This is a genomic window from Burkholderia sp. KL41, from assembly GCF_057005415.2.
In genome coordinates, this window is the sequence record NZ_CM174447.1 from 1945068 (window position 1) to 2174540 (window position 229473).

Annotated in this window: 206 protein-coding genes and 1 pseudogene (2 of these 207 running past the window's edge); 104 read left to right on the forward strand and 103 right to left on the reverse strand. The window is 68.4% G+C overall.

Annotated elements, in window-relative coordinates:
- The 5 genes from PQB87_RS26155 to PQB87_RS26175 form a co-directional block, all read left to right on the forward strand.
- On the forward strand, positions 1–568 hold the 3' portion of the coding sequence (locus tag PQB87_RS26155) for an alpha/beta hydrolase (RefSeq protein WP_233343309.1). The gene continues 371 nt to the left of window position 1, outside the view; 568 of the gene's 939 nt are visible here — the last part of the coding sequence; the start codon falls outside the window, past its left edge; the stop codon is at positions 566–568.
- The gene (gene ribBA, locus PQB87_RS26160; protein WP_489242885.1) at positions 565–1689 is read left to right on the forward strand and encodes a bifunctional 3,4-dihydroxy-2-butanone-4-phosphate synthase/GTP cyclohydrolase II; all 1125 of its coding nucleotides are present in this window, start codon (positions 565–567) and stop codon (positions 1687–1689) included. The genes PQB87_RS26155 and ribBA overlap by 4 nt, the downstream gene beginning before the upstream one ends.
- Before the next feature lie 160 nt (positions 1690–1849).
- A complete protein-coding gene (locus tag PQB87_RS26165; RefSeq protein WP_233343304.1) occupies positions 1850–2278 on the forward strand; it encodes a helix-turn-helix domain-containing protein in 429 nt (142 codons plus the stop codon).
- 2 nt (positions 2279–2280) lie between these two features.
- On the forward strand, positions 2281–3621 hold the full coding sequence (locus tag PQB87_RS26170) for a type II toxin-antitoxin system HipA family toxin (RefSeq protein WP_233343301.1): 1341 nt from the start codon (positions 2281–2283) through the stop codon (positions 3619–3621).
- 179 nt (positions 3622–3800) lie between these two features.
- Positions 3801–5036, forward strand: a complete 1236-nt coding sequence (locus PQB87_RS26175; protein WP_233343299.1) for an NADH:flavin oxidoreductase — start codon at positions 3801–3803, stop codon at positions 5034–5036.
- A 46-nt stretch (positions 5037–5082) separates the two neighbouring features.
- Here PQB87_RS26175 and PQB87_RS26180 read toward each other — a convergent pair whose 3' ends face one another.
- The gene (locus PQB87_RS26180; protein WP_021162738.1) at positions 5083–6210 is read right to left on the reverse strand and encodes a 4-hydroxyphenylpyruvate dioxygenase family protein; all 1128 of its coding nucleotides are present in this window, start codon (positions 6208–6210) and stop codon (positions 5083–5085) included.
- Between the two features lie 355 nt (positions 6211–6565).
- On the opposite strand from PQB87_RS26180, the gene shiA reads away from it, so the two are divergent.
- Both shiA and PQB87_RS26190 read left to right on the forward strand, forming a co-directional pair.
- Positions 6566–7873 (forward strand): shikimate transporter, encoded by a 1308-nt coding sequence (gene shiA, locus PQB87_RS26185; RefSeq protein ID WP_048023001.1) that lies wholly within the window; start codon positions 6566–6568, stop codon positions 7871–7873.
- A gap of 204 nt (positions 7874–8077) precedes the next feature.
- On the forward strand, positions 8078–9379 hold the full coding sequence (locus PQB87_RS26190; RefSeq protein WP_027791585.1) for a UDP-N-acetylglucosamine 1-carboxyvinyltransferase: 1302 nt from the start codon (positions 8078–8080) through the stop codon (positions 9377–9379).
- A gap of 110 nt (positions 9380–9489) precedes the next feature.
- Here PQB87_RS26190 and PQB87_RS26195 read toward each other — a convergent pair whose 3' ends face one another.
- Positions 9490–10101 (reverse strand): hypothetical protein, encoded by a 612-nt coding sequence (locus PQB87_RS26195; protein WP_301863246.1) that lies wholly within the window; start codon positions 10099–10101, stop codon positions 9490–9492.
- Positions 10102–10128: 27 nt separating this feature from the next.
- Positions 10129–10362, reverse strand: a complete 234-nt coding sequence (locus tag PQB87_RS26200) for a hypothetical protein (protein WP_301863245.1) — start codon at positions 10360–10362, stop codon at positions 10129–10131.
- A 123-nt stretch (positions 10363–10485) separates the two neighbouring features.
- Here PQB87_RS26200 and PQB87_RS26205 point away from each other — a divergent pair, with 123 nt between their 5' ends.
- The gene (locus PQB87_RS26205; RefSeq protein WP_021162744.1) at positions 10486–11256 is read left to right on the forward strand and encodes an IclR family transcriptional regulator domain-containing protein; all 771 of its coding nucleotides are present in this window, start codon (positions 10486–10488) and stop codon (positions 11254–11256) included.
- A gap of 44 nt (positions 11257–11300) precedes the next feature.
- Here the strand turns inward: PQB87_RS26205 and PQB87_RS26210 are convergent, their stop codons facing one another.
- The 5 genes from PQB87_RS26210 to PQB87_RS26230 all read right to left on the reverse strand — a co-directional run bounded on the left by PQB87_RS26210 (position 11301) and on the right by PQB87_RS26230 (position 17400).
- Complete coding sequence (locus PQB87_RS26210) at positions 11301–13601, reverse strand: ATP-dependent DNA helicase (protein WP_301863244.1); 2301 nt, start codon at positions 13599–13601, stop codon at positions 11301–11303.
- Entirely contained in the window at positions 13598–15292 is a 1695-nt protein-coding gene (locus PQB87_RS26215; protein WP_059683499.1) for a VRR-NUC domain-containing protein, read from the reverse strand. The genes PQB87_RS26210 and PQB87_RS26215 overlap by 4 nt, the downstream gene beginning before the upstream one ends.
- A 96-nt stretch (positions 15293–15388) precedes the next feature.
- Complete coding sequence (locus PQB87_RS26220; protein WP_301863243.1) at positions 15389–16270, reverse strand: MipA/OmpV family protein; 882 nt, start codon at positions 16268–16270, stop codon at positions 15389–15391.
- A gap of 203 nt (positions 16271–16473) precedes the next feature.
- Positions 16474–16785, reverse strand: coding sequence for an ATP-binding protein (locus tag PQB87_RS26225; protein WP_059683850.1), 312 nt, complete (start codon positions 16783–16785; stop codon positions 16474–16476).
- 306 nt (positions 16786–17091) lie between these two features.
- Positions 17092–17400 (reverse strand): hypothetical protein, encoded by a 309-nt coding sequence (locus PQB87_RS26230; RefSeq protein WP_301863242.1) that lies wholly within the window; start codon positions 17398–17400, stop codon positions 17092–17094.
- A gap of 140 nt (positions 17401–17540) precedes the next feature.
- On the opposite strand from PQB87_RS26230, the gene PQB87_RS26235 reads away from it, so the two are divergent.
- From PQB87_RS26235 to PQB87_RS26245, 3 genes are all read left to right on the forward strand, one after another.
- Positions 17541–17789, forward strand: coding sequence for a hypothetical protein (locus PQB87_RS26235; RefSeq protein ID WP_021162008.1), 249 nt, complete (start codon positions 17541–17543; stop codon positions 17787–17789).
- Between the two features lie 350 nt (positions 17790–18139).
- The gene (locus PQB87_RS26240) at positions 18140–18571 is read left to right on the forward strand and encodes a CBS domain-containing protein (RefSeq protein WP_301863241.1); all 432 of its coding nucleotides are present in this window, start codon (positions 18140–18142) and stop codon (positions 18569–18571) included.
- 65 nt (positions 18572–18636) lie between these two features.
- Entirely contained in the window at positions 18637–19143 is a 507-nt protein-coding gene (locus PQB87_RS26245) for a PRC-barrel domain-containing protein (protein ID WP_489242887.1), read from the forward strand.
- Between the two features lie 21 nt (positions 19144–19164).
- Here the strand turns inward: PQB87_RS26245 and PQB87_RS26250 are convergent, their stop codons facing one another.
- Genes PQB87_RS26250 through PQB87_RS26260 form a run of 3 tightly spaced genes read right to left on the reverse strand, consistent with a single transcriptional unit; the run spans position 19165 to position 22153 of the window.
- Positions 19165–19776 (reverse strand): DUF4142 domain-containing protein, encoded by a 612-nt coding sequence (locus PQB87_RS26250; protein WP_059694871.1) that lies wholly within the window; start codon positions 19774–19776, stop codon positions 19165–19167.
- Between the two features lie 49 nt (positions 19777–19825).
- A complete protein-coding gene (locus tag PQB87_RS26255) occupies positions 19826–20110 on the reverse strand; it encodes a hypothetical protein (RefSeq protein WP_489242888.1) in 285 nt (94 codons plus the stop codon).
- Between the two features lie 51 nt (positions 20111–20161).
- A complete protein-coding gene (locus PQB87_RS26260) occupies positions 20162–22153 on the reverse strand; it encodes a hybrid sensor histidine kinase/response regulator (protein WP_489242889.1) in 1992 nt (663 codons plus the stop codon).
- A gap of 382 nt (positions 22154–22535) precedes the next feature.
- On the opposite strand from PQB87_RS26260, the gene PQB87_RS26265 reads away from it, so the two are divergent.
- Complete coding sequence (locus PQB87_RS26265; RefSeq protein WP_489242890.1) at positions 22536–23573, forward strand: sigma-54 interaction domain-containing protein; 1038 nt, start codon at positions 22536–22538, stop codon at positions 23571–23573.
- 58 nt (positions 23574–23631) lie between these two features.
- On the opposite strand, the gene PQB87_RS26270 is transcribed toward PQB87_RS26265, so the two are convergent.
- Positions 23632–25431, reverse strand: a complete 1800-nt coding sequence (locus PQB87_RS26270) for a methyl-accepting chemotaxis protein (RefSeq protein ID WP_027791571.1) — start codon at positions 25429–25431, stop codon at positions 23632–23634.
- Between the two features lie 354 nt (positions 25432–25785).
- Positions 25786–26040: a DUF3562 domain-containing protein gene (locus tag PQB87_RS26275; protein WP_059683489.1), complete on the reverse strand. Its 255-nt coding sequence runs from the start codon at positions 26038–26040 to the stop codon at positions 25786–25788.
- A 554-nt stretch (positions 26041–26594) separates the two neighbouring features.
- Here PQB87_RS26275 and PQB87_RS26280 point away from each other — a divergent pair.
- On the forward strand, positions 26595–27029 hold the full coding sequence (locus tag PQB87_RS26280) for a hypothetical protein (RefSeq protein WP_489244284.1): 435 nt from the start codon (positions 26595–26597) through the stop codon (positions 27027–27029).
- A gap of 550 nt (positions 27030–27579) precedes the next feature.
- Here the strand turns inward: PQB87_RS26280 and PQB87_RS26285 are convergent.
- From PQB87_RS26285 to PQB87_RS26305, 5 genes are all read right to left on the reverse strand, one after another.
- Entirely contained in the window at positions 27580–28515 is a 936-nt protein-coding gene (locus tag PQB87_RS26285) for a universal stress protein (protein ID WP_021159144.1), read from the reverse strand.
- A 209-nt stretch (positions 28516–28724) separates the two neighbouring features.
- Entirely contained in the window at positions 28725–30107 is a 1383-nt protein-coding gene (locus tag PQB87_RS26290; protein WP_174413016.1) for an amino acid permease, read from the reverse strand.
- A 441-nt stretch (positions 30108–30548) separates the two neighbouring features.
- The gene (locus tag PQB87_RS26295; protein ID WP_021159151.1) at positions 30549–31574 is read right to left on the reverse strand and encodes a DedA family protein/thiosulfate sulfurtransferase GlpE; all 1026 of its coding nucleotides are present in this window, start codon (positions 31572–31574) and stop codon (positions 30549–30551) included.
- 185 nt (positions 31575–31759) lie between these two features.
- A complete protein-coding gene (locus PQB87_RS26300; protein WP_111943414.1) occupies positions 31760–32266 on the reverse strand; it encodes a cupin domain-containing protein in 507 nt (168 codons plus the stop codon).
- 383 nt (positions 32267–32649) lie between these two features.
- A complete protein-coding gene (locus PQB87_RS26305) occupies positions 32650–33120 on the reverse strand; it encodes a universal stress protein (RefSeq protein WP_113047157.1) in 471 nt (156 codons plus the stop codon).
- A 322-nt stretch (positions 33121–33442) separates the two neighbouring features.
- Between PQB87_RS26305 and PQB87_RS26310 the strand changes: the two genes are divergently transcribed.
- Entirely contained in the window at positions 33443–35551 is a 2109-nt protein-coding gene (locus PQB87_RS26310; RefSeq protein WP_489242891.1) for a PAS domain S-box protein, read from the forward strand.
- Complete coding sequence (locus tag PQB87_RS26315) at positions 35548–36195, forward strand: response regulator (RefSeq protein WP_006483707.1); 648 nt, start codon at positions 35548–35550, stop codon at positions 36193–36195. The genes PQB87_RS26310 and PQB87_RS26315 overlap by 4 nt, the downstream gene beginning before the upstream one ends.
- A 39-nt stretch (positions 36196–36234) precedes the next feature.
- Here PQB87_RS26315 and PQB87_RS26320 read toward each other — a convergent pair whose 3' ends face one another.
- Positions 36235–36639, reverse strand: a complete 405-nt coding sequence (locus PQB87_RS26320) for a lysozyme inhibitor LprI family protein (protein ID WP_226146007.1) — start codon at positions 36637–36639, stop codon at positions 36235–36237.
- Between the two features lie 348 nt (positions 36640–36987).
- On the opposite strand from PQB87_RS26320, the gene PQB87_RS26325 reads away from it, so the two are divergent.
- The 3 genes from PQB87_RS26325 to PQB87_RS26335 are packed head-to-tail and all read left to right on the forward strand — an operon-like array spanning position 36988 to position 39304.
- Complete coding sequence (locus tag PQB87_RS26325) at positions 36988–37590, forward strand: DUF1326 domain-containing protein (RefSeq protein WP_059683480.1); 603 nt, start codon at positions 36988–36990, stop codon at positions 37588–37590.
- Between the two features lie 23 nt (positions 37591–37613).
- Positions 37614–38402 (forward strand): DUF2182 domain-containing protein, encoded by a 789-nt coding sequence (locus PQB87_RS26330; RefSeq protein WP_060061785.1) that lies wholly within the window; start codon positions 37614–37616, stop codon positions 38400–38402.
- A gap of 8 nt (positions 38403–38410) precedes the next feature.
- Positions 38411–39304 carry a DMT family transporter gene (locus PQB87_RS26335; RefSeq protein WP_489242892.1) on the forward strand — a complete coding sequence of 298 codons (894 nt, stop codon included), beginning with the start codon at positions 38411–38413 and terminating at the stop codon, positions 39302–39304.
- A 133-nt stretch (positions 39305–39437) separates the two neighbouring features.
- On the opposite strand, the gene PQB87_RS26340 is transcribed toward PQB87_RS26335, so the two are convergent.
- The 6 genes from PQB87_RS26340 to PQB87_RS26365 form a co-directional block, all read right to left on the reverse strand.
- Positions 39438–39764, reverse strand: a complete 327-nt coding sequence (locus tag PQB87_RS26340; protein WP_021159159.1) for a DUF4148 domain-containing protein — start codon at positions 39762–39764, stop codon at positions 39438–39440.
- Between the two features lie 223 nt (positions 39765–39987).
- Positions 39988–40863, reverse strand: coding sequence for a PilZ domain-containing protein (locus PQB87_RS26345; protein WP_489242893.1), 876 nt, complete (start codon positions 40861–40863; stop codon positions 39988–39990).
- 79 nt (positions 40864–40942) lie between these two features.
- Positions 40943–43531: a penicillin-binding protein 1A gene (locus PQB87_RS26350; RefSeq protein WP_174413019.1), complete on the reverse strand. Its 2589-nt coding sequence runs from the start codon at positions 43529–43531 to the stop codon at positions 40943–40945.
- A 173-nt stretch (positions 43532–43704) separates the two neighbouring features.
- Positions 43705–44712, reverse strand: a complete 1008-nt coding sequence (gene lhpH / locus PQB87_RS26355) for a trans-3-hydroxy-L-proline dehydratase (RefSeq protein ID WP_021159162.1) — start codon at positions 44710–44712, stop codon at positions 43705–43707.
- A gap of 81 nt (positions 44713–44793) precedes the next feature.
- Positions 44794–45915 carry a branched-chain amino acid ABC transporter substrate-binding protein gene (locus tag PQB87_RS26360; protein WP_048023043.1) on the reverse strand — a complete coding sequence of 374 codons (1122 nt, stop codon included), beginning with the start codon at positions 45913–45915 and terminating at the stop codon, positions 44794–44796.
- 121 nt (positions 45916–46036) lie between these two features.
- The gene (locus PQB87_RS26365; protein WP_059683474.1) at positions 46037–46774 is read right to left on the reverse strand and encodes a FadR/GntR family transcriptional regulator; all 738 of its coding nucleotides are present in this window, start codon (positions 46772–46774) and stop codon (positions 46037–46039) included.
- 263 nt (positions 46775–47037) lie between these two features.
- On the opposite strand from PQB87_RS26365, the gene lhpI reads away from it, so the two are divergent.
- The 3 genes from lhpI (at position 47038) to PQB87_RS26380 (ending at position 49341) form a co-directional block, all read left to right on the forward strand.
- Positions 47038–47973: a bifunctional Delta(1)-pyrroline-2-carboxylate/Delta(1)-piperideine-2-carboxylate reductase gene (lhpI, locus tag PQB87_RS26370; RefSeq protein WP_059683472.1), complete on the forward strand. Its 936-nt coding sequence runs from the start codon at positions 47038–47040 to the stop codon at positions 47971–47973.
- A 167-nt stretch (positions 47974–48140) separates the two neighbouring features.
- Entirely contained in the window at positions 48141–48545 is a 405-nt protein-coding gene (locus PQB87_RS26375) for a response regulator transcription factor (protein ID WP_027791549.1), read from the forward strand.
- A gap of 16 nt (positions 48546–48561) precedes the next feature.
- Positions 48562–49341: a helix-turn-helix domain-containing protein gene (locus tag PQB87_RS26380; RefSeq protein ID WP_021159167.1), complete on the forward strand. Its 780-nt coding sequence runs from the start codon at positions 48562–48564 to the stop codon at positions 49339–49341.
- Between the two features lie 57 nt (positions 49342–49398).
- On the opposite strand, the gene PQB87_RS26385 is transcribed toward PQB87_RS26380, so the two are convergent.
- From PQB87_RS26385 to PQB87_RS26410, 6 genes are all read right to left on the reverse strand, one after another.
- Complete coding sequence (locus PQB87_RS26385; protein ID WP_021159168.1) at positions 49399–49749, reverse strand: hypothetical protein; 351 nt, start codon at positions 49747–49749, stop codon at positions 49399–49401.
- 155 nt (positions 49750–49904) lie between these two features.
- Positions 49905–50144: a hypothetical protein gene (locus tag PQB87_RS26390; RefSeq protein WP_006479066.1), complete on the reverse strand. Its 240-nt coding sequence runs from the start codon at positions 50142–50144 to the stop codon at positions 49905–49907.
- A 22-nt stretch (positions 50145–50166) separates the two neighbouring features.
- Positions 50167–50451, reverse strand: a complete 285-nt coding sequence (locus PQB87_RS26395) for a DUF1488 family protein (protein WP_027791546.1) — start codon at positions 50449–50451, stop codon at positions 50167–50169.
- 158 nt (positions 50452–50609) lie between these two features.
- Positions 50610–51008 carry a DUF488 domain-containing protein gene (locus PQB87_RS26400; protein WP_021159171.1) on the reverse strand — a complete coding sequence of 133 codons (399 nt, stop codon included), beginning with the start codon at positions 51006–51008 and terminating at the stop codon, positions 50610–50612.
- 165 nt (positions 51009–51173) lie between these two features.
- A complete protein-coding gene (locus PQB87_RS26405; protein WP_021159172.1) occupies positions 51174–52376 on the reverse strand; it encodes an amino acid aminotransferase in 1203 nt (400 codons plus the stop codon).
- A gap of 45 nt (positions 52377–52421) precedes the next feature.
- Positions 52422–53807 carry an amino acid permease gene (locus tag PQB87_RS26410; RefSeq protein WP_021159173.1) on the reverse strand — a complete coding sequence of 462 codons (1386 nt, stop codon included), beginning with the start codon at positions 53805–53807 and terminating at the stop codon, positions 52422–52424.
- 319 nt (positions 53808–54126) lie between these two features.
- On the opposite strand from PQB87_RS26410, the gene PQB87_RS26415 reads away from it, so the two are divergent.
- Complete coding sequence (locus tag PQB87_RS26415; protein ID WP_059853705.1) at positions 54127–54600, forward strand: Lrp/AsnC family transcriptional regulator; 474 nt, start codon at positions 54127–54129, stop codon at positions 54598–54600.
- Between the two features lie 26 nt (positions 54601–54626).
- Here the strand turns inward: PQB87_RS26415 and PQB87_RS26420 are convergent, their stop codons facing one another.
- A complete protein-coding gene (locus PQB87_RS26420; protein WP_153489586.1) occupies positions 54627–55538 on the reverse strand; it encodes an EamA family transporter in 912 nt (303 codons plus the stop codon).
- Positions 55539–55887: 349 nt separating this feature from the next.
- Here PQB87_RS26420 and PQB87_RS26425 point away from each other — a divergent pair, with 349 nt between their 5' ends.
- Together PQB87_RS26425 and PQB87_RS26430 are read left to right on the forward strand one after the other, a co-directional pair.
- Positions 55888–57561, forward strand: coding sequence for a phospholipase C (locus tag PQB87_RS26425; RefSeq protein ID WP_059683464.1), 1674 nt, complete (start codon positions 55888–55890; stop codon positions 57559–57561).
- Between the two features lie 103 nt (positions 57562–57664).
- Entirely contained in the window at positions 57665–59083 is a 1419-nt protein-coding gene (locus tag PQB87_RS26430; protein WP_489242894.1) for a cytochrome-c peroxidase, read from the forward strand.
- Positions 59084–59119: 36 nt separating this feature from the next.
- Here PQB87_RS26430 and PQB87_RS26435 read toward each other — a convergent pair whose 3' ends face one another.
- From PQB87_RS26435 to PQB87_RS26455, 5 genes are all read right to left on the reverse strand, one after another.
- Positions 59120–59851, reverse strand: a complete 732-nt coding sequence (locus PQB87_RS26435) for a class I SAM-dependent methyltransferase (protein WP_489242895.1) — start codon at positions 59849–59851, stop codon at positions 59120–59122.
- A 79-nt stretch (positions 59852–59930) separates the two neighbouring features.
- Positions 59931–61241 (reverse strand): NAD(P)/FAD-dependent oxidoreductase, encoded by a 1311-nt coding sequence (locus PQB87_RS26440; RefSeq protein WP_489242896.1) that lies wholly within the window; start codon positions 61239–61241, stop codon positions 59931–59933.
- Positions 61238–61993, reverse strand: a complete 756-nt coding sequence (locus PQB87_RS26445) for an amino acid ABC transporter ATP-binding protein (RefSeq protein WP_060061795.1) — start codon at positions 61991–61993, stop codon at positions 61238–61240. Before PQB87_RS26445 ends, PQB87_RS26440 begins: the two co-directional genes overlap by 4 nt.
- Positions 61990–62646, reverse strand: a complete 657-nt coding sequence (locus tag PQB87_RS26450) for an amino acid ABC transporter permease (RefSeq protein ID WP_006482843.1) — start codon at positions 62644–62646, stop codon at positions 61990–61992. The genes PQB87_RS26445 and PQB87_RS26450 overlap by 4 nt, the downstream gene beginning before the upstream one ends.
- Before the next feature lie 88 nt (positions 62647–62734).
- Complete coding sequence (locus PQB87_RS26455; RefSeq protein ID WP_027791537.1) at positions 62735–63511, reverse strand: ABC transporter substrate-binding protein; 777 nt, start codon at positions 63509–63511, stop codon at positions 62735–62737.
- A gap of 159 nt (positions 63512–63670) precedes the next feature.
- Here PQB87_RS26455 and PQB87_RS26460 point away from each other — a divergent pair, with 159 nt between their 5' ends.
- Positions 63671–64462, forward strand: coding sequence for an IclR family transcriptional regulator (locus tag PQB87_RS26460; RefSeq protein WP_059683455.1), 792 nt, complete (start codon positions 63671–63673; stop codon positions 64460–64462).
- A 54-nt stretch (positions 64463–64516) separates the two neighbouring features.
- Here the strand turns inward: PQB87_RS26460 and PQB87_RS26465 are convergent, their stop codons facing one another.
- Positions 64517–64969: a type VI secretion system amidase immunity protein Tai4 gene (locus tag PQB87_RS26465; RefSeq protein WP_489242897.1), complete on the reverse strand. Its 453-nt coding sequence runs from the start codon at positions 64967–64969 to the stop codon at positions 64517–64519.
- A 294-nt stretch (positions 64970–65263) separates the two neighbouring features.
- Here PQB87_RS26465 and PQB87_RS26470 point away from each other — a divergent pair, with 294 nt between their 5' ends.
- From PQB87_RS26470 to PQB87_RS26485, 4 genes are all read left to right on the forward strand, one after another.
- Positions 65264–65974: a GntR family transcriptional regulator gene (locus PQB87_RS26470; protein ID WP_021159184.1), complete on the forward strand. Its 711-nt coding sequence runs from the start codon at positions 65264–65266 to the stop codon at positions 65972–65974.
- Positions 65975–66047: 73 nt separating this feature from the next.
- Positions 66048–66854 carry an SDR family oxidoreductase gene (locus PQB87_RS26475; RefSeq protein ID WP_027791533.1) on the forward strand — a complete coding sequence of 269 codons (807 nt, stop codon included), beginning with the start codon at positions 66048–66050 and terminating at the stop codon, positions 66852–66854.
- Positions 66855–66889: 35 nt separating this feature from the next.
- Positions 66890–67822, forward strand: coding sequence for a 3,5-dioxohexanoate:acetyl-CoA acetone transferase (gene kce, locus PQB87_RS26480; protein ID WP_021159186.1), 933 nt, complete (start codon positions 66890–66892; stop codon positions 67820–67822).
- A 222-nt stretch (positions 67823–68044) separates the two neighbouring features.
- Positions 68045–69373 (forward strand): MFS transporter, encoded by a 1329-nt coding sequence (locus tag PQB87_RS26485; protein ID WP_489242898.1) that lies wholly within the window; start codon positions 68045–68047, stop codon positions 69371–69373.
- A 58-nt stretch (positions 69374–69431) separates the two neighbouring features.
- Here PQB87_RS26485 and PQB87_RS26490 read toward each other — a convergent pair whose 3' ends face one another.
- From PQB87_RS26490 to PQB87_RS26505, 4 genes and pseudogenes are all read right to left on the reverse strand, one after another.
- Positions 69432–70754, reverse strand: coding sequence for a TIGR00366 family protein (locus PQB87_RS26490; RefSeq protein ID WP_301863226.1), 1323 nt, complete (start codon positions 70752–70754; stop codon positions 69432–69434).
- 206 nt (positions 70755–70960) lie between these two features.
- Positions 70961–71308, reverse strand: coding sequence for a DUF1493 family protein (locus PQB87_RS26495; RefSeq protein WP_489242899.1), 348 nt, complete (start codon positions 71306–71308; stop codon positions 70961–70963).
- Positions 71301–71423 (reverse strand): annotated as a pseudogene (locus PQB87_RS26500) (STM2901 family protein); the annotation flags it as partial. The gene PQB87_RS26495 and the pseudogene PQB87_RS26500, both read right to left, overlap by 8 nt.
- Positions 71424–71704: 281 nt before the next feature.
- Positions 71705–73039 (reverse strand): chloride channel protein, encoded by a 1335-nt coding sequence (locus PQB87_RS26505; protein WP_489242900.1) that lies wholly within the window; start codon positions 73037–73039, stop codon positions 71705–71707.
- Between the two features lie 650 nt (positions 73040–73689).
- Between PQB87_RS26505 and PQB87_RS26510 the strand changes: the two genes are divergently transcribed.
- Together PQB87_RS26510 and PQB87_RS26515 are read left to right on the forward strand one after the other, a co-directional pair.
- On the forward strand, positions 73690–74832 hold the full coding sequence (locus PQB87_RS26510; RefSeq protein WP_059694927.1) for a porin: 1143 nt from the start codon (positions 73690–73692) through the stop codon (positions 74830–74832).
- Between the two features lie 214 nt (positions 74833–75046).
- Complete coding sequence (locus PQB87_RS26515; RefSeq protein ID WP_059650759.1) at positions 75047–75349, forward strand: DUF4148 domain-containing protein; 303 nt, start codon at positions 75047–75049, stop codon at positions 75347–75349.
- A 172-nt stretch (positions 75350–75521) separates the two neighbouring features.
- On the opposite strand, the gene PQB87_RS26520 is transcribed toward PQB87_RS26515, so the two are convergent.
- Positions 75522–76469 (reverse strand): LysR family transcriptional regulator, encoded by a 948-nt coding sequence (locus PQB87_RS26520; RefSeq protein WP_027791525.1) that lies wholly within the window; start codon positions 76467–76469, stop codon positions 75522–75524.
- Between the two features lie 201 nt (positions 76470–76670).
- Here PQB87_RS26520 and PQB87_RS26525 point away from each other — a divergent pair, with 201 nt between their 5' ends.
- Complete coding sequence (locus PQB87_RS26525; RefSeq protein WP_489242901.1) at positions 76671–78854, forward strand: FUSC family protein; 2184 nt, start codon at positions 76671–76673, stop codon at positions 78852–78854.
- A gap of 164 nt (positions 78855–79018) precedes the next feature.
- Positions 79019–79231, forward strand: a complete 213-nt coding sequence (locus PQB87_RS26530; protein WP_059683442.1) for a hypothetical protein — start codon at positions 79019–79021, stop codon at positions 79229–79231.
- Positions 79232–79375: 144 nt separating this feature from the next.
- Here PQB87_RS26530 and PQB87_RS26535 read toward each other — a convergent pair whose 3' ends face one another.
- Together PQB87_RS26535 and PQB87_RS26540 are read right to left on the reverse strand one after the other, a co-directional pair.
- Positions 79376–80485, reverse strand: coding sequence for a DmpA family aminopeptidase (locus PQB87_RS26535; protein WP_042974866.1), 1110 nt, complete (start codon positions 80483–80485; stop codon positions 79376–79378).
- Positions 80486–80637: 152 nt separating this feature from the next.
- The gene (locus PQB87_RS26540; RefSeq protein WP_489242903.1) at positions 80638–82044 is read right to left on the reverse strand and encodes an APC family permease; all 1407 of its coding nucleotides are present in this window, start codon (positions 82042–82044) and stop codon (positions 80638–80640) included.
- A gap of 124 nt (positions 82045–82168) precedes the next feature.
- Between PQB87_RS26540 and PQB87_RS26545 the strand changes: the two genes are divergently transcribed.
- Positions 82169–82969 (forward strand): helix-turn-helix transcriptional regulator, encoded by an 801-nt coding sequence (locus tag PQB87_RS26545; RefSeq protein ID WP_060061806.1) that lies wholly within the window; start codon positions 82169–82171, stop codon positions 82967–82969.
- Between the two features lie 103 nt (positions 82970–83072).
- Here the strand turns inward: PQB87_RS26545 and PQB87_RS26550 are convergent, their stop codons facing one another.
- From PQB87_RS26550 to PQB87_RS26560, 3 genes are all read right to left on the reverse strand, one after another.
- On the reverse strand, positions 83073–83261 hold the full coding sequence (locus PQB87_RS26550; RefSeq protein ID WP_060052691.1) for a hypothetical protein: 189 nt from the start codon (positions 83259–83261) through the stop codon (positions 83073–83075).
- Positions 83262–83274: 13 nt separating this feature from the next.
- On the reverse strand, positions 83275–83580 hold the full coding sequence (locus PQB87_RS26555) for a Panthothenate synthetase (protein ID WP_021159202.1): 306 nt from the start codon (positions 83578–83580) through the stop codon (positions 83275–83277).
- A gap of 188 nt (positions 83581–83768) precedes the next feature.
- The gene (locus tag PQB87_RS26560) at positions 83769–85076 is read right to left on the reverse strand and encodes a cytochrome P450 (protein WP_489244285.1); all 1308 of its coding nucleotides are present in this window, start codon (positions 85074–85076) and stop codon (positions 83769–83771) included.
- A gap of 219 nt (positions 85077–85295) precedes the next feature.
- On the opposite strand from PQB87_RS26560, the gene PQB87_RS26565 reads away from it, so the two are divergent.
- Complete coding sequence (locus PQB87_RS26565) at positions 85296–86231, forward strand: helix-turn-helix transcriptional regulator (protein WP_489244287.1); 936 nt, start codon at positions 85296–85298, stop codon at positions 86229–86231.
- Between the two features lie 7 nt (positions 86232–86238).
- Here the strand turns inward: PQB87_RS26565 and PQB87_RS26570 are convergent, their stop codons facing one another.
- Positions 86239–86616 (reverse strand): nuclear transport factor 2 family protein, encoded by a 378-nt coding sequence (locus PQB87_RS26570; RefSeq protein WP_059683841.1) that lies wholly within the window; start codon positions 86614–86616, stop codon positions 86239–86241.
- A 282-nt stretch (positions 86617–86898) separates the two neighbouring features.
- On the opposite strand from PQB87_RS26570, the gene PQB87_RS26575 reads away from it, so the two are divergent.
- From PQB87_RS26575 to PQB87_RS26590, 4 genes are all read left to right on the forward strand, one after another.
- Positions 86899–87783: a LysR substrate-binding domain-containing protein gene (locus PQB87_RS26575; RefSeq protein ID WP_258404031.1), complete on the forward strand. Its 885-nt coding sequence runs from the start codon at positions 86899–86901 to the stop codon at positions 87781–87783.
- A 191-nt stretch (positions 87784–87974) separates the two neighbouring features.
- Complete coding sequence (locus tag PQB87_RS26580) at positions 87975–88907, forward strand: AEC family transporter (RefSeq protein WP_489242904.1); 933 nt, start codon at positions 87975–87977, stop codon at positions 88905–88907.
- 126 nt (positions 88908–89033) lie between these two features.
- Positions 89034–89969: a DMT family transporter gene (locus tag PQB87_RS26585; RefSeq protein WP_489242905.1), complete on the forward strand. Its 936-nt coding sequence runs from the start codon at positions 89034–89036 to the stop codon at positions 89967–89969.
- 322 nt (positions 89970–90291) lie between these two features.
- A complete protein-coding gene (locus tag PQB87_RS26590; RefSeq protein WP_021159211.1) occupies positions 90292–90666 on the forward strand; it encodes a COG4315 family predicted lipoprotein in 375 nt (124 codons plus the stop codon).
- Positions 90667–90813: 147 nt separating this feature from the next.
- On the opposite strand, the gene PQB87_RS26595 is transcribed toward PQB87_RS26590, so the two are convergent.
- Both PQB87_RS26595 and aptA read right to left on the reverse strand, forming a co-directional pair.
- Positions 90814–92331, reverse strand: a complete 1518-nt coding sequence (locus PQB87_RS26595; RefSeq protein ID WP_021159212.1) for a CoA-acylating methylmalonate-semialdehyde dehydrogenase — start codon at positions 92329–92331, stop codon at positions 90814–90816.
- 49 nt (positions 92332–92380) lie between these two features.
- Positions 92381–93739 carry an omega-aminotransferase AptA gene (aptA, locus tag PQB87_RS26600; protein WP_489242906.1) on the reverse strand — a complete coding sequence of 453 codons (1359 nt, stop codon included), beginning with the start codon at positions 93737–93739 and terminating at the stop codon, positions 92381–92383.
- A 105-nt stretch (positions 93740–93844) separates the two neighbouring features.
- Between aptA and PQB87_RS26605 the strand changes: the two genes are divergently transcribed.
- A complete protein-coding gene (locus tag PQB87_RS26605) occupies positions 93845–94798 on the forward strand; it encodes a LysR family transcriptional regulator (RefSeq protein WP_021159214.1) in 954 nt (317 codons plus the stop codon).
- A 111-nt stretch (positions 94799–94909) separates the two neighbouring features.
- Here the strand turns inward: PQB87_RS26605 and PQB87_RS26610 are convergent, their stop codons facing one another.
- From PQB87_RS26610 to PQB87_RS26620, 3 genes are read right to left on the reverse strand one after another with little or no spacing between them, the layout of a single operon-like run.
- Positions 94910–96166: an MFS transporter gene (locus tag PQB87_RS26610; RefSeq protein ID WP_489242908.1), complete on the reverse strand. Its 1257-nt coding sequence runs from the start codon at positions 96164–96166 to the stop codon at positions 94910–94912.
- Positions 96163–96498 (reverse strand): hypothetical protein, encoded by a 336-nt coding sequence (locus PQB87_RS26615; RefSeq protein WP_111943394.1) that lies wholly within the window; start codon positions 96496–96498, stop codon positions 96163–96165. The genes PQB87_RS26610 and PQB87_RS26615 overlap by 4 nt, the downstream gene beginning before the upstream one ends.
- A gap of 37 nt (positions 96499–96535) precedes the next feature.
- Complete coding sequence (locus PQB87_RS26620; RefSeq protein WP_489242909.1) at positions 96536–97006, reverse strand: MarR family winged helix-turn-helix transcriptional regulator; 471 nt, start codon at positions 97004–97006, stop codon at positions 96536–96538.
- Between the two features lie 168 nt (positions 97007–97174).
- On the opposite strand from PQB87_RS26620, the gene PQB87_RS26625 reads away from it, so the two are divergent.
- Positions 97175–97666, forward strand: coding sequence for a 2,4'-dihydroxyacetophenone dioxygenase family protein (locus tag PQB87_RS26625; RefSeq protein WP_175860942.1), 492 nt, complete (start codon positions 97175–97177; stop codon positions 97664–97666).
- A gap of 102 nt (positions 97667–97768) precedes the next feature.
- On the opposite strand, the gene PQB87_RS26630 is transcribed toward PQB87_RS26625, so the two are convergent.
- Positions 97769–98917, reverse strand: a complete 1149-nt coding sequence (locus tag PQB87_RS26630; protein WP_174413040.1) for an epoxide hydrolase family protein — start codon at positions 98915–98917, stop codon at positions 97769–97771.
- Between the two features lie 77 nt (positions 98918–98994).
- Complete coding sequence (locus tag PQB87_RS26635; protein ID WP_059853659.1) at positions 98995–99966, reverse strand: GlxA family transcriptional regulator; 972 nt, start codon at positions 99964–99966, stop codon at positions 98995–98997.
- Between the two features lie 136 nt (positions 99967–100102).
- Between PQB87_RS26635 and PQB87_RS26640 the strand changes: the two genes are divergently transcribed.
- From PQB87_RS26640 to PQB87_RS26650, 3 genes are all read left to right on the forward strand, one after another.
- Positions 100103–100903, forward strand: a complete 801-nt coding sequence (locus tag PQB87_RS26640; RefSeq protein ID WP_153489608.1) for an SDR family NAD(P)-dependent oxidoreductase — start codon at positions 100103–100105, stop codon at positions 100901–100903.
- Between the two features lie 328 nt (positions 100904–101231).
- Positions 101232–103052 carry a sensor domain-containing diguanylate cyclase gene (locus PQB87_RS26645; protein ID WP_258404029.1) on the forward strand — a complete coding sequence of 607 codons (1821 nt, stop codon included), beginning with the start codon at positions 101232–101234 and terminating at the stop codon, positions 103050–103052.
- A 104-nt stretch (positions 103053–103156) separates the two neighbouring features.
- Positions 103157–103486 (forward strand): hypothetical protein, encoded by a 330-nt coding sequence (locus PQB87_RS26650; RefSeq protein ID WP_148712285.1) that lies wholly within the window; start codon positions 103157–103159, stop codon positions 103484–103486.
- A 21-nt stretch (positions 103487–103507) separates the two neighbouring features.
- Here PQB87_RS26650 and PQB87_RS26655 read toward each other — a convergent pair whose 3' ends face one another.
- The 3 genes from PQB87_RS26655 to PQB87_RS26665 all read right to left on the reverse strand — a co-directional run bounded on the left by PQB87_RS26655 (position 103508) and on the right by PQB87_RS26665 (position 107451).
- A complete protein-coding gene (locus PQB87_RS26655) occupies positions 103508–104875 on the reverse strand; it encodes an MFS transporter (RefSeq protein ID WP_489242910.1) in 1368 nt (455 codons plus the stop codon).
- A gap of 86 nt (positions 104876–104961) precedes the next feature.
- A complete protein-coding gene (locus PQB87_RS26660) occupies positions 104962–106311 on the reverse strand; it encodes an MFS transporter (protein ID WP_489242911.1) in 1350 nt (449 codons plus the stop codon).
- 180 nt (positions 106312–106491) lie between these two features.
- Complete coding sequence (locus PQB87_RS26665) at positions 106492–107451, reverse strand: MBL fold metallo-hydrolase (RefSeq protein ID WP_059683417.1); 960 nt, start codon at positions 107449–107451, stop codon at positions 106492–106494.
- 177 nt (positions 107452–107628) lie between these two features.
- Here PQB87_RS26665 and PQB87_RS26670 point away from each other — a divergent pair, with 177 nt between their 5' ends.
- Positions 107629–109278: an IclR family transcriptional regulator gene (locus PQB87_RS26670; protein WP_489242912.1), complete on the forward strand. Its 1650-nt coding sequence runs from the start codon at positions 107629–107631 to the stop codon at positions 109276–109278.
- 833 nt (positions 109279–110111) lie between these two features.
- Here the strand turns inward: PQB87_RS26670 and PQB87_RS26675 are convergent.
- Entirely contained in the window at positions 110112–110594 is a 483-nt protein-coding gene (locus PQB87_RS26675; RefSeq protein ID WP_021159229.1) for an Lrp/AsnC family transcriptional regulator, read from the reverse strand.
- Positions 110595–110878: 284 nt separating this feature from the next.
- Between PQB87_RS26675 and PQB87_RS26680 the strand changes: the two genes are divergently transcribed.
- The 4 genes from PQB87_RS26680 to PQB87_RS26695 all read left to right on the forward strand — a co-directional run bounded on the left by PQB87_RS26680 (position 110879) and on the right by PQB87_RS26695 (position 115540).
- A complete protein-coding gene (locus PQB87_RS26680; protein WP_111943382.1) occupies positions 110879–111523 on the forward strand; it encodes a LysE family translocator in 645 nt (214 codons plus the stop codon).
- Between the two features lie 121 nt (positions 111524–111644).
- Complete coding sequence (kch, locus tag PQB87_RS26685) at positions 111645–112820, forward strand: voltage-gated potassium channel protein (RefSeq protein WP_059694969.1); 1176 nt, start codon at positions 111645–111647, stop codon at positions 112818–112820.
- 157 nt (positions 112821–112977) lie between these two features.
- Positions 112978–113409 (forward strand): YqaA family protein, encoded by a 432-nt coding sequence (locus PQB87_RS26690; RefSeq protein ID WP_059484983.1) that lies wholly within the window; start codon positions 112978–112980, stop codon positions 113407–113409.
- Between the two features lie 139 nt (positions 113410–113548).
- Positions 113549–115540 carry a methyl-accepting chemotaxis protein gene (locus PQB87_RS26695; RefSeq protein WP_301860216.1) on the forward strand — a complete coding sequence of 664 codons (1992 nt, stop codon included), beginning with the start codon at positions 113549–113551 and terminating at the stop codon, positions 115538–115540.
- Positions 115541–115590: 50 nt separating this feature from the next.
- Here PQB87_RS26695 and PQB87_RS26700 read toward each other — a convergent pair whose 3' ends face one another.
- Positions 115591–117243 carry an acyl-CoA synthetase gene (locus PQB87_RS26700; RefSeq protein WP_042974869.1) on the reverse strand — a complete coding sequence of 551 codons (1653 nt, stop codon included), beginning with the start codon at positions 117241–117243 and terminating at the stop codon, positions 115591–115593.
- Positions 117244–117411: 168 nt separating this feature from the next.
- Between PQB87_RS26700 and PQB87_RS26705 the strand changes: the two genes are divergently transcribed.
- From PQB87_RS26705 to PQB87_RS26730, 6 genes are all read left to right on the forward strand, one after another.
- Positions 117412–118167, forward strand: a complete 756-nt coding sequence (locus PQB87_RS26705; RefSeq protein ID WP_059814227.1) for a Crp/Fnr family transcriptional regulator — start codon at positions 117412–117414, stop codon at positions 118165–118167.
- A gap of 227 nt (positions 118168–118394) precedes the next feature.
- On the forward strand, positions 118395–121562 hold the full coding sequence (locus tag PQB87_RS26710) for an efflux RND transporter permease subunit (protein WP_489242913.1): 3168 nt from the start codon (positions 118395–118397) through the stop codon (positions 121560–121562).
- A gap of 46 nt (positions 121563–121608) precedes the next feature.
- Entirely contained in the window at positions 121609–122838 is a 1230-nt protein-coding gene (locus PQB87_RS26715) for an efflux RND transporter periplasmic adaptor subunit (protein ID WP_059683405.1), read from the forward strand.
- 5 nt (positions 122839–122843) lie between these two features.
- Entirely contained in the window at positions 122844–124355 is a 1512-nt protein-coding gene (locus PQB87_RS26720; protein WP_489244289.1) for an efflux transporter outer membrane subunit, read from the forward strand.
- A 28-nt stretch (positions 124356–124383) separates the two neighbouring features.
- A complete protein-coding gene (locus PQB87_RS26725; protein ID WP_021159240.1) occupies positions 124384–125079 on the forward strand; it encodes a heavy metal response regulator transcription factor in 696 nt (231 codons plus the stop codon).
- Entirely contained in the window at positions 125076–126533 is a 1458-nt protein-coding gene (locus PQB87_RS26730) for a heavy metal sensor histidine kinase (protein ID WP_489242914.1), read from the forward strand. Before PQB87_RS26725 ends, PQB87_RS26730 begins: the two co-directional genes overlap by 4 nt.
- Before the next feature lie 73 nt (positions 126534–126606).
- On the opposite strand, the gene PQB87_RS26735 is transcribed toward PQB87_RS26730, so the two are convergent.
- The 4 genes from PQB87_RS26735 to PQB87_RS26750 form a co-directional block, all read right to left on the reverse strand.
- Positions 126607–127647 carry an AraC-like ligand-binding domain-containing protein gene (locus PQB87_RS26735; protein ID WP_489242915.1) on the reverse strand — a complete coding sequence of 347 codons (1041 nt, stop codon included), beginning with the start codon at positions 127645–127647 and terminating at the stop codon, positions 126607–126609.
- A 144-nt stretch (positions 127648–127791) separates the two neighbouring features.
- On the reverse strand, positions 127792–129318 hold the full coding sequence (locus PQB87_RS26740) for an amidase (RefSeq protein ID WP_489242916.1): 1527 nt from the start codon (positions 129316–129318) through the stop codon (positions 127792–127794).
- Between the two features lie 55 nt (positions 129319–129373).
- Positions 129374–130432 carry an aliphatic aldoxime dehydratase gene (gene oxdA, locus PQB87_RS26745; protein WP_175828741.1) on the reverse strand — a complete coding sequence of 353 codons (1059 nt, stop codon included), beginning with the start codon at positions 130430–130432 and terminating at the stop codon, positions 129374–129376.
- Positions 130433–130524: 92 nt separating this feature from the next.
- Complete coding sequence (locus PQB87_RS26750) at positions 130525–131421, reverse strand: transporter (protein WP_489242918.1); 897 nt, start codon at positions 131419–131421, stop codon at positions 130525–130527.
- A 523-nt stretch (positions 131422–131944) separates the two neighbouring features.
- On the opposite strand from PQB87_RS26750, the gene nthA reads away from it, so the two are divergent.
- The 4 genes from nthA to PQB87_RS26770 all read left to right on the forward strand — a co-directional run bounded on the left by nthA (position 131945) and on the right by PQB87_RS26770 (position 135273).
- Positions 131945–132544: a nitrile hydratase subunit alpha gene (nthA, locus tag PQB87_RS26755; RefSeq protein WP_489242919.1), complete on the forward strand. Its 600-nt coding sequence runs from the start codon at positions 131945–131947 to the stop codon at positions 132542–132544.
- Positions 132545–132588: 44 nt separating this feature from the next.
- Positions 132589–133242, forward strand: coding sequence for a nitrile hydratase subunit beta (gene nthB / locus PQB87_RS26760; protein WP_027791483.1), 654 nt, complete (start codon positions 132589–132591; stop codon positions 133240–133242).
- Positions 133239–134501, forward strand: a complete 1263-nt coding sequence (locus tag PQB87_RS26765; protein WP_489242920.1) for a GTP-binding protein — start codon at positions 133239–133241, stop codon at positions 134499–134501. Before nthB ends, PQB87_RS26765 begins: the two co-directional genes overlap by 4 nt.
- Positions 134502–134685: 184 nt before the next feature.
- A complete protein-coding gene (locus PQB87_RS26770) occupies positions 134686–135273 on the forward strand; it encodes a LysE family translocator (RefSeq protein WP_059683393.1) in 588 nt (195 codons plus the stop codon).
- Positions 135274–135345: 72 nt separating this feature from the next.
- Here the strand turns inward: PQB87_RS26770 and PQB87_RS26775 are convergent, their stop codons facing one another.
- Positions 135346–136191 carry a helix-turn-helix transcriptional regulator gene (locus PQB87_RS26775; RefSeq protein WP_113045176.1) on the reverse strand — a complete coding sequence of 282 codons (846 nt, stop codon included), beginning with the start codon at positions 136189–136191 and terminating at the stop codon, positions 135346–135348.
- Between the two features lie 170 nt (positions 136192–136361).
- Between PQB87_RS26775 and PQB87_RS26780 the strand changes: the two genes are divergently transcribed.
- Positions 136362–137156 carry an SDR family NAD(P)-dependent oxidoreductase gene (locus PQB87_RS26780; RefSeq protein WP_226145937.1) on the forward strand — a complete coding sequence of 265 codons (795 nt, stop codon included), beginning with the start codon at positions 136362–136364 and terminating at the stop codon, positions 137154–137156.
- Positions 137157–137180: 24 nt separating this feature from the next.
- Here the strand turns inward: PQB87_RS26780 and PQB87_RS26785 are convergent, their stop codons facing one another.
- From PQB87_RS26785 to PQB87_RS26805, 5 genes are all read right to left on the reverse strand, one after another.
- Positions 137181–137555 carry a hypothetical protein gene (locus PQB87_RS26785; protein ID WP_049097651.1) on the reverse strand — a complete coding sequence of 125 codons (375 nt, stop codon included), beginning with the start codon at positions 137553–137555 and terminating at the stop codon, positions 137181–137183.
- Positions 137556–137767: 212 nt separating this feature from the next.
- Positions 137768–138838 (reverse strand): AI-2E family transporter, encoded by a 1071-nt coding sequence (locus PQB87_RS26790; RefSeq protein WP_059683387.1) that lies wholly within the window; start codon positions 138836–138838, stop codon positions 137768–137770.
- A 124-nt stretch (positions 138839–138962) separates the two neighbouring features.
- Positions 138963–140072 carry an NADH:flavin oxidoreductase/NADH oxidase gene (locus PQB87_RS26795; protein WP_489242921.1) on the reverse strand — a complete coding sequence of 370 codons (1110 nt, stop codon included), beginning with the start codon at positions 140070–140072 and terminating at the stop codon, positions 138963–138965.
- A gap of 141 nt (positions 140073–140213) precedes the next feature.
- Positions 140214–140900 carry a type 1 glutamine amidotransferase domain-containing protein gene (locus tag PQB87_RS26800; protein ID WP_059683383.1) on the reverse strand — a complete coding sequence of 229 codons (687 nt, stop codon included), beginning with the start codon at positions 140898–140900 and terminating at the stop codon, positions 140214–140216.
- Positions 140901–141287: 387 nt separating this feature from the next.
- Positions 141288–142328 carry a substrate-binding domain-containing protein gene (locus PQB87_RS26805; protein WP_489242922.1) on the reverse strand — a complete coding sequence of 347 codons (1041 nt, stop codon included), beginning with the start codon at positions 142326–142328 and terminating at the stop codon, positions 141288–141290.
- A 187-nt stretch (positions 142329–142515) separates the two neighbouring features.
- Between PQB87_RS26805 and PQB87_RS26810 the strand changes: the two genes are divergently transcribed.
- Positions 142516–144093 (forward strand): glycoside hydrolase family 68 protein, encoded by a 1578-nt coding sequence (locus tag PQB87_RS26810; RefSeq protein WP_489242923.1) that lies wholly within the window; start codon positions 142516–142518, stop codon positions 144091–144093.
- 175 nt (positions 144094–144268) lie between these two features.
- The gene (locus PQB87_RS26815; protein WP_489242924.1) at positions 144269–145906 is read left to right on the forward strand and encodes a glycoside hydrolase family 32 protein; all 1638 of its coding nucleotides are present in this window, start codon (positions 144269–144271) and stop codon (positions 145904–145906) included.
- A 93-nt stretch (positions 145907–145999) separates the two neighbouring features.
- On the opposite strand, the gene PQB87_RS26820 is transcribed toward PQB87_RS26815, so the two are convergent.
- Positions 146000–146749, reverse strand: coding sequence for an SDR family oxidoreductase (locus PQB87_RS26820; RefSeq protein WP_027791472.1), 750 nt, complete (start codon positions 146747–146749; stop codon positions 146000–146002).
- Positions 146750–146895: 146 nt separating this feature from the next.
- Entirely contained in the window at positions 146896–147813 is a 918-nt protein-coding gene (locus tag PQB87_RS26825) for a LysR family transcriptional regulator (RefSeq protein WP_021159253.1), read from the reverse strand.
- 255 nt (positions 147814–148068) lie between these two features.
- Between PQB87_RS26825 and pdxR (PQB87_RS26830) the strand changes: the two genes are divergently transcribed.
- From pdxR (PQB87_RS26830) to PQB87_RS26865, 8 genes are all read left to right on the forward strand, one after another.
- Positions 148069–149553, forward strand: a complete 1485-nt coding sequence (gene pdxR, locus PQB87_RS26830; protein ID WP_153489626.1) for a MocR-like pyridoxine biosynthesis transcription factor PdxR — start codon at positions 148069–148071, stop codon at positions 149551–149553.
- A 94-nt stretch (positions 149554–149647) separates the two neighbouring features.
- Positions 149648–150085, forward strand: a complete 438-nt coding sequence (locus PQB87_RS26835; protein WP_021159255.1) for a carboxymuconolactone decarboxylase family protein — start codon at positions 149648–149650, stop codon at positions 150083–150085.
- 10 nt (positions 150086–150095) lie between these two features.
- Positions 150096–150518 (forward strand): cupin domain-containing protein, encoded by a 423-nt coding sequence (locus PQB87_RS26840; protein WP_431208664.1) that lies wholly within the window; start codon positions 150096–150098, stop codon positions 150516–150518.
- 385 nt (positions 150519–150903) lie between these two features.
- The gene (locus PQB87_RS26845; RefSeq protein WP_233343365.1) at positions 150904–151602 is read left to right on the forward strand and encodes a TetR/AcrR family transcriptional regulator; all 699 of its coding nucleotides are present in this window, start codon (positions 150904–150906) and stop codon (positions 151600–151602) included.
- Positions 151599–152573 (forward strand): HlyD family secretion protein, encoded by a 975-nt coding sequence (locus PQB87_RS26850; RefSeq protein ID WP_489242926.1) that lies wholly within the window; start codon positions 151599–151601, stop codon positions 152571–152573. Before PQB87_RS26845 ends, PQB87_RS26850 begins: the two co-directional genes overlap by 4 nt.
- On the forward strand, positions 152570–153529 hold the full coding sequence (locus tag PQB87_RS26855) for an ABC transporter ATP-binding protein (RefSeq protein WP_059683369.1): 960 nt from the start codon (positions 152570–152572) through the stop codon (positions 153527–153529). The genes PQB87_RS26850 and PQB87_RS26855 overlap by 4 nt, the downstream gene beginning before the upstream one ends.
- A complete protein-coding gene (locus PQB87_RS26860; RefSeq protein ID WP_489242927.1) occupies positions 153526–154680 on the forward strand; it encodes an ABC transporter permease in 1155 nt (384 codons plus the stop codon). Before PQB87_RS26855 ends, PQB87_RS26860 begins: the two co-directional genes overlap by 4 nt.
- A gap of 10 nt (positions 154681–154690) precedes the next feature.
- Complete coding sequence (locus PQB87_RS26865) at positions 154691–156178, forward strand: efflux transporter outer membrane subunit (protein ID WP_489242928.1); 1488 nt, start codon at positions 154691–154693, stop codon at positions 156176–156178.
- A gap of 293 nt (positions 156179–156471) precedes the next feature.
- On the opposite strand, the gene PQB87_RS26870 is transcribed toward PQB87_RS26865, so the two are convergent.
- The gene (locus PQB87_RS26870) at positions 156472–157671 is read right to left on the reverse strand and encodes a porin (protein WP_059683362.1); all 1200 of its coding nucleotides are present in this window, start codon (positions 157669–157671) and stop codon (positions 156472–156474) included.
- 479 nt (positions 157672–158150) lie between these two features.
- The gene (locus PQB87_RS26875) at positions 158151–159215 is read right to left on the reverse strand and encodes a phytoene/squalene synthase family protein (RefSeq protein ID WP_165580512.1); all 1065 of its coding nucleotides are present in this window, start codon (positions 159213–159215) and stop codon (positions 158151–158153) included.
- 375 nt (positions 159216–159590) lie between these two features.
- Here PQB87_RS26875 and PQB87_RS26880 point away from each other — a divergent pair, with 375 nt between their 5' ends.
- Positions 159591–160736 carry a glycerophosphodiester phosphodiesterase gene (locus PQB87_RS26880; protein ID WP_489242929.1) on the forward strand — a complete coding sequence of 382 codons (1146 nt, stop codon included), beginning with the start codon at positions 159591–159593 and terminating at the stop codon, positions 160734–160736.
- Positions 160737–160797: 61 nt separating this feature from the next.
- On the opposite strand, the gene PQB87_RS26885 is transcribed toward PQB87_RS26880, so the two are convergent.
- Positions 160798–162423, reverse strand: coding sequence for a rhodanese-related sulfurtransferase (locus PQB87_RS26885; RefSeq protein ID WP_489242930.1), 1626 nt, complete (start codon positions 162421–162423; stop codon positions 160798–160800).
- Positions 162424–162528: 105 nt separating this feature from the next.
- Positions 162529–163095, reverse strand: a complete 567-nt coding sequence (locus tag PQB87_RS26890) for a cysteine dioxygenase family protein (RefSeq protein ID WP_174413060.1) — start codon at positions 163093–163095, stop codon at positions 162529–162531.
- A gap of 17 nt (positions 163096–163112) precedes the next feature.
- Here PQB87_RS26890 and PQB87_RS26895 point away from each other — a divergent pair, with 17 nt between their 5' ends.
- Positions 163113–164087 (forward strand): LysR family transcriptional regulator, encoded by a 975-nt coding sequence (locus tag PQB87_RS26895; protein WP_174413061.1) that lies wholly within the window; start codon positions 163113–163115, stop codon positions 164085–164087.
- A 61-nt stretch (positions 164088–164148) separates the two neighbouring features.
- Here PQB87_RS26895 and PQB87_RS26900 read toward each other — a convergent pair whose 3' ends face one another.
- The gene (locus tag PQB87_RS26900) at positions 164149–165531 is read right to left on the reverse strand and encodes an acyl-CoA dehydrogenase family protein (protein WP_489242932.1); all 1383 of its coding nucleotides are present in this window, start codon (positions 165529–165531) and stop codon (positions 164149–164151) included.
- Positions 165532–165844: 313 nt separating this feature from the next.
- Between PQB87_RS26900 and PQB87_RS26905 the strand changes: the two genes are divergently transcribed.
- The 8 genes from PQB87_RS26905 to PQB87_RS26940 all read left to right on the forward strand — a co-directional run bounded on the left by PQB87_RS26905 (position 165845) and on the right by PQB87_RS26940 (position 174122).
- Positions 165845–166930: an LLM class flavin-dependent oxidoreductase gene (locus PQB87_RS26905; protein ID WP_489242933.1), complete on the forward strand. Its 1086-nt coding sequence runs from the start codon at positions 165845–165847 to the stop codon at positions 166928–166930.
- 22 nt (positions 166931–166952) lie between these two features.
- The gene (locus PQB87_RS26910; RefSeq protein ID WP_489242934.1) at positions 166953–167792 is read left to right on the forward strand and encodes a class II aldolase/adducin family protein; all 840 of its coding nucleotides are present in this window, start codon (positions 166953–166955) and stop codon (positions 167790–167792) included.
- Between the two features lie 32 nt (positions 167793–167824).
- Positions 167825–168886 (forward strand): ABC transporter substrate-binding protein, encoded by a 1062-nt coding sequence (locus PQB87_RS26915; protein WP_181523075.1) that lies wholly within the window; start codon positions 167825–167827, stop codon positions 168884–168886.
- A gap of 223 nt (positions 168887–169109) precedes the next feature.
- A complete protein-coding gene (locus PQB87_RS26920) occupies positions 169110–170123 on the forward strand; it encodes an ABC transporter permease (RefSeq protein ID WP_489242935.1) in 1014 nt (337 codons plus the stop codon).
- Entirely contained in the window at positions 170117–170932 is an 816-nt protein-coding gene (locus PQB87_RS26925) for an ABC transporter ATP-binding protein (RefSeq protein WP_301860266.1), read from the forward strand. The genes PQB87_RS26920 and PQB87_RS26925 overlap by 7 nt, the downstream gene beginning before the upstream one ends.
- 50 nt (positions 170933–170982) lie before the next feature.
- Positions 170983–172176 carry a c-type cytochrome gene (locus PQB87_RS26930; protein ID WP_175828723.1) on the forward strand — a complete coding sequence of 398 codons (1194 nt, stop codon included), beginning with the start codon at positions 170983–170985 and terminating at the stop codon, positions 172174–172176.
- Positions 172177–172213: 37 nt separating this feature from the next.
- Positions 172214–173167, forward strand: a complete 954-nt coding sequence (locus PQB87_RS26935; protein WP_489242936.1) for an ABC transporter substrate-binding protein — start codon at positions 172214–172216, stop codon at positions 173165–173167.
- Positions 173168–173255: 88 nt separating this feature from the next.
- Complete coding sequence (locus PQB87_RS26940) at positions 173256–174122, forward strand: MOSC domain-containing protein (RefSeq protein ID WP_489242937.1); 867 nt, start codon at positions 173256–173258, stop codon at positions 174120–174122.
- A gap of 135 nt (positions 174123–174257) precedes the next feature.
- Here the strand turns inward: PQB87_RS26940 and PQB87_RS26945 are convergent, their stop codons facing one another.
- From PQB87_RS26945 to PQB87_RS26955, 3 genes are all read right to left on the reverse strand, one after another.
- A complete protein-coding gene (locus tag PQB87_RS26945; RefSeq protein ID WP_060315286.1) occupies positions 174258–175676 on the reverse strand; it encodes a sensor histidine kinase in 1419 nt (472 codons plus the stop codon).
- 79 nt (positions 175677–175755) lie between these two features.
- Positions 175756–176436 carry a response regulator gene (locus PQB87_RS26950; protein ID WP_027791446.1) on the reverse strand — a complete coding sequence of 227 codons (681 nt, stop codon included), beginning with the start codon at positions 176434–176436 and terminating at the stop codon, positions 175756–175758.
- Positions 176437–176471: 35 nt separating this feature from the next.
- A complete protein-coding gene (locus PQB87_RS26955) occupies positions 176472–177806 on the reverse strand; it encodes a multidrug effflux MFS transporter (RefSeq protein ID WP_489242938.1) in 1335 nt (444 codons plus the stop codon).
- A gap of 102 nt (positions 177807–177908) precedes the next feature.
- Here PQB87_RS26955 and pdxR (PQB87_RS26960) point away from each other — a divergent pair, with 102 nt between their 5' ends.
- The 5 genes from pdxR (PQB87_RS26960) (at position 177909) to PQB87_RS26980 (ending at position 184920) form a co-directional block, all read left to right on the forward strand.
- Positions 177909–179396, forward strand: coding sequence for a MocR-like pyridoxine biosynthesis transcription factor PdxR (gene pdxR / locus PQB87_RS26960; protein WP_489242939.1), 1488 nt, complete (start codon positions 177909–177911; stop codon positions 179394–179396).
- A gap of 217 nt (positions 179397–179613) precedes the next feature.
- Complete coding sequence (locus PQB87_RS26965; RefSeq protein WP_027791443.1) at positions 179614–180714, forward strand: ABC transporter substrate-binding protein; 1101 nt, start codon at positions 179614–179616, stop codon at positions 180712–180714.
- A gap of 122 nt (positions 180715–180836) precedes the next feature.
- Positions 180837–182609 carry an ABC transporter permease gene (locus tag PQB87_RS26970; RefSeq protein ID WP_059485020.1) on the forward strand — a complete coding sequence of 591 codons (1773 nt, stop codon included), beginning with the start codon at positions 180837–180839 and terminating at the stop codon, positions 182607–182609.
- A complete protein-coding gene (locus tag PQB87_RS26975) occupies positions 182602–183669 on the forward strand; it encodes an ABC transporter ATP-binding protein (RefSeq protein WP_489242940.1) in 1068 nt (355 codons plus the stop codon). The genes PQB87_RS26970 and PQB87_RS26975 overlap by 8 nt, the downstream gene beginning before the upstream one ends.
- A gap of 159 nt (positions 183670–183828) precedes the next feature.
- Positions 183829–184920, forward strand: coding sequence for a porin (locus PQB87_RS26980; RefSeq protein ID WP_489242941.1), 1092 nt, complete (start codon positions 183829–183831; stop codon positions 184918–184920).
- 170 nt (positions 184921–185090) lie between these two features.
- Here the strand turns inward: PQB87_RS26980 and PQB87_RS26985 are convergent, their stop codons facing one another.
- Entirely contained in the window at positions 185091–186056 is a 966-nt protein-coding gene (locus tag PQB87_RS26985) for a quinone oxidoreductase family protein (protein ID WP_489242942.1), read from the reverse strand.
- Positions 186057–186102: 46 nt separating this feature from the next.
- Positions 186103–186354, reverse strand: a complete 252-nt coding sequence (locus tag PQB87_RS26990) for a hypothetical protein (RefSeq protein WP_006479165.1) — start codon at positions 186352–186354, stop codon at positions 186103–186105.
- A gap of 95 nt (positions 186355–186449) precedes the next feature.
- Between PQB87_RS26990 and PQB87_RS26995 the strand changes: the two genes are divergently transcribed.
- Positions 186450–187241 (forward strand): AraC family transcriptional regulator, encoded by a 792-nt coding sequence (locus PQB87_RS26995; RefSeq protein ID WP_060061851.1) that lies wholly within the window; start codon positions 186450–186452, stop codon positions 187239–187241.
- A gap of 29 nt (positions 187242–187270) precedes the next feature.
- Here the strand turns inward: PQB87_RS26995 and hpaI are convergent, their stop codons facing one another.
- The 7 genes from hpaI to PQB87_RS27030 are packed head-to-tail and all read right to left on the reverse strand — an operon-like array spanning position 187271 to position 193174.
- Positions 187271–188077, reverse strand: a complete 807-nt coding sequence (hpaI, locus tag PQB87_RS27000; RefSeq protein ID WP_489242943.1) for a 4-hydroxy-2-oxoheptanedioate aldolase — start codon at positions 188075–188077, stop codon at positions 187271–187273.
- A 12-nt stretch (positions 188078–188089) separates the two neighbouring features.
- Positions 188090–188893, reverse strand: coding sequence for a 2-oxo-hept-4-ene-1,7-dioate hydratase (gene hpaH, locus PQB87_RS27005; RefSeq protein ID WP_111941667.1), 804 nt, complete (start codon positions 188891–188893; stop codon positions 188090–188092).
- Positions 188894–188913: 20 nt separating this feature from the next.
- Positions 188914–189306, reverse strand: a complete 393-nt coding sequence (locus tag PQB87_RS27010; RefSeq protein WP_027791434.1) for a 5-carboxymethyl-2-hydroxymuconate Delta-isomerase — start codon at positions 189304–189306, stop codon at positions 188914–188916.
- Positions 189307–189339: 33 nt separating this feature from the next.
- On the reverse strand, positions 189340–190188 hold the full coding sequence (gene hpaD, locus PQB87_RS27015) for a 3,4-dihydroxyphenylacetate 2,3-dioxygenase (RefSeq protein WP_027791433.1): 849 nt from the start codon (positions 190186–190188) through the stop codon (positions 189340–189342).
- A gap of 49 nt (positions 190189–190237) precedes the next feature.
- Positions 190238–191701 carry a 5-carboxymethyl-2-hydroxymuconate semialdehyde dehydrogenase gene (gene hpaE / locus PQB87_RS27020; protein ID WP_059696297.1) on the reverse strand — a complete coding sequence of 488 codons (1464 nt, stop codon included), beginning with the start codon at positions 191699–191701 and terminating at the stop codon, positions 190238–190240.
- 22 nt (positions 191702–191723) lie between these two features.
- On the reverse strand, positions 191724–192488 hold the full coding sequence (locus tag PQB87_RS27025; RefSeq protein WP_059683323.1) for a fumarylacetoacetate hydrolase family protein: 765 nt from the start codon (positions 192486–192488) through the stop codon (positions 191724–191726).
- On the reverse strand, positions 192485–193174 hold the full coding sequence (locus tag PQB87_RS27030) for a fumarylacetoacetate hydrolase family protein (RefSeq protein ID WP_489242944.1): 690 nt from the start codon (positions 193172–193174) through the stop codon (positions 192485–192487). Before PQB87_RS27030 ends, PQB87_RS27025 begins: the two co-directional genes overlap by 4 nt.
- A gap of 152 nt (positions 193175–193326) precedes the next feature.
- On the opposite strand from PQB87_RS27030, the gene hpaR reads away from it, so the two are divergent.
- Positions 193327–193767 carry a homoprotocatechuate degradation operon regulator HpaR gene (gene hpaR / locus PQB87_RS27035; protein WP_021164054.1) on the forward strand — a complete coding sequence of 147 codons (441 nt, stop codon included), beginning with the start codon at positions 193327–193329 and terminating at the stop codon, positions 193765–193767.
- A gap of 54 nt (positions 193768–193821) precedes the next feature.
- On the opposite strand, the gene PQB87_RS27040 is transcribed toward hpaR, so the two are convergent.
- A complete protein-coding gene (locus tag PQB87_RS27040; RefSeq protein WP_021164053.1) occupies positions 193822–195033 on the reverse strand; it encodes an SDR family oxidoreductase in 1212 nt (403 codons plus the stop codon).
- 644 nt (positions 195034–195677) lie between these two features.
- Here PQB87_RS27040 and PQB87_RS27045 point away from each other — a divergent pair.
- Complete coding sequence (locus PQB87_RS27045; protein ID WP_059683318.1) at positions 195678–196022, forward strand: DUF3564 family protein; 345 nt, start codon at positions 195678–195680, stop codon at positions 196020–196022.
- 3 nt (positions 196023–196025) lie between these two features.
- Here the strand turns inward: PQB87_RS27045 and PQB87_RS27050 are convergent, their stop codons facing one another.
- Positions 196026–196376 carry a hypothetical protein gene (locus tag PQB87_RS27050; RefSeq protein ID WP_489242945.1) on the reverse strand — a complete coding sequence of 117 codons (351 nt, stop codon included), beginning with the start codon at positions 196374–196376 and terminating at the stop codon, positions 196026–196028.
- A 62-nt stretch (positions 196377–196438) separates the two neighbouring features.
- On the opposite strand from PQB87_RS27050, the gene PQB87_RS27055 reads away from it, so the two are divergent.
- From PQB87_RS27055 to PQB87_RS27065, 3 genes are all read left to right on the forward strand, one after another.
- Entirely contained in the window at positions 196439–198334 is a 1896-nt protein-coding gene (locus PQB87_RS27055) for a peptidoglycan D,D-transpeptidase FtsI family protein (RefSeq protein WP_153489648.1), read from the forward strand.
- Between the two features lie 210 nt (positions 198335–198544).
- Positions 198545–199540 carry an arabinose ABC transporter substrate-binding protein gene (locus tag PQB87_RS27060; RefSeq protein WP_153489650.1) on the forward strand — a complete coding sequence of 332 codons (996 nt, stop codon included), beginning with the start codon at positions 198545–198547 and terminating at the stop codon, positions 199538–199540.
- A 19-nt stretch (positions 199541–199559) separates the two neighbouring features.
- Positions 199560–200324 carry an SDR family oxidoreductase gene (locus tag PQB87_RS27065; protein WP_111941659.1) on the forward strand — a complete coding sequence of 255 codons (765 nt, stop codon included), beginning with the start codon at positions 199560–199562 and terminating at the stop codon, positions 200322–200324.
- 75 nt (positions 200325–200399) lie between these two features.
- On the opposite strand, the gene PQB87_RS27070 is transcribed toward PQB87_RS27065, so the two are convergent.
- The 4 genes from PQB87_RS27070 to PQB87_RS27085 all read right to left on the reverse strand — a co-directional run bounded on the left by PQB87_RS27070 (position 200400) and on the right by PQB87_RS27085 (position 206248).
- Positions 200400–202115, reverse strand: coding sequence for a cation:proton antiporter domain-containing protein (locus PQB87_RS27070; RefSeq protein WP_021164046.1), 1716 nt, complete (start codon positions 202113–202115; stop codon positions 200400–200402).
- 208 nt (positions 202116–202323) lie between these two features.
- On the reverse strand, positions 202324–203736 hold the full coding sequence (locus PQB87_RS27075) for a c-type cytochrome (protein WP_489242946.1): 1413 nt from the start codon (positions 203734–203736) through the stop codon (positions 202324–202326).
- Positions 203733–205511 carry a GMC family oxidoreductase gene (locus PQB87_RS27080; RefSeq protein WP_489242947.1) on the reverse strand — a complete coding sequence of 593 codons (1779 nt, stop codon included), beginning with the start codon at positions 205509–205511 and terminating at the stop codon, positions 203733–203735. Before PQB87_RS27080 ends, PQB87_RS27075 begins: the two co-directional genes overlap by 4 nt.
- Positions 205511–206248, reverse strand: coding sequence for a gluconate 2-dehydrogenase subunit 3 family protein (locus PQB87_RS27085; protein WP_489242948.1), 738 nt, complete (start codon positions 206246–206248; stop codon positions 205511–205513). Before PQB87_RS27085 ends, PQB87_RS27080 begins: the two co-directional genes overlap by 1 nt.
- A gap of 604 nt (positions 206249–206852) precedes the next feature.
- Between PQB87_RS27085 and PQB87_RS27090 the strand changes: the two genes are divergently transcribed.
- Complete coding sequence (locus PQB87_RS27090) at positions 206853–207437, forward strand: RNA 2'-phosphotransferase (RefSeq protein WP_111941653.1); 585 nt, start codon at positions 206853–206855, stop codon at positions 207435–207437.
- A gap of 9 nt (positions 207438–207446) precedes the next feature.
- On the opposite strand, the gene PQB87_RS27095 is transcribed toward PQB87_RS27090, so the two are convergent.
- The gene (locus PQB87_RS27095; protein WP_027791422.1) at positions 207447–207863 is read right to left on the reverse strand and encodes a DUF3995 domain-containing protein; all 417 of its coding nucleotides are present in this window, start codon (positions 207861–207863) and stop codon (positions 207447–207449) included.
- 301 nt (positions 207864–208164) lie between these two features.
- On the opposite strand from PQB87_RS27095, the gene ald reads away from it, so the two are divergent.
- Positions 208165–209280, forward strand: coding sequence for an alanine dehydrogenase (gene ald / locus PQB87_RS27100; RefSeq protein ID WP_489242950.1), 1116 nt, complete (start codon positions 208165–208167; stop codon positions 209278–209280).
- Between the two features lie 45 nt (positions 209281–209325).
- Here the strand turns inward: ald and polX are convergent, their stop codons facing one another.
- The 4 genes from polX to PQB87_RS27120 all read right to left on the reverse strand — a co-directional run bounded on the left by polX (position 209326) and on the right by PQB87_RS27120 (position 214214).
- The gene (gene polX, locus PQB87_RS27105) at positions 209326–211092 is read right to left on the reverse strand and encodes a DNA polymerase/3'-5' exonuclease PolX (protein ID WP_489242951.1); all 1767 of its coding nucleotides are present in this window, start codon (positions 211090–211092) and stop codon (positions 209326–209328) included.
- 148 nt (positions 211093–211240) lie between these two features.
- Positions 211241–211633 (reverse strand): TraR/DksA family transcriptional regulator, encoded by a 393-nt coding sequence (locus PQB87_RS27110; RefSeq protein WP_034196043.1) that lies wholly within the window; start codon positions 211631–211633, stop codon positions 211241–211243.
- A gap of 380 nt (positions 211634–212013) precedes the next feature.
- Complete coding sequence (locus tag PQB87_RS27115) at positions 212014–213399, reverse strand: undecaprenyl-phosphate glucose phosphotransferase (protein ID WP_059683305.1); 1386 nt, start codon at positions 213397–213399, stop codon at positions 212014–212016.
- Between the two features lie 32 nt (positions 213400–213431).
- Positions 213432–214214, reverse strand: a complete 783-nt coding sequence (locus tag PQB87_RS27120; protein ID WP_059683303.1) for a Crp/Fnr family transcriptional regulator — start codon at positions 214212–214214, stop codon at positions 213432–213434.
- A 922-nt stretch (positions 214215–215136) separates the two neighbouring features.
- Between PQB87_RS27120 and PQB87_RS27125 the strand changes: the two genes are divergently transcribed.
- The 6 genes from PQB87_RS27125 (at position 215137) to PQB87_RS27150 (ending at position 222059) form a co-directional block, all read left to right on the forward strand.
- Positions 215137–215919, forward strand: coding sequence for a Crp/Fnr family transcriptional regulator (locus PQB87_RS27125; RefSeq protein WP_181523074.1), 783 nt, complete (start codon positions 215137–215139; stop codon positions 215917–215919).
- A gap of 192 nt (positions 215920–216111) precedes the next feature.
- Positions 216112–216363, forward strand: a complete 252-nt coding sequence (locus PQB87_RS27130) for an acyl carrier protein (protein ID WP_113045213.1) — start codon at positions 216112–216114, stop codon at positions 216361–216363.
- Positions 216360–217556 carry an acyl-CoA dehydrogenase family protein gene (locus PQB87_RS27135; RefSeq protein WP_059683299.1) on the forward strand — a complete coding sequence of 399 codons (1197 nt, stop codon included), beginning with the start codon at positions 216360–216362 and terminating at the stop codon, positions 217554–217556. The genes PQB87_RS27130 and PQB87_RS27135 overlap by 4 nt, the downstream gene beginning before the upstream one ends.
- Positions 217553–218527 carry an amino acid--[acyl-carrier-protein] ligase gene (locus tag PQB87_RS27140; RefSeq protein WP_113045215.1) on the forward strand — a complete coding sequence of 325 codons (975 nt, stop codon included), beginning with the start codon at positions 217553–217555 and terminating at the stop codon, positions 218525–218527. The genes PQB87_RS27135 and PQB87_RS27140 overlap by 4 nt, the downstream gene beginning before the upstream one ends.
- Complete coding sequence (locus PQB87_RS27145; RefSeq protein ID WP_059683828.1) at positions 218524–219582, forward strand: DUF1839 family protein; 1059 nt, start codon at positions 218524–218526, stop codon at positions 219580–219582. The genes PQB87_RS27140 and PQB87_RS27145 overlap by 4 nt, the downstream gene beginning before the upstream one ends.
- Positions 219579–222059, forward strand: a complete 2481-nt coding sequence (locus tag PQB87_RS27150; RefSeq protein WP_489242952.1) for a glycoside hydrolase family 2 protein — start codon at positions 219579–219581, stop codon at positions 222057–222059. Before PQB87_RS27145 ends, PQB87_RS27150 begins: the two co-directional genes overlap by 4 nt.
- Before the next feature lie 45 nt (positions 222060–222104).
- Here PQB87_RS27150 and PQB87_RS27155 read toward each other — a convergent pair whose 3' ends face one another.
- Positions 222105–223496, reverse strand: coding sequence for a sigma-54 dependent transcriptional regulator (locus PQB87_RS27155; RefSeq protein ID WP_059683296.1), 1392 nt, complete (start codon positions 223494–223496; stop codon positions 222105–222107).
- 1122 nt (positions 223497–224618) lie between these two features.
- Here PQB87_RS27155 and PQB87_RS27160 point away from each other — a divergent pair.
- From PQB87_RS27160 to PQB87_RS27170, 3 genes are read left to right on the forward strand one after another with little or no spacing between them, the layout of a single operon-like run.
- Positions 224619–224954 carry a hypothetical protein gene (locus PQB87_RS27160; RefSeq protein ID WP_155637172.1) on the forward strand — a complete coding sequence of 112 codons (336 nt, stop codon included), beginning with the start codon at positions 224619–224621 and terminating at the stop codon, positions 224952–224954.
- Complete coding sequence (locus PQB87_RS27165; protein WP_027791409.1) at positions 224935–225519, forward strand: GNAT family N-acetyltransferase; 585 nt, start codon at positions 224935–224937, stop codon at positions 225517–225519. The genes PQB87_RS27160 and PQB87_RS27165 overlap by 20 nt, the downstream gene beginning before the upstream one ends.
- Positions 225516–227036: a mannose-1-phosphate guanylyltransferase/mannose-6-phosphate isomerase gene (locus PQB87_RS27170; protein ID WP_059683294.1), complete on the forward strand. Its 1521-nt coding sequence runs from the start codon at positions 225516–225518 to the stop codon at positions 227034–227036. The genes PQB87_RS27165 and PQB87_RS27170 overlap by 4 nt, the downstream gene beginning before the upstream one ends.
- A 98-nt stretch (positions 227037–227134) precedes the next feature.
- On the opposite strand, the gene PQB87_RS27175 is transcribed toward PQB87_RS27170, so the two are convergent.
- Complete coding sequence (locus PQB87_RS27175; RefSeq protein ID WP_489244291.1) at positions 227135–228379, reverse strand: right-handed parallel beta-helix repeat-containing protein; 1245 nt, start codon at positions 228377–228379, stop codon at positions 227135–227137.
- Between the two features lie 336 nt (positions 228380–228715).
- On the opposite strand from PQB87_RS27175, the gene PQB87_RS27180 reads away from it, so the two are divergent.
- On the forward strand, positions 228716–228850 hold the full coding sequence (locus tag PQB87_RS27180) for a hypothetical protein (protein ID WP_257943093.1): 135 nt from the start codon (positions 228716–228718) through the stop codon (positions 228848–228850).
- Positions 228851–229095: 245 nt separating this feature from the next.
- Positions 229096–229473, forward strand: the 5' portion of a protein-coding gene (locus PQB87_RS27185; RefSeq protein WP_059683290.1) for a glycosyltransferase. 777 nt of this gene lie beyond the right edge of the window; 378 of the gene's 1155 nt are visible here — the first part of the coding sequence; the start codon lies at positions 229096–229098; the stop codon falls past the right edge of the window.

Sequence of the window (229473 nt, forward strand, 5' to 3'; positions counted from 1 at the left end):
CGTGCACGACGCATGCGACGCCGTGCGCTGGGCCGCCGCCAGCGCGCGCGATCTCGGCGCACGCGCCGGCGCGCTGGCGGTCGCCGGCGACAGCGCCGGCGGCAATCTTGCGGCGGTCGCCGCGCTGCAGTTGCGCGGCTCGGGCATCGCGATCGCGCACCAGTTGCTGCTGTATCCGGTCGTCGATTGCGCGACCGAGCATCCGTCGTACGAAACGCTCGGCAACGGCTATTTCCTGACGGCGGACATGATGCGCTGGTTCAAGCGCCACTATTTCGACGACGGCGCCGATCGCGCATCGCCGCTTGCAAGCCCGCTCGCCGCGCCGGACGTCGCGGGCGCGGCGCCGGCGACGATCGTCAGCGCCGAGTTCGATCTGCTGCGCGACGAGGCCGAGGCGTATGCGCTGCGTCTCGCACAGGCCGGCACGCCGGTGACCGTCGTGCGCTGGCCGGGCCAGCTTCACGGTTTCGCCAGCATGCTCGGCGCGATCGATGCGGCTGACCGCGTGCTGACCTTCGGCGCCGACGCGCTGCGCCGCGCGTTCGACGCGACGGAGGCGCCATGAGCCTCGCCGGCACGCTGGAGATCGTCGACGAGCTGCGTGCGGGCCGGATGGTCCTGCTCGTCGACGAAGAGGATCGCGAGAACGAAGGCGATCTCGTGATCGCGGCCGATCACGTGACGCCGGAAGCGATCAATTTCATGGCGCGCTTCGGGCGCGGGCTGATCTGCCTGACGCTGACCGCCGAGCGCTGCGAGCAGTTGCGCCTGCCGCCGATGGCCGATCACAACGGTACGCCGTTCGGCACCGCGTTCACCGTCAGCATCGAGGCGGCCGAAGGCGTGACGACCGGCATTTCGGCGGCCGATCGCGCGCATACGATTCGCGCGGCGGTGCGGGCGGGCGCCCGCCCCGACGATCTCGTCCAGCCGGGCCACGTGTTCCCGATCGCCGCGCGCCCGGGCGGCGTGCTCGTGCGCGCGGGGCACACCGAGGCCGGCTGCGATCTCGCGGCGCTCGCGGGGCTCACGCCCGCGTCGGTGATCTGCGAGGTGATGAACGACGACGGCACGATGGCGCGGCTGCCCGAGCTGAAGGCGTTCGCCGCGCATCACGGGCTGAAGATCGGCACCATTGCCGACCTGATCCATTACCGGCGCGAACACGAATCGCTCGTCGAACGCGTCGGCGAGCGGCCGCTGCATACGCCGTGGGGGCGATTCCGTGCGATCGAGTATCGCGACACCGTGCACGGCGCGCCGCATCTCGCGCTCGTGCGCGGCGAGCCCGATCCGTCGACGCCGGTGCTGACGCGCGTGCACGAATGCCATTCGCTGCTCGACCTGCTCGATGCGGAGCCGTCCGCGCATTCGTGGCCGCTGCATGCCGCGCTGCAACGGATCGACGCGGCCGGCTGCGGGGTCGCGGTGCTGCTCGACTGCGACATGCGCGGCGACGCGATGCGGATGCCGGCCGGCCATGCGCGCCGCGACGGACGCGTGACGGGAATCGGCTCGCAGATCCTGCGCGAGCTCGGCGTGCGGCGGCTGAACGTGCTGTCGAGCCCGTTCCGGTTGCCCGCGCTGTCGGGACACGACCTGGAGATCATGGCGTTCATTCCGCTCGGCGACGACGATCCGGAAAGCGCGCAAAGCGCGCATGCGAACCCGCTGCGGGCGGCGTGACGCGTTGCCGCGTTGACGCGGGATGGTCGGCGGGTCACCCGCTTGACAGGCTATCGTTTGTTTTTGTTGGATACAGTCTTTGGTTTGTATTTTGACAATACATGCTGTAGATTGTATTTTCCGATTACAAACGATCGCCTGTCATTCCGCGGAGCGCCAGATGGCCTTTCCTGTCCAGACCCTGACCCAGCTGCGTCCGATACTCGTCGGCTTCCGGAAATCCGCGGGGCTCACGCAGGCGCAATTGGCCGCCCGCCTGGGCGTCACGCAGCAATCCTACGCGCAGCTCGAAGCCAACCCGTCGGCGGTCAGCATCGAGCGGCTCTTCAAGGTGCTGAACACGCTCGGTGTGCGCATGACGCTCGCGCTGGGCACGCAGGACGCTTCGGCGGCATCGGCCGATCCTGCGCCCGATGCCGATGCCGCGCCGGCGGTTCGCCAACCCGCCGCGAGCAAACGCAAGCCGGATGCGGCGCGCGGCACCACGGCCGCCAAGAAACCAGCCCGGCCTGCGGCCGGCGCCGCGCGCAAGCGGCCCGCGACGGCAACACCCGGCAAGCCACGGGTTTCGAAGCGGGAGGACTGGTGACGATGGCCACGCGTGCACGTCACGACCGGCTCGACCTGTGGATGAACGGCATTCCGGTGGGCTACTGGGAAGTCCGGCGCGGCGTCGAGCGTCTCGTCTACCTGCCGGCCTGGCTCGACGATCCACAGGGGCGGCCGCTGTCGCTGTCGCTGCCCTTCACGCCCGGCAACCAGCCGCACCAGGGCGCGATCGTCGCCGATTATTTCGACAACCTGCTGCCGGACAGCGAGCCGATCCGCCGCCGCATCGCGCAGCGTTACCGGCTCCGGTCGACGGCGCCGTTCGAGCTGCTCGCGTCGATCGGCCGCGATTGCGTCGGCGCGATCCAGATGCTGCCGCCCGACGAAACGCCCATCGATCTCGAGACGATCGACGGCGTGACGCTCGACGATACGGCCGTCGCCGAGGTGCTGCGCCACGCGACCGCCGCGCCGCTGCCCGGCCATGCGGAGCCGGAAGGCGACCTGCGCCTGTCGATTGCCGGCGCACAGGAAAAAACGGCATTGCTGCGCCAGGGAAACCGCTGGCTGCGGCCGTCGGGCAGCACGCCGACGACGCACATCTTCAAGCTGCCGCTCGGGCGTGTCGGGAACATGCAGGCCGACATGCGGACGTCCGTCGAAAACGAGTGGCTGTGCGCGAAGCTCGTCGCCGCGTACGGCTTGCCGGTCGCGGCGTGCGACATCGGCCGGTTCGACGACCAGAAGGCGTTGATCGTCGAGCGCTTCGACCGGCGTGCTTCGCGCGACCGCACGTGGATCCTGCGGTTGCCGCAGGAGGACATGTGCCAGGCGACCGGCACGCCGTCGGGCGCGAAATACGAGTCCGACGGCGGCCCGGGTATCGACACGATCATGGGCATCCTCGCCAATTCGGCCGACGCCGCGCCCGACCGGATGAATTTCTTCGTCGCGCAGCTCGTGTTCTGGGTGCTGGCGGCGATCGACGGGCATGCGAAGAACTTCAGCATCGCGCACCTGCCCGGCAACACGTACCGCAGCACGCCGCTGTACGACGTGCTGTCCGCGCATCCGATCATCGGCACGCGCCGCAACCAGCTTCCGCCGCGCCGCGCGCGGCTCGCGATGGCCGTGTGCGGGAAGAACCGGCACTACGTGATCGGCGAAATACAACCGCGCCACTGGATCGCGCAGGGCCGGCGCGTCGGCCTGACCGAAGACGACGTGCACGCCGCGATGGCGGCCGTCGTCGCTCGCACGGAACCCGCGATCGCGGAAGCCGCGGCGCAGATCCCGGCGGAATTTCCGGTGGACGTCGCGGATGCGATCTTCGACGGGATGCGTCGTCAGGTCCGCAAGCTCCGGGCAGGCGATCTCGTGTGACGGATCGACGGGAGGCGGTCGGGGTCGGGGCGGGCTTTGGCGTCCGGTGGCGCGCTTCGATGTACTGAATCAGGCGCCCGCCCGGAACGGGTTGTGCCGGGCTCGTCCACCCGGACGATGCGCGCCTGCGCCACCGCCGCACAATGGTCGCCGTGCCCAATCCCGCCCCTCGCCCCCTCATGGAATCCGCCGACCTCACGACCGCGTTCAGCCCGCTGCAGATCGGCCCGCTGACGCTGCGCAACCGCCTGATCAAGTCAGCCACCAACGAGGGCATGACGCCGAACGGCGTGCCGTCGCGCGCGCTCGTCCGTTTTCACGAACGCATCGCCGAAGGCGGCGCCGCGCTGACGACCGTCGCGTACTGCGCGATCAGCGACGACGGACGCACGTTCGTCGATCAGGCATGGCTCGACGTGCCGACGGTCCGCCAGTTCCGCGCGCTGACCGACGCCGTCCATCGCCACGGCGCCGCTGCATCCGCGCAGATCACGCACGGCGGCTGCTTCACGTTCCTGCCGTCGCTGTCGACCCGACGGCCGTTGAGCGCATCGGGCGGTTTCAACAAGGTCGGCGTGATGAGCGGCCGCTTTCTGAAGCAGGCGATGACGCGCGACCAGATGTCCGCGGTCGCCGACGAATTCGCGCAGGCCGCACGCCATGCGCGCGACGCCGGCTTCGATGCGGTCGAGATCCACATGGGGCATGGCTATCTGCTCAGCCAGTTCCTGTCGCCGCTGTACAACCGCCGCCGCGATGCGTACGGCGGCGACGCGGCACGGCGCGCCGCTTTTCCGGCCGAGGTGCTGCGCCGCGTGCTCGACGCGGTGGGCCGCGATCTCGCCGTCGTCTGCAAGATCGGCGTGACCGAAGGCGTGCGCGGCGGCGGAACCGCCGACGACGCATGCGAGATCGCGCGGCGGCTCGAAGCCGAAGGCGCGCACCTGCTCGTGCTCAGCGGCGGGATGAACGTCGAATCGGTGTGGCAGCTGTTCGGCAGCCCGTTGCCCGGCGACGCGCGCGCGAACGCCGACAACGCGATCGTGCGCGCGGCGATGGCGCTGCAGAAACTCACCGAGCCGAAGATGGGCGCGTTTCGCGAGATGTATTTCCTCGAGCACTCGAGGAAGGTGCGCGCGTCCGTCCGGATGCCGCTCGCTTACCTCGGCGGCGTACGTTCGCGCGGGAACGTCGAGCTGGCGATGCGCGAAGGGTTCGATGCGGTCGCGCTCGCCCGCGCGCTCGTGTTCGAGCCGGATTTCGTCAACGGATTGCGCGACGGCCGGCTTGCGCAGTCGGGCTGCACGTCGTGCAACCGTTGTGTCGTGTCGATGTACACGCCGGGCGGCACCGCGTGCGTCCTGCACGAGCCGAACGACCCCGCGCCGAACCGGGTGCCGGCCGCCGGCGCGTGAAGCGCGACGCGGGGCGCGGGACGCCCGATGCGGGCGCCGGCGCCGCTCAGCCGGCGTCGCGCGCGCGGGCGAGCGCCGCGAGATTGCCTTCGCCGAACCCGTGGTGCCCCTTGCGCTGCACGATTTCGAAGAAGATCTCGCCGGGCCGGCGCTTGACGAAGGTCTGGAAGAACAGCCTCGGCACGCCGTCGCCGCCGATCTCGCCGTCGACCAGCACCGCGCGACGGCGCAGCGCGTCGAGATCGACACCGTGCCCCGGCAGCCGCGCGTCGACGTCATCGTAATAGCGTGCCGGCGGCTCGATGAATTCGACGCCGTTCGCCCGCAGCGCATCGACGCAGGACAGGATGTCGTCGGTAGCCAGCGCGACGTGCTGCACGCCCTCGCCCGGATGGTCGGGCAGATACGCGTGCATCAGCTCGGTGCGCCGCGTGCCTTCCTCGTAGACCGGAATCCGCACCGCGCCGCACGGCGACACCATCACACGCGATTCCTCCGACACATGCCAGTGCGCGTCGATTTCGTGGATCTCGCGAAAATGCAGCAGGTCGTGGTAGAAATCCAGCCACTCCCGCATGCGCCCCGCACCGACGGTCTGCGTGAAATGATCGACCTGCTGCAGCCCGACGCCCACGCAGTCGAGATCGGTATGCGCGGTCGCGATGTCGATCGGCCGGAAATCGATGTCGAAGATCGAGATGTCGCCGACGCCGCCCCGCTGGCCGTCGCGCCCGCGCCAGCGGTCGACGAAATAGAGGTGCGAATCGCCGATGCCCTGGATCGCCGGGATCTTCAGCTCGCCGACCCCGACCTTCTCGCCTTCGAACGCCCACGCGCCGAGCTCGATCGCCCGCTCGAACGCGCGCCGGGCGCTGGCCACGCGCAGCCCGATCGCGCAGACGCCCATCCCGTATTCCTCCGCGTAGCGCGCGGCGAACGAATCGGGCTCGGCGTTGATCAGGAAATGCATCTGACCTTGCCGGTAGAGCGTGACGTTCTTGCTGACATGCCGCGCGATCGCCTTGAACCCGAGCTGCTCGAAGCGCTGAGCGAGCGCCTCGGGCACGGGCGCCGCGAATTCGACGAATTCGAGGCCGGCCATCCCGAGCGGATTGGCAGCCGGATCGGCAACGGGCGGCGTATCGCTGGACAGGGGGTGGGAATTGCCGGGCATTCCAGTCTCCGGGGGCATGCGTTCGATGGGGATGGCGCCCGTCGCTGGCGGCAAGCGCGGCCAACGTGGCGACCGCATCTGCCCCGAACGGGCAAGTTCTCAATGCTGCAGATTTTAACCAGATCGTTCACGGCGGCACACCCTGGCCAAACGGGATATCGTCGCACCGCCTAGTGCAAACCCGAAAAGCGTTCGATAATCGCACGGACTTGTACGATAATCGCGCACTCTACCCGATTGGCCAATTGCCGCCGTACGGCGCGCGCCCTATTCTCCGTTCACTCATCGACTTCAATGCAGCATCGGACGCGGCGCCGCCACGATTCCACGATGCGCCGTGCCAGGAGACACCGCCATGACCCCAACCTTCGACACCCTCGACGCCGCCGCCAGCGCCCGCGTCCGCAGCCAGGCCCGCAAGGCCGCGATCGGCAGCTTCGTCGGCGCCGTTGTCGACTGGTACGACTTCCTGCTGTACGGGATCGTCGCCGCGCTGGTATTCAATTCCGAGTTCTTCCCGAAAGTCAGCCCGACAATGGGCACGCTCGCGGCGTTCGCGACCTTCGGCGTCGGTTTCCTGTTCCGGCCGCTCGGCGGCATCGTGTTCGGCCACTACGGCGACCGGCTCGGCCGCAAGCGGATGCTGGTGCTGACGGTGATGCTGATGGGGCTGTCGACAGTCGCGATCGGCCTGCTGCCGGCATTCTCGACGATCGGCTGGTGGGCACCCGTGCTGCTGGTGCTGATGCGCGCGATCCAGGGTTTCGCGGTCGGCGGCGAATGGGGCGGCGCGGCGCTGATGGCCGTCGAAAGCGCGCCGAAGCAAAAGAAGGCGTTCTACAGCAGCGGCGTGCAGGTCGGCTACGGCGTCGGCCTCGTGCTGGCCACGGGCATCGTGTCGATCCTGAGCCATACGCTCGGCGAGGCCGCGTTCAAGTCGTGGGGCTGGCGCCTGCCGTTCGTGTTCAGCATCGTGCTCGTGCTGATCGGGTTGTGGGTGCGCAAGAACATGGACGAATCGCAGGAGTTCGTCGAGAAGGTCGAGCACGGCAACCGCAAGCTGCGCCTGCCGGTGCTGGAGGCGCTGACGCGCCATCCGAAGGCGTTCCTGCTGATCATTGCGCTGCGGCTCGCCGAGCTGTTCACGATGTACATCGTCACCGCGTTCGCGCTCAGCTATTCGACGACGAACCTCGGCATGTCGCGCGACCTGTTCCTGAACATCGGCCTGCTGGTGGGGGCGGTGAGCTGCGTGACGATCCCGTGTTTCGCATGGCTGGCCGACCGCTACGGCCTGCGCCGCATCTACCTGATCGGCGCGCTGATCGGCGTCGCGTCCGCGGTGCCGTTCTTCCTCGCGCTGGAGGCGCGGTCGATCGCGTGGATCGTGATCTTCTCGATCCTGCTCGCGAACGCCGCGCACGACATGGTCGTGAGCGTCCAGCAGCCGCTGTTCACCGAGCTGTTCGGCGCCGAATACCGCTATAGCGGCGCGGGCGTCGGCTACCAGTTCGCGAGCGTGGTCGGCGGCGGGTTCACGCCGTTCATCGCGGTCGGCCTCGTCAGCGTGGCGGGCGGCTCGTGGCACCTCGTCGCCGGTTATCTCGCGGTGGGCTGCCTGATCTCGCTGATCGTCGCCGCGCGGATGCGGGCGGCGCAATAACGACCCGATGGCCGGCCCCAATCGTGGCCGGCCATCACGCATCGCTTGACGGCGGCCGCCAACGGCCTCGGTGCGTCGCGCGCGACGTCAAACACTGTCAGTTATACGCCCCGATTCGCCCTTTTCCCCTCTGAACATTCCACGCCGCCCGCCGACCAATGGCATCATATGGGCCTACGTCAGTCACCGATACGCCCCCATATCATGTCGAATCTCATCGTCCACGGCGGCACTCCGCTGCGCGGGGACATCAAGCCGTCCGCGAACAAGAACGCCGTCCTGCCGATTCTGTGCGCCACCCTGTTGACCGACCAGCCGTTGCGCCTCATCGGCGTGCCGGACATCACCGACGTGCGCAAGATCCTCGACATCTTCCGCACGCTCGGCAGCGACGTGTCGGTCGACTTCACGACGGGCCTGCTCGAACTCCACCATCGCGACACGAAATTCGATCCGGCCGTCCATCGGCTGCCGGAAGCGATGCGCTCGTCGATCATGCTGATCCCGCCGCTGCTCGCGCGCTTCGGCGTCGCGCGCCTCGAGAACGACGTGAAGGGCTGCACGCTCGGCGTGCGCGAGATCGACCCGCACGTCGAGGTGTTCGAGCGCTTCGGCGCGCACATCGAGCGCACGCCCGATTCGCTGATCGTCCGCACCGACGGCCCGCTGACGGCCAACGATCACTGGCTCGACTACGCGTCGGTGACGACCACCGAAAACTTCGCGCTGTGCGCGACGACCGCGAACGGCACGTCCACGCTGATGAATGCCGCGTCCGAGCCGCACGTGCAGGAGTTCTGCCAGTTCCTCGCGATGATCGGCGTCGCGATCGAGGGGATCGGCACGTCGCGGCTCTGCGTGACGGGCGGCCGCAAGCTCGGCGGCGGCGAGTTCCGCTTCGCCGAGGATTTCCACGAAATCGCGACGTTCCTCGCGCTCGGCGCGATCACCGGCGGCGACATCACGGTACGCAACTCGTCGCCCGAACACTTCCCGCTGATCGACCGCACGTTCGCGAAGTTCGGCGTCAACGTCACGCACCGCGACGGCTGGTCCCGCGCGGAACGCGACGGCCCGCTGCGCGTGCGCCGGCCGTTCACCCAGAACATCCTCACCAAGGTCGAAGCCGCGCCGTGGCCGTACCTGCCGGTCGACCTGCTGCCGATCTTCATCGCGCTCGGCGTGCGCGCGGAAGGCAGCGCGATGTTCTGGAACAAGGTCTACGACGGCGCGCTCGGCTGGTCCGGCGAACTGTCGAAGTTCGGCGCGCACGTGCTGCTGTCCGATCCGCACCGGCTGATCACGTTCGGCGGGCTGCAACTGACGCCGGCCCGCGTCGAGAGCCCGTACATCATCCGCGTCGCGATCGCGTTGCTGATGGTGGCCGCGAGCATCGAAGGCCGCTCGGAAATCATGAACGCGCTGCCGATTCGCCGCGCGCATCCGCATTTCGTCGAGAACCTGCGCTCGGTCGGCGCGAACGTCGAATGGACGAGCAGCGAGTAAGACCCTGAAGGTACGGCGCACGCCACACGAGCGCCGTACCGCCACCCGCACCCGGTTGGCGGCTGTGTCAGCCGCCTTCTCCCGTCTTTCTCCCGCCGCACTCTCCCCCGTTACTCGCCGCCCCCGCAATCGGCATCGCCGGCGCCCATGTGGTCGAACCCGTAGAGCATCACGGCCGTCGTCCCGCGCGCCGGGTTGCTCGGGCGCTTCGCCAGGCTTTCGTCGAGCGGGGACGACGGATACTGGACACTCGTGTCCATCAGGTTGCCCGGCGCCGAGCGCAACTCCGCGTCGGTCAGCTGGCGCGCTTCCGCGCGCGGCAGCCCGAACGCCTTGCGCACGTCCGCTTCGTTCCAGGTTCCCTTGAGCGTGACGGTGACCATCTGCAGGTCGCCGTGCTCCCAGTCCAGTTCGACCTTCGTCGCGAGCGGATGCACGCCGGCCGCGAGCCGGTCGGGGAACACCGGGCCTTCGTAGTAGGCCTTCGTGTTCCCGCACGCATCGCCGGTATTCCGGTACTTCTTCAGCGCGCAATTGAAGCGCTTGTCACGGTAGCCGAAGGTTGTTTCGACGTAACAGCCGAATTTCGGCGACGTCATGCGCGGCCACGCACGCACGTCGACGGCCGGCTTCGGGAGGGGCGTGCCGGACGAGGGATTCGCCGCGGCAAGCAGCGGCACGGCCGCGACGAGCACGGCCAACACGGATTCGCGAATTTTCATTGTTGTGTTCCAGTCGAGGCAGCGATTCTAGCGCGGCTTCGCCAGCGAGATCGTCCCCGCGATGCCGCCGAACAGCGGCAAGGCCTGCGGCATGTCTTCCACACAGGTCGCACACGTCAGGCCGATCCGGTAGTTCGGCGTATCACCGAGCGCCATGTACAGCCTGACGCGCTCATGATTGGGGCCGACCTTCGGCGAATACACGGTTTCCTGCCCCTTCACGCCACCGCCGAGGTCGATCGGCGTCACGCGCTCGATCACGCCCAAAATCGAGATCGTCGACTCGATCGACGCCTTCAGGTTGGCGATCGCTTCCGGTGAAATTCGCGCGATAATCGCCCACTCACGCGCGATTACCGCGCACCGAGACGCCACCTTCCGACGATGAAAAAGCCCGAACTCGACCGACGCGACTGGATTGCCGGCCTCGAAAAAGGCCTGGCGATCCTCGAGGCGTTCGACAGTCAGCACGCGCGCATGACGCCCACCCAGGCCGCCGCGCGCACCGGCCTCACGCGCACGGCCGCGCGGCGCTATCTGCTGACGCTCGAATCGCTCGGCTACGTGTACACCGACGGCAAGCTGTACGGCCTCACCCCGCGCGTGCTGCGGGTCGGCTGGTCGTACTTCGATTCGGCGCGCCTGCCGCGCACGGTCCAGCCCTATCTGCAGCAACTGAGCGCGTCGCTGAACGAATCGGCGTATGTGAGCGTGCTCGACGGCTGGGAGCTCGTGTTCATCGCGCGCAACGGCGTGTCGCGCGTGATGACGACCGGCTTCGTGCTCGGCGCGCGCGTGCCGGCGCCGCTCACGTCGCCGGGCGTCGTGCTGCTCGCCCATCATCCCGATCGCGAAGCCGTGCGCGCATGGCTCGACGACACCGAACTGCCGCCGTTCACGCCGCACACGGTCACCAACAAGGCGCGCCTGCTCGAACAGGTCGACCAGGCACGCGACGCCGGTTTCGCGGCGATCGAACAGCAATTGCAGGTCGGCGTGCGCGGCATCGCGGTGCCGCTGAAGAACCGTCACGGCGAAGTGGTCGCCGCGCTGAGCACGAACATGCCGATCGGTGCGGAGACGACCGACGCGGCCGTGCGGCGCGTGCTGCCGCATCTGCAGGAAGCCGCGCTCGCGATGCTCAACGTGCTGTAGCGACGTGCCGGTACGGGAAAGCCGCGCGCAGCGTCGCGCCCCCGTCACCCGATCCGCCACCACCGCGGCAGCAGATCGCGCACCTCCCGCCGCCGGTAGCGGTCGTCGATCAGATGCACGACGCCTTCGTCGTGCTCGGTGCGGATCACGCGCCCGGCCGCCTGCACGACCTTCTGCAAGCCGGGATACAGGTACATGTAGTCGTAGCCGTTGCCGAAGCGTGCGTCCATCGCCCGTCGCATCTGCTCGTTGACGTCGTTGACCTGCGGCAGCCCGAGCGTCGCGATGAACGCGCCGATCAGCCGCTCGCCGACCAGGTCCACGCCTTCCGAGAACGCCCCGCCCAGCACCGCGAAGCCGACGCCGCGCCCGCCCGCGTCGAAGCGCGCGAGAAACGCGTCGCGCTCGCCTTCCGTCATGCCGGGCGCCTGCGCCCAGACGGGCACGTCCGGGTGCCGTGCCTGCATCAGCGCGACCACGCGCCCCAGATAGTCGAAGCTGCTCAGGAACCCGAGGTAGTTGCCGGGCCGCGTCGCGTATTGCGCGGCGATCAGGTCCACGATCGGTTCGAGCGACCGGTCGCGGTCGCGCCAGCGGGTCGACACGTGGCTCGCGACGCGCACCGTCAGCTGCTCGGCGCGGAACGGCCCGTCGACGTCGAGCCAGCCCGTGTCGCCGGGCAACCCGAGCGTGTCGCGGTAGAAATGAAACGGACTCAGCGTGCCCGAGAAAAGCACGGTCGCGCACGCGGCTTCGTAGCGCGGCGCGAGAAAGCCGGCCGGAATCACGTTGCGCACGCAGAGCGTCGACTGGACGCGGCGCCGGCGGCCGGCCGACGCAACGCCGTCGAGCGCCGGCTGGCGCGGCATCGGTTCGCCGTGCAGCGTCGCGTCGAAGATCGACGCGCTGTCGAACGCTTCGGCAAGCACGCCGAACTGGATCGCCTCGAAATGAAACCGCAGCAGCGCGTCGCCGTTCGCGCGCGGCGCGTCGGCCAGGTGTTCGCCGATCGCCGCGACGAGGTTCTGCACGGCCGACACGATCGGGCCCGGTATCTCCGGATACGCGGCATAGCGCTCGGCCTGCGCGCGGTTGACCGTGCCCCACGCGCGGGCGAGCCGGTCGAAGGCCTTGCGCAGCGCGGCGGGTGCGGCCTCGCGCGCGGCCGCGAATGCGAACGGATCGAGCGATGCGCTGTACATCTTGCGCGCACGATCGAGCAGGTTGTGCGCTTCGTCGACGAGCACGCCGACGCGCCACTGGTTCTGCTGCGCGAGCGTGTGCAGCATCGCGCTGCCGTCGTAGTAGTAGTTGTAGTCGCCGATCACCATGTCCGACCAGCGCGCGAGCTCCTGCGACAGGTAATACGGGCAGACGTCGTGCGCGAGCGCGGCCGCGCGCACGGTGTCGCGGTCGAGCAGCCCGGCCTCGATCGCCGCGTCGCGCGCGGCCGGCAGCCGGTCGTAGAAACCCTTCGCAAGCGGGCACGACTCGCCGTGGCATGCACTGTCGGGATGCTCGCACGCCTTGTCGCGCGCAACGAGTTCCAGCACGCGCAGCGGCAGCGCGGGCGTGCCGGCGCCGAGCGTCGTCGCCGCTTCGAGCGCGAGCGCGCGGCCGGGCGTTTTCGCGGTCAGGAAGTACACGTGGTCGAGCTCGCCCTCGCCGCAGGCCTTCAGCAGCGGAAACACGGTGCCGAGCGTCTTGCCGATGCCGGTCGGCGCCTGCGCCATCAGGCAACGATCATCGCGGGCCGCGCGATAGACGGCCACTGCCAGCTCGCGCTGGCCGCTGCGGAACTGCCCGTGCGGAAACGCGAGCGCGCGCAGCGCCGCGTCTCGCGCCGCGCGGTGCGCCGTCTCGCGTTCGGCCCAGCCGACGAAGCACGCGCACTGCTCGGCGAAGAACGCGGCGAGCTCTGCCGCCCCCAGCGTTTGCGTCAGCACCGTCTCGCGCTCGGACACGATGTCGAAATAGACGAGCGCGACGTCGATTTCCGCGAGATCGCGCGCGTCGCACATCAGGTACGCGTAGACCTTCGCCTGCGCCCAGTGCAGCGCGCGGTGGTTGGCCGGCATCGCGTCGAGGCTGCCGCGGAAGGTCTTGATTTCCTCGAGGCGGTTCGCCACCGGATCGTAGCCGTCCGCGCGGCCGCGCACGGTGAGCGTGCCCCACGTGCCCGTCAGCGCGATCTCGGTTTCGTAGCGTGCGCCGCGGTTCGACGTGACCGCGCCGTGGCCGGCGATGCCTTCGAGCGCGGTGGGCGCGGGCGTGAAGCGCAGGTCGAGATCGCCGCGCCGCGCGGTGAACTCGCACATCGCCCGCACCGCGACGACGTAGCTCATGCGGACAGGCCCGCCGCTTCGACGGGCGCGACGTCCGCGCCGGCCCACTCGACATCGATCACGCGCACCGGAATGCCGTGCGCGACGCAGTATGCGAGCCAGCGCGTCTGGTTGTCCTGCAGGCGGTCGCCGGGGCCCTTCACCTCGACGAGTTCGTAGCGGCGCTCGCCGGGCCAGAAGCGGACGAGATCGGGCAGCCCCGAACGGTTGCTGCGGATATCCGCGAGCAGGCGCGTGAACCACAGCCGCAGGTGTTCCGGCGGCAGGCACGCAAGCGCCTCGTCGAGCAGTGCGTCGCTCAGCACGCCCCAGAACACGAACGGGGATTGCAGCCCCGCCTTCGTCGCGAAATGCCGGCGAATCGTCTCGCGATAAGCGCCCGAATCGAGTTGCGCGAAGCACGCGGCGAATGCGTCCGCACGGCGCGCGGCGAAATCGGGCGCGTGCAGGTCGGCCGGGCCGCGCTGGAACGGATGGAAGAACGCGCCGGGTACCGCGGCGAACACGGGTTCCCAGCACAGCAGCCCGAACAGCGAATTGATCAGCGTGTTCTCGACGTAATGGACCGGCGAAGCCGGTAGCGCGAGATGGTCGCGCACCGCGAATTCGACACTGACGAACGCATCGGGGCGCGCGAGCACGAGCGTTTCGCGCGGCACGTCCGCCGCCGGGGCCGCGCGTTCGACGCGCTGGCCGAGCCGGCGCTGCAGGCGCGGCAGCATGCGCTCGACACGCTGGCGCTCCTCGTCGCTCTCGAAACCGCCGCGCGCCTCGAGCGCCAGCGCGAGCGCATCGTCGTCACGCCCGCAGCGTTCGAGCACGCGGATGCGCCGATGGCGGCTGCCCGGCCAGGCGCTGCGCACATACGCGTCGAGCGCGCCGGCCCAGTCGGCCCGGCGCTCGCATGTCTGCCCGAGTGCGAACAGCAGCTTCGCGCGACGCGTCGCGAGCCAGGGCTGCGCGCAGCCGACCGCGTCGATCGCGCGCACCAGGTCGTCGAACGGCAGATCGTCGGGCCACGCGTCGAGCGCATCGCGGCACGTCTGCAGCGCGAGATACGCGTCGACGTCGCCGCGCTGCTGGAACGCGCGCGACGACGGCGCGATCGGCACGCTTTCGTACTGGAACACGCCGAGATCGGCGAGCACGAATTCGCTCCAGTCCTGGTGGAGATTGCCGAAGAACATCAGGCGCAGCCGGTCGCACAGCGCGCCGACCGTCACGCGCAGCACGCGGTCGCCGGCCTGCGCGCACCACGCGTCGAGCGGTTGCGCGACGCCATGCGCGGGCCGCAGCCGTTCGAGCCACTCGGGCTTGCGCTCGCCCGCGTGCGCGGCGAGTGCCGGGAAGATACGCAGCAGATCGGCCTTGGTCGACAGCGCGAACAGTTCGTCGAGCGTCAGCGCCGGGGCCGGATCGACCCAGCCGAGTTCGACGAGCGGCGCGGCCGCGTCGAGCGCGCAGCCGATTTCGTCGTATACGAGCTTGCTCGCGCGGAAATCGGACCCGTTGCGCATCAGCATCCGGACGAGCAGCGCGCGCGACGCCTGCGGCAGCGCGGCGAACTGCCGGACGAACGCGTGCTCGTGCGCATCGAACAGGTCGTCGTAACGCGCGCCGAGCCAGGCCAGCGCGCGTTCGAAATTGGTCAGGTAGTAAAACGCCGGGGGCGTCGGCGAAGCAGGCGTCACGTGGATTGATCACTGTACATTTGTACAGGTCGGAATCATATCAAATGTGACGGGAAATGCCGCTGCCCCGATCGCCTCCCTGCTGCCCGACCGTGCTCAGAACTGGTAATTCACCGACATGTCGAACACGCCGTTGGTCGACTGCTGCGTGATCGGGCTGCGCGCGGCGCGGCCGACGAGCTGCTCGATCGCACCGTCGATCGTGACGAACCAGTGCTTGTTCACGAACCAGGCCATGGTCACGCCCGCACCGTACGACTTGATCCCGGCCCCCGACGAATACGCCGGCAGCCCCGAACGCGCGGCGCCCCCCTGGTTCACGCCGAACCAGCTGTTCATGTAGCGCGAATCGGCGAACGACACGGTCGGCCCCGCGAACCAGAAGAAATGCTCGTTGCTGCCCGGCAGCGGCATGTACGCGGAGAAATCGCCGACCCAGCCGTTCGAGCCGCCGATGCTGCGCCGGATATCCGCGCGCAGCACGAGCGGAAACTCCTTCGAGATCACGTAATCGGCCGCCAGTTTCATCACCGGTGCCGCGTTGATGTTGTCGAGGCCGTTCAGGTGCTGGATATCGTCGGCCGAACGGCGCCCGAGGTCGTAACCGACGGACAGGCTCACGCGCCAGTTCGGCCCGCGCAGCACGTTCGCGCCGAGCCCCTCGCCCGTCGACAGGAAGAACAGGTCGCGATAGCGAATGTCGAGGTTCGGGCCGCCCATCACGCGATAGCGGTCGGAGCCCGCATAGCGCGGCTGCAGCGTCATCGCGGCGCCCACGCTGATATTCCACGTGGAAATGTTCGGGTCGAACAGTTTTTCGAGCGGCACACCCGCCGAGTATTGCCACTCGCCGAGCGGCGAAGGCGTCTGGGCCGACGCATCGCGGGTGCCGGCCGCGGCAAGCGCCGCGCATGCCGACAGGCCGGAAACGAACCGGCGTGCGCCGGGTGACAGCAACAGGCGAGCAACTGTGGCCAAGGTGGTCTCCGTCGGTTGCGCGAAACGAACCTGAGGGAAAGCGCATCGCGCCTCTTCGGCCGCAGCGGCTGCCAGGTTGCGGCGCGAACGTAGCGTGTGCTGAATTAACGGACATCCTACGCGACGTGCACGCAGACGCAAAGCGCCCGCTGCGCGCGGGCACTTTGCCCTGCGCGGGGATCGACCGGCGAAGCGGGGACGAATCAGAATCGTTCGACGTGATAGTCGCCGGCCAGCGCGGCCGGGCTGCGCGACGACATCATCCGCGAGAAGCCGTCGGCGAGCCGGCCGAGCGCCAGCTGCTTCTGGCTCGCATCCCAGTGCGTATAGGTGTCGTAGGCGGCATCGTCGAACGACACGGTGACGGCAGCCGGGCGGCCGCTGGCGCGAAAGCCGATCTGCAGCACGCCGCCCGGCAGTTCCTCGATGTGATAGCGCAGCGAACGCGATTCGAAATAGCGGCCCAGCACCTGAGCGATCGCGCGCTTGTCTGGCGATTGCACGTGAATGTCCATGACGGTCCTCCTTTTCAAGGTTCGCGCGGCCGGTCGCGGCGTACCGCTTCCGCCCGGCATCCGCATCGGCGGCGGGTTCGACGGCGGGTCGCCCTGCGGCAGCCCGTCAGGCACCGGCGGGTCGACCGGATCGTCGTGTCCGGGCGGCGGCGGGTCCGGGTCGACGTCGGGAGTCGTCGGCTCGGGGCGGTGCAGCATGGATGGCGTCTTCATGTCGCTCCTGCGCGGCGGCGTGCGCATTTCGATGGCGCGGCGAGCGCGCAAGCGGCATGCCTGCTGTCGCGCCGCGAACGTCGGCGGCTTCGCTCAGTCGTCGCAGGCCGCCATCACCCGCCACATCGTGCGTCCTTCCGCGGTCAGCTGCACCGCGAGCGCGTACGGGTCGGACGGCGCGCATTGCCCGACGAGCGCCCGCTGCGCCCGCTGCGCGCGCTCCGGGCCGTCGTAGACGGTACGGTTCGGTGCGCGCACCTCGTCCTTGCCGTCGAACAGGCGCCGCTCGGGCCGGTAGACCAGCGATTCGCGTTTCCACGTGTCGAAGCGCTCGCGTACGTGACCGAAATCGCCGCCGCATACGTTCGCGTCGTAACGTATCCTTTCCCTGGATGCATCCATCACGTTGTCCTCTCGTTCCCGCCGACGGCGCGTGCCTCGTGGCCGCGCCCGTCCGCCGCCCCCGGCGCGCAAGCGCCGTGCCGCCGATACATGACGGGCACGACGCTTGCGCCTTCAATCGCCATCAAGGAGGTTCGACCATGACCGTTCACGCCCCCGGCCGCCACCACGCCGTGCCACCGGCTGCCGGACTGCTCTGGCTCGCCACGTCGCGCCCGCCGTCGAAAGACAAGACGGAGGAGCGCATCGACGAGGGACTCGAGGAGACGTTTCCGGCCAGCGACCCGCCCGCCGTTGGCGGCGCGACCCGTATCGACCCTGCCAGGCCGTCCGGCGAGCACGAACGCCGCGCGCCGCACGTTCCTTCCCCGCCCCGCGATCACGGCTGACGGCGGCACCCGGCTCGCACTGCACGGCGGTGCAGCGGCGCGCCGGAGCAATCCGGAGTTGATCTGATGAAACGCCTTGAACGCAGATGGCATGAAATCAGCGGCGCCGCCGGCGTCGCTGCGCTGGCAGCCATCGAAAGCGCAGTGGTGCTCGCGATCGTCGCGATGACGGGCATCGGCCACTGACACCCTGTACGGCCCGTTCGCGGCTTGCGCCGTGGAAGATGTACAAGCGGGCTGGCAAATTTCTCCGTCGCATGGCCGTCGAGGCCCGGCGTGTGCCCGGCGTGAGCGTTACGCGTGCGGCACGCGATCTGCTTGCACATCGTCCCGCTCACGAAGGAGGCTTCATGTATCGCGTCACCGAGATCATGTCGCGCGACGTGGTGTGCGTCGCGCCGACCGACACGATTCGCCACGCGGCCGAGCTGATGCGGCGCTTCGATATCGGCGTACTGCCCGTTTGCGACGGCGACGAACTCGTCGCGATCGTGACCGACCGCGACCTTGCGGTGCGCGGGCTGTCGCACGGCCATTCGTTCGATACGCAGGTGCAGGCGGTTGCGTCGAGGCCCGTGCAATGGTGCGTCGAGGACGACGGTGTCGGCGACGTCCAGCAGCGGATGGCCGACGTGCAGCTGCATCGATTGCCGGTACTCGACCGTCACCGGCGGCTGGTCGGCATGGTGTCGCTCGGCGACATCGCGACGCGCGCGGGCGGCCCCGAGCGCGACGAACTGGCCAATACGCTCGAGGACGTGTCGCTGCCGCGCCGGCGCTGACCGGCGCCGTTCATATCGGCGACCCGCCCGGGTGCCCGGGTGCCGTTTCGACCAGGAGGTGTTCGATGACAACCGACAGACCGTCGCGCGACGACACGCGCATCGTCGGCAACGACCGCCACACAACCGGCGGCGGGCCGGGGCCCGACGTGATGACCGCCCGCACGCTCGAAGGCGATCGCGTGCTGACGATGGACGGCGACGACATCGGCCAGGTCGACGACATCATGCTCGACGTGCGTTCCGGCCGCATCGCGTATGCGGTCGTTTCGTCACGCGGCCAGCCGGGGATCGGCGACAAGCTGCTCGCGGTGCCGTGGAACGTACTCGTGCTCGACGTCGAGCGCCAATGCTTCGTGCTGCCCGTGGCCACCGAACGGGTGCGCGAAGCCCCCGGCTTCGACAGGAATCGCTGGCCGGCAATGGCCGATCCGGACTGGGCCGAGGCGCTGCACGCGTACTACGGCAGTTCGCCGTACTGGCTCATCGAGGAAGGCGAAACGGCGCTCGACTCGCCGCCGTACGAGGCGTCGCCGGAAGGTCCGGAAGGCCCGGAAGGCGGCAGGCGGTAACGCGATCGTCGGTCACGCCGGTCAATGCGCGGCCGCCACCGTCCGCTCGAGTTGCCGGGCGGCTGCCAGATGCGCGTTGAGCATCGGCAGCGTGTTGGCCGCGAACGCGCGAAGCTGCGGATCGCGGCCGTTCCGAGCCTCTGCTTCGTAGAGACGGATCGCCGCTTCATGCGCGCGCGGGCCCGCCAGCGCGACATAGGCCGTGTCGAACGCGCGCCCTTCCCTGGTTCTCAATGCCGTGACGGCCGGATCGACGAGCATCCGCGACTGCACCGGCAGGCCCTTGGCCGCCCCGAGTTGCTGCAATTCGCCGGCGATCCGTCGATGATCGTCGACCATCCGGCGCGCGAACGCCTTCACGTCCGGGTTCGACGAGCGGTCGAGCGCGAGCTGGCTGGCCTGCCGCTCCACCTTGCCGATCATGCCGGCCTTGTCGACGAACTCGGCATCGATACCGGTCGGCCGCTGCGTCATGCCGGCCTCGTCGGCCGTCGTGCCGGGGCGGATCACACCGGGCCCGACCTGCGCCGACGAAGCGGGCGACGCCTGGGCCGGCGGAAACGCGGCGGCCAGCAGGCCGACGGTCGCGGCCAGCACGGTCGCCGCCGGCCGGCGGGTTCGGTTCGCTTTCATCGCGACCTCCGTGTGTCTCGACGTAACGCGCCGGTCGCGCGGGTTCCCGTCACGCCGGGCGCCGCTCCGCGCAGTGTTGCGCCTGCCCGGGCGTCGAAAAACGGCCGGCAATGATGGTGTCCATGTCGATCCCTCCTGCCCGGCGACACTCCGGGCCGCGCGCACGCGGCGCGCGACCGGCCCGGTGCTTTGCCGGTGCGTCACGTTGCTTCCGGCGGATCTGCCGCCTGTCGAGCACGCCGCTCACGCCGCTCACGCCGTCGACGTCGCGCACGACGCAGACCGCGATCGCGCGCTGCCGTTCGTCGGATACGCTGCCCGTCAGCTCGGCCACACGATGGCGAACCTGCACGTCGATATCGCCGGATGCCCCGGCTACCTGCCGCTACCGGTCATGCGGGTTCCGATCGTGCCCGGCATCCGGCGCGACATCGGCGATCACGCTCGCCAGCGTCGGCATGTCCACCGGCTTGCACAGATACGCGTCGAAGCCGGCGGCCATCACGCGGTGCCGGTCGGCGTTGCCGGCGTGCGCCGTGACCGCGACGACGGGCAGATGTCCGCTGCCACCCGGCAAATGACGGATGCGGTCGAGCAGCCAGAAACCGTCGCCGTCCGCCATCGCGAGATCCGACAGCACGACGTTCGGCGCATCCTGTTCCACCGCTTCGAGTGCGTCGTGCCCCGATTGCGCGGTCGACACCTGCGCGCCCATCGTTTCGAGTGCCGCGGCGAGGCTCGCGCGCGAGGTCGCGTCGTCGTCGACGACGAGCACGCGCCGTCCGTCGAGCGCCACCGTATCCGGCGTGCCCGCCGCGTGCAGCAGGTCCTCGGCACGATCGTCGACATCCCACCGGGTCGGCAGCGTGACCGTGACGGTCGTCCCGCGTCCGGTGCCCGCGCTCGTCGCGACGACCTCGCCGCCGTGCAGTTGCGCGATGTTGCGCACGATCGACAGGCCGAGCCCGAGGCCGCGCCTCGGCGATGCGAACGCGCGTTCGGGCCGGCTGAACGTCTCGAACAGATGCGGCAGGTATTCCGGCGCAATACCCTGGCCCGTGTCGGCGACCGACAGCCGCACGCGCTCGCCCGCCCGGGTCAGCGACACGACGACGCGGCCGCCGGACGGCGTGAACTTGATCGCGTTCGACAGCAGGTTCGACAGGATCTGGCGCACGCGCTCGCGATCCGCCGGAATCACGCAGGTCGCCATTTCGTATTTCGTCGACAGGTCGAGCCCGTTCGCCTGCGCCGTCGCGTCGAGTTCGCGCATGGCATCGCGCACGATCCGCACGAGATCGACCGGCACGCGCTCGAGGCGCAACCGGCCCGTCGCGAGCGACGACGCGTCGAGCAGGTCGGCCACCATGTGCGACAGCGATCGCGCGCTGCGGTCGATCGCGTCGACCGCCTGTTGCGCGAGCCCTTCGCCGTCGACGTTGCGCAGGACCTCGACCCAGCCGTAGATCACGTTCAGCGGCGTGCGCAGTTCGTGCGACACCGTGGCGAGCAGTTCGTCCTTCAGCCGGTTCGACGCGTCCGCCTGTGCGCGTGCGTCGCGCGCGCCGCGCAGCGAGCGCATGTTGCGCCGCTCGCCGCGGCGCCGTTCGTGCGCGTCGCGCAGCGTCATCGACAGCCCCGTGCAGTCGCCCCGCGCATCGACGATCGGCGACGCGGCGAAAGTCGCACGAAAGCGGCCGCCGTCGCGTCGCACGCACAGCACGTCGAGCGGACCGACCGGCGCACGTAGCGTCGCGAACGATCCGGACAGCGGATGCCGCCTCAACCAGCGCGGCGCGATCAGCTCGGCGACGTCGAGCCCGGTGGCCTGCGCCGCATCGATGCCGAAGATCCGTCGCGCGGCCGGGTTCCAGCTCGTGATCCGGTGTGCGGTATCGACGCCGACGATCGCGTCGGGCGACGCGTCGACCACCCGGCGCAGCAGGACGTCGTCGGGTACGGGCACGCGCGCGGCCGGCGAAGGCTCGCCATGCGGCTCGCGGGCACCGGCGTCGCCATCGTCATGGATTTCGCGGAGACGATCGCTCGCGAGCAGCGGTTTCACGGCCATCACGAGCACGCACTCGACGAAGCTGATCGCGACGAACGCGCCGGCCTGTTCGAGCAGCGTGGCCAGCGGCGCATTGCGCCACCAGAGCGCGCAGATCACGGCCACACTCGCGGCGGCCGCGACCAGGCCGCCGCCGAACGACGCCAGCCATGCGACGGCCGCAACGCCTGCATAGAAAGGCAGCGGCGCAAATGGCGCGTGCTCGCCGACGACGCGAACCGTCCACGCCTGCAGCGCGGACGCCAGCCCGACGGCCAGCACAACCCATGCACCCTGCCGTAACAGCTCACGGGTCAGGGTTCTCATTGCATCCTTGCCTCGCGCCGGTTCCCGTCGCACGGCGTCATGCCGCTTGTCGACCGACCTGCCGTCGAGCGTGCCGGGCGAGCCTGATGGCATCAGCAAGCGACATGCCCGATGCGTTGCTTCAGGCGGCCGGCCGGCGCCAGCCTGCCTGGCTGCTCCGCAGGCCGCGGCCGGTCGGGCGCCGGCCGGTATCGGGGTACGCATCGACGCAAGGCGTCGCGACCGTCTTTTTCATCGGAGCGCTGTAAAAAAGCACCGATGTGCCCCTCGATCCCGGAAGGGCCGCGATTCGTGCCGTGAATCGATGGCCTGTTTCTTCCGCCCCCGCCGCACACATTGGAAATTTCTATTCCGAGGCACCTTCGTGGTCGTTTCGCTGTCGATGATAAATATTGCAATCAACGGAACGGGTGATGCCGATTTTCAAAACGACCCGCTAATGCCGATGGGAGATACCGCAAACCGTTCGAAGCAGCGTGCAGACGGCCGCCGTTTGTCGGGCCGCTCGTCCGCGATGCGCACGCTGCTCGGCCGCATCGAGAAAATTGCGCCGACCCGCGCCAGCGTGATGATTGCCGGCGAAAGCGGGGTCGGCAAGGATATCGTCGCGCGCCGGCTGCACGATCTCAGTGCCCGGCGGGACGGCCCGTTCGTGCCCGTGAACTGCGGCGCGATTCCGCCCGATATCGCGGAATCGCAATTGTTCGGGCACGAAAAGGGCAGCTTTACCGGCGCGATCGTGCAGCGGGAAGGTTTCTTCGAAGCCGCGCGCGGCGGCACGCTGCTGCTCGACGAGATCGCGGAAATGCCCGTGTCGCTGCAGGTGAAGCTGCTGCGGGCGCTCGAATCGAATGCGATCGTCCGGGTGGGCGGCACCGAACCGATTCCGCTCGACGTGCGCATCGTGTCGGCCACGCGCCACAACCCGGCCGAAGCCGTGCGCGACGGCCGGCTGCGCGAGGACCTGTTCTATCGCCTCGCCGCGTTCGCGTTGTACGTGCCGCCGCTGCGCCAGCGCGACAGCGACATCGAGACGATCGCGCTGGAGTTCGTCGACGCGCTCAACGCGCGGCACCGCGCGCACAAGCGGCTGACCGACGCGGCGATCGCGGCACTGCGCGCGTATTCGTGGCCCGGCAACGTCCGCGAGCTGCACAACACGAGCGCGCGCGCGTACATCCTGTCGGACGAAGGCATCGACGTCACGCTGCCGAAGCCGGCGGTGCCGCCCGAGCGTCTGTCGGAGGACACGATGGCGCTGCCGCTCGGCGCGACGCTGCACCATGCGCAGCAGCGCTTCATCGCGGCGACGCTGCGCCACTTCGACGGCAACAAGCCGCGCGCCGCGAAAGCGCTCGGCATCAGCCTGAAAACGCTCTACAACCGGCTCGCGCTGATGCGCGACAACGGCCGCTCCTGAGCGGCGCGGCCGTGTCGCTCGCGCACCGCATGCCGCGGTTGCGCGTGGCGCAACATGATTACGCGACCTTGAACCGCCCGACCGTGGTCGCGAGCGCGTTCGCCTGCGACTGCAGTGCGGTCGCGGCGGCGGTCGACTGTTCGACGAGCGCCGCGTTCTGCTGCACCATTTCGTCCAGCTGCGTCACGGCGCGATTCACTTCCTGGATGCCGCGCGTCTGCTCGTTCGCCGCGTGCGTGATCTCGGAGATGATCGTCGTCACGTTCGACACGTTGGAGACGATCTCGCGCATCGTATCGCCGGCCTGACGCACCTGCCCGGACCCGGCCGACACGCTCGCGACCGTCGATTCGACCAGTACCTTCACTTCGCGCGCGGCCTGCGCGCTGCGCTGCGCGAGGCTGCGCACTTCCTGGGCGACCACCGCGAAGCCGCGGCCCTGCTCGCCCGCGCGCGCCGCTTCGACGGCCGCGTTCAGCGCGAGGATGTTGGTCTGGAACGCGATCCCGTCGATCACGCCGATGATGTCGCCGATCCGGCCCGACGCTTCCTCGATCTTCTCCATCGTCGCGACGACGTCCGACACCACCACACCGCCGTGCGACGCGATCCGCGACGCGGCTGCCGCGCGTTCGTCGGCCTGGCCGGCGGCCGCCGCCGACTGGCCGACGGTCGCGGTGATCTCTTCCATCGATGCGGCCGTTTCCTCGAGGCTCGCCGCCGCCGATTCCGTGCGCGACGACAGGTCCTGGTTGCCCGCCGCGATCTCGTTCGCGGCCGTGCGCACCGATTCGCTCGCATCGCGGATCTCGCGCATCACGTCGTTCAGCTTGTCGACGAAGCTGTTGAACGAGCGTGCGATGTCGGCCACTTCGTCACGGCCGTCGGCCGGCAGGCGCTGCGTCAGGTCACCGGCGCCCGAGCCGATCGCGGCCATGGCCTGGCGCACTTGCGACAGGCGGCGGAACGCGGTCGCGGTGATCGCGCCGATGATCAGCGACGCGACGCCGACGATCACGAGCAGCGTGATCAGCGAAGCGGTCAGCAGCGAGCGCATCCCGGCCGTCGCCTCGTACTTGTCGAGCAGCACCAGCGCGTACCAGTCGGTGCCCGGCACGGGGCGCGCGCGCACCAGCTTCGCGTCGCCGCCGACGCTCACCTCGACCGGCGCCGTCGCGGCCGCGATCGTCGCGCCGTTCGTCGCGCCGAGTTCGGGCGACACGTCGGCGACCGGCTTCAGCGTGAGCTTCGGGTCCGGGTGCGCGACCACGTGGCCGCTGCTGTCGATCAACATCCCGAAGCTCGCGGGCGTCGGGTGGATCGACTTCACGTTCGCGATCACGGTGTCCATCGCGACGTCGGCGGCGACGACGCCCTTCAGCGTGCCGTCGCGCAGGATCGGCACCGCGAACGTGACGACGAGGTTGCCCGTGCCGGCATCGACGTAAGGCGGCGTGACGACCGGCTTGCCGGCCTGCGCGGCCTGCTTGTACCACGGGCGGCCGGTCGGATCGTAGTCGGGCGGGATGCCGGTCGGGTCGGAGAAGTGGAACGCCTTGTCGGCGTAGCCCGCGTAGACGTTCGTGAAGCCGCCGGCCGTGGCCATCTGCTTGAACACCGGCAGCGGATCGGGCGTCAGCGCGGCATCCTGCAGCGACGCGATCATCCGGCTCCGGGTGGCGACCCAGTCGGCGATCCCGACCACGTGTCCGCTTGCGACGGAGGTCAGGTTGCGGTCGATCGCGTCGTCGTTGTACGAGCGCGCGATGAAGTAGTTGATGAGCGTGGTGGCGACGAGCGCGAATACGACGATGGCGACGCACGCGGCTAGGATGCGGGCGCGGATGGACGAGAACATGGCAACGACTCGGTAAGGGAGCGCGAACGCCCGGTGGACGAATTCACCGGGTAAACGGCAATCGCGCCGCTTACTTGAGGCTGCTGTGACAATTCAGTGAAACGTCTGACAAAACGCATTGCCGATCGTCAGCGGATCGTCGGCGAATCGTCAGGATGGGTGCACCGTCCTGCGCCGTGCGCGCACGCTGCCGGGACGCGACGACGGTACCTGCGGGCGTGGGCAGGAGGAGTCGGAAAGGAGGTTGAGACAGGCCGGTTCCCGGTCGACGGATGCATGCGTGTCGACTGGAACCCGGCCGTGGCGCGGCGACGGATCGCGCCGCGCCCTGTCACCAGTCGCGGCGCGCGCCCGTCACAGGCGATGGCCCGGACGCGGATCGGCTTCCGCGGGCGGCCCGTCGGCCCGCGTGTCGTTGTCGAGTTCGTCCTGCCGGCGCATCCGTTCGCGCAGGTGCCGGATCGCGAACACGTGGATGTAATCGTGCACCCGCGCGTCGGACGACAATACGCGCACTTCGTCGTCGAGCATCGCACGCAACTGATCCGCGCCGATCGCACGCTGTTTGGCGGCTTCCTTGAGTGAATCGAGCAAACTGTCCTTGGACATCGACGGACTCCTGACGGTCGAGGAACGAAAAGAAGAAGGTACTGGAAGCTTAAAGACTGAACGGCCGCGCGGCGTGCGATGCGCCGGCGCGTGTTTGCGCGCGATCAACGGCACGTTGCGTGCCGCCGCGCCGATCCGTCCCCGAACCGGCCGCGCAAGATTCGCGGCGCAAACGGCCCGCGAACGAGACTGGAAACCTGCCACGCCACCCCGGGGCGCGGCACCGGCCGGCGGGCGAACGATGGGACGCTGCTCGACGCCGATGCATTCGCGAACTTAGACCGGCCGAAATCATGCGTCAAGCGCGCTCCGCCACGCGCCGGCCATTCGTCGGAACGAACGGGCCGGATCGTCGCCCGGACGGCCGATCGGGCGCCCCGCGTGTCAGCGGATTCCGATACGCGCCGCGCAATCCCTGACAGCGACTTCAGCGCACGCTGCTTGGCAGGGTACTGGCGCCCCACGATACTGGTGACATGGACGAAACGTTCATACAGGTCATCGCTCAGCCGGCCGTCGAGCCGGCATGCGGGGCCTGGCGCAGGAGACCAACCATGGCACATCGCAACTTACCGGGCCGGGACGGCCAACGACGCGCGTCGTACAACACGCGCGCCCTGCCCGCCCAGGCCGTGCCGGCCGGCAACCGTCCGTTGGACGATATCGACACCTTGCTTGCGCTCGCTCGCGAAGCCGGGTTGCTCGTCACGCTCGACGGGCAGATCGGCCGCGAGAAGTACCAGAGCGTCGCGGGCTCGGTTCTCGCGCTGCAACGGTTTGCCGCGGCACTATGCGCACGGGCCGCACCCGACGCGCCGGCCGCGGTCGAGGCACGCCGCAAGGCGCGCCCCGGCTGGCCGCATGCGAACCGCCTGCGCAACCGTACATGCAGCATATGCGCGCCGCTGCACGTCGCGCGCCAGCGCCCGCGGGTACGCCGCGGCGCAGGCCGGCGACACGACTTGCGGTCGATGCTTCGCACCGGCTGAGCGGGCAAGCGGCCGGCACGGCACGGGGCCGTGCAATGGCTGCTCACCGTGCACGTCGGCAGCGCCTGCCGCACGCCGCGCCTTTACGACGACGGCGCGGCAACGGTGAGCCTGCCGCGATCCTCACCGATCCGCATCGGCGCGACCGCGCGCCATCACGCATCACCACGCGCCGTTCCACACGGTCGCAATGACAACGATTCCTGCGGGGAATGCACTTCAGACGGGGCCAACGACAACACCAATGCGGAAAGCGGACGGGGTGACTTGCACCCCGCCCGTCCTCCAAGGCAGCCGACGGCTGCCTACCCTCGTGCCAGAGAGTTCTCGGCCGGATGACGCGCCGTGCATCGCACGTCGCGGCTCCGGAAAATGATGTGACGCCTGTGAACGCACCGTCGATCACGGCCTTCGCCGCTCGCGCGGCTGCGCGGTGCATGCACGACAGACCGGCCGCGTGGCCGGTTGTTCCGTCAATGTCTCACGCGATACTTGCGCCATTTCTGATGCAGATCAAACCAGGCCGGTTTCGATCTCGACACCGCGCGATTTACTCGGTACCGCGCACGAGCAGCACGGGAACCTGGGCGAGATGCGCCACGCGACGCGCGACGCTGCCGATCAGCCAGGCGGCGATGCCGCGCCGGCCGTGCGTGCCGACCACCAGCAGTTCGGCACGCCAGTGCACGGCGTCGCGCATCAGTGCATGAGCCACGTCGTCGCTGGTCGGGCGGGTTTCGACGATACTGCGCTTGGTCGGGTTCCCGGTCGCATGGAACAGCGGGCCGATCTTCGCGAGTGCATCCTCGCCCTCCGCGCGATAGGCATCCTCGAGCGCGCGCACCGGCACGATATCCGTCAGACGAACCGCGCGATCGATCACGTATGCCGCGTACAGCAACGTTGTCGGCGTCGCGAAGCCGAGCCCGACGCGCACCGCGTGCAGCGACGGCTCGCTGCCGTCGACCGCGAACATCAGCCGCTGCAGGCCGCCATTCGACGGCAGCGCATAGGCGGCCGGCACGATCAGCAGCGCGCAGCGCGCGCGTGTCGTCAGCGTGTCCGACATCGCGCCTTCGACGAGCCGCAGCAGCCCGTGATGCGGATTCGCACCGACTATCAACACGTCCGCGCGCCATTCCGACGTATCGTTCACCAGTGCATCGGCCACCGAGCCGCCCGTCACCGACGTATCGACGATGGCCTGCTCGACCTCGATCCCGCTATCGGCGAACAGCGCGGCGATCCGCTCGTTGACGGCTTGCGCTTCGCGCATCATGTCCTCGCGCGCGGACGTCAGCAGCGCGTCGATGCGCGGGATGTCGGGCAATACGAGGCGGGGGTTGTCGATTGCGCAGACGATGCGCAATCGCATGCCGGGACGCAGCAGCGTGCGCGCGTAGCGTGCGGCGGACAGCGATTCGGGCGTCGGATCGACGGCCAGCGCGATCCGCGCAAGTGTCGGGATGGGCTGGGCAGGCTGCATGGCGAAGGCCTCCGTGCGTGCGCGTCGTCGCGGAACGACGACGGGAGCTTCGCGCGGAAGCGGCGCGCGGCGGCCGGACGGCCGCCGCGGTCGCGGGGATCGGCGGGATGTCACGCGAAGCGCGGACAATCGATGCGTTCAGCATAGGACGTCCGGCCCGCGCGTGCATGATCGCGATCAAGGGTCGCGCGAGCCCCTGCCCGCGCCGCTTACGACTTGGTCGGCACCGATGCCGCCGGACGGTTCGCGTAGAACAGCGCATACGCGATGCCGAGCAGCACGATCCACATCGGCCCGATCACGAGCGCGACGCGCGTGTCGGGCGTGAACGCCATCAGCACGACGACCAGCACGAGAAAACCGAGGGCGACGAACGAACCGAGCGGATAGAACGGCACGCGGATCGGCAGGCGCGCGATCTTGTCGGCCGACAGCGTGCGGCGAAAGCGCATCTGTGCGATCAGGATCACGCACCACGTCCAGATCGCGCCGAACGTCGACACCGACGTGAGCCACGTGAACACGTGCTGCGGCGCGAGATAGTTGAGCAGCACGCCGATCAGCAGCAGCGCGACCGAGACGATCACGCCGTACACCGGCACGCCGTTGCGGTTGACCTTGCCGAGCTTGCCCGGTGCCTGGCCCTGCTGCGCGAGGTTGTAGAGCATCCGCGCGGTGCTGAACAGGCCGCTGTTGCACGACGACAGCGCCGCGGTCAGCACGACGAAGTTGATGATGCCCGCGGCAGCCGGGATGCCGAGCCGCGAGAACGTCATCACGAACGGGCTGCCCTGCGTGCCGATCTGGTCCCACGGATAGAGCGACATGATCACGAACAGCGCGCCGATGTAGAAAATCAGCACGCGCCAGAACACCGAGTTCACGGCCTTCGTCAGCGACTTCTCCGGGTTGCGCGCCTCGCCTGCCGTGAGACCGAGCATCTCGACGCCCAGATACGCGAACATCACGATCGGCAGCGCGGCGATCACGCCGTTGATGCCGTTCGGCATGAAACCGCCGTGCGCCCACAGGTTCGACAGGCCGATCGCGACACCGCCGTTGCCGATGCCGAACGCGATCATCAATCCGCCGCCGATGATCATCAGCACGATCGTGACGATCTTGATCAGCGCGAACCAGAACTCGAATTCACCGTACAGCTTGACCGCGATGAAGTTCACCGAGCCCATCGCCATGAGCGCCGCGAGCGCCCAGATCCAGTTCGGCACGGAGGGGAACCACATGTGCATGTAGACGCCGACCGCGGTGATTTCCGCCATGCAGGTGACGATCCACACGAACCAGTAGGTCCAGCCGGTCAGGTAGCCGGCCAGCGGCCCGAGGTAGTCGCGCGCGTAGCGGCTGAACGCGCCGGCGACGGGATTGGCGATCGCCATCTCGCCGAGTGCGCGCATGATCAGGAAAATCGCGATGCCGCCCAGCAGGTAGGTCAGCAGGATGGCCGGGCCGGCGACGCGGATCGCGCTGGCCGAGCCGAGGAACAGGCCGACGCCGATCGTCGCGCCGAGCGCCATCAGGTTGATGTGCCGCTCTTCCAGCCCACGGTGCAACTGGTCTTCTGGTTGTTTCAAGTCCGTCTCCTGGCAGCCGTGAACGGGCCGCCGTCATTGTCGATATCAATGCGCGACCGTTCATGCCGAACCCGGCATGCCGAAAACGAAATAATCTCCGCTGTCATTTTCCGAATAAGAAACGACACGGATACTGCGTCAATCCGATGGGAATCGCCGCGGATTATCCGTATCGTCCGGAACAATCCGGAAAACGGATCGGGCCTTTCACGGAATACGCCCGTGCGGCCCGTGTGACGCGGCTGAGCGCGTAACGGACAGCACCGGGATCAATCGCTTTCGGCGCGAACGAATACGCGTCGAATGTGCGCGATCATGCGCACGCAATATGCAGGCGGGATTATATGGAGGATCAGTGGTTTCACGCCAGCCGATTTTCGTGGAAATCGTGGCGGGTGAAATCGGCGGCGGAATTCGAATGCGCGTATCTCGCGCGTGGATTTATTTGGACAACGTCGCGCGCACCGTATATTCGCCTTCGAGCGCCCCGTGTTCCGGTCGCACGAAATAACGCGACGCGTCGAGATCGGCCGGCATCGGCTCGACCGGGTAGCCGTGCTTTTCCCACGCATCGAGGCCGCCCTTCAGCGCCCGGATGTTGTGGATCATCTTCTTGCGCTGCATCTTCGCGATCAGGCGCTTCGCGGTGGCTTCGTTCGGGCACACGCAATAGACGACGATCGGCCGTTTCAGCAATTCGGGGTCGAGCAGGTCCGGCGAATCGAGATCGACCGGCACCGCGCCGGCGATCCGGTACGGTTCGCGCTCGCGAATTGCCTTCGGCCGCGCGTCGAAAATCAGCGGCGGCTCGTCCGACGTCATCATCTCGACGAGCTGCGGCGGCGAGATGCGCACCTGCGCGAGATAACGGCGGAACTGCACGCGACGCACCCAGCGGTACAGCAGGAACGTGATGAAGATCGCGAGGAACGCGTCGAGGATCGTGCCACCGCTCGCGCGCACCCACAGCACGAACTGGACGATCTGGTCGTGAATGGCCGCACCGCCGACCAGCCAGAACGCGGCCCACAGCGACGCGCCGGCCAGATCCCAGAACAGGAACACGCCGACACCGATCGCGGTCGTGCCGAGCAGCGGCGCCGACACGAGGCCGAGGCCCGGCAAGAACTTGGACAGCACGAGCAGCGGCGCGCCGTATCTTTCGAATACGTTACGCGCGAAACGCAGCGTGGTGTCGAGCGACAGCGAGAAGCGCACGAGGCCGTTCAGCAGGCGCCGGCCGCGCGTACGGCCCATGAAGAACCACAGCGAATCGGCCAGCATCGTCGCGCCGATCGCCGCCGCGAACATGCTGACCCAGGATGCCTGCCCCATTGCCGCCATCGTGCCGCCGAGAATCAGCATCGGCACGGCCGGCACCGGCACGCCGAGCTGCGTGATCAACACGCTCGCGAACACGGCCCACGGGCCGAGCGACGATGGAATAGCGATGGGAAAGTGCCACACGGCGGCGCTCCTGGAAGACATGCGGCCGCGCGACGGGGGCCGTCGAACCGGCTGGGCAGCGGCCGCCGCGGCATGTCCGCAGCCGACCAGTGCATGACGGGCATTCTAAACGGGTTTGGCCGCGATCGCGCGGAACCCGCGCCTTCGGCGCGGGCTTCAGGAGGTTGCCGGCACCGCCGTCGCGCTCACGCGTCCGGGCGCTGCGCAAGCCGCGCGACGTGTTCCGCGTAGTCGGGAAACGCGGCGGCCAGCACGGCTGCGTCGGCCAGTTCGAATTCCGCGAACTCGAAACCCGGCGCCACCGTACAGCCGACGAGCGCGACGTGCTCCGGCGCCGCGCAGCGTGCGCCGAACCAGCTCCCGGCCCGCACGACCGCCTGGAACACGGTGCCCGGATGCGTGAGCGGGTTGCCCAGCCGGTGGATCGTCAACCCGTCGCGCTCGTCGAGCACCCATACCTCGATCGGATCGCCCGCATAGAAATGCCAGACTTCGTCGGAACGGATTCGATGCCACGACGAGTAAGCGCCGTCGCACAACAGGTAGTAGATCGCCGTCGACGCGGCGCGCGGCGCGCCGTCGGCGGGACGCACGACCGAATCGGTCGCACGGTAGGTTTCGCGGAAATAGCCGCCTTCGGGGTGCGGCTGCAGGTCGAACTGGCGAATCAGGTCGGTAGCGGAAATCGGCATGGCGGATGACGTCGGTAAGGTAAGGAACCGGACACCCGGCGCACCGGATCGCTTCGCCCGTCGCGAACGCGACCGCATGCCGCCGGATGCCGCTGGGTCGAACGCCGCGGCCATGCGCGCGGCGAACAAGCGGACACCGGCCGATGCTGCCAGAACTGCGCATCGGGATGCAACCATGGGTACGCGATTGCGCCCATGGGGCGCATCGGGTGTACCGCCCTCGCCCGGCCGGTGGCCGGCGTGACAGAAACGGCAGCCGCGTTCACACGCCGAGCGTCGGCCGGCGCGTCGTGCGTTTCCGTTTCGTCAGGCCGTCATCCGGCGAATCCGCGCGACAGCCGCCGCCCGCGGCCGCCGATGCGTCAGCGCCGCGCCCACGTGCGTCACTCAGCCGACGGCGCGCCGGGCTCGCTATGCCGCACCAGCAGCACGGGCCGGTCGGCCGCGCGCAGCAGCGATTCGGCGACGCTGCCGAGCAGCAGCCTGCGCAGGCCGTGCCGCCCGCTCGTGCCCATCACGATCAGGTCGGCATCGGTTTCGGCCGCCGTGCGCATCAGCACGGTGGCGACATCCTCGCCGTAGGCGTCGAGCGCGCGCACGGTGCCCGGCACATGCTCCTGGGCGAGCACCGCTTTCGCGGCGTCGAGCACCGGCGTCGCGGCGTCGGTCGCGGCCGCATCGCCATCGCGCTCGGCCGCGAAACCCGCATCGACGTCGACGAGCTGCGGCCGGTGCTCGACGACATATGCGCAGGTGACTTCGCCGCCTGACGCCGCCGCGATCCGGATCGCCTCGTTCAGCGCGAGACGCGCGCTCGGGCTGCCGTCGAGCCCGACGAAAATCCGCTTGTACATGGTCCGTCCCTCCGACCGGACACGCCTCGCGCGTTGCGCGACGGCGGCCCGTTATCGCCACCCGGCCCGGTGCCGGCTGGCCTGCCGAACAGTCTGCCCCACGTGCCGACGCGCCCGTTGATGCGCGTCAAGTGCGGCCGGCGCGACCGCTGCTTCACGCCGATTGCCGCAATTTCTAGTGACCCCATTACAAAAAATGTGTAAATCGCGCACAATTTCATCTTGAAAATAGACGTTGCGTGCAGCCGGTGCGAGTTTTGCCCGGTTTTGCTGCGCTGCCCCCGTGCCACGGGGCGGCCCCCGACAACAGAATGGCCATCGAATGACCGCCAGTGGAACCCCGACGCGTGACGCCCGAGGGCCCACGCGCCTCCAGATCATGTTACGCCAGCCGCTCGCGGCCGGCGTCGTTGCGCTGTGCGCCGGCGCGGCGCTGTCGCTCGGCGTCGCGCTGCTCGTGCGCGAGCAGTGGCAAGGCGCCGTCCATACGCGTTTCGAACGCCGCACGTCGCACGTGACGGCCATGCTCCGCCACGAGCTGCAGTCCGGCGTTGCCGTGCTCGAAGGCGCGCGCGGCGCGTTCAGCCTCGTCCCGGACATGACGCCCGAGCAGTGGCGACGGTACGCGGACACGCTCGACCTCGACAGCGGCCGCTCGCCGGTTCGCCAGATCGGCTATGCGCCGCTGCCGCCCGCGACCCGCACCGCGCTCGCCGGCACGAACCCGATGCCGGCCGGCACGCTCGCGACCGCGGTGCTCAGCGCGCCGGCGTCGAATTCGCCCGTCGTGCGCTTCGGCGCATCCGACGCGGCGCCGCTCGCGCGCGCGCTGCAGACCGGCGACATCGCGCTTGGCGTCCACCCGGCCGACGACGACGCGTCCCGCGACGCCCGCACCTTCACGCTGTTCGTGCCGGTCGCCGCGTCGCCGCATGCGGCCGCCCCGCCGTCCGGCACGCGCGACACCGCCGCCGACGGGGTGCTGTTCGCGGCGCTGAGCCCGCGTCGCCTGATCGAGCGCGCGCTCGACGCGGAACGCGGAATCGACGTGTCGATGACCGCCGGCGGCGACCGGCGTGCGATCGTCAGCGTCGAAACGACGACCGACGAGGCGTCGGCATCGCCCGACCTGATGCGGCGCACCGACGAGCTGAACTTCGGCGGCACCGTGCTGGCGCTCGCCTATTCCGCGGACGGCCGCCCGAGCGCAACCGGCGCGCAACGCGCGGCCGGCACCGTGCTCGCCGCCGGGCTGATCGCGTCGATCGCGTTCGCGATGCTCGTCCATGCACTGCTGCGCCGCACCGGTGCCGCCGATTCCGGTGCGAGCAGCCGCGGCATCCTCAACGAGGCGCGGATGATGGGCATCATCCGTTCGTCGATGGAAGCGATCATCACGATCGACGAGAAGCAGACGGTCGTGATCTTCAATCCGATGGCCGAGCAGGTGTTCGGCGTGTCCGCGATGGAAGCGATCGGCGCGCCGCTGTCGCGTTTCATCCCCGAGCGGTTCCGCGCCGCGCACGCGAAGCACGTCGACCAGTTCGGCGTGACGGGCGTGTCCGAACGTCAGATGGGCCGCCAGCGGGTGCTGTTCGGGCTGCGCGCCAACGGCGAGGAGTTCCCGATCGAGGCATCGATCTCGCAGATCCGCGACGCGTCCGGCAAGCTCTACACGGTGATGCTGCGCGACATCACCGAGCGGCAGCGCGCGGAGAATGCGCTGAAGCTGTCGCGCGAGGAATTGCGCGAACTATCGGCGAACCTGCAGAACGTGCGCGAAGAGGAAAAGACCCGCATCGCGCGCGAACTGCATGACGACCTCGGCCAGCAGCTCACCGCGCTGAAGATGGATCTGTCGGTGGTCGAACAGCAACTGCGCGTGCCCGGCCGCGCGCTGCCCGACGAGGGCGTGCTGTCGCACCTGCAGGGCATGCGGCGGCTGATCGACGCAACGGTCGCATCGGTGCGGCGCATCGCGGCCGACCTGCGGCCCGTGATGCTCGACGATCTCGGCCTCGTGCCGGCGATCGAATGGCTCGCGAACGATTTCACGAACCGCTACGGGATCGACGTCGAGCGGCACATCGAAACGGGCGGCCTCACGTTCACCAGCGCGGGCGCGACCACGTTGTTCCGGATCGTCCAGGAAGCGCTGACGAACGTCGCGCGCCATGCGGATGCGACGCGCGTCGCGCTGCGGCTCGACGTGGAGGAAGGCTTCTGCGTATTGCGCGTCGCGGACAACGGCCGCGGCTCGGCACCCGGCGGCCCGGCCCACGAAGACAAATCGTTCGGCCTGATCGGCATTCGCGAACGCGCCCACATGCTGGGCGGCACCGTGACGATCGACACCGCGCTCGCGCGCGGTTTCTCGATCACCGTCGCCCTCCCGCTCAGCACCGTACAACAGGAAACGCTCATCTCATGATCAAGGTGCTCATCGCCGACGACCATACGCTCGTACGCGACGGTCTGCGGCACATCCTCCAGAACGCCACCGGGTTCGAAGTGGCCGGCGAAGCCTGCGACGGCCCGTCGACGATCGCGCTCGTTCGCGCCACGCCCGCCCAGGTGCTCGTGCTCGACCTGTCGATGCCGGGCCGCAACGGCGTCGAGCTGATCAAGCAGATCAAGGACGAGAAGCCCGCGCTGCGCGTGCTCGTGCTGACCATGCACGCGGAGCAGCAGTACGCGGTGCGCGCGTTCCGTGCCGGCGCGTCGGGGTATCTGACGAAGGAAAGCGCGAGCGCCGAGCTGGTCGGCGCGGTCACGAAGGTGGCGTCGGGCGGCGTCTACGTGAGCCTCGCGATGGCCGAGCAGTTCGCGCAGAGCCTGAACGAGCCGGCCGAGACGTTGCCGCACCAGCGGCTGTCCGATCGCGAATTCGACGTGTTCCGGCGGATCGCGGCGGGCCAGACGCTGACCGAGATCGCCAACGCGCTGTGCGTGAGCGCGAAGACGGTCAGCACGTACAAGACACGGATCCTGGAAAAGATGCAGATGCCGCACGAAGCGGCGCTGGTGCGCTACGCGATGCGGCACAAGCTGCTCGACGAAACGGACGACGTCTAGCGGCGTCTGGCAGCGGATGGCGCGCGCCGCTCACCACGCCTATTTCGCGGGCACCGGGCACGCGAGATCACCTTCCTCGCACGACAGATAGCCCTTCAGCGTTTCGGTGCGCGCTTTCGTCAGATCGTCGAGGCAGGTCGACACGACCATCGGATACGCGCTGCCGCCCTCGGCGTTCGCGCTGGAGAAGCTGCATTCGGCATCGCGGTACGCGATCCACGCACGCTGCGCGTTCACGAGCTTGTCGGCGAGCGGCCGCGCATCGCGCAGGCGCGCGGTGACGGTCTGGTAGATCCGGTTCAGTTCCCCGTCGGATTTCCTGTACGCGCGATCGGCGCACGCCGTCATCGCAGCCTGGTCCGTCGCGTCGGCACAATTCGCCTGTGCATGGGCGACGTTCGCCGCCAGCGCCAGTGCGCACAGCAAACCGGTCAAGACACGCATGGATGCTCCTTGTTGTTCGTTGAAGTCGTGGAACCCGGTGCCGGGCCTGTCGTGCTGTCGAGCATCGGCCGCCGTGCGGCGGCGATGCCGATCGCGATGCTAGCGCACGCGCGCCGGCTTGTCAGCCGGCATCGCAGCGCCCGCGACGGCTTGCATATCGGCCCCGCACACCTACACTGGAAAATCGATACGCCGCTTCAGGCCCGCGCTATCGCATCCATCCCGTCTCCGCTTCCGCGCATTCCTCAGCGCATTTCGCGTTCGCATCGCCGAGCGGGGTGACGACTCGTCAGTCAGGTTCCTCCACCCGGCCCAACGTGCTTTCGCCGTCGCTCCCTGGAGGGAATCATGAGCTATCACCTGGAAGGCCGTCTGCTCGAGGTCTGCAACTGTCGCGTACTCTGCCCGTGCTGGATCGGCGAGGACCCGGATTTCGGCGTCTGCGACACGATCGTCGCATGGCATGTCGACAAGGGCACTGTCGACGGCGTCGACGTGAGCGGCAACACGATCGCCGCCGTGTGCCGCGTGCCCGGCAACATCCTGCAAGGCAACTGGACGGCCGCGATCTACGTCAGCGACACGGCATCCGACGCGCAGGAGCAGGCGCTGCTGAAGGTCTACACCGGCCAGGCCGGCGGCCCGATCGCCGAACTCGCGAAACTGATCGGCACGGTCGTGTCGATCGAACGCGCCCCCATCGCCTTCAACGTCGAAGGGGCACGCGGCACACTGTCGATCGGCACCGACTACCACGCGGAACTCGAGCCGTATCTCGGCCCGAGCGGCGCGCAGACGACGCTGACCGACACCGTGTTCTCGACGGTACCCGGCGCACCGGTGTTCGTCGGCAAGGCGCCGGTCTACCGGTCGAAGAACGCGGCGATCGGCATCGACGTCGATCTGAAGAATCACAACGCGCTGCAGAGCACGTTCCTGTTCGACGCGTGAAGCGCGATTGCACGCCCACGGTCATGGCCGCTTCGCTGCATCGGCGCCTGTTTCCGCTCGTGCTCGCGAGTCTCGTCGCGTTCGCGTGGCTCACGCTGTGGGCATGGACGCGCAGCCCGTACGGGCGCTACCTCGACCACGGCGACAGCGCATTGTCCGCACCGTTCAGCGCGCTATGCCGCGCGCTGCCGGGCGGCACGCTGTGGCTGCCGGCCGCGTTCGACGCGGCCGGCTGGACGCTGATGATCCTCGCGATGATGCTGCCGACGACGTTGTCGCTGTTCGATGCGTTCGCCCGCGTCGTCGCGAGCCGCCCCGACCAGACGCGCCTGCTCGCGCTCGTCGGCATCGGCTACGTCGCCACGTGGAGCGGTTTCGGCCTCGTCGCGCACGGCCTGCACGAACTGGTGCTGGCAGGTGTCGCGCGCGTGCCGGCGCTCGCGTGGCGCGGCTGGCTGATCGGCGCGGCCGTCTTCGCGCTCGCGGGCGCGTTCCAGTTCAGCGGACTGAAGACGCACTGCCTCGATCGTTGCCGCACGCCGTTCAGTTTCGTGATCAGCCGCTGGCGTGGCCGCACGCCGATGCGTCACGCGTTTGCGCTCGGCGTCAGCCATGGAATCTTCTGCGTCGGCTGCTGCTGGGCGCTGATGCTGCTGATGTTCGTCGTCGGCGCCGGGAGTCTCGGCTGGATGCTGGCGCTCGCCGCGTTGATGGCACTCGAGAAGAATGCGGCCTGGGGGCAGGCGCTCACCGCGCCGCTTGGCGCCGCGTTGTTCGGTGCGGCCGTGCTGATCGTTGCCAGCCACGCGTGAGGCCCGCGATGCGACCGCTTGCCTCCACGTTCGCGCTGCATGTCCGGCCGGGCATGCGCGTCGCCGCGCTGACGTCGATCGCGATGCTCGCGTTCGCGTCGAATTCGCTGCTGTGCCGGCTCGCGCTGCAGGCCGGACGGATCGACGCGGCCAGCTTCGGCAGCCTGCGTCTCGTATCCGGCGCGCTGATGCTCGCGATCGTCGCCCGCGCGGGTGCGCGGCGGCCCGCCCAGCCTGCGGACTGGCCCGCCGCGGCGATGCTGTTCGTGTACGTCGCGTGCTTCTCGTTTGCGTATCTGACCGTCAGCGCGGCCACCGGCGCGCTGATCCTGTTCGGCGCGGTGCAGCTGACGATGTTTGCGGCGGGATGGCACGCCGGCGAACGGTTTGCCGCGACCGGCTGGGCCGGGTTCGGCGCGGCGCTCGGCGGACTGGTGTATCTCGTGTCACCGGGGCTCGCCGCGCCGACGCCGCGCGGCGCCGCGCTGATGACGGCCGCGGGCATCGCATGGGGAATCTATTCGATACGCGGCCGTCGGCCCGTCGATCCGGTCGCGGCGACCGCCGGCAATTTCCTGCGCGCCGCGCCGCTGGCGCTCGCGCTGAGCGTCGCGCTCGCCGCCCGCTTCCACGTCACGCCGGCCGGCGTCGTACTTGCCGTGCTTTCGGGCGCGCTGACCTCGGGCCTCGGCTACGTGCTCTGGTATGCCGCGCTGCGGCACCTCACGGCGATGCGCGCCGCGGCGGTTCAACTCTCCGTTCCCCCCATCGCTGCGTGCGGCGCCGTGCTGTTCCTGTCGGAACAGCCGACCTGGCGGCTCGCGCTCGCATCGACCGCGATCCTCGGCGGTGTCGCGGCCGTGCTCGCGACACGCGCGCGCCAGGCGGGCAGCCGCCGCTGATGCGCATCGGGCGCAACGCGCTCGCGGCCCCCGACGATTCAGGCAGCCAAAATGCAAAACCCGCACACGGACACCGTGCACGGGTTTCGGAAGAGACGGCAAGCGCCGGGCGCCCTTGCGGGCGCTGCCGGGCTTAGTGGCCGAAGAACACCGACGAACGGTCGGTGGCGGCCGGCACGAGCACGCGCTGACCCGACTGCGACGTCCCGACAGGGTTCGAGCCGTAGCCCGTTGCATCGGCTTGCGCGCCGGTGTTCTGTGCGGCGGCGATCTTTGCCTGCGCGGCCTGGATGTTTTCCGGGTAGTTGATCCAGTCGTTCGGGTTGTAGCCGGCCTTTTCGAGCTGGACCAGCTCGGCGCGCACTTGCGCGCGCGTCAGCGGCTGCTGGCTTTGGGCGAACGAAACGACCGGTGCGGCCACCAGGGCGGCCAGTGCAACTGCCTTGATCAGCGATTTCATGATGCGTTACCTCCAGGATTGTTTTGTCAGGCGCTTCGGACTCGGGGTCGTTGCGCATGAGTAGAAGTCTAGGAGGCAGCTCTATCAGGGTAAATACTTAAATCACGAATTCACTGTTGACGGAAAACATACAATCGTCGCGATATTCGCTGAATCGTCAGACGATTATCGGCGTTCGCGCACCGAATGCCGCGAAACGGTACCCGGCGCGCCCCGCCGGGCATCAGCGCCCCGACGACGCCATCAGCCGGTCGAACAGCAGCGCCTTGAGGCGAATCAGGTCGTCGGCGCCGGTCTCGCCGAACGCCGCGTGATGCAGCGTCAGCGCGGGCGCCGCCGGGTCGGCATGGACGGCCCGCACCGTGCCGTCGAGCGTCAGCAGCTCGACCCGGCCGCCCGTCGCGTACGGCAACAGCACGCGCAAGGGCTCGCCGATGGCGGCAATCGGCCGGTCGACGGCAATCGACAGCCCGCTCACGCTGATGTCGTGCACCATCCCGATGCCTTCCGCGCCCTCCGCTCCGCCTGCGCAGCAGGCGGCGATCCGCACCGGCACGCGCGGCTCCGCGCGTGTGCGCAGGCGGTCGACGAAACCCGGCGGCGACAGGACCAGGAACCGCGCGCCGCCCGCCTCCTGCACCGATTCCACCGTCGCACCGAAACGCGACACCGCGGCACGGCCGATGGCCACCGCCTCGATGTCGTCGCCACTCGCGAAGTCGAACGCGGCCGCCGGCTGCGGCTCGACGAACAGCGCACCCGATGCGGCTATGCCGATCAGCCGGTAGTGCTGCAGCCCGCGGGTCGTGCCGACCCGGCGGCGGATGCCGATCGCGGCGCCGGCCGACAACCCCATTCGCGTGGCGTGCGGCACCGCGTCGGGCGCGCGTGGCGCGGTTTCGGTTTCGGCTTCGGTGTCGTCGCGCCGGCGTACCGGCCGGAAATGGTCGAACAGGAATGCATGCTGCGCGGCATCGCGCAGCGTCGTGCCCGCCGGCAGCAGCGCGGCGCCGTCGGCATCGTAGAGATCGAAGGCGAGCGGAACACTGGCGGCGAGATCGTCGCGCGTGAGCGCGACGTAGTCGGAAGATAGCCTCATCGGAGAGGCGCGGAGCGACCGCGCGAGCTGTCATGACACCATGATTACGGCAGCCGCGCGCGAAATCTGAACGGCTTCCTCACTGCGAAGCGCCGCTCGCGTCGGGAACGGCCGGCACGGGCGGCTGGGCCGGTGCAGCCGAAGGCGCGGCGGCCGGCGCAGCACCGAGGCCCGAGTTGCCCCCACCCGGCGTGCTCGCCCCCGCTGGCGGCTGAGCAGGCTGCGGTTGCGACGCGCCGGCCGACAGCGCGGCAGCCGACGCGGCCACTTCCGACGCCGGTACCCATTCCTCGACGATGCCACCCGATGCCGCCTCCGGCGCGGAGGCGGCCGAGGCGGTCGATTCCGTGCCGGTGTCAGCCTCGGGCGCGCGCTCCACCCGCTGCGTCCTGGCCGGCGCGGGCGCCTTCTCAGGCTTGGGCGGGAACCATGTGTCGAACAGGTCCGTCACGCGCTCGCGCAGCGACGCGAACCAGCCCGGCGACGGCTCGGTATCGAATTTCGCCTTCGTGTCGACGATCCGGGCGCGCTGCGCACGCTGGAAGAAATCGCCGACGATCGGCAGCGCGCTGTGCGCGCCCTGCCCCCAGTAATCGCTGCGCAACGTCACGCGGCCGTCGTCGAAACCGACCCACGCGCCGGCAACGAGGCCGGGCTGCATCAGGATGAACCAGCCGTCCGCGTTGTCCTGCGTCGTGCCCGTCTTGCCGGCGACGTCGCCGCGAATCCCGAAGCGCGTGCGGATGCTGCCGCCCGTGCCCCGCGTCACGACGTCGCGCATCACGCTGAGCAGCGTCTTGTCGGTTTCGGCGTCGAGCGCGCGCTCGGGCGGCGCCGGCGCGTATTCGGCGAGCACGTCGCCCTGGCGGTTCTCGATGCGCGTCACCATCTGCGGCTCGACATACAGCCCGCCGTTCGCGACCGTCGCGTACGACGCGACCATCTCCTTCAGCGTGACCGGGCTCGTGCCGAGCGCGAGCGACGGCACGCGTTCGAGCGGGCTTTCACGCACGCCCATGTCGCGCGCGAGCCTGGCGACGGACGCCGGCCCGACCTTCTCCATCACCTGCGCGGTGATCCGGTTGCGCGACAGCGCGACCGCGTCGCGCAGCGTCATCGGCTTGCCCGTCGGCGGCACGTCGTCGTTCGGCCGCCAGATCTCGCCGCCCTTCAACGGGATCTCGACCGGCTGGTCGATGAACGTGTCGTCCGGCTTCATCCCGTTCGCGAACGCGACGCCATAGACGAACGGCTTGAACGTCGAGCCCGGCTGGCGCCGCGCCTGCGCGACGTGGTCGAACGGCTCGCTGGTGAAGTCGCGGCTGCCGACCCACGCGCGGATCTGCCCGTTGCGCGGGTCGATCGCGAGGAGGCCGGCCTGCACGTCGGTCTTGGTCTTGCACAGCGCACGCATGAAACCGCGGTCGGCCGCGAGCAGCTTCATCGCGGCCGCGTCGTCCTTGCCGGCGTCCTGCGCGGCCTTGTACTCGGGCGACTCGCGCATGAAGGTGCGGAAGACCTCGTTGTCGGTGCCGCAGCCGTCGCGGCCGCTCCACGCGTTGTTCGCGATGCCCTGCAACTGGTTGCCCTGCAGCGTGAGCGCCTGCGTCGCCATCTGCTGCAGCCGCGAGTCGATCGTCGTGCGCACGATCAGGCCGTCCGCGTAGATGTTGTAGTCGTTGCGGTCGGCCCATGCGATCAGCCATTTGCGGAGTTGCTGCGCGAAATGCGGCGCCGGCCCGGGCGGCTCCTTCTGACGCTCGAAATCGATCCGCAACGGCCGGCGTTGCAATTGCGCGAACTGCGCGGGCGACAGCTTGCCGTACTTCACCATCTGGCCGAGCACCGTATTGCGCCGCTGCAGCGCGCGCTCGGGGTTCAGCACCGGGTTGTAGTAGCTGTTGCCCTTCAGCATCCCGACGAGCGTCGCGCTGTCGAGCACGTCCAGCTCGTCGGCGGACTTGTCGAAATAGGTGCGCGCGGCCATTTCGACGCCGTACGCGTTGTACAGGAACGGCACCGTGTTCAGGTAGGTCTCGAGGATCTGGTCCTTGCTGTAGACGGCCTCGATCTTCAGCGCGGTGATCGCCTCCTTCACCTTGCGCGTGAGTGTCGGCGCGCGGCCGATTTCGTCCGGATACAGGTTGCGCGCGAGCTGCTGCGTGATCGTCGAGCCGCCCTGGCGGCTGCCCGAGAACGTATGGAGCGCGGCCGATGCCGTGCGCTTCCAGTCGAGGCCGTGGTGCTCGTAGAAGCGGTGATCCTCGGTCGCGATCAGCGCGTCGACCATGTGCGGCGAGATCTGCTTGAGCGGCACCCATTCCCGGTTCGACGGCTTGAATTCGGCCAGCAGCTTGCCGTCGGCGGACAGCACCTGCGCGGGCTGGTCGACACGCGCCTTGCGGATGTCGCCGATGCCCGGCGTAAACGGGATGAGCACGACCACGTACACCACGAACAGCGCCGGCACGGCGGCGCCCGCGAGCAGCACGCCGCGGCGCGTCGGATGACGCAGGTGGTGCCACGCAACGGCGGCGAGAGGCTTGACCCTCGCGACGGCGGCAGCCGCGACGGGTTGGGCGCGCGCGACCCATCTGGCACAGAAGTCACGCACTGACGACACGTTTCGGCGATTCACGCGGGTGGAGCTCGGCTGAAAAGGGTGCATCGTACCAAACTCGCGCGGCCCGTCGAACCGCGACGGCGTCGCGCCCGCCTGCACGGACGGCCGGGCGCCGGTTCACACGCAAAAAAGGCGCGCGCTCCCTGACGGGAACGACGCGCCAAGCCTGGTACGACAAACGGGAAGCCGCGCAACGCGCGGCCGATCGGCGCGGCGACTCAGCGCACGAGAAAACCGTAGGTCAGTGGATCGCGTTCGTCGACGATCCAGTTCGCGAACCCGCAGATATGCGCGCTGCCTTCCACTTCCGGAATCACGGCGGGCATCCCGCCGACCGTCGTTTCGCGCAGCACGCGCCCCTTGAAGACCGTGCCGACGATCGATTCGTTGACGAGCGTGTCGCCGGCCGCGAGCAACCCGCGCTGGTAGAGCTGCGCGACCCGGCCGCCGGTGCCGGAGCCCGTCGGCGAGCGGTCGACCTCGCGATCCGCGAACACGCAGCAGTTCGCCTGCGTCGAGCCCGGATGGCGCGGCGCGTTCGCGATGATCGTGCCGTAGATGTGGTTGATTTCCGGAATCTCCGGATGCACGACCGGGTATTTCGCGTTCGCGGCGGCCTTCACTTCCGCGCCGAAGCGGATCAGCCTTTCCACTGCCGCTTCGCGCACCGGCAGGTCGAACGGCGCGCCGTCGACGTAGAAATAGAACGCGCCGCCGTACGCGATGTCGCCGGTCACGGTGCCGAACGACGGCGTCTCGACCGACACGTCGCGTTGCCAGATGAACGACGGCACGTTGACGAAGCGCACCGGCCCCGCATGCTCGCCGTCCCACTTCACGAAAGCCTCGATGAAGCCGCACGGCGCGTCGATGCCGACCCGCGTTTCCGGCACCGTGCGCTGCACCCAGCCGAGCTCGACGGCGGCGGTCGACAGCGCGATCACGCCGTGTCCGCAATGGTCGCTGTAGCCTTCGTTGTGCACGAAGATCACGCCGAAATCGGCATTCGGCGACACCGGCTCGGTGAGGTAGCCGCCGTACATGTCGGCGTGGCCGCGCGGTTCGAACATCAGCGCGCGGCGGATCTCGTCGGCGTTCTCCTTGAGCCACGCGCGGCGCTGGACGATCGTGTCGCCCGGCAGTCTCGGCAGCCCGCTCGTGACGATGCGGAACGCTTCGCCGCCCGTATGCACTTCGACGGTGGAAAGGGATCGGGAAATTTTCATGGTCGATCGGATGCGTGGAAACGAAGGACGGCGGTCGCGCCGCCGTCCGGTGACAGGCTTGTGCGGCGCTTGGTGCGCCGCTTATTTCGCGTAGGGTTCCGGCAGGCCGTTGCGGATCACGTAGACGGTTGTCGGCGCGCCCTTCAGGTCGCCGTTCGCGTCGAACGAATAGGTGCCCGCGACGCCCGCGTAGTTCGACTTCGCGAGCTGCGCGATCAGCTTCGCCTTGTCGGTGGTCGTCCCGGCCTTGACCATCGCATCGGCGAGCAGCTTCATCCCGTCGTAGTAGTTCACGCCGTAGACCTGCGTATCGGTGTGATACGTGTCGTGGTACTTCTTCAGGAATTCGCGGCCGGCCGCCGTCTTCTCGAGCGCGACGCCGCCCTGCGCGCAGTAGACGATCGATGCCGCGTCGCCCGCGACCTTGCCCATGTCGGCCGAGCAGATGCCGTCGCCGCCGAGCAGCTTCGCGCGCAGGCCGCGCTGCTTCATCTGCTTGGCCATCGGCGCCCCCTGTGCCGCATAGCCGCCGAGGAAGATCACGTCGGGGTTGCTGGCCTTGATCTTGGTGAGGATGCCGAGGAAATCGGTGGCCGACGAGTTCGTGTATTCCTGGTCGACGATCCTGATCCCGTTCGCCTTCGCGACGTTCATGAACTGTTCGGCGACGCCCTGCCCGTACGCGGTGCGATCGTCGATCACGGCGGCGGTTTTCGCGTTCAGCGTCTTCGCGGCGAACGTGGCCATCGTGCCGCCGAGCTGCTCGTCGCTCGCGCCGATCCGGAAGATGTTCTTGAAGCCCTGCTTGGTCAGCGCCGGGTTCGATGCAACCGGCAGCATCGGCACGCCGGCATTCGAGTACACGCGCGATGCGGGAATCGCCACGCCCGAGTTGTACGGACCGAGCACCGCGACGACGCCCTTGTCGACGAGGTTCTGCGCCACCTGCACGCCCGCTTTCGGGTCGGCCTGGTCGTCGTCGGAAACCAGTTTGAACGTGACGGTCTTGCCGGCGACCTTGATGCCGGCCTTGTTGAGTTCGTCGACGGCCAGGCGCGCGCCGTTTTCATTGTCCTTGCCGTTCGCGGCCTGCGGGCCGGTCAGCGGCGCCGAATGGCCGATCATCACGACTTCCTGCGCGTGCGCGGAAGTCAGCGCGCCGGCGGCAATGGCCACCGAAAGCGCGGTAACGAGGTGTCGCATGATGTCTCCTGATTGGTTTTGTGTGAAACCAATGTAGGACACGCGTGGTCACCGCGCAAGCAATTTCAAAATAAAGTGTTCGATTCTGGTCATTTTTCAGACCAAAACGATTCCGACGCGGTCACTTCGGCGCGATGTCGCGCCGCACGCGGCGAATGTGCTGTTCGACATAGAACGCCGCCGCATCCGCGTCGCCCGACACGATCGCCTCGTAGATCAGCCGATGCTCGGACACGTAGAGCCGGATCCGGCCCGCGTCGTAGATGCCGTCGTCCTTCAGCCGCTTCCACAGCGGCTGGTCCATCGTCTTCGCGACCTCGTCCGCGATCTTCACGATCAGCGCGTCGCCCGTCATCAACGCGAGTTGCCGGTGGAACAACCGGTCGCTCTCGTTCCACAGCGCCCGCTGATGGGGATCGTCGACGTCGGTAATGGTTTCCATCTGGGCCAGGTAGCGTTCGGCGCCGGGGTCGGCCCGGCCGTGCGCGGCCGCGAGGCGCGCGATCGCCGGCTCGAGGATCAACCGCACGTCGAGCGTCGACGTCGGGCTGAAATCGGCTTCGGACGCCTCGTGCGTGTCGCCGCGCTGCGCGAGCACGTCGAGCGGCGCCGCGACCACGTAGGTGCCCGAATTGCGCTTGGTGAACACGAGCCCTTCGTTCTGCAGCGCGCCGAGCGCTTCGCGCACGGCCGGCCGGCCGACCTGGAACAGCCCCGCGAGCTCGCGCTCGGACGGCAGCCGCGACTCGGCGGCGTAGCGCCCCGCGCGGATCTCGTCGCGGATCTTCTCGGCCACCTGCTCGTAGATCTGCAGCGGCTTGAATCCGCCTTCGAGTGAGTCGGGACGCGCGGACATCATCGTGTAGCTCCTGCCCGGTCGCGGGCGTGAATCTGGAATGGGTTCGCACTATACCGGAGCGCGCCGGCATCGAGGCCAAGGCGGCCCTTCTGGACAGATATTAGAACCAAAAACGGCGAGGTGCTTTATTTTCTGGGTGGCGGGCAGGCCAGAAAGTGGTATAAATTCGATCCACACTGCCCAGTGCCACGGTATCCGGCAGCTTTGTGGCGGGCGCGGCATGCGCCCGTCGTCCACGCTCACCGACGCATGCGACGTACACGATGACCGCGCTTTCCCCGATTCCCGTTTTCGATGCGGCCGACACGGCCGCGCTGCTCGACTACCCGGCGCTGCTCGCCACGCTCAGGCAGGCCGTCGCCGACTATGCGGCGGGCGAGATCGTCAGCCCCGAGCGCCTGGTCGTGCCGCTGCAGGCCGGCGGCGTGATGCTGTCGATGCCGTCGAGCGCGCGTGACCTCGCGACCCACAAGCTCGTGAACGTGTGCCCGGGCAACGGCGCACGCGGGCTGCCGACGATCCTCGGCCAGGTGACCGCGTACGACGCGACCACCGGCGAGATGCGCTTTGCGCTCGACGGCCCGACGGTCACCGGACGCCGCACGGCGGCCATCACCGCGCTCGGCATCCAGGCGCTGCACGGCGCCGCGCCGCGCGACATCCTGTTGATCGGCACCGGCAAGCAGGCGGCCAATCACGCGGAGGCGCTCGCGGCGATCTTTCCCGACGCGCGCCTGCACGTGCGCGGCAATCGCGCCGACAGCGCGGCGGCATTCTGCGCCGCGCACCGCGCGCACGCGCCGCATCTCGCACCGCTCGACGGCGACGCGGTTCCCGATTCGATCGACGTCGTCGTGACGCTGACGACGAGCCGCACGCCCGTCTACCGCGAAGCCGCGCGCGAAGGCCGGCTCGTGGTCGGCGTCGGCGCGTTCACCGCGGACGCCGCGGAAATCGACGCGAACACCGTGCGTGCCAGCCGGCTGGTCGTCGACGATCTGGCCGGCGCCCGCCACGAGGCCGGCGACCTGATCGTCGCGCAGGTCGACTGGCAGCAGGTCGCGTCGCTCGCCGACGTGCTGGGCGGCGCATTCGACCGTACCGGGCCGCTGCTGTTCAAGAGCGTCGGCTGTGCGGCGTGGGATCTGGCCGCGTGCCGAACCGCGCGCGATGCGCTGGACGCGCGCCGGGCCGGCTGATCCGGCAGCACGACCCGCCCGCCTCACACGCGGCACGTCACACCGGGGCCGCTCCGGCGATTTCCCGTACGCGTTGTAGGAATCGCCCTACAACGCGTCGCCGCGGCCTACATCAACTTCCAATTCGGCCGATTTCATTTTCGGCGGCGCAACACGATACTGCCGGCATGAATGCCAGCCAGTTGCCCGCCGCGCTCCGGGTGTTTCTCGTCGATCACGCCGTCGCCGTCCGACAGCGGATCGCGCTGCTCGTCGGCGCGATCCGCGGTGTCGCCGTCGTGGGCGAGGCGGAAGACGGCCAGGACGCGTGGACGCACATCCGCAGCAGCCAGGCGGATGTCGTGATCGTCGACCTGCGGCTGGCGGACGGCAGCGGCCTCGACCTGATCGGGACGCTGTCGAAGGCCGCGCCGCGCATCGTCACGATCGTGCTGACGAATCACTCGGCGCCGGCATTCAGAGAGGCATGCGCGTCGGCCGGAGCCGACTACTTCTTCGACAAGACCGTCGAATTCGACGCCGCATGCCGCGTCATCGAATCCCTGGTGCACGCTCGCGTGCACCGCCCCTGACGAGCCGGAGTGACTCATGTCCACAGCCACCGCCTGCGCCGCCGACGTATCCATCACGCCTCGGCCGACGATTCCGCTTCGCGCGGTCACGCGTGCCGACGCCGCCAAGCATCCCGCCGCGCGCTGCTCGGCGTGCGCGATGCGCTCGATGTGCCTGCCGCCGCAACTGACGGCCGCCGAATACGGCCGCCTCGACGCGATCATCTGCACGACCCGGCAGGTGCGCCAGGGCGACGCGCTGTTCCGCACCGACGATCCGTTCCAGAGCATCTACGCGGTGCGCGCGGGGTCGTTCAAGACGGTGATGATGCATCGCGACGGCCGCGAACACGTGACGGGCTTCCAGATTGCCGGTGAAACGCTCGGGATGGACGGCATCGGCAGCGGCCAGCACTGCTGCGACGCGATCGCGCTCGAAGACAGCGTCGTGTGCATCATCCCGTTCGGCGCGCTCGAAGCGGCGTGCCGCGAGATCAAGCCGATGCAGCACTTCCTCTACCAGATGCTGAGCAGCGAGATCGTCCGCGAATCGAGCCAGATGCTGCTGCTCGGCACGATGTCGGCCGAACAGCGCGTCGCGCAATTCCTGCTGAACCTGTCGTCGCGCTTCGAGGCACGCGGCTATTCGGCGACGGAATTCAACCTGCGGATGACGCGCGAGGAAATCGGCTGCTATCTCGGGATGAAGCTCGAAACCGTCAGCCGGATGTTTTCGCGGTTCCATCGCGAAGCGCTGGTCGAAACGCGCGGCAAGCGCGTGCGCATCATCGACTCGCAAGCGCTCGCCCGGGTCTGACCGGGCGCGCCGACGCCCGGCTGCCAGCGCGGCATCGCCGGCATCGCGTGCGATGCCTCATTGCGCCGGGCTGCCTGCCGCCGCGTCGCGCAGCCCCACCCTCGCACCGCCCGCCTGGCATGCGATCAGCGCCTGTTCGGCCTGCTTGAACGCGCGGCGAAGCGTGTCGTCCAAATCGTCGCCGACACACGCCGGCAGCAGCCAGCGCGACGTGTCGTGCATCACGAGGTCGAGCCGCACGTCGAACCGGCGCGCGCCATCGGCCGCGGCACGCGATTCGATGGCGAGGTGGCAGCCGCCGATCAGCGCGCGGAAGCGCTCGAGCCGCACCAGCAGCGCGCCGGCTTCGGCTTCGATCGCGGCGGTACCCGCGAATCCATGGCAGGCGATCTGCATGCCCACGCCCATGTCGTGTCTCCTGACGGGGCCGCCCGCTCGTCGACCGCCTTGCATATGCCGCCCGCATCGAAATGCGGCGGCAGGTGTTGCCCGTGGCACGGCGCGATTTCTTCGATCGCTGCCCGGCCGATAGTCTGCCCGCGCCTTCGTCGGCGCGGGATCGTTCATACGTTGAAGGTCTGCGACGCCTTCATCTCGATCCACGTCATGCCTGCCCGCAGCCCTTCGATCATCGCCTCCCGCTCGGTCGGATACGCATGGCTGTGCTCGAACGTATGGTGAAAGCGCGCGGCGCCAGCGCCATGCTCGACCGACACGCGGCAGCGGAATTCGCCCGATTCGCACGGGCGCGTCTCGACTTCGACGGACCAGTCGCGTTCGTGAATGTTGCCCTGCAGTGTCATGCACCCTCCTGCTGTATCCGTCTCAGAGCCGGAAGTGGCCGCTGTGCAGCAGCACCGGCCGGCCGCCGATTTCCTCGAGCATGCGTCGCGCCATCGCCTCGATCGCCGACCGGTGCGCTTCGAATGCGGCCAGCAGGTCGCGTTCGAGCAGCGACGGCGCGCCGAAATGATCTTCCAGCGCCTCGGCCGTGACCGCGCACTGCACGCAACGTCCGTCGACCAGCGCCGAAAACGCCACGACCAGGTCGCGTGCGCAATATTCGGGCGGTTCCGGCGGGAAGGCAATCTGCATCTGTCCGCCTGTCATCGTCGTGATCGCTCCATGACAAGAGCATAGTGGCGCGCGCGCCTCCACGCTTGACCCACGTCAACGGGTTCGCTGCGCCGCACGATGGGCGGCGGCAGCGTGCCGCCGCGACTGGCGACGACACGCTCGCTCGCTTTCAACCCGCCTTCAACCGACGCTCAACCCGCGTCGGGCTCGATCGTCGCGCCGCGTTCCGCGAGCAGTTCGCGCAGCACGCTGCGGTGGCAATGGCGTTCGTCGTCGCAATAGCAGCCGATCGAGAACGCGGTGGTCGCCGACAGGGCCGCCAGCAGGTCGAGCACCTTCGGCGCATCGCCATGCGCCATCTCCGCGCGGAAGTGACGCCGGAACGCATTCCATTCGGCGTCCGTTTCGGCGGCCTGCGCCTGCGCGACGAGTTCCGGGCTCGGCGACAACGTCGGCAGCCATACATCATAGTAGTTGCGCGACGCGAATTCCGCCTTCGGCACGCCGCGCGGCGGCCGCCGCACCGTGCCGATCCGCAGGCCCTCGCCGGCCGCGCGCGGCGTGCCGAGCTGGATGATCCGGATGCCCATGTCGCTCCTGTTCGTGTTGCGTCCGATTGCGTGATCGTACCGCCGCGCCTGCGCCCGCGTCAGCCGGGTGGCGGACATTGCGGCCGCACAACGAAAAACCGGCTGCCCCCTTTGCGGGAGACAGCCGGTTCGGCCAGCCGCGTGGCGCGCCGGGGCGCGCGGCGATCAGACGCCGCTCTTCAGCACCTTGCCGATCGCATCGGCCACGATGGCGACGTTCGAGTCGTTCAGGCCCGCGACGCACATCCGGCCCGAACGCAGGATGTACACGCCATGCACTTCGCGCAGCGCGTCGACCTGCGATTCGGTCAGGCCCGTGTACGTGAACATCCCGCGCTGCTTCACGTAGCGCGTCAGTGCCTCGCCGCTGACATGGTCGCGCAGGCCGTCATGGATCGACTGGCGCATCCGCGCGATGCGGCGGCACATCGCCGCCAGTTCCTCTTCCCACTGCTTGCGCAGCGCCGGCGTGCCGAGCACGGCGGCCACGACCTTCGCGCCGTAGGTCTGCGGGTTGCTGTAGTTCGAGCGCACGGCGCCGGCCAGCTGGCCGAGCACGCGGTCGGCCGCCGCGGCATCCTCGCAGACGACGCTCAGGCCGCCCACGCGCTCACCGTACAGCGAGAAGTTCTTCGAGAACGAGTTCGCGACCAGCGCCGGCACGCCGCGGCGGGCCAGTTCGCGCACCGCGAACGCGTCCGCGTCGAGGCCCGCGCCGAAGCCCTGGTAGGCCATGTCGACGAACGGCAGCAGCCCGCGCGCCTCGATCACGTCGATCAGCTTCTCCCACTGGCCTTCGTCGAGGTCGACGCCGGTCGGGTTATGGCAGCACGCGTGCAGCAGCACGATGCTGCGCGCCGGCAGCGCGTCGATCGCCGCGAGCATCGCGTCGAACTTCAGGCCGCCCGTCGCCTCGTCGTAGTACGGATACGTGTTCACCGTGAAGCCGGCGCGCTCGAAGATGAAGCGGTGGTTTTCCCAGCTCGGATCGCTGAGCCACACCTGCGAATCCGGGAAATAGCGCTTCAGGAAATCGGCGCCCACCTTCAGTGCGCCGGAGCCGCCGAGCGTCTGCAGCGTCGCGATGCGGCCGGCCGCGCGGGCCGGGTGATCGGCGCCGAACACGAGCGCCTGCACGGCGTCGCGATACGCGGCGAGGCCGACCATCGGCAGGTACGGCTTCGCGCCGAGGTCGCGCTGCAGCGCGGTTTCGGCTTCGCGCACGGCGCCCATCACCGGAATCCGGCCTTCGGCGTCGAAGTAGATGCCGATGCTCAGGTTGACCTTCTGGTCGCGCGGATCTTTCTGGAAGTTCTCGTTGAGCGTCAGGATCGGGTCGCCCGGGTACGCGTCGATGTGTTCGAACATGGCTTGAGTCTGTCTCGTTTGGAAGAATGATCGGGCCGGCCTGCGTCAGCGTGCGGATGCGCCGTCGTGCACCGCATAGCCTGCATTCTTCTGACGGAAGCGATACCCGACCGCGAGCACCGCGAGCCATACCGGGATCAGGTACACCGACAGGCGGAGATCCGGCGTCAGGTACATCACGACGAGAATGCCGGCCATGAATGCCAGGCACAGGTAATTCGTGAAAGGATAGCCCAGACTGCGGAAGGAAGTCTCCTCCCGGGCCGCACGCTTCGCCTGGCGGAACTTCAGGTGGATCAGCGTGATCATCGCCCAGTTGATGATCAGCGCCGACACGACGAGGCCCATCAGCACCTCGAACGCCTTGCCCGGCATGAAATAGTTGACCAGCACGCACACGCCGGTCGCGAGCGCCGACGCGCCGAGCGCGGCGAGCGGAATGCCGCGCTTGTTCACCGAGCACAGCACCTTCGGCGCATTGCCCTGCTGCGCGAGGCCGAACAGCATCCGGCTGTTGCTGTACACGCCGCTGTTGTAGACCGACAGCGCGGCCGTCAGCACGACCACGTTCAGCACGTTGGCCACCAGGTTGCTGCTCAGCGCGTGGAAGATCAGCACGAACGGGCTGCCGCCGGTGACGACCTTTTCCCACGGATACAGCGACAGCAGCACGGCGAGCGCGCCGATGTAGAAAATCAGGATCCGGTAGATCACCTGGTTGGTCGCGCGCGGAATGCTGCGCTTCGGATCGTCGGCCTCGGCCGCGGTGATGCCGATCAGCTCCAGCCCGCCGAACGAGAACATGATGGCGGCCATCGACATCACGAGCCCCGACACGCCGTTCGGGAAGAAGCCGCCGTGCTGCCACAGGTTCCGGACGCTCGCCTCCGGGCCTGCATGGCCGCTCGCGAGCAGCCAGCCGCCGAAGCCGATCATGCCGACGATCGCGGCGACCTTGATGATCGAGAACCAGAATTCCGTCTCGCCGTACGACTTCACGCTCGCCAGGTTGAGGAGGTTGATCGCGACGAAGAACACCAGCGCCGACACCCAGGTCGGCACGCCGGGCCACCAGTACTGCACGTAGATCCCGACGGCCGACAGCTCGGCCATGCTGACAAGGATGTACAGCACCCAGTAGTTCCAGCCCGACAGGAAGCCGGTGAAGTGGCCGACGTACTTGTTGGCGAAGTAGCTGAACGAGCCGGCGACGGGCTCGTCGACGACCATCTCGCCGAGCTGGCGCATGATGAAGAACGCGACGATGCCGGCCACCGCGTAACCGAGCAGCACGGACGGGCCGGCCATCTTGATCGTCTGCGCGATGCCGAGGAACAGCCCCGTGCCGAGCGCGCCGCCGAGCGCAATCAGCTGGATGTGCCGGTTCTTCAGCCCGCGCTTCAGGCCGTCGCTCTCGTTTCCAGAAACCATGTCTTCTCCACTCTGTCCGCCTCCGCCTGAAGCGGGGTGCGGCGCGCCTCGGTGTGCCGGGCGCTGTTTTGCTGTGCCGGGGCCGTTCGTGGAGCCGCCGGGTTGGGGACTGCAATCTTCGCGTGGCGGCGCCCGATTCGCGTCGGCGTCCCCGCCAGACCGGCCGCCGACCGTCGCCGCGCCCGCCTTGCTGCGATCGCACACGAAAATCCGGCGTCAGTTTAGCGTCGCGACGGCGAAATCGGGTTTCGTAACCCGTTCATGCAAACCCTACATTATGAGATAAGATTGCACCCAGGAGACGGATGAGGAAATAAAAATGCATGAACCGGTTCTGGATCGCCTCGATCGCCACTTGCTCGCGATCCTGCAGGAGAACGGCCGCGCGTCGAACCTCGATCTGGCGAAGGCGGTCGGCCTGTCGCCCGCGCAGACACTGCGCCGCCACCGGCGGCTGGAGGAAATCGGCGCGATCCGCCGCTACGAAACCCGGCTGTGCCCCGACACGCTCGGTTTTGGCGTCACCGCCTTCGTGCACGTGACGATGGAGCGCGGGCATATCCGCGACCTGTCGAAGTTCCAGAAACTGGTGTCGGATCTCGCGCAGATCCAGGAGTGTTTTTCAGTGACGGGCGATATCGACTACGTGCTGAAGGTCGTCGCGCGCGACCTGAAGGGGCTGTCCACGTTCCTGCTCGAGACGCTGATGCGCATTCCCGGCGTGAGCGGCGTGCATTCGAGCGTGTGCCTCGACGAGATCAAGTGCACGAGCGCGATGCCGGTGGAAAGCTGAAGCACCGGGCCGCACGCGCGGCCCGCTTACCTCACCGCCTCGAACGCACTGATCAGCAATGCCCCCGCCGCGATCACCACGCATCCCGCCGCCCGGCGCGGCGTCAGCCGCTCGCCGAGATACACGCGTGCGATCAGCGCCGCGAACACCACGCTCGTTTCCCGCAGCGCCGATACCGGCCCCATCGGCGCGCGATCCATCGCCCAGATCACGATGCCGTACGCGAGCGCCGCGAACACGCCGCCGCACGCGGCCTTCGCCGTTTCGCCGACATCCTGCGTCAGCCGTAACGGCCCCGCCCGCAGCCGGTAGTACGCGGCAATCATCGCGCCCGTCAGCACGAACATCCACGCGGTATAGCCGACCGTGTTGCCGCTTTCCCGCACGCCGATTCCGTCGACCACGCTGTACGCCGCGATCGACACGCCGGTCGCGAACGCGGTCGGCAGGACCTGCATCATCCGGTGCTTCGCGTCGCGCCCTCGCTCCAGGCCGATCGCCAGGATGCCCGCGCAGATCAGCACGAGCCCGCATTGCGCGCCGGCATTCAGGTGCTCGCCCGCGAACACCGCCGCGCCGAGCGTGACCAGCAGCGGCGCGGTGCCGCGCGCGACCGGGTATGCGACGGTCAGGTCGCCGTGCTCGTAGGCACGCACCAGCAGCAGCGTATAGACGACGTGGATCACGGCCGATGCGACGACGCAGAGCCAGCTCGCGGGCGTGATCGGCGCCGCGGCCGGCAGGAACAGCAGCGCGAACAGCCCGATCGCGATCTGCAGCACGGTGGCCGACCGCAGCCGGTCGCCGCTGCTGCGCACGAGCGCATTCCATGACGCATGCAGGAATGCGGCACACAGAACGGCAAACAGAACGGGGATCGGCACGATGAGTACTCGCTGACGGTCGGCCACGCCAAATCGTCGCCGCAGGGCGTTCATCGTATGAATACGTCATCCGATTGTCAAAAAGCTTGCGCGATGCAGCACGTTGCGCGAACCGGGCAGCGATGCCCTTTCGTCCGCCCCGTGCGGCATCCGCGGCAATCGCCCCGCCCGCCGCGGAATGTGACGCAAAGGTGGCAGGCGGTCTGCCCCTTTCCGTTCTCTTTCGGTTCGCGTCCCGGCGTAATGAAATCGATACCGCAGCGCAATCGGCGCGAAACCACTCCGTCCCCATATCTTCATACGGGACTGTTCCAATGCGCGTGCTCTCTCACGAGCTCCGCGCCGAACCGACACGGCGACGGGGCCGCTCTCCACCATCGAAGACCTTACCTGGAGTTTCCCGATGTTCCGTCAAGCCTTGCTCGTCACCGCCTGCGCAGCCGCGGCGCTGGCGCTGTTCGCCTGCGGCGGCAGCGACGATCCCACGTCGACGCCTGCCGTGTCGTCGCAGGATGCGCTGCAGACCGCCACGCCGATCAAGCACGTCGTCGTGATCTATGGCGAAAACATCTCGTTCGACCACTACTTCGGCACCTACCCGAACGCGACGAACCCGTCGGGCGAACCGGCGTTCGCCGCGAAGGCCGGCACGCCGACGCCGAACGGCCTGACGGGCACGCTGCTCACCGCGAACCCGAACTTCACGAACACGGCCAACGGCACCGACGCGGCGAACCCGTTCCGCCTCGACCGCACGCAGGCCGCGACCGCCGACCAGAACCATGCGTACACGGCCGAACAGCAGGCCGAGGACAACGGCCTCGCCGACCTGTTCCCGAAATACACCGGCAAGGGCTCGTCCGGCGGCGCCGGCGCGTTCGGCACGAAGGGCCAGGTGATGGGCTACTTCGACGGTAACACCGTGACCGCGCTGTGGAATTACGCCCAGCGCTTCGCGATGAGCGACAACACGTACACAACGGTCTATGGGCCGTCGACGCCGGGCGCGCTGAACGTCGTGTCGGGCCAGACCAACGGGATGCAGATCGTCAAGACGTCGAAGCAGCCGTCGACGCTCGCGTCCAGCTCGTACTACATCAATGACGGCCAGGGCGGCTTCACGATGATCAACGACGTCGACCCGGGTTTCGACGTGTGCTCGAGCACGACCGACCAGGCGATGATGACGGGCAAGAACATCGGCGACCTGCTGAACGGCGCGAAGATCACGTGGGGCGGCTTCATGGGCGGCTTCAACCTGTCGACGACGAACGGCAACGGCACGACGGGCTGCGCGCGCAGCACGGTCGCGACCGCCGTGAACGCCGCGACGGCCGACTACATCCCGCACCACAACTGGTTCCAGTACTACGCGTCGACCGCGAACCCGCAGCACACGCGCCCGAGCTCGGTCGCGGCGATCGGCTCGAGCGTCCAGACCGACGGCAAGACCGCCGAACCCGCGAACCACCAGTACGACACGGACGACTTCTTCGCCGCCGTGAAGGCCGGCAACTTCCCGTCGGTCAGCTACCTGAAGGCCCCGGCCGCACAGGATGCGCACGCAGGCTATTCGGATCCGCTCGACGAGCAGGCGTTCGTGACGAAGGTCGTCAACTTCCTGCAGCAGCAGCCGGACTGGCAGAACACGGCCGTGATCGTCACCTATGACGACTCGGACGGCTGGTACGACCACGTGTACACGGCACCGACGCGGGCGTCGTCCGACCCGGTCGACCAGGTCAACGGCAACGGCAAGTGCGGCACGGGCGGCACCACCGGCGTGAACGGCGCGACCGTGAACGGCCGCTGCGGCCCGGGCGTGCGCATTCCGCTGATCGTGATCTCGCCGTATGCGAAGCAGAACTACGTCGACCACACGATGCTCGACCAGTCGTCCGTCGTGCGTTTCATCGAGGACAACTGGCTGGGCGGCCAGCGCATCGGCGGCGGTTCGTTCGATGCGACGGCGGGCGACCTGCGCGCGCTGTTCGACTTCTCGTCGAAGCCGAACACGACGCCGCTGTACCTCGACCCGACGCTCGGCACCGCATTGAGCGCGGCACCGGCGATCTGACCGGTATTGCATGACCGCATGGCCGGCGCCTCACGCGACGGCCGTTTCCGTTTGTTCCGTTCAACGCGCAGCTTCGTGCGGCGCCCGATTTCCGACCGACAGCATGACAGCTCGCCCCGCGTTCCCGTCTCCCGACGCCTCCGGCACCTCCGCGCCGCGCGCCCCTTCCCGCCTTCTGCGCCGCGCGGCATTCGCGATCGGCGCCGCCGTGCTCGGCTACGGCGCGTTCGCGATCGCGTTTCCCGCGCAGGTACCGGCGGCGATCGGCACCGTCGTCGCCGACTGGACGGGTGCGAACCCGCATCCGGTCGTGCTGCAGCGGCCCGTCGCGCAGCCGCTGTCGGCAGTTGCGCAGCTCGGGCGCGCGCTGTTCGCCGACCCGTCGCTGTCCGCGTCGGGCAAGCAGTCGTGCGCGTCGTGCCACAGCCCCGATCACGCGTACGGCCCGCCGAACGCGCTCGACGTGCAGCCGGGCGGCCTCGCGATGACGCAGCAGGGTTATCGCCCGCCGCCTTCGTTGATGTACCTTTACCGCCAGCCGAACTTCAGCATCGGCCCCGACGCCGGTGAAAACGACGCCGCACCGAGCGTCGCGCAGCAGGCCGCTTCGGCCGCCGGCGTGGTGAAGGCGCAGAAGGTGGCCGGCACGTCGGCCGCGCCGCAACTCGTGCCGCAGGGCGGGATGTTCTGGGATGGCCGCGCCGATACGCTCCAGCAACAGGCGTTCGGCCCGCTGCTGAATCCGGTCGAGATGGCGAACGCGAGCATCGACGACGTCGCGCGCAAGCTCGCGCAGTCGTCGCACCGCGCACAGCTCGAGCAGCTGTTCGGCGCGCGCGTGTTCGACAGCCCGCAGCTCGCGGTATCGGAAGCGATGTTCGCGATCGCGCGCTACCAGGTGGAGGATCCGTCGTTCCACCCGTACAACAGCAAGTACGACCGCTGGCTCGAAGGCCGTGCGCGGCTGACTCGGGCCGAACTGCGCGGGCTGCGCCTGTTCAACGACCCGGACAAGGCGAATTGCGCGGGCTGCCACCTGTCGAAGCCCGGCAAGGACGGGTTGCCGCCGATGTTTACCGACTACCAGTACGAGGCGCTCGGTGCGCCGCGCAACCAGCAGCTCGCGCAGAACCGCAACCCGGCGTTCCACGATCTCGGCGTGTGCGGGCCGTTCCGCGACGACCTGAAGGACCAGACGCAGTATTGCGGGATGTTCCTCACGCCGACGCTGCGCAACTCGGCGACGCGCCACGTGTTCTTCCACAACGGCGTGTTCCACACGCTCGACCAGGTGATGGCGTTCTACAACGAGCGCAGCATCTCGCCGCAGAAGTTCTATTCGCGCGGCGCGGACGGCAAGGTCGACGAGTACGACGACATTCCGCCGAAATACCGCGCGAACGTCGACGTGACCGATGCGCCGTTCGATCGCAAGCCGGGCGACAAGCCTGCGATGACGGCACAGGACATCAGGGATATCGAAGCGTTTCTGGGAACCTTGAACGACGAGCCGGCGCGCTGAGCGGCCGGCTATCGGTTGCCGTGCGCGCCGTGTTCGTCAGCGGCGCGCACGGATGCACAGGAAGGCCGGCGCCAGCGACAGTTCCGCATGGAGCCGCTCCGATACGGCCTTCATCTCGGGTAGCGGTGTCGGTTCGACGAAACGGTCGAGATGCCAGCCGGCGTCGGCGAGCGCATTCAGGATGTCGGCGAGCGGCCGGCGCCAGGCCTCGACGTAGGGTTTCGGTTCGCCGAAGCCCGACCAATGGAAGCCGAAACGGCTCGTATCGAAGTACGTGCCGTCCCCGCGCGTGCGCTCGTCCATCCAGTCTCGCATCGGATGCGCCATCGAGAACACCAGCGTCGCGCCCGGCCGCGCGACGCGTCTGAATTCGCGCAGCGTCGGCGTCAGATCGCGCACGTAGTCGAACGCGAGCGAGCACAGGATCTTGTCGAAAGCGTGGTCGGGCAGCCAGTCGAGCGGCGCCGCGAGATCGCCTTCCGCGACGTCGACCGCGAGCCCCGCGCAACGCGCCTTCGCGAGCGCGACCATCTCGGGCGTGATGTCGAACGCGTGGACGGTCGCACCGTGGCGCGCGAGGTGCTCGCTGCAGATGCCGGGCCCGCAGCCGGCGTCGAGCACCGCCAGGCCGTCGACGTCGCCGAGTAGCGCCATCGCGGCCGGCCGCTCGTAGAGCGCGTTGTGCGCCTTGGTCGGCGCGATGTCCGCGTAGCGTTGCGCGAAGCTCGCGTACACGCGGCGGGCGGACGGTTCGTTCGGGTCGGTCATGCGGCATCCGTCGGTGGAGACTGGGCAGGCCGATTCTGCCCGATCCGACGGCGGCTGGCGACCTGCCTTCGCGCCGGCGTCAGGACAGGCTGTCGAGCAACCGATACCACGCGACCCCGGCCGCGATATAGAAGCGCTGCAACCCGTGGAACGGGATCGGGCGGATCGGCGTGACCCGGAACGGCAGCGGCAGTTGCGCATCGCCCGACAGATGCGCGGCCAGGTGCTTGCCGAGCGTCGTCGCCATCGCGATGCCGCGGCCGTTGTAGCCGAGCGCGATCGTCACGCCCGGCGCGGGCTCGTGCACGTGCGGCAGGAAATCCGCGGTGATCGCGACGCGCCCCGCCCAGCGGTATTCGAACCGGACGCCCTTCAGTTGCGGATACAGCAGCGTCGTCGCGCGTTCGAGGTGGCGCCAGTCGCTCGGCGCGCCCGGGTCGGCGAACGGGCCGCGGCCGCCCATCAGCAGGCGCCCGGCCGCGTCACGGCGGAAGTACAGCAGCAGACGCCGTGCGTCCGATGCGACCTCGCCGCCGGCGAGGATGTCGCGACCGAGTTCCGGCGCGAGCGGTTCCGTCGCGACGATGAAGCTGTTCGCGGCGATCACCGACTGGCGCAAGCCGGGCCACAGCCCGTCGGTATAGCCGTTGGTCGCGATCACCACGCGGTCCGCCGACACCGTCGCGCCGCTGGCCGTCGCAACCTGCCAGCGGCCGTCGGCGCGCGTCAGCCCGACGGCGCGGGTCGACCCATGCACGACCGCCCCGCTCGCCTGCGCCGCGCGCACGAGGCCGCGCGTATAGCTGAGCGGTTGCACGCTGCCCGCGCGGCGATCGATCCAGCCGCCCGCGTAGGCATGCGTGCCGAGTCGACGCGCGACTTCGTCGCGGCCAAGCACGTCGACCGGCGCGCCGCGCGCGGCCCATTGCTGCGCGCGACGTGCGACCGTGTCGAGCATCGCGGCGGTCGGCGCCGGCTGGATCCAACCGTGGCGGCGCGCATCGCAGTCGATCGCGTGTCGCGCGATCAGGTCGAATACCGTGTCGGCCGCGCCGCCGACGATGCCGGCAAGCTGTTCGCCGGCCTCGTCGCCGAACCGGCGGACCAGTTCGTCGGGGTCGTATTTCAGCCCGGGAATCACTTGCCCGCCGTTGCGGCCCGATGCGCCCCAGCCCGGCTGCGCGCCGTCGATCACACGGACGTTGACGCCGCGTTCGGCCAGATGAAGTGCGGTCGACAGGCCCGTGAAACCCGCGCCGACGATCGCCACGTCGCACGACACGGACGCGTCGAGCGCGGGCGTATCGGGCGCCGGCGCGGCGGTTGCCGCCCACAGCGAATCCGGCCACTGCGCGTCGGGCCGTCCGGGTGCCGCGTTCGTTGCGCTCATGTTCGATCCGGGTGGTCGGCGCCGTCCGACGCCAGCAGGCGACGCAGGAATTCCTGCGTGCGGGGATGGGTCGGCTGCGTCAGCACGTCGCGCGCCGGTCCGCTTTCGCAGATCGTGCCGTCGTGCAGGAAGCACACGCGATCGGCCACCTCGCGTGCGAATGCCATTTCGTGCGTGACGACCACCATGGTCATCCCGTCGCGGGCAAGCCCGCGCATCACGCCGAGCACTTCGCCGACGAGCTCGGGGTCGAGCGCCGACGTCGGCTCGTCGAACAGGATCGCCTGCGGCGCCATCGCGAGCGCGCGTGCGATCGCGACGCGCTGCTGCTGGCCGCCCGACAGTTCCGACGGATACGCGTTCATCCGGTGCGAAAGCCCGACCTTGTCGAGCAGCGCACGCGCCTGCTCGCGTGCCTGCGCGGCCGGCATGCGCCGCACGTGCACGGGCCCTTCCATCACGTTCTCGAGCGCCGTGCGGTGCGCGAACAGGTTGAAGCGCTGGAACACCATGCCGACCCGCATCCGCAGTTCGTGGATCCGCTTCGAATGCGCGTCGACCTTCACGCCGTCGATCGTGATCGACCCTTCGTCGTAGGTCTCGAAGCCGTTGATACAGCGCAGCACGGTCGACTTGCCGGAACCGGACGGCCCGATCAGGCACACGACTTCACCCGCCTGCACGTCGAGGCTCACGCCCTTCAGCACCGCGTGCTGCTGAAACCGTTTATGGATGGAATCGATCCGGATCATGCGCCTCTCCTCAGTGCGAGCCGCTTGCCGAGCCGGTTCACGCCGAACATCAGCGGCAAGCCAAGCGCGAGATACAGCAGCGCGACGAGCGTGTAGACGCTCATGTTCTGGAACGTCGACGACGCGATCAGCTGGCCGGCGCGCGTGATCTCGGCGACCGTGATCGTCGACGCGACCGACGAATCCTTCAGCAACATCACCAGCGTGTTGCCGTAAGGCGGCAGCGCGATGCGGAACGCCTGCGGCAGCACCACGCGCCGCATGATCATCGGCCCACGCATGCCGATCGCATGCGCGGCCTCGATCTGGCCGCGGTCGATCGCCTCGATGCCCGCGCGGAAGTTCTCGGCCTGATACGCCGAATACGCGATGCCGAGACCGAGCACGCCAGCCTGGAATGCCGACAGTTGCACGCCGAGATCAGGCAGCACGAAGTACATGTAAAACAGCTGCACGATGATCGGCAGCCCGCGGATCACGTTGACGATCGTGCTGCCGGCCGTCGAGACGGCACGATTGCGCGACACCTTCAGCAGCGCAAGGATCAGCCCGAGCACCGAGCTGAGCACGAACGCGCATGCGGTGATCTCGATCGTGACTACCGCGCCCTTCAGCAGGATCGGCAGGAAATCGATCGCATTCTGAAAAAACATGAGGTCTCCTATTCGACGGCCGGACGGCCCGCCGCCGGGAATGCCCGCGACGCGCGGGCGATGCCGGTCGGGAATCGAATGCCGACGCTCAGCTCATGTGCCACTTCTGCAGGATCTGCTGCAGCGTGCCGTCGCTCTTCATCTTGCGGATCGCGCCGTTGAGCTGTTCGAGTGTCGCAGTGTCACCCTTGCGCACGATGAAGCACACCTGCCCCTTCACGACGCTCTGGTATTCCGGCACGAGCCGCACCTGGCGATTGACGCCGTGTTCGATCTGGTACGCGACGATCGGCTGGTCGGCGAAGCCGGCCTTGATGCGCCCGAGCGCGACGTCGCGCATGATGTCGGCGATCGAATCGTAGGTCCGGACTTCCTTGAAGATGCCCTTCTTGTTGAGCGCATCGACGAACGCCGTGCCGACCTGCGCGCCGACTACCTGGTCCTTGAAATCGTCCATCGACGTATAGCGGCCCGGGTCGTCGGCCTTCACGATCAGGCCTTCGCCGAATGAGTAGACGGTGTCGGAGAAATCGACGACCTGCTGGCGCGCCGGCGTCTTCAGCATCGCGGCCGAGATGATGTCGATCTTCTGCGTGGTGAGCGACGGGATCAGCGCCGAGAACACGGTCTGCTGCACGTCGACGCGAAACCCGGCCGACTTCCCGGCTGCCGTGATCGCATCGACCATCATCCCCTGGATCGAATTGCTCTTGACGTCGAGAAACGTGAACGGCACGCCGGTAGCCGTCGCGCCGACCTTCAGCGTCGGCTCGGCCGCAACGGCACCCGCCGAAGCCGTGGAGAGAGCGATACAGGTGGCGAAACCGGCGGCCAGTGCGCCGAACCGCTTGATGAACGGAACCATGGTGACTCCTTCTCGAATAATCCGGGCGCCGGCCGGTCGCTGATCGACACTGCGACGATGGCCTGATCTTAAAACGAATCAAAAACATCGCAAATAGATTTTTGCGTATCGATATTCGATACGATATGATGCGATATCGAATCGATTCCGCTCCTCGCCATGGAAACGTCGCCCGACCAAGCAAACGATCTGCTGTTCAACCAGTCGCTGGAAAAAGGGCTGAACGTGCTGCGCGCGTTCAGCGCGAAACGGCGCACGATGACGCTGGCGGAGGTGGCCGACGCGGCGGGGATGACGAAAAGCTCCGCGCAGCGGATGGTCTATACGCTCGAGAAGCTCGGCTACATCCGCAAGCATCCGGTCACGCGGCGTTACCAGCTCACGCCGCACGTGATGCGGATCGGCTTCAACTATCTCGCCGCCGACACGTTGATCGACGTCGCGAATCCGTTCCTGTCCGAGCTCACGAACCTGACCGGCGAAACCACCAACCTCACCGAGCCGGACGAGGACGAAATGGTGTACGTCGCGCGTTTCGTGTCGACCAAGTTTGTGCCGATTCACATGCCGATCGGCAGCCGCATCCCGATGTACTGCACCGGCAGCGGCCGCGCGTTCCTGAGCGCGTTGCCGCCGGACGATGCACGCGCACGGCTCGACGGCATGGCGCGCACGCCGCATACGCCGCGCACGGTCACGGCACTCGACGATCTCGTTGCGCTGCTCGACAGCGCGCGGCGGGAAGGCTACGCGACCAACCAGGAAGAACTGTTCATCGGGGACATGTCGATCGCGGCGCCCGTGCTCGGCAGTCAGGGGCAGCCGGTCGCGGCCGTGCACGTGGTCGCGCCGACGAGCCGCTGGACGTTCGACGACGCGCGCCGCAAGCTCGCGCCGGCGGTGATCGACTGCGCGCGCGGGATCAGTAACTCGATCCGGACGCTTGAATAGCGTCGGCAAAATGGCATACGGCGCGCCGTTGCGTTGCGCAACGGCGTTCGATCGCTACCGCGGCTTCGGCGTATGCTCGGCCAGGTCAGTACGGTTCGGGCGCGATACGAGTTGCTTCGTTGCAGTGTCCAGTTCCTTGCCGTGATACAGATCGATGCACTTCAGGAAGTCGAACTTCACGTCCCCGACTTCCGATTCGACAACCGGATTCCGATAGTCTCGAGCCAGATACTTCGCGACCAGCGCGTGGATCACGTCCGGCGCACGTTCCATGTCGTAGTAGGTCCAGTCACGCAACGCGCTGGTGCTGCTGCCGATGTCCTTGCTCGCGCCGGGCGCCTGCTTGTATGCGGTAGCCAGACATTCCGCGAGCACCATGTCCTTGAAGTTCTGGAGATAAGTTCGTGAGCCTGCCTCAGGCGCCGCTTGTGCGGCGTCCTTCGCCACGACCATCGCCGGTTGAAACGCGATGTACGCCAACACGGCAGCGATCCGGACTCCCCTCATGACAGACTCCAAAAATTTGCGCGATCGGAACGATACCGCGCGCCCGGTTCGTTGAAGTAACCATGGTCGCGCCCCGGATGCTCGCGTCCGTCGTCCTCCGCGGCCGGACCTCGAGGATCGGATCAAATCCCGACGGGGAAAAGTATGGCCGACTGTCGCCGACAGCCTCTTCGTCCACCCACCCCCTCGTTTTCCCCGATCCCGTTCATCTTGACTCCGCCGCACCGATCGACAAAACTTCGCACATCGCAAGTGTGATCACAGATCGCAGATCAATCCCAGGAGAACCCCGCCTTGGCGCCTCGTATCGTCCCGCCCGCACTAAAAGCCATCGAACAGGAAACGATGGCCGACAAGGTCTACCAGCAACTGCGCGAAGCGCTGATGAGCGGCCGCTTCGCGCCCGGCCAGGCTCTGAGCCTGCGCAGCGTCGCCGAGGCAGTCGGCTCGTCGACGATGCCCGTGCGTGCCGCGCTCACGCGGTTGCGCGCCGAGCGCGCGCTGGTCGACGGCCCGAACCGGGCGCTCGTCGTTCCGCCGATGACGCTCGACATGCTCGACGAACTGCGCGACGTGCGGATCGCCCTCGAAGGCTGCATCGCCGAGCGCGCGTGCGCCCGGATGACCGACGCGCAGATCGCGGTCGTGCGCAAGACCTGCGAGACGATGCAGGCACACGTCGAGGCCGGCCGCTCGCGCGCCTACCTGCAAAGCAATTTTGCGTTCCACAGCGCGATCTACGCGCACGGCGCCAGCGAAAACACGCTCGCGATCGTCGAGAACCTGTGGATGCGCGTCGGCCCGTTCCTCAACATGGTCGCGCTCGACATCCCGCACATGCGGCGCTCGATGGACGCGCACCGTGCCATCGTCGATGCACTCGAGCGACGCGACGGCGCGGGCGTGCGGGCCGGCATCGCGCTCGACATCGGCGGCGCCGCGCACGATCTTGCCGAGACGCTGCGGGCCGAACAGACACCGCGGACCGTGAACGCGAAACCGTAGCCGCCGCCCGCCTCGACCCGCCGAATCGCGAGCGGCCGCAATCCGATTACACCAACGATGGAGACAACCCGGCATGACAGCTTCCGACCTGCTGAAACCCTATGACGGCCTGCGCGTCCTCGTGACGGGCGGCGCGTCGGGCATCGGTCTCGAAATCGCCGACGCGTTCGCCGAATGCGGCGCGCGCGTGCACGTGTGCGACGCCTCGCAAGCCGCGATCGCGGCGCTCGCCGACCGGCCGCCGCGCGCCGCGGCAGGCGCGATCAGCGCGACGCTGGCCGATGTATCCGACCCGGCCGCCGTCGAGCGCGTGTTCGCCGACGTGTCGACCGGGCTCGGCGGCCTCGACGTGCTGGTCAACAACGCGGGTATCGCCGGCCCGACCGGCGGCATCGACGAAATCGACCCCGTGCAGTGGGAACAAACCGTCGCGATCAACCTGAACGCGCAATTCCAGTTCGCGCGCCGCGCGGTGCCGCTGCTGCGCGAGTCGAAACACGGCGGCGCGATCATTGCACTGTCGTCGGTCGCCGGCCGGCTCGGTTATGCGTTCCGCACGCCGTATGCGGCCACCAAATGGGCGGTGGTCGGCCTCGTGAAGAGCCTCGCGATCGAACTCGGGCCGCTCGGCATCCGCGTGAACGCGATCCAGCCCGGCATCGTGCGCGGCCCGCGGATGCGCCGCGTGATCGAGGCGCGCGCGCAGCAGCTCGGCATCGGCTACGACGACATGGAGAAGCGCTATCTCGAGAAGATCTCGCTGCGGCGCATGACCGATCCGGCCGAGATCGCCGCGACCGCGCTGTTCCTGTGCTCGCCGGGCGGGCATGGCATCACCGGGCAGGCGATCTCCGTCTGCGGCAACGTCGAAGTGCTCTGACGCGTCCTGCATCGTTCATCGAAAGGAATCCATCCGTGGCAAACGCTCGCAAAGTCATCATCACCTGTGCGCCGACCGGCGCGATCCATACGCCGTCGATGTCGCCGTACCTGCCCGTCACACCGCACGAAATCGAAACCGCCGCGGTCGCGGCCGCACGGGCCGGCGCGGCGATCCTGCACCTGCACGCACGCAACCCGTCCGACGGCAAGCCGACCCAGGATCCGGCCGTGTTCGCCGAATTCCTGCCGCGCATCAAGGCGCAGACCGACGCGGTGATCAACCTCACGTCGGGCGGCAGCCCGCACATGACGGTCGACGAACGGCTGCAGCCCGCGCTGCATTTCCAGCCCGAGGTCGCGTCGTTGAACATGGGCTCGATGAACTTCGGGCTGTACCCGATGCTCGAGCGCTTCCGCGAACTGAAGCATCCGTGGGAACGCGAACATCTCGAGAAAAGCCGCGATCTCGTGTTCAAGAATACGTTCGCGGACATCGAGACGATCCTCACGCGCTGCGGCGCGAACGGCACGCGGTTCGAGTTCGAGTGCTACGACATCTCGCATCTGTACAACCTCGCGCACTTCGTCGATCGCGGGCTCGCGAAACCGCCGTTCTTCGTGCAAAGCGTGTTCGGCCTGCTCGGCGGGATCGGCGCGCACCCGGAAGACCTGATGCACATGCGCCGGACGGCCGACCGCCTGTTCGGCAGCGATTACGTGTGGTCGATCCTCGGCGCGGGCCGCAACCAGATTCCGCTCGCGACGATCGGCGCCGCGCAAGGCGCGAACGTGCGCGTCGGGCTCGAGGATTCGCTGTGGATCGCGCCCGGCAAGCTCGCGGAATCGAGCGCCGCGCAAGTCCTGAAAATGCGTCAGGTGCTCGAAGGCCTGTCGCTCGAGATCGCAACGCCGGCCGAGGCGCGCGCGATGCTCGCGCTCAAGGGCGGCGACGCCGTGAATTTCTGATCGCCGGGTCGCCCCCAAACACCCGCATTCGCAAGCGCAGTGACAAGGCGCCGGCCCGAACCGGCCGGCGCCAGGACGCCCTTCATCGCCCCGCTCCGTTCGAGCGCCGCCGGCGCGGCTCCGTCGACTGCCCATCCGCTGCCTGCCGCGCAGCGGCATTTGCCGAACGCGGCGCGCCGTGCTTGCCGTGCGCGCCGGTTCGCCCTTACCGGAGTCGTCCGCATGTCCACTCATCACGCTCAGGCCCTGTCGTCCACCGCGACCGACGCGAACGCGTCGCTGAACCGGCTGCTGTTCCGCAAACTCATGCCGCTGCTGATCGCCGCGTACGTGATCAGCTTTCTCGACCGCACCAACATCGCGTTCGCCAAACATTCGATGGGCGTCGATCTCGGCATCTCATCGGCCGCATACGGGCTCGGCGCGGGGCTGTTCTTTCTCACCTACGCGCTCTTCGAGATCCCGAGCAACCTGGTCATGCATCGCGTCGGGGCACGCTTCTGGATCACGCGGATCATGATCACGTGGGGCGCGCTGTCGGTCGCGATGGCGTTCGTCCGCGGCGAGACATCGTTCTACGTGATGCGCCTGCTGCTCGGCGTGGCCGAAGCCGGCCTGTTTCCCGGCGTGATGCTGTATCTGACGTACTGGTTCGGCCGGGAGGAACGTGCGCGCGCCACCGGCTATTTCCTGCTCGGCGTGTGCATTGCGAATATCGTCGGCGGGCCGCTGGCCGGTGCGCTGATCGAACTCGACGGCACGCTCGGTTTCCACGGCTGGCAATGGCTGTTCGTCGTCGAAGGCATTCCGGCGATCCTGCTCGCGTTCTTCGTATGGACACGCTTGCCGGACCGTCCGAGCGCCGCGCCGTGGCTCGCCCCGGAAACCGGCCGCGCGCTCGAGCGCAAGCTGGCCGCCGAACAGGACGCGGGCGTCGCCGCGCACGGTGGCCACGCGTTCGGCGCCGCATTGCGCGACCCGCAGATCTGGCTCGCGATCTTCGTGTACTTCTGCCACCAGTTGACCATCTACACGGTGATCTTCTTCCTGCCGGGGATCATCGGCGCGTCGGGACGTCTGTCGCCGGTCGCGGTCGGGTTGCTGACGTCGCTGCCCTGGCTCGCCGCCGCACTCGGGGCCGGGACGCTGCCGCGCTTCGCACGCGAGTCGCGTCATTCGCGGCGGATGCTGTGCGCAGGGCTCGCGATCATGGCGGCCGGGATGGTCGGCGCCGCGCATGCGTCACCGTTGGCGGGCCTGCTCTGCGTGTGCGTGGCCGCGTCGATGTTCTTCGTCGTGCAGTCGATCGTGTTCACGTTTCCGGCGTCGCGGCTCGCCGGCAGTGCGCTGGCCGGCGGGCTCGGGCTCGTGAATACGTGCGGGTTGCTCGGCGGCTTCGTCGGGCCCACCGTCGTCGGCGCGATCGAACAGGCGACCGGCAATGCAAAGAACGGGCTGACGCTGCTGGCGGCCGCGCTCGTCGTCGCGGCATTCGCGAGCCTCGCGTTGCGTCACGGGCACGAGCGCGCCGACGTGCGGTCGCGCGGCTGAAAGGCAGGCTGGAATCAGACCGGCGTGGGACGGGCTCCGCCCCGCCCGCCTCACGCCGTCAGAACAGATACATCCCCGCGACGAACACGACGCCCGAGAACAGCAGCGTCGTCACGCAGTACCCCATGATGTCGCGTACCCCGAGCCCGGCAATCGCCAGCGCGGGCAGCGCCCAGAACGGCTGCGCCATGTTGGTCCAGGCCTCGCCGTACGCGATCGCCATCGCCGCCTTGCCGAGATCGGCACCGAGCGCCTGAGCCGCCGGCATCACGAACGGGCCCTGCACGACCCAGTGGCCGCCGCCCGACGGCACCGCGAAATTGATCACGGCCGAACTCAGGAACGCGAGCAGCGGGAACGTATGCACGTTCGCGATATCGACGAACCACTTCGTGATCACGCCCGCGAGCCCCGAATGATCCATCAGCGCCTGGATGCCCGCGTAGAACGGGAACTGGATCATGATCCCCGACGCGCCGCGCGCCGCACCGGCCACCGCACGCGCATAGGCCATCGGCGTACGGTGCAGCAGGATGCCGGCCGCGAGGAACGCGAGGTTCACGGTGTCGATGTCGAGTGCGAAGCCCTTCCGCACGAACTTCAGCACGAGGAACGCCGCACACAGCGCCGCGACGAACACCGACAACGCACGGCTCTCCTCCATCCGCTCCGCGAACGTCGCGTCGGGCCCGAGCTGGCGCTCGACGCTCGGCGGTTCGGCCAGCAGCGCCGGATCGACGCTGACCACGTCGCCCGGCTTCGGCATCATCAGGCGCGCGAGGAACGGCAGCATCACGATCAGGCCGATCGTGATGAACGCGTTGTAGCCGGTGAAGATCGTCTGCGAAACGGGAATCAGCCCGATGGTCTTTTCCATCGGGTTGCCCTTCGTCGCCGCGACGAGCGGGACCGAACCCGACAATCCGCCGTGCCAGCTCAGGAAGCCCATGTACGCGGACGCGACGAGCAGCCGGTAATCGCTGCCGGCCACGCGACGCGCCACTTCGCGCGCGAGCATCGCGCCGAGCACGAGGCCGAAGCCCCAGTTGATCGCGCACGCGAGCGCGCCGACGAACGCGACGAGCATCACGCCCTGCCCCGGCGTGCGCGCGGTGCTCGCGAGCGCGACGAGCATGCGCTTCACGGGCGGCGAACTCGCGAGTGCGTGACCGGTGACGAGAATCATCACCATCTGCATCGAGAACGCGAGCAGGTTCCAGAAACCCGAACCCCACATCGTCGTGAGTTGGGCAGGCGTATTCGGCGTGAGGCCGAACGCGAGCGCGAACGTGACGATCGTCAGCAGGATCGCGAATATCAACGGGTCGGGCAACACGCGGTGAACCACCTGCGTGAAAAAGCGGGAAATGCGCTGGATCAACTTGAGCTCCTCGTTTCCTGATAGGGACGTCCGCGCGTGTCGTTGTTGGTTGATGCGCGGAAACGCGCGGATTCTTGCATAGAACCGGCGGACGCGCTTTGGAATGCGGGGGGCCGCGATCGCGCGGCGGTACCGACAGGGAAACAGGAACAAGTGGCGAGACGGGCTTGAGCCGCTTCGCAGCCGTGATCAGTGCATCGCGTTCGTCATGTCGTCCAGCGCCCGCGCTCCATCGCCTCGACCATCATGCCGAGTGTGAGCGACCGGCCGCCCAGGATTTCGCGCGCCTTGTTGCTGAACGGCGATCTGACGACCGTGGCAAGGAACGAACCGATGCCGAGCTTCGCCGACGGGTAGTAATCGTGGATGTCGAACATGGACAAGTCGACGTCAAACGTCACGGCCCATCGCCGGACGAACGCATCGATGTGCTCCGGCTCCATATCGAGATCGTGATAGAGGTCTGTGTCCCGCGTCAGTTCGATCCGATCGACTGGCAACTTGCCGATATCGGTCGCAATGAACGCTTCGAGGTTTTTCCACGCGTCAGCCATACAAACGATCCTCGGGCTTCACGATGCTGTTGTACGTGCCGATCGTGCGATAAGTGATCAGCGAGATATCCGTTGCCAGGAGGACCCAACCTGCTCCTGGAATGGCGCGCCCGACATTTGAACGAGCGGAAAAGGCTATCGTGAACGACTCGGGAGGGACAACCGCCCCATGGAAGCAAAAGCTGTCGCAAGCGTGCATTCCGACGCAAGCGATCGACCGGATATCGTTCCTTTAATGCGGCCCCACGCTTGCACTTCTGATCGTGACAGCTTCGTCGTGCAGCACGGATCCTCGCGGCGATGGCTTGCCCTGGAACGGATACAAATCGTCAATTTTCGGTGACCCGTTGGCGACAAAAGCGCAAACGTCGTTCGCTTCCTGGCTGCATGTGCGCATTAACGCATCGCCGCCACACGGTCCTTGACCACCTCCATCGCCTTCGCCCGCCCCTCACTCCACCGCTGCGCCACCCGATACGCGACAAGCGACCCGGCCACGGCAAGCAGCATCGGCACGAGACTGTCGTGATCCGCGCGGGTGAACTCGAGCAGCAGCACGACCGCCGTGATCGGCATCTGCATCGACGCGGCGAGAAACGCGGTTGCACCGACGAGCGCGCAGGCACCGATCGACGCACCCGGCCACACGAGGCTCCACAGCCCGCCGAGCACGACGCCGAGCAGCGCACCGTTCGCGAGGCCCGGCGTCAGCAGGCCGCCTTCCGCGCCGGCCCGCAGGCTGCCGGCCTCGATCAGCACCTTCATCACGAGCAGCGCAGCGGCGAGGCCGATCGTCAGCGTGCCGTCGAAACCCAGCGACGCCGGGCCCTTGCCGTTGCCGAGCAGTTGCGGCAAACGCATCGCGAGCACGCCGATCACCGCGAAGTTGAGCAGCGCGAGCACGGGCAGCCGCCCGTCCTTCGGCGCGTTCGCCCGGGCGCGCGTCGTGAGCCGCACGAAACCATATGCGGCGAAGCCGAACAGCGGCCCGCAGACGATCGACCATGTCACCAGCGGCGTGCTCAGCACGAACGGCGGCACCGTGTACTGGTGTTCGTTGCCGAGGCCGATCCACGCAACGGCCGCCGCGATCGCCGACGTCGCGACCGCCACGACCAGCGCACGCAGTTCGAACGTGCCGAGCAGCACTTCGAGCACGAAGATCGCGCCGCCGAGCGGCACGTTATAGACGGCCGCGAGGCCCGCGCCCGCACCACACGCGACCATCAGCCGGCAATCGTCGGGAGTGAGCATCGCACGATGCGCAAGTTGCCCCGCCAGCAGCGATCCGATCTCGCGCGGGGCGACTTCGCGGCCAAGCGGCGAGCCGAGCGCGACGGTGACGATCTGCAACAGCGCGTGAATCGTCGTGCTGACGACCGGCATCCGCGGATCGGCCGCGCGCACCGCGCGGCGGATGCTGACGAGCGGCCGGCCATACCGGTACAGCGCCCACCAGCCGCCGCCGGCGACGATCCCGCAGACGATCAGCACCGCGAGCCGGCGCAGCGGATCGGCGCCGGTCACGCCGGTGAGGAAGCTTTCGGTGCCGATCACGTGCGCGATGCTGTAGCCGAACGCGACGTGCTGGATCGCATGCAGCAGCAGCGCGAGCAGCATGCCGCCGAGACCCGCGCCGACGCCGGTCAGGATCGTGACGACGGCCATGCGCGCGAACGGGCTGGCGGCCGGCGAAGGGGATGCGGGAGCGGACGGGAGATCGGGGCGCATGGGGTTCGCGAATGGGATCGAAAAAGACGGCGCGCAACACGCACGCCGTCGTCAGGACCGCATCGTAGGCCGGCGACAATCATGAGACAAACGTATTTTTCGAATCGACTCATGCATTTGATGAATACACGAAGACCGGCGGGTCGAGACAGCCCGAAGTTCACCGCCCGCTTCAATCGGGATACGTGATGCGTTCCGGTTCACGCCGCGGGATCGCCTTCCCGTTGCGGCGAATTCGTGAGAACGGCCGCGTGCTTCGAGTCGGCAGGTCGCGCGATCCGGTTGACGAGCCTGGATGAAGCGCGTCGACGCGTGCACGCGTCCGCGTTTGAACGCGGGTGCTGCCGGTCGTGAGCGTAGGCTCAGGCGAGCCACTCTCCGCACGCCAGTCGCACCGATCCACCGCCGCGCGCCGCCACGCTCATGTTGCAACGACGCGACAGCACGCCCGCGACGAAGGGATACCGCCCGCGTGCGACCGTGCAAAAACCACCACCGTCACGCGCGCGCCGCGCGTCGTGTCAGTTTTGTGAACGACTCTTGCCCGATCCGGAAAGGTGCGCTCGCGGCCCCCGGCGGCCTTGCGCGCGGGTTGCGTTCCTATACTTGCGCCGAACTTTTGTTCCCCCTTCCACACGCAGGAGCCTCACTTGAAAAAAACCCTCGTCGCCGGCGCATGCACCGCCACGCTGTTCGCCCCGCTCGCTCACGCACAGAGCTCGGTCACGCTGTACGGCCTGATCGATGCCGGCATCGTCTATACCAACAACGCCAACGGTGCGTCGCTGTGGCGCCTGAACAGCGGCACCGTCAACGGCAGCCGCCTCGGGTTTCGCGGCACCGAGGATCTCGGCGGCGGCCTGAAGGCGCTGTTCGTGCTCGAGAACGGCTTCAACGTGAACAACGGCGGGCTCGGACAGGACGGCAAGCTGTTCGGCCGCCACGCATACGTCGGCCTGAGCCAGAGCGGCTATGGCACGCTGACGCTCGGCCGCCAGTACGACACGATGGTCGATTTCGTCGCGCCGCTGTCCGCCACGGCCGGCGACCTCGGCGACACGAGCTTCGCGCATCCGTTCGACAACGACAACCTGAACCACTCGCTGCGCATCAACAACGCGGTCAAGTACACGAGCGAGACGTATGCGGGCTTCAAGGTCGGCGCGATGTACGCGTTCTCGAACGCGACCAGCTTCGGCGCGAACCGCGCATACAGCGTCGCGGCGAGCTACACGAACGGCCCGCTGAAGCTGGCCGGCGCGTACCTGCAGATGAACGGCACGAAGGGCTCGACGAGCGCGAGCCCGGGCGCGACCGACGCGGCCGAAGCGAAGAGCCTGAACCAGGGCGGCTGGTCGATCGGCTCGGACCGCATGCGTTCGTACGGCGGCGGCATCAGCTACGGGTTCGGCCCGGCCACCGTCGGCTTCGTCTATACGCGCTCGCAGTACGACAACACGGGCTCGTTCGGCTCGACCGGCCAGGTCGCGTTCAACAACTACGACGTGAACGTGCGCTATGCGGTGACGCCGGCCGTCAGCCTCGGCGCGGCCTACGTGTACACGGACGCCAGCGTGTCGAACCCCGACAGCAGGCACGGCACCGATCCGAAGTGGCACCAGGTCGACCTGCAGGCCGTCTACAAGCTGTCGCGCCGCACGGACGTCTACGCCGAAGCGATGTATCAGCACGCATCGGGCCGCGGCTACCGGGCGTTCATCGACGGCTCGGGCGGCGCATCGAGCACCGCGAACCAGATCGTCGGCACGATCGGCATGCGCACGCGCTTCTGATCGACGCGATGCGTCGTCGCCCGACGGTCACGCACCTGCGTTCGCATGCGGGTTCGTTCGCGGCGGGCGGCGCATCAATGTTGTTCCATCTGGAAGGCAGCCTGCCTGGAATCGGGGTTTTTACGCGCACGGGCGCTGCGTAGACTGCCAGCGAAGGTCGGAGGCACGCATCGCGCGTCGCGCCGGCCACCCACCCCGTACCCAGGAGAACCTCGTGAAATCGCTCGTCGTTACCGCCGCCGCTGCCGTCCTGCTCGCTGCACCGGCCCTGTCGTTCGCCCAGTCGGCAAAGTCGCCCGTCACGCGCGCGCAAGTGCTGCAGGAGCTGATCGACCTCGAATCGGTCGGCTACAACCCGGCGCGCGGCGAATCCATCAACTATCCGGACGACATCCTGGCGGCACAGGAGCGGCTCCACGAAAAGCGCCTCGCGCAACAGAAGGCCGCGCGCGCCGCTTACGGCCCGGCCGGCGAGCCGGCAACGGAATCGGGCGCGGCGGCAAAGCCCGCGCTGTAACGTCATGACGATGCGCCGCGCCCACGGGGACGATGTACCGTGGGCGCGGCGAGTCGCGTTGGCGTGATTGGCGAAATTCGCGTGAAGAGAAGAAGCCGGCGATACGCCGCTACGCCGATACGCCGATACGCCGATACGCCGATACGCCGATACGCCGATACGCGTCGGCCGCTCAGGCGGCCTGCGGTTCGCGATCGATCGCGTTCAGCATCTCGACGTCGCGCGCGATCATCCCCGGCACCTGGGCACGCAGCATCTCGACCCACGTCCGCACCTTCGCATCGACGAAGCGGCGCGACGGATACAGCGCGTACACGTTCATCTTCTGCAGGATGTGCGCGGGCAGCACGCGCACGAGCGTGCCGTCGCGCAGCGCGTCGATCGCCGAGTAAAGCGGCAGCATGCCGATCCCGATGCCGTCGCGAATCGCGAGCGCGAGCGATTCGGCCGTATTGGTCTGCACCGGCCCCGCGACGTGGATCTGCTCGACGCCTTCGGGCCCTTCGAGCACCCATTCGTGCGTCGGGAACGCCGGCGTGCACAGCGTCAGGCACGCATGCGCGGCGAGATCCTGCGGACGGGCCGGCGCGCCGTGGCGTTTCACGTAGTCGGGCGACGCACACAGGATGCTGAAGGTCGAGCCGAGCAGGTGCGACACGAGTTCCGAATCGGGAAGCGACGACGCGGTCACGACGGCCATGTCGCTCGTCCCGTCGAACAGGTCGGGCATGCGCTGCGACAGCGACAGCTCGATCGACACGTCCGGAAACTGCGCGTGATAGCGCGTCAGTGCGGGCAATACATAGTGATGGCCGACGCTCGCGAAGCTGTGCATGCGCAGCACGCCGGCCGGCCGTTCGTGCGCGCAGCTCGCCTCTTCTTCCGCGCGGTCGACGTCGGCGAGGATCTGGCGGCAGCGCCGCAGATAGCTTTCGCCGGCCGACGTGAGCGCGAGGCGGCGCGTCGAACGATTCATCAGACGGGTACGCAGGCGCGCCTCGAGCTCCGACACCGCGCGCGACATCGCACCCGTCGTCGAATTCAGCGATTGCGCGGCGGCAGTGAAACTGCCCGTCTCGACGACACGCGAAAACACCCGCATGTTTTGTAGGGTATCCATTCCTGTGAGCAACCTGTAGCGGAGCCGCTATTTTCCTCCACTGGATGCGACAGATTGTTACTCCGGCTGCAACTATCGTTTCCCCGCAGCTGCGTTAATGCGCGGGCGCCGCGCTCCTACAATCGGCGCCTCACCAGTCGAACGAACCCGTTCGGACGTGCCGTGGCACCGTGCCCGGCCCCGTACCGGCCCCCTCTTTTCATGAAGCCACAACCTGCGATCGAGCGACCTTCCATCGAACCGGCACGATGGAGAGCATGGCTCGATCCACTCGGCGACGCGGCACGTGACTGGGCCGCGAGCGACGGGCTGATCTGGCTGCACCTCGCGAAAACCGTGTTCGCGGCGCTGCTTGCGATGGGCATCGCAATGCGCCTGGAGATGTCGCAGCCACGCACCGCGATGACGACCGTGTTCGTGCTGATGCAGCCGCTGTCGGGAATGGTGTTCGCGAAGAGTTTCTACCGCGTGCTCGGCACGGCGGCCGGGCTCGTCGCCGCGCTCGCGCTCGGCGGGCTGTTCGCGCAGCAGCCCGAGCTGTACATGGCCGGCATCACGCTGTGGATCGGCAGTTGTATCGCGCTCGCGGTGCGCAACCGCCACTTCCGCTGGTACGGCTTCGTGCTCGCCGGCTATACGGCCGCGCTGATCGGCCTGCCGGCCGTGATGACGCCGCAGACGCTGTTCCAGTCCGCGCTCACGCGCGCCGCGGAAGTCGCGCTCGGCATCGCCTGCTCGGGCGCGGTCAGCGCGCTGATCCTGCCGCTCAGCTCCGCGAAGGCGCTGATGCGCTCGCTGGGCACCCGCCATGCGACGTTCGCGGCGTTCACGGCCGGCGCACTCGCGGGCGACGTCGCGCGCGGCGATTTCGAGCGGCGCTTCGCGGATTTCGTCGACGACATCGTCGGCTTCGAGGCCAATCGCGCGTTCGCGTCGTTCGAGGATCCGCACATTCGCGCGCGCAGCCGCCGGCTCGCGCGGCTGAACAGCGAGTTCATGAACGCGTGCACGCGGCTGCATGCGCTGCACCAGCTCGTCAAGCGGCTGCGCGCGAACGGCTCGGACGCGGTGCTCGATGCGCTCGCGCCGCATGTCGATGCGCTCGCGCAGCGTTTCGCCGCGCTGCGCGACGAGCGGCAACGCGGCATCGCGCCGGCCGCCGGTGCACTGCTCGATCTGCGCCGCTTCCACAGCGCGTTGCCGAAAGCCGCGCGCGCCTCGCGGCGAAACATCGAGGAACATGCGCCCGGCGGCCTGCTCGACTTCGATACCGCGATCGAGCTGCTGTACCGCTTCATCGGCGAATACCTCGGCTACGCCGACACCTATGCGTCGCTTGATCAGGACGACCATGCGTTCGAGCGCTCGGTCACGCATTACGCGGTGAAGACCAATACGTTCTTCGTCGGCTTCGCGTTCCTGCGCACGGTCGTCGCCGTCGGTGCGATGAGCGTGTTCTGGATCGCCTCCGAATGGCCAAGCGGCCCGCTTGCCGTGACCGCCACCGCGATCGCGTGCGCGCTCAGCTCGACGTCGCCGCGTGCGCCGAAGTTCGTGGCGCAGATGAGCGTCGGCGCGGCATTCGCGACCGCCGTCGGCTACCTGTTCCTGTGCTACGTGTATCCGAACATCGAAGGCTTTCCGCTGCTGTGCGCGGCGCTCGCGCCGGTGCTCGGCGTCGGCGCGTTTCTCGCGATGCGGCCGGGATTGTCCGGTTACGGGATCGGCTTCGCGGTGTTCTTCTGCCTGCTCGCGGGACCCGACAACGTGATCGCGTATACGCCCGAGGTGCTGATCAACAACGGCCTGGCCGTCGTCATCGCGATGCTCGCGTGCTCGCTCGTGTTCGCGGTCGTGTTCCCGACTCACATGCCGTGGCTCACGGGCCGCATCGCGCACGACCTGCGCCGCCAGGTCACGCTGGCGTGCGAAGGCGCGCCGGACGGCCTCGCTCAGCGTTTCCAGTCGAGCACGCACGACCTGATGGCGCAACTGCGCACGCTGCTCGTGCGGCGCACGCGGCAGCATCGCGACGCGCTGCGCTGGATGCTGTCGACGCTCGAAGTCGGCCACGCGGTGATCGACCTGCGCGACGAAATGAACGCGTTCCGCGCATCGAAACCGCCGCAGACGCTGCGCTGGACCGGCTCGATCGACGCGGTGCTGCACGAGCTGCCGCGCTTCTTCGACGATCCGACGCCCGGCCATCACGCACGCACGCTGAAATCGGTGAATCTCGCGATCCGCGCCGCGCAGCACACGCTGCAGGCGTGGTATGCGGTGCCCAACGAACGGCATCGCATGCAGCGCATCGTCGGCTGCCTGCACTTCATGCGCAGCGCGCTGCTGGACAAGGACGCGCCGTTCAACCGGCATCGCCATTGATGCCATCGATGCCATCGACGCCCGTGACGATCGGTGCGTGCGCAACGGGATCCTTGTTCCGGATGGAAATATGCTCTACAGGCGCGGTGATTAATCTTTAAGCAGTGCGAGCCTATAGTTTCCTCACTGCCAGCGAGACTGGCACTCACCCAGGAGAAACCGAAATGAAGCCGCTGCACCTCGCCCTCGTTGCCCTGTCGCTCACCGCTGCTGTCGCTCACGCACAGCCGGCACCGGCAGACGTCGCACAGCAACAGGCGAACCGCGTCGAAACCGTGAAGGCCGCCGGCCGCGTCGATCGTACGCAATCGAAGCAGGACGACCCGAACGCCTGTGTCGGCCCCGTCAGCTTCTGCAACATCTACTTCGGCAGCTGAGCATGACGCCGCGTCGTCACGGCCAGGCCCGCACCGCCCGCATGACCTGCGCGGGCGAGCGGCGGCCCGGCCGATCGCGGCCCGGCCGATCGCCGCATCGCCGCTCCACTCCACGCCGCTTCGATTGAAGCGGCGCATGCCGTTTCAGGCGCCGCGCCCCGGCCGCCAGCCCACCTCGCGCAACGCATCCAGCAAGCGCGCCTGCCCCAGCCCTTCGACCCGCGCACCGCGCGACTCGACGTCGCCGCCCGCGACGAGCGCGTTCACGATCGCTTCCTCCACCGCTTCCGCCGCCGCAACGAACAGCGCGGAAATATGGTCGTTGTTGACCATCTTCACGCCGGTGGTCGGCGCCCCCTTGCTGCCGTAGTTCGCCGCCGGCAGGCCGTCGTTGCCCGTTGCGAACGCAAGGAAGATGTCGCCGCTCGAATCCTCGGTGCCGCCGCCGACCCGCGCGAGCCCGACACTGGCACGCTGCGCGAGCCGCGTGCATTGGTGGGGCAGCAACGGCGCGTCGGTCGCGATCGTCACGACGATCGAGCCCATCCCGGCCTCGCCCTGCGCGTCCGGCGCGCGGAACGGCGAAGGCACGTGCCGCAGCACTTCGCCGACCGGGTAGCCGGCCACGCGCAGCATCTCGCGCACGCCGTAGTTCGCCTGGACGAGCGCGCCGACGGTCCAGCCGCCCGCGTCGGCCGCGAGCACGCGCGACGCGGTGCCGATGCCGCCCTTGAACTCGTGGCAGATCATGCCCGTGCCGCCGCCCACGCCGCCTTCGGCAACCGGGCCCGTCTGCGCGGCGGCCAGCGCGCGCTGCACGTGCGCGGCGCTCACGTGCTGCCCCCAGATGTCGTTCAGCAGGCCGTCGTAGGTTTCCATCACGACCGGCATGCACCAGTACACGCGGCCCGCCGCCGCTTCGCGTTCGTTCGCGACGAGTGCATCGCGCACCGCGCCGACGCTGTGCGTGTTCGTATAGGCGATCGGCGTCGTGAGCAGGCCGGCTTCGCGGATCCATTCGAGCCCTGTTGCATCGCCGTTGCCGTTCAGCACGTGCACGCCCGCGAAACAGGGCGAATCGTGCGCGGCGCCCGCGCGCGGCTCGATGACGGTGACGCCGGTGCGGATCGATGCGTCGCCGTTCTCCTCGTTCAGCGTGCAATGTCCGACCCGCACGCCCGGAACGTCCGTGATCGCGTTGAAGCGGCCCGGCGTGCCGAGTCCGATGCGGATGCCGAGATCCCTCGTGCGCATGATGCAATTCCTCCCGTCTTTCAATGGTTCGGTGTTTCGGTGTTTCGGTGTTTCGGTGTTTCGGTGTTTCGGTGTTTCGGTGTTTCGGTGTTTCGGTGTTTCGGTGTTTCGGTGTTTCGGTGTTTCGGTACGGTAAGGCTTCGATCCGTCGCTCAGAGCGCGCGGAACGCTTCGCTGTGGCGTGCCCAGACCGCGTACATCGCAAGCGCGGCAATCAGCAGCCCGACGATGATGATGAGGTCGGTCGGTTTCGTGGCCGTGGCCAGCGTCGTGTAGAGCGTGTACGCGGCGCCCGCCACCGCGACGAGCGGCGTCACGGGCCACAACGGCATCCGGTAATGATGCTCGACGTCACGACGCACGAACCGGCTCGCGAGCGCGGCCAGCCCGACGACCAGGTAGATCAGCAGCAGCAGGTCGACCGTGAACGCGGTCAGCTCGTCGAGGCTCGACACGAACACGAGCCCCGCCGACGGCACCGCGAGCGCGAGGGTCGCGAGCCACGGCGATTCGAGACGCGGGTGGATCGTCGAGAAGGCACGGTTGCAGGTCCGCGACCAGAGCGCGTGCCGGCCGCTGCTGTACAGCAGCCGGCCCATCGTGATCACGATCGCGATGATCGCGTTGAACACCGACAGGAAGATCCCGCCGCTGACCACGCGCGACACGGCCGGGTTGCTGAGCGAACGCACGACATAGCCGATCGGGTCGGCACTCTTCGTCAGCTCGGTCAGCGACGGTGCGCCGAGCACGATCGCGGTGAGCGGAATCAGTTCGACGACGAGGATCACGAGCAGCGAGTAGATCACCGCCTTCGCGACGTTGCGGTTGCCGCCGCGCAGGTCTTCCGCGAGATACGCGGCCGATCCGAAGCCGTTGTAGCAGAAGATCGCCGTGCCGATCGCCGGAACGATCGCGGCCAGCGTCGCGGGCACGAGCGCGTTGCCGCTCGCGACGACCGGCGCGACCAGCGCGTCGGCGCCGCGATGCGGGGAACCGAAGCCGAGGCCCGCGATCAGCATCAGCACGCCGATCTCGACCACCAGGAACGCGCCCGTGATCCACGCGTTCGTCTTGATGTTCAGCATGCCGAGCAGGTAGCTGAGCAGCACGATCGTCAACGCGACCGACTGGTTGCTGAAGTGCGTGCCGAGCGCACTGTTCAGGTAAGGCGCGGCGCCGCTCGCGAGCACGGCCGGGATGAACACGCTGACGGACAGCACCGTGATGAAGGTCAGGTAGCCGGGCAGCGTGCCGAACACGCGCTTGGCCATCACGTACTCGCCGCCCGCGCTGCGGTGCGCGGCGCTGAGTTCCGCGTAGCAGAGCGCGAACGCGAGCGCGAGCACGCCGCCGAGCAGGAACGACAGCACGGCGCCGCTGCCGGCCTGCTGGATCGCGAACGGCGCGATCACGAAGATCGAGCTCGCGGGCGTCACGCCCGATACGGTGATCATCACCGCATCGCGCACGCTGAGCGTCTGCGACAGCGCGCGCGGCGCGTCCTCCGTTGCAGGCGCCGCTTGCAGCGTGCCCGTCGATTCCGACATCATCGCCATCTCGTTCTCCTGTGCTGCACTTTTTTGAACGCCCATACTCGGGCCCGACTGATTGCGTGGCAGTCTAGGAAGCCAATTTCAGGACCGCTATTCCCCCTTCGTGTTACGCCCTTCCGGTGGTGGTATGGATCGTCTCTTTTCCGAAATCGCGATGCACCAGGCGCTCGGCCGCGCAATCGATCACCTCGGCCAGCCGCGCTTCTGGCGCTTCCTGGTGCTGCTGCTCAATGAAATGGCGCCGTTCGACAACGCGCTCGCGACCGCGATCGGCCCCGACGGGGTGCCGCTCGTGCTCGAGGAATACGACACGGGCGGCACCGATGCCGCGTCGCCCGTGCCGCTCTACCTGAACGGCGTGTATCTGCTCGACCCGTTCCTGCAGGCCGCGCACGACGGGCTCGCCGACGGCTGTTACCGGCTCGAGGAAGTCGCACCCGACCTGTTCCGGCAGAGCGAGTATTTCCTCAGCTATTTCCGCGACGCGGTGGGCGACGACGAGATCCAGATCCTCGTGCGGCCGAGCGCCGACATGCTGCTGTCGCTGTCGCTCGGCGCGGGCACGCGTTTCGACGTCGAGCCGCTCGGCAAGCTGACGGCCGCGATGCCGTGGGTGCTCGCGGCGATCCGGCAGCACTGGCGGCTGGTGGGCGACGCGGCACGTGCGACGCCCGACGCCGATCTCGGCGCGCGGGTCGAGCAGGCACTCGCCCGCTTCGGCGCGGGCGTGCTGACCGATCGCGAGATGTCGATCGCGAGAATGGTGCTGCGCGGCAACTCGTCGAAGGCGATCGCCGAGCGGCTCGCGATTTCGCCGGAAACGGTGAAGGTGCACCGGCGGCACCTGTACGCGAAGCTCGGGATTTCATCGCAGCCCGAGCTGTTCTCGCGCTTCATCCAGGCGCTGGGGGAAGACGCGGCCGGATGACCGCCCTGATCCGGACGGATGGCGACCGGCGGTCTTCACGTTCCTGCGGGAACCCGGCGCCACGGCGGGGAATGCCGGTGGCGCAGCGTCCGACATGCGAGATTCAATGGAACGAACGGTTCTTTTTCGTATGCGTTGCCGCGGCGGCGCTGAGCGGCCTGCTGTTGTTGCTGCCGTTGCGACCGAAGGACAGGCAGGCGGCGAACGTCGAACCGCCACCGGCGGCGCGATAGCCGGCGCGTGAACGCCGCGCGATGCCGCTCACCCGGTTTTCGGGCAGCGGCACGCGCATGCGCGGCTCCCCGCTACCGCCACTTCGCGCCGAGTTGCGCGAGCCCGGCGTTCCGGAGATCGTCCGGCAACATCACCACGCGGAACTCGCAGTCGGCATTCAACATCAGGAACCACGGCTCCGCGAGCGCGGGGATCTGCGACGGGTCATCCACGTTGACGATCGCGACCGCCCCGCGACCGCCGCCCTGCTCCGTGAAATACACGGCCTCCGGCTTGACCGCTTCGAGTATTCGCGAGATCACGTCGCCGACGCTGCCGTCCCGCACCAGCGTGTTGAACGGCTCGTGAGGGATTCGTATGTTGAGAAGCATGCGCATGACCATCCTCCTTGGGCGCCACCCGGCCTGGGCCCTTCAAGCATAGGTGCTGCGCGATGCCGCGCCAGTGGCGCCGAAAGCGATTGCCGGCACGCCTTCACATTCCGACGATTCGACGACACCGCATCGCGCGAACGGCATGCGCTCGCGCGATGCCGGCCCCGTCGAATCGGCTGCTCATGCCTCCGTCATTCGGAGACCGTAGCGGCCGCCAGCCCGGTCGGCGCGATCGCCAGATGCAACGCCTGCCGCGGTCGCAGCGTCACGTTCAGCACCGCGCGCGGCGGCGCCATGCCGGGCGGCACCGACAGCACGTAGCGCTGCAGGACCATGGCGGCCACGACCGTCATCTCCGTCATCGCCAGATGCTGCCCGAGGCACACGCGCGGGCCCGTGCCGAACGGCATGTAGGCACCGCGCGGCAGCGCCGGCGCATCGGCGCCGAAGCGTTCGGGGCGGAACGTATCGGGCTCGGGGAACCATCGAGGATCGCGCTGCATCAGTTGCAGCGGCAGCATGAACAGCGTGCGCGCGGGAAACTGCCACGCGCCCAGCGCGATCGGCCGCGATGCGCGACGGCTGATCAGGATCGGTGCGGACGGGTACAGGCGCAGCGTTTCGTCGAGCGTCTGCGACAGGTAACGCAACGACGCGCGCGTCTCGGCGGACGGCGCGCGACCGCCCAGCACGCGGGACACCTCGTCGCGCGCGGCGGCTTGCACGGCCGGATTCGCGGCCATGCACCATGCCCACCAGGTCAGCGCCCCGGCGGTCGTCTCGTGGCCGGCCAGGAACGCCGTCACGCATTCGTCGTGCACGGCCCGCAGCGGCCATTTCCGCGCATCGGCCCGATGCAGCCGCAACAGGCGTGACAGCAGATCGTCGGGCCAGGTACGCTCGGGCCGGTCGAGGCGCGCATGCAGCTGCCGGTCGATCACCCCTTTCAGCACCGCCATCGCGCGTGCCGTGCGGCGCTTCCACGGCACCCAGCTCGGCGTGTTCACCGGCCGGTAAAACGCCGCGTTCGCCGCGGCGCTCACCACGCGCACCGCCTCTTCGGCCGCGCGCGCGTCGTCGCCGATCGTATCGGAGAACATCGTGCGCATGATCACGTCCATCGCCAGCGACGTCAGCGCGCTTTCGATCGGCCACTCCGGATCATGCGCGGGCCATTGCGCGAGGGCGTGACCGGCCGTCGCCGCGATCGCCGGAACGAACGCCTGAACCGGCTTCGGCATGAAGCCGGGCTGCAGCGCCTGCCGCTTGTCGCGCCACGCATCGCCCTCGGCGACCAGCACGCTTCGGCCGTGGACCTCCGCGAAGACGCGGATGGCGCGCTCCCAGCGCCCGAGCGCATCGTGGTGCGTGACCAGCAGCTCGCGCACGAGCGCCGGATCGGTCACGACCACGGCATGCTCGGGCCACACGCGCAAGTGCACGACGTCGCCGTAGGTGCGCTGCCAGTCGCCAAGCGCGCCGATCAGGTCGCGCGACATCGTGCGCAGCAACCCCCAACCCGTCAGGCCGGCGGGCGGCCCCGGCGGCCATACGCCGGGCGGGTGAAGCACGGGCGCCGGCGTAGCGGTGCCCGCGTGGAATGGACATGGGGAAGAGGATCGTGTGTTCATGTGCCGGATTCTCCGCATCGGCGCGGCGGCGGTCTTGAACGCAAACGACATCGACACGCGTTGGCCCCGTCCCTATACTGCGGCGTCATGTTCTCCGGCCCGCCATCGATTCCGCTGTCATGCCCCGATCCGCTTGCCCGCGCCCCTCGCGTCGCGAGCGGCGGGCGGCTGCCGCATGCGCGGCTGCATCCGGCGCCTGCCGCGCTGCAGGGCGCGGTGGTCGCGATCGTTCTGTGCGACACGCGCGGCGTCGCGTCGAGCGACGCGCAACGGCTTTCGCATTTTCCGGCCACGCCGCTCGTCTGCGTGTCGTGGTACCGGGATCTCGACGTGGGCTTCATCGAACCCGCCCCCGACGGCCCGCGATGGCGCCCCTTCGGCGCGGCGGCGACGCTGTCGGGCCGCCATTCGTCCCCCACCGTCGCGTGGGCGCCGACGGGCGGGCTGATCGGCATGATCTGTTTCACCGCCGATGCCGCGCGGACGTTGTTCGGCATCGCGCTGCCGGACATCCACGACCGCGTGCTCGACGCACACGCGTGCCTCGGCCGCGACTGGCACCCGCTGCTCGATGCACTGCTCGGCGCGGATGGCGACGCGGACGTGCTGGCGGCGATCGATCGTCATCTCGCGCCTCGCTGGCGGGCGCTGCGGCCCGCGACGCCGCTGTCTTCGCTTCGCAATGCGGGGCGCAGCTGGGTCGAGCGTCTCGCGCTGCAGGCGCGCGAGTGGCGCGGCACGCACAGCCCGCGCCAGGTCGAACGGCGCATCAAGACCTACAGCGGCCGATCGCTGCGCGAATGGCAGGCGCTCGTCAGGACGGAAAGCGCGTTCTTCGCGGCGCGCGACCGGTTCGAAGCCGGCACCGCGTTCAACTGGGCGACGCTCGCGCTCGACGAAGGATTCGCCGACCAGGCGCACCTGAGCCGCGAGGTCAAGCGCATCACGGGATTCTCGCCGAGCGAATTCACGCAGCGCTTCATCGACGACGAATCGTTCTGGATGTACCGGCTGTGGGTGTGACCCGTGCTCAACCACGTGGTTCGACGAACCCGCCGTCACGCGCATCGTGTGGCACATTCCAGCCGAAATACACCTCGGCCTCGACGATCCGGCCATCGCGGACACGCAACCGCTCCGCATTCCGGAACCGCTTGCCGCCACGCGTGTCGGCCTCGTACACGACGAATACGTGCTCGCCGTGCACGACGACGTCGACGAAGTCGAAGCCCGTGAGCATCGCGCTGTTCGGCCAGCAGCGCGCGAAATAGGTGTCGCGGTCGAGCCGGTTGTCGAGCGGGCTCGTGAAATGAAAGTCCGGCGCAATCAGCGCTTCAATCGCGTCGCGGTCCTTGTCGGCGTATGCGCGGTAGCACGCACGCGCCACGTCGCCGGGATTCGGCAGCATCGTCGGGCCCTCCTTCATCGATCGGCGCAAGCGTCGCTCGCGTCGCTTCGGATAGTGCGGCGGAACCCGCCCGGCGGCAACCATGCCGGCAAGCGTCTTGGCGGGCAGCCCGCGCGTTCCGTCGCGTGCCGGCGCTCCCGCGGTTGCCCGATTCGGCGGCCACGGGCATGATGTCCGCGACCTTGCCGCCTGGTGCGTCCGCTTGCGCGTCTCGCCGGGTTCATCGCGACCCGTCAGGCGAGCAATCCGCATGCCGGCCCTTCCGCTCACCTCACTTCGCCCATGTCACTCCGCGCCTTCAGAACGCTGGTCGCCATCGCCCGATACCGGACTTTCGCGCGCGCCGGCGAAGCCATCGGCCTCACGCAATCGGCGGTGAGCCTGCAGATCAAGACGCTCGAAAGCGAATACAACGTGCAGTTGTTCGATCGCTCGCGCCGGCAGCCGGTGCTCACCGAGGCCGGCAACATCCTGCTCGCGCAGGCCGAGCAGGTGCTCGCGATGGTCGACCGGATTCCCGATGCGCTCAGCGACGAGAAAAAGCTCGTCGGCCGCCTGCGGATCGGCGCGATCCAGACCGCGCTGTCGGGCCCGCTGCCCGACGCGCTGCTCGCGCTGCGCGCTGCGCATCCGGGGCTGCGCGTGCACGTGTCGGCCGGCATGTCGGCCGAACTGGCGAACCGCGTCGCGGCCGGCGAACTCGATGCGGCGATCACGACACGCCCCGTGCGCCCGCATCCGGCGGAGCTCACGTGGGCCACGCTGTACGAGGATCGCTTCTGGCTGCTCGCGCCGCCGGACCAGGCGGAACGCGACGCGGGCACGCTGCTCGACGCGCTGCCGTTCATCCGCTTCGATGCGCAGGCATGGGCCGGCCGCATGATCGCCGCCGAACTGCGCCGCATCGGCGTGCGGGTGCGCGAGGAGATGGTGCTGGACAGCGCGGAAACGATCGCGCGCATGGTCGCGCGAGGGCTCGGCGCGGCGATCGTCGCACTCCCCGATTCGACGCTCGCGCGCCTGCCGCCCGTCACGCGCTTGCCGTTCGGTCAGCCGCAGATGGGGCGCGCGGTCGTCCTGCTCGAACACCAGTCGCGTCCGGCCGAACGTTTCGCGCGCGCGCTGGCGGCCGAAATCACCGCGTCATCGATGAGAATTTCTCATTGAACACCCGATAATTAACCATTATTCCTGTTGTTTGCGCGTGTTAACTTGGCGGCATCGTCACTCTTTCGCTTGCGTGTCGCCATGTTGCCCGCCGGATGGATGCCCGCCTCGTTCCGCCGTTTTGCGCGCCAGCCGCTCGCTACGGCGCGTGTAGCCTGCACGGTCGCACCGCCTCATGTGAAGGCGCCCCGATGATCGGCCCGATCCTGCTCGCGCTGGCGCCGGTCTCGCTGCTGGTCGCGTGCGGCCACGGCCTGCGGCGCACGGGCTTCATCGCCGACGCCTTCTGGCCGCAGGCCGAGCGGCTGTGCTACTACGTGCTGCTGCCCGCGCTGTTCGCGGACGGCCTCGCGAACGCGCGGCTGCAGTCACTGCCCGTGTTACCGCTCGCGGCGGCGCTGGTCGGTTCGACCGCACTCGCCGCGGCGCTTCTCCTGCTGGTTCGCCCGTTCGTGCGGGTCGACGGCGCCGGCTTCACGTCGGTGTTCCAGGGTGCCGTGCGCTTCAACAACTATGTCGGCACCGCACTCGCGGCCGGGTTGTTCGGCGCAAAAGGCATCGCGCTCGCGGCCGTGTGCGTCGCGGCGATCGTCCCGACCGTCAACCTGATGTGCGTGCTCGTATTCGCGCGCTACGGCGACATGCGGCTCGGCGCGGCGGCCCTCGTGCGCCAGATCCTGTCGAATCCGCTCGTCGTCGCGTGCGCGCTCGGGATCGCGATGCAGGCCGGCGGCGTCACGTTCCCGGCGGCCGTCGAGCCGGCCGTGCGTGCGCTCGGCGTCGCGTCGATGCCGCTCGGCCTGCTGTGCGTGGGCGCGGCACTGAAATTCGATGCGGCGCGTGCGTGGCTGCAGCCGGTCTGCGTCGCGTCGGCGTTCAAGTTCATGGCGATGCCGCTCATCACGCTCGCCGCCGGCCGCCTGTTCGGGCTCGGCGATGCGGCGCTGACGGTCGCGCTGCTGTTCCAGGCGCTGCCGACGTCGTCGGCGTCCTACATCATGGCGCGCCAGCTCGGCGGCGACGCGCCGCTGATGGCCGGCATCACCGCGTTCCAGACGATCGCGGCGGCGCTCGCGATGCCCGTCGTGCTGACCGCGCTCGCATCGGCACCCGCGTTTCGCTGACGACGCAACGACCGCCCATTTCCCCCTGAATCCAGCCTGCACGCGGGCCATCGCGCGATTCGGCATAACCGGCCGCGCGCGCTCGTTCACGCGTTGCCGCAGGCGCTCACCGAGAAACCCCGCCACATGAATGCTCCCGCCCCACCCGCCGCCATCGCCGCCCCCCGGCCGCACGCGGCCGTCTACGTGAAGCTCACGCTCGTCGCGCTGTTCTGGGGCGGGACGTTCATCGCGGGCCGGATCCTCGCCGCGACGATGTCCGCGACCTCGGCGGCCACCGGCCGCTTCGCGATCGCCGCGCTGATGCTGGTCGTGCTGACGTGGAAGATCGAAGGCGGGCTGCCGAAGCTGAGCGGCCGCCAGGTCTTGACGACCTTCGGGCTCGGCGCGACCGGCATCTTCCTCTACAACGTGTGTTTTTTCGCGGCGCTCGCGCGGATGCCGGCGGGCCGCACCGCGCTGTTCGTCGCGTTGAACCCGGTCGCCACCGCCGTGCTGCTGTCGATCGTCGTGCGCGGGGAACGCCTGTCGCTGTCGCGCTGGGCCGGCATCGCCGTCGCGCTGTTCGGCGCGCTGGTCGTGATCAGCCGCGGCGAATTGCTGCGGGTGCTGACCGATCTCGGCAACACGTTCGGTGCCGGCGAACGCTTCATGCTGTGCGCGGTGCTGAGCTGGGCCGCCTATACCGTGATCGGCCGGCGCGCGCTCGACGGGCTGTCGCCGCTGTCCGCCACGACGTATGCGGCGCTGTGGGGCCTCGCGCTGCTGGTCGTCGCGCACCTGTTCGGCCCGCCCGCCGGCAGCGGCACGCCGCTGACGTGGCAGGCCGTCGCGTCGATGCTCTATCTCGGCGCGATCGGCACGGTGGTCGCGTTCGTCTGGTATTCGCAGGGCATCCGCGAACTCGGGCCGGCCCGCGCGGCCGTGTTCACCAACCTGGTGCCCGTGTTCGGCGTGCTGCTGTCGGTCGCGCTGCTCGGCGAGCCGTTGTCGCCGTCGATGCTGGCGGGCGGTGCGCTCGTGATCGCGGGCGTCGCGCTGACCAATCGCGCGAAACGCTGATCGACGGGCGGGCGCGACGCGCACTCGGGGACGGATGTCGAATACCGGAGCGGCGCGCGGCGGCGATCACGGCCCGTTGCGTGACGCAGACGAGCGACCGATACCGATACGCCCCCGATATGCCCCCGATACGCCCCCCGATGTTCTCGCAGCCCCGCCAAAAACCGCCTATCGTGAATGGAGCGCTCCGTTTGCCGCCATTCGACCCTGCGTCGCTCGCACCGGCGACGACGGCGCCGCGCTCCGGCACCATTCATCGCGATCCCGGCGCACGCTCGCCCGTGCACGATCGCGGCCGCCCACCGGATTTCAGGAGGCCCTCATGAAAGCCGCGCTGCTCGTCAGCTCCGCCCTGCTCGCCATTGCATCCGCATCGGCGTCGGCTCAAGGCTCGATCACGAAAGTCGAAAACGGTTCGCTCGTCGCCGCGAACGGGATGACCGTCTACACGTTCGACAAGGACAAGGCCAACGCCGGCACCAGCGCGTGCACGGGCCAGTGCGAATCCTTCTGGCCGCCCTACAAGGCCAGCGCGACCGACGTTCCGGTCGGGCCCTACACGATCGTCAAGCGCGACGACGGAAGCCCGCAATGGGCATACAAGGGCAAGCCGCTGTACTTCTTCTCGAAGGACATGAAACAGGGCGACCGCAACGGCGACAACTTCAAGGACATGTGGCACGTGGTCGCGCCGTAAGCGTCGTTCCGCCGCCTTCCGCGCCCGCCACGAGGACATAAAAAAAGCCCGCCCGGATCGTCGATCCGGGCGGGCCTGCTCGCGATCGCGCCGGCCGCGTTGCATCGTCCGCCCGCAGGCGGGCGGTTCATGCGGCCGGGTAGCGCGTCAGCGGTTCGACGGGAAGCTGAACACCGTTCCTTCGCGCACGCCGGCCGACGGCCAGCGCTGCGTGATCGTCTTGCGCTTCGTGTAAAAGCGCACAGCGTCCGGGCCATACGCATGCAGGTCGCCGAACAGCGACCGCTTCCAGCCGCCGAACGAGTGGTAGGCAACCGGCACCGGCAGCGGCACGTTGATGCCGACCATGCCGATCTGGATGTTGTCGCTGAAGTAGCGCGCGGCCTCGCCGTCGCGCGTGAACAGGCACGTGCCGTTGCCGTACTCGTGCGCGTCGATCAGCGCCATCGCCTCGTCGAGCGACTTCAGGCGGATCACGCCGAGCACCGGCCCGAAGATCTCGTGCTGGTAGATCGGCATGCCGGGCTTCACGTTGTCGAACAGGCACGGGCCGAGGTAATAACCGCCGTCGTGGCCGTCGACCTTCACGCCGCGGCCGTCGACGACGAGCGTCGCGCCCGCCGCCACGCCGGCGTCGACGAAGCCCGTCACCTTCTCGAAATGCTGCTGCGTGACGAGCGGGCCCATGTCGACGCCCGCGCCGTTGCCCGGGCCGACCTTCATCTTCTCGATCTCGGCCTTCAGGCCCGCCACCACCTTGTCGCCCGTCTCGTCGCCGATCGCGACGACCAGCGGAATCGCCATGCAGCGTTCGCCGCACGACCCGTACGCGGCGCCCATCAGTGCGTTCACCGCGTTGCCGATGTCGGCGTCCGGCATCACGACCGCGAAGTTCTTCGCGCCGCCGAGCGCCTGCACGCGCTTGCCGTGCGCGCAGCCGGTCGAATAGATGTATTCGGCGATCGGCGTCGAGCCGACGAAGCTCACGGCCTTCACGCGCGGGTCGGTCAGCAGCGTGTCGACCGCTTCCTTGTCGCCGTTCACGACGTTCAGCACGCCGGGTGGCAGGCCCGCTTCGAGCGCGAGCTCGGCCATGCGCAGCGTCGACGACGGCGTGCGCTCGGACGGCTTCAGCACGAACGTGTTGCCGCACGCGACGGCCATCGGCCACATCCACAGCGGCACCATCACCGGGAAGTTGAACGGCGTGATGCCGGCCGCGACGCCGAGCGCCTGGAACTCGCTCCACGAATCGATCGCGGGGCCGACGTTCTTGCTGTGCTCGCCCTTCAGCAGCTCGGGCACGTAGGTCGCGTATTCGACGTTCTCGATCCCGCGCTGCAGTTCGCCCATCGCATCGGCGAGCACCTTGCCGTGCTCGGCCGTAATCAGCGCGCACAGCTCGTCGGCGTGTTCCTCGAGCAGCGTCTTGAAGCGGCTCATCACGCGGGCGCGCTTCAGCGGCGGCGTGTTGCGCCAGGCCGGGAACGCGGCCTGCGCGGACGCGATCGCGGCTTCGACGGTCAGCTTGTCGGCAAGCGCGACACTCTTGTGCGATTCGCCGGTCGCCGGGTCGAACACCGGCTGGACGCGGCTGCCGCCGTCGACGCGCTTGCCGTCGATCAGGTGGCCGACGGTGGAGGTCACATTGCTGTCGTGTTTCATCGTTGAGGCTCTTTCGTGAATTCGGTTGTCGGTCGGTGCGCGCCGCGGCTCAGTCCACTTCGTTCAGTGCGTCGGACAGCGCGTTGACCAGGTTGTCGATCTCGCGCTTCTCCGAGATGAACGGGGGCGCCAGCTGGATCGTGTCGCCGCCGTAGCGCACGTAGAAGCCCTTCGCCCAGCAGCGCATCGCGATCTCGTACGGGCGCCGTGCCGGCTCGCCCGGCAGTGCCGCGATCGTCAGGCCGGCAGCCAGCCCGTAGTTGCGGATGTCCGCGATATGGCGCTGGCCCTTCAGCCCGTGCACGGCCGCCTCGAAATGCGGCGCGAGATCGCGCACGCGGGCCACCGCGTCTTCCTTCACCAGCAGGTCGAGCGCCGCGACGCCGGCCGCGCACGCGGCCGGATGCGCCGAATACGTGTAGCCGTGCGGGAACTCGAGCATGTACTCGGGGCCGCCCGCGGCCATGAACGTGTCGTAGATTTCCTTCGTCGCGACCACGCCGCCGAGCGGCTGCGCGCCGTTCGTCACCTGCTTCGCGAAGTTCAGGATGTCCGGCACCACGCCGAATGCGTCGGCGCCCGTCATCGCGCCGGCACGGCCGAAGCCCGTGATGACTTCGTCGAAAATCAGCAGGATGTCGTGCGCGGTACAGATGTCGCGCAGGCGCTTCAGATAACCCTTCGGCGGCACGACCACGCCCGCCGAACCGGAGAACGGCTCGACGATCACGGCCGCGATGTTCGACGCGTCGTGCAGCGCGATCAGGTCGAGCAGGCGGTCGGCCAGCTCGGCGCCGTGCTCGGGCATCCCGCGCGAGAACTTGTTTTCGGCGAGTTGCGTGTGCGGCAGGAAGTCGGCGTCGAGGCCCTGGCCGAACAGCTTGCGGTTCGGCCCGATCCCGCCGACCGAGATACCGCCGAAGTTCACGCCGTGATAACCCTTCTCGCGGCCGATCAGGCGCGTCTTCGTGCCCTTGCCCTTCGCGCGCCAGTACGCGCGGGCCAGCTTCAGCGAGGTGTCGGCCGCTTCCGAGCCCGACCCCGTGAAGAACACGTAGTCGAGGCCGGCCGGCGTCAGTTCCTTGATCTTGTTGGCGAGCTCGAACGATTTCGGATGGCCGAACTGGAACGCCGGCGCGTAGTCGAGCTGCGCGACCTGGCGGCTCACGGCTTCGACGATTTCCGTGCGACCGTGGCCGAGGCCCGTGCACCAGAGGCCCGACAGGCCGTCGAAGATCTTGCGGCCTTCGGCGTCCGTGTAATACGCGCCCTTGCCCGACACGATCATGCGCGGGTCGGCCTTGAACTGGCGGTTGGCCGTGAACGGCATCCAGTGCGCGTCGAGCCACGCGGCGTCGGTGCGGATGGTCGTGTCGTCCTGCTGCGCGGCGGTGGTGATGTCGGTCATGTCGGTCGGCGCGGCGCGCCCCTCCTTCTTGTGATGATGTTGCGCATTGTCGGGAGGCCAATTAGTCTCTTCAATATCGCAATATCAATGTTCACTTGCGCAACTATGCAAGCAAAGAAACCGAAGAGCCGCGCGCTGCTCGGGCAGCTCAGCGACATGGATCTCCGCCTGCTGCGGGTCTTCAAGGGCGTCGTGCAGTGCGGCGGGATGGCGGCGGCCGAACTGGAACTGAATATCGGCATCTCGACGATCAGCCGGCACGTGAAGGACCTGGAAACGCGCGTCGGCCTCGTGCTGTGCCGGCGCGGCCGCGCGGGCTTCACGCTGACGCCCGAGGGGCAGACCGTATACGAGGAGACGCTGCGGCTGCTCGCGTCGATGGAAGCGTTTAGAAGCAGGATAGACGGCATTCACGACCGGATGGGCGGCGAATTGCATGTCGCGGTGTTCGACAAGACGGCCACCAACGCGAACGCTCGCCTCGGCGACGCGATCCGCCAGTTCGCCGACGAGGCGCCCGACGTCGCGCTGAACCTGCATGTCGCGTCGATCAACGAGGTCGAGCGCGGGATCATCGACGGCAGCTATCAGGTCGGGATCATTCCCGCGCACCGCAACTCCGGCAGCCTCGTGTATTCGGAGCTGTTCGACGAACGGATGCTGCTGTACTGCGGCCGCCAGCATCCGCTTTACGACGCGCCGCACGGCAAGCTCACGTGGACGACGATCCGCAACCACGCATTCGCGGGGCTCGGCTTCCATTCGCCGAACATGGAGCTGAGCCACCGCGCGAAGCTCACGCGCAGCGCGACCGCGTCGGATCAGGAGTCGATCGCGACGCTGATCCTGTCCGGCCGCTATCTCGGCTTCCTGCCCGACCATTACGCGGAAAGTTTCGAAAACAAGGGGCTGATGCAGCCGATCGCGCCGCACCGGTTCAATTACCGGTGCCGGTTCGTGAGCCTGCTGCGGCGCTCGCCGCGGCCGTCGCGGGCCGCGCTGCTGTTCCAGTCGTGTCTGGAAGCCGCGCACGCGGCGACGGCACGGCCGGCGGCGTAGGCGACTCACGCAAAGGATCGGGCTCCCGGCCGCCCGTCGTGCGGCAGCGTGCCGGCGATGAGGGGATCGACAAGCGCGGCGGCGGCACCAGCGCCCCGCCCGTTCGCCCGGTCACACGCCGTCGAACCGGTCGCGCGCGCGGTCGGCTTGCGCTTGCGCGCGGCTGCGCTTCACGAAATGCGTCGCGACCAACGCGGCGCCAAAACCGGACATCGCGCCGACGCCGAGCGCCCAGCGCGGGCCGAGATGGTTCGCGACCCAGCCGGCCACCGGCGCGCCGATCGGCGTGCCGCCGAGCGCGACCGCGAGGCGCAGCGCCATCACGCGGCCGCGCATCGCCGGCTCGGTGGACAACTGCATCAGGCTGTTGGTCGAGTTCATGAAGGTGATCGCGGCGATCCCGGTCAGCACCAGCGCGGCGGCGAACAGCCAATAGCCCGGCGCCAGCGCCGCGAGCGTGCAGCCGAGCCCGAACAGCACCGCACCGAACCACAGATGCCGGAAGCGCGGCTGCTCGCGGCGCGCGGCGAGCAGCGCGCCCGACACCGTGCCGACCGCCATCATCGACGACAGCACGCCGAACCCGCGCGCATCGACGTGGAACACGCTGGCCGCCATCGTCGAGATGAACAGCTGGAAGTTGAGCCCGAACGGGCCGATCAGGAACAGCATCACGAGGATCGCCTTCAGGTCGTCGCGCCGCCACACGTAGCGGAACCCGTCGAGCAGGCCGCCGCGCGAGCGGCCCGCCCGCAGGTTCGCGCGCAGTTCGTCCTCGCGGAGCAGCAACAGCGACACCAGCACCGCGAAGAAGCTGAGCCCGTTGGCGACAAACGCCCAGCCCGTGCCGACCGACGCGATCATGAAACCCGCTGCCGCCGGGCCGATCATCCGCGCGGCGTTGAACGACGTCGAATTGAGCGCGACCGCGTTCGCGAGTTCGCGATCGCCGACCAGTTCCGCGACGAAGGTCTGCCGCACGGGCGCGTCGAACGCCGCCGCGCAGCCGAACAGGAACGCGAACACGTAGACATGCTCGAGCCGCGCGACACCCGTGACCGTCAGCGCGCCGAGCACCAGCGCCAGCACGCCCATCAGCGCCTGCGTCACCATCAGCAGCTTGCGCTGGTCGAAGCGGTCGGCCGCGTAGCCGGTCCACGGCAACAGCAGCAACTGCGGCCCGAACTGCAACGCCATCACCGTGCCGACGGCCGATGCGTCGTGATGCGTGAGCTGCGTGAGGACGAGCCAGTCCTGCGCGGTGCGCTGGACCCACGTACCGATGTTCGACACCAGCGAACCGATCGCCCACACACGATAGTTGAAACTGCGAAGCGAACGGAATACGCCCGCCGCCGGCACGCTCATGGCCGCTCCCGGTCGGGCTCGTTGCCGCCGTGCAGTTCGCCGAAGCGCCGCGCGAGGAACAGGCCGAGCGCGAGGATGCCGAGACCGAGCGCCGCGGCATCGGCCGTGACCCGGAGGTCGAAATCGCCCACGCGGCACACCAGCACATAAGCCATCACGAGGTTCGCGACGCCCCACACGACATTCACGGTGGACGACGACAACCCGCGCCCGGGCGGATTCGCGAACGGGGTCTGGAACGGCTCGCCGCGCAATCCGCTGACGAGATGCGGCACGACGTTCGCGAGAAACGCGCCGCCGAAGAAATACGCGACGAGATGCGGGAGGTTCATGTTCGGGTGGTCCTTTCGGCAAGCGGGCCGATGCGATTCAAGGGCGCGGCGTTTCCTGGAATTCGGCGAGCCGTTGCAGCAGCTTCACGGCGGACGCGAGCTTGGCCTGCTCGGCCGCCGACAGTTGCGCGTGCAGCGCGCGGAACAGCCAGTCATCCTTGGCCGCGCGGTTCGCCTGCAGCACCTTGCGGAAACCGGGCGTGACCGCGATCAGCGTCTGCCGGCCGTCGGACGGATCGGGCTCGCCGCTGACGGCGCCCAGCGTCTCGAGCGTCGCGACCGTCACGCGCATCGACTGCGGACGCACGCTTTCGGCGCGCGCCAGGGCCGATACGGTCGCGGGGCCGTCGCGATCGAGCCGCAACAGCACCGACTTCTGCGATGACGTGAGGTCGTTCGGGTGGATCTGCTCCCGCATCCGCCGCATCAGCTTGCCGACCGAGATGCGGAGTTCGCCGGCGAGGCCGGCCAGTGGGAGCGCGTCGGAGGGAGGTAATGGCGGGTTCATGAATTCAAGATAGCAGATGTACAGTCAAACTGTACAGTTTAGCTGCATATTTCACGCTGTAAGGATCGCCCCTTCACCTGCGCTCGAGCCGATCCGAAACGTCGCGTTCGGCCGCGCAAGCCGGCTCTGCGATAATGCGGGCTCCCCATTTCCGCTCCGCTTCCCGCCATGACGCAGCCGTCCGCTCCGCTCTCCACCGACCTGCCGCCGATCTCGTGCCTGCCCGGCGACGCGCTGCCGTGGCTGCCGATGAGCGCCGACCTGCCCGGGCTCGCGATCAAGTACCTGCACATCAACGCGGCCGAGGACACGCTCACCGCGCTGCTGAAGATGCCGGCCGGCGGCACGCTGCCGCGCCATCGCCACGACGGCGAGGTATTCGTCCATACGCTGCAGGGGGCGTGGCGCTACCTCGAATACGACTGGATCGCGCACGCCGGCTCGACGGTGCTCGAACCGGCCGGCTCGGTGCATACGCCGGAAACACTCGGCGCGCCGGGCGAGGACGTGATCACGCTGAACGTGATGCGCGGCGATCTGGTGCTGCTCGACGACGAAGGCCGCGAAACCGCGCGCGAGAACTGCCGCGTCGCGCTGCTGCGCCAGCGCAAGCATGCGCGCACGGCGCCGGGCGACGCCGCGCCGTTCGTCACGCGGTAACACTGGCGGCATCGCCGCGTCGCGATCCGTGTGGTGCCGGCTCGCGCTGATGTGCGGATGGCAGCCGGCGCCCTTCGCCAACCTCCCCGGCCTGCCCGCGCATTACCGAAACCGCCGGAAAAAACGCCGGACATCGTCGGCCAGCAGATCCGGCTCCTCCATCGCGGCAAAATGGCCGCCGCTCGGCATGTCGGTCCACTGCACGACGTCGAACACCCGTTCGAGCCAGCTGCGCGGCGGGCGGCCGATTTCCTTCGGAAAACGCGCAAACGCGACGGGCACCGCCACGCGCTGACCGGCCGCGAAGCGCATGGGCTGCAGCCGGTTTTCCCAATACATCTGCATCGACGAGCCGATGCAGCCGGTGAACCAGTACAACGAGATGCCGGTCAGCAGCGTGTCGTGCGAAAACCGCCGCGCCAGGTCGCCGTCGCAATCGCTCCACGCGCGGAATTTCTCGGCGATCCACGCGGCCAGCCCGGCCGGCGAATCGTTGAGCGCGACGGCGAGCGTCTGCGGCTTCGTCGTGTGGACATGCGCGTATCCGCCTTCCAGCGCGGCCCACTCGCCGCGCTGCGTCACGAACGCCCGTTCCTCGTCGGTCAGCGGCAAGGCCGCGTCGGTCGGCGGCTCGTAGCTGCCGGGCAGGAAGTTCAGATGGAGGCCGTCCACCACGTCGGCATGCCGCGCGCCGAGCGCAATCGACACGCCCGCGCCGAGATCGCCGCCTTGCGCGCCGAAGCGGCGATATCCGAGACCGGACATCAGTGCCGCCCAGCGGTCGGCGACCTGAAACGCCGACATGCCGGGGGCCGCGGGCGCCGGCGAGAACAGGAAACCGGGCAGCGACGGCACGACGACGTCGAACGCGTCGTCCGGATCGCCGCCGAACGCCGCCGGGTCGCAGAGGCGATCGATCAGCGCGTCGAATTCGAAGACGGAGCCGGGCCAGCCGTGCGTGATGACGAGCGGATAAGGCCTCGGCCCGACGCCGCGTCGATGGATGAAATGCACGCGCTGCCCGCCTGCGTCTGCGACGAACTGCGGCAGCCGGTTCAGCGCACGCTCCGCCGCACGCCAGTCGAAGCGTTCGGCCCAGTACGCGGTCAGCTCGCGCAACCAGGCGCCGTCGACGCCCTGCTGCCATGGCTCCGCGGGAGTCAGCGCCGGTGCGCGCATGGCGCGCAGGCGCCGGCGCAGGTCATCGAGCGCGTGATCGGGAATCGCAATGTCGAACGGGGCGGTGTGCATCGGGTCTCCTCGCGAAGCGGGTCGACGAGATTCTGCGCGATTTTTCCGGCGCGCGCAGAGCGGCTCGCGCACACGCGTCAGCCCGCCTCCCGCTCGCCCGACCGCTCATCCGACCGCGCGTCGCGCCGCACCGCCTGCGGCGGCACGCCGAACCCGCGCACGAACGCCTCGCGCATGTGCCGCCGGTCGCGAAAGCCGTTTTCCTTCGCAATCACGTCGAGCGAATGGCGGCTCTGCTCGATCATCAGCCGCGCGGACTCCAGCCGCAGCCGCTCGATCGCCTTCGCGGGCGACTGCCCCGTCTCGAGCGTGAACACGCGGCTGAACTGGCGCGGGCTCAGGTGCACCGCTTCGGCGAGATCCTCGACGGTCAGCGCGCGGCCGAGATGCTGCCGCGCGTAGTTCAGCGCGTTCTGGATCCGGTCGGATTTCGGCGCGAGATCCAGCATTTCCGAATGCTGCGACTGGCCGCCGGCCCGCCGCTGGTGCATCACGAGCTTGTGCGCGACCGAGCGGGCGGCATCCGCGCCCAGGTCCTTTTCCACCATCGCGAGCGCGAGGTCGAGGCCGGCCGTCATCCCGGCCGACGTCCAGATCGGGCCGTCGACGATGTAGATCCGGTCTTCCTCGACGCGAATCTCCGGGTAGTCCCGCTGCAGGTCGCGGCCGAACGCCCAGTGCGTCGTCGCGCGGCGCTGCGCGAGCAGCCCGGCCTCGGCCAGCACGAACGCGCCCGTGCAGATGCCGGCGATCCGCCGCGCGCGCGCGTTGGCGCGGCGCAGGAACGCGACGACGCCGGGCGGCGCCGGCGACGCGACCGGATCGTTGACGCCCGCGACGATCCACGTATCGACGGCAAGCTGCCCGCGCAGCGCGTGCGTGGCGACCGGCAGCCCGAGCGACGAGCGCACGTCGCCGCCGTCGACCGAATAGTTGCCCATCACGTAGAACGGCTCGCTCATGCCCATGTTCGCGTACTCGAACACCGACTGCGCGGCGAGCGCCATGATCTGGAAGCCGTCGCTGATCAGAAAGCCGATGCGGTGCATGTGCGTTCTCCCTTCCCTGGCCAGTGAGTTGGCCCGATGTCCTGAATCATACCTATCTACGTCATTTGTGTCACAGCGATTCACGGCCAGAATGGCTTCACGCCATCCGGCCAATCCCATCGAAACGGAGCACATCATGACGCAAGCACATCGCGGTACCGCCCTCATTACCGGCGCCTCGTCGGGCATCGGCGCCGTCTACGCGGACCGCCTCGCGCGCCGCGGTTACGACCTGATCCTGGTCGCCCGCAACCGCGACCGGCTGGCCGCCCTCGCCGAGCGCATCACGAACGACACGCAGCGCAGCGTCGAGATCGTCGACGCCGACCTCAACGACCGCGCGGCCCTCGCCGCCGTCGAGGCGAAGCTGAAGCAGGATGCGAGCATCACGCTGCTAGTGAACAATGCGGGCGTCGGCACGCACGCGCCGCTGCTCGACAGCGACGTCGACGCGATGACCCGGATGATCGACCTGAACGTGACGTCGCTCACGCGCCTCACCTACGCGGCGGTGCCCGGCTTCGTCGCCCGCGGCCGCGGTGCGGTGATCAATATTTCGTCGATCGTCGCGATCTCGCCGGAAACGCTGAACGGCGTGTACGGCGGCACGAAGGCGTTCGTGCTCGCGTTCAGCCAGTCGCTGCATCACGAACTCGCCGGCAAGGGCGTGCAGGTGCAGGCCGTGCTGCCCGGCGCGACCGCCACCGATTTCTGGCAGACGGGCGGCCTGCCGCTCGAGCATCTGCCGAAGGAAATCGTGATGTCGGCGTCCGACCTGGTCGACGCGGCGCTGGTCGGCTTCGAGCGCGGTGAACTCGTGACGATCCCGTCGCTGCATGCGGGTGACGAATGGGCCGCCTACGAGGCCGCGCGCCGCACGATGGCCCCGCACCTGTCGGCCGATACGCCCGCGCCGCGCTACGCGACGGCACACTGACCGCCCGACGTCCCGCAGGTCGAAGGCAGCAAGCGCGTCGCCCTCCAGGGGCGCGCCGCGGAACCCGGTGACAGGCAGCAATTCGCTGACGATCATCCCGGGTTCCGCGGCACGTTTCCCGGCGCGTGCCGATCGGTGGATTCGTCTGCCGAAACATGCACCGGATTCTTTCCCGATCGACGCAAATCGCGCATACCGACAGACGATTCCGGTTCGCTTGCCACGCATTCCGCGCAACAGTAAGCTCTGCGATTGCAGTCCCCAAGCGGCCTCGTCCGACCGGCATTCGTCCGATCACGAGGGCAATCGTCCGTTGCAAAACTCGACCATGCGGGTCCGTATGTTCATCACCGAGACCGGCGACGCGCCGGCCTCCGCGCGCGGTTCGGCCGACCTTCAGCCCGCGCTCCCGCCCGTGCCGGAACTGGCCACCGTCTGTCGTGTCGCGCGGGCGCATTTCGGTGCCGCCGGCGCGTTCATTGCGCACGCGGATGCCGATGCGCCACGCGTGCTCGCCGTCGACGGCGCGCTGCCCGATCCCCTTTTCGCCGATGGCTTGCCACCCCGGGTCGAGCCGGATCCGGCCGCCGACGCGCGGCTCGTGCCGGACGACACGAATGCGAATGCGAACGCGAACGGGCAACACGACGGCGGCCCGCCTCACGCACCGGGGATCGTCGCGGCCTGCGAACTGGCCGCGCCCGATGGCGCGACACTGGGCATGCTGTGCGTCGTCGACGATGCGCAACGCACGCTCGACGCCACGCAACGCACGCTGCTCCGCGACCTCGCCACGCTGGCGGCAAGCGCGCTTTGCCGCGCGATCGAAGCCGCCGCGTTGCGCGAACGGCTCGGCATCGTCGAGGAACACAGCACGCTGACCACGCTCGCGCTCACCGAAAGCGGCACCGGTGTGTGGGATCGCAACGTGGAAACCGGCGAGATCCACTACTCGCCGGCCTGGAAGGCGTTGCTCGGCTACGCGCCGCACGAGCTCGGCACCCGGATCGAGGATGCGTACGAACGGCTGCATCCGGACGACGTCGACGACGTGAAAGCCGCGATGCTCGCCCACTTCGAGCGCCGCACCGACCGCTACGCGGTCGAGCACCGCATCCGTTGCAAGGACGGCACCTACAAATGGATCTGCAGCCGCGGCAAGGTGATCACCCGCGACGCCTACGGCCGCGCGCTCCGGATGGTCGGCACGACCACGGACATCACCGCGCTGCGCGAGCTCGCCACGCGGTTGCGCGACTCGGCCGCGCTCGTCACGGATCTCACCGACCAGGTTCCCGGGCTCGTGTTCCAGCTGCGGCAAACGGCCGACGGGCACCGCTTCTTTACCTACGCGAGCGCGGGTGTCAGCGACATCTATGAACTGACGCCCGAGCAGGTCGCCCACAGTGCGGAGGCGGTCGAGACGCGGATTCATCCGGCCGACCTGGTCGCCTATCGGCTGTCGCTGCACGACTCGTCGGTGCGGCTGACCCCGTGGCGCCTCGAATATCGCGTGCTGCTGCCCGGCCAGGGCCTGCGCTGGCGCGAAGGCGATGCGCGCCCGCAGCGCACGGCCGACGGCGGCACCGTGTGGCACGGCTTCATCACCGACGCGACCGACCGCAAGCACATCGAGGCCGAGCTGCACCGGATGGCCACGACCGATCACCTGACGCAACTGTCGAACCGCCACGCGTTCATGCGGCAAAGCGAAGCCGCGCTGCGCAACGTGCGCACGACCGGCCTGGCCGCCGCGGTGCTGATGCTCGATCTCGATCACTTCAAGGCGCTGAACGACCGCTGGGGCCACCCGGTCGGCGATCGCGCGCTCCGGCATTTCGCGCGGCTGCTGCTCGCGGAAACCGGGCCCGACGGGATCGTCGGCCGGGTCGGCGGCGAGGAATTCGCGGTCGTGCTGCCGAAGGCGGATCTCGACACCGCGCTGGCATTCGCGCAGCGCGTGCAGCAACGCGCGATAGCGGCGCGGCTGATGCACGAGGACCAGCAGGTCACGCTGACCGTCAGCATCGGCATCGACGCGATGCGGGCGTCGGACTTCGGCGCGTACCAGCCGCTGTCACGCGCCGACAAGGCGCTCTATCTCGCGAAGGAACGCGGCCGCAACCGGATCGAGGTGTATCGGGCTTAGCCGACGCGACGACGCACCATCGCGCCGGGCGACATCCGCGCCGCGTCCGCCGCCCGGTTTCCCGGCCCCCGTCGCGCGATCGGTTCGAAACCGATCGTGTAGACTTGCGCCCCTTGCTCTCCTCACCACGACTTGCCATGGACAATGCCAAACGAACCGCGCGAATCGCGACAGGTCTGCTCGTCGTCGCGCTCGTCGAGTTGCTGGCGCTTCTGATCGGCTACGTGTTCGCCAGTTCGATGGACGATCCGTACACCGGCGTTCGCGTGCTGATTACCGCGCTGTTCTGGGCGGCGGGCCTCTCGGCCATCGGCGTCATCGCGGCGATCGCCTGCCTGTCGATCGACCTGCAGGCGCGCGGCGGCGTGATCTACGGGGCGCTGGTGCTGCACGGCCTGCTCGTCCTGCCCGGGCTGTTTCTGTCCTTCCACTGAATCGCACCGCAGCCGCCGGCGTCACGCCGCCTCCGCACGCGGCACCGCCCGCACCCCCAGCAGCATCGCGACCGCGCACGCGGCCAACAGCGCGGCGATCATCAGCATCGCCGGATCCATGCTGCCGGTTCGCGTGCGGATCAGCCCGACGAGCCAGGGGGTGATCATGCCGCTCGACACGCCGATGCTGCTGATCAGCGCGATCCCGCCGGCCGCGCCCGCGCCGGAGAAGTACGCGGACGGCACGGCCCAGAACACCGGATGCGCGGCGAAGATCAGCATCGCCGCGACCGACAGCAGCGCCATCATCGCGACGATGCTCGGCAGGTGCAGCGTCAGCAGCGCAAGCGCCACCGCGCCGCCGAACGCGCATGCCGCGAAGTGCCGGCGCCGCTCGCGCTTGCGGTCGGAACGCCGCGCGATCGCGATCAGGCCGGCCGCGCCGATCGCGTTCGGCACGACCGACAGCAGGCTGATCTGCACGACGTCGTGGATGCCGAATTCGCGGATCATCAGCGGCATCCAGAACAGCAGCATCAGGAGCGCGGTGGTCAGCGAGAAATAGATGAACGCGAACAGGTACGTGCGCGGTTCGGCCAGCACCTGCCGCAGCGAATGCGGCGCCGGCGCATCGGCACCGGCGACACCGGCGGCGCCGGCGGCACCGGCGCGGTCGGCGGCCAGGTCGGCCGCAAGCCGCTGGCGATCGGCGTCGGACAGCCAGCTCGCCTGCTCGGGACGATCGCACAGCCAGAACCACGCGATCACGCCGAGCAGGATCGCGGGCGCGCCCTCGATCGCGAACATCCATTGCCAGCCGTGCAGCCCGAGCACGCCCGACATCCCGTGCATCAGCCAGCCCGACAGCAGCCCGCCGACCATCCCCGCCACCGCGACGCCCGCGTAGAAGATCGACAGCACCGACGCACGCCGCCGTGCCGGATACCAGTACGTCAGGTAGAACACCACGCCCGGAAAGAACCCGGCCTCGAAGAGCCCGAGCAGGAAGCGCAGCACGTAGAAATGCTTCGCGCTGTCGACGGTGATCATCGCGACCGACACCGCGCCCCACAGGCACATGATCCGCGCGAACGTGCGGCGCGCACCGAAGCGGCGCAGCAACGCGTTGCTCGGCACCTCGAACAGCACGTAACCGACGAAGAACAGCACGGCGCCGAGGCTGTACATCGCGTCGGTCAGGCCGAGATCCTGCCGCATCTGCAACTGCGCGAAGCCGATGTTGCTGCGATCGAGGATCGACACGATGTAGCAGATGAACAGGAACGGCACGATCCGCGCGCCGATGCGCCGGTACAGCGCGTCGTCGTCCGGTGCGGCGGCGCCGGACGCGACGGCACGCGCGGCGTCGGCTTGAAGAGGGGCTGACATCGATCGTCTCCTCGATGGATTCCGGTGCGGGGCGAACATGGGCGCCGGTCGCCGCCGCCCGCGCGCGGCGACCGGCCGTGGCGCGTTCAGTCGCGCGGCGCCGCTTCGCCCTTCACGCCGAGCATCAGCGCGACGCCGCTCGCCACCAGCAACGCAGCCAGCAGATACACGGCGAGATCCATGCTGCCGGTGCGCGTGCGGATCATCCCGATCACCCACGGGCTGACGATGCCGCTCGTGATCCCGATGCTGCTGATCAGCGCGATCCCGGCCGCGGCCGCGTTGCCCGACAGGTAGCGGGTCGGCACGGCCCAGAAGATCGGCAGCGCGGCGAAGATCAGCGTCGCCGCGATCGACAGGCACGCGAGCATCGCCGCGAAGCTGTGCAGGTGCAGCGTCAGCGCCGCGAGCGCGATCCCGCCGCCGATCGTGCAGCATGCGAAGTGCTTGCGGCGCTCGCCGGTCCGGTCCGAACGGCGGGCGATCAGGACCAGCCCCACCGCGCCGACCGCGTTCGGCACGACCGTGTACAGGCTCACGGCCACGACGTCGGTCACGCCGAAATCGCGGATCATCAGCGGCATCCAGAAGTTGAGCGTCAGCGACGCGCAGGTCAGCGAGAAATAGATGAACGCAAACAGGTACACGCGCGGATTGGCGAGCGCGGCCACGAGGCTGCGCCCGTCGTGCGCGTGGCCGTGGCCGCGGCCGTCGGCGCACAGCGCGGCGACCCGCGCCTTTTCATCGGCCGTGAGCCACGCGGCGTTCTGCGGCCGGTCGACCAGGAACGTGAACGCGGCGAACGCGAGCAGGATCGCCGGCGCGCCTTCGATCGCGAACATCCACTGCCAGCCGTGCAGGCCGAGCACGCCGCCCATGTCGCGCATGATCCAGCCCGACATCAGGCCGCCGAGCACGCCGGCCACCGCGACGCCCGCGAAGAACACCGAGATCGCGGCCGCGCGCCGGTTCGCGGGGAACCAGTAAGTGAGGTACAGCACGATGCCGGGAAAGAAGCCGGCTTCGAACACGCCGAGCAGGAACCGCAGCACATAGAAATGCGACGGCTGCGACACGAACATCATCCCGGTCGACGCGATGCCCCACAGCAGCATGATCCGCGTGAAGGTGCGGCGCGCGCCGAAACGCGCGAGCAGCATGTTGCTCGGCACTTCGCAGAACACGTAGCCGACGTAGAACACCGCGGCGCCGAGGCCGTACATCGCGTCGCTGAAGCCGAGATCGTGCTTCATCTGCAACTGCGCGAAGCCGATGTTGATGCGGTCGAGGAACGATACGACGTAGCAGAGGAACAGGAACGGCACGATCCGCCATGCGATCTTGCGGAACAGCAGCGCGTCGTCCGTCGCGGCGGATGCGGAAGCCGAAGCGCTCGCGTGCGCGAGCGTCGCTTCGGCATGAAGCGATTGGGGCATGTCTCTCTCCAAACAGGCTGCGCGATTCGGGCGCGCAGCCGTCTCCCAGGGCGTACGTGCGCCCTGCTTTCTAGTGAGCTCGGATCACGGCGGACGGCAAGACGGCGGAACGCCGCGGCCGGTCGCCGCTTCAGAAAAAAGGCGGAGCGCCCTGTCGGACACCCCGCCTGTGCAAGCCGCTCAGTCCTGCAGCGCGGCCCACATTTCCTTGTCGCGCTGCGCGGTCCAGATGCGCGGATGCGTGATGCCGCTCGCTTCGTCGAACGCACGCGACACGTCGAACGGCAGGCAGTGCTCGTAGATGAACACGTGGCCGAACTTCGGGTCCATCGCTTCGCGCGTGAGCGCCATCGACGCCTTCAGGTCGAGCTTCTGCTCGACGGCCTTGCGGCCCTGCGCGAGCAGCGTCGTGACGAAATCCTTCGTGTAGTCGAGGCCCTTGTTCACTTCGGCCGGGTTCAGCAGCGCGGGGCCACGGCCCGGCACCAGCTTCTCGGCGTTCAGCGCGCGCAGCGCCTCGAGCGTGGCCGGCCACTGCTCGAGCTGGGCATCGCCGCAATAGCACGCGGCGTCGTATTCGACGAGGTCGCCCGAGAACAGCACCTTCTGCGACGGGATCCAGACGATTGTGTCGCCCTTCGTGTGGCCCGAGCCGACGTGCATGATCTTCACCTCGAGCTTGCCGAGGAACAGCGTGATCTCGCGCTCGAACACGAGCGTCGGCCAGGTCAGGCCGGGCACCGTCTCGACACCGGCGAACAGGCGCGGGAAACGCTCGATCTCCGACTTCATGTCGGCCTCGCCGCGCTCGACGATCATCTCGTACGTGCCACGGCTCGCGATCACGTGCTGCGCGCCTTCGTCGAAATACGCGGACGCGCCGAGCACGCGCACCGCGTGGTAGTGCGACAGCACGACGTGCTTGATCGGCTTGTCGGTCACGCTGCGGATCTTCGCGATCAGGTCCTGCGCCATCGCAGGCGTCGCGGTCGTGTCGACGATCAGCACGCTGTCGTCGCCGATGATCACGCCCGAGTTCGGATCGCCTTCGGCGGTGTACGCGTACGCGTTCTCGGACAGCTTCGTCCAGGTGACTTTCTTCTCTTCCAGATCGGCTTGGGAGGCGAATGCTTTGGCCATGTTGCGTTCCGTGGCTGCGAGCCATGTGTTGAGGGGAGTGAGCGGATCATCTTCTTGCGCCGAATATTTGTCAATGACAAAGTCGCTTGCTATTGTCTAATACGGGTAAACCTGCGGGCTGGCGCGATAAATGGCGTCGGATACCATGCGGGGTTTCGTCAACGGAAGAATCATCGCGTGCAGAACCACGAAGTCAGCGCAGACGATGCGCCGCCCAAGGCGCAGCGCGGGATCCAGAGTGTCGAGGTCGGCGGCCGGCTGCTCGACGCGCTCGCGCGCCGGCGCAAGCCGCTCGGGCTGTCCGAGCTGGCCGCGGCGGCCGACCTGTCGACCGCGCAGGCGCACACCTATCTCGTCAGCCTGACGCGGCTCGCGCTCGTGAAGCGCGACGCGCTCACCGGCAACTACGAGCCGGGCCCGTTGTCGCTGCGGCTCGGGCTGATGTCGATCGAGCGCCAGCCGGCCTATCGCGCGACGCTGCCGCACGCGGCGCGACTTGCGGAAGCGGTCGGCCTGAGCGTCGCGCTGTCGGTGCCGGGCGCGCTCGGGCCGACGATCGTGCGCATCGAGCACGGCGGTTATCCGCTGCACGTGAACCTGCATGTCGGTTCGGTGATGTCGCTCGACACGACGGCCACCGGCCGCGTGTTCCGCGCGTTCGGCGACCCCGCGCAACTCCGCGCGATGGCCGCCAGCCAGGCCGGCGCGGCCGACACGCTTGCAGGCGGCGAGCAGCCCGTGCCGGACACCGGCGTGCCGCAGGCCGAACTCGACGCGATCCGCGCACGCGGGATCGAGCGCGGCGTCGACCTGCCGAGCCCCGGCGTCAGCGCGATGTGCGTGCCGGTGTTCGACGCGGCGGGCGCGCTGCAGCTCGCGTTGACGGTGATCGGTTCGACGGGCTCGATCGACGTCGCGTGGGACGGCCCGATCGCGGCGGCACTGCGCGACGCGGCACGGCAGGCAAGCGCATCGCTCGGCGCGGCGCACGATGCCCCGCCGCCCGCACCCGGCGCAGCCCCGGCCGCTCCGCGCGTGCCGCCCGCGCTGGCCGACGATGCGAAGGCGCAGCGCGGGATCAACGCGCTCGACAGCACCGGCGAGTTGCTGCTCGCGCTGGTGTCGGCGGGCCGCGCGCTGCCGCTGCGCGATCTCGCGGCGGCGGCCGGCATGCCGGCCGCGAAGGCTTTTCCGCATCTCGTCAGCTTGCAGAAGATCGGCCTGCTGAGCCGCGACGACGCCGGCTGCTTCGGCGGCGGCCCGCTCGGGCAGGCGCTCGGCCTGATCGCGATGCAGCGCGTGTCGCCGACGCGCGACTCGGAAGCCGAGATCGTCGCGCTGGCCGGCGCGACCGACATGAGCGTGGCGGCCGCGACGCTCGGGCCGCTCGGCCCGACGGTGATCCGCCTCGAGGAATCGGCGCGGCCGCAGCACGTGAGCCTCCAGGTCGGCACCGTGATGTCGCTCGTCAATACGGCGATCGGCCGGATTTTCGCGGCCGGCATGTCCGACGACGTGCTGGCCGACCTGCTCGCCGACGAGCCCGTGCGCCTCGCGGGCCGCATCGCCCCGCCGACCGACGACGCATTCCGGGCGCGGCTCGCGACGATCCGCGCGGACACACTCGATTTCGCGTTCGACGCGCCGGTGCCGGGCATCGGGACGGTCGCCGCGCCCGTGTTCGATCACACCGGCAGCATCCGGCTCGTGATCGCGATCATCGGTTCGTCGCGCGGCTTCCCGCGCGGGCCGGACAGCGATCTCGCGCAGGCGTTGCTCGCCGCGACGCGGCGGCTGTCGTGGCGGTTCGGGTGGATCGGCCGGTAAGCCGACGCCCGCTTCCGCCATCCTCCGCAGCGCCCGACTCCCCCTCTCTTGTTTCATGCGAGCCGTGCCGGCACGGCCTCGTCGCGCCAGCACGGCCGCGCGAAGGCACCCGATATTCATGTTGCGAAGCAGCAACACAAATTGTCAGTAATTCTCATATAACGAAATCGAATTTCACAAAGCGGAGGTGTTTCGCTATGATTAGGGTTATCCCTAACTCGCCACCTAAATGGGGCTTCGTCATGCAAACGTCTAATGTCTCCGACCGTTCCACCGAATCCGCTGGCTGGCTCGCACGTATGGGCGAGCTGATTGCAGAAGCTTGGGCACTCCACCTCGAGACCTGCGAAGTCATCGCTGAAGCACACGCACGCCTGCCGCACTGAGCGGTACGAGCGGCCCACAGCCGGCCGCACGATGCCGTCCTGATCCGCTTGCCCGGATGCGCGCCGCAAGGCCGCGGCACCCGGCAACGCCCGGCGCGGCAAACAACGTGGAAACCGGCAAGAGTTGCCCCGGCTGAATGCGCTCCCGGTGTCGGGAGCGTGTCGAGGTCGCTTTAACGCCGATGCCGGCGCCAATCCGCATCGACGCGGTATCGAATCAGCTTCGGCGCGGTTTTGTCTGACGGTTGCCCGGGCGGGCAGCCGTTATCCGGCCAGCACGTGGGAAGGCTGAACAATCGCGGACGGAAGATTCATCCGCGTTGCCGGCGGCGGTACCGAACCGCGCCGCGCGGCTTCTCCCCCGCGCGATCGCCGGCTTTCTGCGCGCATACGCGCAGCCACTAGCGCCGTCGTTTCAACGACGGCCGCATCCCACCTCTGCCTTCCTCACACCTGAATCGACGGCACGTCCTTCATGCAGCGCAGCGCAAACATCGAGCGGCTGTGACGGATGCTCGAAATCTTGTACAGCTTTTCGCGCAGGAAGCGCTCGTAGCCGGCCGTGCCGTCCACCGCGACCTTGATCCAGTAGTCGTACTCGCCCGACACCAGATACGCCTCGAGCACCTCGGGCAGCGCAGCGAGCTCCTCGCCGAAGCGGGCGAGCGCGTCGTCCTCGTGGCGATCGAGCGTGACTTCGAGGATCACGATGTCCGCATAGCCCAGCTTCCGCTGGTTGACGAGCGCGACATAACCGTCGATGTAGCCGTCCACCTCGAGTTGCCGTGTGCGGTTCCAGCACGCGGTGGTCGACATGCCGATCTGTTCGGCCAGTTCGGCGTTCGACAGGCGCGCGTTTTTCTGCAGTGCACCCAGGATCTTGCGGTCCTGGCTGTCGAGCGTTTTCGGCGAGCGTTCACGTGTGGCCATGGCAGGAAGAATCTTCTACTGAAAAGCGCGATTCTATCTGAACGACATTCCGGATTTGTGTCGGTTTGTGTGGAAATGCGGAAGCCTTTTAATCCGGCCCCTTGATATATTTTCCCCATGCCTGTTGTCCGGCACGCTCCCCGCGACAACCCCTTCGCAGCGGAACGCACGGCCGCAATCACGAGTTGCGGTGCCGGCCAGCAGGCATGCGATTCCCCGCCGCCCGCGCGCCTATCCGGCCGCGCGGCTTCGGCGCCCGTGTTCCTGTTCCTGCCCTACCCGTCATGTCGTTCAGGCTTTACCTCTCGTTTCTCGCTGCTTCCGCCGTTCTCGTCTACGCTCCCGGCCCCGTCAACCTCCTCACCATGAACCAAGCGCTGCGCGCCGGCTGGCGCCGCGCGCTGCCGTGCGTCTGGGGCGGCACGCTCGCCGTGCTGCTGCAACTCGCGCTGACCGCGCTGTGCCTGAATTCGCTCGTGCATCTCGACGAGCGCGCGCTGACCGTGCTGCGCTGGGCCGGCGCAGCCTACCTCGTCTGGCTCGGCTGCAAGCAATGGCTCAGCCGCGCGCCGGCCGGCGCGCCCGCTACGGCAGGGCCCGCCGGGTCGGCAACGCCGGAGACCGACTCGCACCGCGCGCTGTTCTGGCGCGGCCTCGCGACCTCGGGGCTGAATCCGAAAACGCTGCTGTTCTTCCCGTCGTTCTTCCCGCAGTTCATCGTCCCGGGCGCCGACTGGAGCCTGAACCAGCAGTTCCTGCTGCTCTCGGCGACCTTCGCGGTGCTGTTCGCGGGCGGCGTCGCGTCGATGGCGCTGTTCTCGCACCGGCTGAGCCGCGCACTGCAGCGGCCCGCGCGGATGCGCGCGATGAACCGCGTCACGGGCGGGCTGCTCGTCGGGATGGGCGCGATCATGGCCGGCTGGAACTGAACGGCGGCCGCTACGCGCGTCGTCGCAACCGCCGCCGGGCCCCGCGAAAAAGCAGCCGATCGCGGAATGCTTTAGGGTAGCGCCTGGTTCGTTGGACATGCCCGGCCTGCCGGGCGACGGAATGAAGCACGTCACTACCCGCCTGCGGCGCCTGTTCGCGCCGATCGGCCTGCATTGGTATCTCGCCCTTCTCCTCGCGCTCGATGCACTGATGGTGCTGCGCCCGGTCGTCGACAACGCGAAGCTCGGCCGCCACGGCGCGTGGCTTGCCGATGCGCTGAACCTCGTCGACAACGCAGGGCTCGTCGTGCTGCCGCAGGTCGTGATCGCGGCCGGCCTCGCGACCATGGCCATCGGCATCTTGCTGCGCGCGCGCGTCGCATGGGTGCTGTCGATCCTGCTGCTGGTCGCGGCCGCCGCGCTCAGCGCGCTCGGCGGCTATCCGAGCCACGGCGTGTTCGCATACACGGCCGTGCTGGTCGTCGCGCTGCTTTATTACTGGCGGCATTTCGACCGCGCGAGCATCGCCGCGAGCAGCCTGTTCGCGTTGCTGAGCATCGTGTCGCTGCTGATCTACGCCACCTTCGGCGTGCTGTATCTCGGCGACGAATTCACGCCGCCCGTCCATGACCTCGCCACCGCCGTCTATTTCTCGATCGTGTCGATGTCGACGGTCGGCTACGGCGACATCGTTCCGCACGCGCCGACCGCGCGGCTGTTCACCGCCTCGGTGATCGTGCTCGGCATCACGGTGTTCGCGACGTCGATCAGCGCGGTCGTCGGCCCCGTGATCGGCGGCAATCTGAAACGGATCGTCAAGGGAGGCATTTCGAACGTGATCCGCAAGCATCATTTCCTGATCGTCGGCGCGACGCCCGTCGCGCACGCGGTACACGACGGGCTGCGCAAGCGCGGCTACGCGGTGACCGTCGTCGTGCCGGCCGGCGTCGAGCACAACTATGCGGCGGCGACCGACCTGATCGTCGGCGACGCGACCGACCATGCGGTGCTCGAAAGCGCCGGCGCGGCGACCGCGCGCGCGGTGCTCGCGCTGCGCTCCGACGACGCCGAGAACGCGTTCATCATCCTCGCGATCCGCGAGATCGCGCCGTCGGTGCGCACGGTCGCGCTCGTGAACCAGCAGCGCAACCTCGAACGGCTGCGTCTGTTGAAGCCCGACATGGTGTTTTCGCCGCAGCAGCTCGCGGGCGAACTGCTCGCGAGCACGCTCAACGACGAGCCGGTCGACAAGTCGATGATCTCGCACCTGCTGTTCGGCACGGCCGATGCCGCATGACCTGTCGGGCCCGTGACCTCGTGACCTCGTGACCTCGTGACCTCGTGACTGCGTGACTGCATGTCCGCATGTCCGCATGTCCGCATGTCCGCATGTCCTCGTGACCGCGTGACCGCATGCCCCGCGGCGGCCGGCATGCGCCCGGTACAATCGCGCGATGTCCGAATTGCTCACTTACGGCGGCCTGTTCGCAGTGTCGATGGTCGCCGCGACCCTGTTCCCGCTCCAGTCCGAAGCCGTGCTCGCCGGCCTGCTGCTTGCCGGGCGCGAACCCGTATGGGCGCTGGTGCTCGTCGCGAGCATCGGCAACGTCGCCGGCTCCGCGATCAACTGGGCGCTCGGGCGCGGCATCGAGCACTTCCGCGAGCGCCGCTGGTTTCCCGTCAAGCCCGCCGCGCTCGCACGCGCCGAGCGCTGGTATGCGCGCTACGGCCGCTGGTCGCTGCTGCTCAGCTGGGCGCCCGTGATCGGCGATCCGCTGACGATGATCGCCGGCGTGCTGCGCGAGCCGCTGCCGAGCTTTCTCGCGATCGTGACGATCGCGAAGGTCGGCCGTTACCTGGCCGTCGCGTGGCTCGTCACGCACTGACACCCGCGTTCCCGCCGCACCTGCCGGCATCGCCATCGACGACGCGCCGCTAAAGAATTCGCCAATGCTGCCGTATTAAACGGTCGATCAGCGGTGACGCGTGCGTTCCGCCCCTCTCCCTCCCCACTCAGGAAGTTTCATGAGATTGACCCAATTGGGCCGGGTGAGCGTCGGCGCGCGTCTTGCCGCGCTGGCGTGCGCGCTCGTCGCCCTGCTGTTTACCGTGTTCGCATGGACGCTCGCCCATTTCGCCGGCCGGCAACTCGCCGAAGAGGCACACCTGCGGATCGCCGACAACGAGCAGTCGATCCGCGCGATGGTCGACCTGTTCGACAAGGCGCTGACCGCCGAAGCCGATCGCTCGATGTCGCTGTTCGCGAGCTTCCTGCCGGCCGAGTTCTCGCTCGACCCGGCGCGCACCGTCGACATCGGCGGCGTCGCCGCGCCGACGCTCCTCGCGGGCGGCCAGCCGCTCGACCTCGACTATTCGATTCCCGACCAGTTCCTGAAGAAAAGCGGCGCGATCGCGACGATCTTCGCGCGCGACGGCGACGATTTCGTGCGCATCACGACATCGCTGAAGAAGCAGGACGGCGCGCGCGCCGTCGGCACGAAGCTCGACCGTGCGGGCCCCGCGTACGCCCCGCTCGTCGCCGGACGCGTGTACACGGGCCTCGCGAAGCTGTTCGGGCGGCCGTACATCACGCAATACAAGCCGGTGACCGATGCGACCGGCCGCGTGATCGGCGCGCTGTTCGTCGGCCTGGACATCGGCGCCGAGCTCAAGCTCGTCGAAGACGGCATCCGCTCGCTGAAGATCGGCAGCAACGGCTACTACTTCGTGCTCGACGCATCGCAGGGCCCGGCGCGCGGCACCTTCGTCGTGCATCCCGATGCGGCCGGCGCGCCTGCCGACGACACGCGCGCGCCCTACGCGCAGATGCTCGCGGCCGGCACGGGACGGCTCGCGTACACGTCGACCGACCCTGCCGCGCACGACAGCGGGCCCACCGCGAAATTCGTGTCGTTCACGACGATTCCGCAGTGGCAATGGCTCGTCGGCGGCATCGCGCTCGACGACGAACTGCTCGCCGGCATGCGCGCCACCCGCAACCGCTTCCTGATGATCGGCGCGTTGCTCGTCGCGGCGTTCGCGACGCTGTTCGTCATCGTGGTGCGCCGTGTCGTGAGCCTGCCGCTCGATGCGGCGGCACGCGCCTCCGAGCGTTATGCGGCGGGCGATCTCAGCGTGCGCATCCGCGATGACGCAGCCATGCGCGGCAACGCGGGCCACGCCGGCAACGACGAGATCGGCCGGCTCGTGCAGGCCGTCGACGGGATCGGCGACGGCCTCGCCCGGATCGTCGAGCAGGTGCGCAACAGCTCGGCCGACATCGCGCGCGGCACGGTCGACATCGCGGCCGGCAGCGGCGACATGGCCGCGCGGATCGCGACGCAGGCGAGCAGCGTCGAACAGACCGCGGCCAGCATGGAGCAGATCACCGCCGCCGTGCAGCAGAGCGCCGAGCACGCGGCGCAGGCCAACGCGCTGGTCGCCCACGCGTCGGCCGCCGCGACGAACGGCGACGCCGCGGTGCAGCGCGTGGTCGCGACGATGGACGACATCGGCCGCGCAACACGCCGGATCGCCGAGATCACGGGCACGATCGAGGGCATCGCGTTCCAGACCAACATCCTGGCGCTGAACGCGGCCGTCGAGGCCGCGCGCGCGGGCGAACACGGCAAGGGCTTCGCGGTGGTCGCGGCCGAGGTGCGCACGCTCGCGCAGCGCAGCGCGGCTGCCGTGAAGGAGATCGACGCGCTGAGCGCCGAATCGTCGACGACCGTCGAACAGGGTTACCGGATCGCGGACGCCGCGCGCGGCACCATGCGCGACATCGTCGCGCGCGTCGACCAGGTCAGCACGCTGATCGGCGAGATCAGCGCCGCGTCGCGCGAACAATCGACCGGCATCGAACAGGTGAACCTGGCCGTCACGCAGATCGGCGACGCGACGCAGCGGAATGCCTCGCTGATCTCGGACGCCGAACGCGCGGCCGTCGCGCTGCGCGACCAGGCCGCGCAGCTCGCGGACGCGGTCAGCGTGTTCCGCCTCGAGCGGGGCGCGTGACCGGAGCGGACGATGGACGATGGACGATCGGCCGCGGCCGGGCAACTCGCCTACTTCTTGTCGCCCGCCAGGTCGATCGCCTTGTCCGAGCCGACCGCGTTGCGCAGCTGGAATTTCTGGATCTTGCCGGTCGACGTCTTCGGCAGCTCGCCGAACCGCACGACCTTCGGCACCTTGAAGCCCGCGAGCAACTGCCGGCAATGCGCGACGATCTCCTCTTCGGTCGCGCTCGCGCCTTCGCGCAGCTCGACGAACGCGCACGGCACCTCGCCCCATTTCGGGTCGGGCATCGCGACGACGGCGGCGACCGCGACGGCCGGATGCCGGTACAGCGCATCCTCGACCTCGATGCTCGAGATGTTCTCGCCGCCCGAGATGATGATGTCCTTCTTGCGATCCTTGATCCGGATATAGCCGTCCGGCGTCAGCACCGCGAGATCGCCGGTATGGAACCAGCCGCCGTGGAACGCGTCGTCGGTCGCCTTCGGGTTTTTCAGGTAGCCCTTCATGCAGATGTTGCCGCGGAACATGATCTCGCCGAGCGTCTCGCCGTCGGCCGGCACCGGCGCCATCGTGTCGGGATCGAGCACCGTCGCGCCCGCTTCCAGGTGGTAGCGCACGCCCTGGCGCGCATTGAGCCGCGCACGCTCCTCATCGGGCAGTTCCTCCCAATGCGCCTGCTTCGCGCACACGGTCGCCGGGCCGTAGACCTCGGTCAGCCCGTACACGTGCAGCAGGTCGAAGCCGATCTCCTTCATCTTCGCGATCACGGCCGGCGCGGGCGCCGCGCCCGCCACCATCGCGTGCACCGTGTGGTCGATGCCTGCGCGGAATTCGGCCGGCGCGTTCGCGATCGCGCTCTGCACGATCGGCGCACCGCAGTAGTGTGTGATGCGTTCGCGGCGAATCAGGTCGAACACCGTCTTCGCGTCGAACTTGCGCAGGCAGACGTTCACGCCCGCGCGTGCCGCGACGGCCCACGGGAAGCACCAGCCGTTGCAGTGGAACATCGGCAGCGTCCACAGGTAGACGGCGTGCTTCGGCATGTCCCATTCGAGGATGTTGCTGATCGCCGCGAGATACGCGCCGCGATGGTGGTAGACGACGCCCTTCGGATCGCCGGTCGTGCCGGACGTGTAGTTCAGCGCGATCGCATCCCATTCGTCGGCGGGCGGGGTCCACGCGTAGTCGGCGTCGCCGCTTGCGACGAGCGCCTCGTAGTCGGTCGCGCCCGCGAAGCGTGCGGGGTCCGCCGGCATCGCATCGGCCACGCTGACGATCTTCAGGCCCGGCACCTCGAGCGCCGCGCGATGCGCGAATTCCGCATATTCGGTGTCGACGATCAGCACCTTCGCCTCGCCATGGCGCAGCATGAACAGCACCGACGACACGTCGAGCCGCGTGTTGATCGTGTTCAGCACGGCGCCGGCCATCGGCACGCCGAAGTGCGCCTCGACCATCGCCGGGATGTTCGGCAGCATCGCCGCGACCGTGTCGCCGCGGCCGACGCCGAGCCGCGCGAGCGCGCTCGCCAGCTGCTTCGCGCGCGTGTAGGTCTCGCCCCAGGTGCGCCGCACGTCGCCGTGCACGATCGCGAGGCGCTCGCCGTAGACTTCGGCCGTCCTGACCAGGAAGTCGATCGGGGTGAGCGGCACGTAATTGGCGTCGCGGCGGCCGAGTCCGGCCTCGAACATCTGCGTCATGATCCTGTCTCCCGTGTTCTGTCGACCGGGGCGCTTCCACCCCGGATCGTTTTGATGTGGTTCAATTGCCGACAGCCTAACGGGCGCTATTGTGAGCCGTCTGTCATCGAAACGACAGAGTGCCTTTCCCGCGCTGCGCGTTATCCCTATCCTCGCAAACCCGCACCCATGCACGACCCTCTCGCCGCTCCGCCCGACGCGCCCGCCCACCCGGCCGACGCCCTTTCCGCACCGGGCCCGCTGCCGGCGCTGTCCACGCTGTTCGGCCAGTGCGCGTGGTTCCGCACGCTCGCGCCCGAACACCAGGCGCTCGTGCTCGCGCAATCGCGCGTCGAGCAGTGCGAGGCCGGCGACGTGATCGCCCATCGGCTCGCGCCGTCCGAATACTGGATCGGCGTGCACCGCGGGCTGCTGAAGCTCGCGATCTTCAATGCGTCCGGGCGCGGCTGCACGTTCTCCGGCGTGCCGTCGGGCGGCTGGTTCGGCGAAGGCAGCGTGATCAAGCGCGAACTGCGCAAGTACGAGGTCGTCGCGATCCAGCGCTCGACCGTGCTGTTCGTGCCGGTCGACACGTTCCACGCGCTGCTCGACACGAGCCTGCCGTTTACGCGCTTCGTGATCCACCAGTTGAACAACCGGATGGGCGAATTCATCGCGTCGATCCAGAACAGCCGGCTGCTGGACGTCGATGCGCGCGTCGCGCAGTCGCTCGCGCAGCTGTTCAATCCCGACCTGTACCCGGACACCGGCCCGTCGCTGTCGATCTCGCAGGAGGAACTGGGGATGCTCGTCGGCGTGTCGCGGCAGCGGATCAACCAGGCGCTGCAGCAGCTCGAGAAACTCGGCGTGCTGCGGCTCGCGTACAACCAGATCGACGTCGTCGACCTCGGTGCGCTCGCGCGTGTCGGGATGGAGCAGATCTGAGCACGGGCCCATGAGCGGAACCGCCGCAGGTGCAGCCGGCCCGTCCGGTATCGCGACCGTTTTGCGACCGGCGCGCCGCGCGGCGTTTCCTCTGCCGAATCGGCACCGGGCCGCCCGCCGCAACCTGACAATTCCGCCAGTTTCGCGACAGTAACCCGTTCCACGCCGACGCCTATCATTCGGGTTCCCTTTACCGACGCCTGATCACCGCCTGTCCCGCTGCCTCCATGTGGATCGTCAATCTTGCGCTCAGGCGCCCCTACACGTTCATCGTCATGGCCATCATGATCGTGCTGGCCACCCCGCTTGCGCTGATGCGCACGCCGGTCGACGTGCTGCCCGCGATCAACATCCCCGTGATCAGCGTCATCTGGAATTACAGCGGCTTCTCCGCGACGGAGATGACGAACCGCATCACGTCCGTGCATGAGCGCATCCTGACGACGACCGTCAACAACATCCAGCACGTCGAATCGACGTCGCTGCCCGGCATCGCGGTCGTGAAGGTGTTCCTGCAGCCGGGCGCGAACGTGCAGACGGCGATCGCGCAGACGGTCTCGTCCGCGCAGGCGATCGTGCGGCAGATGCCGCAGGGCGCGACGCCGCCGCTCGTGATCACCTATTCGGCCTCGAGCATCCCGGTGATCCAGCTCGGGCTGTCGAGCAAGACGCTCAGTGAACAGTCGCTCGCCGACATCGCGCTCAACTTCCTGCGCCCGCAGCTGATCACGGTGCCGGGCGTGCAGATCCCGTTCCCGTACGGCGGCCGCACGCGCGTGGTCGCGATCGACCTCGATCCGCAGGCGCTGCTCGCGAAGGGGCTCACGCCCGCCGACATCGTCAACGCGGTCAACGCGCAGAACCTCGTGCTGCCGACCGGCACCGCGAAGATGGGCCAGACCGAATACCGGATCGACACCAACGCGTCGGCCGATACGGTCGCCGACATCAGCAACCTGCCGGTCCAGACCGTCAACGGCGCGACGACCTATCTGCGCGAGGTCGCATCGGTACGCGACGGTTTCGCGCCGCAGACCAACGTCGTGCGCCAGAACGGCCAGCGCGGCGTGCTCATCTCGATCCTGAAAAGCGGCGACGCGTCGACGCTCAAGGTCGTGTCGGACCTGAAGGCGCTGCTGCCGAAGGTGATCCCGACGCTGCCCGAAGGGCTCACGATCACGCCGCTGTTCGACCAGTCGGTGTTCGTCGACGCGGCCGTCCAGGGCGTGATCCACGAAGCGCTGATCGCCGCCGTGCTGACCGCGATGATGATCCTGCTGTTCCTCGGCAACTGGCGCAGCACGCTGATCATCGCGATCTCGATTCCGCTGTCGATCTTCACGTCGCTGATCGCGCTGTCCGCGCTCGGCGAGACCATCAACATCATGACGCTCGGCGGGCTCGCGCTCGCGGTCGGGATCCTGGTCGACGATGCGACGGTGACGATCGAGAACATCGAGCGGCACCTGCATCTCGGCACGAACCTGCACGACGCGATCCTCGAAGGCGCGGGCGAGATCGCGGTGCCCGCGTTCGTGTCGACGCTGTGCATCTGCATCGTGTTCGTGCCGATGTTCTTCCTCACGGGCGTCGCGCGTTTCCTGTTCGTGCCGCTCGCGGAAGCCGTCGTGTTCGCGATGCTCGCGTCGTACGTGCTGTCGCGCACGCTCGTGCCGACGCTCGCGATGCTGCTGTTCCGCCCGCAGCAGGCGAGCACCGGCCCGGATCGTTCGACGTCGCGCTTCGCACGCATCCATCACGCGTTCAACGAAGCGTTCGAGCGGCTGCGCGCGTGGTACATCGTGCTGCTCAGCATCCTGCTGGTGCGCCGCCGCTTCTACGCGACGTGCTTCCTCGGCTTCTGCGTGCTGTCGACCGGCCTCGTGTTCGTGCTCGGCCGCGACTTCTTCCCGAACGCCGATTCGGGCAACATCCGCCTGCACATGCGCGCGCCGACCGGCTACCGGATCGAGGAAACCGCGCGCCTCGCCGACCAGGTCGAGCGCGTGATCCGCGCAACCGTGCCGCCCGACGAGCTCGGCGCGATCGTCGACAACCTCGGCCTGCCGGTGAGCGGCATCAACCTGTCGTACAGCAACGCCGGCACGATCGGCACGCTCGACGGCGAGCTGCTGATCGCGCTGAAACCGGGCCACCGCGCGACCCAGCATTACGTGCAGGCACTGCGCAAGGTGCTGCCCGAGCGCTTCCCGGGCGTCGAGTTCTTCTTCCAGCCGTCGGACATCATCACGCAGATCCTCAACTTCGGCCAACCGGCCGCGATCGACCTGCAGGTGCTCGGCAACGATCTCGCGAGTAACATGACTATCGCGAGCAGCCTGATGAAAAAGTTCAGGCAAATCCCCGGCGCCGTCGACGTGCACGTGCTGCAACGCAACGACGAGCCGACCCTGCTGGCCGACATGGACCGTACGCGCATGCAGCAGCTCAACCTCTCCGCGCAGAACGTCGCGCAGAACATGCTGATCTCCCTGTCCGGCAGTTCGCAGACGACGCCGTCGTTCTGGATCAACCCGCGCACCGGCGTCCAGTACCCGCTGCAGATCCAGACCCCGCAATACAACATCTCGTCGGTCGACGACCTGCTCGGCACGCCGATCTCGGCGAGCGGCCGCACGGGCATGCCGCTGCAACTGCTCGGCAACCTCGTGCAGGTGCGCAGCACCGCGAACCCGGCCGTGATCACGCACTACAACATCCGCCCGGCGATCGACGTGTACGTGAGCGTCGAGGGCCGCGACCTCGGCGCGGTCGCGGGCGAGATCGACCGCATCGTGTCGGACGCGCGCGCGACGCTGCCGCGCGGCACCGAGCTGACGATGCGCGGCCAGATCGAGACGATGCGCACGTCGTACCTCGGCCTCGGTGCGGGCGTCGCGATGGCGATCGTGCTCGTCTACCTGCTGATCGTCGTCAATTTCCAGTCGTGGCTCGACCCGCTGATCATCATCAGCGCGATGCCGGCCGCGCTCGCCGGCATCGTGTGGATGCTGTTCATCACCGGCACGCACCTGAGCGTGCCCGCGCTGACGGGCGCGATCATGACGGTGGGCGTCGCGACCGCGAACAGCATCCTGGTCGTGTCGTTCGCGCGCCAGCGTCTCGAAGCCGGCGCGCCGCCGCTCACGGCCGCGCTGGAGGCCGGCGCGACGCGAATCCGGCCGGTGCTGATGACGGCGCTCGCGATGATCATCGGGATGGTGCCGATGGCGCTCGGTCTAGGCGAAGGCGCCGAGCAGAACGCACCGCTGGGCCGCGCGGTGATCGGCGGGCTGCTGTTCGCGACCGTTTCGACGCTGCTGTTCGTGCCGCTCGTGTTCGGCGGCGTGCATGCGCGGCTGGCCCGCCGGCGCGCGCGCCAGGCCGGACACTGACTTTCGTCCCCTTTCGTCCCACTACCCGGTTGAATTGGTTGAATTCATGGAAGAGAAACATCACAGCGCCGTCGGCATCCAGGTGGACGAACACGGCATGCACCTGCCGACACGCACGTCGGTGTCGCGACGCGGACGCATCGTCCTGATCGTGATCGGCGTGCTGCTGGCCGCCGGCGCCGCGCGCACGATCGTCGTCAACGTGCTGAACCGCAACCGGCTCGACACGGTCGCCGAGCAGAACACGCGCCAGTACGTGACCATCGCGCATCCGGTCGATGCGGCCACCGGCGGCAAGCTGTCGCTGCCCGGCACGCTGCGCGGCTTCGTCGAGGCGCCGATCTACGCACGCGCGAGCGGCTACGTGCTGCGCTGGCAGGCCGACATCGGCGCGCACGTGAAGCAGGGCCAGCTGCTCGCCGAACTCGACACGCCCGAGCTGAACCAGGAACTCGCGCAGGCCACCGCGCAGCGCCAGCAGGCGCAAGCCGCGCTCGCGCTCGCGAAGACGTCGTTCGACCGCGCGCAGCAGTTGCGCCAGCGCGATGCCGTCTCGCAGCAGGAACTCGACGACCGGCAAGGCGCGTTCAACCAGGGCACCGCGAACCTCGCCGCGGCCGACGCGAACATGCACCGCCTCACCGAACTGAAAGGCTTCCAGCGGATCGTCGCGCCGATCGACGGGATCGTCACGCAGCGCAATGTCGACGTCGGCGATCTCGTCAGCTCCGGCAACGCGGGGCGTTCGCTGTTCACGGTCGTGCAGGCCGACCGGCTGCGCCTCTACGTGCAGGTGCCGCAGGCATACGCGCAGCAGGTGAAGGTCGGCCAGCGCGTGAGCGTCGCGCAGGCCGAGCTGCCGGGCCGGACGTTCGACGGGACGATCACGCGCACGTCCGAGGCGATCGACGTCGCGACGCGCTCGCTGCAGATCGAGATCACGCTGCCGAACCCGGACGGGCGGCTGCTGCCCGGCGCCTACGTGCAGGCCACGTTGCCGATGACGCCGGTCGGCCGCCTGCAGGTGCCGGCCAATACGTTGCTGTTCCGCGCCGAAGGCCCGACGGTCGCGACGGTCGATGCGAACGGCCAGGTGCGCCTGAAACAGGTGACGGTCGTGCGCACGATCGGGCAGACGCTCGAGGTCGACGGCCCGCTCACGCCGAACGACCGCCTCGTCACGAACCCGAGCGACGCGCTCGCCAACGGCGATCAGGTGATCGTCTCGGCGCCGGCCGCGAAGCCGGCATCGAGCGCCGCGGAGGCGAAGTCGTGACCGCGATGCGCATCCGCCGGCGGCCCGCCGCCGTCTCCGCCACCGCCGTTGCGCTCGCCGCCGCCCTCGCCGGCTGCACGGTCGGCCCCGACTACCAGCGGCCCGACGTCGCCACGCCGGCCGCGTGGCGGCTCGATCCGGCCGACGGGTACTGGCACCCGGCCGCGCCGGCCCGCGCGCCGCTCGACCCGGCATGGTGGACCGCGTTCGGCGATCCGCAGCTCGATGCGCTGGAAGCGGAGGCGCTGCGCAACAACCAGAACCTGAAGGCCGTCGCCGCGCGCTACGACCAGGCGAAGGCGACGCTCGCGTCGGTCGCCTCGGCGCAGTATCCGGCCGTCGGCCTGAACGCGAGCGGCCAGCGCTTCAAGATCTCGGCCGACCGGCCGCAGACCAACTACGCGACGCAGAGCGCGTCGACCGTGCAGAACGACGTCCAGGTCGGCGCGAGCGTCAGCTACGAGCTCGACCTGTTCGGCCGCGTGCGGCGCAGCGTCGAATCGGCGCAGGCCACCACCGAACAGGCGCGCGACGATTTCGCGAACGCGCGCCTGGTGCTGACCGCCGATCTCGCGTCGAGCTATTTCGCGCTGCGCGAATTCGACACCGAGATCGACGTCGTCAAGCGCTCGATCGACCTGCAGCAGAAGGCGCTCGACTACGTGAGCGCGCGGCACGACCTCGGCGCGGTGTCGGGCCTCGACCTGCTTCAGCAGCGCTCGCAGCTCGACGCGACGCGCACCCAGGCGCAGCTGCTGCTCCAGCAGCGCGTGCAGGTCGAAACCGCGATCGCGACGCTGGTCGGCACGCCGGCCCCCACCTTCTCGATCGCGCCGCGCGTCGTGCCGATCAACGCGCCCGCGCTGCCGACCGGCCTGCCGAGCGACGTGCTGCAGCGGCGCCCCGACGTCGCGTCGGCCGAGCGCGCGATGGCCGCCGCGAACGCGCAGATCGGCGTCGCGCGCGCCGCGTATTTCCCGCGCATCATGCTGTCGCCCGACATCGGCTGGGACGCGACGCGCTTCGCCGGCCTGTTCACCGTGCCGGCGTTGCTGTGGTCGGTCGGCGGGTCGCTCAGCCAGCCGCTGTTCGAAGGCGGCAAGCTGAAGGCCGGCGTCGATTTCGCGCAGGCCGGTTATGTCGCCGCGCAGGCCAATTACCGGCAGACCGTGCTCACCGCGTTCCAGGAGGTGCAGAATGCGGTCACCGGATTGTCGGTGCTCGCCGAGGCCGCGCAGCAGGCCTCCGCGGCCGTCGACGACGCGCGCAAGCTCGTGTCGCTCGCGCAGGATCGCTACGCGGGCGGCCTGACGCCGTTCATCGACGTGCTGACGGCCGAGCAGCAGTTGCTGACGAGCGAGCGGCAGGCCGTGCAGATCCAGGGCCAGCGCGCGGCGCTCGTCGTGTTTCTCGCGAAGGCGCTCGGCGGCGGCTGGGACGGCCAGGCGGCAAGTGGCCCGGCGCCGGCCGAGATCGCCGCAGCCCCGGCACCGGCGCCAGCGCCCCCGGGCCCTTAACCGGATTACGCGGACAACGGATTCGAACATGAAAGTCCTGATCGTCGAAGACGAACCGAAAGTCGTCGAATACCTCAAGAGCGGCCTGACCGAGGAAGGCTGGGTCGTCGATACCGCGCTCGACGGCGAGGACGGCGCGTGGAAAGCCGTCGAATTCGACTACGACGTGGTCGTGCTCGACGTGATGCTGCCAAAGCTCGACGGCTTCGGCGTGCTGCGCGCGTTGCGCGCGCAGAAGCAGACGCCCGTCATCATGCTGACCGCGCGCGACCGCGTCGACGACCGCGTGCGGGGCTTGCGCGGCGGCGCCGACGACTACCTGACCAAGCCGTTCTCGTTCCTCGAGCTGATCGAACGGCTGCGCGCGCTGACGCGCCGCGCGCGCGTGCAGGAATCGACGCTGATCTCGATCGGCGACCTGCGGGTCGACCTGATCGGCCGCCGCGCGACCCGCGACGGCACGCGGCTCGACCTGACCGCGCAGGAATTCCAGCTGCTCGGCGTGCTCGCGCGGCGCAGCGGCGAGGTGCTGTCGAAGACGACCATCGCCGAACTCGTGTGGGACGTGAACTTCGACAGCAACGCGAACGTCGTCGAGACGGCGATCAAGCGCCTGCGCGCGAAACTCGACGGCCCGTTCGCGGACAAGCTGCTGCATACGATCCGCGGGATGGGCTACGTGCTCGAGGCGCGCGAGGACGGCGATACCGAGAGGCCGGCATGAAACGCTCGATCGTCCTGCGGCTGTCGGCGATGTTCGGCATCGTGTCGCTGCTCGTGTTCACGCTGGTGGGCTGCGGGCTGTTCGTGATGATGGAGCGCCAGCTGTTCGCCGAGCTGCGCGCGACGCTCGATACGCGCACCAAGGTCGCCGAGATGATCGTGTCGCACGCGCTCACGTCCGAACGCGGGCGCCTCATGCAGGAAAAGCTCGCCGATCTCGAACCGCCCGACGGCTCGACGCGCTACCAGGTCGACAGCACGAATCCGGATTTCCGGTTCGGCAAGCCCGTCGACGGCGTGCCCGTCGGCGCGCCGTTCGGCGCATTCCAGCGCTACGCGCTGAACGACAGCAGCTACGACGTGATGACCAAGACCGTCACGGTGGCCGGCAACGGCGAGCGACCGACACTGAGGCTGATCGTCGCCAGCTCGTGCGAGCGCACGCAGCGGATGCTGCGCCGCTTCGGCTGGACGCTCGCCGGGCTGATCACGATCGCGACGATCATCACGCTGCTGCTGAGCCGCGCGGTGGCCCGCTTCGGGCTCGCGCCGCTCGACCGGCTGTCGCAGGATGCGTCGGCCATCAGCCTCGCGAACCGCCGCCAGCGGCTGCACACCGACGCGCTGCCGGCCGAGCTGCGCGACCTCGCCACGTCGTTCAACGGCGCGCTCGATCGCATCCAGCAGACCTACGCGCGGCTCGAGGCGTTCAACGCGGACGTCGCGCACGAACTGCGCACGCCGGTCAGCATCCTGATCGGCCAGACCCAGGTCGCGCTGACCAGCCGCGACCGCACCGTCGAGCGGATGCGGCAGACGCTGCAGTCGAACCTCGAGGAATTCGAGCGGCTGCGCGTGATCATCAACGACATGCTGTTCCTGTCGCGCAGCGACCGCGGCGAACGGGCAACCGACCTGAAGGACGTGTCGCTCGCCGACGAGGTGCGGCGCATGCTCGACTTCCTCGAAATCCCGCTCGACGAGGCGCAGTTGCACGCCGAACTGCACGGCGATGCGCGCGCCGCCGTCGATCCGTCGCTGTTCCGCCGCGCGATGACGAACCTGCTGATCAACGCGATCCAGCATTCCGCGCCCGGCGCGACGTTGCACGTGACGATCACGCGCCGCGACACGCTCGTCGAGATGGCCGTGTCGAACCCCGGCGAGCCGATCGATCCGGTGCAGCGCTCGCACGTGTTCGAACGCTTCTACCGGCTCGAGGAAGCCCGCGCGAACAGCAAGGAGAACCACGGGCTCGGGCTGTCGATCGTCAAGGCCGTCGCCGAGATGCACGGCGGCAGCGTATTCGTCGCGTGTTCGGGCGGCGTCAACACGTTCGGCTTCTCGGTATCGACGGAACCCTGCGCGGGCGGACCGCTGCGCGCGGGAGATGCAACCGGCGTGGTCGACTCCACCGGTTCGCGGCCGGCGCACGCGCCGCGGGCGCTGCACTGACGGCGGCTGCGCCTGTCGACGTCCGGCCGCCTCCGATCGGCGCTTGCCGGCCACGAACGCGGCGCGGGACGCATTACGCGCGCGGCTTGCCGCCCTGCTCGCGCCACGCCCGCGGCGACATCGCAAACCGCTCGCGAAACACGCGACTGAAATGCGACATGTCGTTGAATCCCCAGCGCAATGCGACGTCCGACACGCGCAGCGACGCGCATTGCGGATTCGCGAGATCCTGCGCGCACCGTTCGAGCCGCAGGCTCCACACGTGACGCATCAGCGACGTCTCCTCGGCCTCGAAGAGCTTGTTGATGTACCGCGACGAAATCCCGATCGAGCGCTCGATCATCATCGGGTTCAGCTCCGGATCGTGCAGGTGCTCGAGCACATGCCGCTTCACACGCGTCAGTGTCAACGCCTTCATCCTCGATTGCGCGAGGTCGTTGCGTTGCATGCCCCCAAGCGTCATCGCGATCAGCGTGATCGCGGTATCCGACAACTGCCGCATCTCGTCCTCGGTCACACTGCGGATCTGCGACGACATCTGCTCGAGAAACGCACGCATGACACTGCCGACGCCGTCCCCGGTTTGCGTCGGGCACGCCGTGCGGTGCTCCATCCCGACGACGAGCTGGTTCAGCGTCGCGCGGGGAATGCTGACGACGATCTCGCGCCACGACTGGCCGAACTGCAGGTGGTGAGGCCGGGTCGCGTCGTAGATCGCGAAATCCCCGGGATGCAGCGTGACGATCTTGCCGTCCTGTTCGACCGACTGGCTGCCCTCGAGCATCAAGACCCCGAAATACTTGTCCTCGTACTCGCTGCGCGCCTGGCGATAACGCCGGATCACGGCCTGCTCGCTCGCGTGGATTTCCGAGATTCGCATCTTTTCGCACTTGCGCTGCCGCACTCGGCCGAAGAAATCGGCTTTCTGCACGGCCGCGATCTGCACGTCCGCGAACAGGCGCAGAATCGTCTCGCGCCAGAATTCGATACGCTGGCTGACCGAGCCGTCGATCGGCACCTCGATGGCCGCGTTCGTCCGTTCGTCCAGCGGGCTGCCGGACGCCGGACCGGGCGCGTCGCCGCTTGCGGCGCGCGGGAGAGGACGCATCGTCATGGTCGTGCCCCACATGGATTAGCAAACACGCAGCCGACAGCGTGCCCGTTCAAAAGCGCATTGTCCAATCGCTGACCGCGTACGCCGCATGGCCGGTCGAACCGGCACGCGGCGCAGCGGCGGCATGCTACCGCTCCGGACATGTCATGCGCACGTCGTCCGACGCCAGTCGGACGACTGTTCATACGCATACGCAACGCGGTAGAGCGTCGCCTCGTCGAAACGGCGCCCGACCAGTTGCAGCCCGATCGGCAGATCGTCGGCTACCCCGCACGGCAGCGACATTGCCGGATGCCCGGACACGTCGAACGGCGCGGTATTCGCGAGCATCTCGAACGCCCGCGTCAGCGACTCGGACATCGCGCAACCGGGCTCCGGCAGCTTCGACGCGCGCATCGGTACGGTCGGCATCACCAATACGTCATACGACTGCAGCGCCGCGTCGTAAGCCGATCGCAAGCGCCGTGCGAGGTTCTGGCACTTCGCGTAGTAACGCCCGCGATACCGGCTCGTGAAGTATTCGCCCAGCAGCATCGTCACCTTCACGGTATCCGGCAACTCGTCGGCGCGCTCGCGCCAGCCCGCGTGATGATCGATCATGCCGGTCACGTACAGGCCGCCCCAGTTGAAACCGTGGCTGTTGCCCTTCATCATCTGCTGCGTCGCGCCCTCGGCCGCAATCGGCAGCCAGATCGCGGTGCCGGCCGCATGCAGCGGCACCGACACTTCTTCGACGCGCGCGCCCAGCTTGCGCAACCGCTGCGTGGCGGCCAGCACGGCCTCGTCGACCACTTTCTCCGAATTGGCGAGCCCGAACGCCTCGCGCAGGATGCCGATCCGCAATCCCGCGATGCCGTCGCGGATCGCGCCGAGATAGTCGGCGCGCGGCGGCAACGTCCGTTGGCGCGGATCGAGCCCGTCGTCGCCCGCGATCACGTCGAGCAGCAGCGCGTTGTCGAGCACGTTGCCCGTCATCGGCCCCAGATGATCGACGGTTGCCTCGATCGGCATCGCGCCGGTGTACGGCACGAGCCCGTGCGTCGGCTTCATCCCGTAGATGCCGCAATAGGCGGACGGGATCCGCACCGAGCCGCCCTGGTCGCCGCCGAGCGCCATGTCGACCTCGCCGCTCGCAACCAGCGCGCCGCTGCCCGACGACGAGCCGCCGGACGAGTGCCCTGCCTTGCGCGGATTCTGCACCGGCCCCGACGCGCTCGTGTGCGAGCCGCCGGAAAAGCAGTAGTACTCGCAGGTCGACTTGCCGGCGATCGTGCCGCCGGCGTCGAGCACCCGCGTGACGACGGTCGCATCGACGTCGGGCACGTAGCCCTCGAACGTGGTCGAGCCATTGCGCATCGGTACGCCGGCGACGCAGATGTTGTCTTTCACGACCACCGTCCTGCCGCGCAGCTTGCCGTCGGCGGCGCCGTGGATCGTGCTCTTGCGCGCCCACGCGCCGTAGCGGTTCTCGTCGCCTTCCGGGCGGTAGCCGGGCGTGCGCGGATACGCGACGACGGGCAGATAGTCGGGCAGCGCGTCGATCGCATCGTAGGCGTCGAAGTTCGCCTGCAGGGCATCGTCGTATTCGGCGAGTTGCCGGGAATCGAAATGAAAGCCGAAGCCGGCTGCCATATCGGACAGTTGTTCGCGGGTCGGGCGTTTGATGGCCATCGACGTTCTCCAGTTCGGTAAGCGGCACCGCCGGCCCCGGCGGTGCCGGCGGGATTCAGCGGGCGATGGCGACGGCGTCGCGCATCATCCCGGTGCGCGGATGGCAGTTCACGTATTCGTAGACCTGATGCTTCGCGTCGAAGACGGAAACCTCGTGATACAGCCGCAGTTTCGACAGCCCGGTGACGACGCGGAAGAAGGTGACGAAGATCCGCAGGTGCGTCGGATGGGATTCGGCCCATCGTTCGAGGCGGTCGAGCGAGCGCCAGTGGCCGATGTTGTAGCTCTCGTCGAGCACGTTGCCGTCGAGATCGATCGAGCGCACGTAGCGGTTGCTGTAGCAGCCGACGTCCGTGCCGTTGTCGCGCAGGAAGTCCATTCCGCTGCGCAGCGTCGGCTCGATCTCCTCGAGATACAGTCGGCGCTCGTCGTGCTCGGCCGCGCGCCAGTCCTGGCCGGAGCGAATCAGCGCGATGTTGTCGTGCGCCAGCACGACCACGCGGCCGCCGCGGGCCGGATCGCCCTCGACGATGCGCAACTCGCCGTCCGCGCGCATCCAGTCCGTCTGCGAGATCGGGAACCGGTCGCGCATCGATCCCCAGTAGCCGTGCTCCTCGATCTCGCCGCTGACGCCGTCCATGATCGCGCCGACGCCGGGGAAATCGTTCGTGAATGCGTAGAGCGTCTCGAACTGCTCGGCGCGCGGCGCGACGATTTCCCGGAAGTAGCCGATGCCGTCCGCGAGGCGTGCGTCGGAGGTCCACCATTCGACGACTTCTGGCGACGCAATCCAGCGTGCATACGCGGCCGGATCGCGCCAGTAGCCGACGGCGATCAGGTTCTCGTAACCCTGGTCGTCGGTGTGTTGCGTCAGATCGAAGTTGTTCGGGCCGTCCTGCACACCGAAATCGGCGACGATCCCGCGCAACGCGGCCAGTGCCGCCGCGCGCTTGTCGGCGCCGCTGTATTGCACGCCGAAATAGCCCATCACGACCTGGCTCAGGTCTTCGGCGGCCCGGGCGACGTACATCGGGAACGGCGGCTGGTAGTCATCGGCGACGCGGCGCGACAGCGTCCGCGGGCAGACCAGGTGTTTGTCGATGGCGGATTCCATGCATGACCTCTCTGGAAAGGGAATCGGGTGTCGAGGTATCGACGTGGGGAAGGAGCGATATGCACCGGCCTTGTCCCGGCGCATGCGGGTGGTCAGAAGATGTGCGCGTAACGCAGGCCGGCGAGCACACTGTTCTTCGGACCGTTGCGCACGCTCAGGTCGGTGCCGAGCTGGATTTGCACCTGGTCGGCCTTCGTCACGAACTTCGCCGCGGTGATCCGCAGGCGCGTCGTGCGCAGCGCGTCGTTGTTGTCCGCGCCGTCCACGCTCGTTTCACCGCCCCAGAGCTGCGTGATGCCGATCCCGAGCGACGTGCCCGGATCGGGCATGTAACGCACCATCGCCTGTGCGCTGTAGCTCATCCGCTGATGCAGCGTCGCACCGTTCGCGCCATACGACGTGTTGTTGCCGTACCAGATCGCGTCGCCGACGAGATCGAGTGCCCACTGCGGCGAAAAGTGCTTGACGTAGGCCGCCTGGAAATCGAGCGACCAGCGGTTGGCGCCGAGATTGAGACCGCGGTTCTGGTCGTAGCTCCCGGTCGGCGCGTAGACGTAGACCGTCGCGGCAACGACGTCCTTCGCTTCGTTCAGGCGGAATTTCAACGGTGCGGTCAGGATCACGTCGCCGACACCGTTCGTACTGCCAAGCGCACCGGCGTTGCCGAAGCTGCTGATGTGACCGAACGGCAGCAACACCTGCGGATCGATCGTGAGCCTGTCGGTGAGCTGGAACACATGCAGCAGGCGGGCGATGCCGACATTCGACTGCAGGTCGAAATCCGACGTCCGGTGGCCGTTCGCGTAGTAGGTGTTCGTCGCGGAATAGTTGTAGTACAGCACGCCGATCGTCGCGCCGGCCGGATACTGCTCATAGTCGCCGGGATCGACCTCGACCGCGCCCGCGTAATGCGATGCGACGGCGATCAGCGACAAGCCGATCCAGCGCGCGATTCGCTTCAGTTTCATTCTGTTGACGTTGTCCATCATGCTCCTCACCTGGTTGCGCAGACACCGCCACGCTCGACGCACGACGAACGGGAACCGTCGCCGGAGGGTGGAATCGCGGGATGCTGGCCGACTGTTGTTCCGCCGGTACATCGGGGATGCCGGCGATTCGCGACATCGAACGGCCGTCGCTTGAGGATGAGAATAGGAAGGCAAAATCCGCAGTTCTGTTTTCCGGCGGAACAAGAAATTGGCTGTGGCGGACCTGCGCCTCCGATGTCATGCCGCGGTCGCAAAACGTGCGCCAGCTGCCACTGTTTTCGTGCCGGGCGCCCCGCCAATTGCCGCCGATCGCCGCCCATCTCCGTGCATCCGTGCGCGTCGGCCCCATGCCGCGCCACGGGGCCGTCTCAGCACAGTTTCCGATCCGTGCCGGCAAAGAACCGCGCTTTTTCTCTTCTTACCCTGCTCGTCGAGCGTGACCGACACCACGCGTCCACGCCCCGCCACGGCAATACCACCGCGATGGCGGCGGTCAACCCGACCCACGACAAGGAACCCCACGATGAGCGCGACCCCTTCCACGGAAACAGCCTCGACGCCCGGCGAACGTGCCTGGGCGCTGTTTCGCGTGATGAAAGAGAAGAACCTGATCCCCGACGGCTATATCGAAGGCCTGACCGAGCTGATGTCCACGACCTGGGATCCGGCCAACGGCGCGCGCATCGTCGCGCGTGCGTGGGTCGACCCGGCGTTTCGCGAACTGCTGCTGAAGGACGGCACGGCCGCGTGCGCGCAGTTCGGCTACACCGGCCCGCAGGGCGAGTACATCGTCGCGCTCGAAGACACGCCCACGCTGAAGAACGTGATCGTCTGCAGCCTGTGCTCATGCACGAACTGGCCGGTGCTCGGGCTGCCGCCCGAGTGGTACAAGGGCTTCGAATATCGTGCGCGGCTCGTCCGCGAGGGCCGCACGGTGCTGCGCGAGCTCGGCACCGACCTGCCCGACGACGTCGTCGTGAAGGTCTGGGATACGACCGCCGAAAGCCGCTATCTCGTGCTGCCCGTGCGGCCGGCCGGCAGCGAGCACATGACCGAGGAGCAACTGCGCACGCTCGTCACGAAGGACGTGCTGATTGGCGTGGCGCTGCCGCGCGCGCGCTGACTCCCACCCCGTTTCGCTCTCGACCTTCATCTCGGAGATCACATATGGACGGCTTTCACGACCTCGGCGGATTCCAGGGTTTCGGCCCGGTGCCGCATACGATCAACAGTCTCGGCTACAAGCCGGTCTTCAAGGAAGACTGGGAACATCTCGCGTACAGCCTGATGTTCGTGGGCGTGGACCAACTGAAAAAATTCAGCGTCGACGAGGTACGCCACGCGGTCGAACGCATCGACGTACGCCAGCATGTCGGCACGCGCTACTACGAGCGCTACGTGATCGCGACGGCGACATTGCTCGTCGAAACCGGCGTGCTCACGCAGGACGAACTCGACCGCGCGCTCGGTTCGCATTTCCGGCTCGCGAACCCGCCGACATCCGGCGGCCGGGCGGCACCGCCCGACTCGACGCGGTTCGAGGTCGGCGAGCGTGTCGTCGTTCGCGACGAATACGTCAGCGGGCACATCCGCGCGCCGGGCTACGTTCGCGGCAAGGAAGGTGTCGTGCTGCACCGGACGACCGAATCGTGGCCCTTCCCTGACGCGATCGGCCACGGCGACACCGGCGCCGCCCGTCAGCCGACCTACCATGTCGAGTTCCGCGTGAAGGATCTGTGGGGCGACGCCGCCGACGACGGCTATGTCGTGGTCGACCTGTTCGAAGGCTACCTGGATCGCGCGTCCGGGCAGAGCGCATGACGACGCCGGGGAAGCAAGGCGCGCCGGCCGCCCCTGGCCCGAGGATTCCGGTCACCGTGCTGTCCGGCTTCCTCGGCGCCGGGAAGACGACGTTGCTGAACCACATCCTGCGCAATCGCGCAGGACTGAAGGTCGCCGTGATCGTCAACGACATGAGCGAAGTGAACATCGACGCCGACGATGTGCGGCGCAACGTCGAGCTGCATCGAGGCGAGGACGAACTGGTCGAGATGAGCAACGGCTGCATCTGCTGCACGCTGCGCGCCGATCTGCTGGAGCAGATCAGCACGCTCGCGCGGCAGCGTCGTTTCGATTATCTGCTGATCGAATCGACCGGCATCTCGGAGCCGATGCCGGTCGCGGAGACGTTTGCGTTTCTCGATCCGGACGGTTTCAGCCTGAGCGAGCTGGCACGGCTGGACACGCTCGTCACGGTCGTCGACGGCGAGACGTTCGAGGACATGATCGCGTCGGCCGAACCGGTCGCGCACGACGCGGCGCTCGCGAGCGACGGCAATTCCGGTCCGCCGCGCAAGCTGTCGGACCTGCTGCTCGAGCAAGTCGAATACGCGAACGTGATCCTCGTGAGCCGTCTCGACCGGATCGGCCACGCGGGTTTCGACCGGCTGCGCGCGATTCTTGCGTCGCTGAATCCATCCGCGCGAATCCTGCCGATGCAGCACGGCAAGGTCGATCCGTCAGACGTGCTCGATACCCGGCGCTTCGATCTGCCGGCGCTCGTCGAATCGCCGGGATGGATGCAGCGCATGCAGATCGACGAACGCCCCTCGGAATCGGATGCGTACGGGATCGCGTCGTGGACCTATCGCGAACGTGCGCCGTTTCATCCGGCGCGCCTGCTCGCATGGCTGCGTCGTCCGTGGGACAACGGCCGACTGCTGCGCTGCAAGGGTTATGTCTGGGCTGCGCACCGCCATGCCGAGATCGCCATGCTCGTGCAGACGGGCGGCGCGTTCCAGTGGGGTTACGTTGGGCGATGGTGGCGATTCATCCCGCAGTCGGACTGGCCGCACGACGACTATCGCCGCGACGGCGTGCTGAAAAAATGGGAGGAGCCTGCGGGGGATTGTCGGCAGGAAATCGTGTTCATCGGGCAGTCGGTCGATCACGACCGCTTGCGTCGCGAACTCGATGCGTGCCTGCTGACGGTCGAGGAAATCGACGCGGGCCCGGAGTCATGGCGGCGGCTTCCGGAAGGCGACGCGTTCGACGCGCTCGCGGCGGCCGCTCATCCGTGACGTGAGACTCGATGCCTTCGGTTGCAACGCCTGCGTCCAACGACTTTCGAGCACCGTTGAGCGCTGTGCCCGGTTCGGCGTTGCCTGAATCCGGACAGCGCCGCCGAGGGCAGTTTTCTTCAATACCGGCACGCGCGGCTTCTTTAGTCTCGATGCGACTTTGACATTCGCATGGAGGCACTCAATGAGCATGCTGGTTTCGATGGCCGCGTTCGCGCTGGCGTCGTCGATCACACCCGGTCCCGTCAACATCGTCGCGCTCAGCGCGGGCGCGCGCCACGGTCTCGGCGCAAGCCTGCGGTATGCGGCCGGCGCGACGCTCGGCTTCGTCGCGCTGTTCCTGCTGATCGGCCTCGGGCTGCACGCGGCGCTCGCGCGCTGGCCGATGCTGACGACGGCCACGCAATGGTCGGGGATCGCGTTCCTGCTCTACCTGGCGCTGCGGCTCGCGCTCGACGACGGCCGGCTGTCGGCCGACCCGGACGTGGCCGGCCCGTCGGCGGCGTCCGGCGCGGCGATGCAGTGGCTCAATCCGAAGGCGTGGCTCGCGTGCGTGGCCGCGATGGGCGCATACGCGGCCGACGGCGACCGCGCGCAGGTCTGGCAGTTCGCCGCGCTGTATCTCGTGATCTGTTTCGCGTCGATCGCTTGCTGGGGGTATGCCGGCGCATCGCTGCGGCACCGGCTCGCGAACGCGCGGAGGATGCGCGTGTTCAACCGGCTGATGGCGCTGCTGCTCGCGGGCAGCGCACTCTTTCTGCTCGACGTGTAGGGCACGCCCCGCCCGACTCGCCGCTCAGTTCGTCGCTCAGTTCGTCGCTCAGTTCGTCGCTCAGTTCGTCGCTCAGCTCGTCGCGCTGCGGTACTGGCCGGGCGTCGCGGCCGCGATCCGCCGGAACGCGCGCTGAAAATGCGCCTGGTCGGCAAAACCCGCGTCGAGTGCAACGTCGGCGATCGGCCGGCCGCGGCGCAGCTCCGTGCGGCCGTACTGCACGCGGCGGTCGATCAGGAACGCATGCGGCGTCATGCCGTAGCGCGCGTTGAACGCGCGGATCAGGTACGACGGCGACAAATCGGCGGCCGCGCAGATCGCATCGAGCGTGACGCCCTCGCGGCAATGCGCGGCGATGTAATCGGCCGCGCGCGCGAGCTTCGCGTTGTCGTCCCCGGCGCGCGGGCCGGGCAGCTCGCGGTCGAGCGCGCCGTGCAGCGCCGTGAAGAATTCGACCGCCGCGCTCTCCTTGCCGAGCGGATCGACCGAAGGCGACACGAGTGTGCGATAGAAACCGCCAAATTGCGCGAACAGGTCGTGCCGTTCGGTCAACTTCGGCGAAAAGCCGTGAAAATCGCAATTCGGATCGCGGCCCAGCGAATGCTGCAGCCGCGCGAGCCACGGCACGTCGACATAGACCATCCGATACGCCCACGCGTCGGGGCCGTACGGGTTGCACGCATGCACCTGTTCCGGATCGATGATCACCAGCACGCCGCGCCCGACGTGCTCGTGCGTCGCGCCGTTCACGTAGGTGCTCGTGCCGCCGACGATCGCGCCCACCGAAAACGTGTCGTGCGTGTGCTTCGCGTAACAGATCGCGCGGCCGTCGTCGACGGTGCGCGCTTCGATGAACGGCAGCGCGGCGTCGCGCCAGAACGGCGACGGGTCGATGGATCGGTTGGCGGTACGGCTCACGCGGCGGGCTCCCGGTTCGGACGGCGAACGCTCACCGTACAAGACTGTGCGGCGCCGCGCAACCGGATCGCCACGCTTCGATGCCGGATTGCGCCGTTTCGCCTAAGCTTTGAATTCCGTCCGCCGCGGCACACGCGGCGGTTTTCGTTCACTCCTCTCCCGTCACGCTCATGCATATCGATCTGAAAGGCAAGACCGCGGTCGTCACCGCCTCCACCGCCGGCATCGGGCTCGCGATCGCCGAAGGGCTCGCACGCGCCGGTGCGCGCGTCGTCGTCAACGGCCGCAGCGACGCGTCGGTGCAATCGGCGCTCGCGCAACTGCGCGCGGCAGTGCCCGGCGCAAGCTTCGACGGCGTCGCCGCCGACCTGTCCGACGCGGCCGGCGTCGCGCGCATCACGCAGCACACACCGGAGGCCGACATCCTCGTCAACAACGCCGGCATCTACGGCCTGAAGGCGTTCTTCGAGATCGACGACGCCGAGTGGGAACATTACTTCCAGATGAACGTGATGTCCGGCGTGCGGCTCGCACGGCATTACCTGAAGGGGATGATCGAACGCAATGCCGGGCGCGTCGTGTTCATTTCGTCGGAATCGGGCTTGAACATCCCGGTCGACATGATTCATTACGGATTCACGAAAACCGCGCAGTTGTCGATCGCGCGCGGCCTCGCGAAGCTCGCGGCCGGCACCAACGTGACCGTCAACTCGGTGCTGCCGGGGCCGACGATGTCGGACGGCGTGCGGGCGCTGCTGAAGGAAACGGCCGACGAAACCGGCCGCAGCGTGGAAGACGTGGCCGTGGAATTCGTGCGCAACCATCGTTCGAGCTCGATCATCCAGCGGCCGGCGACGCCCGAGGAAGTCGCGAACCTGGTGGTCTACGTGTGCTCGCCGCAGGCTTCGGCGACAACCGGCGCCGCGTTGCGGGTGGACGGCGGCGTGGTCGACACGATCGCGTGACGGCGGGCGGGCGCGGCCGCCGCGCTAGCGCGAAGCGGCCTTGCCCGGCTGGAGCGTGCCCTTGCGGTCGGCGTTCATGCACGAATCGAAGCCGTGTTGCGTGACGATGCCGGCCCTGTCGAACACGACGAAATATTCACGGTGATCGTTGCCGTGCTCGATGAAGTAGTTGTAGCAGACGCCGCTGCCGTTGCGGACCATCCACACGCTGCGCGGGTTGCCGGCCGCGCGGACGACATCGGCGCGCGTCGCGCCGTGCCGCGACGCGGCCCGCGCGAGCGGCGTGCGTGAATACGAAAATGGCAGCCACGAGTCGAACCACGCGCAGCCGTGCAACATCAGGCAGCTGGCGGCCAGGGACAGCGTCGCTGCGGGACGGGCCATCGAAATCAATCGCATGCTTGAGGAAATCTGCTGCGCCGCGCCGGCGCGATCGAAAGCCCCATGCTACTCGACCTTTGGGTCCGGATCGAAAAGAAATGTAGAGATCTTTATACGAATCCCTGCATGTCATGCCCGCACGCCAGCCCGGTCGATGCGACCCGCGGATGCTTGTACGCGCATCGAACCCGCCGCGCCGATGCGTCAAATCGGCACAACGTCGCGCATCGTCACGCGATCCACTCGGCCCACAGCATCGTCAGCACCGTCATCAGCGCGGGGCCGACGAACAGCCCGATCAGGCCGAACGTCTCGGCGCCGCCGAGGATGCCGAACAGCACCAGCAGGAACGGCAGCCGCGCCGAGCTGCCGATCAGCACCGGCCGCACGAAATGCTCGGCGACGAACACGACGACGAAACCGAGCACGGCCACCACGACGGCCCACACCGTCGCACCCTGCACGAACAGCCAGAGCGCCGCACCGCAGAACACGATCGGCGCGCAGAACGGCAGCATCGCGGCGATCGCCGTGACGAGGCCGAGCAGCGCCGCATGCGGGACGCCGGCCAGCGCATACGCGATGCCGAGCAGCGCACCCTCGCCGAGCCCGACGACGACGAGCCCCGTCACCGTGCCGTACACGGCCTTGACCATCCGGTCGATCAGTTCCGCGCCGTTGTGCCCGAACGCGCGCCGCGCGCCCTGCAGCAATGCGCCCGACAGCTTGTGGCCCGCGCGCAGGATCACGAACAGCGTGACGAGCATGAAGCCGAATTCGAGCAGCACGTGCGCGAGCTTCGTGCCGAACTGCCGCCCGAACGCGAGGAATTTCTCGCTGTTGACGCCGTGCATCGCGCTGGCCGCATGCAGCGGATGGCCGAGATTGGCCTGCCACCATTCGGTGATCTGAGCCGAACCGTAAGGCAGCCGGCTGACGACGTCCGGCAACGGAATGCCGCTGTCCTGGACCGACTTCAGCCACTCGCGCAGGTCGTGCGCCTGCCCGATCGCCTGGCCGGCCGCGACCGCGATCGGCAGCACGACGAGCAGCGAGATCGCGGCCGTGATGACGGTCGCGATCAGCGTCGGCCGGTCACGGAACAGCCGGTGCGATTCGAAGCATTTGAGCAGCGGCCACATCGCGATGGCGATCACGCAGGCCCATGCGATGGCGGGAATGAAGTCGCGGATGATCCACAGCGCGAGCACCAGCAGCGCCGCATACAGCACGACGCGGGCAATCTGCTGCGCGCGCGGCCGTGCGGCGGAGTCGTGAGACGACGGGACATGTGCGCCCATGGCACCTCTGTCGAAATGAAAAATGGCGGTTCGCGCAGGCAACCGGCCTGCATGAACCGCCATTCTATCCATCGGCGCCGGATCGGCGACGCGCAAGATGCGCGCGCCGTGTCGACAAGGCCGCTCAGGCCGCCTTGTCGGCGATCCGGTAGCGCTCGAGCCAGTGCGCGTACGGCGCGGGCAGCGTCCACGACGGACGCTCGACGCCGAGCTGCTTGGCCGCGTAGTACGGCCAGTGCGGATCGGCCAGATGCGCGCGCCCGACCATCACGAGATCGAGTTGCTCTTCCGCCACCACGCGGTTCGCCAGTTGCGGCGTGTCGATCCCCCATGCGGACGACACCGGCAGCCCGGCCTCGCGGCGCACGCGCTCGGCGATCGGCGCGAGGAACGCCGGGCCCCACGGAATCTGCGCGGCGGGCGTCGAGAAGCCGACCGACACGCTCAGCATGTCGAGCCCTTCCCGCTTCATCCGCTGCGTGAGCGCGATCGACTCGGCGAGCGTCTCTTCGTCGCGGCCGTCGTATTCGATCACGCCCAGGCGCGCGGTCAGCGGCAGGTGCTCGGGCCAGACCTTGCGCACGGCCGCGAGCGTGTCGACGAGGAAGCGGCCGCGATTCTCGGCCGAGCCGCCGTATTCGTCGGTGCGGTGGTTCGAATGCACCGAGAAGAAGCTCTGGCCGAGATAACCGTGCGCAAAGTGCAATTCGAGCCACTCGAAGCCGAGATCGCGCGCACGCTTCGCCGATGCGACGAAATCGGCCTGCACGCGGGCGATGTCGTCGGGCGTCATTTCACGCGGCACTTTCGGCAGGTGCGCGCCGAACGGCACGGCCGACGGGGCGATGGTCTGCCAGCCGCGCGGATCGCCGTCGGCGATATGGTCGTCGCCTTCCCACGGGCGGTTCGCGCTCGCCTTGCGGCCCGCATGCGCGATCTGGATGCCGGGCACCGCGCCGGCCGCCTTGATCGCCGCGACCGACGGCGCGAACGCTTCGGCCTGCGCATCGGTCCACAGCCCCGCGCAACCCGGCGTGATGCGGCCTTCCGGCGACACGGCCGTCGCCTCGGCGATCACGAGGCCCGCGCCGCCGCGCGCGATGCCGGCCAGATGCACGTGATGCCAGTCGTTGACGACGCCGTCCTCGGCGACGTACTGGCACATCGGCGGCACCGCGATACGGTTGCGCAGCGTGACATCCTTGAGTTTGAACGGTTCGAACAGGGCAGACATCCACGGCTCCTTTGCTTGGTTCTGCAAAACGACGGGAAACGCGCCGTGCGGTACGCACGGCGGAACGATTCGGGCCGTCGCCGGACGGCTTGCGCCCGGCGACGGATACGGTGCGGCGCCGGCACGGCCGGCGCCACCGGCTCAACGGCGGCCGAGTTGCGCGAGCAGCGCCTCGGCGGCGGGCGCCGACGACGCGGGGTTCTGCCCCGTGATCAGCAGCCCGTCGGTGACGATATGCGGCGCCCAGTCGGCGCTGCGTTCGAATTGCGCGCCGTTGGTCTTCAGCATGTCCTCGACGAGGAACGGCACGACTTCCGTCAGTTCGACGGCCGCTTCCTCGCTGTTGGTGAAGCCCGTCACGCGCTTGCCGCGCACGACCGATTCGCCGGTCTGCGGATTCTTCACGTGACGCAGCACGCCCGGCGCGTGGCAGACGGCCGCCACCGGCTTGCCGGCCGCCAGCGCGCGCTCGATCAGGCCGATCGAATGCAGATCCTCGGCGAGATCCCACAGCGGGCCATGGCCGCCCGGGTAGAACACGGCGTCGTAATCGTCCACGGACACGTCGGCCAGCTTGCGCGTCGACGCCAGTTCGGCCTTGGCCGCCGCATCGGCTTCGAAGCGGCGCGTCGCGTCGGTCTGGGCGGCCGGATCGCTGCTTTTCGGGTCGAGCGGCGGCTGGCCGCCCTTCGGCGATGCGAGCGTCAGCTCGACGCCCGCATCCTTGAACACGTAGTACGGCGCGGCCAGTTCCTCGAGCCAGAAGCCGGTCTTCTTGCCGGTGTCGCCGAGCGTGTCGTGCGAGGTCAGGACAACCAGAATCTTCATGATCGGACACTCCTTCGAAAAGTTGATGGGAACGGGGCCGCATGACCCAAAAAAACGGCCGGCGCGGTGCGCCTGTCCGTTAGTCAGCTGTGACTCGTCATCGTGCGACCCGCGTATCCGAATGCGGGATACGCCTATTAGACCAGTCGTCTAGAACATTCGAAAATAAAACGACGGCGTCCTGCCGCGCTACCCGCTTCGCAGCGCGAGATGGCATTTTCGCGTCTTGCTTGCATGCGCCACGGACGTCGCCGCATTCACGAGGACGGATGATAGTCGCGAATTAGACCGGTCGTCTAGTAATCGGGTAATCATCCCTGCCGTCGTCATGGGCTTTCTCGAGGGGCGCGATCCGTCGGTGTCCGCAGGTGCTCGCGCCCCTCGCCTTCACCGCGCCGGCTGGTCGCGCAACGGACCGTCGGTGTCGCCCGCCTCGATTACCGGTGCCTCGAGCCGGTGCTCGCGCACGCCGTCGCCCAGCAGGCGCAGCATCAGTTCCGCGAGCGAGCGCCCCGACGCGTGGCCGGTCGGCTGCACGACCGCCGTCACGCGATGCGGGTGCGCGAGGCCCGGCGGCACGCCGTCGTAGACGATCAGCGACATGTCCTCGCCCAGGCGCAGCCAGCTGTCCACCAGCGCCCGAAACGCGCCGCCGCCCGCGATATTGTTGTCGACCAGCAGCGCCGTCGGCCGCTCGGCGCGCGCGAGCAGCGCCCGCACCGCCTGCAGCCCGCCGTCGTGCGTGAACGGGCACTCGACGAGCAGCGCCGGGTCCGGCTCGATGCCGGCTTCGCGCAGGGCCGACAGATAGCCTGCACGGCGCTGCGCGGCGAAATTCAGGGCAAGCGGCGCGCTGATCATCGCAATGCGCCGGTGCCCGAAACCCGTCAGCCGGCGCACCGCGTCCCGCGCGCCCGCTTCGTTGTCGAAGTCGAACCACGCATACGGCTCGGCCATCCGGGTCCGGCCGTAGGCCACGTACGGAAACGCGCTCGCCTGCAGGTACGCGATGCGCGGATCGTCGACCAGCGTTCGCGCGACGATCAGGCCGTCGACGAGTTTGCCTTCGACGATGCGCCGATAGGTGTCCAGTTCCGCATTCGGCCGCGCCGACGCGATGATGAAATCGAGATTGCGTTCCGCGAGCCGCTCGGTGATGCCCGCGACGACCTCGCCGAAACGCGGATCGCCGAGGTCTCCCGCGCCGAACGGATAAACGATCCCGATCATGTCGGCACGACCGGTCGCCAGCCGGCGCGCGGTCGGGTCCGCCACATAGCCCATTTCCCGTGCCGCCCGCGCCACGCGCTCGCGGGTCGCCTCGCTGACGTCGTCGTAACCGTTCAGCGCACGGCTGACCGTCGTCCGCGACAGCCCGAGCGCGTCCGACAGCGCCTTCAGATTCACCTTCACCGTCACTCCTCGCATTCGCCGATCCGCCCGGCCGCCCGAACATCGGGATGCACCGGCCGGGTAATTATTTCCAATTGGTAACGATTACCGTCAAATAAATATCTTTTGCGTTCCAAACCGGTTTGAAATAGCATCCAAACCGGTTTGGACATCGATGCCCACTCAGCCGTTCACTTTCACCTTCCCAGGAAACGACGACGAGATGACATACTTTCCCCTTTTCCGCCCGACGACGACCAAACGTTTGCTCCTCGCTGGCGGCGCACTTGCCGCCTTCGCGTCCGTCGCGCACGCGCAGTCCGGCGGCACGGGCGCGCCCATGCCCACACCCCATACGCAGCAGGCCTACGATCCCGAAGGCAACTTCACGATGCGCTGGACGCGTGCGGACATCCGCCAGATCGTCGCGCAGTCGCACACCGCCGGCGCCGACAAGAACTCGCTGCCGCAAACGCTGACGATGCCGGACATCCCGCAGGATTTCCCGCTGATCAACTCGAACGTGTGGGTATGGGACACGTGGCCGCTGGCCGACCTGCACGCGAACCAGCTCAGCTACAAGGGCTGGGAGGTGATCTTCTCGCTCACCGCCGATCCGCACGCGGGCTACACGTTCGACGACCGTCACGTCCACGCCCGCATCGGCTTCTTCTATCGCCGCGCGGGCATCCCCGCGTCGCAGCGCCCCGCCAACGGCGGCTGGACCTGGGGCGGCCACCTGTTCCCGGACGGCGCGAGCGCCAAGGTATTCGGCACCGCACCGATGACCAACAACGCCGAATGGTCGGGCTCCGCGCGCCTCACGAACGGCAGCAACGTCAGCCTGTACTACACGGCGACGTCGTTCAACCGCTCGGCGCCCGGCGGCGCGGACATCACGCCGCCGCAGGCGATCATCACGCGCGCCGACGGCAACATCCACGCCGACAACACGCACGTGTGGTTCACCGGCTTCGACAATCACAAGCCGCTGCTGCAACCGGACGGCAACTACTACCAGACCGGCCAGCAGAACACCTACTTCTCGTTCCGCGATCCGTTCGTGTTCACCGACCCCGCGCATCCGGGCAAGACCTACATGGTGTTCGAAGGCAATACGGGCGGCCCGCGCGGCGCACGTACCTGCACCGAGGCCGATCTCGGCTATGCACCGAACGATCCGAACCGCGAAGATCTCAACGCGGTGATGAATTCGGGCGCAGTGTATCAAAAGGCCAATGTCGGCCTGGCGGTCGCGACGAACCCGCAATTGACCGAGTGGAAGTTCCTGCCGCCGATCCTGTCGGCGAACTGCGTCGACGACCAGACCGAGCGCCCGCAGATCTACCTGAAGGACGGCAAGTACTACCTGTTCACGATCAGCCACCGCACGACGATGGCGGCCGGCGTCGACGGCCCGGACGGCGTGTACGGCTTCGTCGGCAACGGCATCCGCAGCGACTTCCAGCCGCTGAACGGCGGCAGCGGCCTCGTGCTCGGCAACCCGACCGACTTCTCCGCGCCGGCCGGCGCACCGTATTCGCAGGATCCGAACCAGAACCCGCGCGAATTCCAGTCGTATTCGCACTACGTGATGCCGGGCGGGCTCGTCGAGTCGTTCATCGATGCGATCGGCCCGCGTCGCGGCGGCACGCTCGCGCCGACGGTGAAGGTCGGCATCAACGGAACGTCGACGGCGGTCGATCGCACGTATGGCCGCGGCGGGCTCGGCGGCTACGGCGACATTCCGGCGAACCTGCCCGCGACGGGCGCCGGCCACAACGACGGCAACAGCCAGTGAAGTCGGGATAACCAACCATAACAATCATCGATAAAGGCACGGGGTTAGGGAGGCGCATATCGCGCGTGTCGCGTGCGCGCCTCCTCTTTTTTCCTTCCATCCATTGCGCGCACCGCCGTCGAAAGCGGCAGGCGCCCTTCTTTCCCGCCTTGCACGGCGAAGCACGACACCCCGCATGATATCGACGTCTTTTCGCTTTTCCGCCCGGATCGCCCGGTTGCTGCTCGCCTGCCTGGCCTGTACCCAGGTCGCTGCCGCGCCTTGCCACGCGCCGGCTGAAGACGGCACCCCGCAATGGCGACCCGCGCTCCATTACACGCCGCAGCGCAACTGGATGAACGATCCGAACGGGCTCGTCTACGACAACGGACGCTATCACCTGTTCTACCAATACAATCCGCTCGGCAACGACTGGGGCAACATGTCGTGGGGCCACGCGACGAGCACCGATCTCGTCCACTGGCGCGAGCAGCCGGTCGCGATGCGCGCGAACGCGACGGAGGAAATCTTCTCCGGCTCGATCGTCGCCGACACGCTCAATACGTCCGGCCTGGGCACGCCCGGCCACCCGCCGCTCGTCGCGCTTTATACGAGCGTGTACAAGGCGGGCTCCGGCCACGCGCCGGGCATTCAGGCGCAGTCGCTCGCGTACAGCCTCGATCACGGCACGACGTGGCAACCTTACGCACGCAATCCGGTGCTGACGCTCGACCCGGAATCGAAGCAATTTCGCGATCCGAAAGTGTCGTGGTATGCGCCGGGCGGCTACTGGCTGATGACGACGGTCGTCGCCGATGCGCACGTCGTGAAGCTCTATCGCTCGGACGACCTGATCCACTGGAATTTCCTGAGCGACTTCACGCGGCCGGGCGTGCCGCACGACGGCGCGCTGTGGGAAATGCCCGACCTCGTGCCGCTGCCGCTCGACGGCGACCCCGCACGAACACTGTGGGTCATGATCGTCAACGTCAACCCGTGGTCGATCGCCGGCGGCTCGGGCGCGATGTATTTCGTCGGCAACTTCGACGGCCGCACGTTTACGCCGGATCGCGTCGCCCCCGCCGGTTCCGATCCCGCGCAATTCCACTGGGTCGACCATGGCGCGGATTTCTACGCAGCCGGCACCTTCTCGGGCGCACCCGGCTCACGACCGGTCGCGATCGCGTGGATGAGCAACTGGGATTACGCGGCGAAAGTGCCGACCGCGCCGTGGCGCGGCGCGATGACCCTGCCGCGTGAACTCTCGCTGAAAACGATCGACGGCGAACCGACGCTCGTCGTCGCGCCGGCCGCCGCGTTCGACGCATGGGCGGACGGGCGGCCCGCCGTGCACGAAGGCGACCTCACGGTCGACTCCGCGACACGCGCGCTGTCGCCCGCGACGCGCGGCACCGTCCAGCGCATCACCGTCACGATCGAGCCGCGGCACGCGGCGCGTGCCGGCCTGATCGTCCGGCGCTCGGCGGACGGCTCGGTCGGCACCCGGATCGTGTACGACACCGTGAAGCGCACGCTGACGCTCGACCGCTCCCGCTCCGGCGAAGCGAATTTCGCCGGCACGTTCAGCCGCGAACACATCGTGGATCTGCCGCTCGAGCACGGGCGGTTGCGGCTCGAGATCGTCGTCGATCGCGGCTCGGTCGAAGTGTTCGCGAACGGCGGCCGCGTGGCGCTCACCGACCTGATCTTCCCGCCGCCCGACGCGGACCGCGTCGCCGTGTTCGCCGAGCACGGCCGCGCGACGTTCTCCGGGCTCACGGTGACGCAGCTCGAAGCCGGCGGCGACAGGCATGACGCCTGTGCGGCACGATAGAAGCAACGCGCGGACGCGATCCGTCCGCCGGTGACGGAGGCTGTCCGCCCGGCGCAACGCCGGGCGGTTGCCGCCCCGCCGGGGCCTCGCCGATCAGAGCAAGCCCATCCCGCCCGACGCGATGATCTCCGCGCCGACGATGAACGCCGATTCCGGCGCGCTGAGGTGCAGCACCGTCGACGCGATCTCGTCCGGCGTGCCGAACCGGCCGATCGGAACGAGGCCCTTGATCTTGTCGGCCGTCTCGTCGAGCGTGGCCGCGTCGAACCCGAGCTTGCCGTAGAGCGGCGTCTGCACGGGCCCCGGGCTCACGACGTTCACCCGCACGCCGTGCGGCAGCAGTTCCGTCGACAGTGTCTTCGCGAACGAATTGACGGCCGCCTTGCTCGCCGCGTACACCGACGAGCCGGGCATCCCGATGTGCGCGTTGATCGAGCCGTTGATCACGATCGACGCGCCACGGTTCAGCAGCGGCACCAGCGACTGGATCTGGAAATACGCGCCCTTCACGTTGGTGTTGAACACGAGATCCCACATGGCCTCGTCGCTGTCGGCGAACGGCGCGAGTTTCGCGACGCCCGCGTTGATGAACACGGCATCGAGCCGCGCCCCCGCCGACGCGATCGCATCGGCCAGCGCGCGGGCCGATGCGACGCTGCCGGCCTCGTTGCGGATCGCGAGCGCATCCGCGCCGAGCGTTTGCCGCGCGGCCTCGAGCGTCTGCGCATCGCGCCCGGTGATGATGACCCGCGCGCCTTCGGCCGCGAATGCCCTGGCGGCCGCCAGGCCGATGCCGCTGTTGCCGCCCGTGACGAGGACCGTCTTTCCTTCGAAGCGTTGCATGATGTTCTCCTGTGAACCGGTGAGTTGACCGTGGACACAGGATGCGCGCCGCGCCCGGCCTTGCCGTGCGACGGCCGCGACGAACACGTTCGAAATCGTCGAACGTGTTTGCGCGGGCGGGATCGGTCGCGCTGTTCCGCGCCGCGTCAGCCGGCCACGTCGATGCCGTCGAGCAGCCGCTGCGCGAGCCTCGGTTCGCGCAATTGCTCGAGCCACCATTGCAGCGCCCGGCCGTCCCGGTCGCCGTGCCACGCGACATACAGCCGGTTCGGCTCGCGCGGATCGGCCGTCTGTCTTTCCACGAGTTCGCCGCGCGCCAGCAGCGACGCCACGCGCCGGCGCGGCACCCAGCCGACGCCCAGCCCGTCGCGCTGCGCGAGGATCTTCGCGCGCATCGACGGCACCGCCAGCACGGCCTGCCCGCCGAGCAGGCCATACGCACGGCCGGCCGCGCGCCGCGACGAATCGGCGACGACGACCGCCCGGTGCGCGCCGATCGCATCTCGCGTCAATGCGCCGCTCACGGCGGCCAGCGGATGGCGCGGCGAGACCGCGAACACCCACTCCATCGCCCCCAGCTCGAACCACTTGAAGCCGGGGATCGCCGGCGGCTCGTTGGTCGCGCCGACCACCAGGTCCGCACGGCCGTCGCGCAGCGCTTCCCAGGTACCGCCGAGCACTTCGTGCGTGAAACGCAACGACACGCCCGAATCGAGCGCATCGAACGCGTGGACGACGGGCAACAGCGTGTCGAACTCCAGCACCTCGTCGCTGACGATCCACAGCCGGTCTTCCCAGCCGCTCGCGACCTGCCGCACGCGCTGCGTCAGCCGCGCGACGTCCAGCGCCAGCCTTGCCGCCTCGTCGGTCAGCAGCTGTCCGGCCGGCGTGAGCTGCAGCCGGTAGCCGCGCCGGTCGAACAGCAGCGCGTCGAAGCGCGTTTCGAGCTGGCGCGCCGCGTGCGACACCGTCGACGGCGCCTTGCCGAGCCGCGCGGCCGCCCGCGACAGGCTGCCGGTGGCGCGGATCGCGTCGAGCAGCGCAAGTTCGTCTTCGGACAGCATGGAGTCGCTCCGGTGTGAGGTTGTCGTGGATCGTAAGGCAGCGGCGGGCCAAGGTCCAATCAGGCGATGCGGGCCGGTCGTGCCGATCACTGGCGTGTCCCGCCCGGTCGGTTCGGCCGGCCTCCGCACGATTCCTTGCGCTCCGGCGGCCGGTACAGGCATCCCGTCACGCCGCCACGCAGCCCGCACCAAGCCGCCGCCGGCTTCCGGTATGCTGGTCGACTCGAAATCACAGCAACCGAGGTAACCACTGCGATGGACATCGCGATCCGCATCGAAGGCCGTCACGACCTGACGGGGCAGATCTTCCGGCAACTGCGCACCGCGATCGTCGACGGGCGCCTCGCCGGCGGCGCGCGGCTGCCGTCGACGCGCGACCTCGCGAAACAGCTCGGCGTCTCGCGCAAGACGACGCTCGACGCGTTCGAGCGCCTGGTGGCCGAGGGCTACCTGAATACCCGCGCGGGCGACGGCACGTTCGTCGCCGACGGCCTCGCGCGCGTGCCGCACGCCGCGTCCATGTCGGCGCCGTCGCTCGTCGACGGCACGCCGCGCGTCGACGCGGTCGATGCCCGCGCGCTGTGGAACGACCTGCCCGACGCGCTCGCGATGCCCACGCCGCGGGATGCGCCCGGCTTCGACTTCCGCGGCGGCGTGACCGACAAGACGCTGTTCCCGTTCGACGCGTGGCGGCGCTGCCTGCATCACGCGCTGCGCCAGCAGATGCGCGGCCCCGCCCAGTATCACGACCCGGCCGGCGATCCGCAGTTGCGCGGGGCAATCGCGCGTTACGTCGCGTTCAGCCGCGCGGTCGCGTGCGGCTGGGACGACGTGCTCGTCACGCAAGGCGCGCAACAGGCGCTCGACCTGATCGCCCGCGTCGTCGTGCGGCCCGGCGATGTGGTCGCGGTCGAGGATCCCGGCTACCCGCCCGCGCGTGCCGCGTTCGCGTCGCTCGGTGCGACGGTGATCGGGGTGCCGGTCGACGCGCACGGCCTGGTGACGGAACGGTTGCCCGACGACGCGCGCCTCGTCTACGTGACGCCGTCGCATCAGTTCCCGCTCGGGATGCCGATGACGCTGGACCGGCGCGTCGCGCTGCTCGAATGGGCGCAGCGCCGCCGCGCCGTGATCATCGAGGACGATTACGACGGCGAGTTCCGCTTCGAGGGCCGGCCGGTGGAGTCGCTGAAGAGCCTCGACCGCACGGGCCTCGTCGCGTATGTCGGCACCTTCTCGAAGACGATCTTTCCGGAACTGCGGATCGGCTACGCGATTCCGCCGCGCGCGCTGCGCGGCGCGCTGGCCAAGGCGAAGCAGATCGTCGACTGGCACACCTGCACGCTGACGCAGGCGGCGCTCGCCCGCTTCATGCTCGAAGGCGACTTCGCACGGCACCTGAAGCGCGTGCAGAAGCACTACGACGCGCGTCGCAAGATGCTGATCGCGCATCTGCGCGGCGAACTCGCGCCGTGGTTCGACGCGATCGTGCCGACCGCCGGCATCCACCTCGCCGCCCGCCTGAAGCCGGGGCTCGACGAGGCGGCACTCGTCCGCGCCGCCCGCGAGCTGGACATCGGCCTGTACGGTATCTCGGCATTCCACGTCGCCGTGCCGGTCAGTGCGGGGCTGCTGTTCGGCTATGGCGGGATCGACGCGCTGCGCATCGACACGGCGCTTGCGAAGCTCGCCGGCCTGCTGGGTTCGGGCAGCATCGGCGGCCCGGCACTGGTTACCTGAATTTTCCAGAAATTGGCCATTCAAGCAGGCCAGCTTGCATCCTAAAGTGGGTCCTGTCGCGCCACCGTGCGCTCCAACCGAAAAAGGACCTGCCATGCAACCGCGCCTGAACTTCTATACCGCCAGCCCGAACGCCATCAAGGTGATGCGCAACGCCGAGGACTTCATCGCGAAAAGCTCGATCGAGAAGCCGCTCGCCGAACTCGTCCGCCTGCGCGCGTCGCAGATCAACGGCTGCGCGTTCTGCGTCGACATGCACACGACCGACGCACGCAAGGACGGCGAAACCGACCGCCGTCTCGCGACCGTCGTCGTGTGGCGCGAAACGCCGTTCTTCACCGAGCGCGAACGCGCGGCGCTGGAATGGACCGAGGCGCTGACGCTGGTGGCCGACAACCACGTGCCCGACGCCGTCTGGGAGGCCGTGAAGCCGCATTTCACCGACGAGGAACTGTTCGACCTGTCGATGCTGATCGCGACGATCAACACGTGGAATCGCTTCGCGATCGCGTTCCGCAAGATGCCCGAGTAAGGAGACGACGATGACGTACGCCACGCTCCGTCGCGCCGCCCTCGGCGCATTGCTCGCGGCCGGCGCCGCGCTGCTGTCGGCCGCCGCCCATGCACACGACACCGGCGACAACGTGCACACGATCATGCAGCAGGCCGTGCCCGAAGCGCCCGGCAAGCTCGCGGTCGTCGCGACCGTCGACTACGCGCCCGGCCAGGCTTCGGAAGCCCACCGGCACCTCGGCTCGGTGTTCGCGGTCGTGTCGAAAGGCGAAGTGCTGTCGCAGGTGAACGGCGGCCCGCTGCACCGCTACCGCGCCGGCGAAGGCTGGTACGAGGCGCCCGGCTCGCGCCACCAGGTGTCGCGCAACGCGAGCGCGACCGAACCCGCGCAGCTCGTCGTGTTCGGGCTGACCGGCGAACACGTGCCGCTGACGTCGCCGATCGATCAGTAAGCGCTTGCGGGGGCGCGTGCCGTTGTCGAGGCACGTGCGCCCGCTGCGCGACCGGGTTCGCCGGCGTTTCGCTTACTGAGCCCCGCCGCTCCCCGCCGGTTTTCCCTCGGCGCTTCTCTGCCGTTTCTCTGCCGTTTCTCTGCCGTTTCTCTGCCGTTTCTCTGCCGTTTCTCCGCCGCATCTCCGCCGCTTCTCCGCCGCTTCTCCGCCGCTTCTCCGCCGCTTCCGCATTAGCCGCTCCCTACACTCCGCTACCGGCTTGCCGCACCGCGCCGCGCCACATCCCGGCCCGCCCGCGCCCCCGTTCGACGCTCGCCTGATCTCGATCAACCCGGTCGAAAACCCTTCCTTGAAATTAACTAACTCATCAATTAGCGTCGATTTCATGAACGCGAAATCCACCATCGCCAGGCCGCGCGGGCGCCGCCCGTCGGTCGACGATTTCGACCTGCGCGACCACATGCTCGACGTCGCGATGCAATTGTTCGCCGAGCGCGGCATCGCCGCGACGACCGTCGCGCAGATCGCCGCCGCAGCAGGCGTCACGTCGGCGATGGTCCACTACTACTTCACGAATCGCGAGCGGTTGCTCGACGCGATCGTCGAGGAACGGCTCGCACAGGCGATCGCGTTCGTGTGGCGACCGACCGAGCCGCGGATCGACGACGATCCGTTCGCGCTCGTCAGCGAACTCGTCGACCGCTTCTTCGACGTCACGCACCGCATGCCGTGGCTGCCGTCGATCTGGCTGCGCGAGATCGTCCACGAAGGCGGGCTGCTGCGCGAACGGATGGTCCGGCGCATTCCGCTCGATCATGTCGGGCGCTTCGCCGAACGCATCCGCGGCGCGCAGCAGGCCGGCACGCTGAACCCCGCGCTCGAACCCGCGTTCCTGTTCCATTCGATCGTCGCGCTGGTGATGCTGCCGCTCGCGACCGCGAAACTGTGGCAAAGCGCGCGCGGCATGCCGCCGATCGACCGCGACGTGCTGCACCGGCACGTCCGCGCGCTGCTCGGTTCGGGAATGCAGCCGCCGGCCCCCGCGCGTCGCGCTCGGGCCCGCTCGCCACGGAGGCCGTCATGAACCCGCCCCGCGCACGGCCGCTGGCGACGGTCGCCGCGGTTGCCGCGGTCGCCGTGCTCGCCGGCTGCGGACGCCCGGCCGACAACGGCACGACCTACCAGGGCTACGTCGAAGGCGAATTCGTGTACCTGTCGTCGTCGCAATCGGGCACGCTGACGCAGTTGGCGGTCGCGCGCGGCCAGACCCTCGCCGCCGGCGCGCCGGCCTTCTCGCTCGAGGCCGTCAGCGAAACCGCCGCGCTGTTGCAGGCGCAGCACCAGCTCGCGGCCGCCCGCGCACAGCTTGCCGACCTGCAGACGGGCAAGCGCCCGCCGGAAATCGCGGTCACGCAGGCGCAGCTCGCCCAGGCCACCGCGCAGGCCGCGCGAGCCGCCGCGCAACTGGCGCGCGACGAACGCCAGTACGCGGCCGGCGGCCTGTCGAAGCAGCAGCTCGACGACTCGCGCACGTCCGCGCAAACCACCGCCGCGCAGATGCGCGAACTGCGGAAACAGGTCGACGTCGCGCGCCTGCCGGGCCGCGCGCAGCAGGTCGCCGCGCAGGCCGCGCAGGTCGACGCCGCGCAGGCGGCCGTGGCCGAAGCGCAGTGGAAGCTCGACCAGAAGCGCGTCGCCGCCCCCGCCGCCGGGCGCGTGTACGACACGCTGTACCGTGTCGGCGAATGGGTGCAGGCAGGCAATCCGGTCGTGCAGATGCTGCCGCCGCAAAACCTGAAGGTGCGCTTCTTCGTGCCCGAGACCGCCATCGCATCGCTCGCACCGGGGCGCACCGTCGCGATCCACTGCGACGGCTGTGCGGCCGACGTGCCCGCGCACATCACCTACGTGTCGAGCGAGGCCGAATACACGCCGCCCGTGATCTACAGCAACGAGAGCCGGACCAAGCTCGTGTTCATGATCGAGGCGCGCCCGGCCGTGGCCGACGCGCCGAAGCTGCATCCGGGCCAGCCCGTCGCCGTGAGGGTGCCGTGAACGCGCCCACCGCCCCGTACGCGATCGACGTCGATCGCCTGAACAAGCATTTCGGCGACAAGCATGTCGTGAAGGACGTGTCGCTGCGCGTCGCGCGCGGCGAGATCTTCGGCTTTCTCGGGCCGAACGGCAGCGGCAAGACCACGTCGATCCGGATGATGTGCGGGTTGCTCACGCCCGACTCGGGCAGCGGTACCTGCCTCGGCTACGACATCGTGCGCGACAGCGCGCAGATCAAGCGGCGCGTCGGCTACATGACGCAACGCTTCTCGTACTGGGAAGACCTGTCGATCCGCGAGAACCTCGATTTCGTCGCGCGCGTGTACGGGATGCCCGACCGCAAGGCGGCCGTCGCGCGCGCACTCGACGGGCTCGGCCTCGCGAGCCGCGCCGACCAGCTCACGGGCGCGCTGTCGGGCGGCTGGAAGCAGCGCCTCGCGCTGGCCGCCTGCATGCTGCACGAGCCGGCCCTGCTGCTGCTCGACGAGCCCACGGCCGGCGTCGACCCGGCCGCGCGCCGCGACTTCTGGGAAGAACTGCACCGGCTGGCCGCCCAGGGAATTTCGGTGCTCGTCAGCACGCACTACATGGACGAAGCCGAACGCTGCCACAAGCTCGCGTATATCGCGTACGGCGAGCTGCTCGCGCAGGGCACGTCGGCGGAGATCGTCGCGTCGCAGGGGCTCGCGACCCGCGCGATCACCGGCGGGCACCTGGCCGAACTGTCCGCGCGACTGCGCACGATGCCGGGCGTCGACCAGACGGTCGTGTTCGGTTCGGCGCTGCACGTGAGCGGCCGCGATCGCGCGCGGCTCGACGCGACGCTCGCGCAGGTCGCGGCGCAGGCCGGCGGGCCCGCCGCGCTGCAGGTCGCGCCGATCGACACCGGCCTCGAGGACGTATTCATCTACATGATGGGCCGCGCATCCGCGCCGCCCGGCGGAGCGTCATCATGAACGCGTGGGTGCGCTTGCGCGATGCGTTCTCGGTCGCGCGCTGGTGGAGCATCGTGCTGAAGGAATTCCTGCAGCTGCGCCGCGACCGCGTGACGTTCGCGATGATCGTCGGCGTGCCGATCATCCAGCTCGCGCTGTTCGGCTTCGCGATCAACACCGATCCGAAGCACCTGCCGACCGCGGTGATCATCGCCGACGCGAGCCCGTTCGCGCGGAGCTTCGTCGCCGCGATGCGCAACTCCGCGTACTTCGACATCGTCGAGACGCTGCCCGACGAAGCGGCCGGCCAGCGTGCGCTCGCGCGCGGCGACGTGCTGTTCGTATTGAACGTGCCGGCCGATTTCTCGCGCCGGCTGCTGCGCGGCGAACGTCCGTCACTGCTGGTCGAGGCGGACGCGACCGATCCCGTCGCGACCGCGTCGGCGATCGGCGCGCTCGCCGGCCTCGTGCAGCCGGTCGCGGACAAGGACCTGACCGGCCCGCTCGCGCACCTGAACGGCCGGCCGGCCGCGTTCGACGTCGTGCTGCACCGGCTCTACAACCCCGAGGGCATCACGCAGTACAACGTCGTGCCGGGCCTGATGGGCGTGATCCTGACGATGACGATGGTGATGATGACGGGCCTCGCGATCACGCGCGAACGCGAGCGCGGCACGATGGAGAACCTGCTCGCGACGCCCGTGCGGCCGCTCGAGGTGATGACGGGCAAGATCGTCCCGTACGTGCTGATCGGGCTGATCCAGGTGTCGATCATTCTCGCGGCCGCCCGCTTCGTGTTCGAGGTGCCGTTCGTCGGCGGCGCGTTCGCGATCTACCTGTCCGCGCTGCTGTTCATCGCCGCGAACCTGACCGTCGGCATCACGCTGTCGTCGCTCGCGCAGAACCAGTTGCAGGCGATGCAGCTCGCGGTGTTCTACTTCCTGCCGAACATCCTGCTGTCGGGCTTCATGTTCCCGTTCGCCGGGATGCCGAAGTGGGCGCAGTTCATCGGCAACCTGCTGCCGCTCACCTACTTCAACCGCCTCGTGCGCGGCATCCTGCTGAAAGGGAACGGCTGGAACGACCTGTGGCCATCCGTGTGGCCGGTCGCGCTGTTCACCGTCGTCGTGATGGGCATCGCGTTGCGCTTCTACCGGCGCACGCTCGACTAGGCGCCGCACGATGAAACCGGCTTCGCGTCGCCCCCTCCACGCCACCCGCTCCTGCACGCTGGCCGTCGCCGCGCTGCTCGTCGCCGGATGCGCGGTCGGGCCGGATTTCCACGCGCCGGATGCGCCCGCCACGCAGCGCTACACGCGCGGCGAACCGCCGGCGACGACGGCCGCCGCCGGCCCGGCAGGCGATGGTCAGACGTTCGCATCGGCCGAACACACTCCGCAGCACTGGTGGACGCAGTTCGGCTCCGAACCGCTGAACCGGCTCGTCGATACCGCGTGGCGCAACAGCCCGACGCTTGCCGAAGCCCGCGCGCGGCTCGACGAAGCGCGCCAGAACCATGCGGCCGAAGCCGGTGCGACGATGTTGCCGAAAGTCGATGCGAACCTGTCCGCGACGCGCGAGCAGGTCGACACGACCGCGTTCGGCCTGCCGGCCAGCGTGCCGAGCCCGGGGCCGTTCACGCTTTATGACGCGTCGGTGAGCGTGTCGTACGTGCTCGACGTGTTCGGCGGCAACCGGCGCGCGCTCGAGGCGCTGCGCGCGCAGGTCGACTACCAGGCCTATACGCTCGACGCCGCGCGCCTGACGCTCGCGGGTAACGTCGTCGCCACCGCGATCCTGCGCGCGTCGCTCGCGCAGCAGGTCGCGCTCACGCGGCAGCTGATCGACGCGCAGACGCAGCAGTTGCGCATAGTCGAAGCGCGTTTCGCTGCCGGTGGCGTATCGCAGGCCGATGTGCACGCGCAGCGCGCGTTGCTCGCGCAGACGCAGGCGTCGCTGCCGCCGCTCGCGACCCGCCTCGCGCAGTCCGGCCACCGGCTCGCGATCCTGCTCGGCGCGCCGCCCGCCGACGCGATGCTGCCCGACCTCACGCTGGATGCGCTCGCACTGCCTCGCACGCTGCCCGTCGCGCTGCCGTCGACGCTCGCACGCGAACGGCCCGACATCCGCGCCGCCGAAGCCGTGCTGCACCAGGCGAGCGCGAACGTCGGCGTGGCCACCGCGAACCTGTATCCGCGTTTTTCGGTTTCGGCGGGGATCGGCTCGGAGCGCACACGTATCGCGGATATCGTGAGCGGGCTCAACGTGTGGAACGTCGGCCTCGGTCTCACGCAGCCGCTCTTTCACGGCGGTGAACTGCGCGCGAAGAAACGCGCGGCCGAAGCGGCGTACGACGCCGCGTTCGCGAGTTACCGGGAAACCGTGCTCGAGGCGCTGCAGCAGGTGGCCGACGCGATGCGCGCGGTCGAGCATGACGCTGCCGCATGGCAGGCTCGGGACACGGCGGCACGGGAAGCGGCGGCCAGCAATACGATTGCCGGCGACCGTTACGCGGCGGGCGGGATCAGCGCGTTCGACCTGCTCGACGCTCAGCGACAGGCGCTGCAGACGGCGCTCGACCGTACCCGCGCACAGGCCGACCGGCTTGCCGATACGGCGGCGCTGTTTCAGGCGCTGGCGGGAAGCTGGATGGATGATGCGGCGGAGTGAGTGCGCGGTGCAGGTTCAACGCGGCGATCGAAGCGGAGCGATCGCGCGACGCGGGCTTGACGCGGCGATAGAAGCGCAGTGATCGCGCGGCGCGGGTTTGACCCAGCGATCGAAGCAGAGCAATCGCGCATGCAGGGTCGACGCAGCGATAGAAGCAGAATGATGGCGCGGTACGGGTTTGGCGCAGCGATCGCGGCGCGACATTCGCCCAAATCGTGCGGGCATGAAAAAACCGGCCCGAAGGCCGGTTTTCATACCGCATGCCGCAAGCGGCGCTTGCGCGCCGCGCGACATCAGAAGCGGTGGATCATGCCGACGCCGACTGCAATCTGGTTCTGCTTCGAACCTGCTGCCACGCCGTCGCCGATCTGCGTCGTCGCTACCTGGATGCCGCCAGCCTTGTTCAGCGTATTGCCGGTTGCGTGCTGGTAGGCTTCGAGTGCGTACAGGCCCGTACGCTTCGACAGGCTGTAGTACTGCGACAGCGTGACCTGATGGTACTTGGCCGCGCTCGTGATGCCGTTCGACTGCGTCGCCGCCGTGTACGAGTAGCCCACTGCGAAGTCCCACTGTGCCGCTGCCTTCCAGTGCAGCACGGCGCCAGCCGTGTTGAAGATCGCCGAGTTGCGGAACGTCGAGCCGACGCCCGGGGTGTACTTGACGTTCGTGTACGACGCCGACACGTCCCACGCCGGCGTGAACTGGTAGCCGGCCGTCACGCCGATGCGCTGCTGCGACTGCGCCGTCTGATAACCGGAGTTGATCGCCGACACGGCCGGCTGGCCGCCGCTCGTGACCGTCGAGTTGTCGCCCCACAGGCCGCCGCCGAGCGTCGAGTTGTTGACCTTCTGGTAGCCGACCGCGATGCCTGCCGGACCGTTCAGGTACTGGACCGCCGCGCTCCACGTCGAGCCGCGGTTCACGCTGCCCGGCACGCCGCCGAACGAGTACGAACCGCCGACCGTGAAGCCGTAGAACTTCGGCGACATGTAGACGAGCGAGTTGTTCGCGCGGTAGCTGGTATCCAGCGAATCGATATCACCCGGGTGCGCGCCGTATGCGCCCGTCAGCCACGTCGTCGGGCTGTACGGCGACAGCAGCGTGTAGTACGCCGTGTACTGACGGCCGGCCGTCAGCGTACCGTACGCCTGGTTCGTCATCCCGACCCATGCTTGACGGGTGAAGATACCGCCTGCCCATTGCGACGCACCGGTTGCCGAGTTCACACCCGCTTCCAACTGGAAGATCGCCTTCGTGCCGCCACCGAGATCTTCGCTGCCCTTCAGGCCGAAGCGGCTGCCCGCCCAGACGCCGGTGGACATCGACACCTTCGAGTGACCGCCGCTCGTCGCACCGGTCGACGGTGCCGCGTTGTTCTGGTAAGCCAGACCGTTATCGACGATACCGTACAGGGTCACGCTGCTCTGGGCGTGGGCGGCGGCAGCGGCTGCAAGGCCCGCTGCCGTCATGGCGAAAGCGACGCGCTTTTTCATTGATTCTCCGTCCTCAAAGAATGATTTCTTTTCTGGTGTGGTTTTATGACTGACACATGTGCGAGTACATGCCGACGCGATTCTGACGGATTACCAATCATTTCCCAACATGTGCAGTCGGTCATCGTATGATCGACGCAACGCACGGGTTCACCAAGCAGTTACATAACACCTGAAAACGCTTACGCGGCGGGCTTTTCCGGCATTTCCCGGTGAAAACCCTAGCTTTACATTTTTACGGGTGCAACACGACCGTCGGATGTTGTCAGATGCCTTCGGCAAAATACATCTTACAAATGCGCGACCGCGGCTGACGCCGCGATTCACGCCGCCGCGAAGGATCGCTGACGTTCATGACACCCACGTTTCGCGAAACGAAATGATGAAAACGTTTTTAGACGATGCAGGAAAACCGGCCCGGCGAACGCGGGCCGAGGGGCGATACCGGCACCTGTCGCGCCGGCATCGTTCGGTGAGTGTCAGCGTGTGACCGGCTGCACGAGATGCGCGCTCACGGCATCGGAAAGCGCGGTCATGCGCGCGCGAATCGCCGTGTTCGAGCCGACCAGCGCGAGCGACGACGCCATGATCCGGTAGACGCGCTTTCTCGGCACCTTGGCCGGCTTCGCCGGATCGAGCCACGCGTCATGGCCGGCCAGCAGCTCGAGCGTTTCGAGGCCGATCATGATCGGCCACAGGCATGCCAGCCGCAGCCGCACGAAGCGGCGCGGGATCGCAACGGTGTACAGGCACGCGTCGCGATACTGGTCCAGCGTCACGCGCAGCAGGTCGACCAGCACGCCGCGCGCGCGCGCCGACGCATCGGGCAACATCAGGTCGGCGACGCTCAGCCCGTGCGCGCCCAGCACATCGTCGGGCAGGTAGCAGCGGCCGATGCGCAGGTCCTTCGCGCAGTCGCGCAGGATGTTGGTCATCTGCAGCGCCTTGCCGAAGCGGATCCCCTTCTCGACCATGTCCGGCAGGTTCCAGCCGCGCGCGGCCGGCGTGTGCATGCCCGTCATGTCGGTCCAGAACTCGCCCACGCAGCCGGCGACGAGATAGGTGTAGCGGTCGAGTTCGTCGCGCGTCCGCAGCGACGCGACCCGCCCGGATTGCTCGTCGGGGAACGTGCGCAGGTCGAATACCATCCCCGCCGTCAGCGTTGCGACGACCTTGCGGATCGACGCGCGATCGGCGTCCGGCTGCGCGCGCAGCAGCGCGAGCATCGGCTCCATCGAGCCGAGCAGCACGTGCTCGTGCGAATCGGTCTGCATCCGCGTCACGTCCTCGAGCGCATGCGACAGCGCGACGCCGTCGCCGAGCTGCTCGACCTCGTCGCGCAGCTCGGTCAGCAATGCCGCCCGCCGATCGGGCGCAACGAGCGCCGTATCGGCGATCGTGTCGGCCGCGCGCGCGAGCAGGTACGCGAGGCCGACCGGGTCGCGCATGCCGTCGGGCAGCACGCGCAGCGTCAGGTAGAAGGAGCGGGAAACGTTCTTCAGCAGGTCGCCGAGCAGGTAGGCGGAATCGGTTCGAGTCGTCATGGGTCGGGAAAAATCGGCCGGCGCGGGCCCCGAACGCACACGGGCGCCGGGCGCCCGCGCCGGCCCGCGAGTCGCCGCATCGTCGCGCCAGGCGGGCGTCCCGCCCGGCACGGCGATGCAAAATTCCCGCAAGTTTAGTGCATCCGGCGCGCGGCCTGCCCGGGACGGCCGGAATGCGTCCCCCGTCGGGCTGCCGTCAACCGCCCCGCCACGCACATCGCGCCCCAAAAACAAGAAACGGAAAGGACGAAGTAATACATATGTAATTATTCGGTGCGACGATCGCGTCCCATCCGACTCCGTGCGACACGGCACGACAGCCGCACCGCCGGAGCGACCGCCCCTTTCCGACTCTCGTTTCGAAGGTTCACCGACATGCTCTTCAAGCGCCCGACCTCCCTGCGCTACGTCCCGTTCGCCTGTGCCGCCGCATTCCTGCTCGCCGCGTGCGGCGGCGACGACGACGTCGCGTCCGATCCCACCCAGCCGATTTCCGCGAAGGTCCAGGTGGTCGGCCACCGCGGCGCGAGCGCGCTGCGCCCCGAACACACGCTGGCGTCGTATCGCAAGGCGATCGAGGACGGCGCGGACGTGATCGAGCCCGATCTCGTGTCGACGCGCGACGGCGTGCTCGTCGCGCGGCACGAGAACGAGATCTCGGGCACGACGAACGTGTCCGCGCTGCCGCAGTTCGCGAGCCGCAAGGCAACCAAGACGATCGACGGCGCGCAGCTGACCGGCTGGTTCACCGAGGATTTCACGCTCGCCGAGCTGAAGACGCTGCGCGCCCGCGAGCGCATTCCGCAGGTCCGCCCCGCGAACACCGCGTACAACGACCAGTTCGAGATTCCGACGTTCGACGAGATCGTCGCGCTCGCGAAGCAGATGTCCGCACAGACCGGCCGCACGATCCACCTGTATCCGGAAACCAAGCACCCGACCTACTTCCAGTCGATCGGCCTGCCGCTCGAGGACCGCCTCGTCGATGCACTGCTGAAGGATTCGTACACGGCCCGCACCGCGACCGTCTACATCCAGTCGTTCGAGGTCGCGAACCTGAAGGCGATCCGCAACCGGATCAAGTCGAGCCAGCCGAACTGGAAGCTCGTGCAGCTGATGGACGAAGCCGGCCAGCGCCCGTACGACTTCGTGAAGGCGAACGACAAGCGCACCTACGGCGACCTGTCGACGCGCGACGGCATGCGCGAGGTCGCGACCTATGCGAACGGCGTCGGCCCGTACAAGACGTCGATCATCGCGGTCGCCGCGGACGGCACGCTGCAGCAGCCGACGCAGTACGTGCGCTACGCGCACAAGGCCGGCCTCGTCGTGCATCCGTACACGTTCCGCCCGGAGAACAACTTCCTGCCCGCGTCGCTGAAGGACGGCGGCACACCGGCCACGCGCAACACGGCAGGCTCGGTGCGCGAGATCCAGGCGTACCTGCGCGCGGGCATCGACGGCTTCTTCACCGACGATCCGGCCGTCGGCCGCACGGCCGTCGATACGTTCAAGCGCTGACACGCGCATCGACCGGGCGCGGCGCGCGACGCGCGCGTTGCGCCCGGTTGCATCGCATCGGTCAGATCACGTTGAAGTGGTGCGTGCCGTCCCGCTTCAACTGGTCGACCAGCCCGTATTCCCAATCGAGATACGCCTGCATCGCGGCCGCCGCGTTGTCGGTGCCTTCGTACGGGCGCCGGTAGCGGTCGACGCGCGGCGAGGCGAGATGCGTCTCGCCGCTTTCGAGCGGCAGCCCGGCGTCGATCCATGCGGCCGTGCCGCCGGTGAGCACCCGGATCTCGGCCGATGCCGGCAGCAGCGCACGCGCGTCGTCCGCCGCAAAACGCGCGAGCAGGCTCGACCCGCACGTGAACACATAACGCTTCGCGACCGGAATCGCCGCGAGCGCGTCGCGCAGCTGCGCACGTACGGCGAACCACGCGCCCGGGATGTGGCGCTTCACGTAGTTCGCGCTGGCCGTCACGTCGATGATCGCCAGCTCGCCGGGCGCCGCCTCCTTCAGCCAGCCCGCGAGCGTCGCGGGCGATACCTCCGCCACGGCCGGCGTCGCCGGCACGTCGCGCGGCGGCTGGCCACGCTCGCCGAAAGCGGCCGCGCCGGCCGGCTCGACGACACGCACGTCCCAGCCCATCTGCGCGAGCCACGACGCGGTCATGTCGGCGCGCACGCCGTCGTCGTCGGCGAGCACGATCCGCGCGCCGCGCACGGCCGCATGATGGTCGGTCTCCTGCACGAGCTGGCCGCCCGGCGTGCTCAGGAAACCCGGCAGATGGCCGGCTTCGTATTCCTCCGGCGTACGCACGTCGAAGCGGTACAGCGTGCGGCCCGGTTCGTCGAGCGCGGCGACGTCGGCGAGCACGATGCGCGGCACGCCCGCGCGTTCGGCCACCGCGCGCGCAGCACGGCGCGCTTCGTCGCGCTGCGTCGCGTCGATGTCGTCCGGAAAGCGCCGTGCGGCTCCCCGCTCGAGCGCCTGACCCGCGAGCGTCCAGCCGATCGTGCCGTTGCGCAGCGCCGCGACCGGATTCGGCAGCCCCGCGTTGACGAGCGACTGTGTGCCGATGATGCTGCGCGTGCGTCCCGCGCAGTTGACGACGACCTGCGTCGTCGGGTTCGGCGCGAGCGCGCGCACGCGCAGCACGAGTTCCGCGCCGGGTACGCTCGTCGAGGTCGGGATGTTCATCGTCTGGTATTCGTCGAAACGGCGCGCGTCGACGATCACGACATCGGCCTGCGCGTCGATCAGCGCCTGCACCTCCTGCGCGGACAGCGACGGCGTATGCCGCTCGGCCTCGACCCATTCGCCGAACGACTTGCTCGGCACGTTCACGTCGATGAACAGTTCGCCGCCCGCCGCGAGCCAGCCCGCGAGGCCGCCGTCGAGCAGCCGCACGTCGGTGTAGCCGAGTTGCGCGAGCTTCTCGGCCGCGCGCGGCGCGAGATCCTCGCCGCCGGCTTCACCGAATACGACGATCGGCGTGTCGCGGCGCGGAATCCGCGTCCACGCGTCGAGTTCGAGTTTCGACAGCGGAAAGTTGGCGGCCCACAGCGGGTGGCCCTGCGCGTACGGATCTTCCTCGCGTACGTCGATCAGTGCGATCTCGTCGCAGGCAAGCAGGCGCGCGCGCACATCCTGGTACGACGCGACGGGAAAACGGGAAGTGGAATCGGCGGAGTGCGTCACGATGTCTCTGTATTGAATGCGTTGAAGTCGGTGAAGAAAGCGGAACGGATCAATCCTGGGCCCGCCGGCGCGTGCGGGCAACCGGCCGCATCGGCGGGCATGGCATCAGGCGTTCGAATAGCCCGACACGAAGGGCTTCACGGTGCCGTCGTCCAGGTACACCGCGCGCTCGACCTTGCCGATGTTCGCGCCGTACACGTGGATGCTGATCGATACCTGATCGTCGAACGCGTTGGTCACGCGATGGACGTCGCCGATGCGCGGCGACACGGCCTCGATCTCGCCCGGCGCCAGCCGCACGGCTTCGCCGGACGGCACCGGCCGGCCCGCTGCGTCGAACCGGTACGGCTGCGAGAATTCGCCGCCGCGCAGCATCCCGATCAGCCCCCACACCGTGTGGTTGTGGATCGGCGTCGTCTGGCCGGGGCCCCACACGAAGCTGACGACCGAGAACCGCTCGTCCGGGTCGAGATGCAGCAGGTATTGCCGATAGCGCGCGGGGTCGGGCTGCGCGAACGCGTCGGGCAACCAGTCGTCGTGTTCGACGAGCGCGGCGAGCAGCGCACCGCCCTCGTCGAGGATGCGCGCCTCGTCCGCGCCGGACGCGAGCAGCGCGCCCAGACCGTCGACGAACGGACGCAGCGGCGTCTGATGCAACGAAAGCGTACTCATCGGCTGGCTCCTCGAATATGATGCCGAATATGATGGATCGTCATGATGCACCTGAAAGACCATGCAGAACAAACATGAAAATTAGCGATATCGACGCTTTTGCAGCGGTTGTCCGCTGCCAGACCCTGAGCCAGGCCGCGGCCGAGCTCGGGATGACGCAGCCCGCGATCACGCGGCGCGTCCAGAATCTCGAGGAAGCGCTCGGCGTGACCCTGCTCGATCGCAACACGAAGCCCCCGCGCCCGACCGACATCGGCCGGCAGGTCTTCGAGCAGTGTCGCGCGATCCTGCGCGAAGTCGATGCGCTGCGCGAGCTGACGGCCGGCGAGCAGCCGCCCGCCGGCGAGTTCCGGATCGGGCTCACGCAGGGCCTCGGCGAACTGATGCTGCCCGCGCTGATCGCCGAACTCGCCGCGCAGTGGCCCGCGCTCGCGACGCAGGTCACGACCGCGTGGGGCGGCATGCTCGTCGAGCGCGTCGCCCGCCGCGAACTCGATGCGGCGCTCGTGTTCCTCGCGCGCGAGATGGTGCTGCCGGCACAGGTCGACGGCGAACGGCTGCTGGCCACGCGGCTCGTCGCGGTCGGCCGCAAGGGTGACTGGCCGCGCCGCAGCTACCGGCTCGCCGATTGCCACGCTCATGGCTGGGTGCTCAATCCCGACGGTTGCGGCTTTCGTGCGGGCCTGCGGCGCGCGCTCGACGCGCAGGGCCTGCCGATGCCGGTCACGCTCGACGCCTACGGCCGCGACCTGCAACTGCAGAGCGTCGCGAACGGCTTCGGCATCGGGCTGATGCCGCTGCCGCTCGTCGAAGGCAGCCCGCTGCGCGACGCGCTCGACATCGTGCCGCTCGCCGATTTCAAGCCGCACATCGATCTGTGGTTGCTGCGCCGGCACGATGCGGCCCGCTTCGGCGCACCGCTCGCGGCCGTCGCCGCGCATGCGCGTGCGGCATTCGCGCTGCCCGAGCAGGCGCACGACCAGGCTGCATGACCGTATCGGGCGGCGGCAGCATCGCGCCGCCCGGTCGATGCTCGCGCCAGCCCTGCTCCGCTCACGCATCGCTGCGGCCGCGCTCGGTCCCGTCGACCGACGCCCCGCCCGTTTCCGTCTCGCCGCCCGCTTTGCCCTTCGCTGCGCCCTTCGTCTCGCCCTTCGTCTCACCCTTCGCTTCAACGCGGCTCGCCGCGTCGAGCACCGCACGCCCCGCCGCCACCGCGATCGCGTCATCCTGCGGCGTATGCACGCGGCTGCACAGCACGTCGCGATAGTGACGTTCGAGCGGATTGGCGCGGCTCAGCCCGTGATTGCCCGACAGCTTCAGCGCCTGCTCGACCGCATGGATCGCGTGCTCGGTCACGGTGCGCTTGACCAGCCCGCTCGTCGTGACCGACGGCGCATGACCCGCGTCGGTACGCCCGATGTGATCGTCGAGCAGCACGCGGTTCGCGTGCAGCCAGCCCTCGATTTCGCCGACCGCTTCCTGCACGCGCGGCAGCGTCGCGAGCGGTGCGCCCAACCCGCTCGGCGCACGCGTCGTCGCGAATTCGACCACCCAGTCGCGCGACGCGCGCGCCACCGCGTCGTACAGGCTGCCGAGCAGCGCGACCATCCACGCCTGCTGGTCGGCCTGCGCGTCGGCATCCGCGTGGGTCGCGGCCGACACGGCCCATGCGTCCGGTGCGCGCACGTCGACCGCGTGATCGGCCGGCAGCCGGACGTCGTCGAACACGACCTCGTGGCTGCCCGACGCACGCAGGCCGAGATGATTCCAGCTTTCGATCACGCGGATGCGATCGCCATCCGCATCGCGGTCGCGCGGCACGAGAAACACCCCGACCCGCGGCGCCGGTTCGTCGGTGCGCGCCCACACCGCCAGCCAGCGCAGCGCCGGAATCCCGGTGCTGTACAGCTTGTGGCCGGACAGCCGCCAGCCGTCGCCGTCGCGCCGGGCAACGGTTTCCGGCAGGCCGCCGCGCGACGGCGAGCCGAGCGCGGGCTCGACCCGCAGCGCGTTGATCAGCGCACCGTGCGTGACCGCGCTGTCGAACACCGCGCGCCGCACCTGTGCGGGCCAGCGGTTGTCGGCCCGGCCGAGCGCGCGATGTTGCAGATAGGTCATCGTCAGCACCAGCGCGGTGGCCGGATCGGCCCGCGCGACGGCCGCGACGATCCGGCTCGCCTGCGCGAGCGTCGCACCGGCACCGCCATGCTCGCGCGGCACGACCTGCGCGATCAGCCCCGCGCGATGCAGCCGCGCGAAGTTCTCGTGCGGAAAGCGGCCATCGACGTCGTTGCGCGCCGCGTCGGCGGCGAGTTCCGGCGCGAGGCGCTCGAGCAGCGCGGCGACGCGTGCGTCGTCGGCATCGTCGGTGGGCAGGAGGCGCAGCGCGGGCGGCTGCGGCGACGGCGAGGAAGCGGCAAGGCTGGCGGACATCGAAACGGATTCCCTGGGTAATACGGACAGGCGGCAAGCGCGACGGAGATCGGCAACCGCGGCAATCGATCGCCACGCGGCGCGGTATCCCATGAACCGGGCGATCCGCAACGCGTGCCCCCGGATTCGCCGGCGCCCGCGCGCCCGATCGTTCGTGAGCCCACAGCGTATGCGTAGCGCACACGCGTCCAAACCATGCAAATCTGATATTCAAATCGGGATTGATTATTTCCATTCCGCATGATCGCGGCGTTAACCTGCGCTCCATTCCTGCCCGGCCGCGTGCCGGGACATCCCCGCACCGGAGACCCAGATGAGCGTCGAATTCATCGGCATGATCCAGAGCCAGAAGCAGTCGGAAATCCACCCGCCGTCCGGCCCCGTGGTCGATCCCGGCTACGTGCGCGACTTTGCCCGCGCCCACGAGACGGCCGGCTTCGACCGGATCCTCGTGCCGCACCACTCGACCGGCCCGTCGGCGACGCTGACGATCGCGTTCGCGGCGGCCACGACCGAGCGCATCCACTTCATGCTCGCGCATCGCCCGGGCTTCACCGCGCCGACGCTCGCCGCGCGGCAGATCGCGACACTCGACCAGTTCAGCCGCGGCCGGCTCGCCGTGCACTTCATCTCCGGCGGCTCGGACAGCGAGCAGCAGCGCGACGGCGATTTCCTCGACCATGACGCGCGTTATGCGCGCACCGACGAATACCTCGGCATCCTGCGGCGAATCTGGACCGAAGCGCAGCCGTTCGATCACGACGGCGCGCATTACCGGTTCAAACAGGGGTTCTCGGAAGTGAAGCCGTTCCAGCAGCCGCATGTGCCGATCTATTTCGGCGGCGCATCGGAAGCCGCGCTCGCCGTGGCCGGCAAGCACGCGGACGTCTACGCGCTGTGGGGCGAATCGCTCGACCAGGTGCGCGACCTGACGACCCGGGTGCGCGCCGAAGCCGCGAAGCACGGCCGACAGGTGCGTTTCTCCGTGTCGTTCCGCCCGATCCTCGCCGCGACCGAGGACGAAGCGTGGGCGCGTGCGCATCGCATCCTCGACGAAACACGCCGGCTGCGCGAAGCGGCCGGCCTCGGCGCCGGCGGCCCGCAGCAAAGCGAAGGCGCGCGCCGCCTGCTGGCCGCGGCCGAACGCGGCTCGCGCGTCGACAAGCGGCTGTGGACCGAGATCGCCAGCCTCACCGGCGCGCGTTCGAATTCGACGGCACTGGTCGGCACACCCGAACAGGTCGCCGATGCGCTGCTCGACTACTACGACCTCGGCGTCACGACGTTCCTGATCCGCGGCTTCGATCCGCTGGAAGACGCGATCGACTACGGCCGCGAACTGATTCCGCGCGTGCGCAGCGCCGTCGCCGCACGCGACGCGGCGCGCCGCGCGGCCTGACGCAACCCGGGAGACCCTTACGATGTCCGCCGTTCCGTCCTCACTCGAACGCACCGCGTCGGGCCTTGCGCTCGACGCGTCGCCGCGCCAGCATTTCTGGTTCGATCCGCCCGCGCCGCGCATCGACGTCGCCGCCGAGCGCCGTCACCGTCAGGAACGGCTCGCGGCCGCGTTCCGCCTGTTCGCTCGCTTCGGCTTCGCACAGGGGCTCGCCGGCCACATCACCGCGCGCGACCCCGAACTGCCCGACCACTTCTGGGTGAATCCGCTCGGCGTGCATTTCTCGCAGATCAAGGTGTCCGACCTGCTGCTCGTCAACGCGCGCGGCGAAACCGCGATCGGCGCGCGGCCGCTGAACAAGGCCGCGTTCGCGATCCATGCGGCAATCCACGACGCGCATCCGCACATCGTCGCCGCCGCGCATACGCATTCGACATACGGCAAGGCGTGGTCGACGCTCGGCCGCCCGCTCGATCCGCTCACGCAGGACGCGTGCGTGTTCTATGAAGACCACGCGCTGTTCGACGACTTCACGGGGATGGTCGTCGACACGAGCGAAGGCGCACGGATCGCCGATGCGCTTGCGAAACCGGACGGCACCACGCACAAGGGCGCGATCCTGAAGAACCACGGAATCCTGACCGCCGGCCCGACGGTCGAGGCCGCCGCATGGTGGTACATCGCGCTCGACAACGCCGCGCACACGCAGTTGCTGGCCGAGGCGGCCGGCACGCCGCAACCGATCGATCACGCCACCGCGCGCCACACGCACGGCCAGATCGGCGGCCCCGAGGGCGCGCTGCATGCGTTCGACAGCCTGTTCGCGCGCGTCGTCGCCGACGAACCCGACCTGCTCGACTGAGCGCCTTCCCGCACGACCGGAGACCAGACCACATGACCCGCACCGCCGCACCCGCGCCCGCCAATGCGCGCCATACGCACGATACGCACGACACGCTCGACGACAAACGCCGCAAGCTGCTGCGCGCGGCCGGCGCCGCCGCGCTCGTCGCGCCTGCGATCACGCTTGGCCGCAAGGCCTGGTCCGCGCCGCCGCTGAAGAAGCTCACGTTCGCGTGGAACCAGAATGCGTTCTGCCTGACGCCGATCGTCGTCGCGCAGGAGCGCGGCTTCTTCGAGAAGAACGGCCTCAAGGTCGAACTGATCAACTACAGCGGCTCGACCGACCAGTTGCTCGAATCGATCGCGACCGGCAAGGCCGATGCGGCGGTCGGGATGATCCATCGCTGGCTGAAGCCGCTCGAAGCCGGTTTCGACGTGAAGATCATCGGCAGCTCGCACGGCGGCTGCGTGCGGCTGCTCGGCTCGAAGGCGGCCGGCGTCACGACGCTGCAGGCGCTGAAGGGCAAGACGGTCGGCGTCAGCGACCTGGCCGCACCCGGCAAGCATTTCTTCTCGATCCTGCTCGCGAAGAACGGGATCGATCCCGAGCGCGACATCACGTGGCGGCAGTATCCGGCCGACCTGCTCGGCGTCGCGGTCGACAAGGGCGAGATCCACGCGATCGCCGACGGCGACCCGAACCTTTACCTCCTCGAAAAGCGCAGCAACGGCGCGTACACGGAACTCGCCACGAACCTGTCAGGCGAATACGCACGCAAGGTGTGCTGCGTGATCGGCGCGCGCGGCGATCTCGTGCGCAACGACCGGCCGTCCGCCGCCGCACTCGCGCGCTCGATCGTGCAGGCCACCGAGTTCACGCACGACAACCCGAACGAAGCCGCGAAGGTGTTCGCGAAATATTCGCCGAAGATCAGCCCCGAGGACCTGCGCAAGCTGTACGCGACGCTCACCTACACGCACCACCCGACCAACGTCGACCTGCAGCAGGAAATCGCGTTCTATGCGGACGATTTCCGCCGTATCAGCGTGCTGAAGAAGAGCACCGACCCGCAGCGCTTCGCGCAGCAGGTCTATGCGAACGTGCTCGGGTGACGCGATGTCGACGATCGAACACGCCTCCACCGCGCGCACCGCACCGTCACCGGCCGGCGGCGCGCCTGCTTCCGGTGCTTCCGGTGCTTCCGGTGCTTCCGGTGCTTCCGGTGCTTCCGGTGCTTTCGGTGCTTCCGGTGCTTTCGGTGCTTCCGGTGCTTTCGGTGCTTCCGGTGCTTTCGGTGCTTCCGCTGCTTCCGCTGCTTCCGCTGCCTCCGCACGCGTGGCCTGCACGGTCTGTGAAGCGACGCTCGCGGCCGAAGCGCGCCGCGCGCGCACCTGGCCGACCGGCATCGCCGCCGCGCTCGCCTGGGCCGCGCTCGGCGCCGTCACGCAGCTTTGGCCGAACCGCATCGTCGGTTTCAGCGACTGGGCGTACACGGACACGTTCGGCACGGCCGCGTGGACGATCGCCGCGTTGCTGCTCGCCGCCGCGACGCTCGGTCATCTCGTCGCCGCGACGCGCACGCGGCTCACGCGCGTGCGCCCGGCCGGCCCGTGGCTCGTCGCGCTGCCGCTCGTGCTCGCCGCGTGGGAAATCGTCACCGCAAAAACCGGCTGGCTGCCGACGCCGTTCTTCGCGCCGCCGCAGGCACTGATCGAGGTCTACGTCGACGACTGGCCGCGCCTGCTCGGCAGCGCCGGCAACACGCTGAAGCTGCTCGCGCTCGGCTTTGCATACGGCGTCGCGGTCGGTTTCGCGGTCGGCGTGTCGATCGGCTGGTCGCGCCGGATCGGCTACTGGGTGCATCCGGTGCTGCGCGTGCTCGGCCCCGTGCCGGCCACCGCGCTGTTGCCGCTCACGTTCTACTTCTTTCCGTCGAGCTATTCCGCCGCCGCGTTCCTGATCGCGCTCGCCACCGGCTTCCCGGTCGCGGTGCTGACGTGGTCGGGCGTCGCGAGCGTCAACAAGCAGTATTACGACGTCGCGCGCACGCTCGGCGCGAACGCGCGCTTCCTCGTGCTGCGCGTCGCGATTCCGGCCGCGCTGCCGCACGTGTTCGTCGGCATCTTCATGGGGCTGAGCGCGTCGTTCACGGTGCTGGTCGTCGCCGAGATGATGGGCGTCAAGTCCGGGCTCGGCTGGTACCTGAGCTGGGCGCAGGGCTGGGCCTCGTACGTCAACATGTATGCGGCGCTGATCGTGATGGCGCTGCTGTTTTCCGGGCTGATCGCGCTGCTGTTCGCGGTGCGCGACCGCGTGCTCGCATGGCAGAAAGGAACCGTCAAATGGTGAGCGCCGCCGTACTCGAATCGTCCGCTTCCGCTTCGCCTGCCGTCACGGCGCCGCGCGGCGCGCGCATCGACATCCGCCGCGTGAGCCATGCGTTCGACGGCCCCGGCGGCCCGCTGCCCGTGCTCGACGACGTCACGCTGTCGGTCGCGGCCGGCGAATTCGTCGCGCTGCTCGGCCCGAGCGGCTGCGGGAAATCGACGCTGCTGCGCCTCGTCGCGGGCCTCGACGCCGCGCGGCAAGGCGGAATCGCGCAGGACGGCGTGCCGATCGAGCAACCCGATCCGTCGCGCATCGTCGTGTTCCAGGACCCGACGCTGTACCCGTGGCGGCGAGTGCGCGCGAACGTCGCGCTCGGCCTGGAGGCGCGCGGCGTGGCGCGCGCGTCGCAGCATCGCGTCGACGATGCGCTCGCGCGCGTCGGCCTGCAGGAATTCTCGAACGTGTTCCCGCATCAGCTGTCCGGCGGGATGGCGCAGCGGGTCGCACTGGCCCGCGCGCTCGTCAACGATCCGCGCCTGCTGATTCTCGACGAGCCGCTCGGCAAGCTCGATTCGCTCACCCGGCTCACGATGCAGGCCGAACTCACCGCACTGTGGCAACGCGACGGCTTCTCTGCGTTGCTCGTCACGCACGATGTCGAGGAAGCGCTGTTCCTCGCGCAGCGCGTGATCGTGTTCGGGCCGCGTCCCGCGCGGATCGTCGCCGAGTTGCGCGTCGACCTGCCCTATCCGCGTCATCGCGGCGACCCGCGCCTCGCCGAGCTGCGTCACGACGCGTTGCGGCATCTCGGGCTCGATGCGAGCTGGTAGATGCGCGGTACCGTTCGACGATGGGCCGCCGTGCGGCGGGAACGTAGCCGATGAATGCACCGACGTTCTCCGACTGGGCGCTGCTGTTTCTGCAAGGGCTGTATCGCGCGCAAGTCACGCTGTCGCGCGTGCTGCATGCGATCGGGCTGACGGGCGACGCCGACGGTCAGCCTGCCTGGCCGTGGGCCCGTCGCATCGCGCTCGAAACGCTGCGCATCGACGCCGGGCTCACGCGGCAACTCGCGTTCGCCGTCGCGGCGACGACGCTGGCCGCCGTGCTCGCGTGCATCGCGCTCGCGTTACGCAAGCGGCGTGTGGCGTCGGCGCTTGCGGTGCTTGCCGCGCTCGCCGTTGCGTGGTTCGCGCCGTGGCCGCCCGCTTCGCTGTGGCTTTCGCCCGCCGTGCCGACGAGTTTCCAGCGCGATCCCGCGCCGTTTTCGGTATCGAACGTGATGCGCGGCGCGCACTTGTATGCGCAACACTGCGTGGCGTGCCACGGCGTGGACGGACGCGGGGAAGGGCCGCTTGCGGCCACGCTCCCGCACTGGCCGCCGACCTTCGCCGGCGCCCTGCTCGCCCGCCGCCTCGACGGCGAACTGTTCTGGCGCGTGCGCCACGGGACACGCGACGAACACGATGCGCCGACGATGCCCGGCTTCGCCGCGACGCTCGGGCCCCGCGACACCTGGGCCGTGCTCGACTATCTGAAAGCGCTCGCTGCGGGCAGCGGCGCGCAGGCGGAAGGCGCGTGGCCCGTGCCCGTCCCGCTGCCGGCGCTCGACGTGCGCTGCGGCAGCGCCGCGCCCCAACCGCTCGATCGCTGGCGTGCAGGCCAGCGCGTGCGCATCGTCGCACTCGCGCCGGGCGCGACGCCCCCGCCGGAAGACGCGCGCTGGCAAACCTTGCTCGTCACGGCAAGCGGCACGCCCGTGGCGCAGACGGCCGGCACGACGCGAGCCGATTGCGTCGCGTCGACGCCCGATGCGTGGCTCGCCTTCGCGACGATCGCCGGCGTGGCGCCCGCCGCGCTCGGCGGCACGCAGCTCCTCGCCGATCGCCGCGGCTGGCTGCGGGCGCGCGCGTTGCCGGGCAGCGCGGGCTGGTCGGATGCCGACCTGCTGTGCCGCTCGGACGCCACGGCACGGCCGGCAGTACCGGCCGCGAACGGCGACGCACTGACCGCGCTGCTGCTGCGCGTCGACACGGAACCCGTGCGCGACGTACAGGCCGGACTCCCGCATTGATTGAATCCCTGACTTTCTCTTTCGACCGAACTTCACGATGAATCCGACCCGACGCCACTTCCTCGCGCAAGCGAGCGCCCTCGCCACGATCGCCGCGGCCCCGGCCGCCGTGCGCGCGCAATCGGGCACGCGGCCGCTGCTGCGCGCCGGCGACCAGAAAGGCGGGCTGCGCGCGCTGCTCGAAGCAGCCGGCGAACTGAACGGCCTGCCGTACGACATCGCGTGGACCGAGTTCCCGGCCGCCGCGCCGCTCGCCGAAGCGCTGAATGCGGCCGCCGTCGACTGCGGGCCGATCGGCGATGCGCCGGTGATCTTCGCGCTCGCGTCGGGCGCACGCATCAAGGTGATCGGCGCGAACCGCTCCGACCCGTACGGCACGGCGGTGCTCGTGCGGCCCGATGCCGCGCTGAAAGGGCCGGCCGACCTCAAAGGCAAGCGCATCGGCACCACGCGCGGCTCGATCGGGCATTTCGTCACGCTGAAGGCGCTCGACGCGGCCGGCCTGCCTCCCGACGCCGTCTCGTTCCGCTTCCTGCCGCCGGCCGATACGATGCTTGCGCTCGCAACCGGTTCGATCGATGCGTGGGCGACCTGGGAGCCCTATACCGCACTCGCGGAAACGAGCGGGCGCGCGCGCGTGCTCGTCAGCGGCCGCGGGCTGTGGTCGGGCCTCAGCTACATCGCGGCAACCGACGCGGCGATCGCGTCGAAGCGCGACGTGCTGCACGATTTCCTGCGGCGCGTCGTGCGCGCGCAGGCCTGGTCGTACCGGCATGCCGACGCGTATTCGGCGGCGCTCGCGCGCATCATCGGCATTCCGCCGGCGGCCGCGAAGCTGCAGTTCGAGCGCCGCAACACGCGCTGGTTGCCGATCGACGCGACGGTCATCGCCGAACAGCAGCGCACGGCCGACTTCTACCTGAAGGCGGGACTGCTGCGCCAGCCGCTCGACGTGCGTCCCACGTTCGACCCGGGCTTACCGCTCGCATGACCGGCCGCGCGACGCAGCGCAGCCGTCCGAACGGCTGCGGCGCTATCTGGCACAATCCCAGTCTCGCCATCCGCCTTCAGCCAGCGTCATGCCAGCCATCGCCGAACTCTTCGTCTATCCGATCAAATCCTGCGCCGGCATCGCGCTGTCGCGCGCGCAACTGCTCGAAACGGGCCTGGCGTACGACCGCCACTGGCTGATCACCGACTCCGCCGGACAGATGATCACGCAGCGCACGCACCCGCGCCTCGCGCTGATCCGCACCGCACTGAACAACGATGCGCTCGTGCTGAGCGCGCCGGGCATGCGCGAGATCCGCACGCCGCTCGACGGCGACGTAGCGTCCGCCACGCCGAAAATGGCCGCGACCGTGTGGCGCGACACCGTCGATGCGATCGACACGGGCGCCGACACGGCCGCCTGGCTCACCGAATTCCTCGGCACGCCCGCGAAGCTCGCGCGCTTCGCGCCCGACGCGCGCCGCGGCTGCAACCGCAAATGGACCGGCGAGATCGATACGCACACGCAGTTCGCGGACGGCTACCCGCTGCTCGTGATCGGCCAGTCGTCGCTCGACGACCTGAACGCGCGGCTCACCGCCAAAGGCGCACCGGCGATTCCGATGAACCGCTTCCGGCCGAACATCGTGGTGTCGGATCTCGACGCGTACGAAGAAGATTTCGTCGAGCATCTCGACACGGAAGGTGCGTCGCCCGTGCGGCTGCGGCTCGTGAAGCCGTGCACGCGCTGCCCGATGCCGACGATCGACCAGGTCACCGGCGCGCCCGATCCCGCGTGGCCGCACGAGCCGACCGACACGATGCAGACCTATCGCGCGAACCCGAACTTCGGCGGCGAGCTGACGTTCGGCATCAACGCGATCGTCGTCGAAGGCGCGGGCGGGTGGCTCGAAGTCGGCCAGTCACTGGAAGCGGAGATCGGGTTCGGCGATTGAGGCCCGTACACGGCACCGCTCACCCGATCACATCGCCTTCGTAGCCCGGAAGCCGCCCGAGCGGCTTCCTACTGCCTACTTCCCGCTTCCCGCTTACCCGTTACCGCTTCCGGCTACCCACATCACGACTCGCCATCACGCGGCATGCGCCCCCGCGTCGTTCGCCGCCGGCAACCGGATCGTCACGACCAGCCCCCCGCCGGCCGCATCGGCCAGCGTCACCGTGCCCTGATGCACGCGCGCGATCTCCCGCACGATCGACAGCCCAAGCCCCGTCCCTTCGACCGTCTGCGTCTTGCTGCCGCGATGGAAGCGCTCGAACACCGCGTCGCGCTCGTCCGCCGGCACGCCCGGCCCGTTGTCGATCACGTCGAGCCGCGCGTGCTCCCCGTCGCGCGACACGCGTACCGTAATCACCGCGCGATCGCCCGCATAACGGATCGCGTTGTCGATCAGGTTGCCGATCATCTCGCCGAGCAGGTCGGGCTGCCCGTGCACGTCGATGTCGGCCTCGTGCTCGAAACCGAGATCGATGTCGCGCGCGCGTGCGACCGGCGACCAGTCGAGCGTCACGCTGCGCGCGAGCCGGTGCAGCGCGACCGGCTGATGGGCAACAGCGTGGCCGCTGTCCGAATCGAGCCGCGACAGCGACAGCAGTTGCTGGACGATCTTCGCGGCCTGCCGCACCGCGCCGTTCGCGCGCCGCAGGTGCCCGTTCGCGCGCGGCTGCTCGTCGGGCCGCAGCGCGAGCTCGACGCCCGCCTGCACGGCCGCGAGCGGCGTCTTCAGCTGATGGGCCGCGTCCGCGAAGAAGCGGCGCCGCGCGACCTGCATCCGCTGCGTGCGGCCGATGTACTGGTTGATCGACTCGACGAGCGGCGCAAGTTCGCTCGGCATCGCGCCGGTATCGAGCGGCGTCGTGTCGTCCTCGCTGCGCGCGGCGACCGTCGCCGACAGCCGGTTCAGCGGCCGCAGCCCACGCCCGACGCCGAGCCACACGATGCCGAGCGCCAGCACGACCAGCAGCCCTTCCTGCAGCAGCGACCCCACCAGGATCTCGCGCGCGAGCGCCTGGCGCGCCTCGATCGTCTCGCCGACCATCACCCACACGATGCGCGATTGCGCGGTCGGCACGTCGTGCACCGGGATGCGCAGCGCGGCCATTCGCAACTGTTCGCCGCGATAGACGACGTCGTAGTAGCGCGTGACGAACAGCGCACCGTCGCCCGCGTCGCGCCCGTGCGGCAGCGGCAGGTCCGGGTAGCCGGTGACCGTGTGGCCGTTGTCCTCGCGGATCAGGTAGTAGATCTTGCCGCCGTCGCTCGATTCGAGCATTTCGAGCGCGAGATACGGCAGGTCGACCTCGATCTCGCCGTCATTGAGCCGCACGCCTTCGCGGATCGACTTCAGCGACGACGACAGCGTGCGGTCGAACGCGACGTGCGCGGCGTTCATCGCGCGCTGGTACGTGAGCCACGAGTCGAGCGCGAGCAGGCCGAGCAGCGGCAGCAGCAGCCACAGCGCGACCTGCGTGCGCAGGTTCGGGCGGGGCATCATGCGTTCCGCCGGGCCGCCGCAACGACGCCAGGCGCCGCGTCGGGGCGCAGCGCACCGCCGCGGACGGGCGGGAGGCTCATTCCGCCGCCTCCGCCCTCGCCTCCAGCAGATAACCGAGCCCGCGCAGCGTGACGATCGCGACACCCGTGTTCTCGAGCTTCTTGCGCAGCCGGTACACGTAGATCTCAATCGCATCGGCGTTGACCGATTCGTCGAGCCCGAAAATCTTCTCCGACAGCGTTTCCTTGTTGATCGCACGGCCGTTGCGCAGGATCAGCACCTCGAGCACCGAACGCTCGCGCGGCGTGAGCGACAGCGGCTCGCCCGCGAGATGGAAGCTGCGGTCGATACTGTCGTAGGAAAGCGGCCCGCATTCGACCCGCGAATGCTCGTGGCCGAGGCTGCGGCGGATCAGCGCGCGGGCGCGCGCCTCCAGCTCGGTCAGCTCGAACGGCTTCGCGAGATAGTCGTCGGCGCCGAGATCGAGCCCCTTCACGCGATCCTCGACCGACCCGTGCGCGGTCAGGATCAGCACCGGCACCGGATTGCGCCGCGCGCGCAGCCGCCGCAGCACTTCCAGCCCGTCGAGCTTCGGCAGCCCGAGATCGAGGATCACCAGCGCGTAATCCTGCGTGCGCAGCACGTGGTCGGCCGCCTCGCCGTCCGCCATGTGATCGACAGCGAAGCGCGCCGCGCTCAGCGCGTCGTTCAGCGACTGGGCGAGGTTCGGGTTGTCTTCGACGAGCAGCACACGCATGGGGATTCCGGGAAGGTCAGCGACAGGCCGCTACATTACATGATCCTTTCCGTCGCGACGCCTCGCGGAAACACCGGTTGCGCGGCCGGCGCGCCCGCGCGTCGGCCGGCCCGCCGACCGTCGCTGAACGCTCGGCGCTCGGCGGTCGCGCGGCCGCGCGGCGCGAAGCGCGAACCTTCACCTGCGCACCGCCGCTCGCGCAGGCCGACCACCACCGCCAGGAACGCGACGCTCGCCCCGGCCGTGACGACGATCATCGGCCGCGCGGTACCGTCCGACAGCCACGCCAGCACGCCGCCGCACGCGGCCGTGATCGCCATCTGGATAAAGAAGAACAGCCCGGACGCCGTCCCGGCGATCGTCGTGTACGGCTGCATCACCGCGAACTGGCAGGCCGGGATCGCGATCCCGACGGCGATCATCACGAAGAACATCGGGACGACGAGCGCCGCCACCGCTGTCGGCGCGACCGCTCCGCCGATCCACAACGCGGCGGCACCGGCCAGATTGACGCCCGCCGCCGCCGCGATGACCGAATCGGCCTTCCAGCGCGTGCCGGTCCGCGCGAACACGTGCGAGCCGATCAGGTAGCCGAGCACGGTCAGGCCGAAGATCGCGGCATACACCGGGCCGGACACGCCTCGCTGCCGCTGGAACAGCGTCGACGATTCCGCGATGAACGGGTAGTACGTGCAGTACGCGAAACTGATCGCGAGCGAGTAGCTCAGGAAACGGCGCTCGCGCAGCAGGCCCGCGTAGGTCCGCAGGAGCCCCGCGCCCGGCGCCGGCCGCGCGTCGCTTTCGCGGGTCTCCGGCAGGTAGCGCAGCACCATCGCCGCCGCGACCACCCCGCCCGCCGCCAGCGATCCGAACACGCCGCGCCATCCGAGCCACTCGGCCAGCGCGCTGCCGGCCAGCGGCGCAATCACGGGCGACAGCGCCATGCCGGCCGAGATCCGGCCCAGCATCGTCGCCTGCATCGCGGCCGGGAAGCGCTCGCGCACGATCACCCGCCCGACCACCGTGCCGCAGCAGCCGCCCAATGCCTGGAAGATGCGTGCGGCGACGATCGCCGCGATGCTGGTCGAGCACGCGCAGGCGACGCTCGCGACCACGTAGAGGCACAGGCCGCCGATCAGGACGGGGCGACGGCCGTAACGGTCGGACAACGGCCCCGACACCAGCATCGACAGCGCATAACCGACCATGTAGAGGGTCAGCGTGAGCTGCAGCTGGGCGTCGGTGCCGTGCAGCGTGTCCGCCATCGCCGGCAGCGACGGCAGGTACGCATCGATCGTGACGCGCGGCAGGCACACGACGAGCATCAACAGGAACAGCCAGCCCCACTGGGGTAATGAACGCGTTTTCATGCGGTGAGCCCGCCTCCGGTCGGATCGATGTGGTCGACTGAAATCTAAGGTCAAAGTGATATAAGCTGAAGGGCCATTAAATTCGACACTGACTGGACCACTATGGCGCGAGGCAAAGCCGCGATACCGCTCGATCTGCCGTGCCCTGCCGGGCTGTCCACGGGCAATCCGCAGTCGAAGCAGGCGTGCATCGCCGACGCGCTACGCGACGCGATCCTGAAACGCCTGCTCCCCGGCGACAGCCCGCTGCCGTCCAGCCGCACCCTCGCGGCGCGCTGGGGCGTCGCCCGGGGGACGGTCGAGGCGGCATACGACCGGCTGTGCTCGGAGGGCTACATCGCCCGCGCGCAAGGGTCGGGGTCGCGGGTATGCGCGGTGGTACCGGACAGCTACCTGCGCGCGGCCGCGCAGTCGCGCGACAACGGCGCGCCCCCTGTCGACACACGCCCCGCGCCGGCGCACACGACCGACGCCGCCGAGCCGGAACAAGGCGTGCGTCCGGGCGTCCCGTTCGTCGCGCGGCTTGCCGATCCCGGTCTGCTGCCGATGCAGCAATGGAAGAAGGCGCTCGGGGCCAGCCTGCTTGCCGCGACGGCGAACGACCTCGGGGCGACGCCGGCACAAGGCGTCGAAAGCCTGCGCGACGAAATCGCCGCCTACCTGCGCGAATATCGCGGCATCCCGTGCAGCGCCGGCGACATCTTCATCACGACCGGCATCCGGCATTCGATCGATCTCGTCGCGCGCACGCTGCTCACGCCCGGCTCGACGGTGCTGATGGAGGACCCCGGCTACGCATCGGCCTGGCAGATCTTCACGATCGCGGGCGCGACCGTGATCGACGTGCCGGTCGATCGGGAAGGCATCGATACCGCGTCGCTGGACCGCCATCCCGATGCGCGCGCGGCCTACGTGACGCCCGCCCACCAGGCGCCGCTCGGCGTCACGATGTCGGTGTCGCGCCGGCTCGAACTGCTCGACTGGGCGCAGCGCACCCGCGCGTGGATCGTCGAAGACGACTACGACGGCGAATTCAGCTACCAGACCGCCCCGCTGCCCGCGCTGAAATCGCTCGACGCGTGCGATCGCGTGATCTACTGCGGCTCGTTCAACAAGACGCTGTTCTCGGGGCTGCGCATCGGCTTCATGGTCGTGCCGGCGGCACTGCGGCCGGCGCTGTCGGCCGTGTGGCACGCGACCGCGCGCTCGGTCGGCGTGGCGCCCCAGCTGGCGCTGGCCCGCTTCATCGCGCACGGCGATTTTGCGAAGCATCTGCGGGCGGCGCGTCACGCGTACCGCCAGCGGCGCGACATCGTGCTCGACCAGTTGGCGAAACACGCCGGCGGACGGTACGCGGTGTCCGGCGAACACGCGGGCTTTCATTTCGTGCTGTGGCTGCCGGCCGGGATGGACGACGCGACGTATGTCGCGCAAGCCCGGGCGGCCGGCGTCGAGTTGCAGCCCGTCCGCGGATTCTGTCGAAGCGCGCGGTGCGAAGCAGGCGTCGTCGTCGGGTACTCGGCACTGACGGCCGCGCACGCGCGGCATGGCGGCCGGCTGCTCGCGAAGCTGCTCGCGCACCGCGTCTAGGCGCCCCGCCGTCGTTGCCGCGCCCCGCGGCAACCCGCTTCCCTCCGTTGCTAGATCGTGCCGCGCGCCGCGAAACGGCGGGCCGCCGCCGCATCGACCTCGGGAAATCCATGACACGAACGACGCGATTGTGAACTGAAATGAAAGCGGGCTGAAAGTGCGCCGCAATTAACATCCGCGTCACTCGAACAACACCTAGACGTAACTGGAGGAAGACATGCCGTTTGCACCGAAGCACCTCGCCGCCGCGCTGGCGGTCGTTCTGGGCACTGCCGCCGGCAGCGCCGCCGCGCAGGTTCCGGCCGGGTATCCGGGGAGTTACCAGGGCGTGATCGACGCCGCGAAGAAGGAAGGCAAGCTGATCGTCTACTCGACGACCGACACGGGCCTCGTGCGCCCGCTGATCAAGGACTTCGAAAGCCTGTACGGCGTGAAGGTCGAGTACAACGACATGAACAGCACCGAGCTGTACAACCGCTACATCAGCGAGAACGCGGCGAGCAGCACCAGCGCCGACGTGCTGTGGAGCTCGGCGATGGACCTGCAGGTCAAGCTCGTCAACGACGGCCTGATGGCGTCGTACGATTCGCCGGAAGGCCCGAACGTGCCGCAATGGGCGCAATACCAGAAGCAGGCGTACGGCACGACGTTCGAGCCGCTCGCGATCGTCTACAACAAGCGCCTGATTCCCGAAAACGAAGTGCCGAAAACGCGCACCGACCTGATCAAGCTGCTCGCGTCGCAACCGGACAAGTTCAAGGGCAAGCTCACGACGTACGACGTCGAGAAATCCGGCGTCGGCTTCAACGCGCTGACGCAGGACGCGCACCTGAACGAGAAGGTCACGTGGGAACTCGTGAAGGCCATCGGCAAGACCGGCCCGAAGCTGCAATCGAGCACCGGCGCGATGATGGAGCGCATCTCGTCGGGCGAGAACCTGATCGGCTACAACATCATCGGTTCGTATGCGTACGCGAAGGCGAAGAAGGACAAGTCGATCGGCTACGTATTCCCGAAGGACTACACGCAGATCGTGAGCCGCCTCGCCACCATCTCGAAGAAGGCGAAGAACCCGAACGCCGCCAGGCTGTGGGTGGACTACCTGCTGTCGAAGCGCGGCCAGACCATGATCGCGAACCAGGCGAACCTGTACGCGATCCGCACGGACGTGACCGGCGAGACGTCGGCCGCGAGCCTCACGAAGGAACTCGGCGATTCGCTGAAGCCGATCCAGATCGGCACCGGCCTGCTCGTCTACCTGGACCAGTCGAAGCGGCTCGCGTTCCTGAAGCAATGGCAGCAGGCGATCAAGAGCTGATCCGCTGATCGGCTGATCGGCTCCGGCTGACCCATGGCCGCCCGCCGCACGTCGCGCGGGCGGCCCCTTCCCCTTACCGACTTCCTTGAGGCGGCCATCCGGATGGCCGCAGGGGCGAACTCATGCTTTCAACCAGCACCCGCGGCACGGCACCGGCCGCGCCACCTGCCGCCGGCCCGCGCGACGCGATTCCCGCGCTGCCGGTCAACAGCCTGCAGCCGCTCGCCGGCATGCTGCGCTGGATCGTCGTCGCGGTACTCACCATCGCCGTCGCACTGCCGCTCGGCTTCATCCTGTTCCAGAGCCTGCTGTCCGCGCCGTTCTTCGATGCGAACAAGACGCTCGGCATCGAGGGCTTCCGCTTCGTCTTCAGCGATCCCGACTTCTGGTCGGCCGTGAAGAACTCGTTCATCATCGCCGGCGGGATGCTGTTCATCTCGATCCCGCTCGGCGGCATCCTCGCGTTCCTGATGGTGCGCACCGACCTGCCCGGCCGCCGCTGGCTCGAACCGCTGCTGCTCACGCCCGTGTTCGTGTCGCCGATGGTGCTCGCGTTCGGCTACGTGGTCGCGGCCGGCCCGGTCGGCTTCTATTCGGTGTGGTTCAAGGAACTGTTCGGGGTGCAGAACGTGCCCTGGAACGTGTATTCGATCTTCGCGATCACGGTGATCGTCGGCCTCACGCACGTGCCGCACGTGTACCTGTATTCGTCGGCCGCGCTGCGCAACCTCGGCTCGGACGTCGAGGAAGCCGCGCGCGTCACGGGCGCCCGCCCGTTCCGCGTCGCGCTCGACGTGAGCCTGCCGATGACGATGCCCGCGCTGCTGTTCGCCGGCGTGCTCGTGTTCTTCCTCGGCTTCGAGGTGTTCGGGCTGCCGCTCGTGCTCGGCGACCCGGAAGGCCACCTCGTACTCGCGACCTACCTGTACAAGCTGACCAACAAGCTCGGCGTGCCGTCGTATCACCTGATGGCCGCGGTCGCGGTGTGCATCGTCGCGATCACGTTCCCGCTCGTGCTGCTGCAGCGCCGCTTGCTGAAGACGGCGAACCGCTTCGTCACCGTGAAGGGCAAGGCCGGCCGAACGACGGTGCTGCCGCTCGGCGTGTGGCGCTGGGTTGCGCTCGCGATCGTCGTGCTGTGGCTGATGCTGACCGTGATCGTCCCGATCTCGGGCATCGTGCTGCGCGCGTTCGTGACCAACTGGGGCGAAGGCGTCGCGCTCGCCGAGGTGCTGACGCTGTCGAACTTCACCGAACTGTTCGAGCAGGACAACCTCGTGCGCGCGATCGTCAACACGCTCGGCATCGGCGTGATCGGCGGCGCGCTCGCGATCGGTTTCTACTCGCTCGTCGCGTTCGCCGGCCACCGCCGCCCCGACTGGGCGACCAAGCTGCTCGACTACCTCGTGCTGCTGCCGCGCGCGGTGCCCGGCCTGCTCGCCGGTCTCGCGTTCCTGTGGATCTTCCTGTTCGTGCCCGGCCTGCGCGAGCTCAAGAACTCGATGTGGAGCATCTGGATCGCGTACACGGTCGTGTGGCTCGCGTACGGGATGCGGCTCATCCAGAGCGCGCTGCTGCAGGTCGGCCCGGAACTCGAGGAAGCCGGCCGCAGCGTCGGCGCGACCCGCAGCCGCGTGTCGCTCGACGTGACGCTGCCGCTCGTGCGCTTCGGCCTGCTCGCCGCGTGGCTGCTGATCTTCATGATCTTCGAGCGCGAATACTCGACGGCCGTCTACCTGCTGTCGCCCGGCACCGAAGTGATCGGCGCGCTGCTCGTGTCGCTGTGGGCGACCGGCGCCGTCGACCAGGTCGCCGCGCTTTCTGTCATCAACATCGCGATGGTCGGCGCCGGTCTCGGCGTGGCCCTGCGCTTCGGAGTGAAACTTCATGGATAAGCTCATCGTCGACGACCTGCATCTCAGCTACGGCGCCAATCCGATCCTCAAGGGCGTGTCGTTCGAACTGAAGGCCGGCGAAGTCGTGTGCCTGCTCGGCGCGTCGGGCAGCGGCAAGACCACGCTGCTGCGCGCGGTGGCCGGCCTCGAACAGCCGTCCGACGGCCGCATCCAGCTCGACGACCGCGTGTTCTTCGACGGCGCGCAGCGCGTCGACCTGCCCGTCGAACAGCGCTCGCTCGGCCTCGTGTTCCAGTCGTACGCGCTGTGGCCGCACCGCACCGTCGCCGACAACGTCGGCTACGGGCTGAAGCTGCGCCGCGTCGCGCCGGCCGAACAGAAGCGCCGCGTGCAGACCGCGCTCGACCAGCTCGGCCTCGGCCATCTCGCGGAACGCTTCCCGCATCAGCTGTCGGGCGGCCAGCAGCAGCGCGTCGCGATCGCGCGCGCGCTCGTCTACAACCCGCCGGTGATCCTGCTCGACGAGCCGCTGTCGAACCTCGACGCGAAGCTGCGCGAGGAAGCGCGCGCGTGGCTGCGCGAACTGATCGTGTCGCTCGGGCTGTCCGCCCTGTGCGTGACGCACGACCAGACCGAGGCGATGGCGATGTCCGACCGCATCCTGCTGCTGCGCAACGGCCGCATCGAGCAGGAAGGCACGCCGGCCGAGCTGTACGGCGCGCCGCGCTCGCTGTATACGGCCGAGTTCATGGGCAGCAACAACCGGATCGACGCGTGTGTCGCGGCCGTCGACGGCGAACGCGTGACGCTCGCCGGCGACGGCTGGGAGCTGCAGGCCCTCGCCCGCGACACGTTCGCGCCGGGCCAGGACGCGCAGGCCGTGATCCGCCTCGAACGCGTGCAGGTCGCCGACGGCCCGGGCGCGAACCGGCTGCAGGCCGACCTCGTCACGTCGATGTATCTCGGCGATCGCTGGGAGTACCTGTTCCATTGCGGCGAGATGCGCCTTCGCGCATTCGGCCACGTGCCGCGCGCAGCGGGCAAGCACTGGATCGAATTCCCGACCAACGACTGCTGGGCGTTCGCGAAAGCGGGCTGACCCGCGCGCGGCGGCACGCTCGCCGTCGCGCACGCACACCGCGCACATCTCGTCATGGGATGACATGCCTTCCGGCGGACGTCTTCCGGCGTCCGCCGTAGGCTGCTGCGCGCCGCATCCGTTTCACCCCAACCCACAAGAACCAAGGAGACACCGTCAATGAAGTCACGCGCAGAACGTTCGATTCGCACAGTAGTCCTCACGGGATCGGCCGCCGCGGCCTGCATCGCCGCACCCGCCGCGCACGCGCAGTCGTCGGTCACGATGTACGGGATCATGGATGCCGGCATCGAATACACGAACCACGCGGCGCCGGAGGGCGGCAGCGCGGTCAAGCTGAAGTCGGGCAACAAGAACACGTCGCGCTGGGGCCTGCGCGGCGTCGAGGATCTCGGCGGCGGGCTGAAGGCCGTGTTCCGCCTCGAAAGCGGGATCGACCTCGCGAACGGCGCGCTCGACGACGGCCCCGATTCGATCTTCGCGCGCCGCGCGACGGTCGGCCTGAAAAGCAAATGGGGCGAACTGACGCTCGGCCGCAACTACACCGTCACCTACGACTACATGCTGCCGTTCGACCCGATGGGTTACGCGCAGAACTACTCGTGGGCCTCGGCGGCGACGGCGACAGGCGGCCGCAAGGACGGCATGTTCACGCGCTCGTCGAACGCGGTGCGCTACGACGGCGAATTCAGCGGGTTCAAGTTCGGCGCGCTGTATGGCTTCGGCAACGTGCCGGGCAGCGTGAAGACCAGCTCCAAATACGATTTCGCGGTCGGCTACGAGAAAGGCCCGTTCGCGGCGGTGGTCACGTTCGACCGGCAGAACGGCGCGGCCGACAGCGTCACGCCGGCCGATACCGTCAACTACATCCAGGGCATCCACGCGGGCCTGAGCTACGACTTCGGCAACCTGAAGACGATGGCCGGCTATCGCAACTACAAGCGCACGTTCCGCACCACGGCGGCGAACCAGTTGAGCGACACGTACTGGCTCGGCAGCTCGTACCAGTTCACGCCGGCGTTCTCGCTGATCGCGGCCGTCTATCACCAGAACATCAAGGGCGGCAGCGATGCCGACCCGACGCTCGTGTCGTTGCGCGCGAACTATGCGCTGTCGAAGCGCACCGTGCTGTACGCGGCCGGCGCGTTCGCGATCGCGAAGCACGACCAGAAGGTCGGCGTGTCGCGCGATTTCGTGGGCTACGGCACCACGCAGGTCGGTGTCACGGCGGGGATTCAGCAGCGGTTCTGAGCTTGACGATACGGGCGGCGAGCGGTCTTCGAATCGCGCCGCCCGTCTTGTGCGGTTCATTGCGCGCGTGCCGCCCTGCCTCGCATCCGCCGCGCGCATCAGCGTGACAACGGGCGATCGGCCAGCTTCCCGCACACGACGGCCGCGCCCTCATCCGTGGCCCTTGCCGGTCATTCGCCGTGCATCGTGAACACCAGGCGAACGAGGCTGCTCGTATCGCTCCAGTGCTCGCCAACCGCCGACAGCGGCACCGTGCGTGTGTCGATCGTCAGCCCCACCGGTCCGGCCGCGTCGAACACACCGCGCACCGACGCCAGCAAGCGCGGCAGCGACACGCTGCCGATGCCGCTGCCCATCAGTTCGATCGCGGTCGCCCGCAGCACCGCCCCCGGCAGCAGCACGTCCGCGCCGCCGATCGAGCCGATCTGCACGAAACGCAGCCGGCGGCCCTCGGGCGTCGCCTTCGCGGCGGCCGCCAGCAGCGTCTGCGCGCTGGCGCCCCACAGATAATCGAGCACGACGTCCACGCCCGCGCGGAAATGCGGTTCGAGCGCGCGTGCCAGATGTGCGTCGTCCTGCTGCAACGACACGACGGCATCCGCGCCGGCATTCAGCAACGCCTGCAGCGCGGCCGCGTTGCGGCCCGTCGCGATCACCTTCGCGGCGCCGAGATGCTTCGCGATCCGCACCGCCAGCCGCCCCGACGTACCTGTCGCACCGTTGACGAGTACCGTCTCGCCCGCGACGAGCCGCGCGCGTTCGGTCAGCGCCGCCCACGACGACATCCCGGGAATCGCGATCGCGGCCGCCGTGACGTCGTCGAGCGTATCCGGCAGCGGCACGCACCGCGTATCGGGCGCGATCGTGCGCTCGGCCATCGCGCCGAACGGTGCTGGCGCGCCGAAGAAGTAGACGCGCTGCCCGTCGTCGAGACGGCGACCAACCCCGTCGACGCCAACGACGAACGGATAACGCCCGTCCGACGAGTAATGCGTGCCGGCCGCGCGCCCCTGCGCGATCCGGCTCAGCGCGGACGCCGTCACGTCGATCAGGCTGTGGCCCGGCATCGCGTGCGGCGCATCGAACTCCATATGAACGGGGCGCTCGCCGGCGCCCGTCACGACTGCTGCTTTCATGGTGACTCCTTGAATCGGGGATCTCGATCGACGGTCCCGGTGCGCATCAGCGTGCGTCGAGCCACGCGCGCAGCGCGGGATCGCGTACTTCCAGCACGTCGAACAGGCCAAGCGCACGCAGCGCGGGCAACGCGTCGATCGCGTCGGCCTCCGCGCGCGCCCTCTCGGCCGGCGCGGCGTTCGGATCGGTCAATACACGTGCATTGACCAGAAACGCGCCGACGGTCCCCTTGCGGATCGTCGTTCCGCCAGCATCGACTTGGTTGGCATGGTCGGGAAGCATCTGTTCGGCTCGCATCGTGTCGTACTCCGGTTGTTATCGATGGACGCAGTGTAGGCGTGCAAATTCGGCCGATCTCCGGTATAACGGCCATTCGATACCGATATCCGGCCATGTCCGATCCGCTCCTGCCCGCCCGCTTCGTCACGTCCGACGACGGCCCGTTCGTCGTTGCCGCCGTGCTGTCGCAACGCGACCCGCGCGTGACGCCACCTCATTCGCATGCGCGCGGCCAGCTCGTCGGCGCGCTGAGCGGGTTGCTGACGATCGGCCTCGACGACCAGGACTGGGTCGTGCCGGCGATCCATGCGATCTGGATTCCACCGCATTGCCGCCATTCGTTGCATACGTTCGGGCCGATTTCCGGCTGGTCGGCGTTCATCGCAGAAGCGCGCTGCGCGGCGCTGCCGGATACCCCGCGCGCGATCCGCACGACGCCGCTGCTGCGCGAAGCCGTGCAGCGCGCGGCGAGTTGGGAGGGGTCGGAGCTGGATGCCGCTCGAACCCGGATCGCCGACGTGATCCTCGATGAAATCGCGTCGTCGGAAGTCGAGGCGCTGGGGCTGGCGAGGCCGCAGGATCCGCGGCTGACGAGGATCACCGATGCGCTTGCCGCGGATCTCGCGGACAACCGGCGGCTGGAGGAATGGGCCGAATGGGCGGGAATCAGCGCGCGGACGATGAGCCGCCGCTTCGTGGCCGAGACGGGGCTGACGTTCGCGCAGTGGCGTCAGCAGGCCCGGCTGCTGCGGGCGCTGGAGAAAATCGCCGACGGCGTGCCGGTGACGACGATCGCGCTCGATCTCGGGTACGACAACGTGAGCGCGTTCATCGACATGTTCAGGCGGGCGTTGGGGACGACGCCGGGGAAGTATATGGAGGCGGGGCGGCACAGCGACGCATAGCGCCCTCTACCGTGCCGTCGGAGACCGGTTCAATACGTCCCGTCGCCCTTCTTGACCGCCTCGTCCCCTTTCCCCTTGAACTGCTCCGCCAACCGCTCCGCACTCCTCGCCAGCAACGTCGTATCGACCCCGACCGCGACGAACAGCGCTCCCGCTTCCAGATAACGCCGCGCGGCCGCCTCATCCGCGCTGAGAATGCCCGGCGCCTTGCCGGCCGCCTTGATCGCCCGGATCGCGCCATCGATCGCGGCCTGCACGTCCGGGTGCCCCGGATGGCCGAGATGCCCGAGATCGGCCGCGAGATCCGCCGGCCCGATGAACACGCCATCCACGCCCTCGACCCGCGTTATCGCATCGATCGCGTCGAGCCCCGCGCGTGTCTCGACCTGCACGAGCACGGCCATCTCGTCGTTCGCGCGATGCAGGTAATCGCCGACCCGATTCCACCGCGACGCACGCGCCAGCGCGCTGCCCACGCCGCGAATCCCGTGCGGCGGATAACGCGTCGCGGCCACCGCCGCACGCGCCTCGTCGGCGCTCTGCACCATCGGCACGAGCAGCGTCTGCGCGCCGAGATCGAGCACCTGCTTGACGATCACCGGATCGTTCCACGGTACGCGCACGACCGGATGCGACGGATACGGCGCGATTGCCTGCAACTGCGCGAGGATCGTCGGCACCGTATTCGGCGCATGCTCGCCGTCGATCAGCAGCCAGTCGAAACCGGCGCCCGCGACCACTTCTGCGCTGTACGGATTGGCGAGCCCGAGCCACAGCCCGACCTGCGCGTCGCCGCGCGCGAGCGCAGCCTTGAAGACATTCGTAGGAATCCGCATCGTTCGCTTACCTCACTCGAAGTAACACTGGATCGTCCCGAGCGGGCCGTAGTCGACGCTGAACGTGTCGCCCGGCCGCGCCGCGCACGGCCGTGTGAACGAACCGCCGAGCACGATCTGCCCCGGCTCCAGCGCGACGTCGAAGCGGGCCAGCCGGTTGGCGAGCCACGCGACGCCGTTCGCCGGATGGTTCAGCACGCCGGCCGCGACGCCCGTTTCCTCGACCACGCCGTTACGCGACATGATCGCCGCGACCCACCGCAAGTCGACGTCCTGCGGCCTCACAGGCCGCCCGCCGATCACCACGCCCGCGTTCGCCGCGTTGTCGGCGATCGTGTCGAACACCTTGCGCGGCCGTTTCGTATCGGGGTCGATCGACTGGCTGCGCGCGTCGATGATCTCGAGCGCGGGCACCACGTAGTCGACTGCGTCGTACACGTCGAAGATCGTGCAGTCCGGGCCGGTGAGCCGCTTGCCGAGCACGAACGCGAGTTCGACCTCGACGCGCGGCACGATGAAGCGCCCGGTGGGGATCGTGCCGCCGTCGGCAAAGAACATGTCGTCGAGCAGCGCGCCGTAGTCGGGCTCGTCGATCTGCGACGTGTTCTGCATCGCCTTCGACGTGAGGCCGATCTTGTGTCCCTTCAGCGTGCGGCCTTCCGCGAGCTTGAGGGTCACCCACGCGCGCTGGATCGCATACGCGTCGTCGATCGTGATGTCGGGATGGTCGAGCGAGATCTGGCGGATCTGCTTGCGCTCGCGCTCGGCGTCGTGCAGACGCTGCGCGAGCTGGTCGATGAGGGCGGTTTCGAGCATGGTCGGATCGGGAATGGGGTTCAGCCGGCCCGCTTGTAGCGGGCGTGGATGTTGTTGTGCTTGTACGAGCCGCTTTCGCTGAACTCGGTCAGTTCCATCGACAGCGCGAGGTACCGTTTCGCGTACAGTTCCGCGAAATGCGCCTTGATCGCGTCGAACAGCGCGTCGCACGCGGCCTTTTTCTGCGCGTCGCTGCGGCCCGAGCCGATCTTCAGCGTCACGTGCACGAACGCATCGTCTTCCGTGCCGTCGGCTACGCAGTAGTCCTGCAGTTCGATCGCGCGCGAGCGGATGCCGCCCGTCGGGAACACGCCGCCCTGCGCGATCAGCGTGGCGTTGATCGTGCGCAGCAGCGCGGGAATGCGTGCGTCGTCGCGGATGTTCGCGGTGTATTCGACGACGATATGTGGCATGGCGGGTCTCCAGTCGAGTGCGTGGCGCGGTGCTCAGGCCACCGGAAAGATCGCATTGATCTGCCCGGTACCCGAACTCGCGAAATAGTCGGTGACGATCTCGACAGGTTTATCGTAGCGATCCCAGCCGAGCAGGCCGAGCAGCATCGCCGTGTCGTGCATCCCGCCTTCGCCGTGGCAATGCGTGTTGTACTCGGGCAGCATCGCGCAGAAGGTCTTGAAATCGCCCTGCTTCCACAGCTCGACCACGCGCAGGTCGACCTGCCGGAAGAATTCGCGGCTGATCTGGTGGATCGATTCCTCGGGGCTGCCGTTGTCGTTGAAGCGGTGCGACAGCGAGCCGCTCGCGAGAAATGCGACGTTCGAATCGCTTTTCTCGATCGCCTCGAGCAGCGCCTCGCCGAAGCGCCGGCTTTCGTCGAGCTGATGCCACATGCACCAGCCGGCGATCGACACGACCTTGAAGTGCTGGTCGGCATTCATGTAGCGCATCGGCACGAGCGTGCCGTATTCGAGTTCGAGGCTGTCGATCTCGTGCGCGCGCGTCGCGACGCCGCGCGCGCTGGCCGTCTCGGCGATCAGCCGGCCGAGCGCCGGATTGCCCGGATACGCATACTCCATGTCGCGGATGAAATGCGGCAGCTCGTTGCTCGTGTACGTGCCCGCGAATCGCGCATTGCAGTTCACGTGATAACCGGCGTTGACGAGCCAGTGCACGTCCGACACGACGATCGTGTCGACGCCGAGCGCGCGGCAGCGCTCGCCGATCAGTTGATGGCCGCGGATCGCCGCCTCGCGGCAGCCGTGATGCCTGCCGGGCAATTCCGACAGGTACATCGACGGCACGTGCGTGATTTTTGCGGCGAGGGACAGTTTGCCCATCGTTCAAGTCTCCGTTTGGTTCTTTCGTGCTGCAGACGACCCGCGCCCGTCACACGCCCCAGCGCGGAATGTGGTGCGAACCCATCGAGATGCACACGTTCTTGATCTCCGCGAACACCTCGAAGCTGTATTCGCCGCCCTCGCGCCCGGTGCCCGATTCCTTCACGCCGCCGAACGGCTGGCGCAGGTCGCGCACGTTCTGGCTGTTCACGAACACCATCCCGGCCTCGATGCCGCGCGCGAGGCGATGCACCTTGCCGACATCCTGCGTCCAGATGTACGACGCAAGGCCGTACGACGTGTCGTTCGCGAGCCGCAGCCCTTCTTCCTCGTCCTCGAACGGAATCAGGCACGCGACCGGCCCGAAGATTTCTTCCTGTGCGACGCGCATCCGGTTGTCGACGTCGGCCAGCACGGTCGGCCGCACGAAGTTGCCGTTGCGCAGGTGGTCGGGCAAGCCCGCCGGCTTGTCGGCGCCGCCCGCAACCACGCGCGCGCCTTCCTGCTCGCCGATGCGGATATAGCCCGTCACCTTTTCCCAGTGCTGGCGCGTGATCATCGCGCCGAGGTTCGTGGCCGGATCGGACGGATCGCCGACCACCAGGTTGTTCGCGCGGCGTGCGAATTCCTGCACGAAACGATCGTAGATCGTGCGCTGCACGAAGATCCGCGAGCCGGCCGTGCAGCGTTCGCCGTTGATCGAGAAGATCGTGAACAGCGACGCGTCGAGCGCGCGGTCGAAATCGGCGTCGTCGAAGATCAGCACCGGCGACTTGCCGCCGAGCTCCATCGAATACTTCTTCAGGCCCGCACGCTCCATGATCCGCTTGCCGGTCACCGTACCGCCGGTGAACGACACCGCACGCACGTCCGGATGGCGTACCAGTGCGTCGCCGGCCGTCGCGCCGTAACCCTGCACGACGTTGAGCACGCCCGGCGGGATGCCGGCTTCGAGCGCGAGGCGGCCGAGCTGGTCGGCCGTCAGCGGCGACAGCTCCGACATCTTCAGCACGGCCGTGTTGCCGAGTGCGAGGCACGGCGCCGTCTTCCACGTCGCGGTCATGAACGGCACGTTCCACGGCGACACCAGCGCGCACACGCCGACCGGCTGGTACAGCGTGTAGTTCAGCATCTGGTCGTCGACCGGATAGGTGCGGCCGTTCATCTGCACGCACACTTCCGCGAAGAAGTTGAAATTCTCGGACGCGCGCGGAATCAGCTGCTTGCTCGTCTGCGCGATCGGCAGGCCGGTGTCCTGCGTCTCCAGCGCCGCGAGCATCGGCACGTTCTTCTCGATCAGCTCGCCGAGCTTGCGCATCAGCTTCGCGCGCTCCTTGGCAGGCGTGTTCGCCCATTTCGGGAAGGCTTCCTTCGCGGCGCGCACGGCCGCGTCGACTTCGGCCTCGCCGCCCGATGCGACGTCGGTGATGACTTCCCCCGTCGCGGGATTCAGCGTCGTGAACGTCTCGCGGCTCTCGACTTCGCGGCCGTCGATCCAGTGCTTGATGGTCATGCTCTCTCCTTGGGCGACGGGCTCAGCCGGCGCGATAGTAGTCTGCTTCGCCGACGATCGTGTTCACGAGCCGGCCGATCCCTTCGATCTCGGTCACGACCTCGTCGCCCGGCTTCGTGTCGGCCAGCCCCTCGGGCGTACCGGTCAGGATCAGGTCGCCCGGCGAGAGCGTCATGAAGCCGCTGATGTGCTCGATCAATGCCGGCACGTCGAAGATCATGTCGCGCGTGCTGCCGCGCTGCGTCTCCCGTCCGTTCACCGTCGTGCGCAACGTCAGGTCGCCCGCATCGCCGATCTCGTCGCGGCTGACGAACCACGGCCCGAGCGGCGTGCAGGTGTCGCGGTTCTTCACGCGCAGGTTCGGACGGTAGTAGTTCTCGAGATAGTCGCGGATCGCGTAGTCGTTCGCGACCGTGTAGCCGGCCACGTAGTCGAGCGCCTGCGCGCGGCTCACGTTGCGCGCAGGCCGGCCGATCACGACGGCCAGTTCGCACTCGTAGTGCATGTGCGTCGCGTCCGCCGGGCGCACCGTGCGCGAACGGTGGCCGATGAACGTATTCGGCCCCTTCAGGAAGATCAGCGGTTCGCTCGGCGCCTTGAACGCGAGTTCCTTCGCGTGGTCGGCGTAGTTGAGGCCGAGCGCGAACGTGGTGCGCGGCGCGACGGGCGGCAGCCACGCGACCGCGTCCTCGGCAACGACCCGCCCCGTATCGAGACGGATCGCGCCGTCGCCGGCCGGTTCGGCCGCATGCACTGCGCCGTTGTAGATCACGCGTGCCGTCTTCATCGTGTTTCCTCCGCGATCAGCGTGTGCCGCAACGTGCCGATGCCGGCGGCGGCGATCTCGATCGTGCTGCCCGCGCGGGCGCGCGGTGCGCCGCCCGCGACGCCGAGCAGCAACACATCGCCCGCGTCGAACGACATGAAGGCCGTCACGTCGGCGATCAGTTCGCGCACGGAGCGGACCAGCGTGGCCGTCGAGGCGGACACGGCCACCTCGCCGTCGATCCGCACGGTCAGGCCGATCGTGTCGACATCGCCAAGCGCGGCGGCCGGCACGATGGCCGGGCCCATTGGGCAGAAACCGTCGCGGCACTTGAAGCGCACGGCCGGACGGTAGTAGTCGGGATGGGGGACCGACACGTCGCTGGCGAGCGTGAAGCCGTGAAGGTAGTCGAGCGCCCGCGCGGCCGGCACGCGCGTCGCGCGCCGGGCGAACACGACAGCCACTGACGCGTCGATCTCCAGGGCGTCGACGCCGGCCGGCACGACGACGGTCGCGCCGTCGGCCGCATGCGTGTTGGCGGGCTTGATGTACAGGACCGGCGCCTGCGGCGGGCGGCCGTAAGGCGGTGCGTTCACGGCATCGCCGAGTGCGTCGAGCGCCGCACGCTCGTTGAGCAGCGCACCGTAGACGGTACCGATGGCGACCGGCAACGGCGGCGCCGCGGCGGTCATGCAAGACAGCTCCATGCGTCATTCCCCTGCCGCGCGTCGCGGCGCATCGTCAATACTTAACATCTTAAGTAAACAATCGAACGCTGGCAACCTCGATTACCCTGATACGCGAAATTCACTCCCTTCGGCTGTTAAGATTGATGCGTCCCCGTCCACTGCCCACCCCGATGAACCGTACGCTCGACCATCGCAACCTGGCCATGCTGCTGCTCGAGGCCCGCGAAACGCTGATGGGTCTGTTCCGCCCCATTCTCAAGGAATTCGCGCTGACCGAACAGCAATGGCGGATCATCCGCGTGCTGGACGGCGAACCGGCGCAAGCGCTCGAAGCGGGACAGATCGCGCGGCGCTGCTGCATCCTGAGCCCGAGCCTCACGGGCGTGCTGGAACGGATGGAGCGCGACGGCCTGATCACGCGCACGCGCGCGCAGGAAGATCAGCGCCGGCTGCTGGTGAGCCTGACGCCGCAAAGCAGGAAACTGGTCACGGAAATCGGCCCGCGGATCGACGAGCAGTACCGGCAGCTCGAATCGCGGTTCGGCGAGGACGGCCTCGAAGACATCTATCGCGCGCTCGACCGGCTCATCGAGCTCGGCGGCAACACGTGATGACGGCCCCCGTTCCCGCCAGCCGCGGGAACGAGGGCCGGTGCGGCGGGACGGTCAGTGCACCGCGCCGCGCATCAGCTCGGTCACGGCCACGCCGCGCGACGTGCGCATGCATTCCTCGACGTAATCGATGAACGGCAGCGGCTCGAAATCGATTTCGTCGCGCACGCGACGGTTGTCGAACACGCGATCGACCGTCGCGAATTCCCCGCAGCGCTGCAACGCCCGGCCGATCACGCGCTCGAGTGCCGGATCGGTTCGCCCGAGCACGTCGCGCACCACGAGCGGCAATTCGGCCGGCGCACACGCCGCGTAGCGCGGTGCGCCGGTCATCCCCGCCGCCTCGTCCATCGCACGCACGATCTGCGCGACCTGCGGCGCCTCGTCGCCGGCCGACACGTGATACAGGTCGTGTGCGAGCGTCGGCTTGACGGCCAGCAGCATCGTCGCGCGCGCCACGTCGTCGACCGACACGATATCGATGCGCGTCATCGGTCGCGCGGTGAAGCGGCGTGCGGCATGCGCCAGCCGGAACATCCAGAACGAATTCGGCGCGGGCCGCGTACCGAGTACCGTGTGGCCGACCACATGCGACGGCCGCACCACGACGAGCGGCAGCCCGAGCGCTCGCAGGCGCTGCTCGGTCTCCGCCTTCGCATGCAGGTAGTCCGCGGCGAGCACCGCGCCCGGCAGGCCTTCTTCGTCGCGCGCGACGTCGTTCGCCGCGTCGCCCGCCGCCTCTTCCTGCACGATCCCGCCACGGCCCGCATGCGCGTAGGCCGTGCCGACGTAGACGAAGCGCAGCAGGCGCGGCGCCCGTGCGAAGCGCTCGGCAAAGCGCACCGCGTCGGCGATGTCGGCCCGCAGGTGCGCGCCGTCGGCCGGCGACGCATGGCCGGCGCAGTGAATCACGTGCGTCGCGGCGGCGAGGCGCGGTGCGTCGGCGCCCTGCCACACGTCGCCGAGCGCACCGACGATCACGTTCGCATCGGTCAGGCGCGACGCCCAGTACGGCGCCAGCCCCGCGCGCAGCGCCGCTTCGCGCAGTCGCGCGACGGCATGGCCGCGATCCTGCGCGCGCACGACGCAGACGATGCGGTCGAGCAGCCCCGCATTGACGAGCGCCGTCAGGACGGTACTGCCGATGAAGCCGGTTGCGCCGGTCAGCACCAGCCGCCCGACGTTCGCCGCCGCGACCGGTGCGCTGGCCGGCGACACGAGGCTCGTCCGCCAGTTGAGCGACAACGCGGTTTTCCAGATCAGCACGATAGTCTCCTTCGAAGAATCGGCCGGGCGGCGCGGCGGCCGCGGTTGCGGGCTGCGCACGGCTCACCGGCCGGGCCGGGGCCTGACGCGCGCCCCGGCAGTCCCGATCGGGCGTGCGGCCCGCGATCGCGTCGATCGCGTCTCTGGCACGAGGCGGCGGCAGCCGCCGAGGACGGGCGTCCGCGGCACTGGATCGGGAATATCTCAGTGTGGGGCCCGACCGCAGGCAAGTCTGTCCCGAAAGTTTCGTGAAAGTGTGCCGATTTGTATGCGATTGTCGGAGTCTGTCGTCCGGCAATGCAGTCGGAACGCCGCAACATCCGGTCGCGCCCCTCCGGCACGGCAGGACCGCGTCGGCCGGCCCGGTTTCCGCGGCCGGTTGCACGCGACAGATCGACGCGCCTCTCGGCGATGTCGTCCCATGTCTCGAGGATCGACCGCGCCCTGATCGGCGCCGCGCTCGCCGGTGGGCGTGTGTTCGCGCGCGCCGCCGGAATAACCATGAATCGTCAGACATCGTTTCATCTGAAACCGCAATGAACTCAATTCGGATTTATTGCGGATTATCACTTGCGTTTCACACCAGTCTATCTAGACTGATCAAGTCAAAACGGTCGAATGTTCATTTTTTGGAGACGATCACAATGCGCCTCACCATTCGGATTAATGGCAGCGAATCAGCAACCCGGCACTCGTTCGCGGTACTGTGGGTCGACACCGACGAAGGACTGTGGTCGCGCGAGGCACATCAGGGCATCGATCTTCCGGCCTGGGGCAAGGTCCGCGACGTCGAGGGTGCGATGGCGCTCTGCGCGGCTGATGGCGGGAATGCCGTGTGCCAGTTGAAGGGACTGTCGTTCGGTGCGACCCAGCGCGAACAGGGCTCCGCCGTACTCGCCGGCAATCACGCCGGCGCATGGCGACTGCAGGCTGTCGATCGCTGCACGAGCGAGCCGGAATACCGGGAATTCATTTCCGTCACCCGGTAGATATTAGCGACGTAATTCGTCTGCGGTTTTCGGGTTTATTCCGGTTTCAGTGATATTCATTTCGATATTCAGTATTAGCGGCGCCCCTTTTCGGGGCGTTTTCATTTTTGGTGCAAATAAATAATCGCGAACCGGGCAATTGATCGCGCGCCGGGGACGGTCGGCATCGATTGTCCAGGAGATCGTGTGAGCGGATCGATACGCACCGAATCGGCCGCCTTCAATCACCTGCTGCGTCTGTGAAGCTCCGCTTCCGCCCTCTTTTCGTATGTCCTGTTCCGCCCTTTGCCGAATCGCCGATTCGCGCCTTTTCACGGGGCCGGAACATACTTTCCCCACACGGCGTTTACTCATTTATTACAATCGCATTATTCAGACTGACTCGCCGCCCTCCGGCGGCCCGACCCGGCCATTGCATGAGCGTGAAAAAGAAGACCCACCCCGCCGATCCGTACGCGGCCGCGACCAAGAACCCGATGCTCGCGTCGCGCCTGCCGATGTGGCGCTCGAAGCTGATCGTGATCATCGTGTTCCTCGCGTTCGCCGCGCTGATCGGCCGCGCGTTCTGGGTGCAGGTCGCGAACAAGGAGTTCTACGTCGGCCAGGGCCAGAAACGCTACCAGCGCACGATCGAGCTCGACGCGATGCGAGGGCGCATCGTCGACCGCAACGGCGCGATGCTCGCCGTCAGCCTGTCGACCTATGAAATCTGGGCGAACCCGAAGCAGGTCGCCGACACCGACTACCCGCAGATCTCGAAGCTGCTCGACATGCCGCTCGTCGAGGTCAAGCGGCGCCTCGGCAACGACAAGACGTTCGTGCTGCTCAAGCGGCAGGTCGACGCCGACACGGCGGGCAGGCTCGACAAGCTCGCGATCGACGGCATCACGCAGATCGCCGATTCGAAGCGCTTCTACCCGGAAGGCGAATCGGCCGCGCACGTGGTCGGCTTCACGAACGTCGAGGACAAGGGCCAGGAAGGCGTCGAGCTCGCGGCGAATGCGCGCCTGTCGGGCACGTCCGGGCAGCGCGAGGTGATCCGCGACCGGCTCGGCCGCATCGTGTCGGACACGCGCCCGCTCGTCCCGGCGCAGCATGGCGCGACGATCGAGCTGACGATCGACCGCCGCATCCAGCAGCTCGCGTTCAGCCAGCTCAAGGCGGCCGTGGTCGAGAACAACGCGGTGGCCGGCAGCGTCGTGGTGCTCGACGCGCAGAACGGCGAGATCCTCGCGCTGGCGAACTACCCGACCTTCGACCCGAACGACCGCGCGCGCCTCACCGGCCAGCAGCTGCGCAACCGCGCGGTGATCGACACGTTCGAACCGGGCTCGACGATCAAGCCGCTCGTCGTCGCGCTGTCGATCGACGAACGCAAGGTCACGCCGAACACGATCATCAACACGTCGCCGGGCACCTACAAGATCGGCCCGGCCGTGATCCACGACACGTCGAACCACGGTTCGCTGACGGTCTCGCAGGCGCTGCAGAAGTCGAGCAACGTCGCGCTCGCGAAGCTCGCGCTGAACCTGCCCGCCGAAACGATCTGGAACAAGTACCAGGAATACGGGATCGGCCGTGCGCCGGAACTGACGTTCCCGGGCGTCGCGTCGGGCCGGCTGCGCGGCTACAAGCGCTGGCGGCCGATCGAGCAGGCGACGATGGCATACGGCTACGGCCTGTCGATGTCGCTGCTGCAGATCGCGCAAACCTATACGGCCTATGCCGGCGACGGCACGCTGCACCCGGTGTCGCTGCTGAAGAACGGCACCGACCAGCAGACGATCGACGCGCATCGCGGCCATCGCGTGACGTCGCCGCAAACGGCCGCGTCGATTCGCTCGATGCTCGAGATGGCGGTCGGCGAAGGCGGCACGGGGCGCCGCGCGCGCGTCGACGGCTACCGGATCGGCGGCAAGACCGGTACCGCGCGCAAACAGGTCGGCGCGACCTATGCGAAGGGCAAGTACCGCGCGCTGTTCGCGGGGATGGCACCGATGAGCAACCCGCGCCTGATCGTCGCGGTGATGATCGACGAGCCGCGCGGCAAGGGCTACTACGGCGGCACGGTGGCCGGCCCGGTGTTCGCGTCGGTCACGAGCGGCTCGCTGCAACTGCTCGGCGTGCCGCCCGACGCGCCGGTCGAGCCCGAGAAGACGCCGCCGGCGAAGCCCGCCGCGCCGCAGAAGACGGTGGCCGCGCCGAAAGCGGCTGCGCAAACCAGAACGGCTGCGGCACCGAAAGCCACCGCGCCGCTGAAGACTGCCGCGCCGTCGAAAGTACCGGTGCAGCCGGCCACCGCTGCCGGATAAGCGCGGCACGTCCCCGCGACACGTCGGCCGCCGGCGCGTGTGGCACACCGGCGGCGCCTGGCCGCCACGCATTTCCCCGCCATCGGGCACCGTCCCACTTTCTAGGAACGCCGCGCATCATTTGAGCGTTCCCGCTCGCTCCTCCTACAATTTTTTCGCGTGTCGGGCAGCCCTGCCCGTGCGCGCGACTACAAAAAAGGAGAGAGACGCATGCGATTCCACTGGAAGACGCTCGCACTGGCCATCGCGAGCGCGGCACTGGTCGGCGGGGTACCCGCCCATGCCGCCGACCCCGCCGACGTGAAAATCGGCTTCCTCGTCAAACAGCCGGACGATCCGTGGTTCCAGGACGAATGGCGCTTCGCCGACCAGGCGGCGAAGGAAAAGCACTTCACGCTGATCAAGATCGCGACGCCGAGCGGCGAAAAGGTATCGACCGCGCTCGACAGCCTCGCCGCGCAAAAGGCACAGGGCGTGATCATCTGCGCACCCGACGTGAAGCTCGGCCCCGGCATCGCGGCGAAGGCGAAGCGCGCGGGGATCAAGCTGATGTCGGTCGACGACCAGCTCGTCGACGGCCGCGGTGCACCGCTCCAGGGCGTGCCGCACATGGGCATCTCCGCGTACAGGATCGGCCAGCAGGTCGGCCAGGCGATCGCGGACGAGACGAAGCGGCGCGGCTGGAACCCGGCCGAGGTCGGCATCATCCGGATCGCGTACGACCAGTTGCCGACCGCACGCGAACGCACGACCGGCGCGGTCGATGCGCTCAAGGCCGCCGGCTTCCCGGCCGCGAACGTGATCGATGCACCCGAAATGACGGCCGACACCGAAGGCGCGTTCAACGCGGCGAACATCGCGCTCACCAAGCATGCGAATTTCAAGCGCTGGGTCGCGTTCGGCTCGAACGACGACACGACGGTCGGCGCGGTGCGCGCCGCCGAGGGGCGCGGCATCGGCGCGGATGCGATGGTCGCGGTCGGCATCAACGGCAGCCAGATCGCGCTCAACGAATTCGCGAAGCCGAAGCCGACGGGCTTCTACGGCTCGATCCTGCTGAATCCGCGCCAGCACGGCTACCAGACGAGCATCGACATGTACGACTGGATCACGAAGAACCAGGCGCCGCCACCGCTCGTGCTGACGTCCGGCACGCTGATCACGCGCGACAACGAAAAGCAGGCGCGCGCCGCGCTCGGCCTGTGAGCCGGCACAAGGAGCCGACATGACACGCACCACCCTCGTGACGGGCGCCGCCGGCGGCATCGGCCAGGCGCTGTGCCGCACCTTCCTCGCCGCCGGCGACCGCGTGCTCGCGCTCGATCGCGACCGCGCGGCGCTCGACCGCTTCATCGATACGCTCAGCGACGCGCGCGTAACGCCGGTCGTCGACGACCTGACCGACGCCGAGCGGCTGCAATCGACGCTCGAATCGCATCCGCAGGCCGACGTGCTCGTCGCCAACGCGGGCACGGCCGCGTCGACCACGCTGCGCGACACGACGCCCGCCACCTGGCGCACGGATCTCGACGCGAACCTGACGGCCACCTACATGAGCGTCGAAGCCGTGCTGCCCGGCATGCGCGCACGCGGGCGCGGCGCAATCGCGATCATCGGTTCGGTCAACGGCGTGCATGCGCTCGGGCATCCGGCGTACAGCGCGGCGAAGGCCGGGTTGATCAGCTACACGAAATCGCTCGCGATCGAATTCGGCCGCGACGGCGTGCGCGCGAACATCGTGCTGCCGGGCACCGTGAAGACACCCGCATGGGAAGCGCGCGTGCAGCGCAATCCGCAGGTGTTCGAGCAATTGAGGAAGTGGTATCCGCTCGACGATTTCGCGACGCCGGACGACGTCGCGCAGGCCGCGCTGTTCCTGTGCTCGCCGGCTGCGCGGATCATCACGGGCGTCGCGCTGCCCGTCGACGGCGGCCTGCTGGCCGGCAATCGCGTGATGGCGCAGGAGCTGACGCTCGAGACGTTCTACTGAAACCGAAGCACGCGGCGCCGGCGGCCGCGCGGGCCGGTGCCCGCTGCCCGCTGTCCGGCCTGCTGCCGCGCGCCGTCAATGCGCGGCCGCGACCGGCTTCGCCATCCTGCCGAGCACGTGCTCGGTCATCCCGCGCGCGAGTTCGGTCTCGCCCATGAACACGGTGCCGATGCCCTCGTTCGACAGCAGCGCGGCCTCGTCGCCGCTGTTCGTGCACAGCACGACCTCGAGCGCCGGGTTGAGCGTGCGCGAGATTTCGACGATCTGCCGTACGTCGAACACGTCGGGCAGCGTGACGACCAGCATCCCGGCGCGCGCGATATGCGCCTGCACCAGCACGATCGGCTCGATCGCATCGCCCGACACGGCGGCAACGCCTTCCGCGCGCAGTTTCTCGACGAGCTCGCGATTCTGCTCGACGACGACATACGCGATGCCGCGCTCGTCGAGCGCATGTGCGATCCGCGTGCCGACCTTGCCGTAGCCGACGATCACGACCTGCCCGGTGAGATGCGTCTGCGGCGTCGACATCGGCAGCGCGGCGAGCGGATCGTCGCGCGCCTCGAGCTTGCGCGCGAACGCCGAATGCTTGCGGATCCACGCAAGCGCCGGATCGATCATCGCGAACAGCAGCGTGTTCATCGCGATCGAGATCAGCGCGACCGCGAGGATCAGGCTCTGCCCCTCGGCCGACAGCAGCCCGAGCGCACGGCCGAGCCCCGCGAGGATGAACGAGAACTCGCCGATCTGCGCGAGGCCCGCGCCGACCGTCAGCGCGGTATTCAGCGGATAGCGGAACGCAATCACGAGCGCGACCGCCGCGAGCGTCTTGCCGATCACCACGATCGCCGCGACCTCGATCACGTGCAGCGGCTCCGCGAGCAGGATCTTCGGGTCGAACAGCATCCCGACCGAAATGAAGAACAGCACCGAGAACGCATCGCGCAGCGGCAGCGTCTCGTCGGCCGCGCGCCGGCTGAACTCCGACTCGCGCATCATCATCCCGGCGAAGAACGCGCCGAGGGCGAACGACACGTCGAACAGCTTCGCCGCGCCGAACGCGATGCCGACCGCGGCCGCGATCATGCACAGCGTGAACAGCTCGCGCGAGCCCGTGCGCGCGACGAGCCACAGAATGCGCGGGAACACGCGCTTGCCGACCACCAGCATCAATGCGATGAACGCCGCGACCTTCAGCATCGTGACGCCGAGCGTGCCCCACACGCTGCCGCCGGCCGCGTGAGCGTCGCCGGGCGGCGTGCCGCCGAGCAGCCCCGCGACGGGCGGCAGCAGCACGAGCACGAGCACCATCACGAGATCCTCGACGACGAGCCAGCCGACCGCGATGCGCCCGTTGACCGTCTCGACGAGCCCGCGCCCTTCCAGCGCACGCAGCAGCACGACGGTACTCGCTACCGACAGCGCGAGCCCGAACACGAGCGCCGCACCGACGCTCCAGCCCCAGGTGAGCGCGAGGCCGCCGCCGAGCAGCGTGGCCACCGTGATCTGGACGATGGCCCCCGGCAGCGCGATCTTGCGCACCGCGAGCAGATCGCCGAGCGAGAAATGCAGGCCGACGCCGAACATCAGCAGCATCACGCCGACTTCGGCGAGCTGCTGCGCGAGCGACAGGTCGCCGACGAAACCGGGCGTGCCGGGGCCGATCACGATCCCGGCAAGCAGATAGCCGACGAGCGGCGGCATTTTCAGCAGCGACGCGAAGTAACCGAAGACCATCGCGAGACCGAAACCGGCCGCGAGCAACGCAATCAGGCTGATGTCATGAGGCATCCCCCCTCCCAAGTTCTTGTAACGATTTAGTAAGGTTCAAGAACGAAAGGATAAGGGATGAGGCGGAAGAATGGCGCGCCGCCGCGAAAAATTCACGCGGTGGCGCGCCTTGGCGGGGTGCAACCCCGGCGAAACGAAAGGCGCCGCGCGGATCGCGCGGCGCCTTGAAGCACATCGGACAGGCGGGGCAGGCGCCCCGCCGCCCCCGTCAGCGCGACGCTTGCGGGAACCGCGCGCCCGGCGGCGGTTCGGGCCGGGTCGACGGCACGCTCTTGCGCACCTTCGCGACCTGCGCGGCGGTCACCGGCGCCCCCGTGTTGCCCCAGCTCGTGCGCACGAAGTTGGACACATCAGCGACTTCCTGGTCCGACAGGCGCCAGCCGAACGGCGGCATCGTGAACGTCGACGGCGCGGTGCGCGTGCCCTGCAGCGCGCTGCCTTCCAGCACGACGTGGATCAGCGAGGTCGGATCGTCGCCCTGCACGACCGGGTTGCCGGCGAGCGCCGGGAACACGCGCGTGTAGCCATGGCCGTCGCTGCGGTGGCAGGCCGTGCAGTTGTCGCGATAGACGGCCGCGCCCGGCTTGCTCGCATCGCCGGCCTGCAGGGCCTTGGCCGCCGCCGCGTCGTACACGTGCGGCTGCTCGCCCTGCACGCGCGGCGGCAGCGTCTTCAGGTAGCGCGCGATTGCGTTCAGGTCGTCGTCGGTCATGTGCTGCATGCTGTGGCCGACCACGTCCGTCATCCCGCCGAATGCCGCCGTGCGCAGCGTGCGGCCCGTCTTCAGGAACTGCACGATCTCGGTTTCGTTCCACGTGCCGAGGCCCGTGCGCGGCTCGCCGCGCAGGCTCGTCGGCACCCAGCCGTCGATCGCCGCACCGCCCGCCAGGAAGTCCGGGCCGTCCGCGTCGGTCAGCCCGCGCTCCTGCATCGTCGGCGCGCGCGGCGTATGGCACGCACCGCAGTGGCCGAGACCCTGCACGAGATACGCGCCGCGCGCGACCACCGGATCGGTGTACGGCGCCGCGTCGAACGGCTTCGGCGTCGGGGCGAACATCTTGCGCCAGATCGCGAGCGGCCAGCGCATCGACAGCGGCCACACGATGTCGACCGCGCGGTTCTCGTGCTCGACGGGCGCGACGCCGTGCATGAAGTACGCGTACAGCGCCTTCATGTCGTCGTCGGTCAGGCGCGCGTACGACGGGAACGGCATGGCCGGATACATCGTGTCGCCGTTCTTGCGCACGCCTTCGCGCACCGCGCGCGTGAAGTCCTCGTAAGTCCAGCCGCCGAGGCCCGTCTTCGGGTCCGGCGTGATGTTCGTCGAATAGATGCCGCCGATCGGCGTGTCGAATTTCAGCCCGCCCGCGAACGGCTTGCCGCCGCTCGCGGTATGGCACGCAATACAGTCGCCCGCGCGCGCGAGGTATTCGCCGCGCTTGATCAGGTTCGCGTCGGCGGATCGGGCCGCGGGTGCAATCGCCGGGCCGGAAGCCGCCGCAGACGCAGCCGGCTGCGCATACGCCGTCGCGCCTGCGAAGCCGAGCGCGGCCCAGGCCGCGCCGGCCGCCAGCGCGCGCGACATCCGGCGCGCGACGTTGTGGTTCATCGTCCTCTTCATACGGTCACCAGCGGAGCGGGATTTTTCAGGTATTGCTCGCGGATCGCACGTGCCGACCAGTAGGCCAGCGCCGCGATGATCCCGGTCGGGTTGTAGCCGATGCCCTGCGGCAGCGCCGATGCGCCCATCACGAACACGTTGTGCACGTCCCAGCACTGCAGGTAGCGGTTCAGCACGCTCGTCTTCGGGTCGGTGCCCATGATCGCGCCGCCGACGAGGTGGGTCGTCTGGTACGCGCGCGAATCGAAGTGCTTGCCGAACTCGCGCGTCGACACGCCGATCGCCTTCGGCCCCATCGCCTCCGCGATCCTCTTCATCTGCCCGGTCACGTACTGCGCCATCTTGATGTCGTTGTCCTTCCAGTCGAAGGTCATCCGCAGCAGCGGCTGGCCGTACGAATCGCGATAGGTCGGATCGAGGTCGAGGTACACGTCGCGATACGACATGTTGGTGCCGTGCGCGTCCATCGAGATCGTATGCGCGTAGTTGTCCTTGACCGCCTTCTTCCACGCCGAGCCCCACTGCGGCGTACCGGGCGGCGTCGCGATGCCGCTGATCGGCTTCACGCCGGCCTGGTTCACCCACAGCGGCGAGCCGCCGACGAAGCCGAGCGGGCCGTGGTCGAAGTTGTCCGCGTTGAAATCGTCCACCGCGACGCCGTTGCCGCCCGCGCCGATGAACGGATTCGTGTAGGTGTCCTTGTCGAAGAACGCCTTGATCGTCGACAGGTTCTGGTATGCGAAATTGCGACCCACCACGCCTTCGCCCGAGATCGGGTCGTATGGCTTGCCGATGCCCGACAGCAGCAGCAGGTGCACGTTGTGGTACTGGAACGCGGCCACGATCACGAGATCGGCCGGCTGGTGCACTTCACGCCCGGCCGGGTCGACATAGGTCACGCCCGTCGCGCGCTTCTTCGTGTCGTCGAGGTCGACGCGCAGCACGTGGCACTTCGAGCGCAGCTCGAAGTTCGGCGCCTGCTTCAGCGCGGGCAGGATGTTCAGGTTCGGCGACGCCTTCGAGTACATGTAGCACGCGTAACCGCTGCAGTAGCCGCAGAAGTTGCACGGGCCCATCTGTACGCCGTAAGGGTTCGTGTACGGGCCCGACGTGTTCGCCGACGGCAGCCGGTACGGATGCAGGCCGAGCGACTTCGCCGCATCGGAGAAGCGCTGCGCCGAATACGTGTTGAGCTGCGCGGGCAGCGGGAAGTTGTCGCTGCGGTTCGCTTCGAACACGTTGCCGTCGCCGACCACCTTGCCGCCGACCTTGTACGCCTGCCCCGACGTGCCGAACACCTTCTCCGCGAAATCGAAATGCGGCTCGAGCTCGTCGTAGGTCACGCCCGTGTCCTGGATCGTCATCCCTTCGGGGATGAACTTCTTGCCGTAGCGTTCTTCATAGTGGCTGCGCAGGCGCAGCTCTTCCGGCGTGATCCGGAAATGCACGCCCGACCAGTGCAGCCCCGCGCCGCCCACGCCTTCGCCCGGCAGGAACGCGGCGAGCTGCCGGTACGGCAGCGCGGTGTCCTGCAGCCCGTGGCGGATCGACACCGTCGTCTTCGACAGGTCGAGGAACAGCTTCTTGCGGATGTTGTAGGTCAGTTCGTCGATCGTGTTCGGATACGCGCCGTCCGGATAGGTGTCGCGATACTCGCCGCGCTCGAGTGCGACGACGTTCAAGCCCGCTTCGGTCAGTTCCTTCGCGAGAATCGCGCCGGTCCAGCCGAAGCCGACGATCACCGCATCGACATGCGGTTTTTTCTCTGCGGCCATCAGCTGCGCTCCCCGTTGATCGAGACGGGGCCGTACGGATAGGGCTTGCCGCTCTGGTTGACGAAATCCATGAAGTCCGCGCGTGCGCCGGGAAAACCGATCATCTTCCACGCGGCCATGTCGTGATTGCCGCCATGCACCGGATCGCAGAAATAGCCTTCGCGCGTGTTCTGCAGCAACTGGCCGAAGAACACGCCGGGCGGCACGTCGTCGATCTGCGCGCCGCCCTTCTCCAGCGCGCCGAGCACGGTGTCGCGCGTCGGCGCGTCGAGCTCCGCGAACGCCTTGCCGTGGGTCTTCTCGCAATAGCGGTTGACCGCCGCGATACCGAGCCGGTAGATGTCGCGCGGCACCAGCTTCAGCTGGTAGCCAAGCTCGGGCACGCCCTGCTGGAACGGTCCCTGCATGTACCAGGTCGCGCCGTGCGCATACGGCGTCTCCATCTGGCGGTCGATGAATTCGGGCACGCCCGATTCGAGCGCGCCGGGGCCTTCGGCGTCGGCCGGAATCAGCCGGTCGACGGCGGCCTGGACGAACGCCCATTCCTTCGCATCGAAGAAGGTCGGCTTGTACGGGGCGCGTTCGGCACTGGCCGATGCACCGGGCGCGTTGCCGGTCGTCGCGGAAGGCGACAACGAGCGCAGGTCGCAGCCGGCGACCGACGCGATCGGCACGAGCGCGACCGACGTGCGCAGGAAACGGCGGCGCGAGTTGGGTTTGTCAGGTGACGTGGACATGGTCGGATGTTGATCGTTGGGGATCTCGGGGCCCGGACGCGCGCACTCCGCATGCGGCATGTCCGGCATGGCAGCCTTGCCGCAATCGGCTGGCCGTCCTGTTCTTTCGTCTGTTGCGAACCACCTCGATGCAGGCGCCGCCCATGCAATGCGCGGCAGCGCCTTCATGCGACCGCGCGTCGCGCCGGTTCAGGCTGCGCTGCACGGATCGGCTTCTTTGTGAGCCTTATCGTCTGACAAATACCGGCATCTGCCCGCATCTGCCCCTCATCGCTCATGACCCTCATTCAACTTAGACGTCGCGTTTGCCGACAGCAAGCGCAACGTGCACGACCCTCTTTCGGGCCCGGCGACAAGTGCCGCGAATTATATATGGAACCGGTTCCATTCAAAGGTGCGCCAATGCAATTCAATGCATCGAAAATCGCAACAATTGAAAAATCCGGAAGCCGGAACGCGAAAGGATTCGCGCGATTACCCGCCGACGCGGGCGTCAGGGAAAGGATTCTCGTGTGTCGGGTTTCGCGGAAGGCTGTGGCTTTCCAGCCACGCGGCGCACCCGTGGGTGCCGGTTTGCATCGCGCTCTGGTAGCCTCCGCGTCTCATGAGACCACAGAAGAATGAACTGCCGGCGGCCGACGCGACCCGCATCAGCCGAACCCTCAGCTACCTGCTGCGCCACGCGCCGCAAACGATCGGGCTGCGGCTCGACCCGGAAGGCTGGGCCGACATCGACGAACTGATCGCCGGCATCGCCCGCCTGGGGCATCCCATCGATCGCGCGACGCTCGAAACCGTCTGCGCGACCAACGACAAGCAGCGCTTCGCCCTCTCCGACGACGGCCGACGCATCCGCGCGGTACAAGGCCATTCGACGCCCGTCGTGCAGCGCAACTATCCGGCCGCGCAACCGCCCGAGCGTCTTTATCACGGCACCGCGACGCGCTTCCTGGATTCGATTCGGGCGCAAGGGCTGATACCCGGTGCCCGTCATCACGTGCATCTGTCGCCGGACATCCGGACCGCGCTGGCCGTCGGCACACGCTACGGCGTGCCCGTGATTCTCGAGGTCGATGCGCAGCGCATGCATCGGCAAGGCCACACGTTCTTCGTCGCCGAAAACGGCGTATGGCTGACGGATACCGTGCCGGCGGAATACCTTACGGAGCGGGACGCGCCTGCACGCTGAGATGCGCGTTCAACGCGGCCAGAACATCGACGCGATGGACAGCGCCAGCGCCGCGCACAGCGGCGAGTAATACAGCGTGTCCATCCGTGCGAAACGCGACCCGCGAATCCGCTTGAAGAAGCCGACGTAACGGAAATCGCCGACGGCCCGCACCGCGAAGATCAATGCGAGCGCAACGACCGCGAACGAGATCGTGCCGGGATACGGGTTCGGCCCCAGCCAGCCGGCACGCGCGGCAACCACGCACGCACCGCCCAGCAATGCCGCCGCGACGGCGAGCGTGCCGATGGCGGTCGGCCGCAGCAGCGGCTCGCCGTCCTGCTCCGGAATGGCCGCACGCTTGCCGCGCCGCCCGCCCAACGCCCAGTACACGTGAATGAGCGCGATCGCGCAAAGCGTCGGCACGCTGAAATACGCCCCGGTCATGTCGGTCAATGCCCTCGTCTCGTTGTGTCGTTATCTCGACGTGCTGCCGGCGAAGCGCCGGCACGCGGCCCCGGGCCGCGACACACGTGACGATACCGAAACCCGGCAGCACCTGCATTGCGACCTCCGGTCGCAACCCGCCACGACCGATGTTGCAACGCAGTGCGCGCGGGCCGGCCGCTTGACTTCCCTCCGCGCACCACTACCCTGTTATTCCAGTACCGCGGTCGATACGCATCCGCGCGATCGGCCGCACGGCGCACCTGCACGACAACGATAACGAAGGCCATGGAGGCGACTCATGCTGATCGGCGTGCCGAAGGAGATCAAGAACCACGAATACCGTGTCGGCCTCACGCCGGCCGGCGCGCGCGAACTCACTCGGCACGGCCACCAAGTGCTGGTGCAGCGCGGCGCGGGCACCGCGATCGGCCTGCTCGACAACGACTACACGGCTGCGGGCGCATCGCTCTGCGACGGTGCCGACGAAGTCTTCGCGCACGCCGACATGATCATCAAGGTCAAGGAGCCGCAGCCGGCGGAATGCGCGATGTTGCGGCGCGGGCAGATCCTCTACACGTACCTGCATCTCGCGCCCGATCCCGGACAGGCCGCGGCACTCGTGAAGTCCGGCGCCGTCTGCATCGCCTACGAAACCGTGACGGGCCCGGGCGGCGGCCTGCCGCTGCTCGCGCCGATGAGCGAGGTGGCCGGGCGCATGTCGATCCAGGTCGCGGCGACCCACCTCGAAAGCCCGCGCGGCGGGCGCGGCCTGCTGATGGCCGGTGTGCCCGGCGTGCCGGCCGCGCACGTCGTCGTGCTCGGCGCGGGCGTGGTGGGCACCGGCGCGCTGCAGATGGCGGTCGGCCTCGGCGCGCGCGTCACCGTGCTCGACACCAACGTGAACCGGCTGCGCCAGCTCGACCTCGTGTTCGCCAACCGGATCGCGACCGTCTGCTCGAACGCGCACACGATCGACGAAGCCGTGCGCGATGCCGACGTCGTGATCGGCGCCGTGCTCGTGCCGGGCGCATCGGCGCCGCGGCTCGTCACGCGCGACATGATCGCGACGATGCGCACGGGGGCGGTCGTCGTCGACGTCGCGATCGACCAGGGCGGATGCTTCGAGACTTCGCACGCGACGACGCACGCGGACCCGACCTTCGTCGTCGACGGCGTCGTGCACTACTGCGTCGCGAACATGCCCGGCGCGGTCGCGCGCACGTCGACCTTCGCGCTGAACAACGCAACGCTCGGGCACGCGCTCGCACTCGCCGACAAGGGCTGGAAGCAGGCGATGACCGACGATCCGCATCTGCGCGCGGGCCTGAACGTGTGCGACGGGCACATCACGTACGAAGCGGTCGCGTTGGCGCTCGGCCTGCCCTACGTGCCGGCGGCCGGCGTGCTGGCATGACGTGACCGCCTTCACGCGCGGCGGGCGACGCGCCCGCCGGTGCGTTCATGTGCCCTTCGAGCCGCGGCGCCTGGACGCGCCGTCCGCTCCCATCGTGCGTGCAAGCAGCGGCCTCAATTGCGCGAGCGTGCGCGTGTTCAGCACGTCGGGCCGCGTCAGCCAGCCGCGTCGCGCCTGATCGACGCCGTATGCGAGATTGTCCAGTTCGTCCGTGCTGTACGCATCCGAGCCGATCGCCACCGGCACGCCGGACTTCGCGGCCTCGCGGCACCAGATGTCCGGCAGGTCGAGCCGCCGCGGCTGCGCGTCGAGTTCGACGAAACAGCCGCGCGCCGCGGCGTGCGCGATCACGCGTGCCACGTCGAGTTCGCACGCGGCGCGCTCGCCGAGCATGCGGCCCGTCGGGTGCGCGAGAATCGTGAAATGCGGCTGGTCCATCGCGCGCAGCACGCGCGCGGTCTGTGCGTCGCGCGACAACTCGAAGCCGTCACGTACCGCACCGACCACGAGATCGAGCCGAACGAGCAACGTGTCGGGCACGTCGAGGCTGCCGTCCTCGAGAATGCCGGCCTCCACTCCCTTGAGCAGCACGAAATCGTCGAACGACGCGTTCAGGCGGTCGATCTCGTCGAGTTGCCGGGCAAGCCAGTCGAAGCCGTTGCGGCCGCCACCGGCATCCGGTGCCCGGTCGGTGATGGCCAGGTACGCGAATCCGCGTGCGCGTGCCGCATCGGCCATCGCGCGCAAGCTGTCGCGGCCGGCCGATGCGTCGGTATGCGCATGCAGGTCGCCATGCACATGCTTGCGCTCGACCAGCGCCGGCAGCGTGCCCGCGCGCGCCGCGTCGATCTCGCCACGATCCTCGCGCAGTTCGGGCGGGACTTCGTGCAGCCCGATCGCGGCGTACACCGACGCCTCGGTCGCGCCGGCGATCCGTTCGTCGCCGCGAAACACGCCATATTCGTTGATCTTCAGCCCCCCGGCCTGCGCGATCCTGCGCAACGCGATGTTGTGCGCCTTCGATCCGGTGAAGTAGACGAGTGCCGCGCCGAACGCATCGGCATCGACGACGCGCAGGTCGACCTGCAATCCGTTCGCGAGCACGACGCTCGACTTCGTCTTGCCGTGCGCCAGCACGCGCGCCACCTCGCCGTAGCCGACGAACGCGTCGGCGACGGCCTCCGGATCGCGTGCGGTGACGAGGATGTCGAGATCGCCGACCGTCTCGCGGCGGCGGCGGAAGCTGCCGGCCGGCACGGCCTTGCCGACACCCGCAATCGCGCGCAGGCGTTCGAGCAGCGGCAGCAGCGAGTGCGCCGCATCCGGCAGCAGGAAGCGTTGGGGTTCGCGTTGCAGCCGGTCGTCGATCGCTTCGAGCAGATGGGCTTCGGTTTTCGCGCCGAAGCCGGGCAATTCACGCACGTGCCCGCTCTTCGCCTCGGCGCGAAGTTGTTCGAGCGAATCGACGTGCAGCGCGTCATGCAGCGCTTTCACGCGTTTCGCGCCGAGCCCCGGCACGTCGAGCAGCTCGACGATCGCGCCCGGCAGTGCGTGACGCAACGTTTGCTGCAGTTCGCAGGTGCCGGTCGCGGCAATCTCGCGCAGCTTCGACGCGAGATCGGGCCCGATCGACGGAATCTTCCCGAGATCGTCGCCGTTCGCGATCATCGTCGCGATATCGCGCCCGTAGTCGGCGATCGTGCGCGCAGCGTTGCGATACGCGCGCACCCTGAACGGATTGGCGCCCTGGATCTCGAGCATGTCGGCGATCTCGGCGAACACGGCCGCACACCCGGCATTGTGGATCGGCATGATCGGCGTGGCTCCCTTCCACGTGGATGGTGCCGCGCGCGTGCGCGACGCCGTCTGCCCGCGCGGTGCCGCATGCCGACGCCGCCGGGCGCACGTTCATCATCGTACGCCGGCCGTGCGTCGCGTGCTGCGACGTTGCGGCCCGACGTCAGAGGGTCGCGCGCGGCGTCGTGGCGTAGTGCCGCTCGTAGATCGACTGGCAATGCGTGCAGCGTTCGGCGGCCGGGCGCGCCAGCAGACGCTCGTAGCCGACCGAACCGTCGCAATCGATGCATTCGCCGTAGCTGCCGTCGCGCATCCGCTGCTGCGCGCGGCCGACCGCGCGCAGTTCGGTCAGTTTCATGCCGATCAATGCGTGATCGACGTCGACGAACAGGTCTGCATTCGCCTCGTCGCCCTCGTCCGGCGCCGCGCCGGCGAGATCTGCATAGGATTCCGACGCGCGCTGGTCTTCGCTCGTGCGGATCTCCGCACGTAACGTCTGCTCGCTCTCGTTCAGCCGCTGCTTCAGCGTCTGCCGTTGTTGTGCGTCGAGCGCCATGGCCGTCTCTCCTGTTCCGGGTTCCGCGCGGAAAATGATCGCGCGCAGTGTCGCGCCGGTGTGCGGCGGGCAAGGTTCGACCGGCGCCGCCGCGCCACGGATACGCGCCCGGACGCATCAGGCGCCGGACGCATTCGATGCAGGATAAACCCATTGAGCGGGTGTGTGTTGACCGGAATCAGCGTGCCGCGCGATGCACGCGAAGGCTCGCGTAAACTGGGGACGGACGCGAAAACGCGATGCAAGATTCACGCCGAAACGCCCGTCAGCGCAGCCGCAGCGCAGCAATTCGCCGCATGATCGCGTCTGTCCTTCGGTTCGACATCGATCCACCGACGAATTTGCCGGCGTGATTTACCTCACCGGACGATTCGCAATCCTCAAAAGGCATTCCGGCCAATAAAACCGCGCACGACCGTCAGCAGGATGATCTTCATGTCGAACCAGAAGCTCCAGTTCTGCATGTAGAACAGGTCGAACTTGACGCGCGCCTCCATCGCCTCGACCTTGCGCGTCTCGCCGCGATAGCCGTTCACCTGTGCCCATCCGGTGATGCCGGGCCGCACGCGGTAGCGGTACATGTAGCAGTCGATCAGTTGCCGGTAAAGGTCGTCGTGTTCGATCGCATGCGGACGCGGGCCGACGACCGACATCTGCCCGAACAGCACGTTGAAGAACTGCGGCAGCTCGTCGAGCGACGTGCGCCGCAGGAACGCGCCGACGCGCGTGATGCGCGCATCATTGCGCGACGCCTGCCGCACGACGCCCGGTTGTGCGCGATGCACGCGCATCGTCCGGAACTTCAGGATGTCGAACTCCCGGCCGTCGACGCCCTTGCGGCGCTGCCTGAACAGCACGGGCCCCGGCGACGACAGCTTGACCGCGATCGCCAGCAGGGACAGCAGCGGCAGCAACGGAATCAGCACACCGAATGCGAACAGCCGGTCGAACGCGAACTTCGCCCACAGCTCCGGCGCCGAGCGCGGCGTGGTCGCGAGATTGATCGCCGGCATGCCGAGCACGTCGGTCGCCGAGCGATCGACCATCGCCATCTGCCGCACATCGGGCAGCAGCCGCAATTCCACGAACTCGTCGCGCAACTCGCGGACGATGCGCTGGATCCGCCACTCGTGCGACATCGGCAGCGTAAGCCATACCTCGTCGATCTCGCCACCGCGAATCAGGTCGCGCAGCGCGTTCCAGTCGTCGATCACCGGCACGCCGCCGATGCCGCCGGCGGCAGCCGGTGCGTCGTCATCGAATACGCACGCCGCCACGAAAGGCCCCTGCGGCGCGAGCTGCATCCGCTCGACCGCGACACGACCATACGCCGTCGCACCGACCACCGCGACGCGACGCTGCCGCGCGCGCGGGTCGTCGCGCGTCAGTGCCAGCGCCAGCAGCGCGGCACGGCCGAGCAGCAGCGCCGCGTCGCCGGCCAGCACCGTGCGCGCGATCCAGCGTGTCGAGATCGTGCCGCCCCGGTTCATGATCCACATCGCGGCCGCCACCGTCAGCACGCTCGCGCAGACGAGCGCCACGATCGTCTGCGTCAGCGCATGCGTGCCGCCTTGCGGCGCCACGCTGCCGCGCACGGTGCGCAGGTAGCGCGGCAGCAACGCCACGGTCAGCACGCACAGCAGCGCGATCGCGCCGCGCTGCGCGTCGGACAGCGCGTGCCACGCGAGGCCCGAGGCCGCCTGCGCCGCGAGCGCGCCGGCCAGCACGAGTACGGCGTCGGTCGCTGCGATTGCGGCACGCCGCATCGCATTCGTTCCACCGAACCTCGGGTGCATCGTCACGCACCATGTGCGGGGAACCCGCGACGCTCGTCCGGCATGCGGGGCCGAACGGGTGTCGGCCTTGCCGTCCCGCGTGTGCCGAGCAGCCTGCGATAGTCGGCGCGAATCAGGTCGTAGCATTCGCACGCGTGATGTTCGAGGCCGTCGCGGTCGAGCACCGTGATGCGACCGCGGCGCTGCCGGATCAGCCCGGATTCCTGCAGGTTGCCGGCCGCTTCCGTCACGCCCTCGCGCCGCACGCCGAGCATGTTCGCGATCGTCTGCTGCGTGACCGCCAGTTCGTCGCCGTCGATGCGGTCGTGCGCGAGCAGCAGCCAGCGGCTGAGCTGCTCGCTGACCGAGTGATGCCGGTTGCACAGCGCGCTGCGCGAGATCTGCGCCATCGCTGCCTGGCAGTAGCTGAGCAGCAGCCGGTAGGTCGCCGGCGACCGCTCGAATTCGGCGCGCATCACGCAGCTCGGCACACGATAGGCCATCCCGCCGATGCGGACCTCGACCCGGTGCGACGCCGCGGCGCCACCGACCAGCGTCGCCAGACCGACCACTCCCTCGCGGCCGACCTGCGCCACCTCGACCATCGCACCGTCTTCCATCAGGTGCTGCACCGACATCATCGACGTCGTCGGGAAATGCACGTGGCGCATCGGTTCGCCGACCCGCTCGAGCATCCCGGCCTTGATCCTGACCAGTTCGAGATGCGGTGCGATGGTGCGGATGCTGTCCTCCGGGAGGGCATCGAGGATGGCATTCGCCGAGTAGCTCGAGTGAAGATGAAGCATGTCTGTATCCCTTTTATCGTCCGCGCCGCCTGCTGCCGCGGGCACGGAACTCGTTATCGCGATGCGCGCCCGGACGCCGGCAGTGGTTGCGGCCCACAACCCTGATTCCGACCGACCCTCGGCTTGTTGCCGTCGGATCGAATCGGCCGTCCCGTTTCGACACGCCAGCCCGAATAAGCGATTTACGTGCCAAACCATGCCCATCCTTAATATATGAATCACGCCCGATTTAGTTCACCCGAATTACCGGCCCAAAACCAAAAAAAGCGTCTCATTTCCGGACACTCTTCCGGGCGCCGGACACCGCAAGCTATTTGACTGATCATTTCCCCTGCATCGAACCGAGACAGACGCGGCGCGGCTGCCAGGCTTGTCGCTCATATACTTACAGTCAATTTTCAATTGTTTCCGTGATGTACCCGGCAGCACGTCGCTGCGGCACCATGCCTCGCACGGCTGTTTGAAACTGTCTCAAATTTGAATCGACACACTAAATTCAGGCTCTGTCACCTGACGCACATTTCGCACGCATATCGTTGATTTGTATCGATATTTTTCGAGCATCATTTAATTGTCAAATAGTGTTCAATGTCCGCCCGTGACTTTCTCCGCACGAAGCACGGCACCGGTCGATTGATTCCCGTTCGACATCGAATGAATGCCCACCGCCCCATTCGATTTCCGGATGATTAATTCCGCTAAAACGAATCATTAAATCCGGATAACATTCCAGCCCGCCAAAAAATGTCAAACTTTGTGAAATGACGCAATGTGCAATTGATCGAATTCAATGGCGTGTTAGCCTTTTCGCGAGTATCGTCACTCCATTTCTGACGAACACAAGTCCGCACGATCGTGCGAATTCCCCATTTTCGGGGTATCGCCGAGACGATGCGCGACCGCCACCCTACGAGGATGCGCCGTGACTCACCAGGCCCCTGACACCGTCGCGTACGCGAACGGCATGATCGAGCTGTCCCACAGCTTCGATGCGAACCGGTTTCTCGCGGCCGTCGACCGCGACGAGCTCGCGACATTCGCCCCCCACCTTCAACTCGTCCACCTGAAATCGGGGCAAGTGCTCTGCGAGCCCGGCGAAATGCTCGCCGCGGTCTACCTGCCCGTCACGACCGCGATTTCGCTGCAGTACGTGTCGTCCGGCGGCATGACGCTGGAAGTCGCGGAGATCGGCAGCGAGAGCGTGGCGTGCGACGACGTGATCGGCGGCAGCGGCCGGATGCCCTGCCGGGCAGTGGCCTGCCGCGACGGGTTCGTCTACCGGCTCGACCGGCGCGTGTTCGCCGCGGCGTTCGACGCGTCGCCGGTCATTCGCCATCTCGTGTTCGTCTGCGTGCGGCTGCTGATGGCGCAGGTCTCGCAGATCACGTTCTGCAGCCGTCATCACGTGCTCAAACATCAGTTATGCAGATGGTTCCTGCTCGCGTACGACCGGACCCGCAGCATCGAGATCCAGGTGACGCACAGCATGCTGGCGCAGATGCTCGGCGTGCGGCGCGAAACGGTCACCGATGCCGCCGGCGAGATCCAGAAGCTGGGCCTGATCCGGCAATACCGGAGTTCGATCGAGCTCGCCGACCTCGACGGTCTCGAGAAGATGTCGTGCGGCTGCCGCGCGATCGTGCGTGACGAGATGAAGCGCATCCTGTCGGCCGACTCGGGTGTGCCGGCCGCTTCGCGCGCCTGACCCGCCTGCCCCACCTGCCCGCGCGGCGCTTCGGCGCTGTGCTTCCTCGGTACGCAGGGTTAGCGGTTTGTAGGGTGGCGAACAGAACGCCGTGTCTGCCAATGGTCTACTGATGCCGGACTGCCGGGGGGACGTCAGCGCGTATGCCGCGTCTGCCCCGAGCGGACGACACCACGCACGCCGGAGCAGCACGTGAAAAACGAAATCAGAACCATCCTGAAGCACGTCGCCCACCTCGAAGCCGCGATCGATTCGATCGGCGACGGGGACGACCTCTACGAAGCGGGCCTCTCGTCGCTCGACACGATCCAGCTGATGCTCGCGATCGAGAGACAATTCAACATCGAGATTCCCGACGAGATGCTGAACCGCAACCTGTTCCGCAGCATCGACGCGCTCGCGGACACGATCGCCACGCTGCAACGCACCGAGCATTCCGCATGAGCGCGCTGCTTCCCGAACTCGCGACCGACAGCGATGCGCATCGGCTCGACGAGGCCGCGCATGCCGTCGCGCAGATCGCCGCGCAGCACGCGGACGCGGTCGACCGGGACGCGCGCTGCCCCGTCGAGGCGATCGAGGCGATGCGCGCGCGCCGCCTGCTCGGCGCAATGGTGCCGACCCATCTCGGCGGCGCTGGCGCGTCGCTGGAGGACATCGCGTCGGCCTGCTCGATTCTCGGCCAGGCCTGCGCGTCGTCGGCCATGGTGTTCGCGATGCACCAGATCCAGGTCGCCTGCATCGTCGATCACGCGGTCGACCAGGGCTGGCACAAGCTGTTCCTGCAGCAACTCGTGCGCCACCAGTGGCTGCTCGCATCGGCTACGTCGGAAAACGGCGTCGGCGGCAACCTGCGCGCGAGCCAGTGCGCGCTCGAAACCGACGGCGGCGAGTTCCGGCTGCGCAAATCCGCGCCGACGATCTCGTACGGCGACTATGCGGACGGCATCCTCGCGACCGCACGACGCGATGCGGACGCCCCGGCTTCCGAGCAGGTGCTCGTCACGCTGCTGCGCGACGGCTACACGCTCACGCGCCGCGGCGAATGGGACACGCTCGGGATGCGCGGCACCTGCAGCAACGGTTTCGAGCTCGACGCGCAAGGCGCCGCCGTCCAGTGCCTGCCGGTGCCGTTCGCGAAGATCGCCGAGGAAACGATGGTGCCGGTGTCGCACATCCTGTGGGCCGCGGTCTGGATCGGCGTGGCCGGCGACGCGTTCCATCGCGCGCACCAGTTCTTCCGCGCACAGGCACGTCAGACCGACGGCGCACCGTCGCCCGCGTCGCGACGCATCGCCGAATCGCTCGCGCTGATGCAGGCCATGCAGGCCCGCGTCGACAACGTGCTGCGCCTCCACGCGAATGCGACCGCGCGCTCGTGGTCGGCCGGCATGGCCTGGGCCGCCGAGATCAACACGCTGAAGACCTACGTGTCGACGACCGCGCTGGAAGTCGCGCACCAGGCCATGATGATCTGCGGGATGGCCGGCTACAAGCAAGGCACGCCGTTCAGCATCGGCCGCCACATTCGCGACCTGCATGCGGCGCCGCTGATGATCAGCAACGACCGCATTGCCACCAACACCTCGAACCTGCTGCTCGCGCTGCGTCCTGCGACGCTGGAGAAACATACGTGAACGATCGCCTTGCCGTGCCCTCCGCCGCCTCCGCTCCCGCCGACGCACCGCTCGACCGCGCGGGCGTCAACCCGCTGCGCGACGAACTGATCGACGCGGGCCTGCTGGTCTCGACCGGCATCCAGGGCCTGTTCGGCCGCAGCGAACGGTTCGAGCGCGTCGTGGAAGCGCTCGACGCGTTCGTCACGCGCATCGGCGCCGACCAGCAGGCCGAAGTGCTGCGCTTCCCGCCGGCCATGAGCCGCATCGAGTTCGAGCGCAGCGAATACATGAAGAGCTTCCCGCAGCTCGCGGGCAGCGTGCATGCGTTCTGCGGCGACGAGCATCAGCACCAGCGCCTGTTGCAGTGTCTTGATCGCGGCGACGACTGGACCGAAAACCAGAAGCCGACCTACGTCGTGATGACGCCGGCCGCGTGCTACCCCGTCTACCCTGTCGTCGCACGCGCGGGCGCGCTGCCGGCCGACGGCCGGATCGTCGACGTATTCTCGTACTGCTTCCGCCACGAGCCGTCGCTCGATCCGACCCGCATGCAGCTGTTCCGGATGCGCGAATACGTGCGGATCGGCACGCCCGAGCAGATCGTCTCGTTCCGCGAGACCTGGATCGAGCGCGGCACGCGGATGATCGAGGCGCTGCGCCTGCCCAACGCGATCGACCTCGCGAACGACCCGTTCTTCGGGCGCGGCGGCAAGATCGTCGCGAACAGCCAGCGCGAGCAGAACCTGAAGTTCGAGCTGCTGATCCCGATCGAGCACGACGATCGCCAGACCGCCTGCCTGAGCTTCAATTACCACATGGACCATTTCGGGCTGCTGTGGAACATCCGTACCGCGACGGACGAGGTCGCGCACACGGGCTGCGTCGGCTTCGGCCTCGAACGGCTCACGCTCGCGCTGTTCCGCCATCACGGCTTCGACCTCGATGCATGGCCGCGTGAAGTCCGCGACGTGCTGTGGGGCACGCGATGAGATTCGTGTCCCGCGACGGCGAAGACGCGTCGTTCGAGGATGTGCGCCACCGTGCGCGCCACTACCGGCCGCATCCGCTGCACAGCCAGGAGATGGTCTGGAAGCAGACCAACTGCTACGTCGACATGTGGCTCGAAGTGCTCCGGTGGTGGGGCTTCAATCCGTACGCGGCGCTGCCGTTTACGATCGCGCTCGATTTCGAGGGCGACCAGTTCACGTTCTTCAAGTTTCCGCACGACGAACTGGAGCGGCTGTACGGCATCGTCGTGCAGGAGCACTCGATCTACGAACCGCTCGACCGGCACATCGAGACGCAGGTCGCGCGCGGTCACCTGATGATCGTCGAAGTCGACGCGTGGTTCCTGCCCGATACGCGCGGCAGCAGCTACCGCACGCAGCACACGAAGACGACGATCGGCATCGATGCGATCGACCGCGCGAATCGCCAGATCGGCTACTTCCACAACAGCGGTTATTACGTGGCCGAGGATTTCGACTACGACGGGCTCGTCGGCGGTAGCTCGCCGATGACGCTGCCACCCTATGTCGAATGCGCGAAACGGCGGTTTGCGCCGCTCGACGAGCGCACGCTGTGCGAGACGTCGCTTGCCGCGCTGCAGCGCCACCTGCGGCGCCTGCCGGTGGTCGACCCGATCGCCGCGTTCCGGCGGCAGTTGCAGACCGATGCGCGGACGCTCGCCGATTCGCCGCTCGAGCGCTTTCATGCGTACTCGTTCAACTCGGTGCGGCAGCTCGGCGCGAACTTCGAGCTGTTCGGCCATTACGCGCGCTGGCTGCAGGCCAGCGGTTGCGTCGGGCCGTTCGCCGAGATCCGCGCCGCGTGCGACCGCATCGCGTCCGAGGCGATGGTGCTGGAATTCCGGCTCGCACGCGCCTGCGCGCGCGGCAAGGAGGAACGCGGCGATTCGACGCTCGAAGCGATCGAGGCCGCCTACGCGGACGTGGTCGCATGCGCGCGGCAGATCGGCTTGCCGCTGCGGCACATGACGCCCGTGCACAGCGACGCGGCGGCACCCGTGCCGGTCATGCGGTGACGCGCACGCGCGCCCTGCCCACGTGGTCGATGCTGGCGACGGCCGCGGGGGCCGCACGGGAACCGCGCGATCTCCCGGCCGCCGGCAACGGCTGGATTCCGGCGGCCGTGCCCGGTACCGTGGCACAGTCGCTCGCGCTCGCCGGCCGGCTCGACGAAGCCGTATCGCTCGACGAGCGCGACCACTGGTACCGGATCGAACTGCGCGGACACGGGCCGCGCGTGCTGCGCTTTCACGGCCTCGCGACGCTCGCGCAGGCGTGGCTCGACGACACGCCGATCCTCCGCTCCGACAGCATGTTCGTCGCGCACGACGTGCCTGTATCGCTCAACGGGTCGCACCGGCTGACCCTCTGTTTCCGCGCGCTCGCCCCGCACCTGCGCGACGCGCGCGCGCCGCGCCGCGCGCGCTGGCGCACGCGCCTCGCGGAGCCGGCGGCCCTGCGCACGATCCGCACATCGCTGTTCGGGCACATGCCGGGCTGGTTTCCGCCGCATGTGCCGACCGGCCCGTGGCGGCCCGTGGACGTGCTCGATCCGGCCGACGGGCCCGTTCTCGCCGATTGCAACCTGCACGCGCGCATCGAAGGCGACACCGGCTGGCTCGACGCGGACCTGACGTTCGCCGCGCCGCTGCCCGACGCGCTCGCGGCACGGCTGTCGTGCGGCCAGCACCACGCCACGCTCGAACGTGCGGGCCCCGATCGCCTGCGCGCAAGCGTCGCGGTGCCCAACGTGTGCCGCTGGTGGCCGCATACGCACGGCGAGCCGGTGCTGTACGACATTGCGCTGCATATCGGCGCCGAGCGTCGACCGCTCGGCGCGACGGGCTTCCGCACGATCGAGGTCGACCCGGGAGCCGACGGCAAGGGCTTCGGGCTGCGCGTCAACGGCGTGCCCGTGTTCGCACGCGGCGCGTGCTGGAGCAGTGCCGCGCCGCTCGCGCTGCACGCGGACGACGCCACCTACGCCCGCCTGCTCGGGCTCGCGCGCGACGCCGGCTTCAACATGATCCGCGTCGGCGGCACGATGACCTACGAGGCCGATGCCTTTCATGCGTGGTGCGACCGGCTCGGCCTGCTGGTCTGGCAGGATTTCATGTTCGCGAACTTCGACTACGCGCTCGACGATCCCGCGTTCGCGGACAACGTCGATCGCGAAGCCCGACAGTTCCTCTCGCGTCACGGCGCATCGCCGTCGCTTGCCGTCCTGTGCGGCGGCAGCGAGATCGCGCAGCAGGCCGCGATGTCCGGGCTCGGGCCGAAGCAGCGCTTCCTCGAGCTGACCGCCGACCGGCTGGCCGGCCATGCGGCCGCATGCCGGCCCGACGTCCCGTACGTGCCCGATTCGCCCGACGGCAGCGTGCTGCCGTTCATGCCGCGCGAACGCGTGTCGCACTATTACGGTGTCGGTGCCTACCTGCGCCCGCTCGATGACGCGCGCCGCGCGGACGTGCGCTTCGCGAGCGAATGCCTCGCGTTCTCGAACGTGCCATGCGACGCGACGCTCGCCGAGCTCGGCTGGCCCGGCGTGCACGAGCCGCGCTGGAAAGCCGCCGTGCCGCGCGACCCCGGCACGTCGTGGGATTTCGAGGACATTCGCGACCACTATCTGCAGACGCTGTACGACGTCGCGCCCGACCGGCTGCGGCGCGAGGATCCGGCGCGCTACTTCGAACTGTCGCGCGCGGTGGTCGCCGACCTGATGCGCGAGACGTTTTCCGAATGGCGGCGCACCGGCTCGCGCTGCGCCGGCGCGCTGGTCTGGCAGTTCCAGGACGTGATGCCGGGCGCCGGCTGGGGGGTAATCGACGCCGCGCACCGGCCGAAATCGGCTTGGCATGCGCTGCGCCAGGTGCTGCAACCCATACAGGTGCTGCTCGTCGACGAAGGCCTGAACGGGCTCGACGTGCATGTCGTCAACGAGCGCCCCGCGCCGCTGTCGGCGGCGCTCGAACTGGTCGCGCTGCGCGACGGCCGCACGGCGGTTGCACGGGCCGGCTGCCCGGTTCGGATCGCCGCGCACGACACCGTGCGGATCGGTTCGGCCGAGCTGCTCGGCCGCTTCTTCGACTGGACCTACGCGTACCGCTTCGGGCCCTGCGAACACGACACCGTCGTCGCGACCCTGCGCGGCGACGACGGCACCCTGCTGTCGCAGGCATTCCATTTCCCGTCCCGTACGCATCCGGCCGTGCTGGCACGCCGCGAACTCGGGCTGGAGGCGTGTGTGTCGCGCACCGGCGACACGTGGCACGTCGACATCGATACACGGCACGTCGCACGCCATGTGCAGATCGATGCGCCGGGATTCGTGCCGCGCGACGACTGGTTCCATCTCGCGCCCGGCACGCCGGCGCGCGTGGTGCTCGTTCCGCTTGGAACGGCCGGGAAGAATGGGGCCGCGGATGGGCCGCCGGCCGTGGAAATCCGCGCAGTGAACGCCGCGCGCGCGGTGCGCGCCACGCAGGCCGGTTGACGCGGCGCTCGCGGCTGCGCAAGCCGCGAGCGCCGTGGTCGAATCTCAGTCGGACGAGCCCGTCCCGCGCGGCCGCTCGATCCCGTATGCCTCCATCCAGCGGTACAGCGTCGCGCGCGACACCCCGAGCTCGCGCGCCGAAGCCGCGACGCGCCCGCGCGTGCGCAGCAGCGCCGTTTCGATTGCCTCGCGCTCGATCGACTTGCGGATGTCGGCCACCGACGGCGACGCCGCATCGAGACAGTATTCGAGTTCGAGATCCTGCGCGGTGATCAGGCGGCCTTCCGTCATCACGACCGCGCGGCGCACGCGGTTGATCAGTTCGCGAACGTTGCCGGGCCAGTCGTGCTTGTACAGTGCCGTGATCGCATCCGTCGAGAAGCCGCGTACGCGATGGCGCGCGTCGCCGCGGAAGCGTTCGAGCATGTGATGCGCGAGCAGCTCGATGTCCTTGCCGCGTGCGCGCAACGGCGGCTGGTCGATGCGCATCACGCACAGCCGGTGGAACAGGTCGGCCCGGAAGCGCCCCTCCGCCATCGCGTCGCGCAGGTCGACGTGCGTCGCCGACACGATCCGGACATCGACCGGCACCGGATCGCTGCCGCCAAGGCGATGGATTGCACGTTCCTGCAGAAAACGCAGCAAGCTTGCCTGGCTCTCGTGCGGCAGGTCGCCGATCTCGTCGAGCAGCAGCGTGCCGCCGTTCGCCGCTTCGACATAGCCGATCTTGCGCGCGTTCGCGCCGGTAAACGCACCGCGTTCGTAGCCGAACAGTTCCGATTGCAGCAGATGGGGCGGAATGGCGCCGCAGTTGACGGCGACGAACGGGCCGTTGCGGCGCTCCGAATGGCGATGGATCGCGACGGCCGTCAACTCCTTGCCGGTTCCCGTTTCGCCGAACACGAACACCGGTGCGTCCGTGCGCGCGAAGCGCCGCACCGTATCGAACAGCCGCAGCATTGCGCTGCAGGTGCCGACGATGCCTTTCTCTTCGGATTCGAGCCGTTCGCGGTCGCGCGCGAACAGGCATTCCATGCCGTACGCATGGCCGACCGTATCGGCGATCCGCTGGTGCGACGCCGGCAACGTGACGTAATCGAAGCAATAGTCGCGCAACAGCGCGCGCACGTTCGGCGAAGCCGTCTGGCCGACGTCGACGAGTGCGACCCAGACGACGTCGCGCATCGACGCGCAGGTCGACGCAATGCTGCCGATCGCGTCGGCGTGGCCGCCGCTCAGGTCGAGGATGCCGCAGGTGATCTCGCCGGATGTGTCGCGCAGCTCGCTCGCCTGCGCGACGATCGACACTTTCCAGTCGCGTCGCGACAGTTCCTTTCGCAGCATGACGGACGGCGACTGCGTCCAGTAAATCAGCGGACGCTGCCCGTTACCATTCCCCGCGCCGGCGCTCTTATCGCGCGTTATTGGCATATTCATAACGAACCATCACTTTCTCCACTCCGCGAACCGTTCGCGTGCGCTGCGGCCGGCGGCGCATGGCCGCCTTTCCGCGCTGCGTTTCCGCAGCTTTGGCGAAGATCGAAACTGCACACGGCGAGAACCCCCGGAGGTCGAGCCGGATGTCATCCGGCCTCGTTGTCATCTAACTCGAAGGGAACGCGCGGCTGCGGGAGCCACGACGTTCCCGCTTTGAAGCGACCCGCCGTCAAGGCGGAGCGCGTCGGCAGACGGGAATGCCGCCGGCATGTGCGTCACGTCGTACACGACAATGGCGCCCGATGCCGAACCGGATGGCCGCCAACCCGCTTCCGGAATGACCGCCGCATTTCATCCGCATTTGAATTTACACCCCGTTTCGAGATGGTCGTGTTACCAAAAGATAATCCTGAATCAACCGGTTACGCGACCTGTCGCACCGCACCACACGTGTTTGTCCACTGAGATTTGATTATCTACGAGCATTCCAGTCAATCAGTGGCAAATACTACTTTTCCGCACGATGGGAACGGTCGATTGCCTGTGATATTCATTGAAATCCCCCTGAAAGGACGGCACCGCATTTCATTTTCCACATAATCGGGCCCACCGGCGGCAGGCCGCATCGTATCGCGACCGCATGCGGCCTGCTTGTCCCGCACTTGTTCGTTACATACCGTAATCAACCACGCCGCGTCGTGCGTCCCGTTCCGCAGTGCCGGCGCACGGCGAAACGCCCGCCGCGCACGCCGGTCGCGCTCCGGCGAATCGTCGCGGCCAAGCGTGATGCCGATCGCGCCGACCGCCGCCCCCCGCAGTGCAGCATGGCGACGCCCGGTCGCGTCACACTCGTGTCCTGTGTTCCGTCTGTAAGGATGCGGGCCGCCCGTTGTCGTAATCGGCCATGCCATACCGCCTGGTCGCCTGCCGCGGCGACGACGCATCGCCGCGGTGGCGCATGCGTGCAGACAATGGCGTGGGGATGAGGGACGCGTGTGCCGCGCGGGCGCGCACGATCCGGAAGGAATTCGACGAGGCTCGACACGGTCTGCCCATGTGATGCAGCCGACCGCGTGCGCGAGCGTGTGCCCGGCACCGCCATGCACGATCGCCCCGTCGTGAATGCTCGAAATCTTCAAGTCCTGCCCCGGTTCTTTATTGACGTTCGATGTTGGCTGGCCGCGCATCGAGGCGGGCCGCGACGATGGGTCAATTATGGAAAAGCACGGGCCGCCGCGGTGTGTGCTACCGCACTTTGCGGCGCTCGCGCGGCAGGCCGCGCCGTGCGTGCCGTGCCGGCCGCGCGAATCCGGAGCGAGAGTACGCTTTCGAACAGACCGGCGCACGGCACACCCGGATGATGAGAATCGCCGCACCGCACGGAACGATCGCGTCCGCGCGGCACGGCGCGCCGAAGGCATCACGCGAGGACAGCATCATGGAATGGCATTGTTGTGAATTCGAACATCTGGGAGCCGTCGATCTCTATGCAATCCTGCGCGCGCGCAACGCCGTGCTGGTGGTCGAGGACGCGCACACGCATCTCGACATCGACGGCAAGGACGCGGGCGCGCTGCATGTCTATGCAACCGTCCGCGACGGCGACACGATGGAAGTCGCGGCCTACGCACGCATCCTGCCCGGCGATGACATCGACCCGGACGCCGTGATCGACAAGGTGCTGACGAGCGAGCGCCGACGCGACGACGCGACGCTCGAGCAACTGATCGGACGCGCCCTCACCGCCGCGCAGGCGGCGTGGCCCGACGCCGCGGTGCGCACGCACGTCCCGGCACCCCGCCAGGCGTTCTACAAGCGTTTCGGATTCCGCAAGGCCTACGGCCCGTATCTCGAACAGGGTGCGCCGTTCGTCGGCCTGGTGCGGCCCAGCGACCGCGCAGCAGGCGCGCTGCGCGGCCTGCTGCACCGGGTCGTTTCGGCACACCGGTCGCGCGACGACGACGCACGTGCCGACAGCCGTACACACAACCGGCTGCCCGCCGACACCGGAGCCAATCGATGACCCGCACCCTTCGCCCGGTTCCCGATCCCGACCTGCCGCGCATCCTGCCGGTGATTCTCGCCGGCGGCTCCGGCACCCGGCTGTGGCCGCTGTCGCGCGAGCAGTATCCGAAGCAGTTGATCGAGCTGATTTCGAACGAATCGCCGCTGTCGGCGACAGCGCGCCGCCTGAACGGCATCGCGAACGCGTCGCTCGGCGACACGTTGCTGCTGGTCTGCGGCGAACAGCATCGCGTCATGAGTGCCGCACAGGTGCTCGGTCGCGCGGCGCCCGCCCGCATCCTGCTCGAACCGGCCGCGCGCAACACCGCGCCCGCGCTGACGCTTGCGGCACTCGACGCGAGCCAGCTCGCGGACGATCCCGTGCTCGCGGTGATGCCGGCCGATCACGTGATCACCGACGTCGGCGCGTTCCAGGACGCGATCGCGCGCGCGGCGCGCTACGCGCAGGAAGGGGCGATCGTCACGCTCGGCGTGCTGCCCCGACGCGCGGAGACGGGCTACGGCTACATCCAGGTCGGCGAGCCGCGCACGGGCCGCCACGGTGGCCAGGGCGGCTACGCGATCGGGCGCTTCGTCGAAAAACCCGATGCGACGCTGGCCGAGCGCTACCTGCAATCCGGCGATTACTGGTGGAACAGCGGGATTTACGTGACGCGCGCATCGGTCTGGCTGAAGGCGATCGGCGCACTCGCACCGGACATCCATGCGGCCTGCGAAACCGCATGGCGCGCGGGCATCCCCGAAGACCCGTTCTTCCGGATCGATGCGGCGGCCTTCGACACGTGCCCGTCGGACTCGATCGACTACGCGGTGATGGAACGGCTCGCGGAGCACGGCGAACTCGGCATCGAAGGCATCGTGGTGCCGCTCGCGGCCGGCTGGTCGGATGTCGGTACCTGGGATGCGATCTGGGAAATCATGCCGAAGGACGATCACGGCAACGTCGCGCGCGGCCCGATCGTGTTCGAGGACACGCAGGACAGCCTCGTGCGTTCGGAGGGCCGCCTGATCGCGTGCGTCGGGATGAAGGACGTCGTCGTGATCGAGACGCCCGATGCCGTGCTGGTCGCGAACAAGCATGACGTGCAGCGCGTGAAGAACATCGTCGAGCGCCTGAAGACCGACCGGCGCCCGCAGGCGCGCGAGCACCGCAAGGTGCAGCGGCCGTGGGGGCACTACGATTCGATCGATCTCGGCCAGCGCTTCCAGGTGAAGCGGATCGTCGTCGAGCCTGGCAAGCGGCTGTCGCTGCAGATGCACTATCACCGCGCCGAGCACTGGATCGTCGTGCGCGGCACCGCGAAGGTGACGCGTGGCAGCGAGACGTTCCTGCTGTGCGAGAACGAGTCGACGTACATCGCGGTCGGCGAAGTGCATCGCCTCGAGAATCCCGGCCGGATTCCGCTCGAAATCATCGAAGTGCAATCGGGCGACTATCTCGGCGAGGACGATATCGTTCGGTTCGACGATCAGTATGGGCGGGCGGTCGAGGCGCTGCCTGCCCGACAGACATAGTCGATACGGCGCCCGCCCGGATCTCACTTGATCGATCAACCTGGCGGACGACGCCGTTCGCCGTGCGCGTTCCGCCGTCAATCGACAGCGCCGGGCAATCAACGAGGCTGCCACGCGAATTCGCGAACGCGCGGCAGCAACGACGTATCCGCACCGACTACATCGGGCGTAACCGGCCGGGTTTGAAGCGCCATCGCGCACGGCTCGGCTTTCGCGTCGCCGACAGCGCAATCCTGCTTCGGGCCAACCCGTACCGGCATGCCTCCGATCCCCGACAATTGATTATCCGCAAGCCGGACCCCAGACACGTTTCCCCACACGCGAATGCCGTCGAAGCGCGCTTGCGATACGCGGTTGCCGATCACGGCCACTTGCGTCACCGTACCGGACCACGTGCTGACCTCTATCGCTGCCTGCTGCGTGAGTGGGCGCGGATCGGTCCGGCCGGTCACCGTCTGGATATTCGTAATTATGTTGTTCTCGATCCGGACACCGGACGCGCCGTAGGTCTGGAAGCTGTCTTCCTGCGCGACGAGAATCCCGGAGCTCACCTGCACGTTGCGCACGACGTTGTTCGAGATCGTCACGTCCGCGCCGCCGACCACCGTGATTCCGCGCCCCCACGTGTTGCCTTCGAGCGAGTTGCGCGTGATGAAGACGTTGCGGCTCAGCACACCATCGCCCTGGTAGCTCACCACGGCAATCATGTCATCACCGGTGTCACGCACGACATTGCCTTGCACCAGCACGTCACGCGCGCCATGCGTCACATGAATGCCGTCGGCGAGCGTTGACAGTACTTCGTTTCCAACGATAGCGACGTCCGAGCCTCCAAACACGAAAATGCCGGCGCTGGCACCGCCTTCGATCACGTTGTCGAGTACTTGGACGTCGTGCCCCGTCACCTCGACCTTGGTCGACTCCCGCGTCGCCAGGCGCGTCGTGCCGGTTCCCCTGAGCCGAAATCCGATAAGCGTCGTACCGTCGCCCCGCATCTCGACCGTCTGGTCACCCGGGCGGGTTGCCATCAGCGTTGCGCCGTAACCCGACAGCACGACATTCGGCCGCCGCACGATCAGTGAACGACCGATCACATACCGCCCTGGCGCGAACACCAGTCGCTGCCCCGGACGCAACCCGTCCAGCACGCGTTGCAACTCATCCGCCTGATCTGCTCGGCCGGGGGCGGGATAAACGTATGCATCCGGTACGTTCGCATGCAGCGCACCTGAGGCCGACACGTCGGATGCCGCCACGACGATCCCGGGCCACATCAATCCGCCAGCCATCAGGATGCCGGCGATCACGGCGTACGCGCGAGACTGGCATCGTGAACCATGCATATCGAATCGGTTCCCTGGAAAAATCTGATGCACGGGGGCTGCCCCGTGCGCTCGAATACCCGCTGCCGCGGCCGACGTGGTTCACGCCCGCTGCCGCGAAATCGATTGCTTCTGCGGCGACGACAACAAGCTACATCCTTGCCACTTGTTGACCGCCGGGCAGGTCGGCGATTTCGTCAAAACGGACGAGGTAATGCTTTCCATTAGACCATTTGATCCTGCTAGACCTCGGTGCGCCAGCACACCTAGATATGCAGCCCCATCTCTTCTGATGCCGCGACATTCCACGAATCGTTACGCGGACATAGCGCGAATCTCACAACGACGAACCGCTCGGTGAATGTCGTCAACCCAGGCGGCGATCGATTAATTCCTTCGTCGGTAAGCCATCGCACCCAGCGCGTCGCGCATGCGCTGCACAATGCCCTCATCGTCAAACGCGCGCCACGACAGGCGCTTGCGGTTGCGTGATTTCGAGGGACGGTGGCCCGAGGCCTGCCCTCGTCGACTCTACCGTCGACGCCAACGGATCATCCACCTCAATCCCAACATGATGGATTCAATGCGCGCAATTTTCATTAATTCATGAATTAGGAATCCATATTTCACTGAGCCGGATGTCGCGTATGCGCGACCCGCCGGCTATTTGACAATCCGCCGTCCAACCACTTTCACGGCAATCGATGAAAAACGCGATCGAACCGACAGGCCGAAAGATGACCACAAAGAAGATCGTTCATATTGCCGAGGCGTTTGGTGGCGGCGTGCTTTCGATGGTGACCCTGCTGGCCAATCACGCCGCGGCAGCCGGCGTCGATGTGACGGTACTGCACTCGATTCGCCCCGAAACGCCGGCCGATTTTTCAACGTTGTTCCGGCCTGACGTGAAGCTGATCTACGTCGACATGGCACGCGAGGTCAGCATCAGGCAGGATCTTTTGAGCGTGCGCGCGCTGGCCAGGATTCTTCGCGACTGCAAGCCGGCCGCGATTCATCTGCATTCGTCGAAGGCAGGCGTACTCGGGCGTCTCGCGTCGAGAATTGCCGCGCCCAATGCGACGGTCCTCTATTCCCCTCACGGCCTTTCATTCCTG

Coding starts and splice junctions, on each gene's coding strand:
- PQB87_RS26310 (WP_489242891.1), top strand. CDS start 33,443: ATGACCGCCAGTGGAACCCCGACGCGTGACGCCCGAGGGCCCACGCGC.
- PQB87_RS26345 (WP_489242893.1), bottom strand. CDS start 40,863: ATGAGGCTATCTTCCGACTACGTCGCGCTCACGCGCGACGATCTCGCC.
- PQB87_RS26425 (WP_059683464.1), top strand. CDS start 55,888: ATGTTCCGTCAAGCCTTGCTCGTCACCGCCTGCGCAGCCGCGGCGCTG.
- PQB87_RS26750 (WP_489242918.1), bottom strand. CDS start 131,421: ATGATGGACAACGTCAACAGAATGAAACTGAAGCGAATCGCGCGCTGG.
- PQB87_RS27065 (WP_111941659.1), top strand. CDS start 199,560: ATGACACGCACCACCCTCGTGACGGGCGCCGCCGGCGGCATCGGCCAG.
- PQB87_RS26265 (WP_489242890.1), top strand. CDS start 22,536: ATGATAAATATTGCAATCAACGGAACGGGTGATGCCGATTTTCAAAAC.
- PQB87_RS26950 (WP_027791446.1), bottom strand. CDS start 176,436: ATGCGTGTGCTGCTCGTCGAAGACAACCCGAACCTCGCCCAGTCGCTG.
- PQB87_RS26810 (WP_489242923.1), top strand. CDS start 142,516: ATGACATACTTTCCCCTTTTCCGCCCGACGACGACCAAACGTTTGCTC.
- PQB87_RS26655 (WP_489242910.1), bottom strand. CDS start 104,875: ATGTCAGCCCCTCTTCAAGCCGACGCCGCGCGTGCCGTCGCGTCCGGC.
- PQB87_RS26585 (WP_489242905.1), top strand. CDS start 89,034: ATGAATGCTCCCGCCCCACCCGCCGCCATCGCCGCCCCCCGGCCGCAC.
- PQB87_RS26795 (WP_489242921.1), bottom strand. CDS start 140,072: ATGTCTGCCCTGTTCGAACCGTTCAAACTCAAGGATGTCACGCTGCGC.
- hpaR (WP_021164054.1), top strand. CDS start 193,327: ATGAACCGTACGCTCGACCATCGCAACCTGGCCATGCTGCTGCTCGAG.
- PQB87_RS27070 (WP_021164046.1), bottom strand. CDS start 202,115: ATGCCTCATGACATCAGCCTGATTGCGTTGCTCGCGGCCGGTTTCGGT.
- PQB87_RS26735 (WP_489242915.1), bottom strand. CDS start 127,647: ATGACGATGCGTCCTCTCCCGCGCGCCGCAAGCGGCGACGCGCCCGGT.
- ribBA (WP_489242885.1), top strand. CDS start 565: ATGAGCCTCGCCGGCACGCTGGAGATCGTCGACGAGCTGCGTGCGGGC.
- PQB87_RS26720 (WP_489244289.1), top strand. CDS start 122,844: ATGCGCATCCGCCGGCGGCCCGCCGCCGTCTCCGCCACCGCCGTTGCG.
- PQB87_RS27010 (WP_027791434.1), bottom strand. CDS start 189,306: ATGCCACATATCGTCGTCGAATACACCGCGAACATCCGCGACGACGCA.
- nthA (WP_489242919.1), top strand. CDS start 131,945: ATGAGCGCGACCCCTTCCACGGAAACAGCCTCGACGCCCGGCGAACGT.
- PQB87_RS26780 (WP_226145937.1), top strand. CDS start 136,362: ATGCATATCGATCTGAAAGGCAAGACCGCGGTCGTCACCGCCTCCACC.
- PQB87_RS26590 (WP_021159211.1), top strand. CDS start 90,292: ATGAAAGCCGCGCTGCTCGTCAGCTCCGCCCTGCTCGCCATTGCATCC.
- PQB87_RS26615 (WP_111943394.1), bottom strand. CDS start 96,498: ATGAACCTCCCGCATCTCGTCGCGTATTTCTTCGGCGGCGCGTTTCTC.
- PQB87_RS27175 (WP_489244291.1), bottom strand. CDS start 228,379: ATGCATGGTTCACGATGCCAGTCTCGCGCGTACGCCGTGATCGCCGGC.
- PQB87_RS26955 (WP_489242938.1), bottom strand. CDS start 177,806: ATGAAAACGCGTTCATTACCCCAGTGGGGCTGGCTGTTCCTGTTGATG.
- PQB87_RS27120 (WP_059683303.1), bottom strand. CDS start 214,214: ATGCTTCATCTTCACTCGAGCTACTCGGCGAATGCCATCCTCGATGCC.
- oxdA (WP_175828741.1), bottom strand. CDS start 130,432: ATGGAATCCGCCATCGACAAACACCTGGTCTGCCCGCGGACGCTGTCG.
- PQB87_RS27170 (WP_059683294.1), top strand. CDS start 225,516: ATGACCCGCACCCTTCGCCCGGTTCCCGATCCCGACCTGCCGCGCATC.
- PQB87_RS26985 (WP_489242942.1), bottom strand. CDS start 186,056: ATGAAAGCAGCAGTCGTGACGGGCGCCGGCGAGCGCCCCGTTCATATG.
- PQB87_RS27095 (WP_027791422.1), bottom strand. CDS start 207,863: ATGACCGGGGCGTATTTCAGCGTGCCGACGCTTTGCGCGATCGCGCTC.
- PQB87_RS26540 (WP_489242903.1), bottom strand. CDS start 82,044: ATGGCGATGATGTCGGAATCGACGGGCACGCTGCAAGCGGCGCCTGCA.
- PQB87_RS27045 (WP_059683318.1), top strand. CDS start 195,678: ATGCGCCTCACCATTCGGATTAATGGCAGCGAATCAGCAACCCGGCAC.
- PQB87_RS26530 (WP_059683442.1), top strand. CDS start 79,019: ATGAAGCCGCTGCACCTCGCCCTCGTTGCCCTGTCGCTCACCGCTGCT.
- PQB87_RS26380 (WP_021159167.1), top strand. CDS start 48,562: ATGTCCACAGCCACCGCCTGCGCCGCCGACGTATCCATCACGCCTCGG.
- ald (WP_489242950.1), top strand. CDS start 208,165: ATGCTGATCGGCGTGCCGAAGGAGATCAAGAACCACGAATACCGTGTC.
- lhpI (WP_059683472.1), top strand. CDS start 47,038: ATGACCGCGCTTTCCCCGATTCCCGTTTTCGATGCGGCCGACACGGCC.
- PQB87_RS26845 (WP_233343365.1), top strand. CDS start 150,904: ATGAACGCGAAATCCACCATCGCCAGGCCGCGCGGGCGCCGCCCGTCG.
- PQB87_RS26915 (WP_181523075.1), top strand. CDS start 167,825: ATGACCCGCACCGCCGCACCCGCGCCCGCCAATGCGCGCCATACGCAC.
- PQB87_RS27160 (WP_155637172.1), top strand. CDS start 224,619: ATGCTCGAAATCTTCAAGTCCTGCCCCGGTTCTTTATTGACGTTCGAT.
- PQB87_RS26250 (WP_059694871.1), bottom strand. CDS start 19,776: ATGAAAGCGAACCGAACCCGCCGGCCGGCGGCGACCGTGCTGGCCGCG.
- PQB87_RS26890 (WP_174413060.1), bottom strand. CDS start 163,095: ATGAGTACGCTTTCGTTGCATCAGACGCCGCTGCGTCCGTTCGTCGAC.
- hpaD (WP_027791433.1), bottom strand. CDS start 190,188: ATGGGCAAACTGTCCCTCGCCGCAAAAATCACGCACGTGCCGTCGATG.
- PQB87_RS26725 (WP_021159240.1), top strand. CDS start 124,384: ATGAAAGTCCTGATCGTCGAAGACGAACCGAAAGTCGTCGAATACCTC.
- PQB87_RS26900 (WP_489242932.1), bottom strand. CDS start 165,531: ATGTCCGCCAGCCTTGCCGCTTCCTCGCCGTCGCCGCAGCCGCCCGCG.
- PQB87_RS27115 (WP_059683305.1), bottom strand. CDS start 213,399: ATGCGGCGTGCCGCAATCGCAGCGACCGACGCCGTACTCGTGCTGGCC.
- PQB87_RS26340 (WP_021159159.1), bottom strand. CDS start 39,764: ATGAAATCGCTGATCAAGGCAGTTGCACTGGCCGCCCTGGTGGCCGCA.
- PQB87_RS26595 (WP_021159212.1), bottom strand. CDS start 92,331: ATGAAACACGACAGCAATGTGACCTCCACCGTCGGCCACCTGATCGAC.
- PQB87_RS27075 (WP_489242946.1), bottom strand. CDS start 203,736: ATGAAGAGGACGATGAACCACAACGTCGCGCGCCGGATGTCGCGCGCG.
- PQB87_RS26545 (WP_060061806.1), top strand. CDS start 82,169: ATGGATCGTCTCTTTTCCGAAATCGCGATGCACCAGGCGCTCGGCCGC.
- PQB87_RS26710 (WP_489242913.1), top strand. CDS start 118,395: ATGTGGATCGTCAATCTTGCGCTCAGGCGCCCCTACACGTTCATCGTC.
- hpaE (WP_059696297.1), bottom strand. CDS start 191,701: ATGACCATCAAGCACTGGATCGACGGCCGCGAAGTCGAGAGCCGCGAG.
- PQB87_RS26935 (WP_489242936.1), top strand. CDS start 172,214: ATGAATCCGACCCGACGCCACTTCCTCGCGCAAGCGAGCGCCCTCGCC.
- PQB87_RS26440 (WP_489242896.1), bottom strand. CDS start 61,241: ATGAGCGCAACGAACGCGGCACCCGGACGGCCCGACGCGCAGTGGCCG.
- PQB87_RS26270 (WP_027791571.1), bottom strand. CDS start 25,431: ATGTTCTCGTCCATCCGCGCCCGCATCCTAGCCGCGTGCGTCGCCATC.
- pdxR (WP_489242939.1), top strand. CDS start 177,909: ATGGCGCGAGGCAAAGCCGCGATACCGCTCGATCTGCCGTGCCCTGCC.
- PQB87_RS27050 (WP_489242945.1), bottom strand. CDS start 196,376: ATGAGTAAACGCCGTGTGGGGAAAGTATGTTCCGGCCCCGTGAAAAGG.
- PQB87_RS26475 (WP_027791533.1), top strand. CDS start 66,048: ATGACAGCTTCCGACCTGCTGAAACCCTATGACGGCCTGCGCGTCCTC.
- PQB87_RS26700 (WP_042974869.1), bottom strand. CDS start 117,243: ATGACGCAGATGTTCGAGGCCGGACTCGGCCGCCGCGACGCCAATTAC.
- PQB87_RS26555 (WP_021159202.1), bottom strand. CDS start 83,580: ATGCGCATGCTTCTCAACATACGAATCCCTCACGAGCCGTTCAACACG.
- PQB87_RS26875 (WP_165580512.1), bottom strand. CDS start 159,215: ATGACGACTCGAACCGATTCCGCCTACCTGCTCGGCGACCTGCTGAAG.
- PQB87_RS26715 (WP_059683405.1), top strand. CDS start 121,609: ATGGAAGAGAAACATCACAGCGCCGTCGGCATCCAGGTGGACGAACAC.
- PQB87_RS26280 (WP_489244284.1), top strand. CDS start 26,595: ATGGCACATCGCAACTTACCGGGCCGGGACGGCCAACGACGCGCGTCG.
- PQB87_RS26575 (WP_258404031.1), top strand. CDS start 86,899: ATGTCACTCCGCGCCTTCAGAACGCTGGTCGCCATCGCCCGATACCGG.
- PQB87_RS26825 (WP_021159253.1), bottom strand. CDS start 147,813: ATGCTGTCCGAAGACGAACTTGCGCTGCTCGACGCGATCCGCGCCACC.
- PQB87_RS26205 (WP_021162744.1), top strand. CDS start 10,486: ATGAAAAAGCCCGAACTCGACCGACGCGACTGGATTGCCGGCCTCGAA.
- PQB87_RS27135 (WP_059683299.1), top strand. CDS start 216,360: ATGAGCGCGCTGCTTCCCGAACTCGCGACCGACAGCGATGCGCATCGG.
- PQB87_RS26410 (WP_021159173.1), bottom strand. CDS start 53,807: ATGGTTTCTGGAAACGAGAGCGACGGCCTGAAGCGCGGGCTGAAGAAC.
- PQB87_RS26660 (WP_489242911.1), bottom strand. CDS start 106,311: ATGCCCCAATCGCTTCATGCCGAAGCGACGCTCGCGCACGCGAGCGCT.
- PQB87_RS26790 (WP_059683387.1), bottom strand. CDS start 138,838: ATGGGCGCACATGTCCCGTCGTCTCACGACTCCGCCGCACGGCCGCGC.
- PQB87_RS26870 (WP_059683362.1), bottom strand. CDS start 157,671: ATGAAAAAGCGCGTCGCTTTCGCCATGACGGCAGCGGGCCTTGCAGCC.
- PQB87_RS26765 (WP_489242920.1), top strand. CDS start 133,239: ATGACGACGCCGGGGAAGCAAGGCGCGCCGGCCGCCCCTGGCCCGAGG.
- PQB87_RS26315 (WP_006483707.1), top strand. CDS start 35,548: ATGATCAAGGTGCTCATCGCCGACGACCATACGCTCGTACGCGACGGT.
- PQB87_RS26190 (WP_027791585.1), top strand. CDS start 8,078: ATGTCGAATCTCATCGTCCACGGCGGCACTCCGCTGCGCGGGGACATC.
- PQB87_RS26320 (WP_226146007.1), bottom strand. CDS start 36,639: ATGCGTGTCTTGACCGGTTTGCTGTGCGCACTGGCGCTGGCGGCGAAC.
- PQB87_RS26925 (WP_301860266.1), top strand. CDS start 170,117: ATGGTGAGCGCCGCCGTACTCGAATCGTCCGCTTCCGCTTCGCCTGCC.
- PQB87_RS26635 (WP_059853659.1), bottom strand. CDS start 99,966: ATGCACCGCATCGGCTTTCTGATCAGCGACGGCTTCCAGATCATGGCG.
- PQB87_RS26260 (WP_489242889.1), bottom strand. CDS start 22,153: ATGAGAACCCTGACCCGTGAGCTGTTACGGCAGGGTGCATGGGTTGTG.
- PQB87_RS26680 (WP_111943382.1), top strand. CDS start 110,879: ATGTCGTTCAGGCTTTACCTCTCGTTTCTCGCTGCTTCCGCCGTTCTC.
- PQB87_RS26240 (WP_301863241.1), top strand. CDS start 18,140: ATGTATCGCGTCACCGAGATCATGTCGCGCGACGTGGTGTGCGTCGCG.
- PQB87_RS27060 (WP_153489650.1), top strand. CDS start 198,545: ATGCGATTCCACTGGAAGACGCTCGCACTGGCCATCGCGAGCGCGGCA.
- PQB87_RS26420 (WP_153489586.1), bottom strand. CDS start 55,538: ATGAACGCCCTGCGGCGACGATTTGGCGTGGCCGACCGTCAGCGAGTA.
- kch (WP_059694969.1), top strand. CDS start 111,645: ATGAAGCACGTCACTACCCGCCTGCGGCGCCTGTTCGCGCCGATCGGC.
- PQB87_RS26990 (WP_006479165.1), bottom strand. CDS start 186,354: ATGCGAGCCGAACAGATGCTTCCCGACCATGCCAACCAAGTCGATGCT.
- PQB87_RS26375 (WP_027791549.1), top strand. CDS start 48,141: ATGAATGCCAGCCAGTTGCCCGCCGCGCTCCGGGTGTTTCTCGTCGAT.
- PQB87_RS26665 (WP_059683417.1), bottom strand. CDS start 107,451: ATGGCCAAAGCATTCGCCTCCCAAGCCGATCTGGAAGAGAAGAAAGTC.
- PQB87_RS26580 (WP_489242904.1), top strand. CDS start 87,975: ATGATCGGCCCGATCCTGCTCGCGCTGGCGCCGGTCTCGCTGCTGGTC.
- PQB87_RS26945 (WP_060315286.1), bottom strand. CDS start 175,676: ATGCCCCGCCCGAACCTGCGCACGCAGGTCGCGCTGTGGCTGCTGCTG.
- PQB87_RS26210 (WP_301863244.1), bottom strand. CDS start 13,601: ATGAGCTACGTCGTCGCGGTGCGGGCGATGTGCGAGTTCACCGCGCGG.
- PQB87_RS26365 (WP_059683474.1), bottom strand. CDS start 46,774: ATGATGTCCGCGCGTCCCGACTCACTCGAAGGCGGATTCAAGCCGCTG.
- PQB87_RS26430 (WP_489242894.1), top strand. CDS start 57,665: ATGACAGCTCGCCCCGCGTTCCCGTCTCCCGACGCCTCCGGCACCTCC.
- PQB87_RS26175 (WP_233343299.1), top strand. CDS start 3,801: ATGGAATCCGCCGACCTCACGACCGCGTTCAGCCCGCTGCAGATCGGC.
- PQB87_RS26880 (WP_489242929.1), top strand. CDS start 159,591: ATGCTCTTCAAGCGCCCGACCTCCCTGCGCTACGTCCCGTTCGCCTGT.
- PQB87_RS27025 (WP_059683323.1), bottom strand. CDS start 192,488: ATGAAGACGGCACGCGTGATCTACAACGGCGCAGTGCATGCGGCCGAA.
- PQB87_RS26170 (WP_233343301.1), top strand. CDS start 2,281: ATGGCCACGCGTGCACGTCACGACCGGCTCGACCTGTGGATGAACGGC.
- PQB87_RS26705 (WP_059814227.1), top strand. CDS start 117,412: ATGCACGACCCTCTCGCCGCTCCGCCCGACGCGCCCGCCCACCCGGCC.
- PQB87_RS27155 (WP_059683296.1), bottom strand. CDS start 223,496: ATGAATATGCCAATAACGCGCGATAAGAGCGCCGGCGCGGGGAATGGT.
- lhpH (WP_021159162.1), bottom strand. CDS start 44,712: ATGAAAATTTCCCGATCCCTTTCCACCGTCGAAGTGCATACGGGCGGC.
- PQB87_RS26400 (WP_021159171.1), bottom strand. CDS start 51,008: ATGGGCATCCGGATCATCCAGCTCGGCACGCCGCGCGCGGCCGGCGAG.
- PQB87_RS26465 (WP_489242897.1), bottom strand. CDS start 64,969: ATGAGGGGAGTCCGGATCGCTGCCGTGTTGGCGTACATCGCGTTTCAA.
- PQB87_RS26325 (WP_059683480.1), top strand. CDS start 36,988: ATGAGCTATCACCTGGAAGGCCGTCTGCTCGAGGTCTGCAACTGTCGC.
- PQB87_RS26445 (WP_060061795.1), bottom strand. CDS start 61,993: ATGATCCGGATCGATTCCATCCATAAACGGTTTCAGCAGCACGCGGTG.
- PQB87_RS26505 (WP_489242900.1), bottom strand. CDS start 73,039: ATGCGCCCCGATCTCCCGTCCGCTCCCGCATCCCCTTCGCCGGCCGCC.
- PQB87_RS26180 (WP_021162738.1), bottom strand. CDS start 6,210: ATGCCCGGCAATTCCCACCCCCTGTCCAGCGATACGCCGCCCGTTGCC.
- PQB87_RS26975 (WP_489242940.1), top strand. CDS start 182,602: ATGGATAAGCTCATCGTCGACGACCTGCATCTCAGCTACGGCGCCAAT.
- PQB87_RS27080 (WP_489242947.1), bottom strand. CDS start 205,511: ATGGCCGCAGAGAAAAAACCGCATGTCGATGCGGTGATCGTCGGCTTC.
- PQB87_RS26895 (WP_174413061.1), top strand. CDS start 163,113: ATGATGCCGAATATGATGGATCGTCATGATGCACCTGAAAGACCATGC.
- PQB87_RS27030 (WP_489242944.1), bottom strand. CDS start 193,174: ATGGAGCTGTCTTGCATGACCGCCGCGGCGCCGCCGTTGCCGGTCGCC.
- PQB87_RS26525 (WP_489242901.1), top strand. CDS start 76,671: ATGAAGCCACAACCTGCGATCGAGCGACCTTCCATCGAACCGGCACGA.
- PQB87_RS26840 (WP_431208664.1), top strand. CDS start 150,096: ATGACGTACGCCACGCTCCGTCGCGCCGCCCTCGGCGCATTGCTCGCG.
- PQB87_RS27145 (WP_059683828.1), top strand. CDS start 218,524: ATGAGATTCGTGTCCCGCGACGGCGAAGACGCGTCGTTCGAGGATGTG.
- PQB87_RS26625 (WP_175860942.1), top strand. CDS start 97,175: ATGACGCAGCCGTCCGCTCCGCTCTCCACCGACCTGCCGCCGATCTCG.
- PQB87_RS26815 (WP_489242924.1), top strand. CDS start 144,269: ATGATATCGACGTCTTTTCGCTTTTCCGCCCGGATCGCCCGGTTGCTG.
- PQB87_RS26165 (WP_233343304.1), top strand. CDS start 1,850: ATGGCCTTTCCTGTCCAGACCCTGACCCAGCTGCGTCCGATACTCGTC.
- PQB87_RS27090 (WP_111941653.1), top strand. CDS start 206,853: ATGAGACCACAGAAGAATGAACTGCCGGCGGCCGACGCGACCCGCATC.
- PQB87_RS26805 (WP_489242922.1), bottom strand. CDS start 142,328: ATGCGAGGAGTGACGGTGAAGGTGAATCTGAAGGCGCTGTCGGACGCG.
- PQB87_RS27055 (WP_153489648.1), top strand. CDS start 196,439: ATGAGCGTGAAAAAGAAGACCCACCCCGCCGATCCGTACGCGGCCGCG.
- PQB87_RS27085 (WP_489242948.1), bottom strand. CDS start 206,248: ATGTCCACGTCACCTGACAAACCCAACTCGCGCCGCCGTTTCCTGCGC.
- PQB87_RS26275 (WP_059683489.1), bottom strand. CDS start 26,040: ATGTCCAAGGACAGTTTGCTCGATTCACTCAAGGAAGCCGCCAAACAG.
- PQB87_RS26395 (WP_027791546.1), bottom strand. CDS start 50,451: ATGACAGGCGGACAGATGCAGATTGCCTTCCCGCCGGAACCGCCCGAA.
- PQB87_RS26740 (WP_489242916.1), bottom strand. CDS start 129,318: ATGGCCATCAAACGCCCGACCCGCGAACAACTGTCCGATATGGCAGCC.
- PQB87_RS26980 (WP_489242941.1), top strand. CDS start 183,829: ATGAAGTCACGCGCAGAACGTTCGATTCGCACAGTAGTCCTCACGGGA.
- PQB87_RS26630 (WP_174413040.1), bottom strand. CDS start 98,917: ATGCACACCGCCCCGTTCGACATTGCGATTCCCGATCACGCGCTCGAT.
- hpaI (WP_489242943.1), bottom strand. CDS start 188,077: ATGCGGATTCCTACGAATGTCTTCAAGGCTGCGCTCGCGCGCGGCGAC.
- PQB87_RS26195 (WP_301863246.1), bottom strand. CDS start 10,101: ATGAAAATTCGCGAATCCGTGTTGGCCGTGCTCGTCGCGGCCGTGCCG.
- PQB87_RS26230 (WP_301863242.1), bottom strand. CDS start 17,400: ATGGATGCATCCAGGGAAAGGATACGTTACGACGCGAACGTATGCGGC.
- PQB87_RS26605 (WP_021159214.1), top strand. CDS start 93,845: ATGCAAGCAAAGAAACCGAAGAGCCGCGCGCTGCTCGGGCAGCTCAGC.
- PQB87_RS26910 (WP_489242934.1), top strand. CDS start 166,953: ATGTCCGCCGTTCCGTCCTCACTCGAACGCACCGCGTCGGGCCTTGCG.
- PQB87_RS26800 (WP_059683383.1), bottom strand. CDS start 140,900: ATGAAGATTCTGGTTGTCCTGACCTCGCACGACACGCTCGGCGACACC.
- PQB87_RS26940 (WP_489242937.1), top strand. CDS start 173,256: ATGCCAGCCATCGCCGAACTCTTCGTCTATCCGATCAAATCCTGCGCC.
- nthB (WP_027791483.1), top strand. CDS start 132,589: ATGGACGGCTTTCACGACCTCGGCGGATTCCAGGGTTTCGGCCCGGTG.
- PQB87_RS26835 (WP_021159255.1), top strand. CDS start 149,648: ATGCAACCGCGCCTGAACTTCTATACCGCCAGCCCGAACGCCATCAAG.
- pdxR (WP_153489626.1), top strand. CDS start 148,069: ATGGACATCGCGATCCGCATCGAAGGCCGTCACGACCTGACGGGGCAG.
- PQB87_RS26850 (WP_489242926.1), top strand. CDS start 151,599: ATGAACCCGCCCCGCGCACGGCCGCTGGCGACGGTCGCCGCGGTTGCC.
- PQB87_RS26995 (WP_060061851.1), top strand. CDS start 186,450: ATGTCCGATCCGCTCCTGCCCGCCCGCTTCGTCACGTCCGACGACGGC.
- PQB87_RS26905 (WP_489242933.1), top strand. CDS start 165,845: ATGAGCGTCGAATTCATCGGCATGATCCAGAGCCAGAAGCAGTCGGAA.
- PQB87_RS26965 (WP_027791443.1), top strand. CDS start 179,614: ATGCCGTTTGCACCGAAGCACCTCGCCGCCGCGCTGGCGGTCGTTCTG.
- PQB87_RS26245 (WP_489242887.1), top strand. CDS start 18,637: ATGACAACCGACAGACCGTCGCGCGACGACACGCGCATCGTCGGCAAC.
- PQB87_RS26460 (WP_059683455.1), top strand. CDS start 63,671: ATGGAAACGTCGCCCGACCAAGCAAACGATCTGCTGTTCAACCAGTCG.
- PQB87_RS27165 (WP_027791409.1), top strand. CDS start 224,935: ATGGAATGGCATTGTTGTGAATTCGAACATCTGGGAGCCGTCGATCTC.
- PQB87_RS26450 (WP_006482843.1), bottom strand. CDS start 62,646: ATGTTTTTTCAGAATGCGATCGATTTCCTGCCGATCCTGCTGAAGGGC.
- PQB87_RS26495 (WP_489242899.1), bottom strand. CDS start 71,308: ATGGCTGACGCGTGGAAAAACCTCGAAGCGTTCATTGCGACCGATATC.
- PQB87_RS26820 (WP_027791472.1), bottom strand. CDS start 146,749: ATGCAACGCTTCGAAGGAAAGACGGTCCTCGTCACGGGCGGCAACAGC.
- PQB87_RS26455 (WP_027791537.1), bottom strand. CDS start 63,511: ATGGTTCCGTTCATCAAGCGGTTCGGCGCACTGGCCGCCGGTTTCGCC.
- PQB87_RS26535 (WP_042974866.1), bottom strand. CDS start 80,485: ATGCGCACGAGGGATCTCGGCATCCGCATCGGACTCGGCACGCCGGGC.
- PQB87_RS26415 (WP_059853705.1), top strand. CDS start 54,127: ATGCATGAACCGGTTCTGGATCGCCTCGATCGCCACTTGCTCGCGATC.
- PQB87_RS26930 (WP_175828723.1), top strand. CDS start 170,983: ATGAATGCACCGACGTTCTCCGACTGGGCGCTGCTGTTTCTGCAAGGG.
- aptA (WP_489242906.1), bottom strand. CDS start 93,739: ATGACCGACATCACCACCGCCGCGCAGCAGGACGACACGACCATCCGC.
- PQB87_RS26645 (WP_258404029.1), top strand. CDS start 101,232: ATGCGGGTCCGTATGTTCATCACCGAGACCGGCGACGCGCCGGCCTCC.
- polX (WP_489242951.1), bottom strand. CDS start 211,092: ATGCCGATCCACAATGCCGGGTGTGCGGCCGTGTTCGCCGAGATCGCC.
- PQB87_RS26690 (WP_059484983.1), top strand. CDS start 112,978: ATGTCCGAATTGCTCACTTACGGCGGCCTGTTCGCAGTGTCGATGGTC.
- PQB87_RS26435 (WP_489242895.1), bottom strand. CDS start 59,851: ATGACCGACCCGAACGAACCGTCCGCCCGCCGCGTGTACGCGAGCTTC.
- PQB87_RS26550 (WP_060052691.1), bottom strand. CDS start 83,261: ATGCGCGTGCCGCTGCCCGAAAACCGGGTGAGCGGCATCGCGCGGCGT.
- PQB87_RS26730 (WP_489242914.1), top strand. CDS start 125,076: ATGAAACGCTCGATCGTCCTGCGGCTGTCGGCGATGTTCGGCATCGTG.
- shiA (WP_048023001.1), top strand. CDS start 6,566: ATGACCCCAACCTTCGACACCCTCGACGCCGCCGCCAGCGCCCGCGTC.
- PQB87_RS26235 (WP_021162008.1), top strand. CDS start 17,541: ATGACCGTTCACGCCCCCGGCCGCCACCACGCCGTGCCACCGGCTGCC.
- PQB87_RS26385 (WP_021159168.1), bottom strand. CDS start 49,749: ATGGGCGTGGGCATGCAGATCGCCTGCCATGGATTCGCGGGTACCGCC.
- PQB87_RS26570 (WP_059683841.1), bottom strand. CDS start 86,616: ATGCTGCCGAATCCCGGCGACGTGGCGCGTGCGTGCTACCGCGCATAC.
- PQB87_RS26330 (WP_060061785.1), top strand. CDS start 37,614: ATGGCCGCTTCGCTGCATCGGCGCCTGTTTCCGCTCGTGCTCGCGAGT.
- PQB87_RS27110 (WP_034196043.1), bottom strand. CDS start 211,633: ATGGCGCTCGACGCACAACAACGGCAGACGCTGAAGCAGCGGCTGAAC.
- PQB87_RS26865 (WP_489242928.1), top strand. CDS start 154,691: ATGAAACCGGCTTCGCGTCGCCCCCTCCACGCCACCCGCTCCTGCACG.
- PQB87_RS26785 (WP_049097651.1), bottom strand. CDS start 137,555: ATGCGATTGATTTCGATGGCCCGTCCCGCAGCGACGCTGTCCCTGGCC.
- PQB87_RS26675 (WP_021159229.1), bottom strand. CDS start 110,594: ATGGCCACACGTGAACGCTCGCCGAAAACGCTCGACAGCCAGGACCGC.
- PQB87_RS26970 (WP_059485020.1), top strand. CDS start 180,837: ATGCTTTCAACCAGCACCCGCGGCACGGCACCGGCCGCGCCACCTGCC.
- PQB87_RS26770 (WP_059683393.1), top strand. CDS start 134,686: ATGAGCATGCTGGTTTCGATGGCCGCGTTCGCGCTGGCGTCGTCGATC.
- PQB87_RS26305 (WP_113047157.1), bottom strand. CDS start 33,120: ATGTACAAGCGGATTTTCGTCGGGCTCGACGGCAGCCCGAGCGCGCGT.
- PQB87_RS26610 (WP_489242908.1), bottom strand. CDS start 96,166: ATGAGCGTGCCGGCGGCGGGCGTATTCCGTTCGCTTCGCAGTTTCAAC.
- PQB87_RS26860 (WP_489242927.1), top strand. CDS start 153,526: ATGAACGCGTGGGTGCGCTTGCGCGATGCGTTCTCGGTCGCGCGCTGG.
- PQB87_RS26225 (WP_059683850.1), bottom strand. CDS start 16,785: ATGGACATTCACGTGCAATCGCCAGACAAGCGCGCGATCGCTCAGGTG.
- PQB87_RS26485 (WP_489242898.1), top strand. CDS start 68,045: ATGTCCACTCATCACGCTCAGGCCCTGTCGTCCACCGCGACCGACGCG.
- PQB87_RS26565 (WP_489244287.1), top strand. CDS start 85,296: ATGTTCTCCGGCCCGCCATCGATTCCGCTGTCATGCCCCGATCCGCTT.
- PQB87_RS26620 (WP_489242909.1), bottom strand. CDS start 97,006: ATGAACCCGCCATTACCTCCCTCCGACGCGCTCCCACTGGCCGGCCTC.
- hpaH (WP_111941667.1), bottom strand. CDS start 188,893: ATGCTCGAAACCGCCCTCATCGACCAGCTCGCGCAGCGTCTGCACGAC.
- PQB87_RS26520 (WP_027791525.1), bottom strand. CDS start 76,469: ATGGATACCCTACAAAACATGCGGGTGTTTTCGCGTGTCGTCGAGACG.
- PQB87_RS26285 (WP_021159144.1), bottom strand. CDS start 28,515: ATGCAGCCTGCCCAGCCCATCCCGACACTTGCGCGGATCGCGCTGGCC.
- PQB87_RS26350 (WP_174413019.1), bottom strand. CDS start 43,531: ATGCACCCTTTTCAGCCGAGCTCCACCCGCGTGAATCGCCGAAACGTG.
- PQB87_RS26300 (WP_111943414.1), bottom strand. CDS start 32,266: ATGCCGATTTCCGCTACCGACCTGATTCGCCAGTTCGACCTGCAGCCG.
- PQB87_RS26335 (WP_489242892.1), top strand. CDS start 38,411: ATGCGACCGCTTGCCTCCACGTTCGCGCTGCATGTCCGGCCGGGCATG.
- PQB87_RS26695 (WP_301860216.1), top strand. CDS start 113,549: ATGAGATTGACCCAATTGGGCCGGGTGAGCGTCGGCGCGCGTCTTGCC.
- PQB87_RS26640 (WP_153489608.1), top strand. CDS start 100,103: ATGACGCAAGCACATCGCGGTACCGCCCTCATTACCGGCGCCTCGTCG.
- PQB87_RS26560 (WP_489244285.1), bottom strand. CDS start 85,076: ATGTCGCGCGACCTGATCGGCGCGCTTGGCGACTGGCAGCGCACCTAC.
- PQB87_RS26390 (WP_006479066.1), bottom strand. CDS start 50,144: ATGACACTGCAGGGCAACATTCACGAACGCGACTGGTCCGTCGAAGTC.
- PQB87_RS26405 (WP_021159172.1), bottom strand. CDS start 52,376: ATGTTCGAACACATCGACGCGTACCCGGGCGACCCGATCCTGACGCTC.
- PQB87_RS26360 (WP_048023043.1), bottom strand. CDS start 45,915: ATGCGACACCTCGTTACCGCGCTTTCGGTGGCCATTGCCGCCGGCGCG.